This window comes from Streptomyces sp. NPDC104814, from assembly GCF_055583185.1.
The window spans coordinates 55,526-278,766 of record NZ_JBVJOL010000006.1 but is presented as its reverse complement, the minus strand read 5'-3'; the positions used below and the strand labels follow the sequence as shown (position 1 = coordinate 278,766).

Genomic DNA, 223,241 nt, shown 5'->3' with positions numbered 1-223,241 from the left:
CAGCATCTCCTTGGGCGTGGCCTTGGTGGCCGGCAGAAACCGGGTCCCGAGGCCTGCCGCCGGGATGACAGCCTTGTTGATCCTGGGGTGCGACTGGGTCATGCCCGCCACCTTAACCGGTGTGTGAGGGGCGGCCCGCGACTCCCGGACATCGACGCTCATATGAGCACACAAGAACGGTACGGGAGCGACAAGTGGGCGAAATCGGGCCGGTCATGGAGCCGGACAAGCGGGCCGTTCGACGGCGTTTCCTGGCGGCGCGGAACGCCCTGACCCCGGCCGATGTGACAAATGCCGCGTCCGCCCTCGCCGAACGCGCGCTGGAGCTGCCGGAGCTGGCGCACGCGCGCACGGTCGCGGCGTACGTCTCCGTGGGCAGTGAACCCGGCACCCTCGCGCTGCTCGACGCGCTGCGCGCGCGGGGCGTGCGCGTGCTGCTCCCCGTCCTGCTCGACGACAACGACCTGGACTGGGGCGAGTACACCGGCGAGGACTCCCTGGTGCGCGTGCAACATGGCGGAAAGATGGCCCTGTTGGAACCCGCAGGTGAGCGGCTCGGCCCGCAGGCCGTGACCGGCGCCGACGTCGTCCTGCTGCCGGGGCTCGCGGTCGACGCGCGCGGGATGCGCCTGGGACGCGGCGGCGGCTCCTACGACCGGGTGCTCGCCCGGCTGGAGCGCACGGGCGCGCGGCCCGCGCTGGTGGTGCTCCTGTACGCCACGGAGGTCGTCGCGCGCGTGCCCGAGGAGCCGCACGACCGGCCGGTGCACGCGGTGGTGACCCCGTCCGGGGTGCGCCGCTTCTCCGCGCCCTGAGCCGCTCGCGGCCCGAAGGGCCGGCCCGGGGACGCGAAGGGCCCTCCACGCGCGTGGAGGGCCCTTCGCTTGTGAATCTTGCGATCCTTGCGTTCCTTGCGATCAGCCGGTCACGGCTTCAGGACGAGCGTGTCACTGGTGCTCTGGTCGACCGCGTTCGGCGAGAACGACCACGGCAGCAGTTCGCCCTTGGCCCACTTGTCCGTCTGGTCGGTGTAGTGGGCGCTGTAGGCGTGGCCGGAGGCGCCGGACAGGTTGATCCACTTCGACTTGTCGAGGTTGTCGAGGTTGACCACCATCCGCATCGACGGCACCCAGACGACGCCGTAGCCGCCGGCGGCGTTCCAGCCGGTGGCGTTGACCGCCGCCTCGCCGCCGCCGAGCTTCCACGGGCCGCGGTTGAGGACGTACTTGAGGACGCCGGGGCCCTCGGTGCCGAGCGTCTGGTTCTTCAGGAACAGGCGGTGCAGCCGGCCCCAGCTCCAGGTGTCGATGTCCTTGCCGAGCTTGGCGGTCAGCTCCCAGCGGGCGTCGATCATGGCCCGCTTGAACAGCTCGTCGCGGTTGTGCGCCGCGGGGCGCGTGCCCGACCTCGGCGCCTTCCACCAGTCGCTGTCCGGCTTGTCCATCAGGGTGCGCACGACCTCGAACCAGCGGTCGCCGCCGTCGGGCTGCGCCTGGTCGGCGTCGCGCTGACCGCACTCGCGCACCTTCGAGGTGTCGTCGGCGGGTCCGGTGGTGTTCACCGGGTCCACCCACAGGCACTGGCCCTCGACCCGCAGCTCCTTGGGCAGCTTGTTGCCGAAGGCCAGCTTCAGGACGTTGCGCCACACGGCGTTGAAGTACGCGGCGGCCGCCGAGTCGGCGTCCTGGGTGTAGTCCCAGCCCTCGAGCAGTTCCTGCGCCTGGCGGACGTCCTTGTCGCCGACGTCGATCTTCAGCAGCGTCGGCACGAGCAGCTTGGCGATCTCGCTGCTGTTGTCCAGCTGCATCTGACGCATGTCGTCGGTGGAGATCTTGCCGCCGCCCTTGATCTTGGACTCGATCAGGTCGGCGATGCGCTGGCTGCGGGTGCCGTAGCCCCAGTCGGTGGTCAGCGTGTAGGGGTACTTGTCCGCCTCGACCACGGCCTGGTTGGCGGTGACGACGTAGCCGCGCTCCGGGTTGTACTCGTAGGGCAGCTTGTCGAAGTCGATGTACCCGGTCCAGCGGTACTTCGGGTCCCAGCCCGGCGCGGGGAGCGAGCCGTCACCCTTGCCGCGGGTGGGGATCTTGCCGGGGAGCTGGTAGCCGATGTCGCCCTTGGCGCCCTTGCTGTCGGCGTAGATCAGGTTCTGCGACGGCACGTCGAAGAGCTTGGCCGCGTCGCGGAAGTCCTTCCAGCCCGTCGCCCGGTCCATCGCGAACACGGCGTCCAGGGAGGTGCCGGGCTGCAGGGCGGTCCACTTCAGGGCGATGGCGTAACCGTCGCCGCGGTCGGGGGCCGCGGTGTCGACGGTGGCCTTCTTGCCGACGTTGACCAGTTCGTCGTCGCGGTCGGACAGCAGGGGCATGCCGTCCTGGGTCTGGCGGACGACGATCTTCTTGGTCTCGCCGCCGGCGACCTTGATGCTCTCCTCGCGCGTGACGAACGGCCTGACCTTGCCGCCGTACAGATAGCCGTCGCCGGTGACCTTCTCCAGGTACAGGTCGGTGACGTCGACGCCGGAGTTGGTCATGCCCCAGGCGATGTCCTTGTTGTGGCCGATGACCACGCCGGGCATGCCCGCGAAGGTGTAGCCGGTGACGTCGTACTGGCAGGCGCTGGAGACGCTGCGGCAGTGCAGGCCCATCTGGTACCAGACGGACGGCAGCGAGGCCGACAGGTGCGGGTCGTTGGCGAGCAGCGGCTTGCCGGTGATGGTGTGGTCGCCGCCGACGACCCAGGAGTTGGAGCCGATGCCGTTGCCGTTGACACCGACGGCCGTGGGAACGTCGTCCAGGACCTTGTACAGGCCCGCGAGCTGGCTCTGCACGCCGGCGCCGGACGAGGTGCCTGTGCCCGTGCCCCTGCCGGTGCCCGTGCCGTTGCCGGTGCCGTTCAGCGAGGTGCCCGAGCCGCTGCCGGAGCCGCTGTGGCTGCCCGAGCCGGAGCCGCTGCCCGAGCCGGAGCCGCTGCCCTGCTCGAAGGAGTGGGTCGCCTCGTCGTACCCGCCCTCCTGCACGATCGCCTTGTTGCGTTCGTAGGGGTACTGCGGGTAGAGGTCGGCGATCTGCTGGGGGCCCAGGCGGCTGGTCATCAGGGCGCGGTCGATCTCGTCCTGCATGTTGCCGCGCAGGTCCCAGGCCATCGCCTTCAGCCAGGCGACGGAGTCGACCGGCGTCCACTGCGCGGGCTTGTAGTCGTTGCTGAAGCCCAGCGCCGCGTACTCCAGGGAGATGTCCTTGCCGTCCTTGCCCGCCAGGTAGGCGTTGACGCCCTTGGCGTACGCCTGGAGGTACTTCTTCGTCGAGGCGGACAGCTTGGTGTCGTACTCCTGCTGGGCGACGCGGTCCCAGCCCAGGGTGCGCAGGAACGCGTCGTTGTCGACCTGGCTCTTGCCGAACATCTCCGACAGGCGGCCGGAGGTCATGTGCCGGCGCACGTCCATCTCGTAGAACCGGTCCTGCGCCTGGACGAAGCCCTGCGCCATGAAGAGGTCCGCGTCGGAGGAGGCGTAGATCTGCGGGATGCCGTAGCCGTCGCGTTTGACGTCGACGGGGCCCGACAGGCCCTGCAGGGTGATCGACCCCTTGGTCTGCGGGAACGACGCTCGGACGGTGCTGACGGACCAGTACCCGCCCCAGCCGATGCCGCCGATGACCGCCAGCACCAGGACGAGCACGATAAGACGGGCTTTGCGCCCCTTCTTCCTGCCGGACTTGCCGGGCTTGTGACCCGTTGTGGCGGTGGTGTTGGGGGGCATCGCTGTCCTTGCTGTCCTAACGCGAGCGGCAGGTTCGGCTGTGCTTTTAACTGAGCGCTGGAGCAACCATAGGCGCAGGGCCCGGTGGCACTTGACGCGGAGTCTGCAACCAGCCGGGGCCGACGATCGATCTTGCCTCGCCCAGCGTCAAGAAATCGTCAAGAGTTAGGTAAGGTAACGAAGTAATCGGAAGATCGCAGGAAGGACCGGCCGCTGACTGTCCACCACCTCAACCAGCTCCTGCTCGTCTGCTCGCTCGTCCTGCTCGTCGCCGTGGCAGCAGTCCGGATCTCCTCGCGAAGCGGACTGCCGAGCCTGCTCGTCTACCTGGGCATCGGCATCCTCATGGGCCAGGACGGCATCGGGCACATCCACTTCAACAGCGCCGCGCTGACCCAGGTCATCGGGTACGCCGCCCTGGTCGTGATCCTCGCCGAGGGCGGACTCGGCACGAAGTGGAAGGAGATCAAACCGGTCCTGCCGGCCGCTTCCGTGCTGGCGCTGGCCGGGGTCGCGGTGAGCGTGGGCGTGACGGCCGCGGGCGCGCACTACCTCGTCGGCCTGGAGTGGCGGCAGGCACTGATCATCGGTGCGGTGGTGTCCTCGACGGACGCGGCGGCGGTGTTCTCCGTGCTGCGCAGGATCCCGCTGCCCGCGCGCGTCACGGGCATGCTGGAGGCGGAGTCCGGATTCAACGACGCGCCCGTCGTCATCCTGGTCGTCGCCTTCTCCACGGCCGGACCGGTCGAGCACTGGTACGTCCTGGTGGGCGAGATAGCCCTCGAGCTGGCCATCGGCGCGGCCGTCGGACTGGCGGTCGGCTGGATCGGCGCCTGGGGGCTGCGGCACGTCGCCCTGCCCGCATCCGGTCTCTACCCGATCGCCGTGATGGCCATCGCCGTCTCCGCCTACGCGGCCGGCGCCCTCGCCCACGGCAGCGGCTTCCTCGCCGTCTACCTCGCCTCGATGCTGCTGGGCAACGCCAAGCTGCCGCACTGGCCCGCCACCCGCGGCTTCGCCGAGGGGCTCGGCTGGATCGCGCAGATCGGCATGTTCGTCCTGCTCGGCCTGCTGGTCAGCCCGCACGAGCTGGGCGACGACGTGTGGCCCGCGCTGGTCATCGGGATGGTGCTGACCATGCTGGCGCGCCCCCTGAGCGTGGTGCTGTGCCTCACACCGTTCCGGGTGCCCTGGCGGGAGCAGACGCTGATGTCGTGGGCCGGACTGCGCGGCGCCGTGCCCATCATCCTGGCGACGATCCCGATGGTGAACGGTGTCGTCGGCAGCCGCCGCGTCTTCAACATCGTCTTCGTCCTGGTCGTCGTCTACACCCTGCTCCAGGGCCCGACCCTGCCCTGGCTCGCCCGTCTGCTGCGCCTGGGCGACCGCACGGAGACCGCCGACCTCGGCATCGAGTCCGCACCGCTGGAGCGGCTGCGCGGCCACCTGCTCTCCGTGAACATCCCCGAAGGCTCCAAGATGCACGGCGTCGAGGTCAACGAGCTGCGCCTGCCGCCGGGCGCGGCGGTCACCCTCGTGGTGCGCGAGGGCACCTCCTTCGTGCCGCTGCCCACGACCGTGCTGCGCCGCGGCGACGAACTGCTCGTCGTCACCACCGACCCGGTGCGCGACGCGGCCGAGCGCCGGCTGCGCGCGGTGGCCCGGCGCGGCAAGCTGGCCGACTGGCTGGGCGCGGGGGGCGAGGAGCGGTGACGCACGTCCAGGTGACGGTTCTGCCGGCCAGGCGCCGGTTCTGCCGGCCAGGCGCCGGTTCTGCCGTCCAGCCGCCGGTTCTGCCGCACATGCGACGGTTTTGTGCCGTCCGGCCAATCACAGGTGAACACGCTGACGGTGCTCGTTTTCACAGGGCCGCCTTGCGGAAACCCTGTACGATAAAGGCGCACCCCTGATCGAACCAACTCTGCCTGACGCAGAGCTGGCGCGACCGTATGGCGGCCGAGCAGCCCCTCACCTTGGGCCCCGGCATCTACCGCAGTCCGCGCAAGAGGACAGCTCTCGGCGCACGGTGCCCTTACAAGGGCGCCGCGCTACCAGGCGGCAGAAAGGCACGGGCCGTGGCGTCCACGGTCACCTCGGAGAAGAAGAAGGCGGACACTGCCGCCCGCCCAGGCTACGGGCAGCTGCTGCGCACCCGCGGCGCATGGACCTTCCTGCTCCCCGGCTTCGCGGCACGCCAGCCGTTCGCGATGCTGACCCTCTCCATCGTGCTGCTCGTGCAGCACACCACCGGCTCCTACGGCGCGGCCGGCGCCGCGGCCGCCGTCACCGGCGTGTCGATGGCCCTGTTCGCCCCCTACAGCGGCCGCCTCGCCGACCGGTACGGCCAGCGCGCCGTCCTGCTGCCCGGCGTGATCGTGCACTCCCTGTCCGGTCTCACCTTCACCGCGCTCGCCCTCGCGCACGCCCCCCTGTGGGCGCTGTTCGTGGCGGCCGTGCCGACCGGCGCCTCGGTGCCGCAGGTCGGGCCCATGGTGCGGGCGCGCTGGGGCGTGAAGCTCAAGGGCTCCCCGCTGATGAGCACCGCCGCCGCCTTCGAGTCCGTCACCGACGAGCTGACCTTCGTGGTCGGCCCGCTGCTGGCGACCGCCCTGTGCACCGCGGTGGCGCCCGCCGCCGGCCTGGTGACCGAGGCCGCGCTGACCCTGATCGGCGGCCTGCTGTTCGCCGCGCAGAAGAGCACCCAACCCCAGGTCCACACCGGCGGCGAGCACACGCGCGTGCAGCACGCCTCCGCGCTGCGCGTGCCCGGCGTACGGGTGCTGATCGTGACGTTCCTGGGCATCGGTTCCGTCTTCGGCGGCATGCAGGTCTCGCTGGCCGCGTTCACCGAGTCGATCGGCGAGCCCGGCCTGAACGGCGTGCTCTACGGCGTCTTCGCCGCGGGCAACATGATCTCCGGCGTCGTCTGCGGCGCCATCGCCTGGAAGGTCGCCCCGCAGCGACGCCTGGTCGTCGGCTACACCGCCCTCGCGCTGGCCGCGTCCGCGCTGTGGACCGCCCACTCGGTGCTCCTGCTCGCCGCGCTCGGCCTGCTGGTCGGCATGTGCATCGCGCCCGCGCTGATCACCGGCTACACCCTGGTCGAGGGCCTGGTCCCGGCCGGGGCGCGCACCGAGGCGTTCACCTGGCTGACCGGCGCGGTCGCCCTCGGCCAGGCCGCGGCGGTCACGGTCGCCGGTCAGCTGGAGGACCACTTCTGGGGCGGCGCCGGATTCCTGGTGCCGATGGGCGGCACAGTGCTCGCCCTGGTGACCCTGCTGGCGCTGCGCTCCCGGCTGGTGCCCCACCCCCGGGGCCGTACCGTCGCGCGTGGCGTGGGTCACCGCGTGCCGGTGACAGTGGACTGACGCCGGGGAATACGTCACTATGGTTCGTCGTTAGCACTCATCGAGTGAGAGTGCCAGGAGGAAGACAGTGCCCACCTACCAGTACCAGTGCACCGCGTGCGGCGAGGGCCTCGAGGCGGTGCAGAAGTTCACCGACGACGCCCTGACCGAGTGCCCCAACTGCCAGGGCCGCCTCAAGAAGGTGTTCTCCGCGGTCGGCATCGTCTTCAAGGGCTCCGGCTTCTACCGCAACGACAGCCGCGGCTCCTCGTCGAGCAGCTCGCCGGCCTCGTCGAAGCCGTCGTCCTCGTCCTCCACGACGACCTCCTCCTCGTCCTCCTCGGACTCGGGCTCGGGCTCCTCGTCGAGCTCCTCCAGCGGCTCTTCGAGCAGCAGCACGACCGCCGCCTGAGGACCGCCGCTCCACCGTCTTCCCGCAGGACCCCGCCGTCGGCCGACGGCGGGGTCCTCGGCATGTACGCCGCCGGTTAGGGTGCGGGCATGGCGAACAAGGCGAACGCAGAGATCGGCGTGATCGGCGGCTCCGGTTTCTACTCGTTCCTGGACGACGTGACCGAGGTGCAGGTCGACACCCCCTACGGTCCGCCCAGCGACTCCCTCTTCCTCGGTGAGATCGCCGGCCGCCGGGTGGCGTTCCTGCCCCGGCACGGGCGCGGCCACCACCTGCCGCCGCACCGCATCAACTACCGCGCCAACCTGTGGGCGCTGCGCTCGGCGGGCGTACGCCAGATCCTCGGCCCGTGCGCCGTGGGCGGGCTGCGCCCCGAGTACGGTCCGGGCACGCTGCTGGTGCCGGACCAGCTCGTGGACCGTACGAAGTCCCGGCTGAACTCCTACTTCGACGGGCTGCCCCTGCCCGACGGCACCGTGCCGAACGTCGTGCACGTGTCGCTGGCCGATCCCTACTGCCCCGTCGGGCGCACGGTCGCGCTGAAGGCGGCTCGGGGGCGCGAGTGGGAGGCGGTGGACGGCGGGACGCTCGTCGTGGTCGAGGGGCCGCGCTTCTCGACGCGAGCGGAATCGTTGTGGCACCAGGCGCAGGGCTGGTCGGTGGTCGGCATGACCGGTCACCCGGAGGCGGCGCTCGCCCGCGAGCTGGAACTCTGCTACACCTCCCTCACCCTGGTCACCGACCTGGACGCCGGCGCCGAGACCGGCGAGGGCGTCTCCCACGACGAGGTGCTGCGGGTGTTCGCGGCCAACGTGGACCGGATGCGGGGGGTGCTCTTCGACGCGGTGGCCGCGCTCCCGGCGAACGAGGAGCGGGACTGCCTGTGCACGTCGGCGCTCGGGGGGATGGACCCGGGGTTCGTACTGCCCTGACGGGGGTGGCCGGGGGGCGGAGCGTTCCCTGCGGGTGACGGGGGTTGCCGGGTGGCGGACCGTTCCGTACGGGGTGACGGGTCGGCGGGGGGGCGGAGCGTTCCGTACCGCGGAGCGTTCCGTACGGGTGACGGGGTTTTCCACAAGCCGTGGGTTGTCCACGGGCTTCCGCGGGCTGCGGCGCCAGGGCCCATCGTGGGGTGCGCAAGCCGAAGCCCTCGCCGCAGGTGGTGGTCCTGTGTCCCTGTCCCCGTCCCCGTCCCTGTCACCGTCCGTCCCGGTGGCTTTTCCCGTCTCCGTCGTCTCCGCTCCCTCGCCGTCCTTTCCGCGTCCCCCGGGCGATGACGTGCCGCCCACGGGCGAGGTGCCGCACTTCGCGCCGGTGCGGGTGCGCGGGGTGCGGGCCCTGGCGCACCGGCTCGCCCGGCACCGCAGGCGGGCCCTCGCCGCCGGGCTGGCCGTCACCGCTGCCGCGCTGGTGACGGCAGGGCCACGGGAGGGGGAGGCCGCCGGGCCCGACCGGGTCCGCGGGCATCCGCCGGGCCGCGTGAGCAGTGAGACCGTCGCCGCGCCGGTGCGGATCGCCGACGCCGGCACGGTGCGCCTGCTGCGGCCGGGCGACCGGGTGGACGTCATCGCCGCCGAGGACGGCACGGGTGGCGGGGAGGCCCGGGTCGTGGCCCGCGGGGCCCGTGTGACCCGGCTGCCCGAGCTCACGGACGGCGGCGTCCCGGGCGGCGGCACCCTGGTCGTGCTGTCGGTGCCACGGGCCACGGCGGCGCGGCTCGTCGGGGCGAGCGCGACGGCACGGCTCGCGGTGACGGTGGGGTGAGCAGGGTGACCACGCGATGCCGGTGCGAACGTGTGTCAAGTAGCACGATCGAGTTACCGGATTGGACATGCCTCCCACGCCCTGCCGTAGGTTGCGGAGCGATTTACTCCACATGCCGTACGGACAAGGGAAGGCCTCGAGGTGAGCGAGAAGAAGGCGCCGAGCGTCTGGGAGGGCTTCAAGGCCTTCCTGATGCGCGGGAATGTCGTCGATCTGGCAGTAGCGGTGGTCATCGGCGCCGCCTTCACCAACATCGTGAACTCGGTGGTGAAGGGCGTGATCAACCCCGTGGTCGGGGCGATCGGCACGCAGAGCCTGGACAACTACAGTTCCTGCCTGACGGCGAGCTGCACGAAGGACGAGGGCATCCGCATCATGTGGGGCTCGGTCCTCGGCGCGACGTTGAACTTCCTGATCACCGCCGCGGTGGTCTACTTCCTGATGGTCCTGCCGATGGCGAAGTACCTGGCCCGCCAGGCGGACCGCAAGGCGGCCCGGGAGGGCACGAAGGAGATCGTGGAGGTCAGCGAGCTGGAGGTGCTCAAGGAGATCCGCGACACGCTGGTCGCCCAGCGCACCGCCGGGCGCGGCGAGTAGGAGCGGCGGAGGCCGGGGCGGGCACCGGGTCCGCTCGGGCTCTCCGTGGATCATCCCCTCGGGCGGCCCCCCGTGGATCAGATGTGGTGGGGCGGCTTCTCGTCCAGGAAACGCTTGAGGTCGGCGGCGCTGTCGCCGGTCGTCGCGGGGCGCTCGCCCCACCCGCCGTCGGTGTCGTCCGAGGACTGCAGCTCGATCGGGTCGTCGAAGACCAGCGCGGCCTTCGGGTCGCGCGGCTCGGGGGCGGAAGCGGTGCTCATACCTCCAGGTTACGCCGCGGCATCGGCCCGAAGATTTTCGTCCGGTTATCTGGTGTGCTGGGACACATGACGCAGAGTTCCAGCCACTCCCCCGCGCCCTCCGACGCACCCGCCCGACACCGGCCGCTGCGCAGGCTCACCGCCCGCGGCCGCGACGAGGCCCACCGCGTCGCCTCACCGCTGGAACTCCTCTTCGACCTGTGCTTCGTCGTGGCGATCGCCCAGGCCGGCGTCCAGCTGGTGCACTTCCTCGCCGACGGGCACGCGGGCCAGGGCATCCTCAACTACGCGATGGTCTTCTTCGCCATCTGGTGGGCCTGGATGAACTTCTCCTGGTTCGCCTCGGCGTACGACAACGACGACGTGCTGTACCGGGTGGTCACCCTTGTGCAGATCGCCGGTGTCCTGGTGCTCGCGGCGGGGGTCTCCAGGGCCTTCGACGAACACGACTTCCTCGTCGTCTGGCTCGGCTACGTGATCATGCGGCTGGCCCTGGTCGTGCAGTGGCTGCGCGCCGCGAGATGGGCCGAGGGCGAGGAGCGGACCGCGGCAGTGCGGTACGCCGTCGGGGTGCTGCTCTGCCAGGTCGGCTGGGTGGGGCTGATCGTGCTGCCGGAACCGGCGCGGCCCTGGCTGTTCCTGGTGATGGTGGTCGCGGAGCTGTCCGTGCCGTTGATCGCGGAGAGGTCCTTCACCACGGCCTGGCATCCCCACCACATCGCCGAGCGGTACGGACTGTTCACGATCATCGTGCTCGGCGAGACGATCGCGGCGGCCACGGTCGCGGTCAAGTCGGCCGTGGACGAGCACGACGCCCTCGGTGAGCTGCTGCCCATCGCGGCGGGCGGACTGCTGATCGTGTTCGCCGCCTGGTGGATCTACTTCGTGGTCCCCATCCACGGACACCTGCGCTCCAGCCGGCAGGCGTTCGTGTGGGGCTACGGCCACTACCTGATCTTCGCCTCCGCGGCGGCGATCGGCGCGGGTCTCGAAGTGGCCGTCGAGCAGGCGGTCGGTTCGGCGCACATCTCCGCGACGGCCGCGTCGGCGGCGGTGACCCTGCCGACGGCGCTGTACCTGCTGACCGTGTGGGCGCTGCACGCCCGTCACTTCAAGGTCGGCATCGCCCAGCAGACGGTCCTGCCGGTCACCGCGCTGCTCGTGATCTGCTGCACGTTCCTGGGCGAATGGGCGGTGCTCGCGGCGGGGATCGTGTCCGGGCTGGCGGTGGCGGTCGGGGTGACCTTGACGGCGCGGATGCGCTCCGCGTAGGGGGGTGGAGAGGCGGGGGCCGGGGCGTGGGTGCGCTCCGCGCAGGGGGTGGGTGACGGTGCGCAAGGGGGGTGGGTGACTGTGCTTGTGGCACGGGTGCGGTGCGCTCGGCGTGGGGGCAGTGCGTTCGGCACGGGGGCGGTGCGCTCGGCGCGGGGGGCGTGACACGGTTCCTTCACACTGGGGCGCATGACAGTTGACGCTCTGACGGATGTCATCGGGGTGCGGGTCGGGCACGCCACCCGCCGTGGTGACGGGTGGCTGACCGGAACCACCGTCGTCCTCGCCCCCGAGGGGGGCGCTGTGGCCGCCGTGGACGTGCGCGGGGGCGGACCCGGGACGAAGGAGACCGACGCCCTCGATCCGCGCAACCTCGTGCAGAAGGTCGAGGCCGTGGTGCTCACCGGGGGCAGCGCGTACGGGCTCGACGCGGCGTCCGGGGTGATGGCGTGGCTGGAGGAGCGGGGCCGGGGCGTGCGGGTGGGGCCGGATCCCACGCATGTCGTGCCCGTGGTGCCGGCGGCGTGCGTCTTCGACCTGGGGCGCGGCGGTGACTTCCGGGCACGGCCGGACGCGGCGACGGGACGGGCCGCGGTCGAGGCGGCGGCGGCCGGCGCGGTCGGGGCGGCTGTCGCGGAAGGGTGCGTGGGGGCCGGGACGGGGGCCGCCGTGGGGGTGCTGAAGGGCGGCGTCGGGACGGCGAGCGTGAGGCTCGACTCCGGGATCACGGTGGCGGCGTTGGTCGTGGCCAACGCGGCGGGGGCGGTGGTGGATCCGGGGACGGGGGTGCTGTACGGGGAGATGTACGCGGAGTTGTTCGGGGGGCGGCGGGTGGCGTATCCGCCGGCGGAGGTGGTCGAGGGGGCGCGGGCGCGGCTGGAAGCCCTGGCGGCTGCGCGGGTGGCTCCGCCGATGAACACCACGCTGGCCGTGGTCGCCACGGATGCGGTGCTGTCGAAGGCGCAGGCGCAGAAGGTGGCGGGGACGGCGCATGACGGGATCGCGCGGGCTGTACGGCCGGTGCATCTGCTGAACGACGGGGACAGTGTGTTCGCGTTGGCCACGGGCGCGGTTGCGCTGCCCGCGGCGGATCCGCTGGCGTTGAACGCGGTGCTCGCGGCGGGGGCGGATGTGGTGACACGGGCGATCGTGCGGGCGGTACGGGCTGCGGAGTCGGTGAGCGGGTGGCCGTCGTACGGGGAGCTGTACGGGCAGGTGTGAGTGTCGGCTGCGGGTGCGTTGTGCCTGCGGCGCTGGGTGTGTTGTCAGGTGCGGGTGGGTGGGGGTTCTCGCGCCGTTCCCCGCGCCCCTTTTGGCCTGCGGCGGCCCGTTGCGGTCGCGTCGTGGCGCGCGTCGCCTACGGCCGGTTTCTGAGTCGGGGCCGGGGTGGGGGGTGTCCGTCCTCGGTCCGGCCGGCCGTTTCCGACGCGGGTGCCGTGTCACGGTGCCGGACGCTGCGGGCGGACACCCCCCACCCCGTCCCCTCACCGCCGGACGCGGCTGCACCAACGCCGTGGCGCGCGGCGCCTGCACCGACGCGGTGGCGCGCGCAGCTGCGGCGGGTGCACCGACGGGCGGCGGCCATGCCGACATAGCTGCGGGCAGTCGTGCCGCTGGGGCGGCACGGGTGGGCGCTGGGGGTCCCCCCTGCTCGAAGAGCTTGGGGGAGGCACCCGGCCAGCGCCGGTGAGCGCACCTACCCCCGGCCAGCCCAGATGCCGGTCGCCAAGAAGCGCCGGGTGCAGCCCAATCCCTGGCCGGCCACAGCCGAGTTCAGATGGGGCCCTCGGGCCAGGGCCCCATCTTCCGCCCCCCGCAGGGGATTGTCGCAGTTCTGTCACGTGGGAACCGGAGTCGTCGGTTGATCGCTCTTTCTTCACGCCTTGGAGTGATCGATGAAAACTGGGAGCAGCCCGTGACTACGCCGGACATTGCAGCGCGGCGCGTACTGGGGGCCTGTGCCGCCCTGATGGTCGGCGCCCTGACCCTCACCGCGTGCGGCGGGAACGCCAACGCGAGCAACGACGACAAGAACGGCGGCGGCGGCGACACCAAGACCTCCGTCGCGAAGATCGCCATCTCGGCGAAGGACGGCTCGACCGGCGCCTCGATCAACAGCACCGGAGTGCAGGTCAGCGACGGCAAGCTGACGGACGTGAAGATGACGGTGGCCGGCACCGGGCAGACCGTGGCCGGTGAGATATCCGCCGACGGCAGCACCTGGAAGCCCAAGGAGCGGCTCGAGCGGGGGACGAAGTACCAGATCTCCGCGACGGCGAAGGACTCCGGCGGCCGTACGGCGGCCGCGAACTCCATCTTCACCACCGTCTCGTCGTCGAACAGCTTCATCGGGACGTACACGCCGGACGACGGCACGACCGTCGGTGTCGGGATGCCCGTGTCGTTCACCTTCGACAAGGCGATCAGCGACAAGAAGGCCGTGCAGTCGCACATCGCGGTCACCTCCAGCAGTGGCCAGCAGGTGGTCGGGCACTGGTTCGGGGAGCAGCGCCTCGACTTCCGGCCGCAGGACTACTGGAAGGCCGGCTCCAAGGTCACCATGAAGATCGACCTCGACGGGGTCCAGGGGGCCAACGGGGTCTTCGGGGTGCAGAAGAAGGTCGTCACGTTCACCGTGGGGCGGTCGCAGGTCTCCACCGTGGACGTGAACACGCAGACCATGACCGTGGTGCGGGACGGGCAGACCGTGAAGACGATCCCGATCTCGTCGGGCAGCCCGGAGCACACCACGTACAACGGGGCGATGGTGATCTCGGAGAAGTTCACGCAGACCCGGATGAACAGCCAGACGGTCGGGCTGGGCGGCGAGTACGACATCCCGGATGTGCCGCATGCGATGCGGCTGACGCAGTCGGGGACGTTCATCCACGGCAACTACTGGTACAACAAGGGCAATCCGCCCTTCGGCAGCCAGGGGACGAGCCACGGCTGTGTCGGTCTGGCCGACGAGCGGGGCGCGCAGGGGGACACTCCGGCGAAGTGGTTCTACGACCACTCGCTGATCGGTGACGTGGTGGTCGTCAAGAACTCGCCGGACAAGACCGTCTCCCCCGACAACGGGCTCAACGGCTGGGACTTGGGCTGGAGCGAGTGGGTCGCCGGGAGTGCCGCGTGATGCGGCAATAGCCGGGTGCGCAGGGGGCGTTGACTCAGGTCGGGCCGTGTGGGAACTTCCCGCACGGCCCGTGCGTTTTCCGGGCACACGTTTTCTCGGTTCCCGGACACGATGTCCGGCCGAGGGGCTACGGTATGCACCCACTGGGTGACATGCAGCAAGCGCCGGGAGACACCTTGAGCGTTCCGTACGAGACCGCGGCGTACGAACCACCCGCGTCGCCGGAGGATCATCTGGCGCGGATTCTCGGCCGCGCCCTGAACTCCTTCGAGCTGCCCGACGAGGTGATCGCGCGGCTGGACTGCGCGCTGGCGTACGACGGCTCGCTGCACTCCGCGCACCACAGCGCGGGGAGGCACCGGGAGACGTACCGGCACACCTGGCTCCTCGCCGACGGCCAGGCCCTCACCCTGTGGGAGCTGGTCCACAACACGGCCCCGGGCAGCGACCCGCAGCACGAGGTGTACGCCGACGAGGAGGAGCTGCGCGCGGCCACGGCGCGGCTGCCGCTGCCGTCGGACGGGACGGAGTTCGAGCTGCCGGTTCCGGCGCACTCCGCCCCCGTTCCCCGGCCGCGGCAGGTGTACCTCACCGACGGCTCGGCCGATCACGCGCGCCGGCTGCTGCGCCGCGCGGAGAACGCCGACCGGCCGGACGGCGAGACCGCGGCCCTGCTGGCCACGGCGCGGGGGCACCGGATCACGCAGGCGTTCGGCCGTCCGTGCCGGGCGGGCCGTATCGGGCTGAGCTTCTCGCTCTACGAGCACGCGTTCCTGCTGCGCGACGGCCGCGAGCTGGCCCTGTGGGAGGTGGAGCACACGGCGACCCCGGACGGGCGGCACATGTGCGAGGTGTACACGAGCGAGGAGGCGGCCCGGGAGGCGATGGAGCGGCGCGCCGAGCGGGTCTCCCCCTAGCGGGAGCCCTTCAGCCGGCGTCGCGGAAGCGGCGCGCCAGGCTGGCGAAGGCGTCCCGCTCCGCCGGAGTCAGCTCGACGGCCTCCACGCGGGGGCCGGTCTCGCGCGGGCCCGGCAGGGCGGAGAGGGCGACGTCCGGGGCGTAGCTCCGGATGATCGCCTCCTGGCGGAAGCGGCGCAGCATGCGGGTGATGCCGATCAGCCAGGCGACGCCGGCCAGAGCGAGGACGGCCATCCCTGCCGCCTGGAGGATCGAGGAAGGCTCGGGCATGCGTTCCAGTGAACACCACGGTCCGGGACTTTGCCCCGGACCGTGACGAATCTCGCATTGCCTTCTCTAACCTGACAGGCGCCGTGAACAACTCACAGCGCCTGAAAGGGATATATGGCCGTCTCCTGCTTACGCCGCCACCGGCTGCTTGGCGCCCGCGGCCGCCGTGCTCTCGCCGGTGCCCTGCTCCGCGGCACCGGGAGCCGGCTTGCGCAGCCCCTTGAGGACGATGACCAGGGCGGTGCTGACGCAGACGCCCGCGGCGATCGCCACCAGGTACAGCAGCGGGTTGCCGATCAGCGGGACGACGAAGATGCCGCCGTGCGGGGCGCGCAGGGTCGCGTCGAACGCCATGGACAGGGAGCCGGTGATCGCGCCGCCGACCATCGCGGAGGGGATGACCCGCAGCGGGTCGGCCGCCGCGAACGGGATGGCGCCCTCGGAGATGAAGGACAGGCCCAGCACCCAGGCGGCCTTGCCGTTCTCCCGCTCGGTCGGGGTGAAGAGCTTGCCGCGCACGGTCGTGGCCAGGGCCATCGCCAGCGGCGGGACCATGCCGGCGGCCATCACCGCGGCCATGATCTTCATCGCGGAGTCGCTGGGGCTCGCGACGGCGATACCGGCGGTGGCGAAGGTGTAGGCGACCTTGTTGACCGGACCGCCGAGGTCGAAGCACATCATCAGGCCGAGCAGCGCGCCGAGCAGGACGGCGTTGGTGCCGGTGAGGCCGTTCAGCCAGTCGGTGAGGCCCTTCTGGGCGGAGGCGATGGGTTTGCCGATCACCACGAACATCAGGAACCCGACGATCGCCGAGGAGATCAGCGGGATCACCACCACCGGCATGATGCCGCGCAGGGCCGCCGGGATGCGCACCTTCTGGATGCCCATCACGACCCCGCCGGCGATCAGGCCCGCGGCCAGGCCGCCGAGGAAGCCCGCGTTGATGGTGAGGGAGATCGCGCCGCCGACGAAGCCTGGCACCAGACCGGGACGGTCCGCCATGCCGTAGGCGATGTACCCGGCGAGGACCGGGACGAGGAAGCCGAAGGCCACACCGCCGATCTGGAACAGCAGGGCGCCCCAGCTGTCGGCCTGGGTCCAGATGAAGTGGTCCATCACCGACGGCGCCTTGTTGATCTTGTAGCCGCCGATGGCGAAGCCGAGCGCGATGAGCAGACCGCCCGCGGCGACGAACGGCACCATGTAACTGACGCCGGACATCAGCCACTTGCGGAGCTTGGTGCCGTAGCCCTCGCCCGCGTCGCCGGTGCGCTCGACCGGGGTGGAGCCCGAGGCGGGTGCCGCGGCGCTCACCTCTCCGCGCGCCGCCTTCTCCCGGACCTCGCCGATCAGTTCGGCCGGGCGGTTGATGCCGGCCTTCACGCCGACGTCGACGGTGGGCTTGCCCGCGAAGCGGTCCTTGTCGCGCACCGGCACGTCATGGGCGAAGATCACGCCGTCCGCGTCCGCGATCACCGCCGGGTCGAGCCGGGTGAAGCCGGCCGAGCCCTGGGTCTCGACGGTGAGTTCGACGCCGGCCTCGCGGCCCGCGTTCTCCAGTGACTCGGCGGCCATGTAGGTGTGCGCGATGCCGGTCGGGCAGGAGGTCACGGCGACGATCCGGAACGGGCGCTCGCCCGCCTCCGGGGTGCTGGTGTCCGTGGCGGCGCCGGCGGAGGCCGCCACCGGCGCCGCCACGGAGTTCTGGGAGGCCCGCGCGGCCTCGACGTCCGCGGGGGTGACATCCCCGCGGATCAGCGCCGCCGCCGTGCCCGCGCCGCTCACCGACCGCAGCGCGCCCGTGAACTCGGCGTTCATCAGCTGCCGGGCCAGCGACGACAGGATCGTCAGATGGGCGTCGTCGGCACCGGCCGGCGCGGCGATCAGGAAGATCAGGTCGGCCGGGCCGTCCGCGGCGCCGAAGTCGATCCCGGCGGCGCTGCGCCCGAAGGCCAGCGTCGGCTCGGTGACATGGGCGCTGCGGCAGTGCGGGATGCCGATGCCGCCGTCGAGACCGGTCGGCATCTGCGCCTCCCGTGCGGCCACGTCGGCGAGGAAGCCGTCCAGGTCGGTCACCCGGCCCAGCGCCACCATGCGCTCGGCGAGGGCGCGGGCCGCCGCTTCCTTGGTCGTGGCGGACAGGTCGAGGTCGACCAGTTCCGCGGTGATCATGTCGCTCATCGCGGGCTCCTTAGCTCGCGTATCGCCCGGTCGGTGGGATGGGCGGGAAGGGGACGGGGGTGAGGAGGGGGGAGAGGGGAGACGGGGGCGGGTGCGGCAGGCGTCAGGGGAGTAAGGAGGAGCCGCGGCGCGCGGGAGCGGTGGCGTGGGCTGTCATGGCACCGGCTCCTTGAGCGGGCGGTCCACCGGCACCCGGTCCGTGACGGTCACGGCCGCCGGGTCCAGGTCGGCCGGGGCCGGCATCACACTGCCGGGCAGGGTCACGGCGGCGGCGCCGTGGGCGACGGCGGAGGCCAGGGCGTCGGGGCCGGTGCCGCCGGCGATGAGGAAACCGGCCAGGGAGGAGTCACCGGCGCCCACGTTGCTGCGTACGGCGTCCACGCGGGCGCTGCCGAACCAGGTGCCGGAGTCGTCCACCAGCAGCTGGCCGTCGGCGCCCAGGCTCGCGAGCACCGCGCCCGCGCCCATCTCGCGCAGTTCCTCGGCCGCCTTGAGCGCGTCGCCCACCGTGGCGAGGGGGCGCCCGACCGCCTCCGCGAGTTCCTCGGCGTTGGGCTTCACCACGTCGGGCCGGGCGCGCAGCGCCTCCAGCAGGGCGCGGCCCGAGGTGTCCAGGGCGATCCGCGCACCCCCGGCGTGCGCCCGGGTGACGACATCGGCGTACCAGGAGGGGTCAAGTCCCCGGGGCAGGCTGCCGCAGCAGGCGATCCAGTCGGCGCCGCGCGAGGCCTCGCGCACGGTCTCCAGCAGCAGTTCCTGCTCGGCGCCGGTCAGATACGGGCCCGGCGCGTTGATCTTCGTCAGGACGCCGTCCGCCTCGGCGAGCGCGATGTTGGAGCGGGTGGCCCCGGCGACCGGGACCGGCGCGACCTCGATGCCCTGCGCGTGGAGCAGTTCGGCGACGAGCGCGCCCGGTGCACCGCCCAGGGGCAGCACGGCGACCGTGCGCCGGCCGGCGGCCGCGACCGCGCGGGAGACGTTCACGCCCTTGCCACCGGGGTCCGTGCGCTCGGTCTCGGCGCGGATGACACCGCCGCGCGTGAGCGCCTGGACCTCGTAGGTGCGGTCGAGGGACGGGTTGGGGGTGACGGTGAGGATCATGCGCGTACTACTTCCGTGCCGCCGCGCTCGATGACGGCGGCGTCTTCGGGGCTGAGCCCGCTGTCGGTGATCAGCAGGTCCACATCGCTCAGGTCGCCGAAGCGGGCGAAGTGCTCCTGGCCGTGCTTGGAGGAGTCGGCGAGCAGGACGACCCGGCGGGCGGCGGCGACGGCTGCGCGCTTGACCGCCGCCTCGGCGAGGTCGGGGGTGGTCAGACCGTGCTCGGCGGAGAAGCCGTTGGCGGCCACGAACAGCACGTCCGCGCGGATCTCGCCGTACGCCCGCAGCGCCCAGGCGTCCACGGCGGCCCGCGTACGGTGCCGTACCCGCCCTCCGACGAGGTGGAGCTGGATGCCCGGGTGGTCGGCGAGGCGGGCCGCGATGGGCAGCGAGTGCGTGACGACGGTGAGCGAGGACTCCAGCGGCAGCGCTGCGGCCAGCCGGGCGACCGTGGTGCCGGCGTCGAGGATCACCGTGCCCTCGATGGGCAGTTCGGCCAGGGCGGCCTTGGCGACGCGGTCCTTCTCGTCGGCGGCGGTGGACTCGCGCTCGGTGAGGTCCGGCTCGAAGTCGAGGCGCCCCACGGGGATGGCCCCGCCGTGCACGCGGCGCACCAGGCCGGCCCGGTCCAGGGCCTTCAGGTCGCGGCGGATGGTCTCCGCCGTCACCTGGAACTCCTCGGCGAGCGACACCACGTCCACCCGGCCGCCGTCCCGGGCGAGCCGGAGGATCTCCTGCTGCCGCTCCGGTGCGTACATGTCCGTTCGCCTCCGACTCATACCCGAACGTGTGGTTTCTCTCCGAGGCTACGCCCGGATTTCCAGAAAGTAAACAGGTTCGGACCCAAGCAGAAGCGAAACGGGCATGATCGGAAATCGAGGCGGAAACGGCCGGGCACGACAAGGGCCCGGCACCTCGGGTGCCGGGCCCTTGGACAGTGGTGCTCAGTGCACCAGTTCCCGCTCCTTCTCCGCCGCCGCAGTGGGCTCGTCGGCCGGCGCGCCCTCCACGTGCTGCGCCGGACGCTTCGGCAGCGCGGCCATCAGCAGGAAGATCACGGCCATCACCGCCGCCACCCAGCCCAGCGCGTGCTGGAAGGCGTGCACGAAGGCCGGGCCCACCTCGGCCGGGGTCAGCCGGTCGCCGATCTCACCGAAGAAGACCACCGAGACCAGGCCGAGCCCCAGCGCGTTGCCCATCTGCTGCACGGTGTTGATCAGCCCGGACGCCGAACCGGCGTGCTCGCGCGGCACCTGGGACAGCACCGCGTCGGTCAGCGGCGCGACGATCAGGCCCATCCCCAGGCCCATCACCACCAGCGGCAGCGCCATCTGCCAGGGGGCGATGGACAGGCCGTAGTGCCCCGCCTCCGCGAGATACAGCAGCACGCCCAGCGCCATGATCAGCGCGCCCGCCTGCAGCACCCCGCGCCCGAACCGCGGGACCAGCTTCTGCACGCTCAGCCCCGCCGCCAGGGACACCGCGATCGAGAACGGCACGCCGGTCAGGCCGGCCTTCAGCGGGCTCCAGCCAAGCCCCATCTGCATGTACAGCGTCCACACCAGGAAGAACACACCGAGGGCGATCCCGAACACCGTCTGCACGGCGATGCCCGCCGCGAAGCTCTTGATCCGGAACAGCGACAGCTCCACCAGCGGCGAGCCGTCCCGCGCCGCCTTGCGCCGCTCGTAGGCGACCATGACCCCGAAGACGACGAGCGCACCGGCCATCGAGCCGTACCCCCACAGCGGCCAGCCCAGCTCACGGCCGCGGGTGAGCGGGTAGAGCAGCATCAGCAGCCCCAGCGTCACCAGGGCCACGCCGACCAGGTCGAGCTTGAGGGCGCGCGGGGCGCGGGACTCGGTGATGAATCGGCGGCCGAGGAACCAGGCGGCCAGTCCGACCGGCAGGTTGATCAGGAAGATGGGCCGCCACTCCAGACCGAAGAGGTTCCACTCCGTCAGCAGGGCGCCCAGCAGCGGACCCGACACCGCGCCCAGCCCGATGATCGCGCCGAACAGGCCGAAGACCTTGCCGCGTTCGTGCGCCGGGAACGTGGCGTGCACGATCGACAGCACCTGGGGCACCATCAGCGCCGCCATGCCGCCCTGCAGCACCCGGGAGGCGACGAGCATCTCCGGGTTCGCGGCGAAACCGCACAGCGCGGAGGCCAGCGTGAAGCCGCCGATGCCGAGCAGGAAGACCCGCTTGCGGCCGTGGATGTCACCGAGCCGGCCGCCGGTGATGAGACCGGCCGCGAAGGCGAGCGCGTAACCGGCGGTGATCCACTGGATCTGGCTGAACGAGGCGCCGGCGTCCCGCTGGATGGACGGGATCGCGATGTTGACGATCGTCACGTCGACGAGGTCCATGAAGGCCGCGGTCATCACGATGGCCAGGGCGAACCAGCGGCGACGGTCACCGGCGGCGGGTGGTGCGGTGAGGTGCGTTTCGGTCTCGGTGGAGGTCATGCACCGAAGGTAGAGGGCCAGTAGGTCAGATCATGTCCTAGTTCTGCGGCATCCTCGACTCCATGACGACCGATACTCCGGCCCGGCTACTGCAGCTGCTCTCGCTTCTCCAGACGCCCCGCGAATGGCCCGGTGGCGAGCTCGCCGAGCGGCTCGGAGTCTCGCGTCGCACGATCCGCCGGGACGTCGACCGGCTGCGCGAACTCGGCTATCCCGTGCAGGCGAGCATGGGTGCGGACGGCGGCTACCGGCTCGTCGCGGGCAAGGCCCTGCCGCCGCTGGTGCTCGACGACGAGGAGGCGGTGGCCATCGCGGTGGGACTGCGGGCGGGCGCCGGGCACGCGGTCGAGGGCCTGGAGGAGGCGTCGGTACGGGCTTTGGCCAAGCTCGAGCAGGTGCTGCCGTCGCGGCTGCGCCACCGGGTGACCACGCTTCAGGCCGCGACCACACCGCTGACCAGCGGAGACGGGCCGAGCATCGCGCCCGAGACGCTCACCGTGATGGCGTCCACGGTGGCCGGGCGGGAGCGGCTGCGGTTCGCCTACCGGGCCGCCGACGGCACCCGGTCCCGGCGGCTGACCGAGCCGTACCGGCTGGTGTCGACGGGACGGCGGTGGTACCTCGTCGCCTACGACCTCGAACGCGAGGACTGGCGCACGTTCCGCGTGGACCGGGTGAGCGAGCCGTTCGCCACGGGCGCACGGTTCGTGCCCCGGGAGCTGCCGGAGGGCAGCGCGGCGGAGTACCTGCGCCGCTCGATGCAGCGCGGACAGGAGTCCTACGACTATGTCGTCGCGTTCGCCGAGCCGGTGGACGTGGTCGCGGCGCGGCTGCCGGGGTGGGTCGGGGCGCCGGAGCCGGAGGAGGGCGGCGGATGCGTGCTGCGCGGGCGGGGCAGCGGTCCGGTGGAGTGGCTGGCGGCCCGCCTGGCGATGCTGGGCTTCGGCTTCACGGTACGACAGCCGGCGGAACTGGTGGACGCCGTACGGGAGATGGGGGAACGACTGAGCAGGGCGGCGCAGGCGGGGGCCGGGCGCGGGGCGTGACGGCCCGTTGCCGGGCGGTGATCGGCCGTATGACAGAATCTGCCGTCCGGGCGGGTCACCCCGTGGTTCAGGTACGGGGTGGCCCGCCCTTTCGCGACTCCTGGCGCGCAAGAAGAGCCGGACTCCGGCGCCCGGGGGGGGGTGGGCGCCGAAGCCCGGCTCGGGGGAAGTCCCGGCGCCGGGGGGGATGTGCGTCGGGACGTGGTTCGGTTGGCTCGTGGGCCGGCCGCTGAAACGGTTTGCCTGGGCGGGAGTTCCGGGATCTGGATCCGAACTCCCATACCCTGAGGTGTTGTTCCCCCGGCTTTGAGGGTTGAAGCGGCGGAACAACGCCATGTTTGCGCGGTGTTCCGCCACCCGGCGCACGCGACCGCGCACACCGGCCGGCGGGAACACGCCCCTGCGGGCGCGATGTCAGGCCGCCGCGTCGAAGCCCGTGTCGCGGGCCAGCTTCTTCAGCTCCAGCAGGGCGTGCTTCTCGATCTGGCGGATGCGCTCGCGCGTCAGACCGTGCTCCTTGCCGACCTCGGTCAGCGTGCGCTCGCGCCCGTCGTCGATGCCGTACCGCATCTTGATGATGGACGCCGTGCGCTGGTCGAGGCGGCCGATCAGGTCGTCCAGCTCCTCGCTGCGCAGCAGCGTGAGCACCGACTGCTCGGGGCTCACCGCGGAGGTGTCCTCCAGCAGGTCGCCGAACTGGGTCTCGCCCTCGTCGTCCACCGACATGTTCAGCGAGACGGGGTCGCGGGCCCAGTCCAGTACGTCGATGACCCGCTCCGGCGTGGAGCCGAGCTCGGCGGCGATCTCCGTGGGCTCCGGGTCGCGCCCGTGCTCACGGTTGAACTCGCGCTGCACGCGGCGGATGCGGCCCAGCTCCTCGACCAGGTGGACGGGCAGCCGGATCGTGCGCGACTGGTCCGCTATCGAGCGGGTGATCGCCTGGCGGATCCACCACGTGGCGTACGTGGAGAACTTGAAGCCCTTGCGGTAGTCGAACTTCTCGACCGCGCGGACCAGACCGGCGTTGCCCTCCTGGATCAGGTCCAGCAGGGGCAGGCCGCTGCGCGGGTAACGGCGGGCCACGGCGACGACCAGGCGGAGGTTGGAGCGGATGAAGACGTCCTTGGCCCGCTCCCCCTGGTCGATCAGGGCCTGAAGCTCCTCACGGCTCGCGTCCGACGGGGACTCCTCGTACCCGTCGAGGATCTGCCGTGCGAAGACACCCGCCTCGATCTGCTGGGACAGCTCGACCTCCTTGGCGGCGTCGAGCAGCGGTGTCCGCGCGATCTCGTCGAGGTACATGCCGACCAGATCGCGGTCGGCGATGTCGCCGGTGGCGCGAACACTGCTTGCCGCGTCGGCCGTCTCGCCGGTGGCGGACTTACGACGGGCGACGGCACGGGTTGCCATGCGTGCTCCCTTGCGATGGTGGGTCAGCGGGTGGTCCGTCGGACACTCGGCACGGCGGGAGGCGCCGCCGAGGTCTTCCGGACCCTCCTCCGGACTCCTCGGACTCTCCTCGGGTGCCCTGCATCCGATGGAAACAACGACTGGAATCCGGACAGAATTCCCAACCCGACCCCCGATTTTTCTGATCATGCAGTACCCTGTCCGGCCGCACGCCGCTGTGCGGCGCCGACAGGCACCGAGAGGTGCAGGTCAGGGCGGGGGTGAAGCCCAGCGAAGGCCACCCTCGCGTCCCTCATGCACAGCTCCGCTCCCTGCGCGGGTGAGACGCCCGTCACACACGGCGCGACCGCCCTCACCCACCCCGGGAGAGCGCCTTGCTCACCGCTCTCCCACCCCGGAAGACGACCGGTACGCGCCGAAGGTTGCCGCGCGGGCGAACTCACAGCCTTTTGAGGGACAGGGCATATCCGGCCTTTATGCGGGCGTCAGCCGAACTGCACCGAGCGCTTGGCGAGGCCCATCCAGAAGCCGTCGATCACCGACCTCTGGTCACCGAGTTCCCCGGCGGCGTCGGCCGCACCCATGGTCACGAACAGCGGGGCGAAGTGCTCCGTGCGCGGGTGGGCGAGCCGGCCGGCCGGGGAGCGGTGCAGGAAGTCCAGCAGGGCGTCGGTGTCGCCGCCCTCCAGGGCCCGCCGCCCCCAGTCGTCGAACTCCGCGGACCAGGCCGGGGTGGAGCCGGCGTGCCGCAGCGCGGCGAGGTTGTGGGTGAAGAAGCCGGAACCGACGATCAGTACGCCCTCGTCGCGCAGCGGCGCGAGCCGGCGGCCGATCTCCATCAGCCGGACCGGGTCGAGGGTCGGCATGGAGACCTGGAGGACGGGGATGTCGGCGCCGGGGTACATCTCGACGAGCGGCACGTACGCGCCGTGGTCCAGGCCCCGGTCGGGGATGTCCTGCACCGGCATACCGGGGGCGCGCAGCAGCTTGCGCACGCTCTCGGCCAGCTCCGGGGCGCCCGGCGCGTCGTAGCGCACGCGGTAGTAGTGCTCGGGAAAGCCCCAGAAGTCGTAGACGAGCGGCACGGTCGTGGTGGCGCCGAGGGCGAGCGGGGCCTCCTCCCAGTGCGCGGAGACCATCAGGATCGCCTTCGGCCGCGGCAGTGCGGCGGACCAGGCGGCCAGCTCGCCGGGCCAGACGGGGTCGTCCGCGAGCGGCGGGGCGCCGTGGCTGAGGTACAGGGCGGGCATGCGCTCCTGGGTGGCGGCGGACATCGGCACTACTCCCAACAAAGAGATGCTTTAAAACTAAAGCTTTCCATTCTCCGAGGGTACGCCCGATTTGTTTAAGATTCAAGAACAGGAGCCGTACAGTGGAGTCATGACCACGGCACCCGCATCCTCCGCCTCCTCCCCCGCCGCGGAACCGCCCCGCTGGCTCACCGCGGAGGAACAGCGCGTCTGGCGCGCGTACCTGCACGCCACCACCCTGCTGGAGGACCACCTCGACCGGCAGCTGCAGCGCGACGCGGGCATGCCGCACATCTATTACGGCCTGCTCGTGGGCCTGGCCGAGGCCCCGCGCCGCCGGCTGCGGATGACCGAGCTGGCGATGCAGGCGAAGATCACCCGCTCCCGGCTCTCGCACGCCGTGGCTCGGCTGGAGAAGAACGGCTGGGTACGCCGCGAGGACTGCCCCTCCGACAAGCGCGGCCAGTTCGCCGTCCTCACCGACGAGGGCCTGGAGGTGCTCCGGCGCACCGCGCCCGGCCATGTCACCGCCGTTCGCCAGGCGCTGTTCGAGCGGCTCAGCCCGGCACAGCAGAAGGCCCTCGGCGAGATCATGGAGATCGTCGCCGAGGGCCTCCAGCCCAACGAAGCGGGTGCGGACCTGCCCTGGCTCCGCTAATTCAGGCGGGCGCTCAGTGGGCCACCACCGGCACCGGCACCTCGTCCTCGATGCGGTCGCCGTCCCCGGAGGCCACCGTGGTGGAGCCCGGACGGCCGGCGTTGACGAAGGTGAAGGCGATCAGCGCGGCGACCGCGAGGATACCGACGGCGAACCAGATCGCGGTGCTGTAGCCGTGCACCATGCCCTGCAGCGCGACCAGCTGCTGCTGCGGCTTGCCGGCGGCGGACGCGATGTGGTCCTTGACGTACGACGTGGTCGCGGACGCGGCGATGGTGTTCAGCAGGGCGGTGCCGATCGCGCCGCCCACCTGCTGCGAGGTGTTGACCATCGCGGAGGCCACACCGGCGTCCCGGGGCTGCACGCCCTGGGTGGCCAGGGACATCGCCGGCATGAACGCCGTACCCATGCCGAGGCCGAGCAGCACCATCGCGGGCAGCAGCTGCGTGCCGTACGAGGAGTCGATCTTCAGCTGGGTCAGCACCAGCATGCCGAGCGCTGCGACCAGGAAGCCGGGGCCCATCAGGAAGCGGGCCGGGATCCGGGTCATCAGCCGGGTGCCGATCTGGGTGGAGCCGGTGATCATGCCGGCCACCATCGGCAGGAACGCGAAGCCGGTCTTGACCGGCGAGTAGCCCTTCACGACCTGCAGGTAGTAGGTCAGGAAGAGGAACAGGCCGAACATGCCGATGATCGCGAGACCGAGGGAGAGGTAGATACCGCCGCGGTTGCGGTCGGTCACCACGCGCAGCGGCAGCAGCGGGGCCTTCACCCGGGACTCGACGAGCGCGAAGGCGATCAGCGAGACGGCGGAGATGACGAACATCGCCACGGTCACGGTGTCGCTCCAGCCGTCGGACTCGGCGCGGGTGAAGCCGTAGACCAGCGCGACCAGGCCGAGGGTGGACAGGACCACGCCGGGGATGTCGAGCGGGGAGCGGTTGCGGCCGCCCTCCGGCTCACGGATGACGAAGTAGGCGCCGAGCGCGGCGACGATGGCGAACGGGATGTTCACGAAGAACGTCCAGCGCCAGTCCAGGTACTCGGTGAGGAAGCCGCCGAGGATCAGGCCGACCGCGCCGCCACCGCCGGCGATGGCGCCGTAGATGCCGAACGCCTTGGCGCGCTCCTTGGCGTCGGTGAACATCACCGCGAGCAGGGACAGGGCGGCGGGCGCGAGCAGCGCGCCGAAGGCACCCTGCAGCGCGCGGGCGCCGAACATCATCGCGCCGGTGGTCGCCGCACCGCCGAGCGCGGACGCGGCGGCGAAACCGCCGAGGCCGAGGACGAAGGCGCGCTTGCGGCCCCACAGGTCGGCGATACGGCCGCCGAACAGCAGCAGACCACCGAAGGCGAGGGCGTAGGCGGTGACGACCCACTGCCGGTTGCCGTCGGAGATGCCGAGGTCGGTCTGGGCGGAGGGAAGGGCGATGTTCACGATGGTGGCGTCGAGGACGACCATCAGCTGGGCGAGCGCGATGAAGACGAGCGCCTTCCAGCGGTTGGCGTCGCCGCCGCTGCGGACGGCGCCGGGAGCCTTGAGGGCTGTTTCGGACATGGGGGTACCCACTTCGGGACTTCGTGACGGAAAAAACGTGTGGTAAAGGAAAAATCGGTAGCCGAAGGAACGGCTCGGCCCGGGTGGGGGCCGGTGAGGTCACCGTCCGGTGTGCGGACGGACGGCGGCTGCGGAACGCCGTTCGTTGTGCAGACGGACAGCGCGTGTGGAACTAATCGCTCAGGTGTGGGTCTCGGGTGTCGGGCTCAGGCGGTGCGCAGGTCCTCCACGGTCGCCGCCGTGCCGGGCAGGGTGGAGCGGGCCGGGGCCCGCAGCCCGTCCAGGAATAGCTGCAGATGGCGGTGGACGAAGCGGTCGAGGCTGCCGCAGCCCGTGCCGGCCGGGGGCCGGCTGAGCTGTGCGACGGCGATCACCAGATCGCCGACCTCGACGTCGGTGCGGAGCTGGCCGGCCGCCTTGGCACGGTCCATGAGCTCCGCGATGAGGCGTTCGGCCCCCTGCCGCGCCGCCTCCAGGTCGGGGTGGTTCTTGTCGAAGGTCGTGGCCACCATCGGGCACAGCGCGCTGATCCGCTCGTCGGCGGCCGTGTGCGCGAAGCGCTCGAGCGCCTCGAAGGCGTCCCCGGTCTCGGCGAGTGCCTCCTCGGCCGCCCGCGCCGTACGGTCCATGACGGAGCAGACGACCTCGCGGACGAGGGCGTCGCGGTCGGGGAAGTTGCGGTACACCGTGGCGTTGCCGACGCCGGCCCGGCGGGCGACCTCGTCGAGCGGCACGTCGGGGCCGTGCTCGACGAACATCTCCCGCGCGGCGGTGACGATGCGCTCGCGGTTGCGCAGGGCGTCGGCACGCGGCCGGGTCACCTTGCGCGGCGCGGTTGCGGTGATCGTCACGGTGTACTCCTCGGGGTGTCTGTCCGGGTGTCTCTGGGGTGCATCTCCGGGGGTGCCTCACGATCCGGGGATGCTGTCCCCGTTTCGCGCGAACACCTGACTAAACGGGGAGACCGTCCCCGGTTATTTCCCTCCGCCGGAGAGATTTCCGGTGACGTGGGTCACAGGCGACTTTCTCCGCTCCGGCGCCCGCTCGACACCCTCATCACGGCCACCGCCCCCGCACTCCCATCCCCCACCATCCGACCCCCGATCGGCCCGCTCCAGCGCGCGAGCGCCCCGCCTGCGACAGAGGGTGATCGCATGGGTGCAGCCGGGAGTCGGCGGCTGCCTGGAGGGAAGGGCCCTGCATGCAGCCGCAGCGACCCCGGAGGGGAACGCACCGCCGGATACGCCCGCGCCGCACGGCCGCCCTCGCCTCCGTCACGCTGCTGACCCTCGCCGTCAGCACGTCCGCCGGCAGCGGGCACCTGATGCCGGGCGCCTCCCCGGCCGGGGCCGGTCCCGTCGCGGCGCTGTCCCGGTCCACCGCACTGGGCCCCTGCATGATCAGCGGCGGCCCGTCCGTCCAGATGTCCGAGGGGGTGCCCACCGCCGGCGGCTACGCGCACTCCACGGGGACCGTGCGCGCGCTCACCCTGATGATCGACTTCCCGGACGCGCGGGGACAGGGCAAGGCGATGGACCGCTTCCACGAGTTCTTCCCGCAGACCCAGCGATGGTTCCGCACCGGCTCCTACGGCCGCCTGGACTACCGCCCGTTCACCCCGATCCCGGACTGGCTGCACATGCCGAAGCCGTTCAAGGCGTACGGCATAGAGCGCGGCGCCCCCTTCGACCCGGGCTACCGCGCGCTGGTCCAGGACATCGTGGCCACCGCCGACGCCCAGGTGGACTTCAGCGACTACGACCTGCTCAACGTGCTGGTCACGCCGAACGCGGGCCCCTCCGCGCTGGACACCGTGCTGTCGGTGACGTTCGCCGGCAACGCGGAGGCCCCCGTCGCGGACGGCGTCCCGATCGCCAACGCCTCGTTCGTCTACTCCCGCCAGGACGACGGCTCCGGCTCCTACGCCCGCACCGGCTACCGGGTCCTGCCGCACGAGAACGGCCATGTCTTCGGGCTGCCCGACCTCTACACCGCGGACGGCGGAGGCGCGGTCGGCCACTGGGACATCATGAGCGAGGACTGGGGTGCCGACAACGACCTGCTCGGCTGGCACAAGTGGAAGCTGGGCTGGCTCGACGCCGACCAGGTCCGCTGCGCCGCCTCCCCCGGGACCGCGGAGTTCCCCCTCACCCCGCTCGCCCGGTCCGGCGGGCCCAAGCTGGTCTTCGTCCCGCTCGACGCCCGTACCGGATACGCGCTGGAGCTGCGCACCCGGGAGGGCAACGACGAGGCGGTGTGCCGGCCGGGCGTCCTGATCTACCGGGTGAACGCCGGGGTGGACACGGGCATGGGCCCGGTGCAGGTGTACGACTCGCGCCGCAACAGCGGCGGCTGCACCCGCAGCCCGAACGTCCACGCCGAGCTCTCCGACGCCACCTTCGTCCCGGGCCAGACCTTCGAGGACCCCCGGCACGGCATCCGCATCACGGTGACGGAACCGGACGGAGAGGGCGGAGCCGAGGGCGAGGTGCTGGTCCGGGTGACGCGGAGGTAGAACGACGGTGCAGCAGCACGAGAACCCCCGGCGGCCGTCACACGAGGGACCGGCCACCGGTCCTGCGGATACGGTGTGAGCGAGATCGTCCCCCCGCCAGCCCGGAGACCGTACGGCCCATGCATCCGCCCGACGCCGCCCACCCGACCTCCGGGGCCACCGCGCCGCCCCCGGCGGAGGCCGTCACCCCGCTGATCCGCGGTGTCGCCGTACTGCACCGCCTCACGGAGGCGGGCGGCACGCTCAGCCTGAGCGCCCTGGAGCGGACCACGGGCCTGGCGCGCTCCACGGTGGACCGCATCACCTCGACCCTGGCCCGCATGGGATACGTCCGCCTGGACGGCCGCGACGCGATCCTGACCCCGCGCGTGATGGAACTGGGCAACGCCTACCTGGCGGCCCTGCGCCTGCCGGCGCTGCTGTCGGCACCGGCGGACGCGCTGGCGGACGAACTGGACGAGTCGGTGTCGCTGGCGGTCGCCGACCGCGACGGCATCCGGTTCATCCACCAGGCGACCCGGCGCCGTGCGATGTCGCTGAGCTTCCGCATCGGCGACCTGCTCCCGGCCGAGCGCACGGCCCCCGGCCCGCTCTTCGCCACCGAGTGGACGGACGCCGGCTGGAGCCGCTGGCACGAACGCCGGGCGGCGGACCCGCGAGACGCCGCCTTCACGGCCGTACCCCCGCGCGAACGGCCGTACCCGGCCGAGGAGTTCGTCCACCGTGCCCGGCAGGCGGCGCACGACGGCTGGTCCCTGGACGACCAGCTGATCGAACCGGGCCTGGTGGCGGTCTCGGCGCCGGTGCGGGACCCGGGGAGCGGGCGCATCGCCTGCGTGGCGAGCGTGGTGAGCCACACGAGCCGTCACACGGCGGACGACCTGGCGGCAAGCCTGCTCCCGCGCCTGCGGGAGGCGGTGGGAGCGATGGAGAAGGCCCTGACCGCGGCCCCCACTTCGCAGCCCGCCCCGCCTCCCCCCACCGGCCTGGCGACGTGGACGACGGCGTCGAAGAACGAACTGGGCCGCACCTTCGTCGAATCCCTGGCACGCGGCCTGACCGTCCTGACGGCGTTCGGCGAGGGCAGAGGAACGCTGACCCTCACGGAGGTGGCCCAGGCGACGGGCCTGGCGAAGGCGACCGCCCGCAGGGCACTGATCACGTACGAGCACCTGGGCCTGGTCGAAGCGGCGCCGGACCGCACGTTCTCCTTGACCCCGCGCGTGCTCTCCCTCGGCTTCCCACCCCTCTCGCGCACCACACTGCCGGACATCGCGGAGCCCCATCTGAGGGACCTGACGGCCCGCATCCAGGAATCGACGGCACTGGCGATCCGCACGCCGTCCCCGCAGCAGATCCAGTACGTGGCCCGCGCGACGCACCACAGGGTCATGAGCGCGAACATCCCCCTGGGCACGGGCCTGCCCTCGTCCCAGACCTCGGCGGGCCGCATCCTGCACCCACCGGCCGGAAAGCCGGCCCCCTACGTCCTGCTGAACGCGGAACTGGAAGCAGGCCTGCGCACCTTGGCCGTCCCGCTCCACGACGCCGACGGCAAGGTCCTCGCCTCCCTGACCACAGCGACACACGCGGCCCGCCGCACCCCGGAGGCCTGCGTGGAGACCCTCCTCCCGGAACTCCGCACAACGGCATCCCACATAGAAAAAGACCTCCACACAGCATCCCGCTTCACGCGGGTCCCCTCTATGTGAGGCCCATTTCCGCGCCCTCCCGCCGGGCGAGGACAACGCGGACACGCGGACCACCCGAGAGCGTGATGATCACGGAACCCAGGGACACAGCGCGCCCCGATCCTCCACGCTGACCCCCATGGACCTTGATCGCACCCGCCCCCTCTGGCACCAGATCGCGGCGGAGATCACCCACCGCATCAAGGACGGCACATACCCTCCGGGCAGCCGGGTGCCGTCCACCCTGGAGATCGCCCAGGAGTTCGGCGTGGTGAACGCGACGGCTGCGAAGGCCATGCGGCACGTGAGGGAAGCAGGGCTGGACACGCGGCGAGGTCGGCCTGGGCACCTTCATCTCCGACCCGCTGCCCCCGGATGCCTCCGCATGAGCCCGGACGCCGGGATCGACCCCGGCGCGCCCCTCACGCCGTACCGGCAACTGGCGGAGATCCTGCGCGCGCAGATCCGACGCGGCGACTGGCAGCCCGGGCGGATGCTGCCGAGCGAGGCGCGGCTCGTGCAGCGGTACGGGATCGCCCGGACGACGGTGCGCCGGGGTCTCGGCCTGCTCGCCGACGAGGGCTGGGTGTACGCGGTACCCCAGCGAGGCTGGTTCGTCTCGGACCCTCCCCCGGCAGACTGACGACCTTGCTCCCTCCCCCGGCCAGACGCATCCGCTACCCTGTCATCAGCCGTCCGGGCATCCGGCGGCGCCGCCTTCGTAGCTCAGGGGATAGAGCACCGCTCTCCTAAAGCGGGTGTCGCAGGTTCGAATCCTGCCGGGGGCACCAGCACGAACGGCTCGGACCGATCTTGGTCCGGGCCGTTTTGCTGCTGTCACGGGTTTCTTGATCGGTGAGATCGGCGGGGCCGTGGCGTGCTCGGTCAGTAGCGGTGGCCCGGCCAGTGGGGGGCCGTCCAGCGGGCCTCGCCCGTGAGGGCCAGCAGGCTTATGCGGTGTTGCAGGTCCTGCGGTGCGCCGGAGGCGCGGAGGCGGGGTGCTGCGTGGGCGAGGAGCCAGGCGACCAGTTCTGTGCGGGTCTGGTCCTCGTCGTGCTCGTACCAGTCGACGTGCCAGGGCAGGCCGTCTCCCAGGAGCTCGTACTCCCACTCCGCGGCCGCCTCGGCGAGGCGTCGGTCGCTGAGCTGTCCGGTGTGGGTCTCCCAGTCGGCGAGCCAGGGGGCGAGCGTTCCGGACGCCTCGGCGCACATCGCCAAGACCTGGTGCGCCGGTACGGCCGCGTCCGGATCGGTGAAGGTCTGCACCCACCATGCGTGCAGGAACTCGCGTACGGCGTACGCCTGTTCCTCGGGCCACTGCTGCCAGCGGCCCCGGGCGAAGGAGTATCCCACCTCTTCGAGTCCGAGCAGGGGCTCCACCCGGCCGGCGACCAGGGTCCTGGCGAACTGCGGCAGGATGCGGCGCAGTACGGCGGCGTGGTCCGTCCAGTCGACGGCCTGCCAGGTCCGGCGCAGGAGGTCGGGCTCCAGTTCCACGTCCGGTGTTTTCAGGAGGGAGAGCTCCTCCTCGCTGCCCCAGTGGCAGGTGCAGTTGCACTCGTCCGGATGCGCGGTCATACCGCGGAAGGTGGCGGAGAGGCCGTCCAGGGCAGCGGTGAGGCGGCGGCGTGCGGGATGCATGGGTGACCCGGCCTTCGAGGACTCCGTACGGCTTTCGCCGGCCGAAGATCGGTACCTTACCCGGCGAGGCGGGCGGCAGGTCACAGATGGCGGTCGATTCTCTTCTCCCGCATCAGGTCCTCCAACTCCTGTTCCGACAGCGGGTGCAGGGTGTTCAGGAGGTGCCGGAGTGCCGGCTCGGCGACCGTCTGGCTGGTGACCTCGAACTCCGCCGTGCCCCGGCGGCGGGTGAGGGTGATCTCGTGGGTGCCTCCGGGGAAGTCGCGGATGCTCACCATGTCGCCGTGGACGTCCACCCTGCAGGTCACGTCCTTCTCCGGGGGTTCGGGGCATCGGAGGGTCCCGGCGGACGGCGCGCGTACGACGAGGCCGGCGTAGCCCGTCTCGTAACCCTCGCGGACGGGGCGGTAGTCGACGAGGAACGTGGCCGGGTCGAGTACCGCGTGGGAGACGCGCAGGCCCGTCGGTGCCTCACCCAGGTACAGGAGCTCCGGATGGTCCCGGTACCGCGCGACTTCCGCCTCCTGCCGGTCCTGCCCTGCCTGCGCCGGGCCGATGAAACCCCCGTAGGCCACCGCGCCCGCCAGCGCGGCCACCCCGCCGAGCCGCACCCACCGGCTCGGCACGAAGAACGCCGCCGCGATGGCGTACGGCACCCCGGTCAGTGCGATCCGGGTGCCGGCGCTGCCCAGGTCGACGTCCCTGCCGTAGGTGGCGACGCCTGCCAGGACGCCGAGCGTGCCGAGGACGAAGACCAGGACGGCCCAGCCCAGCCGCCGGGGCGGGGAGCCGTACAGCGGCCGCACGGTCCGCATCGGCAGGGCCGACAGGACCAGCAGGCCCACGACCAGCGGCACCGCGCACACGAGGACCACGGCCGCCGCACCGATGCCATCGGCCCAGCCGAACGCCAGCAGCCCCACACCGAGCACCGGCACCGCGGCCGCGGTCAGCGCCCAGACCAGGAGGAGATGCAGCGCCGTCAGCGTCCCTCTGCCGTCCTTCATACCGGGGAGCCTGTCAGGCGGCGCCGTGGCACCACATGAGTACGCATACTCAGTCGCCCACACGGGAGGCACCGCCCTAGGCTGCTGTCCATGGCTCATGACCTGCGGCATCTCAGCCAAGAAGACCTGGAGTTGGTCGAGTTCGCTCGACGGATCGTGGAGGAGCACGGGGACGGGGAGGTGCATACCGTCGGGGCCGCTGTGCGGGATGTGCGGGGGCGGGTGTTCGGGGGGATCAACCTCTACCACTTCACCGGTGGGCCCTGTGCGGAGCTCGTGGCGCTGGGGCATGCCCGGGCCGCGGGAGCGCGCGAGCTGGCGGCCATCGTCGCCGTCGGTGACAACGGGCGCGGGGTGCTCGCGCCGTGCGGGCGGGACCGGCAAGTCCTGCTCGACCATCACCCGGGCATCCGCGTCCTCGTGCCCACGGACGACGGGGTCCGCGGCATCCCTGTCGCGGGTCTTCTGCCGTACGGCTATGTGTGGGCGGATCAGTCGGGAACGCAGCCGACCCCGGAGTCCGCCACGGAGTCCGCCGCGCAGCCGACCCCGGAGTCCGCCACGGAGTCCGCCGCGCAGCCGACCCCGGAGTCCGCCGCGCACCCAGGCACGGAGTCCGCCGCGCAGTCCCTCTACTTCCACCGGGACTATCTCGACGCCGTCCGCTCGGGGCGCAAGACGACCACGGTGCGGTGCGGGGCTTCCGTCGGCACGGGTCCGGTCGACCTCGTCTTCGAGCTGGACGAGAACCTGGTGCTGCCGGGGGTCGTGACCGCGCTGCATCACAAGAAGGCCGGTGAGCTGACCGAGGAGGACGCGGTCGCCGACGGGTTCCCCGATCTCGCCACGCTGCACGACCGGCTGCGGTACCACTACCCCGCCATCGGCCCCGGCGACGACGTCACCGTCGTTCACTTCCGCCTGGCAGGCGACTGAACCGCACGCCGCGCACCTCCTCACCCGCTTGGCGATCCCCGAGTGCCGCCCGGCTCCGCTGCCGCGAGCATGGAAGCGGCGCCGGCCGTTGCCCCTGAGGGCCCTTGAGCGTGAGGAACGCGGAGCATGCCGAAGCAGAGTCCCAGGAACACAAGCACGGGCCCGTGGTGCCGGGCGGTGCGGGTCGGGGTCGTCGCCGTGCAGTTGGGGGCGCTCGGGGCCGTGCTGTCCGGGTGCAGCGGTCTGACCGCCGCCGCCAGCGACGACCCGTCGTCCACCGCCTCGCTCGCGCCCACCCCGCCGAAGCAGCCGCCGCCCCAGTTGACTCCGGAGCGGGTCAAGGCGGCGGTGGGGAAGCTCGACGGGCTCGTGGAGAACGCCATGCGGCAGACCGGCGTGCCAGGTGTCGCCGTGGGGGTCGTCTACCGGGACAAGGTCGTCTACGAGAAGGGCTTCGGCGTCCGGGAGCTGGGCAAGAGCGGCAAGGTCGACGGCAGGACCGTCTTCCAGCTGGCGTCGGTGTCCAAGCCGCTGGCCTCCACCGTGGTCTCCGCGGCCGTGGGGCACAAGGTCGTCGGCTGGGACGATCCCATGGTCAAGCACGATCCGGGCTTCGCGCTGAAGAATCCCTACGTCAGCGCGAACGTGACGATCGCCGACCTGTTCTCGCACCGCAGCGGGCTGCCCGACCACGCCGGTGATCTGCTGCAGGACCTGGGGTATCCCAGGGACTACATCGTGGAGCACCTGCGGCTGGAGCCGCTCACGCCGTTCCGTGCCAGTTACGCCTACACCAACTACGGCCTGACCGCGGCGGGCGAGGCGGTGGCCGCCGCGGCGAAGACGGGCTGGCCGCAGCTCGCGCAGGACACGCTGTTCAAGCCGCTCGGGATGGATCACACCAGCTACCGGCGCGCCGACTACGACAAGGCCGCCGACAAGGCCGCGGCCCACGTCCTGGCCGGCGGCCACTGGAAGCCGTCCGTCACCGAGAACGCGGACAGTCAGGCGCCGGCCGGCGGGGCCAGCTCGAACGTCGACGACCTCACCAAGTGGATGCGGCTGCAGCTGGCCGACGGCGTGTTCGGGGGGAAGAAGCTGGTCGACGTGGACGCACTGGTCCAGACCCGCGTTCCGCACTCCGTCGCCGGCCCCCCGCATGCCCCGGCCGGCGCGCCGAGCTTCTACGGCCTCGGCTGGAACGTCGGTTACGACGACGGCGGCGCCCTGCGTCTGAGTCATTCCGGTGCCTTCGAACTGGGCGCCGCGACCACGGTCACCCTGCTGCCCGGCGAAGAGCTCGGCATCGTCGTACTGACGAACGGGCAGCCCGTCGGCCTGCCCGAGGCGGTGGCCGGGGCGTTCCTCGACATCGCCCGGCACGGCCGGCAGACCGTCGACTGGCTGCCCTTCTACCGCAAGATCGTGCAGGCGGCCGCGTACGCGGGCGCCTCCCCCACCGACTACGCGAAGCCGCCCTCGGGCGCCAAGCCGGCCAAGGGCGACGACGTGTACACGGGCACCTATGCGAACGACTACTACGGGCCGCTCACCGTGAGCCGTGACGCCAAGGGCAACCTGAGCATGACCCTGGGCCCGCGCAAGATGGCGTTCCCCCTGACGCACTACAACGGGGACACGTTCAGCTATCGCACGCAGGGCGAGAACGCCGTGGGCCTGTCCGGTGTCACCTTCCACGTCGACTCCGGCAAGGCGACGAGCGTCACGGTCGAACACCTCGACGCCAACAAGCTGGGCACCTTCACGCGCTGACGCCGGTTCAGCCGGTGCCCGGCGCCCTCCTCAAGATCGCTTGCCGGGCCCGCGGGCGGCTGACAGACTCCCGCGGGCGGCCACGCGCGTGGCGGCACGTCGGGGAGGGATGTCATGGGGCCGGGAATCCTGTTGCTGGTGGTCGGGGTGGCCGGAGTGTGCTGGGGCGCCCTGTTCGCCTTCGACGTGCGGGGTGCCACGGGCAAGGTCGTGGCACCCCGCAACGCCGTGCGGGCCGTGACCGCCGCCCGGACCCTGGACATGTCGCTCGCCCAGCCCTCCCGGTTCGGCCCTTGGTTCTTCCGGTACGTGGGAGGCGTCGTGCTGGCCGGCGGTCTGTTCCTCAGCGTCGTGGGCCTCGTGCTGACGTTCTAGCGCGGCGGTGCCGGGCGGGCGTGTCGGGCGGCCGGGGCGGCGGGTGTTGCGTGGTGGGGGTGGTGGCGTCGGTCTTGGTCGCTACGATGCGCGCGGGGTCGCGCCCCAGGGGCGCGGAAACGTTTCCGGAGGGGGAATCGCCTGTGTTCGTGCTGTCCATCGTGCTGCTCATAGCGGCCGTTGTGCTCTTTGTCGTCGGCCGCCGTCGTGACGAGACGAGCTGGAAGCTCGGGGCGGCGCTCGGCGCCGTGGCGGGGCTGCTGGCGGCGGCGTTCGCCTGTGTCCATGTCGTGAGTGCCTACGAGGTCGGCGTGCCGGTGACCTTCGGGAAGATCGGTACGCCGCTGACGTCCGGCGTGCACTTCAAGTCGCCGTTCACGGACGTCACGTCCTTCTCCACCCGCCCGGTCGACCTCGACCTCAACGGCAAGGACGTCGTCGAGGTCCGCTCCTCGCAGGGCGGTGTGCTGTACGCCGACGTCACCATCAAGTGGGCCGTGGTGCCGGCGAAGGCGGTCGAGCTGTACCGGCTGGCGGGCAGCGAGGAGGCCGTCGAGCAGCGGCTGGTGCTGCCCGACAGCCGCGAGATCATCCGCAACGTCTTCGCGAAGCACACCAGCGAGGAGGGGTACGCCTCCGCGCGCGAACAGATCGGCGCGGAGATCGCCGGCCTCGTCAAGGACCGTCTGGCGCCGCGCGGGATCGACGTCACCACCGTCAATCTGCGCAATGTGCGGCCGTCGGACAAGCTGCAGGACCAGATCGACAAGAAGATCCAGCAGGAGCAGGCCACCGAGCGCGCCACGGAGGCGGCCCGCACGGCGAAGGCGGAGGCGGAACGCAAGCGGATCGAGGCGGAGGGCATCGCCGCCGCCAACAAGATCATCGAACGCTCGCTGAGCGACAAGGTGCTCTACAACCAGTGCCTGGAGGCCTACAAGGAGGCCGCGAAGTCCAACCCGGTCTACGCGGTCCCCTGCGGCACGGACACGAACGGCACCCCGGTGATCGTGGACGGCAGCAAGAAGTGACTCCCCACGGCCACGTCGGGGTGGTCGTGTCCGGGCTCACCCGGTGGTGTGTTCGGGGCTGGGGGAAGGGTGGGGGGTGACGGGGTTCGGTTCGGGGTGCTGCGGTGATGCGTGGGCCAGGAGCAGGGTCACCGTCAGGGAGGACGCGGACAGGACGGCCATCGCCGTCGAGGCGGTGGTGAGTTGGGCCAGGGTGCCTGCCAGGGTGGCGCTTGCTCCCTGGAGGGTGAGCATGCCTGCCGAGTGGAGGCCGAGGGCGTGGCCGCTCAGGGACTCGGGGGTGAGCCGCATCAGGCGTTCCTGTTGCAGCAGGCTCGCGCCGAAACCCGCCGACGCCATCGTCGCCAGTACCGCCGCGAGCCACAGCGGGGGGTGCAGGGCGAACAGGGCGTAGGGGGCCGCCAGCAGGAGCAGGAGGGGTGTGATCAGGCGCGGGCGGAGTGCGGGCGGCACGAAACGGCCCACCGCCAGGTCGCCGAGCAGCATCCCCAGCGCCGCGCACGCGAACAACGTGCCCGCGGAGGCAGGGCTGTACGGGACGTACAGGGACTCGCAGCCGACGATCAGGCCGTTGGGGATCCAGAGGCCGAGGTAGGTGAGGCGGCGGGGGCGGGAGGACCACAGGGTGCGGTTCGTCCGCCAGGTCGTGCGGATCGACGGGCGGCCCTCGGCGCGGGGCGCGCGCCGGGTCAGGCCCCAGCGGGTCACCGCCGCCGACACGACGTACAGCGCCGCCGACAGCAGCAGGGTCGTGTGCGGGCTCAGACAGGCCAGCAGCGCTCCCCCCAGGCCGTAACCGGTGATCTGCATCAGGCCGCTCAGCATCGTGAACACCGAACGGCCCAGCAGATAGCCCTCCTTGGTGAGGATCTGGTTCAGCAGGCCCCAGCGGACTCCGCCGCCGAGCGACGCCACCAGGCCCTGCGTGAGGATCACCAGGAACACCGACCACATCGGCAGGGCGGGGACCGCGAGCACCGCCGTGCCCGCCGCGAAGGCCAGGGAGATCGCCGTCAGGGCCCGCCGGGGCGGCAGGCGGTCCGCGCCCGACAGGAGCAGCGTCGCGCCCAGGACCTGGGCCAGGGACGGGCCGAACATGCTCACCGCCGACAGCAGCGGTGAGTCCGTCGCCCGGTACACCAGCGTCGCCAGCGCCAGACCGCCCGTCGTCTGGGCGGCGGTCAGGGCCGCCGAGGACAGGAAGAGAGGGGTGAACTCCGGGGTGCGGAACAGATCGCGGTAGCTGCGCATGTCCCACACCGTCCGGTACGGCGCGCGGCAGCCGTACTCTTTCGCGCAGACGCGAAAGGTGGGGCGAGGTCATGGGCTGGTGGCAGGTCAACGCGGACACGCTGGCCGGGAGCCGGTTCGTGATCGCGCCGCTCGCGGAGGCCTTCGCCTCCCTCAAGCTGCTGCACTCGGCGAACGGTTCCCACCCCGGGGAACACCAGTGGCTGCGCACGCATCTGCCCGCCTACCGGGCCCTGCTCGCCCGCGACCCGGTGACCGCGTCGCTGGTGCGGGCCGGGCTCGGCCGGGAGTGGATCGCCGACTTCCTCACCCCGGTGCCGTACGACGGTGAGGGCTTCGCCGATGCCGTCGCCCGGGTACGGCACGTCGGGGGCGCGCAGGCCCGGGCGCATCTGCGGGTGTCCCTCGCCGGGGCACTGCCGGCCGAGCTGGAGCGGGACGACCTGCCCGCGCGGGCGGCGGCGCTGCTGGAGTGGGTGTGGGAGGAGACCGTCCTGCCGTACTGGGAGCGGCGCCGGCGGGTGCTGGAGGCCGATGTGGTCGCGCGGACGGCGCAGGTCAGCCGGGGCGGCTGGGCGGCCGTACTGGACTCGCTCCGGCCCGGGACGCGGTGGCTGGGCGAGAACCGGTTCCAGGTGAACCGGCATGAGTACCCGCCGCGCGAGATCGCCGGCGCGGAGCTGGTGTTCGTGCCGGTCACCCCGCAGACCGGCTGGGTGAGCTGGGAGGACGGGCGGCGGTACGCCGTGGTGTACCCGTGCGTGGGTGCGCTGGCCGGGGACGGCGGGCCCCGGGTGCCGGAGAGTCTCGGCGCGCTGCTGGGGGCGGGGCGCGCCGCGGTGCTCGTGCTGCTCGGCTCGCCGATGAGCACGACCCAGCTGGTCGCCGTCACCGGGCAGGGGCTCGGGTCGGTCGGTCGGCATCTGCGGCTGCTGCGGGACGCCGGTCTGGTACGGCGGCGGCGGGCGGGGCGGTCGGTGCTGTACACGCGGACGGCGGCGGGCGACGTGCTCGTCGAGGCGGCGGGCGCCCGTACCCGGGGTGCCGGTGGAGGCGGCGGGCGCTCGTACCCGGGCCGCCTCCGTCCTGTCGGCCGGTCCCGTTAGGCTCCGCTCATGACTACTGACGCCTCCTCCCCCCTCGACGTCGAGATCGGCGCGCTCACCGGTGGCTCCGCCGAGCTGAAGAGCTACGCCGGCCAGGTCGTGCTCGTCGTGAACGTCGCCTCCAAGTGCGGGCTGACCCCGCAGTACACCGGTCTGGAGAAGCTGCACGAGCGGTACGCCGACCGTGGCTTCACGGTGCTCGGTGTGCCGTGCAACCAGTTCCTCGGCCAGGAGCCGGGCAGCGCCGAGGAGATCGCCGAGTTCTGCTCGGCGACGTACGGCGTGACGTTCCCGATGACCGAGAAGGTCGAGGTCAACGGGGAGGGCCGGCACCCGCTGTACGAGCGTCTCGTCGGTGTCGCGGATGCCGAGGGCCACAGCGGGGACATCCGCTGGAACTTCGAGAAGTTCCTGATCGGCCGGGACGGCACGGTCGTCGCCCGCTTCTCGCCGCAGACCGAGCCCGAGGCGGACGAGCTGGTCACCGCTGTCGAGAGTGCGCTCGGCCGATAGCCGTTGACCTTGCCCCTGGGGCAAGGACCAGCGTTCCCGTCACCGGGCGAAACGCGCCCGGTGACGGAGGATGGCGTCGTGGACGACGACCTGCTGACGATCGGCGCGTTCGCCGCGCGGGCCCGGCTCTCGCCGAAGGCCCTGCGGCTGTACGACCGCCTGGGCCTGCTGCGTCCGGCACACGTCGACGAGGCCAGCGGCTACCGCTACTACCGATCCGGTCAGATCGACCGTGCCCGGACGGTCGCGCTGCTGCGGCAGCTGGACATGCCGCTCGCCGTGATCGCCGAGGTGGTCGAAGTCGCCGGGCGCGACGGCGGCGCGGCGGCCGACCGGCTCGGCGCGTACTGGGCCGGCGTCGAGGAGCGGATCGCGCGGCAGCGCACACTCGCCGGCTTCCTCCGTGGACGGCTGTCCGGAAGGGGCTACGAGATGTACGGCACGTTCAAGGTGGAGACGGTCGAGGTGCCCGCGCAGGTGGTGCTCACCGAGAAGCGGCACACGCTGGCGGACGAGCTGCCCGCGTGGATCGGGGCGTCCATGGGGCGGCTCGAGGAAGCGGCCCGGGAGTGCGGCGGTGTCGTGGGGTCGCCGTTCGTCGTCTACCACTCCGAGGTGTCCATGGAGAGCGACGGTCCCGCGGAGTCCTGCGTACCCGTCGCCGACGAGGAAGCGGCCCGGGCGTGGGCGACCGGTCCGGGGCGGGCCCGGGAGACGGCGGTACGGGTGGAACCGGCACGCCGACTGGCGTACACGCGGATCACCAAGGCGCAGGTCGCGCACCCGCAGATCCTCGCCGCCTTCGAGGCGGTGGAGGCGTGGATGAAGGAGCGGGGGCTGGAGTACGACGGCCCGTGCCGGGAGATCTACTTCGCCGACTGGGACGCGGCCGGGCCCGGGGACCCGGTGTGCGACGTGGCCTTCCCGGTCGCGTAGCGCTGCGGGAAAAGCCGAGCCCTCTCGGCAAGGACGGCGAACTCGTCGAGAGGGCCCTCTTCGTGGCGCTGGTGTCGTGGGGGGCGCGCCGGGTCTCAGGAAGACCCTCCCCTCAGGACTTGACCGAGGCGACGAAGGCGCTCCACGCCTCGGCCGGGAAGGACAGGATGGGACCCTCGGGGACCTTGGAGTCCCGTACGGCCATGGCGGCCACGACCGGCGACTTGATCTCGACGCACGCGCCGTTGCCCGTGGAGTACGAGGACTTGGTCCACGAGTCCGTGGCACCCTGACGAATTGCCATTTCTGCTCCGTATTGCCTGAGGAAGGTTGCTCGGTTCACGCCAACCTTGTTGCTGGCTTGGCGTGATCGACGCTACTCGTCCCCCTCGGCTCGCGAAGCGGCTATTCACTCGTTGGATGGCATATTCCAGAGGAGACTTCCATCCCGGCCGTTGACTGGTGTACCGTGCGGCACTTCTCGACGGCCGGGCACGCGGAAGCGCTTGTCAGCGGGCGTACTCCTTGGCGATCCGCGAGATGTACTGCAGCGACTGGTCCACGTTCAGCGCCTGCGCCCGCAAGTGCTCGTACATCATCGCGTACTTGTGGACGTCGTTCGGCTTCTCCAGGTAGAGGTCGCTGGTCACGCCCTCGATGTAGACGACGCTGGAGTCCGCGGCGTCCGGGAACTCCAGGATCGCGTACTGCCCGTTGAGACCGGGGTGGGCGCCCATCTCGAACGGGATGACCTGCACGGTGACGTGCGGCAGCTGCGACTGCTCGACCAGGTACTCCAGTTGGTCGCGCATCACCGACTCGTTGCCGACGACTCTGCGCAGCGCCGCCTCGTCCAGCACCGCCCACAGCCGCAGCGGGTTCTCCGGCGCGGTGATGCGTTCCTGCCGGCGCATGCGCACCTGCACACGCTTCTCGATGTCGGCCTGCGCGGTCTCCGGCAGCGCGCCCGCGATGAGCGCCTCCGCGTACTGCCGGGTCTGCAGCAGACCGGGCACCACCTGCGGGTCGTAGACCCGCAGGCTCGCCGCGTCGGTCTCCAGACCGATGTAGACGCTGTACGGGATGTCGCCGAAGGTGTGCCACCAGCCCTGCTGGCGGGAGTCCTTGGCCATCTGCATCAGCGAGTCGACGACCCGCTGGTCCTCTACCTCGTAGACGCCGCACAGGTCGCGGACGTCGCGCTGGCTGATGCTGCGGCGGCCGTTCTCCAGGCGGCTGATCTTCGACTGGGAGACGAGGAGCCGCTCGGCGACCTCCTCGGCCGTCATGCCCTTGAGCTCACGGAGCCTGCGCAGCTCCTGGCCCAGCCGGCGCCGCCTGACAGTGGGATTGACATTGGACGCCACGGGACGTGCACCTCCGGCTGCGTGCCTGTTGCTTGCGTTGCTTGCCACTTTGCGTATCTGCTGTTGAGCAGACTGCCACCAAGCGGCTTCCTACCGCTGCCGAACGGTGGATATGCGGCGAAGACAGGTACGACACCTCGCACGCGCGTACGGACAGGCCGCACAGGTCGCGGCGATGCGCGCCCGCGCGCCGCTGCGGGTCTGCACGCGGACGGGCGTGCGCGGCGGGTCTGTACGCGGGCGTGCGTGCGCGGCGGGCATGCGTGCGTGCGCGGCGGGCATGCGTGCGCGCGGGGCGGCCGCGGCCGGGCCCTCGGAGGGCGTACGGCCGGGCCGCCCCGCGCGGACGCGCGGCTCCCGAACGGGTCCTGGGGTGGCGCCGGAGGGCGCCGGTGGTGCGGTGCGCTGCCGTGGAGCGCGGCTCAGTGGGCCACGACGCGCGCCATGCTGCTTCGGTGCGGCTGCGTCGGAACCCCGCGAGCGGGTTCCGTCGCCGCCCGGGCGCCGCCGGCCTGCCGGCCGGGGGGCGCCCCGCGGCGCGGCTGTGCGCCCACGCCGTTCTGCACGTCCATGACGGCGTGCGCGACCAGCCCGCCCATCGGGTCGTGCCGGATCAGGTCCCGCAACCGGGAACGGGACGAACGGCCCTCGTTGCCCGGGTACAGGTGCTTGCCGAGACCGACCGCGTGGGCCAGGGCGGCGAGCGCCGCGGTCCGCGGGTCCGGCGGTACGCCGGTGCGGATTGCCGAATCCAGCCGGGCCCTGATCTCCCGGCTGATCTCGTTGTCCGTCGCCTGATAACGCGTCGTCGGCAGCACTCCGCACATCTGGCCCTCGACGGCATGCACCATGCCGCACCGTTCCAGATGCGAGAGGTAGGTCTGGCGGAGCCCGAGACGCGGCCCGCCGATCCAGTGGACGGCCCGTACCGGAGCGCCGCGCCTTCGCAGCAACTCCAACGCGCAGTCCAGAGTCGGATCTCCTGTCGGCCGTGGTACCACCACGGCGATACGATCCCCGTCTGGGGCTATCCGTCCGGCCAGCGCCAGCTCCACTAGCTGTGCTCCGGCCAGACCCAGGTCGAGCGACTGCGGCTGTGCAGTGGTACCCGTGGCCGGGTCCAGTGCCAGCAGCAGAAGCTCCTCCGGAAGTGTTCTGCGGCTCCTGCCCATCCATGCCTCCCCGCGTGGATGAATGACAGGGTGACCCCTCTCACATTGGTCTGTCGAGGGTGCGTGACCTGTTTGTAAGGGAACCGGCAGGTATGTCGTTCTCGTCCTACGCAGGAGTCGGGCCCGCAGACAGGACACTGGTACATGGTTCGGACAGTGCCGTGGGGCGGTGTTCCGGGCGGCGGTTCACGGTTACGGCAGACGCACGGTGGGCGTGCGGCGGCGTAGGAGGAGGCATCGGTGGCGGGCGAGTCCCCCGACAAGTCGAAGCAGCGCGAGTCGTCGGCAGAACCGACGCCGGGGAGTACGGCACCGGTTCCCGAGGCCCGGAGTGAACGTTCCGGCGACTCCGCCGCGGGGGGCTCCGACCCTCGGCTGGCGGTGGCACGCGACGCCGACGCGCCCCAGGGGGGCGTGGACACGGCGACCCGGGTGCTGTCGGCGCGCGACCTGACGAAGGACGCGGACAGCGAGGCGGACGGGGACGGGGCCGACGACGAGACGCCGGAGGACGACGCCGCGGACGGCGACGCGCCGGAGGGCGGGTCCTCGGACGGCGACGCTCCGGCCGACGCGCCGGAGGGCGGGTCCTCGGACGACGACACCTCGGACGGCGACGCCTCCGACGCGGACGGCGACGCTCCGGGCGCCGAGGGCGACGAACGGCTGCGTGAGGCCGTGGCCGCCTGGGTGCGGTCCGCGGACTCCGACGGCGCTCCGGGGGACGCGAAGGGCTCCGAAGGCGCGGAGGAGGCCACGGAGGCCCCTGAGGAGGGCCCCTCCGCGGACGCCGAGGCTCCGGATACGCCCGCGGAAGCCGCGAAGGCGGACGCCGAAGCCCCGAAGACGGCCGACGAGGCTCCGGAGACGGCCAAGGAGGACGAGAAGGCCGACGCGCAAACGGCGGACACCGCCGACGCCTCCACGGACGCCGAGGACTCCACGGACGCCCAGGACGTCAGGGACGCCGAGGACGCCAAGGACGCCGAACCCTCGGACGCCCCTGAGGACGCCCCCGCCGGCAAGGGCGGCGATCAGCCCACCACCATGCTCAAGATCGGCGACGCTCCCAAGGCGCGCGTCGGCAAGGGCAACGTCGACCAGCCGACCACCATGCTGAAGCTCGGCGACGTCAAGCCGAAGCCCGCCGAGCAGCCCGAGGACGCCAAGCCCGCCAAGGCTCCCGAGGACGCCCGGCCCGCCGAGTCCGACGCCGAGCGGACCAGCAAGTTCGTCGCGCTCAAGCCGCTCGACGACCCCTCGACCCGCAAGCCCGCGCGTCCCGCGCAGCCGCCCGCGAGCGAGGCCACGACCGCGCTCCGCCGGGTGACCCCGGGCACCAAGCCCGCGGACGCCGAGCCCGCACCCAAGGACGCCAAGGCCGCCGCCGCCCCCGCGCCCGAGAAGGCGGCACCCAAGGCCGCTCCCCCGGCGACTCCCGCCGAGGCCACCGCGGCCATCCCGCAGGTCGGCCCCGAGCGCACCACGCAGCAGCCGCTGCCGCCGAAGCCGCCGCTGGATCTGCTGGCCGAGCTGACGAACACCCCGCCGCCCCCGCAGACCCCCCTGCGGACGGCGGTGCGCCGGGTCAAGATCTGGACGCCCCTGGTCATTCTGCTGGTGATCGTCTTTGCGATCGTGCAGGCCGTACGCCCGCTGCCGACGCCGACGCTCGACCTGACCGCCCAGGACAGCTACACCTTCGACGGCGGCAAGGTCGACATCCCCTGGCCGACGTCGGGGCAGGCCGCCCTGGACGTCCAGGGCATCGGCACCTTCGGCTCGTCGGGTGACCGCAAGCCCGTGCCGATCGCGAGTGTCGCCAAGGTCATGACGGCCTACATCGTGCTGCGCGACCATCCGCTCAAGAGCGGCGAGGACGGGCCGAAGATCGGCATCGACCAGACCGCCCAGGCCCAGTCCGACGCCGGCCAGGAGTCGACCGTGCATGTGACCGCCGGTGACTCGATCACCGAGCGGGAGGCGCTGGAGAGCATCCTGATCGCGTCCGCCAACAACGTGGCGCGTCTGCTGGCCCGCTGGGACTCCGGTTCGGAGCAGGCGTTCGTGGCGAAGATGAACGCCACCGCCAAGAGCCTCGGCATGTCCGACACGACGTACACGGACCCCTCGGGTCTGAACAACACGACGGTCAGCACGGCCGTGGACCAGGTGAAGCTGGCCAAGCAGGCGATGGAACAGCCCGCGTTCCGCGAGGTCGCGGCGATGATGGAGTACGTCGACTACAAGGGCGTCAAGCACCCGAACTGGAACGGTCTGGTCGGCCACAATCACGTCGTCGGCATCAAGACGGGCACCACGACCTCGGCGCTCGGCAACCTGGTCTTCGCGGCCAAGAAGGACGTCGACGGCGTGACCCACCGGATCGTCGGCGCGGTGGTGCGCCAGCCCGCCGGCGGCCCGGAGAACACCATCCTCAGCGCCGCCCTGGACGGCGGTGACAAGCTGATCCGTGCCGCGCAGGCCGCGCTGCAGTCGAAGACGATCGTGAAGAAGGGCGACGTCGTCGGGTACGTGGACGACGGCGTGGGCGGCCGTACGCCGGTCGTCGTCACGCAGGACGTCACGGCGGTCGGCTGGGCCGGGCTGAAGGTGAAGCTGTCGTTCGCGGCGGACGCCCTGCCGCACACGGCGAAGGCCGGTACGAAGGTCGGCACGCTCACCGTCGGTGACGGTTCGGGCGACGCGGTGAAGGTCCCGGTCGCCCTGCAGAAGGATCTGACCGAGCCGGGCTTCGCGGACAAACTCACCCGCCTGGGCTGACGCCCGCCCCGTGCGGGGGCGGGCGTGCCCCGCCTCCGCACGGGCCCGCGGCCGCGCTGCCTTCGCGCCCGCGCACGCCGGGGGCGGGGCCCTACGGCAGGGCCCGGCGCCGGGGTGCGTGCTAGCGTCCCGAAACGGGACAGGTCGCGGTCGCGGCCGAGAACAGAAGACGGGAACTGGGAGTGCCGACAGGTGGCCACAGCGGAGCCGACACGCGCCGACGAAACCGGTACGGGATCACGTACCGGCCCTCGAATAGCGCTGCCTGAAACAGGCCCTTCCGGCGGCGGCGACGGCCGCCGCGAGCGTTTCCGGTCCGCTTTCCTCGCCCTGCGGGAGCGGATGCTGCGCCACCCGGTGCTGTCGGTCACCGCCCTGGCGGGCGTCCTGCACATCGTCTGGTTCTTCACCTTCGCCAACAGCGGCGGCGATCTCGCGGCGCAGGACGCGTGGGCGGAGTTCGTCGGCCGGCACCCGGACTCGGCGTACAACCTCGCCTGGTACGGCGGTATGCACCCGGTGTCGTACAGCGTGGTCTCGCCGTATCTGATGTCGGTGCTCGGCGTCCGGACGACGATGATGATCGCCGGTACGGTCTCGGCGGGGCTGCTCACGCTGATCCTGATCCGCAGCCGTGCGGTGCGCAATCCGCTGTGGGCGACGATGGCCGGGGTGTTCGGCCTGCTCTGCAACGCCATCTCGGGGCGGGTCACCTTCGGTCTGGGCATGATGTTCGCGCTCGGCGCGGTCGCGGCGGTCTTCTGCTGGCCGTACCGCTGGCGCCACAAACGCTGGGCGAAGGCGCTCTGTGCGGCGCCGCTGGCCGCGCTCGCGACGATGTCCTCGCCGGTGGCGGGGCTGTTCGTCGGTCTGGTGGCGGTCGCGCTGTTCCTGCAGAAGCGGCGGCCGGGCGCGTGGGCGCTGGGGCTCGCCCCGTCGGCGGTGGTGGCGGTGTCGGCGTGGCTGTTCCCGTTCTCGGGTACGCAGCCGATGTCGTTCGGCTCGGCGTCGCTGCCGTTCCTGTTCTCGGCGATCGTCTACTTCGCCGTCCCGCGCAGGTGGAAGACGGTGCGGGTGACGGCGGCCGTGTACGGGCTCGCGGTGCTGCTGGTGTGGCTGATCAGTTCGCAGATCGGCTCGAACATCACCCGGCTGGCGATGCTCTTCGCGGGAGTGGCGCTGGTGGCGGCGCTGCCGTTCACCGTGCCGAAGTCGCGCAAGTGGTACGCGGTGGTGGTGGCCTTCGTCGGTTTCGTCGGCTGGATCGGCTACAAGACGGTCGACGACATCGTCCACACCGCTCCGGCGGCCAATTGGTCGCGTGAGCTGGCCCCGCTGGTGAACCAGTTGCAGCAGGTCGGCGCGGAGAAGGGCCGGGTGGAGGTGGTCCCGGCGCGCTCGCACCGCGAGGCGTCCGCGCTCGCGCCGTACGTGAACCTGGCCCGCGGCTGGAACCGCCAGGCCGACATGGAACGCAACCCGCTCTTCTACGACGACACCCTCAACTCGGCGAACTACCACGAGTGGCTCCAGCGCTGGGCGGTGCACTTCGTGGTCCTGCCGAAGGACGAGCCGGACGGCGACGGCGGGCAGCGCGAGCGGGCGCTGGTGCAGCGCGGGCTGCCGTATCTGCAGCAGATCTGGGGCGACGACCAGTGGCAGCTGTTCCGGGTCACCGATCCGGCGCCGCTGGCCGAGCCGAACGCGGTCGTGCTGCGCGCCGAGCAGGGCGAGATGACGATCCAGGTGAGCCGGCCGGGCCGGATCCTGGTCCGCATCCCCTACTCGCCGTGGCTGAGCATCGTGGACGACAAGGGCAAGAGCCTGAAGGCCCCGCAGGAGACGGACGCCTCCAAGCACCGCGCCGACGGGGCGCCGAAGTCGTACGACAACGTCAACGGCTGTCTGATGCAGACGGACGAGGACGCCGACGGCGACAAGTGGACGGTGCTGCTGGCGCCGAAGGCGGGCACCTACCGGCTGGCCGCGCCCTATCAGCTGCCGCGCGGCACGCCCTGTCCGGACGAGCTGAAGCGGAGCGTGCAGACGCCGTAGCGAGGCGTCGAGCAAGACGCGGCCCCTGCCGGCGCCCGTGCCGGCAGGGGCTTTTGCGTACCTCCCCCGCAGTTCCCCGCGCCCCTGGGGCGTTGCAGCCGGCGTCGGCTTCGTGGCCCGCCGCCCGGCCCGCCCTCCCGTCAGGCCCGTGGGTAGCGGGTGAGCCAGCCCGGGGAGGCGCCTGCGGGGCCGTGCAGGGACGGGCCCTGGGTCATCTCCATCGCGAAGTCGTCGGACAGTTCCAGCAGGGTGGGGCGGCCCTCCAGTTCGGCCAGCCAGGCCGGGGGGAGGGCCGTCTCGCCGTGCAGGGCGCCGAGGAGGCCGCCGGTGAGGGCGCCCGCCGGGCCGGAGGGGCCGTCGTGGTTGACGGCGAGGCGCAGGCCGTGGCGTACGTCCTCGCCGACCAGCGCGCAGTAGACGGCGGCGCCGAGCACCCCGGCCGCGGTGCCCTCCCCGAGCAGTTCGGTGACGCGGGCCGGGGTCGGCAGGCCCTGCCGGACCGCGCCGAGGGCGTGCTGGAGGGCGTCGGAGACCGGCTGGTGGCCGGGGCGGGCGGAGAGCAGTGCGAGCGCCTGCTGCACCGCGCCGTCCAGGCTCTGGCCGCGGGCGAGACCGTGCACGACCGCCGCGTACGCCCCCGCCGCCAGGCCGGCGACCGGGTGCCCGTGGGTCTGCGCGGCGCACTCCACCGCCAGCTGGACGACCAGCTGCGGCTCCCAGCCGACGAGCAGCCCGAAGGGTGCGGAGCGGGCGGCGGCCTCGGGACCGTCCTCGCCGGGGTTCCTCGGCGCCTCCAGGGTGCCCATCGTCTCGTCGCCGAGCCCGAGCAGCAGGGCGCGGGACGGCTCCCGGCGGGCGTACAGCCACTCCTCGCGGGCCAGCCAGCCGTCGTCCTTGCGGCGCTCGTCTGGCCCCCAGTCCCGCTGGGTGGCCAGCCAGCGCCGGTAGGCCCGGTGCAGATCGGTCGGCGGGTGCCAGGCGCCGGTGTCACGCCGCACCTGGGCGCGGATCAGCCCGTCCACGGTGAACAGGGTCAGCTGCGTGCGGTGGCTGACGGCGCCGCGCCGGCCGTGCGCGGGCACCAGGTCGGCGATGCCCTCCGGGCCGTACGCCTCCCGGATCGCGGCCAGGTCCAGCGCGTCCACGGGTGAGCCGAGGGCGTCACCGACGGCCGCCCCGAGGAGCGTGCCGCGCACCCGGCTGCGGAAGTCCTGCTGCTCGGCTCGTCCCCAGACGGCACCGGACGTCGCGCCCACCCAGACCTCCCCGGGACCGTCCGTACGTACGACGCGAGCACTGTAATCGAACGGGGACGGCTGGTTCAGGGGTGGAAAAGAGGGGGAAATGTGCACGGCCGGACGGAACCGGTCAGCTTCCGTACCTCAAGGGGAAGTTGAGCACTGCACCGCCGGAAAGGGCGGATGTGCAGAATGATCGGCATGACCACCCCCACCTCACGCGCGCTTCCGCTCGCCGCCGGGCTGCTCACCGGTGTGCTCGCGCTCTACATCGCTCTCGTCGCCTTCGGGAACATCACCGATTTCGGGACGAACCAGGCGTTCGTCCAGCACGTCCTGGCCATGGACACCACGTTCAAGGACGAGGATCTGATGTGGCGGGCCATCACCGCCAAGGGCCTGCAGAACGCCGCCTACGTCGCGATCATCGTCTGGGAGTCCGTCGCCGCGCTGGTGCTGACGGCCGGGACCGTCTGCTGGGCGCGCCGGGACCACGTCCTCGCCCGCCGGCTGTCCACCTACGGCCTGCTGATGCTCATGCTGCTGTTCGGCGCCGGGTTCATCGCGATCGGCGGCGAGTGGTTCGCCATGTGGCAGTCGAAGAACTGGAACGGCCTCGACGCAGCCACCCGTATCTTCCTGATCAGCGGCATCGTGCTGATCGTCAACCACCTCGCGGCCGGGGACGCCAAGCCCGCCGAGGTGCCCGTCGTGGAGAAGGCCGAGGCCGCTAGCTGACCACCGCGACCGTCGTCCCCGGCGTCGCGAACGTCCACAGCGCCGCCCCGTCGGCCGCCCGCATCCGGATGCCACCCGTACGGCTTCCCGCGGCGGCCGGCGGCGGCGAGGAGCCGTCGACGGCGTTGGAGAACGCGATCGACACCCCCGACTTCGCCGCGAAGTACACGATGTGCTCGATCTGCACGCCGTCGGACCCGGTGGTGGTCTCGCGCCGCGTCGACACCTTGTACGTCCCCGGATCGGGGCTGACCGTGCCCGCCCACACCGCGAACGTGCGGCGCGGGGAGTCGCTCGCGTCCACCAGCCACAGCCGGTGCTGACCGAGCGCGTACACGATCCGGCGTCCGGTGCCCGAGCCGTCCGGCACCGCGGGCGGCACCGCGGGCGCCGGGTGCGGGTGCGCCGGCACCGACGCGCCCGGCCGGGCCGCCGACGCCGTGGGCTTCGCGCCCTGGTCGGCCTGCACCGTCAGCGCCGCGACCGCGGCGACCGCGCCCACGGTCAGCGCGGTGGTCCAGGCCCACGAGGGCAGCCGTCGGGCAGGCACCTGCGCATCTCCTCAGTCTCCGGCCCCCGGCAGCCCGGGGGCCGGATCATCGTACTGCGCTGCGGCAGGGCCCCGACCGGTCAGTCCAGCACCGGCAGCAGCTGCGGCAGGTGGCCGTCGGAGGCCTCGGCCGTCCGCTGCCGCTCCTGCGGGACCTCGCCGTAGAGCGTCGTGCGGGCCCTGGCCGGGCGGCCCGCCGCCTCCGCGACGGCGATCAGGTCCTTGACCGACTTGTAGGAGCCGTAGGAGGAGCCCGCCATGCGGGAGATCGTCTCCTCCATCAGGGTGCCGCCCAGGTCGTTGGCGCCCGAACGCAGCATCTCCGCGGCGCCCTCGGTGCCGAGCTTGACCCAGCTGGTCTGGATGTTCGGGATGTACGGGTGCAGCAGGAGACGGGCCATCGCCGTGACCGCCCGGTTGTCGCGCATCGTCGGGCCCGGGCGGGCGATGCCCGCCAGGTAGACGGGCGCGTTGGTGTGCACGAAGGGCAGGGTCACGAACTCGGTGAAGCCGCCCGTGCGCTGCTGGATCGCGGCGAGCGTGCGCAGGTGGCCCAGCCAGTGCCGGGGCTGGTCGACGTGGCCGTACATCATCGTCGACGACGAGCGGATGCCCAGCTCGTGGGCCGTCTCGATCACCTCGATCCAGGTGGCCGCGGGCAGCTTGCCCTTGGTCAGCACCCAGCGGACCTCGTCGTCCAGGATCTCCGCGGCCGTGCCCGGGATCGTGTCCAGGCCGGCCTCCCTGGCCGCCGTCAGCCACTCGCGGATCGACAGGCCCGTACGGGTCGCGCCGTTGACGACCTCCATCGGGGAGAACGCGTGCACATGCATACCGGGGACGCGCTCCTTCACCGCCTTCGCGATGTCGAAGTACGCCGTGCCGGGCAGGTCCGGGTGGATGCCGCCCTGCATGCACACCTCGACCGCGCCGACGTCCCACGCCTGCTGCGCCCGGTCGGCGACCTGGTCCAGGGAGAGCGTGTAGGCGTCGGCGTCCGTGCGGCGCTGGGCGAAGGCGCAGAAACGGCAGCCGGTGTAGCAGACGTTGGTGAAGTTGATGTTCCGCGTGACGATGTACGTCACGTCGTCGCCGACCGCGGACTTCCGGACGTCGTCGGCCACGCGGCACAGCGCGTCCAGCGCCGGGCCGTCCGCGTGCAGCAGCGCCAGCGCCTCGGCGTCCGTGAGCCGTGTCGGGTCGTCCGCGGCCGTCGCCAGCGCCTGACGGACGTCGGTGTCGATGCGCTCGGGGACCATGCCGGGGGCGGCCGCCTCACGCAGCGCGGCCCAGTCGCCGTAGACCTCGTCGAAGTCGTCGCGGCGGTCGGAGGTGCGGCCCTCGGTGTCGATCGAGGTGTGCAGGTCGGTGCGGCCGGTGGGGGTGAAGACCTCCTCGGGTTCCTGCCACGGGTGACCCTCGACGACGGCGTCCTCGCGGGCCAGGCCCGTCTGCGGGTCGGCGAGCGCGCGCACGTGCGGCAGCAGCCGCGGGTCCAGCCAGGGCTCGCCGCGCTGCACGAACTCCGGGTAGACGCAGAGCCGTTCGCGCAGTGCGAAGCCGGCCGCTCGGGACTTCTCGGCCAGCTCCTCGATCCGCGGCCAGGGACGTTCGGGGTTGACGTGGTCGATGGTCAGCGGGGACACCCCGCCCCAGTCGTCGATGCCGGCGCCGATGAGACGCTCGTACTCGGCGTCGACGAGGTTCGGCGGTGCCTGCAGGCAGGCGCTCGGGCCCATGATGAGCCGGGCCACGGCCACCGTGGCGACCAGCTCGTCCAGTTCGGCGTCCGGCATGCCCCGCATCGCGGTGTCCGGCTTGGCGCGGAAGTTCTGGATGATCAGTTCCTGGATGCCGTGGTAGGCACGGGAGACCTTGCGCAGGGCGAACAGCGACTCCGCGCGCTCCTCGTATGTCTCGCCGATGCCGATCAGCAGGCCGGAGGTGAAGGGGACCGAGGAGCGGCCGGCGTCCTCGAGGACCCGCAGCCGTACGGCCGGTTCCTTGTCCGGGGAGCCGTGGTGCGGGCCGCCCGGCTCGGACCACAGCCGGGTCGCGGTCGTCTCCAGCATCATGCCCATCGACGGGGCGACCGGCTTCAGCCGCTGGAAGTCCGTCCACGTCATGACGCCCGGGTTGAGGTGCGGGAGCAGGCCCGTCTCCTCCAGGATGCGGATCGACACGGCCCGGACGTAGGCGATGGTGTCGTCGTAGCCGTGCGCGTCGAGCCACTCGCGCGCCTCGGGCCAGCGGTCCTCCGGCTTGTCGCCGAGCGTGATGAGGGCTTCCTTGCAGCCGAGGGCCGCGCCCTTGCGGGCGATGTCGAGGACCTCGTCGGGCGACATGAACATCCCGTGCCCCGCCCGCCGCAGCTTGCCGGGCACGGTGACGAAGGTGCAGTAGTGGCACTTGTCCCGGCACAACCGGGTCAGCGGGATGAACACGCTCTTCGAGTAGGTGATGACGCCGGGGCGGCCCGCCTGTTCCAGGCCCGCGTCGCGGACCCGGGCGGCGCAGGCGGCGAGCCCGGTCAGGTCCTCGCCACGGGCCTGGAGCAGCACCGCCGCCTCGGTCACGTCGAGGGCGACACCGTCCCGGGCGCGTTTGAGCGCGCGACGCATGGAGTTCTCGGTGGGGCCGGGTCCGGGGGTCGCGGAGGTCGTCATCCTTCGAGGATACGAGCGTGATCAGGAAAGGTACGGGGCGTACGCGTCCAGCGCCCGCAGCACCTCGCTCTCCCCGGCCGCGGGCAGTTGCAGGACCACCTCCTCGATGCCGAGGCCGGCGTAGTGGGCGAGCTTGCCCGGGGTGGGGTGCACCGCGTAGGGGACGACCTGGAGGGCGGAGGGGTCCCGGCCCGCGTCCGTCCAGGCCGTGCGCAGCAGCGGCAGGGACTCGCTCAGGCCGCGGCCGCCGATCGGGAGCCAGCCGTCGGCGTACGCGCAGATGTCCGCGAACAGCCGCGGGCCGGCCGCCCCGCCGACGAGGGTGCGCGGGCCGAGGACCGGGCCGCGCGGCTTCCGCACGGGCTTGGGGTGGGCGATGCTCGGGCGTACGCCGCCGAACTCGCCGTCGTGACCGGTCGGTTCCGGCGCCCACAGGGCCCGCATCAGCGCCATCCGGTCCCGCACCAGGGCCCGCCGGGTGCGCCACTGCACCCCGTGGTCGGCGGCTTCCTCGACGTTCCAGCCGAAGCCGACGCCGAGTGTGAAGCGGCCGTCGCAGAGATGGTCGAGGGTCGCGATCCGCTTCGCCAGGGCGATCGGGTCGTGCTGGGCGACGAGCGTGATGCCGGTGCCCAGGCCGAGCCGTTCGGTGACGGCGGCGGCCTGGGCGAGCGCCACGAACGGGTCGAGGGTGCGGCCGTACTCGCGCGGCAGGTCGCCGCCGGCCGGGTACGGAGTGGTGCGCTCGACCGGGATGTGGGTGTGCTCGGGCAGGTAGAGCCCGGCGAAGCCGCGCTGCTCCAGCTCGCGGGCGAGGCGGACGGGCGTGAGGGTCTCGTCGGTGAGGAAGACCGTGACGGAGATGCGCATGACGGCATCTGTACCGCGCCGGACGGCGGCAGTCGATACCGTCCGGTCGGTCACGATCCGCACGGCGTTCACCCCCCAGGCCCGCCACGCACCGATTTCCTTGCGGCCTACCGCAGTTCACGCCCGCCCGGCACAGTGACCGCCATGCGCGACGACACAGCAGACGGAAACGCCTTGGGCAGACGCGCCCTGTTCGTGACGGGAGCGGCCGCCTCGCTTAGGTTGGGAAGCGTGACCTTCGCTTCAGCGGCCGACGGGGGCCGGGGCGGCCGGGAGACGCGGACCGTGCGCGGCACGCTCCCCCCGGGCGCCCCCGACTTCGTGTACGTCCCGGTCGAGGTCCCGCCCGGCGTCCGGGAGTTCAGGGTCTCCTACACCTACGACAAGCCTTCCGTGCCGGCCGGCACCCCGGGCAACGCCCTCGACATCGGTGTCTTCGACGAGCGCGGCACCGGCCTCGGCGGCCAGGGCTTCCGCGGCTGGTCCGGCGGCGCCCGCACCGAGTTCTTCGTGCGGGCCGACGACGCCACCCCCGGCTATCTGCCGGGCCCGGTGCGCGAGGGCACCTGGCACATCGCACTCGGCCCCTACACGGTGGCCCCGCAGGGCCTGACGTACGAGCTGACCGTCACGCTCACCCACGGCGAGCCCGGCGAGACGCCGAAGCCCGCCCACCCGCCGGAGCGCGCCAAGGGGCGGGGCCGGGACTGGTACCGGGGCGACTGCCATCTGCACTCCTGGCACTCCGACGGCCGCCGCACCCCCGCCGAGATCGGCGCCCTCGCCCGGGCCGCCGGCCTGGACTTCATCAACACCTCCGACCACAACACCATCTCCTCCCACCCGCACTGGGCGGACGTGGCCGGAGACGACCTGCTGGTGCTGCTCGGCGAAGAGATCACCACCCGCAACGGCCACGTCGTGGCCCTCGGCACCGACCCGGGCACCTTCGTCGACTGGCGCTACCGGGCCCGCGACAACCGGTTCGGGAGGTTCGCCCGCCGCGTCCGCGAAGCCGGCGGTCTCGTCGTCCCCGCGCATCCGCACGCCACCTGCGTCGGCTGCAACTGGAAGTTCGGCTTCGGTGACGCCGACGCGATCGAGGTGTGGAACGGGGCGTACACCCCTGACGACGAGGTGGCGCTCGCCGACTGGGACTCCATGCTCGTCGCCTCGTTGCGCGAGGGACGCGACTGGATCCCGGCGATGGGCAACAGCGACGCCCACCGCGACCCGGACCCGGTGGGCATGCCGCAGACCGTCGTCCACGCCCACGACCTCACCCGCGAGGCCATCCAGGCCGGCATCCGCGCCGGCCGCTCCTACGTCGCCGAGTCCGCGCAGGTCACGCTGGACTTCCGGGTGAGCGACGGACGCGGGAAGCACGCCGGGATCGGCGAGCGGCTGGAGGTGGACCGGGACACCCCGGTGACCGTGCGGCTGGAGGTGTCCGGAGCCCCGCGCTGCACCGTCCGGTTCGTCACCGACCAGGGCGTGCTGTTCACCGGCGCCCCGCTGCCGGAGTCGGGCGCGGGCACCCTTCAGTGGCGCACCACCCCGTCGTACGCTGCCTACGTCCGCGCCGAGGTGCGGCACGAGGCCGCGCCGGGACCGCTGCCGGGCGCGCTCGCCGCGTTCACCAACCCGGTCTTCCTCGGCCACCGCTGACCTGCGTCTGGAGTGTTCCGTGTCCCGCCTCGCCGATCTCCGCCACCGGTACACCACGGCGTTCCAGCGCCGCCTCAACCCGGTGCTGCGCCGGCTGCCCGCGCAGACGGTGCTGGAGACGACGGGGCGGGTCTCCGGGCTGCCCCGGCAGACCCCGGTGGGCGGGCGCCGCATCGGCGACTCCTTCTGGCTGGTGTCGGAGTTCGGCCCGCGCTCCCAGTACGTCCGCAACATCCAGGCCGACCCGCGGGTGCGGGTCCGGCTGCGCGGCCGCTGGTACACCGGCACCGCCCGCCTCCTGCCCGACGACGACCCCCGCGCCCGGCTGCGCGGTCTGCCGCGCCTCAACAGCGTCGCCGTCCGGGCCCTCGGGACCGATCTGCTCACCGTCCGGGTCGACCTGGACTGACCTCCCGGCCCCGTGGGAGGGACCGCCGCTCGCGCCGGGCCGTATGTGTGGGTCCTGTGACCGCCCGCCCCGCGCCCTGTGATCGGCGTCTCCCACGGCTGACGCATCCGCCATGAACAAGGCAAACTGACGGGGTTGCTCGGGATCTCCAGGGGGGACGGCGATGGACGGTGTTCCGCGGGTGCCGGAGCAGAGGCGCCCTGACTCCGCTGCGGAGTCGGCGGCCTTGCGCTTCGGCGTGCTCGGCCCGGTGCGGGCCTGGCGCGGCGAGGACCCGCTGGCGACCGGTTCCCCCCAGCAGCGCGCCCTGCTCGCCGCGCTGCTGCTGCGCGAGGGCCGCACGGCCACGGCCGCCGAGCTGATCGACGCCCTGTGGGGCGAGGAACCCCCCTCGCAGGCGCTGGCGGCGCTGCGCACCTACGCCTCCCGGCTGCGCAAGGTACTGGACGCGGGCGTGCTGGTCAGCGAGTCCGGCGGCTACGCCCTGCGCGGCCCGCGCACACTCGACCTGGCTCTCGCGCGGGATCTGGCGGCCGACGCGGACAAGGCCAGGGCCGCCGGGGACCTGGGCCACGCCCGTGAGGTGCTGCGCCGGGCGCTCGCCCTGTGGGACGGGGAGGCGCTGGCGGGCGTACCGGGCCCGTACGCGGAGGCACAGCGGGTCCGCCTGGAGGAGTGGCGGCTGCAACTGCTGGAGTCGCGGCTGGACATGGACCTGGAGCAGGGCTGCCACGCCGAGGCGGTCTCGGAGCTGACGGCTCTCACCGCCGCCCACCCCCTGCGCGAGCGGCTGCGCGAACTGCTGATGCTGGCCCTCTACCGCAGCGGCCGCCAGGCGGAGGCCCTCGCGGTGTACGCCGACACCCGCCGTCTGCTCGCCGAGGAACTGGGCGTGGACCCGCGCCCCGGCCTGCGCGAGCTCCAGCAGCGCATCCTGCGCGCCGACCCGGCGCTGGCGGAGCCCGCCTCCGCGCCCACCGAGCCGGTGACGCCACGCCCCCGCCCCGCGCAACTGCCCGCCACCGTGCCGGACTTCACGGGACGCACCGCCTTCGTACGGGAACTGGGCGAGATCCTGGCGTCCGCCGAGGGCCGGGTGATGGCCGTGTCGGCGCTGGCCGGCATCGGCGGCGTGGGCAAGACGACGCTGGCGGTGCACGTCGCCCACCAGGCCCGCGCGGCCTTCCCGGACGGCCAGTTGTACGTCGATCTGCAGGGCGCCGGTCCGCGGGCCGCCGAACCCGAGACGGTCCTCGGCTCCTTCCTGCGCGCCCTCGGCACCGCGGACTCCGCGATACCGGACTCCCTGGAGGAACGGGCGGCGCTGTACCGCTCGGTGCTCGACGGCCGCCGCGTCCTGGTCCTGCTGGACAACGCCCGCGACGCGGCCCAGGTACGTCCGCTGCTGCCGGGCACCGAAGGGTGCGCGGCGCTGGTGACCTCCCGGGTGCGCATGCTGGACCTGGCCGGGGCGCACCTGGTCGACCTGGACGTGATGGCGCCGGACGAGGCGCTGGCCCTGTTCACCCGGATCGTGGGCGAGGAACGGGTGGGGTCGGAGCGCGAGGCGGCGCTGGACGTGGTCGCGGCGTGCGGCTTCCTTCCGCTGGCGATCCGTATCGCGGCGTCGCGTCTGGCGGCCCGCCGCACCTGGACGGTCTCGGTCCTGGCGGCCAAGCTCGCCGACGAACGCCGGCGCCTGGACGAACTCCAGGCCGGCGACCTGGCGGTGAAGGCGACGTTCGAACTGGGCTACGGCCAGCTGGAACCGGCCCAGGCCCGCGCCTTCCGCCTGCTGGGCCTCGCGGACGGCCCGGACATCTCGCTCGCGGCGGCCGCGGCGGTCCTGGACCTGCCGGCCGAGGAGACGGAAGACCTCCTGGAGTCCCTGGTGGACACCTCGCTGCTGGAGTCGGCGGCGCCGGGCCGCTACCGCTTCCACGACCTGGTCCGCCTCTACGCCCGCGCCTGCGCGGAACGCGACGAGTGGCCGCCGCGGGAACGGGAGGCGGCGGTCTCGCGCCTGCTGGACTTCTACCTGTCCACGGCGGCGGGCGTGTACGCCATCGAACGGCCCGGCGACCGCTTGGTGGACCACCTGGCGGCGACGGACCACCCGGGCCTGGTGTTCCAGGACCGGCACGCGGCGCAGGACTGGCTGTACGCGGAGGCACACACCGTTCTGGCGCTGGTGCAGCAGTGCGCCCGGGGGCCGATGCTGCGTCGTGCGGTGGATCTGCTGTGGGCGGTGAAGGACCTGGCCGAGTCCGGGGCCAACTCCCGCGGTTACGAGGTGGTCGCCACGGCCGCGCGCGATGCCGCCCGGGCGGCGGGTGACGCCCAGGCCGAAGGGCGGGCGCGGACCGCACTGACCGAGTCCCACCTGGCGGCGGGGCGGTTCGCCCAGGCCGACGAGGAAGTGAGCCGGGCGGCGGCGCTGGCCCGCACGGTGACCGATCCGGCCCTGAACAGCTGGGTGCCCAACCACCGAGGCGTCATCGCGGTCTACCGGGGCCAGCACGCCGAAGGGGCCACCTACCTCCAGGAAGCCATCACCAACTTCCGCTCGGACGGCAACCTGGCCGGTCAGGCCAGCGCCCTGTGCAACCTCTCCCGCTCCCACCTCGCCATGGGACAGACCAAGAGCGCGATCGACCTGGCACGCCAGGGCGTCGAGATCTACGACCAGCTCGGGCACACCCTGCGCGGCGCCAACGGCCGGTACGCCCTGGGGCTGGCGCTCGCGCAGGCCGGTGAACCGGCCGACGCGGTGGAGCAACTGAGCGAGGCCCTCGAGGTGTTCCGGGACAGCCGTCAGCGCCTCTGGGAAGGCATGAGCATCTTCCGGATCGCCGAAGTACGCCTCGGCGAACACAAGCCGGCCCAGGCCGCCGCCCTCGCGGAACAGTCACTCGCCGTCCTGCGCGGCATCGGAGGGGAATGGCGGCGCGGCAACGTCCTCACCGTGCTGGGCCGGGCCCTGCACGGGGTGGGGCAGGTCGACCGGGCCCAGGCCTGCTGGCGCGAGGCACTGGCCATCCACGAGACCCTGGACTCGCCGGAGCTCGCCGAGGTACGACGCCTGCTCAACCCGGTGACCGCCGCCTAGGGGCGCAACTGCGCGCGTTCATCGTTCGTTTATCGCCGCCCTGCACTCTGATGGTGGTCGATGCGTCGCGTCGGGGGGCAGACGGATCGCCGCCGAGGGCCCACCGCTAGGGTGAACGGCCCTGACCTGCCCGCCCGGCGTCCTCGGGGGAGTCGCCGGGCGGGACTCGTCCCCAGCCACAGGAGTTGAACATGGCCGCAGACAAGAAGACCGACGGCACCGTCACGCCGCTCGACACGCACATCACCGACGCCGACGCCGGCACCGTGAAGCCGCTCGACACGCACATCACGGACGCGAAGGCCGACGGCGGCACGGTCGTCAAGCCGCTCGACACCCACATCACGAGCGAAGAGGTCTGACAGACCAGCACCCACGGGGGTACGGCCGCGGCGGCGCGGAGGGGGAGCCGCCGCGGCCGTGGTCTGCCGTGACGCTCAGGGCGTCGACGTCACCGGGTCCGCCACGTCGGGGACCTGACAGCGGCGGACCGTCGCCGCGTTGCCGACGACGTACTCCTTCGTGGCGACCGTTCCGCCCGCCGGGACCTCGATGTGGTCCAGTTCGGAGTCGACCGGCTTGCCCTTGGCGTCCAGGAAGACGATCCGCAGCTCGAAGGTGCCGTCCTGGGTGTTGGGGTTGCGCAACTGCACGACGGCGTAGGGCTGTTTCTTCGTCGCGCAGCTCACCAGCTTGACGATCGCGCCCTGTTGGGGGGTCGCGGTGGCCTCGGGGCCGGAGGTGTCGTCGGCCGTGTCGTCGGCGGCGTACGTGTCGTCATCGTCGTCGTAGGCGTCGTGGTCCTGGTGCGAGCTGCTGCAGCCGCCACCGCTCGAGGTGTGCCTGCTGCTGCTCTTCCCGCTCTTCCCGCTCTTGCCGGAGCCGGACTTGGACTTGCTGACCTTGCTGCCCCCACTGCTGCCGCCACTGCTGCCGTGGCTGCTGTGGCTGCCCGTGGAGAAGCCGGTCAGCGACAGGACCACCAGTGCCGACACGGTCAGGAACCTGAACTCGCGACCCCATCTGCTCATGGGGTCACCCTAGGGGCAACTGGTCACGGACATGTCACTGCGTGGCGACCGTCCCGTACCCGGCGTACCGTCGGCGATGAGAGCGGCGGACACGTCGTTCCCCGACGCGGCGGCCGCCGTCCGGCACCCCTTCCGTTGCACCCGCACGACGGCCGTCCCCGGGCACCCCGCCGCCCTCGGCACCCCGCACCGGGCGTCCGGACCCGTCACGCCGTCCGGGCCGTCCCCGTCCCCTTCTCCGCGTCCAGCGCGTACACACAGCGGTCCTTGCTGCACGCGTACACCACGCCGTCCCGCACCAGGGGCGAGCCGGTGATCTCGCCGCCCGTGGCGAGCTTCCAGCGCAGCCGGCCGTCGTCGGCCTTCAGCGTGTACAGCAGGTGGTCCGTGGAGCCGAAGTGGATACGGCCCTCGGCCACCGCGGGCGCGCCCACGATGTCGCCGCCCGCCTGGAAGCGCCACTTGGGCGTACCGGTCACCGCGTCCAGCGTGTACAGCCCCTTGCCGCTGCCGACGTGGACGTGACCGGCGACGACCAGGACCGGTTCGACGGAGGCGCGGGACTCGGTGGCGATGCGCCAGCGGTCGCGGCCGTCGGTGGCGTCGAGGGCGTACACCGTGCCGAGGAAGTCCGCCAGGTACACCCCGCCGCCGGTCACCGCCGGGCCCGGCACGAAGGCCGGCGGCGACAGGAACACCGCGGGCGCCTCGAAGTGCCACCGCACCATGCCGCTCGCCACGTCGACGGCGAGCACCCGGGTGCCGGCACTGACGTAGACGTAACCGTCGGGGGCCTGGGTGAGGCGCAGCGGGACACCGCCGCAGGAGGCCGCGTCACCGATGGGGTACGACCAGCGTTCGTCACCGGTGCGGGAGTCGAGGGCGCGCAGACGGGCGTCCTGCCAGACGTAGACGGTGCCCTCGTGCAGGGCGGGCCCGGCCTCGGGCGACTCGAAGTCGGTCTGGACGCCGGTGATCTCCCACAGCTTCTGGCCGTTCGACGCCTCCCAGGCCTGGACGCCGCCGCCGCGGGTGCCGGTGACGACCGTGCCGCGCTCGGCCTTGAGGGAGTACACCCAGGCGTCGGTCTGCAGCCGCCACAGGTCGGTGCCCGTGCGGGCGTCGAGGGCGAAGAGCGTGGGGCCGTCGGAGGCGTGGACCCGGCCGTCGGCGACCGCCATCGACCAGGCGACGTCGCGGGTCTTGAAGCGGCGCCGGCCGGTGGCCACGTCGAGGGCGTGCACCTCGAAGGAGGTGACGTAGACCAGGTCGTCGGCGACGGCCGGGGTGCCCCAGACGTCGTTCGACATGCGGAAACGCCAGGGCCGCCAGCCCGTCTGCGGCTCCGCCGGCGCGGGCGGCGGATTCGGTACGGCCGGGTCGGCGCCGCCCACACCGGGGCGCGGCCTGGACCAGGAGGCGGCGAGGGCGGCCTCGGGCGCCGGCGCCCTGACCGCGGCGGCCCGCAGATCGGCGACGCGTGGGCCGGGGCCGATCGGCACGGCGGCGCCGGCCAGCCGGACCGGGCCGGTGTCGGGCGCGCCCACGGAGACCGGCGGTGCGGGAACGGCCGGGGCGTGCGGGGGCGGCGGCGGGATGGCGGGTCCCGCGCCCTGGCCGCCGCCCGAGCCGCGACCGCCGCTGCGCGGGCCCGCCGGGGCCGGCTTGGCGGAGGGGCGGCCGCCGCGGCGCGTCTCGATCAGGGCGACGGCCTTCTCCGGCAGCCACGCCGAGGCCGTACCGCTGTCGTCGGAGCCGGAGCCGAACAGATGCGGGGCGAGCTGGGCCTGGAGGTCGGCCGGGGTGGGGCGGGCCGTGGCCTCCATCTGCATGCAGGACTCGATCAGCGGACGCAGCTCGTCGGGCAGGCCCTCCAGGTCGGGGCCCTCGCGCAGCAGCATGAAGACGGTCTCGACCGGGTTGGCGCCGTGGAAGGGCGGGTGACCGGTGGCGGCGAAGACCAGGGTGGAGCCGAGGGAGAACACGTCGCTGGCGCCGGTGACGCTGCGGGAGTCCTTGGCCTGCTCGGGGGACATGTAGGCGGGGGTGCCGACGGCGACGTTCGTCATCGTCAAACGGGTGTTCGACACACCGGAGGCGATACCGAAGTCGATCACCCGGGGACCGTCCTCGACGACGAGGACGTTGGACGGCTTCAGGTCGCGATGGACCAGGCCCGCGCCGTGGATGGACTGCAGCGCCTCGGCGACCCCGGCCGCCAGCCAGCGCACCGCCTGCGCCGGCAGTGGCCCGCACTCGTTCACTATCTCCTCGAGGGAGGGCGCGGGCACGTACGCGGTGGCCAGCCACGGCACCGCGGCACGCGGGTCGGCGTCCACCACGGCCGCCGTGTAGAAGCCGGAGACCGCGCGGGCCGCCTCCACCTCGCGCGTGAAGCGGACCCGGAACAGCTGGTCCTCGGCCAGTTCGGTGCGCACCGTCTTGATCGCCACGCGCCGGCCGGACGCCGACCGTGCCAGATAGACCAGCCCCATGCCGCCGGCACCCAGCCGTCCCAGCACCTCGAACGGCCCGATCCGCCGCGGATCGTGCTGCGTCAGCTGATCCACCACTTGCCTGCCACCTCCCCGTACGAGCCGCGTACCACCTGCTTGTGGACACGGCCGAAGTGCAGCGTCTCACCACCGCACCGCCGTGGCGGCACGCACCCCGATTCTTCCTGTCCCGGGCACCGGTTGCGAACCCGGTGACAGGAGGGGTGTCTCGCATTATTTCAGGACGGACAGGTCGTTTCGGATACGGCTACGGGCGCTCCAGCAGCGCGAACGACGCCCCCTGGTCGTCGGTCACCACCGCCACCGTGCCGTAGGACGTCGTGAACGGATCCGCCTGCACCCGCCCGCCGAGCCGCTGCACCCGGCCGAGGGCCTCCGCGCAGTCCCCCACCCGGAAGTGGACCAGGAAGTGCGGCGGCATCTCGGCGGGGAAGACGTCGGAGACCGGGGCGCGGCCGAAGCGGGGCTCGGCGTCGGGTCCGAACAGGGCGTCGTGGAAGAGATCGCCGTAGAAGGTGTTGGCGGCGGCGGTGTCCCGGGCGTACAGCTCCACCCAGGCGAAGGTGCCCTCGGCCCGGCCGCGCCCGAAGCCGGGATGGCTGCCCGGCTGCCACAGGCCGAAGACGGCACCCTCGGGATCGGCCGCCAGGGCCGCTACGCCCAGCTCGCCGACCTCCAGCGGCGCGGTGACCACCTGTCCGCCGGCCTCCCGGATACGGCGGCACAGCGCCCCGGCGTCCGGGGTGGCGAAGTGGACGGTCCAGACGGTGGGCAGCCGCCCGTCGGTCTTGCGGGCCAGCGCGGCGACCGGCTCCCCGTCCAGCCGGGCCCACACCGAGTCGCCGTGGGCGGACGCGAAGGTCCACCCGAAAAGCTCACCGTAGAACCGCTTGCCCGCCTCCACGTCCGGCAGCTGGGCGTCCACCCAGCAGGGGGCGCCCTCGGGGTACGCGGATGCGCTGTTTTCGGCCATGCCGCCAAAGTAACGGGACCGCGCGCACCCCGCAGACCAGGCACACCAGCCTCCACACCCCCGTGCACCCCATTTGCAGTCGGCCAAATAGCGCTCCGACACCCCCTCGGTAAGCTGACGGCATGACAGGACAAGTGCGTACCGTCGACGGCCGCGTGGCCGGCCGGCGAGGGCAGGCGACCCGCCAGAAGCTGCTCGACTGCCTCAGCGAGATGCTCAGCTCCTCTCCGTACCGGGACGTCAAGGTCATCGACGTGGCCCGCAAGGCGGGCACTTCGCCCGCGACGTTCTACCAGTACTTCCCGGACGTCGAAGGCGCCGTCCTGGAGCTCGCCGACCAAATGACCGCCGAGGGCACCGTCTTGGCCGACCTGGTGAAGGGCCGGTCCTGGGCCGGCAAGGCCGGCTGGCAGAGCGCACAGGAACTCGTCGACGGCTTCCTCGAGTTCTGGCGCCGGAACGACGCGATCCTGCGTGTGATCGATCTCGGTGCCGCGGAGGGCGACAAGCGGTTCAACAAGATCCGCACGAAGATCCTCACCGCGGTGAACGGCTCCCTCGCGGAGTCCATCTCCGAGCTGCAGGCCAAGGGCAGGATCGACAAGGACGTGAACCCCGCGGCGATCGCCGGCGCGCTCGTCGCGATGCTCACGGCAGTCGCCTCCCACCAGAAGGGTTTCACGGCGTGGGGTGTGAAGCAGGCCGAACTGAAGCCGAACCTGGCCCTGTTGGTACACCTGGGCGTCACCGGCAAGAAGCCGACCCGGTAACCCCGCCCGCCCCGCTCCCCCACCCCCACGTCCTGTCTGCCAGGCGGTGGTCCCCCTCCGGACCACCGCCTGCCGCATATCCGCATCCGCGGAGCCCCGGAACCTGTCTCCCCCGGGCGGCCCGGCAGCGCCCCGAGCCGTCCCAGGGCGGCCCGGCAGCGCCCCAAAGGGGCGCGGGGCAGCGCCCCAAAGGGGCGCGGGGCAGCGTCGACGTGCGGCTCCGCCGCGCGGGCGCAACCAGCCACGACGCCGCCGCGCCCGGAAGACGACGCACCCCACCACGACCGACGCCGCCCCCTCCCCCCGGCACGGACGCCACCGCACCCGGCACGGACGCCGCCGCCCCACCCAAGCCGGCGCAGCGTCACGGTAGGGGACGGTCCTTGACCACATGCTTCATCACCAGCGTGGACGTCAGCCGCTGGACCCCCGGCAGGGTGGCCAGGCGGTCGTCGTAGAGACGCTGGTACGCGGCGAGGTCCGCGGCGACCACGCGGAGCAGATAGTCCGGTTCGCCGAACAGCCGCTGTGCCTCCACCACCTCCGGCACCTCCCCGAGCGCCCGCTCGAAGCCGGCCACCGTCTCCCGGTCCTCCTGCCGCATCGAGACGAACACCAGCGCCTCGAAGGTCAGCCCCACCGCCGCCGGATCCACCACCGCCCGGTACCCGCTGATCGCCCCCGACCGCTCCAGCTCGCGCAGCCGCCGATGGCAGGGCGAGACACTCAGCCGCACCCGCGCGGCCAGCTCGGTCACGGTCAGCCGCCCGTCCTGCTGGAGCTCGGCAAGGATTTTCCGGTCCACGTCGTCCATGAGGGAAATCTTCCCCCACAGTGCGAGAGCACGGGCAAATTTCGGGAACACTTTCGGGCTGATCGCGCCTAATGTCCCCGGTATGGACTCCGCAACACTCCTCTCCTTCCTCGCCCTGGACTTCCTGCTGGTCTGCGTGCCGGGCGCCGACTGGGCGTACGCGATCGCCGCGGGCCTCGGCGGCCGCAAGGTGACGCTGGCCGTCGCCGGTCTGGTCGCGGGATACGCGCTGCACACGGCGCTGGCGGCGGCGGGGCTCGCGGTGCTCGTCGCGGGCTCACCGGCGCTGCTGACCGCGCTGACCGTGGTGGGTGCGGGGTACCTGGTGTGGCTGGGCTGGAACGTGCTGCGGCGTCCGGTGACGCCGGACGCCGGGGAGTCGGTGGACGCGCAGGGCGGGCTGCGGGTCTTCGGCCGCGGCGCCGCGATCAGCGGGCTGAACCCCAAGGGGCTGCTGCTCTACCTCTCCGTCCTGCCCCAGTTCCTCACCGTCCACGGCGCCCACCTGCCCGTCCCGGCGCAGACCGCCGTCCTCGGCGTCCTCCACATGGCGTGCTGCGCCGCCGTCTACCTGGCCGTCGGCCTGCTGGCCCGTGCGGTGCTGGGCGCCCGGCCCGCCGCGGCCCGCGCGGTCACCCGGACGTCGGGCGCGGCGATGCTGGGCATCGGCGCGTTCCTGCTGGTGGAGCGCCTGGCCACGCTGTGAGGACGGTCCCGCCGAGCTGCCGTCAGAGCGGACCGGGCACCGTCAGCAGCCGCCCCTCCACCGTCCCGATCACCAGCCGGCCGTCCTCGGCGGCGGTCAGGCAGGCCGGAGTGTAGGTGTGGCCGCCGAGGGTCAGGGGCGCACGCCGTACGACCGTGCCGTCGGCGGCGTGCAGGGTGAGCAGCTCGCAGCCGCCCGTGACCACGTACAGGTGGCCGTCGTGGACGTCGACGCCGGTGACCCTCGCGTCGAAGCGGTGCGCCCACAGCAGGTCACCGCCGGGGTAGGCGCGGCGCACCAGGTGTCCGGCGTCGCGGACCGTGCAGGCGTGCACCAGCCCCGGCCCGGCCGCGTCGTCCACGTACACCGCCGCGCCCGCGCGCAGATAAGGGCCGAGCATGCCGTCCCAGGACAGCGGGAAGAGCCGCTCCGCACCGGCCGGGGAGAGGCGGACGACCCACTTGTCCAGGTGTTCCGTAGGGGTCCCGGCCGCGCCGTGGCCGCGCAGGACCAGCAGATCCGGCGAGCGGCGCACCCGCAGGTCGAACGAACCGTCGCTCTCCCCCAGCGGCAGCTCCGCCAGGCGCCGCCCGCTCGGGGTGTACACGACGCTGTCGTACGGCGGCCACCGCGGGCCGGGGAAGATCTCGCGGGAGTCGCGGGCGACCCAGGCGCCGTCGGCGCGCCAGGCGAGAGCGACGGGGAAGTCGAGCCTGTGCTCGGCCAGCCGGCTGCCGTCGGCGAGCGCGAGGCGGCGCAGGAAGGTGACCGGGTTGCCGCTGTCGCCGTAGCGGACGGTCACCCAGGCGCTCTCCTCGTCCGGACAGACATACAGATGACCGCCGTTGCGGTGGAAGGACTCCTCCGGTTCCGGCACCGACCACAGCAGGGTGCCCTGCGGCGACCAGCACTCCAGCAGGGTCCCGCTGCTCAGGGCGGCGAGCACCCGGCCGTCGCGCAGCACCTCCACGACGGCCACGCCCGGGCGGTGGCTCCAGGCGCGTCCGTGTTCGGCGGCGAGCGCGGCGAGGTACTGCTGCGGATGCCGGATCTCCGGGCCGCTCATCCGGCTCCAGTCGGCCACGGCCTCGGTGCGCGGCCATCCGAGCGGCGCCGCGAGGTCCTCGGCGCCCACACCGGACCAGTCGTCGCGTACGACGGTGGAGCGGGTGTGGGTGTCCCGGCCGGGGTCCTCGAAGTCGACGACGGGTTCGGCGAAGGTCACCTCCAGCCGCCGGGCGTCCCGCCAGCGCACATGGACGACCCCGGCGCCGGCGACGGCCATGCCGGTCCTGCGGCGCGCGTCCGGCTCGTACACGTACAGCGCGCCCCGGCGGTCGAACTCGTCCCCGGACTCCGTGCCGACGGCGAGGACGGGCAGCCGCGGATGGAAGGCCAGCGTCTCGACGCCGCCGTCCACCCGGAGCTGGTCCCACAGGGCCAGATCGGCCGTCCGGTACACCGCGACACGGCCCTGACCGGCGCGGTCGAACACCAGGCAACCGACCGCCAGCCAGCGGCCGTCGGCGCTGACGGCGGTGGTGAAGGGATGGCCGATCTCGGGGAACGGGTCGTCGGGTGTCAGGCGCATCCGGCCGAGGCTACCGTCCGGTGATCTTCACGGGCCGGTCATACTGCCGCTCATGGCAACCCCCTTGCATGAGCTGCTGAGGTCGCTTCGGGTGTGGGACCCGGAGGTGACGCGGCTGCCGCCCCTCGACCCGGACGCCGCCCCCGCCGACCCGCTCACCCTCTTCGAGGAGTGGTTCGCGGACGCGGTGGCGGCCGGGCAGCCGGAACCGCACACCATGTCGCTGGCCACCGCGGACGAGCAGGGACACCCGGACGTACGGATCGTCATGCTGCACGGCGCCGACGCCGACGGCTGGGCCTTCGCCTCGCACGCCGTCAGCCACAAGGGCCGCCAGCTCGCCGAACGGCCGTACGCCGCCCTCTGCTTCTACTGGCCGGTGCTCGGGCGGCAGGTGCGGGTGCGCGGACCGGTGACGGTGGCTCCGTCGGCGCAGGCACAGGCGGACCTGCACGCCCGTTCCACCGGGGCGCTGGCGGCCGCGCTCACCGGGCGGCAGAGCGCGCCGCTGGAGTCCGTCGAGGAACTGCGGCGCGTCGCGCAGGCCGCGTGGGACCGGGCCCGGCGCGAGCCGGACGCCCAGGCGCCGACGTGGACGCTGTACCGGCTGCTGCCCGAGGAAGTGGAGTTCTTCCAGGGGGACGAGGCCCGGCGGCATGTGCGCGTGCTGTACCGGCGGGAGGGCGGCGGCGAGTGGGTCAGGGGCCTGCTGTGGCCGTGACGTCACCGGCGGCGTCCTCCACCGCGGCCGCCCCGAACTCCCACACGCGGAAGTCGGCCACCGGCCGGTAGCCGATCCGCTGGTAGAGGGCGTTGCTGGTGGGGTTGGCCAGGTCGGTGAAGAGCAGCACCTCGTCGGCTCCGGCGGCGAGCGCGGCGCGGCTGACCTCGGCGGTGGCGGCGCCCGCGTAGCCGCGGCCGCGCAAGGCCGCCGGGGTGTAGACCGGGGCCACCCGGACCTGCCCGGCGATCAGTCGGGTCACGCCGGCCATGGCGACCGGGGTGCCGTCCGGCGTCTCCCAGAGGGTGACGCCGCCGTAGGCGATCCGTGCGTCGGCCCAGGCCCCGGCATCGGTCGGCGCGGACTCGCCAACTTCCTCCGCGAACTCGGTGAACCAGCGGGTGAGCAGGGCGCGGTCGCCGGCGGTGGCGACGCGGGGGCCTCCGGCCGGTGCCGGCCAGGGCGGCGTCAACTCCGCCAGACGGTACAGACGTTGCCGCTTGCCGACCTCGGCCGTGGCGCCGGTGCGGCGCTGCCAGGCCGAGGCGAAGGCCGCCGCGGTGGGCTCGTCGGCGGTGACGCCGGACGGGTCGACGCCCTCGGCGGCCAGGTGCGCGGCGAGTGCGCCGGCGTCCGCGTCGGGCTCGGGGAGTGCGGTGACGTTCAGGGGCCACGGGGGTGTGCGGACGAACACCGCCTCGACGCGGCCGGCGCGTTCCAGGACGCCGAAGACGGGGTCGCCGTCGCCGAACGCGTGCAGCCCGCGGTGGCGCAGCGCGTCCGTCACGGTGAGCGGGAGGGTGTGCGCGGCGGGGCGGGAGTGCAGGAAGGTTCCTGCGCGGGCGAGGAAGGCGTCGAGGTCGGGGGTGCTCCACCAGCCGCTCATGCGGGTGCCTCCTTTGCGTCGGGGCCGGTGCCGGCCTTGGCATGGGGCTCGGGGTCGGTGGCGAGGCGCGCGTGCAGATGGCAGTCGCGGAAGGCGTCGCGGCGGCCCGCCTCCCACATCGCGCCGCGCAGCGTCCCCTCGTAACGGAAGCCGCAGCGTTCGGCGACCCTGCAGGAGGCGTCGTGGCCCACGGCGTGGTCGAGTTCGAGGCGGTGCAGGGCGAGGTCGGTGAACGCCCAGCGGCTGGCGACGGCCAGGGCACGGCTGGCGACGCCCTGGCCGCGGGCCTCGGGCAGCACCCAGTAGCCGACGACGGCGGAACGCATGGCGCGGTCGATCCGGCTCACGCCGATGTGACCGAGCGGGGTGGCACTGTCGGCGTCCTCCACGCAGAACGCCACGCCGGTACCGGCGTCGGCCGCGTCGGCCTTGGCACGGAGGGTGGCGCGGGCGTCGGCGAGGGTGGCGATGGGGCGCAGGGGTGTGTTCCAGCGCTGGAACTCCGGGTCGGAGCACCCACGCAGGAAGGTCTCGACGTCGGCGTCCGAGGCGGGGTTCCAGCGCCGGAGGCGGAGGTCGTGCATGCGGAGGGCTGGGGCAGCGGTCATTCGGTCATTGAACAGGAGGGGGGCGGGGGGGTGGTCGGGTTTTTCGGGTCCGTGAGCACCTGCGGGTGCCTGCGGCGCCGGGTGCGTTGTTGTCTGCGGGTTTCGTTGTGGCTGGTCGCGGGTGCCTGCGGCGCTGGGCCGCCTTTCGTCTGCGGGTTTCGCTCTGGCTGGTCGCGCCGTTCCCCGCGCCCCTTTTGTGCCTGCGGCGGCCCGTCACCGTCCGGTGGGGGCTGGTGCAGCGCCTGCGGTTCGTCGTGGGGCGGGGCCGGGGTGGGGGGTGTCCGTCCTCGGTCCGGCCGGCCGTTTCCGACGAGCGCTCGGTGTCACGGTGCCGGACGCTGCGGGCGGACACCCCCCACCCCGTCCCCTCCCCGCCGTACGCGGCTGCGGGCCGCCACGGGTTCGGGTGAGGGCCGCCACACCGGGGGGTGGATTTTCACAGGCGTGATCAATCCGCAACCAATTCCCCTCTTGACCGAGACCCATCAAACGCGGGCGTGATTACGCTCGCGCTCATGGCCGACTCCCCCACGTCCCCGCGCCCCGTCTACGTCGTCGGCGGCGGCCCCGGCGGTCTGTCCGTGGCGTACGCGTTGCGGGCCCGGGGTGTACGGGCCGTCGTACTGGAGAAGGCGGACCGGGTCGGTGCGTCCTGGCGCGGCCACTACGACCGGCTGCACCTGCACACCACCCGCCGTCTGTCCGCCCTGCCGGGCCTGCCGATGCCCCGCCGGTTCGGGCGCTGGGTGGGCCGGGACGACGTGGTGCGGTACCTGGAGAAGTACGCCGAGCACCACGAGCTGGAGATCGTCACCGGTGTCGAGGTGTCGCGCATCGACCGGGCCCCGGACGGCTGGCTGCTGCACGCCACCGGCGGCCGGGAGCTGACCGGTGCCGCCGTGGTCGTCGCCACCGGCTTCAACCACACGCCGTACGTCCCCGAGTGGCCCGGACGCGACACCTACACCGGCGAGTTCCTGCACGCCTCCCGCTACCGCAACGCCGCGCCGTATGCCGGCCGCGACGTCCTGGTCGTCGGCGTCGGCAACACCGGTGCGGAGATCGCCGTCGACCTCGTGGAGGGCGGCGCCGCGCGGGTGCGGCTCGCGGTGCGCACCGCCCCGCACATCGTGCGCCGCTCGACGGCCGGCTGGGCCGCCCAGTACACCGGTGTCCTGGTACGGCGTCTGCCGGTGCCCGTGGTGGACGCGCTCGCCCGCCCCCTGGCCCGGCTCAGCGTCCCCGACCTGTCCGCCCACGGCCTGCCCCGCCCCGATACCGGCCTGTACAGCAGGGTCACCGAGGGCGCCATCCCGGTCCAGGACGTCGGCCTCATCGACGCCGTACGCACCGGTCGGGTGGAGATCGTCGCGGCCGTGGAGGGCTTCGAGGACGGCAAGGTACTGCTCGCCGACGGCACCCGGATCAAGCCGGACGCCGTGGTCGCCGCCACCGGTTACACCCGCGCCCTGGAAAGCCTCGTCGGCCACCTCGACGTACTGAAGGAAGACGGCCGCCCCACGGCCCACGGCTCCCGCACCCCCCACACCGCGCCGGGCCTGTACTTCACGGGCTACACGAACCCCATCAGCGGCATGCTCCGCGAACTGGCCCTGGACGCCGGGAAGATAGCCAAGGCCATCGTCCGGGCCAACGGCACCACCGTCTCCCGCCTCCCCGGCGCGGCGCCCCGCACCTGAACCGATGGCGGCCCGCACCCGCGTACGGCGGTGAGGGGACGGGGTGGGGGGTGTCCGCCCGCAGCGTCCGGCACCGTGACACCGAGCCCTCGTCGGAAACAGCCGGCCGGACCGAGGACGGACACCCCCCACCCCGGCCCCGACGTGGAACCGGCCGCAGGCGAGGACCGCAACCACCCACCGGACGGCGACGGGCCGCCGCAGGCACAAAAGGGGCGCGGGGAACGGCGCGACCAGCCACAACGAACCCGCAGACGAACAACGACCCCGCGCCGCAGGCACCCCTCACACCCCAACCCGCGGAGCGCGCCGCATCACCAACGCCATCAACGCCGCCACCGCGCACAACGCCCCCGACGCGTACCACACCATGTCGTAGCTGCCGAAGACATCCCGGGCCACACCCCCCAGCCCCGCCACCACCGCGGCCCCCACCTGGTGGGACGCCAGCACCCAGCCGAAGACGATCGCGCTGTCCTCCCCGTACTGCTCCCGGCACAGCGCCAGCGTCGGCGGCACCGTCGCCACCCAGTCCAGCCCGTAGAAGACGATGAAGAAGACCATCGGCGGATGGACGCTCGGCGCCAGCAGCATCGGCAGGAACAGCAGCGACACCCCCCGCAGCGCGTAGTACACCGCCAGCAGCCGCCGCGGCGAGAACCGGTCCGTGAACCAGCCGGAGGCGATCGTGCCGACGACGTCGAACACCCCGATCACCGCCAGCAGTGACGCCGCGGCCGTCACCGGCATCCCGTGGTCGTGCGCCGCCGGCACGAAGTGGGTCTGCACGAGCCCGTTCGTGGACGCGCCGCAGATGGCGAACGTCCCGGCCAGCAGCCAGAACGGCCCGGTGCGCACCGCCGAGAACAGCACGGTCAGGGCGCGCCGCGCCGCGCCGGTGACGGGAGCGGGCTTGGGCACGAACACGGCCGAGCCGTACGGCTTCGCGCCCACGTCGGCGGGGTGGTCGCGCAGCAGCAGCCAGACGAACGGGACGACGGCGAGCGCGGCGAGGGCGACGGTGACGGCGGCCGGCCGCCAGTCGTGGTTGTGCTCCAGCATCCAGGACAGCAGCGGCAGGAAGATCAGCTGCCCGGAGGCGGAGCCGGCCGTGAGGATGCCGCTGACCAGGCCGCGCCGCTCGGTGAACCAGCGGTTGGTGACGGTCGCGGCGAACGCCAGCGCCATCGAACCGGAGCCGAGGCCGACCAGCAGGCCCCAGCACAGCCACAGTTGCCAGGCCGCCGTCATCCACACGGTCAGGCCGGAGCCGATCGCGATCACGGTCAGCGCGGCGGCGACCACACGGCGGATGCCGAAACGGTCCATCAGCGCGGCGGCGAAGGGCGCGGTGAGGCCGTACAGGGCGAGGTTGAGGGACACGGCGGCGCCGATCGTGCCGCGTGACCAGCCGAACTCCGCGTGCAGCGGGTCGATCAGCAGTCCGGGCAGGGAGCGGAACGCGGCCGCACCGACGATCGTCACGAAGGTGACCGCGGCGACGAACCACGCGCGGTGGATGCGTGGCCGCCGGACGGGCTCCTGCCGGTCGGTGAGTGCTTCGGTCGTCTGCGTCACGTCCTAGAGCTTCGCGGTGGGACGACCGCGGAACGAGTGGCCCGGAGGACAGCATTCGTTAGGATCGGGCCATGGAATCAGCCGACTCCGCCGATCCCGCCGACGGTTTCCGTCCGCACCGTGTCGTCGTCCTGGCCCTCGACGGTCTGCTCCCCTTCGAGCTGGGCATCCCGCACCGCATCTTCGGCCGCCCCAAGGACGCCCTGGGCCGGCCGCTGTACGAGGTGGTGACGTGCTCGGTGCGCCCGCCGGGCCCGGTACAGACGGACGCCGACTTCAGCGTGCACGTCCCGCACGGCCCCGAGGCGCTGGCGCTGGCCGACACGGTGATCGTCCCGGCGTCGTACGAGCTGGGCCCGCTGTACGACGAGGGCGTGCTGACCGACGAGCTGGCCGCCGCGCTGGCGCTGATCCGCCCGGGCACCCGGCTCGCCTCCATCTGCACCGGTGTGTACGTCCTGGCCGCCGCCGGCTACCTGGACGGCCGCCCGGCGACCACGCACTGGGCCGACGCCGAGCGCTTGCAGCGGCTGTTCCCGAGGATCGCGGTGGACGCGGACGTGCTGTTCATCGACGACGGTGACGTGCTCACCTCGGCGGGGGTGGCCGCCGGGATCGATCTGTGTCTGCACATGGTGCGCCGCGACCACGGCACGGCCGTCGCGAACGACGTGGCCCGCCGTACGGTCGTACCGCCGCACCGCGACGGCGGGCAGGCCCAGTACATCGACCGGCCGGTGCCCGATCCGCAGCAGGCGACCACGACCGCAGCGCGGGCGTGGGCGCTGGGGCGGCTGCACGAGCCCATCCAGCTGCGGGACATGGCCGCGCAGGAGTCGATGTCGGTCCGTACCTTCACCCGCCGCTTCCGCGAGGAGACCGGCGTCAGTCCCGGCCAGTGGCTCACCCAGCAGCGCGTGGAGCGGGCCCGGCACCTGCTGGAGTGCACGGATCTGTCCGTCGACCAGGTCGCCCGGGACGCGGGCTTCGGTACGGCCCAGTCGATGCGGCAGCACCTGCAGGCGGCGCTCGGCGTCACCCCCACCGCCTATCGCCGCACGTTCCGCACGGCGGGCAGCCGCGCCGGCGGGGGTGAGATCGGCGCCCTGAGCTGAAGAAAGTTGTCCACAATCTGTGGACAACTTTCGGGCGCTGCTGCGCGAAGTGCGCGCCTTCGTACGGCCGACGGCGCGCGGCCGTCCGCCCCGAGCACGGCACCGCGCACCGTCGGCCGGCTCCGGCGCACCCGCCCGGCCCCCTCACTCCGGGCCCCCGAGGGGGAACCGCCGCCGAACCGCGCGATCCGCACTCGCCGAGGACGCCCGGTCACCGGTGCCCTCGCCGTCCCCTCGCGGCGGATCGCTGCCCACAAGCGTGATCAAACGGACACTCGGCGTCAACACCACGGGGGAGAAATACTACTTACGTCCCTATTGCCCGGGGCGCGCACGGAAGCACAGCCCGGGCGCACGGCAACTCCACAGGGGTCACACAGCAAGGCGGGATCGCATCGCGGCGCGCGGCTCGCGATGCGATCCCGCCGGTCACACCGCTTCGAACGCCAGCCCCCCGTACGGCGCCGCGAGTCCACCGCAGACGCTTCCGGACTCACGCGTCGCGCTGCACCGGTCGAGTTCACACCAGATGCGCTTGCCCGCGCCCTCGCGGCTCCAGCCCCATCGGTCGGCGAGTCCGTCGACGAGGGCGAGACCCCGGCCGCCGGTGGCGTCGCCGTCCACGCAGCGCGGCACGGGCGCGCGCTCACTGGAGTCGGCCACCTCCAGCCGTACCGTGGCCGACTCGGCCGCGACGCCCGGCAGGGACAGCCGCAGCACGGCCGGATGGCCGGTGTGCACCACGGCGTTGGTGACGAGTTCCGACACGAGCAGGATCAGCGTCTCGGCGAGGGGTTCGTCGGCCGCTATCCCCGAACCGGCGAGCCGTGAGCGGGCCCACCGCCTGGCGCGCCCGACCTCCGCGGGGTCGGGCCGGATCTCCAGCTGCACTTGAAGCACCTGCACCGCTCACACCATCCGAACCGGCGGACACATGGCCGCGCGCCACATGAGCACCACGACGACGAGAGCCACGATCGTAGCCATTTTCTGCATGGCCAGGACAATGGCCGGAGCCTGGATCACGGAACGTGAAACCCTTATGCCACAGCTTGGTTGACGTACCGTCACCCCAACAAGCGCTTCGGGCATATTCCAGCGCGAAGGAGTACCCGTGCGGCATACTGTGCGACGCTCGTCAGGGGGAGTCGAACAGGCACCACCGGCATGGCTCGTACCGGGAACCACTCGCATCTCACACAAGGTACCGGAGGGACCCGCCGACTCCGGGCCGTGACGGCCCCCTCCGAGGACACAACCCGGTATCGACGCTCAGTGACACCGGATTGCCACGATCCGCGACATCTTTGGCCACGGCTTGGTGTCTCGTCGGCTCCGCAACTCCCGTGTCCCGCACCGCTGCTGCTACTGCGGCACCGTGAACCAGCGGGCGAAGGCGGGCACGCTCTCCGCCTCGCCGACCCTGCCGTCGCCGTCCGCGTCCAGCGCGGCGGCCGCGGCCCCGGCCCGCTCCGGCGCGACACCCAGGGCGCGCAGCACGCGCGCGGTGTCGGCGACGGTGGCGAAGCCGTCGCCGTCGGTGTCGGCCACGGCCAGGGCCGCGTGCAGGAAGGGGCGGGCGATCTCGGCGAACCGCTCCGGGTTGTCGCGCAGCCGCTTGACCGCGCAGGTGACGAACTCCTCGCGGGTGATGCGCTGGTCGCCGTCCCGGTCGGCCATCCCGGCCATGCCCTGCCAGAACGCCTCCGCGCCGGCGTACAGCGTCTGCCCCTGGTCGGAGCGGGCCGCGACGCCGAACTCCGCGAGCAGCGCCTTCGCCGCGACGCTGAAGTCCTCGCGGTCGATCCAGCCGTTGCCGTCCTGGTCGAAGGTGGCGAACCGGGCGGCGATCTCACGCTCGTACTCGCTGCTGACCATCTCTTCTTCGGCCGCCTTAGGTCGGGGTGGGTGGTGCATCCGGCATGCGAGCGTACGACGCACGAACGAGCGCGGCGGGGAGGCGGCGGCGGTTGTGCCGAGACCGGCGGAAAACCGGGACAACCCTGTGGCAATCGGCGTGAAACGACTCACATCTCAGGCCGAGAGCGGCTCCTCGCCCACGGCGCCTTCGAGGTCGGCGTACACATCGAACAGGCGGCGCACGCCGAGGGCTCCGAGGACCCGGTTGACGTGGGAGCCGTCCACGGCGCCCTGCGCGGGCAGCACCAGCCGCAGCCGGCCCTGACAGGAGCGCAGCAGGCGGCGGGCGGCGATGAGGACACCGACGCCGCTGGAGTCGCAGAAGTGCACCTGGGACAGGTCGAGGACGAGGCAGTGCCGGCCCTCGGCGACCACGTCGTGCACCCGCTGCCGCAGCACCGGGGACGTCATCAGGTCCAGTTCGCCCGACACCTGGAGCACGGCCCACGCCCCTTGCTCCGAGTCGGTCACTGTGAACGTCACCACCACGCCCCTCGCTCGCCAAACGGAAGGAGTTCTTACGCTTCCTCGCAGCGCGGCTGCCCAGCGGGCGTTTCCCTGAAACGCCCCACTGAAAACGGGCGCCGATCAAAATCGGCTTGTTTCAGTCGGATTCAATCCCATTTCGATACTGTTCGATCGAGCGCCAAGGTGTTCCGGGGGCAGCTTCTTCGGGTAAGCGCTCTAGCACGCACGGCCCTCAGGGGGGCGCACATTGGCACAAAGGGGCGTGCGTTGTCGGACGTGCCGACTACATTCGAGGTGTCGGTGGGCGCACGCTGAAGACGGGCACGGCCAGGGTGAGGGGGCCTCATGGCGAAGAAGGACGCACCGCCCCGCTGGGACCGCAAGATGCAGCAGCGGCTGGCACGCGGGGAGGCGGCAGCCCTCGGCGAGCTCTACGACCGCTTCGCCTCCCTCGTGCACGGGCTCGCGCACCGCGTGCTGGGCGACGAGCGGGCCGCCGACGGCGTCACCCGCGAGGTCTTCGCCCACGTCTGGGAACACCCGGACAGCTACGACCCGAAGCGCGGCCCGCTGCGCACCTGGGTAGCCGACCTCACCCGCCGGATGGCCGTGCAGCGGCTGCGGGCCACCGAGACCGCGGCGCTCGCCCAGGGGGCGGCCGGCTCCCCCGACGAGCTGGAGCGCAAGGTGCGGCACGCCTCGGTGGCCGCCCGCGCCGACTACATCGTGCAGGCCATGCCGGCCCCGCTGCGCGCCGCCCTGGAACTGGCCTACTTCCAGCGCCGCGACTACCGCCAGACCGCGGCCGACCTCGGCGTCACCGAGGACGAGGCCCGCCGCCGGCTCCGCCTCGGCCTGCAACTGCTGTCCACCGCCCACGACGCCGGCACGCCCGGCGCACCACCGGAGTACGGGGGTGCCGCGTGAACGACGCGGAGGGCTTCGCGTCCCGCGACGACGAGCGGGACCTGCCCGGGGCCGCCGACGGCAAGGAGGGCCGGGAGACGGCACACGGCACGGGCGCGCTGACCGGCGGCCGGGTCGGACCGGAGCTGCGTGGCACGGACGCCTGGGGGGACATTCCGGTGCAAGGCGGAAGCGGTGGGGAGTTCATGGAGCCGGGGGACTCCGAGGAGCCCGGGGACCGAGAGAAGCCCCGGGACGGAGAGAAGCCCCGGGACGGTGAGAAGCCCGGGGGGTCCTCGCAGCCCGGTGGGCCCCCGGAGTCCGAGGGGCCCTCGGAGTCCGTGGTGTCCCGGGAGGTGGGCTTCGGCGAGGCGTACGGATCCGGTGACCACGGCCACGGGGGCGGCTCCGGCGATCCGGGGGGTGTGCCCGCTCCCGGGCAGCCGCCGCGGATACCCCTGCCCCGGGCGGCCGTCGAGGACAGCGGGCAGCCGCTGCCCGACCCGCCGCCGGCGCCCCAGCCGCCCGTCCTGCCGCACCCGGTGCTGAAGTCGCTGCTCGGGGCGTGGGCGCTGGCCGCGTGCTCCCCGGAGGAGACCGCGGCCGTCGAGGACCACCTGGGCGACTGCGGCACCTGCGCCGTCGAGGCGCGGCGGCTGCGCGAGGCCGTCGGCCTGCTCCAGCGCCCCGAGAGCCTCGACCTCGACCCCGGCCTGCGCACCCGGGTGCTCCAGGGCTGCCTCGACCGGCGCCCGCCGCGCATTCCGGTACCTCAGTGGGCGAGGGCGTACGACGCGGAGACGGCGCGGCTGGACGCGCTGCTGCAGGACTTCGGGGAGGCCGAGTGGCACGCGCCCGTGCGGCTGCGCTGGTTCGAGGCCGACGCGACGACCACCCGCCGTACCACCGTCGCCGGGGTGATCGCGCATCTGCTGGCCGTCGACGGGCTGGTCGCGGCGGCGCTCGGACTCGACGACCCGCTCGCGGACGTGCCCGCGCAGGCGCCGACGCCCGCGGGGCGCACCGAGGCGTACTGGCGCGCCTCGCGCTTCCCGCCCACCCGCTCGGTGCGCGGGCCCTGGCGGGAGCAGAGCCATGAGCTGGTGCGCACGGTGTCGTTCACCGGCAGCACCGCCGGGCTGCTCAAGGTGCCCTACGGACAGGGCGAACTGCCTTTGCGGGACGCGATGCTGGACCGCGCCTTCGAGTGCTGGGTGCACGCCGGTGACATCGCGGATGCGGTGGACTACCCCTACGACCCGCCCGCGCCACGGCACTTGAACGGCATGATCGACCTGGCGGCGCGGATGCTGCCGCAGGCGCTGGCGGCCCGCCGGCAGGCGGGGCTGACCGCGCTCGGCGAGAGCCGCCACCTGGTGTCCGCCGGGCGGCCGGGCCGGAGCCTGCGGCTGGAGATCGAGGGCTCGGGCGGCGGCGAGTGGCTGATCCCGCTGGACTCACCGGCGGCGGTCGCCTCCGCGGACCATGAGGTGGCCCATGTCGCCCTGGACGACGTGGAGTTCTGCCAGCTGGCGGCGGGCCACGTGTCTCCTGCGGAGGCTGCGGCGGGGCAGGTGGGCGACCGGGAGGCGATCAGGGATGTGCTGTTCGCTGTCGCTGGACTGAGCCGGATGTAGGGGTGGGGGCGGGTTCGTCGGCGGGTGCGGGTGGTGGTGGGCCGGTCGCGCAGTTCCCCGCGCCCCTTGGCCGGCCGCCCCGGCCCGCGGCCGCGCGAGCACAGAAGCCCTCGCCCTCCTAGGGGGTGTCTCGTCGATCAGGCCGGATCAGGGAGCGGCGTCTGGTGCCGTGCATCGCAAGGCGGACGAGGGAGCCGATGCGGAGCATTGGGGGTCCCCCCTGCTCGTAGAGCTTGGGGGAGACTGACGACAACGCGGCGAGGTGCGGTGCCAGGCGTCGCGAGCCCGGCGTGATCGGCGAGACACCCCCTAGGGGAAGACGACCGTCCGGCGGCCGTTGAGCAGGATCCGGCGTTCCGCGTGCCACTTCACGGCCCGCGCCAGCGCCTGGCACTCGACGTCGCGGCCGATCGCCACCAGCTGGTCCGGCGTGACGCCGTGGCCGACGCGCTCGACCTCCTGCTCGATGATCGGGCCCTCGTCGAGGTCCGCCGTGACGTAGTGCGCGGTCGCACCGATGAGCTTCACGCCCCGCGCGTGCGCCTGGTGGTACGGCTTGGCGCCCTTGAAGCTCGGCAGGAAGGAGTGGTGGATGTTGATGATTCGCCCGGAGAGCTGCTTGCACAGGTCGTCGGAGAGCACCTGCATGTAGCGGGCGAGGACGACCAGCTCCACCCTCTCCTCGCGGACGATCTCCAGCAGCCTGGCCTCGGCCTCCGCCTTGGTGTCCTTCGTCACCGGGATGTGGTGGAAGGGGATGTTGTAGGAGCCCACCAGCTCGGCGAAGTCGGTGTGGTTGGAGACCACCGCCGCGATGTCCACCGGCAGGGCGCCGATCCGGGCGCGGAAGAGCAGGTCGTTCAGGCAGTGCCCGAACTTGCTGACCATGAGGACGATGCGCATCCTCTCGTCGGCCCGGTTGATCTGCCAGTCCATGTGGAAGGAGTCGCCGATCGCCGCGAAGCTGGCGCGCAGCTTGTCCAGCGTCACCGGCGCCTCCGCCGAGAAGTGGACGCGCATGAAGAACAGACCCGTGTCGTGGTCGCCGAACTGCTGGCTGTCCTCGATGTTGCACCCGGTCATGAACAGGTAGCTGGACACCGCGTGCACGATGCCCTTCTTGTCCGGGCAGGAGAGGGTGAGGACGTACTGGTCGGCCTCGGCGGCGGGCACGGACTGATCGGTCATGCACCACAGGATCTCATGCCCGGCCCCGCGGGTGGCGGGGATGTCCGTTACGCGGACCGCGTCAGCAGGTGCAGGACCTCCAGGGTGCGCGGCGGTGCGTCGGGCTCGTCGCCGTCGCTCGTGGCCATCCGCACATGCGCGTCCCGTGCCGCCTGCACCGCCTCGGGCCACTCCGGGTGCTGCATGTAGGTCGCGACGGGAGCGTCCGGGCCGACCTGGTGCATGATCCGCAGCACGCGCAGCACCGCGGTGTCGACGAGCGCCGCCTCCTGCGAGTCACGGAAGATCGTCCCGACGTACTTCTCGGCCGACCAGTGGTCCAGCCAGGTGTCCTCGACCAGGCGGTACACGGCGTCCGTGACGTCGCCGTAGCCGTCCACGCCGGCCAGCCAGACGTCGCGCTGGAAGGCGGGGTCGGAGAGCATGTGCAGCGCGGAGCGCACATTGCTGCGCCAGCGCCACCACGGCATGTCGTTGTGTGGCATGCCGCCCATGGTGCTGGAGCGACGGCCGCGACGGGAAGACTTCTCCGAACCTTGCACGGTCATCGATCGTACGTTCCCTTTCCGGGCCGCCCTCCCGGCCCCCCGTAATTCACCTGCCGGTCACCCATCGTTGACCATGGGTCACTCCACGGTTGGTGATGTGGGGGAATCGTGCGTGTGCATGACCGGCAGGCGACGCACGCGAAGCACCGTCCTCCCCCTCACCACCCGGCCTCTGACCAGAGCCGCCACAGCGGCGGCGGCCACGGTGGCGTGTGCGGCGCTGACCGCCGGCTGCGGGATCGTCCCCGGTGCCACGGGGGGCTCCGGGGACGATCCCGTCACCGTCATGACCTGGGCGCCGATGGACACCACCGCGACCAACAAGCCCGGCATGCCCGCCTTCGCCGAGGCCTACGCGCGCTGGGTCAACGCCCACGGCGGCATCAACGGCCGCAAGCTGAAGGTGCTGACCTGCAACGAGCACAACGACACCGTGGCCGCCGCCAAGTGCGCCCGGCGCGCGGTCAACGAACACGCCGTCGCGGTCGTCGGATCCTACAGCCAGTACTCCGACTCCTACTTCCCGCCGCTGGAGAGCGCCGGCATCCCTTACATCGGCGGCTACGGCGTCACCACCGCGGAGTTCACCAGCCCGCTGTCGTACCCGGTCAACGGGGGCCAGCCCGTGCTGCTCGCCGGTCTCGGCCGGGAACTCGCCGCGCGCTGCGGCCGGGTCGCGCTGGTCCGCCCCGACACCATCGCGGGCGACGAGCTGCCCTCGCTGCTCGACGCCGGGCTGAAGGCGGGCGGCCACGGGGACGCCGGGGACCTGGTGGCCGACGAGGGCGCCACCGAGTACGAGGCGCAGTCCGAGCAGGCGCTGCAACACGCGGCGCGGGACTCCGGGAAGAAGGGGTGCGTGGTGCCCGCGCTCGGTGACCGCACGGGCACCTTCATGGACTCCTTCCGCCGCACCCGGACGCAGTTCCCCGAGGTGGGCGCTGCCACGGTGATGGGCAGCGTGGACCAGACCGCGGTCGACGCCTCCGGCGGCAGGTCGGGGCCGTACGAGGGGTCGTACATCACCGGCTGGTACCCGGTGTCCACCGATCCGCGCTGGGACGGGATGAAGCAGGTGATCAGCCAGGAGGCGTTCACCGACAACCGCATCGATCCGGCCGACGCCGGGGTGCAGACGACGTACATCGCCTACACCGCGTTCCGCGAGGTCGTGGAGTCGCTCGGCGGTGGCGAGGTGACCGCCGACACCGTCCGGCACGCCCTGGACGACGGTGTGCGGGTCGCGACGGGCGGGCTGACGCCGACCCTGAGCTGGCCCTTCGCGGGCAAGCTCGCCGCCATCGGCTTCCCGCGCCTGGTCAACACCGACGTCACCCTGCAGGTCGCCCGGGACGGCCGGCTGGTCGCGGCACGCAAGGGCTTCGTCGACGTGACGGACACCCTGAGGAACGCCCACCTGAACTGAGCCGTCCCGAGGCGGTCACGGCCCCGGGACGGTCACGGTCACCGGCTCACAGCTGGCCGGCCTGCCGCTGGGTCAGTCCGTACTGCTGGGCGATCGCGTTCCACAGCTGGGCGGCCTTCTGCTTCTGCGCGCTGGCGGTGCCGCTGGCCCGGTTGCCGGCCTGCGCCTGCGGGGTGCCGGCCGCCTTGCCCTTCCGGCACAGCTTCTTGTTGCCGGCGACCTGGTCGGCCCACGCCGCGTAGTGGCTGTCGGCGGACGCAGAGGCCTGCCAGGCGTTCTTGAGGGCGCCGGTCAGCGCGGCGTTGTTCGGCAGCTTGTCCACCGGCACCCCGGCGAGCCGGGTCACCAGGCCGGTGCGCTGCTGGGCGGCGTCCCGCAGGTTCTTCGCCGCCGGGCCCAGGTTGCGGCAGCTCTTGACGTCGGCGACCGCCGCGATCACCGCGGCACGGCTGCTGCCGCTGTCGGCGAGCAGCTTGTCCAGGGCCACGGCCTGGTCCTTCGCCGGGTCGGCGGCCGGCGGGGCGGAGGAGGAGGCGGTCGTGGGGGCCGTCGCGGAGACGTTCGCCGCGGCGCCGTCCTTGGCGTCGTCGGAGCCGCCGCCCGAGCCGAGCAGCGCGCCCGCGCCGATGCCGACGACGGCTATGCCGACACCGATCGCGGCGAACAGCGGCACCCGCGAACCGGTGGCGCGTCCGCCGCCGCGGCCCGCGCCGCCGCCGTCGTCGTCCCGCGCACCGCGCCGGCCGGCCGGCGGGAGGTGCCCGGGCCGGGGAGCGCCGGGCCTCTCGCCCACCTGGGGCAGATGCTGGGTGGCCCCCGCGGGGGCGGCGGCCGGCTCGTCGCGGAACAGGCCCGCGAACTCCGCCGGCGGCTGCCGGTCGCCGTACCCCGGCTGCGCGCCGGGCTGCGCCGCGACCGGCGGGATGTACTGGGTGGCCTGCGCGTCCGGGTCGGCGGCGGGCGGCAGCGGGCCGGAGCCGGGCTGCGGGCCCGCGTGGGCCGGGGTGCGGCCGAGGAACCGGGTGGCCTCCGCCGACGTCTCGGGCGGCAGCGCGCCGGGGCCGACGGGAGGGATGTAACGGGTCGCCGCGTCGTCACCGGGCTGGGCGGCGACCGGCGGTATGTACTGCGTCGCCGCGTCGCCGCCGGCGGCCACCGGCGGCAGGTACTGGGTCGCGCCCTCGTCGGCGGGCGGAAGGGGGCCCGCGGCGTGAGGCAGCGGGGCGCCGTGGGCGGGAGCCCCGGCGGTCGGGAGGGTGCCGTGGCCCGGAGCGGGAGCCCCGGCGGGGGGCTGCGGCGCGCCCTGACCGGAGGCGGAGGCCCCCGCGCCCGAGGGCAGCTGCCCGGGCCCTGTCCGGTGCCCGGGCGTCCCGGGACCCGCCTGTCGGCCGCCGGCCATGCCCGCCCCGGCCTGCTGCCCGGCGGGCGTTCCGGGGCCGTAGCCGCCGGCGTGCGTCTGCGGGGTGCCGTAGCCGTCGTGCGGGGCGACCCCCGGGGTGTACGGCGGCGGGGTGCCCTCGGCGGGCAGCGGCCCCGCGCCGCTCTGAGCGGCCGGGGGCCACTGCTGAGCACCGGACCACCCCTGATCCGGCGCCGGGGCGTGCGGTGCGGTGCCGCCGGGCTGCGGCTGCGCATGGCCGGGCTGGTGCGGCGCGTGGCCGGCCTGGTGCGGGGCCTGGCCGGCCTGGTGCGGTGCCTGGCCCGGCTGGTGCGGTGCGGCGCCGTGCTGCTGCGGGGCGTGGCCGGGCTGCTGGCCGGGGCCCCACGGGTCGCCCCAGGCCTGGCCGCCCGCGGGCGCCGCGGCGCCCTGGCCGCCGTACTGCGCACCGGGCGCGGCACCGGGCTGCGGGGCGCCCTGATACGGCCCCGGCTGCGGACCCGTGCCCTGCGGCCCACCGGCGTAGGGCCCGCCCGCGTACGGGTTCGCGGCGTACGGTCCCCCGGCGGGATGCCCGGCGTACGGGCCCTGTGCGGGGCCGCTCATGCCCGGCAGCACGGGCTCGCCGCCGTCCGAGGGCAGCACGATGCCTTCGCGCGCGGGCTGCGCCGAGGGCTCCTCGCCCTGTCCACTCTGCGTCACCGGGACTCCTACGAATGGGGGACCTTGGTCAATCCTCGGCTCACGCTACCGGGTCCCCGGATGCCCATGCCACGCAGCTGAGGGAGGCACCTCCTTCCCTGTGATTCCCGTAACAAACCCGTGCCCCCGCACGCTGAACAAGGTCCGCCACGCGTGTGCGCGGCCCGTTCACGCCGCCGTCTGCAGGTCCAGCCGTGCGCCGAACTCCCGTACCACCGACTCCTCCCGGAACGGTTGCAGCCGTTGCGAGAAGTCGTCCAGATACTCCGCGCCCCGGTTGGACCTCAGTGACTGCAGCAGCTCGACGGCCTTCAGCCCGGTCGCGCAGGCCTGTTCGATCTCCCGCTGCTGCACCTGCGCCGTGGCCAGCAGGACGTATCCGATGGCCCGGCGCCGCGCCCTGCTGACGGGATGTCCGGCCAGCGACTGCTCCGCGTAGCGCGCGGCCGCCTCCGGCTGGCCCAGATCGCGGTGGCAGTGCGCCAACTCGTCGGCGAGATACGCCTCGTCGAAGTGCGCGATCCACGCCGGATCGTCACCGCGGGACGGGTCGGCCGCCTCCATGGCGCTCACCGCGCGCCCGCTCGCGGCGTGCGCGGCGCGCACATCGCCGAGCAGGGCGTGCCCCCGCGCCTCCGCCGCGAAGAACATCGCCTCCGCGCGTGGCGTGACGCGCCCGCGCGCCCCCTCCTGCGCCGCCCGCGCCAACTGCGCGATCTCCCGCGGGTTCCCGAGCTGCGCGGCCAGGTGGCTCATGGAGGCGGCCAGCACGTACCCGCCGTAACCGCGATCGCCCGCCGCCTGCGCGAGGCGCAGCGCCTGGATGTAGTACCGCTGGGCGAGCCCGGGTTGACCGGTGTCGACGGCCATGTACCCGGCGAGTTCCGTCAAGCGGGCCACCGCGGCGAACAGTTCACGGCCGACCGCCTCCCGGTACGACCCCGCCAGCAGCCCGGAGACGACACTGTTGAGGTAGTGCACGACCACCGGCCGCACATGCCCGCTGCCGTACTGGTGGTCCAGCTCCACCAGCGCCTGCGTCATCGCTCGCACCGCGTCCACGTCGGACATGCCCACCCGCGGCCCGGCCTGCCGTGCCACCTGTGCGTCGGGCGCGGAGATCAGCCAGTCGCGGCTCGGCTCGACCAGCGCCGAGGCGGCGACGGACGAGCCGGAGAGGAAGTCGCGCCGCCCCACGTCGCTGCGCCACAGCTCGCAGACCTGCTCGATGGCTCCCAGTACCGTCGGCGAGAACTGGAGGCCGACGCCGGACGCGAGGTTCTTGCCGTTGGCCATGCCGATCTCGTCGATCGTGACCGTACGGCCCAGTTTGCGTCCCAGCGCCTCGGCGATGATCGCCGGTGCCCGCCCCCGTGGCTGCTGTCCGCGCAGCCAGCGCGCCACCGACGTCTTGTCGTACCGCAGATCGAGTCCGTGCTCGGCGCCGCACATGTTGACCCGGCGGGCCAGCCCGGCGTTCGAGCAACCCGCTTCCTGGATGAGCGCCTGCAGCCGTTCGTTCGGCTGCCGCGCGACGAGAGGCCTTGCGGCCATTGGCACTACCCCCTGTGGCTGCGGTGCCTGCCCGTGCACCGAGTTGTCGTGTCTTCCATGGCCTTCTCCACTCGTCGAGCGAGGCGCCGGGCGGCGTGACGATCCGGCCGTGAAGATCAATGCCCAGCGGACATACCGAAAATGCGAGGCATGGGCGGATTGCCGGGGTAACGGCGGATGCCGCCCCCACGTGGTTACCCGCTCACCACCACGAACCTTCCGCGCGCCCCCGCCTGTGCACCCATGCGCCCCGGACGCCGAATCGATGCTCCTCCCCCGCGCGCGATACACCCCGTAACCGGAGGTGGGTGCGGGAGTTGAGTTCCACGTGGAAGAGACGATCCCGGGCACCGAAGCCGCGCAGATCCCGAAGCAGCGCGGGGATTCCCTGCTGGAAGCCGCAGTTCGCTACGTCGAGGAGCGCCACTGGGACGTGTTCCCCGGCACCTGGCTGGAGGCCGCGGACGGGGTGCACGTCTGCTCCTGCGGCGACCCGGCGTGCGCCGTCCCAGGCGCACACCCGGCGCGCGAGGACTGGGCGACACAGGCCACGGGCAGCGCGACGGTCGCGCGGCGGATGTGGCAGAAGCAGCCGGCCGCGTCCATTCTGCTGCCGACGGGACGCACCTTCGACGCGCTGTCCGTCCCGGAGACCGCCGGGTTCCTGGCGCTGGCGCGGATGGAGCGGATGGAGCTGACGCTCGGCCCGGTGACGCTCACCCCGGACCGGCGGATGCACTTCTTCGTGCTGCCGGGCGCGGTGGCGAAGCTGCCGGAGCTGGTGCGCAAGCTGGGCTGGTCGGTGTCCTCGCTGGACCTGGTGGCGCTGGGCGAGGGTTCCTGGGTCGCCGCGCCGCCCACGCGCTACGGCACGCGCGGTGCCGTGCAGTGGGCTCGCCGCCCGACTCCGGCGAACCGGTGGCTGCCGGATGTGGAGGAACTGGTGTCACCGCTGGCGTATGCGTGCGGGCGGGACCGCTGATCCCACCTCTCCCCGTACGGTTCTCTCATGACGGAGGGAACACAAGGGGACCGGCCGGCGGCTGTGCGTGTGCGGGGGCTCTGGAAGCGGTTCGGACAGCAGGTCGCCGTCGGCGGGATCGATCTGGAGCTGCCCGCGGGGCGGTTCATCGGGCTCGTCGGGCCGAACGGGGCGGGGAAGACCACCACGCTGTCCATGGTCACGGGGCTGCTGCGGCCGGATCAGGGCACCGTCGAGGTCGTCGGGCACGACGTGTGGCGCGACCCCGTGCAGGTGAAGGCGCGGATCGGGGTGCTGCCGGAGGGCTTGAGGCTCTTCGAGCGGCTGTCGGGGCAGGAGTTGCTGGCGTACACGGGCAGGCTGCGCGGACTGCCCGGCGCCGAGGTCGACAAGCGGGCCGGTCAGCTGCTCGACGTCCTCGGCCTGGCGGGCAGCCGGCACAAGCTGGTCGTCGACTACTCGACCGGCATGCGCAAGAAGATCGGACTCGCTGCGGCGCTGCTGCACAACCCCGAAGTCCTGTTCCTGGACGAGCCGTTCGAGGGCGTCGACCCGGTGTCCGCGCAGACCATCCGGGGTGTTCTGGAGCGCTACACCGCCTCCGGCGCGACCGTCGTCTTCTCCTCCCACGTCATGGAACTGGTGGAGTCGCTGTGCGACTGGGTGGCCGTGATGGCCGCCGGCCGGATCCGGGCGCAGGGCCCGCTCACCGAGGTGCGCGGCGCGGCGCCCACCCTGCAGCAGGCGTTCCTCGAACTGGTCGGCGCGAGCGGCCGGGACACCGGCAGCGACCTCGACTGGCTGGGCGGCGGCGGACGATGACGAACGTGACCGCCACCGTCGTACGGCTGAAGCTGTCGCTGCTGCGCAACGGGCTGCGGCAGTCCGGGGGACGGCGGGCCGCGTACATCGCCTCGGCCGTCGTCGCGCTGCTGTTCGCCGCGCTGCAACTGCTCGGCCTGGTGCTGCTGCGCGGGCACGCGCACGCCGAGTCCCTGGTGGTGCTGCTGGTCGCGGTGCTGGCCCTGGGCTGGGCGGTGATGCCGCTGTTCTTCCCCGGCGGGGACGAGACGCTGGACCCGACCCGGCTGGTGATGCTGCCGCTGCGGCCGCGGCCCCTGGTGCGGGCGCTGCTCGCGGCCTCGCTGGTGGGCATCGGGCCGCTGTTCACGCTGCTGCTGCTCGTCGGGGCGGCGATCGCGGTGGCGCACGGGGCGGCCGCGTACGCCGTGGCCGTCGTCGCCGTACCGCTCGCGCTGCTGGTGTGCGTGGCGCTGGCGCGGGCGGTCGCCGCCGCCAACGTGCGGCTGCTGACCAGCCGCAAGGGCCGCGATCTGGCGGTGCTCAGCGGCCTGGTGATCGCCCTCGGGGCGCAGGCGGTCAACTTCGGCGCGCAGCGCCTGGGCACGGCCGGGCTGGGGCAGCTGGATCCGGTGGCGGCCGTCGTGCGCTGGCTGCCCGGGGCCTCCGCGCTCGGCGCGGTGCACTCCGCCGGCACCGGCGCGTACGGCGTCGCGGCCGGGCAGTTGCTGGTCAGCGCGGGCGGGCTGGCGGCACTGCTCGCGGTGTGGGCGCGCACCCTGACCCGGCTGATGACCGCGCCCGACGCGTCCACCCTGCAGGCCGGCGAGCCCGCCGGGCGCGAGCGGGGCTCCTCGCGGGGGCTCGCCCGGCTGCTGCCCGCCGGGCGCACCGGGACGGTCATGGAACGCAGCCTGCGCTACATCTGGCGCGACCCGAAGACCAAGGCGGCCTGGGTGACCTCCCTGGCGATCGGGCTGATCGTGCCGGTGTTCAACGCGGTGCAGGGAACCGGCTCGATCTACTTCGCGTGCTTCGCGGCGGGCATGCTCGGCATCCAGATGTACAACCAGTTCGGACAGGACACCTCCGCCTTCTGGATGGTCGCCATGACCATCTCCTCCCCGCGCGACGCCTACGTCGAGCTGCGCGGACGGGCCCTGGCGCTGCTGGCGGTGACCCTGCCGTACGCGACGCTGGTGACCGTGGTGACGACGGCGCTGCTCGGCGCCTGGGGCCGGCTGCCCGAGGCGCTGGGGCTGTCGCTGGCGCTGCTCGGCGCGATGCTGGCCACGGGCGCGTGGACGTCGGCCCGTTTCCCCTACTCCATTCCGCAGGAGGGCCACAAGAACGTGGTCCCGGGGCAGGCCGGCCTGGCCTGGATCGCGATCTTCGGTGGCATGGTCGCGGCGGCCCTGCTGTGCGCCCCCGTCATCGCGGCCGCGATCTGGCTGAACGTCACCGGTGAGGCCGGCGACATCGGCTGGCTGCTGCTGCCGGCGGGCGCGCTGTACGGCGCGCTGCTCACCTGGCTGGGCCTGCGGCTGGCGGCACCGCGGACGGCGGCGCGGCTGCCGGAGATCCTGACGGCGGTGAGCAAGGGGTGAGCCCCCGGGCGCCGCACCACCGTCTCAGCGGGCGGCCCTACACACCGAGGACCGATTCGAGGAACGGCTCGACGGCCGAGCGCCAGGCCTCCGGCTGGTCGTAGTGGACGAGGTGGCCGGCGTCGGCCACCTCGGCGTACTCGCCCCGCGGCAGGACCCGCACCATCTCCTGCGCCTCGGCCCGCCCCAGTTCGCCGTCCAGCCCGCGGACGACGAGCGTGGGGCAGCGCACCTGCGTCAGCTCCTCCCAGTGCGCGTCGTACACCCAGGTCTCGCGGGACTTGAGCATCTGCTCCGGGTCGAAGACGGGGCGCCAGCCGTCCGGGGTCTCCTGCATGACCTCGGCGTAGAAGGCACCGCGCGCCGGGTTGGGGCGCTCGACCCAGGGATCGTCCTCGCCGAACCACTTGCGGACGTCGGCGAGCGTGGCGAAGGGCAGCGGCCACGAGCGGAACCAGTCACCCCACTCCCGCTGCGAGGCCGCGCCCAGCGCGGAGGCCCGCATGTCGCAGATGACGAGGCCGCTCACCAGGTCGGGGCGCTTGGCGGCGAGCTGCCAGCCGGTCAGCGCGCCCATGGCGTGGCCGATGAGGACGGCGGGGCCGAGGCCCAGCTGCTCCAGCGCCGCCTCGGCGTCCTCGACGTACGCCTCGCGGGTGAAGGCGGCCCGCGGGGGTTTCTCGCTCCGGCCGTGCCCGCGCTGGTCGAGGGCGACGGCGCGGTGCCGCTCGGAGAGCCAGCGGGCGGTGGGTGCCCAGTGCGCGGCGCGGCCCATCAGGCCGTGCAGTAACAGCACGCCGGGCGCGGACGCCGTACCGCCCGGCTCCTCCGCGGGCGGGTCCTGGTCTTCCCTGTACCGGTCGTCCTTGGGAGGGTCGCCGAACTCCCAGGCCGCGAGGCGTACGCCGCCCGCGCCGGTCACGTCGATACGCCGCACCATTGGATCTGGCACCCCCCACGCTCCGCGCTGTCGCTGCCGTTGCCGCCGTGCCGTGTCGCTGCCCCCGTCAGCCCCGGCCGGCCGCTGTCCGCAGACTATCGAATAGGTATTCGAAAATAGCCTTCTCTGCGGGCAACACCCCTCCTTCGAGTGACCTCGCTCAGGGAATGATCGGCGCTGCCGAGGGGAGATCTTCAACGGGAGGCGGACCGCTCGGGGAAAAACGGTCCGAGGGGAATGACCCTGAGAGCTCGGGGCTCCGGGTCAGAACAGGGGAGGACAGGCCCCGGCGCCCATGGGCGCCGGGGCCCTCCCCATGTATGCGGCTGTATGCGGCGCATCTTCCCGCCCCCTCGGCTGCGGACCTCCCCGCGACAGCCTCGCACGCGAGGGCGGCACCGCGCTGCGATTGACGAATCTCGGCTGGGGCTCGGGGTCCGGGCTCGGGGCTCGGGGGTCCGGGCTCGGGGTCCGGGCTCGGGGCTCGGGGGTCCGGGCTCGGGGTCCGGGCTCGGGGCTCGGGGGTCCGGGCTCGGGGGTCCGGGCTCGGGGCTCGGGGGTCCGGCTCGGTAGCCGATGCCCGGGGCGGTGCTTGCGCTTGGCGCTTGGCGCTCAGCGCTTGGCGACGAAGACGTGCGAGGCCACGTCGGCCGCCAGCTCGGCCGCTTCGCCGCCGCTGCCGACCAGCACCCCGCCCGCCGACTCCGTCACGCTCACGACCGAACCGGGCTGCACGCCCGCCCGGCGCAGCGTGTACATCAGCTGCGCGTCCGTCTGGATCGGCTCGCCGATACGGCGCACGACGACCGTCTTGCCCTCCGTCCCCGGGTCCAGATCGGCCAGGGACACCATGCCCTCGTCCAGGAAGGGGTCGGCGCCGTCCTTCTCGCCCAGCTCCTCCAGACCCGGGATCGGATTGCCGTACGGCGACTCGGTCGGGTGCCGCAGCAGCTCCAGCACCCGGCGCTCCACGGCCTCGCTCATCACGTGCTCCCAGCGGCACGCCTCGGCGTGGACCTGCTCCCACTCCAGGCCGATCACGTCCACCAGCAGACACTCCGCGAGGCGGTGCTTGCGCATCACGCGCGTGGCCAGCCGGCGGCCCTCGTCGGTGAGCTCCAGATGCCGGTCGCTGGCGACGGACACCAGGCCGTCCCGCTCCATCCGGGCCACCGTCTGGCTGACCGTCGGCCCGCTCTGGTCGAGCCGCTCGGCGATCCGGGCGCGCATGGGGACCACACCTTCCTCCTCCAGCTCGAGGATGGTGCGGAGATACATCTCCGTGGTGTCGATCAGTCCGGACATACGTGCCCCTCGATGAGATCTGCCGAAGGCTCGACGGCACTTTCGGCGCGTGCGCTGGCCCTGGTGTCAATTCTGCCGGATCCCACTGACAACCGTGCCGCGCCGCCAGGAGGGCCCCGCCTCCCCCCGCCCCTGCCCGGCCCGCCTCCGCCCCGCCCCCTGCCGGTATCCGATGGACGTGTCCATGACCGTCGCCTAGCGTGTGCCGCCATGACCAGGGACACGGGGCGCACAGAACTGCGGATCGAGACGGTGACGGGGGAAGACATGCTGGAGGAGTGGCGCCACGTGCACAACGTGATCGTCCCGCCCGCCGCCATGACCCCCGACGAGGCCCGCGACCGGCTGGACCGCAACCGGCTCGCCAACGCCTACCTCGACGGCGTGCTCGTCGGCTGCTCCACCGTACGGCCGCCGCGGGACGGGGCGGCCACCGTCATCGCGCGCGTCCTGCCCCCGTACCGCGGCCGGGGCATCGGCAGCGCCCTGTACGAGGACGGCCTCACCCACGCGCGCACGGAAGACACCCGGGCCGTGGAGACATGCGTACTCGCCGCCAACACCGACGGGCTGCGGTTCGCCCTGGCCCGCGGTTTCGCCGAGACCGACCGCTACACCCTGGACGGCGAGAGCGACATATGGGTCGACCTGCGGCTCACCCCGCGCGCGTAAGCGCTCGCCACTCGTGCGCGGACCCCGCCCGCCCGGCCGCCGAGGACCCCGGCCGTCAGCCGTTCGCCGTCGGTTTTCCGCCGTACAACGATTCCTTCAATCTTGTGGGAACCCGGTGTGTGCTGCGTCACGTTCAAGTTGAATGATTGCACGTGAGCGAACCGTCGCTCGGTCCGTGCGGACGCAGCCTGCAGCAGGGGGTCCAGGTGAGTGCTTCCCGGCGTAGTGGGGCCACCGACGAACTGGGGCCCGGCGAGCCCGAGCCGCCCGAGCGTGACGGCGCGGATCTGCTCGCCGCGCTGCTCGACGGCATGGACGCCGCCCTGTGCGCCTTCGACGCGCACGGCGTCGTCACGCACTGGAACCGCGAGGCCGAACGCATCCTCGGCTGGAGCGCGGCCGAAGCCGTCGGCCGGCAGGGCTTCGCCGGCTGGGCGGTGCGCAGCGCCGACGCGGAAGAGGTCGAGACGCGCCTGCTGTCCGCGATGCACGCGCCGGGACGGCAGGTGCACGAGTTCGCGCTGCTGACCAAGGACGGCGGACGGGTCCTCGTCCGCACCCAGTCGGCGGCCGTGCGCGGCCCCGACGGCAAACCCGCCGGCGTCTACTGCGCCTTCAGCGAGGTCCACGCGCAGATCGACCTGGAGCGGTCCATCGCGCTCAGCGAGGCCCTGTTCGAGGACGCCTCCTGGGGCGTCGTCCTCGTCGACGCCGACCTGCGCCCCGCCGTCGTGAACGCGCACGCCGCGCGGGCCCTCGGCACCGGCCGCACCTCCGTGCTCGGCCGCCCCCTCGGCGACCTGCTCTCCCAGGGCGTGGAAGAACTGGAGAGCGCGCTCACCCACGTCCTCGCCGAAGGCGCCCCGCCCGCCCCCGCCGAGATCTGGGTCGCCGTGCGCACCCCCGAGGGCGACCGGCGGCGCTGCTGGCGCAGCGGCTTCGTCCGGCTCGCCAGCCCGCTCGCGGAAGAACCCGTACCGCTCGGCGTCGGCTGGCTCTTCCAGGACGTCACCGAGGCCAAGCACACCGAACAGGAGGCGTCGCTGCTGCGCTTCCGCACCAACCAGCTGCACCGCGCCGCCCGCGCCGCCGCCGAGTGCGAGGACCCGGCCGAGGCCGCCACCGTCCACCTCGACTTCGCCCTCGCCGGCTTCGCCGACCACGCCCTCATCGACCGCCTCGCCGGCGGCCCCGTCGCCGACGCCGAGGCCGCCGGACCCGTCCGGCTCGTCCGCGTCGCCGCCACCCCCTCCGGCGCGCCGGGCCCCAGCCGGCTCGACACCCCGGCCGGGCTGCCCGTGCGCTACGGCGAGGGCCACCCGGCCCTGCAGAGCGTGGAGCGCTCCGGCTCGGTGCGGGCCGCCGCCGGTGCCGTGGCAGCCGAGAAGGCGGCCGCCTGGGCGCAGGAGCGGCAGTGGCCGGCGGACACCGTCCACGCGCTGTGCACCGTCCTGCGCAGCCGGGGCCGCACGCTCGGCGTGGTGACGTTCCTGCGCGGCAGCGGCCGTACCGCCTTCGAACGCTTCGACATCGCCTACGCCGAGGACGTGGCCGCGCACATCGCGATGGCCCTGGACCTGGCGGAGGTCACGAAGAACGGCTGAGCCGCTCAGCGCCGGTAGAAGATCCGGTCCCGGTACTCGTCGAGGATCCGCCCGTTCCACTCGTGCCCGCCGTCGACGTTGCCCGAGCGCAGCAGCGGCGGCTCGATGCCGCGGTCGGCGAGCGCACCCGCCGCCGTCGCCAGCACGGCCTGCAGCAACGCGGTCGTGACGACCGTCGAGGCGGGCCCGAACGGCGCCGGGATCGTCTCCACGGACAGCTCCGCGTCCCCGACCGCGATCTTCGAGTCCAGCACGATGTCGCAGTGGTCCTTCAGATACGTCCCCGACACATGCCGTGACGTGGTCTCCGTCGCATACGCCACCGACGTCACGCCGATCACCCGCACACCGAGCGCACGGGCGTTCATCGCCATCTCCACGGGCAGCGCGTTGCGCCCGGACAGCGAGATGATCACCAGGGTGTCGCCCGCGCGGACCGGCGAACTGTCCAGCACCGCGCTCGCCAGGCCGTCCACCCGCTCCAGCGCCGAACCGAGCGTCGCCGGCATCACGTCGACGCCCACCACACCGGGCACCGCCAGCAGATTCATCAGCGCCAGCCCACCGGCCCGGTACACCACGTCCTGCGCGGCCAGCGAGGAATGCCCCGCACCGAACGCGAACAGGTTCCCCCCGGCGGCCACGGTGTCCGCCAGCAGCGCCCCGGCCGCCCGGATCCTCTCCGCCTCCTCGTCACGGACCCGCTGCAACAGCCCGATCGCGGCGTCGAAGAACTGACCGGCCAGTTTGTCGCTCATCCGCGCAGCTCCTTCGCATCCACGACCCCTACCGCGGATCACGGTGCGGTCTGGACCAGTGCGGTGTCAATACGGCGACTGGGGCGCCCGCCGGGGAGAAGGAGGGCCGGAAAGAACACCGGAAAAAAGCGGTTGATCCCGGCGGAGGCGGTTCTTAGGGTGGCGGTACACGAGAGAGGAGGTGGTTCGGCAGATGTATGAGAACCGGACGCGTGAGGTGGCTGCGGGCTAGCGGCCTGTCACCACATCTTGTGCGGTGCCTGGCCAGTACGTGACAGACGCGTACAGCCGGCCCAATCCCGAGCAGTCACCCGACCCGCGAGTCGCCGGTACGTCCGGCCGGCTCCTCCTTGGAGGAACCAGACTCGCGGGTCGTCTGCGTTTGCCCGACCGCTTTGCCGTGGGTTGTTTCGCGGCGCAGTACTCTGGGCGCATGCTTTCGCTCGTTCGACGCCGCCACGTGGACTTCGTCCGCGTCACGAGCATGGGCTGTCGACGCTCCCTCTGAGTCGTCCAGCCGCTTTTCTGTCGCTTTCCGCGTTTCCTCTCTTCGCCCAGGCACCCGTGCGTCTTCGCCCACCCTCAGCGGTTCGCGCGGGCTCCGTACATCCACGGACGTGTCCCATGACGTATCAGCCACTGCCGATCATCGATCTCTCCGCCGCCGACCGCGGGCCCCAGGCGCGGGCGCTGCTGCACGCGCAGCTGCACAGTGCCGCCCATGATGTGGGGTTCTTCCAGCTGGTGGGGCACGGGGTGACGCAAGGGGAGACGGATCGGCTGGTGGGGGCCATGCGGCGGTTCTTCGCGCTGCCGGAGGCCGAGCGGCTCGCGATCGACAACGTGCACTCGCCGCACTTCCGTGGCTATACGCGCACCGGGGACGAGCTGACCGGTGGGCGGCAGGACTGGCGGGATCAGCTGGACATCGGGGCGGAGCGGCCGGCGCGGGTGCCGGGGCCGGGTGAGCCGCCGTACTGGTGGCTGCAGGGGCCCAACCAGTGGCCGGCGGGGTTGCCGGAGCTGCGGGAGGCGGCGCTCGCGTGGATCGGGCGGCTCAGTGGGGTCGCGGAGCGGCTGTTGCGTGAGCTGCTCGTCTCGATCGGCGCTCCGGGGGATTTCTACGAGCCGGTCTTCGGGGAGTGGGCGCATCCGCATCTGAAGCTGGTGCGCTATCCGGGCAGTGCGGGGGACGGTGCCGGCCAGGGGGTGGGCGCGCACAAGGACTACGGCTTTCTGACGCTGCTGTTGCAGGACCAGGTGGGCGGGTTGCAGGTGCAGCGCGAGGACGGGTTCTTCCATGACGTCCCGCCGGTCGAGGGGGCGTTCGTGGTGAACCTGGGTGAGCTGCTGGAGGTGGCGACGAACGGGTATCTGCTGGCCACCCGGCACCGGGTGGTGTCGCCGCCGGGGGCGACCGAGCGGTTCTCGGTGCCGTTCTTCTACAACCCGCGGCTGGACGCGCGGGTGGAGCCGTTGCCGTTCCCGCATGCGGCCGTGGCGCCGGGGGTGTCGGACGATCCGGACAATCCGCTGTTCGCGGAGTACGGCTTCAATGAGCTGAAGGGCAAGCTGCGAGCGCATCCGCTGGTGGCGGAGCGGCATCACGCGGAGCTGCTGAGCCCCGCGTGATGCCGGCCGGGTGCCGGGGTCAGTGCCGGATGCCGTTGATGTCCTGGTAGCCCTCGATCTGCTGGGGGCTGCGCGGGCCGGGGCCGATGTAGCGGGCGGAGGGGCGTACGAGGCGGCCGGTGCGCTTCTGCTCGAGGATGTGCGCGGACCAGCCGGCGGTGCGGGCGCAGGTGAACATGGAGGTGAACATGTGCGCCGGGACCTCGGCGAAGTCCAGCATGATGGCGGCCCAGAACTCGACGTTGGTCGCGAGGACGCGGTCGGGGCGGCGGTTGTGGAGTTCTTCGAGGGCGGCCTTCTCCAGCGCCTCGGCGATCTCGAAGCGGGGTGCGCCGAGTTCGCGGGCGGTGCGGCGCAGGACGCGGGCGCGGGGGTCCTCGGCGCGGTAGACGCGGTGGCCGAAGCCCATGAGGCGTTCGCCGCGGTCGAGGGCGCGCTTGACGTAGCCGGTGGCGTCGCCGGTGCGTTCGATCTCCTCGATCATGCCGAGGACGCGGGAGGGGGCGCCGCCGTGGAGGGGGCCGGACATGGCGCCGACGGCTCCGGAGAGGGCGGCGGCGACGTCGGCGCCGGTGGAGGCGATGACGCGGGCGGTGAACGTGGAGGCGTTCATGCCGTGCTCGGCGGCGGAGGTCCAGTAGGCGTCGACGGCCTTGACGTGCTTGGGGTCGGGCTCGCCGCGCCAGCGGATCATGAAGCGTTCGACGACGGACTGGGCCTTGTCGATCTCGCGCTGGGGGACCATGGGCAGGCCCTGGCCGCGGGCGGACTGGGCGACGTAGGACAGGGCCATGACGGCGGCGCGGGCGAGGTCGTCGCGGGCCTGGTCGGCGTCGATGTCGAGGAGGGGTTTGAGGCCCCAGACGGGGGCGAGCATGGCGAGCGCGGACTGGACGTCGACGCGGATGTCGCCGGAGTGGACGGGGATGGGGAACGGCTCGGCGGGCGGCAGGCCGGGGTTGAAGGCTCCGTCGACGAGGAGTCCCCAGACGTTGCCGAAGGAGACGTGGCCGACGAGTTCCTCGATGTCGACGCCGCGGTAGCGCAGTGCGCCGCCTTCCTTGTCCGGTTCGGCGATCTCCGTCTCGAATGCGACGATTCCTTCGAGACCGGGTACGAAGTCGGACATCAGGCGGCTCCTCGTGGTGGTGGTCGATGGTCACCCTGGTGATGCCCCGTGGGGTCGGCGGTCACCCAACCGGGTTGCGGGTCAGCCTATCTCCGAGTGCCACCTTTGGGGAGATGTCGCGGCACTCAGTGCCATGGGCCGGTTTTTTTCGCCCTACGGCCGGGCGGTCGATACGGCAAGATGCTCGCGTGAACGACCACGACGCCGCCTTTCTCGGTCCCTCCCCCGATCCCTCCGCCATGCGCAAGCAGTACCGCGCCGAGGGCCTGGCCGAGGGTGATCTGGCCGCCACGCCGGTGGAGCAGTTCGCGCGCTGGTTCCGGCAGGCCGCGGAGCGTGCGCATCTGTTCGAGCCGAATGCGATGGTCGTGTCCACGGCGGACGCCGAGGGGCGGCCCAGTTCCCGGACGGTGCTGCTGAAGGGGTTCGACGAGGAGGGTTTCGTCTTCTACACGAACTACGCCTCGCGCAAGGCGCGTGAGCTGGCCGAGAACCCGTATGTGTCGTTGCTCTTCCCGTGGCACGCGATGGCGCGGCAGGTGATCGTGCAGGGCGTGGCCCGGCGCACCGGGCGGGAGGAGACGGCCGCCTATTTCCGTTCCCGGCCGCACGGCTCGCAGCTCGGGGCGTGGGCGAGTGCGCAGTCCACGGTGGTCGTGTCGCGGGCGGAGCTGGACGCGTCGTACGCGGAGCTTCAGGCGCGCTATCCGGAGGGTGAGCAGGTGCCGGTGCCGCCGCACTGGGGTGGTTTCCGGGTGGCGCCGCAGACGGTGGAGTTCTGGCAGGGCCGCGAGAACCGTCTGCACGACCGGCTGCGCTATGTCGCGGAGCCGGACGGGAGCTGGCGGGTGGAGCGGCTCAGTCCGTGAGCCGGAGGGGGCGGTGCCGGTCGCGTCTCAGCGCAGTGCCGTCTCCAGCAGGGCGGCCCACTGGGTGACGACGCGTTCGCGGCGGGCGGTGTCGTCGGTGAGGAGGTTGGCGAGGCCGAGGCCGCGGGCCATGTCGAGGAGGCCCTGGACGGTTTCGCGGACGCCGGGGCGGGATTCGTCGGCGCCGAGGAGATCGACCGCGATGCGGTGGGTTTCGCGGCCGACGCGGGCCTCGAGCTCGGTGACGCGGCCGCGCAGCTGGTCCTCGTTGGAGGCGGCCACCCACAGGTGGAGGGCGGCGCGGAAGAGGGGGCCGGTGTAGAGGTCGACGAGGGCCTGGACCACGGCCCGGCGGTCGTCGGTGGCGGCGCCCTGCGGGAACAGGGCGCGCAGAGCGAGGGAGCGTTCCTCGGCGACGTATTCGACGGCGGCGGTGAACAGGTCCTCGCGGGTGGGGAAGTGGTGCTGGGCCGCGCCGCGGGAGACGCCGGCGCGTTCGGCGACGACGGAGACCGTGGAGCCCGCCCAGCCGTGTTCGGCGAGGCAGGCCACGGCGGCTTCGAGGAGCCGCTGCCGGGTGGCCCGGCTGCGGTCCTGTTTGGGCGCGCGGTCGCGGTCCCTGGGCACGCGGTCGCTGCCCGCCGTCGTGCTCATGTGGTCACACCACCCATGCTGCGTCCCGTCTCTGGAGGAAGGCCGTCATCCCCTCCTGGGCCTGGGGGGAGGAGAACAGCCGGGCCGAGAGTGCGGTCAGGTCGGCCGCGTCCCGGTCGAATGTCTCCAGCACCCTAGTGGTGAGCAGCTGTTTCGTCTCGGCCAGGCCCTGGGGTGAGGAGCGGCGCAGGCCGTCGAGGACGGGGGTGAGGGCGTCGTCGACGTCGTCGGCGGCGGTGGTGAGCAGTCCGGCGCGTACGGCTTCGGGGGCGTCGAAGCGTTCGCCGGTGAGGTAGTAGCGGGCGAGGACTCGGGGGTCGGCTCGGGGGATCACGGACAGGGAGATCACGGCGGGGGCGACGCCGATGCGGACCTCGGTGAAGGCGAAGGTGGAGGTGGTGGTGGCGGCCGCGATGTCGCAGGCGGCGAGGAGTCCGAGGCCGCCGGCGCGGACGTGTCCCGCGACGCGGGCGACGACGGGTGTGCGCAGGCCGAGGATCTGGCGGAGCAGGCCGACGAGGGCGTCGGGGTGGGGCGGGTCGCGCAGGTCGGCGCCGGCGCAGAAGGTGGAGCCGGTGTGGGTGAGGACGACGGCGCGGACGTCGGGGTCCTCGGCGCAGTCGGTGAGGGCGTCGGCGAGGGCGGTGACGAGGGTCGCGGACAGGGCGTTGCGGGTGTCCGGGGAGTCGAGGCTGAGGGTCTCGATGCCCCGGGTGCGGGTGCGGCCTACGGTGGGGGTCATGGGCGCTCCCTGAGCCGGCGCCGCAGGATCTTGCCGGAGGCGGCGCGGGGCACGGTGTCGATGAAGGTGACCTTGCGGATGCGTTTGTAGGGGGCGACGCGTTCGGCGACGTACATCATGATCTCGCCGTCGGTGAGGTCGGCGGCGGTGGGCTGGCGGACCACGTGGGCGTGCGGGATCTCGTTGCCGTCGGCGTCGTGGTCGCCGATGACGGCGGCGTCGGCGATGCCGGGGTGGGTGAGCAGCAGGGCTTCGAGTTCGGCGGGGGCGACCTGGAAGCCCTTGTACTTGATCAGTTCCTTGACCCGGTCGACGACGAACAGCCAGCCTTCCTCGTCGACGTGGCCGACGTCGCCGGTGTGCAGCCAGCCGTCGGGGTCGATCATGGCGGCGGTGGCGTCGGGACGGCCGAGGTAGCCCTTCATGACCTGGGGGCCGCGGATGAGGATCTCGCCGGATTCGCCGGTGGTCAGGTCCTTGCCGGGGTCGTCGAGGGAGACGATGCGCATCTCGGTGCCGGCGATGAGTTTGCCGACCGTGCCGGCGGGGGCGTCGTGCATGGCGTCCAGGGGGACGACGTGGGTGCCGGGGGACAGTTCGGTCATGCCGTAGGCCTGGCCGACGGGGGGCAGCCCGAGGCGCCGGGAGCAGGCGGCGGCGAGGGCCGCGTCGAGGGGGGCGGCGGCGCTGATGAGGTACTTCAGCGACGACAGGTCGTACTGGGTGACCAGGGGGTGTTTGGCGAGGGCGAGCACGATCGGCGGGGCGACGTACAGGCCGGTGATGCGGTGGTCCTGGAGGGCGGCGAGGAATGTCTGCAGTTCGAAGCGCGGCAGGACGACGACGGTGGCGCCTTTGCGCAGGGGCGCGTTCATCAGGGCGGTGAGCCCGTAGATGTGGAAGAACGGCAGTACGGCGAGGATGCGTTCGCCGGGGCCCGTGGTGATGGCGGGCTCCAGCTGGGCGAGGTTGGTGGCGATCTGCCGGTGGGTGAGCATCACGCCCTTGGGGATGCCGGTGGTGCCCGAGGAGTAGGGCAGCGCGGCGATGTCCTCGGCCGGGTCGATCGGGACGGACGGCTCGGGGGCGGCGCAGGCCAGCATGTCGATCAGGGAGCGGTGACCGGAGACCTGGTCGCAGACGAAGATCTCCGCGATGCCGCCGGCGAGTTCGGCGGCGCGCTGGGCGATGCCGAGCAGCGGGGAGACGGTGATGATCCAGCGGGCGGCGCAGTCGGCGAGCTGTTTGGCGAACTCCTCGGCGGTGGCGAGCGGGTGGGCGGTGGTGACGGAGGCGCCGGCGCGGGTGGCGGCGTAGAAGGCGAGGGGGAAGAACACGGTGTTGGGGCTGTGCAGGGCGAGTACGTCGCCCTTGCCTACCCCGGCCTCGGCGAGCGCGGCGGCGATGCGCCGGTGGAAGCGGTCCACCTGCTCGTAGGTGAGGGTGGTGCCGTCGGTGCCGTCGACGAGGGCGGGGGTGTCCGCGAACTCGGCGGCGCGGCCGAGCACGGCCTCGTGGATGGGAAGGTCTACGGGCTGGACGTCTGCGTACTCGCTGCGGAACACGGTTCCTCCAGTGCGGTCGCCTAGTACGACTTGGGCAGGCCCAGGGTCTGGTGGGAGACGTAGTTCAGAATCATCTCCCGGCTCACCGGGGCAATACGAGCCACGCGTGCCGCCGTTATCAACCGGGCGAGGCCGAACTCGCGGGTGAGGCCGTTGCCGCCGAGGGTGTGCACGGCCTGGTCGACGGCCTTCACGCAGGCTTCCCCTGCCGCGTACTTCGCCATGTTGGCGGCCTCGCCGGCTCCCATGTCGTCCCCGGCGTCGTAGAGATGGGCGGCCTTCTGCATCATCAGCCGGGCCAGTTCGAGGTCGATGTGGGCCTGGGCGAGGGGGTGGGCGATGGCCTGGTGGGCGCCGATGGGGGCGTTCCACACGGTGCGCTCGCGGGCGTACGCGATGGCCTTGGCGAGGGCGTGGCGGCCCATGCCGATCGCGAACGCGGCCGTCATGATCCGCTCCGGGTTCAGTCCGGCGAACAGTTGCAGCAGTCCGGCGTCCTCGTCGCCGACGAGCGCGTCGGCGGGCAGTCGTACGTCGTCCAGGACCAGCTCGAACTGCTTCTCCGCGGCGTTCAGTTCCATGTCGATCTGCCGGCGGGAGAAGCCCGGGGCGTCGCGCGGGACGATGAACAGGCAGGGCTTGAGGCGTCCGGTGCGGGCGTCCTCGGTGCGGCCGACGATGAGGGTGGCGTCGGCGATGTCCACACCGGAGACGAACACCTTGCGGCCGGTCAGCAGCCAGTCGCCGCTGTCGCCGTCACGGCGGGCGGTGGTGGTGATGCGGTGGCTGTTGGAGCCGGCGTCGGGCTCGGTGATGCCGAAGGCCATCAGGCGGGAGCCGTCCGCCAGTGCGGGCAGCCACTGCTGCTTCTGGGCCTCGGTGCCGAAGCGGGCGATGACCGTGCCGCAGATCGCCGGGGAGACGATCATCATGAGCAGGGGGTTCCCGGCGGCGCCGAGCTCTTCGAGGACGAGGGAGAGTTCGGTGATGCCGCCCCCGCCGCCTCCGTAGGCTTCCGGCAGATTGACGCCGATGTAGCCGAGCTTGGCGGCGTCTTGCCACACGGTGGCGGGGTCTTTGTGGCTTGTCGCGAAGGCCGCGACTGCCTCGCGGAGGGCTTTGTGTTCGCCGGGTTCGATGAGGGTGGTCATGGTGTCCTCCGGGGTGCGGGTTGTGGGTGGTTGTTCGCGCTCACGCGGCGGTAGCCGCTTGTCGACACAGCCCCGCGCCCCTTATGGGGCGCCTGTCTCCACCACGGCCAGGAGCGCGCCGACGTGCACTTGCTGGCCCTCCGTGACCGGCAGGGCCGTCAAGGTCCCCGTGACCGGGGCGGAAATGCGGTGTTGCATCTTCATCGCTTCGAGCCAGACGATCGGTTCGCCCGCCTGGACACTCGATCCGGTGATGAGACCGTCGGCGACCTTGACGACCGTGCCGGGCATCGGCGCGAGCAGGGAGCCGGGGGCGTGCTGGGCCGTCGGGTCGGGGAAGCGGGGCAGGACGGTGAAGGCGGTGCCGTTCACCCAGACCTGGTCGCCGTGGCGGGCGATGTCGAACCGGCGCTGCACACCGTCCGCTTCCAGCACGACCGCGGTGGGTTCCGCGCGCACCACCCGCACCCCGTCCGCCTCGACGGCGAGCCCGTCGCGGGTGTACCGGTAGCGGACCTCGTGCTCCTGACCCGCGAGGGCGTACCCCTTGACCTGCGGCTGCGAGGGCAGGTTGCGCCAGCCGCCGAAGCGGGAGCGGCCGGCGCAGGCGTCGGCGAGGGCGGCGGCCAGCGGGGCGAGCGGGTCGTGGGCCGGTGCGGTCAGCTCGGCGAGGTGACGGTCGTAGAAGCCGGTGTCCATGCGGGCGGACGTGAACTCCTCGTGCCGCAGGGAGCGGACGAGGAGGTCGCGGTTGGTGGCCGGGCCGTGCAGCGCCGTCCGTTCCAGCGCGCCGGCGAGGGCGCGGACCGCCTCCGCGCGCGTGGGGGCGTGGGCGACGACCTTGGCGATCATCGGGTCGTAGTGGACACCGATCTCGTCGCCGTCGGTGAAGCCGGTGTCCAGGCGGACGCCGTCGGGGACGGCGAGGCGGTGCAGGGTGCCGGTCTGCGGGGCCCAGTCGCGGGCGGGGTCCTCGGCGTAGAGGCGGGCCTCGATCGCGTGGCCACGCGCGCGTGGGGGCTCCACGGCGAGGGCGTGGCCTTCCGCGACGCGGATCTGCTCGGCGACCAGGTCGAGCCCGAAGACCTCCTCGGTGACGGGGTGTTCGACCTGGAGTCGGGTGTTCATCTCCAGGAAGTGCGCACGGCCGTCGGCGACGAGGAACTCGACGGTTCCGGCGCCGGTGTAGGAGACGGCGCGTGCGGCGCGCACGGCCAGTGTGTACAGCTCGTCGGTGAGCGCCTGGGGAAGGCCCGGTGCGGGCGCCTCCTCGATCACCTTCTGGTGGCGGCGCTGGAGGGAGCAGTCGCGGGTGCCGAGCGGCCACACCGTGCCGTGGGTGTCGGCGAGGATCTGCACCTCGACGTGGCGGCCGTTCTCCAGGTAGGGCTCGACGAAGACCTCGCCGTCCCCGAAGGCGCTCGCCGCCTCGGCGCGCGCCCCTTCCAGCGCGGCCGGGAGGTCTTCCAGGCGGCGCACGACGCGCATGCCGCGCCCGCCGCCGCCCGCGGCGGCCTTCACCAGCACCGGCAGGTCGGCCTCGGTGATCTCGCCCAGCGGCTCGATTCCCATGAGCTGCTTGGCGCGTGTCTTGGACGCCATGGCCTCGATGGCCTCGGGCGGCGGCCCGATCCAGGTGAGGCCGGCGTCGAGGACGGCACGGGCGAAGCCGGCGTTCTCCGACAGGAAGCCGTAGCCGGGGTGCACGGCGTCCGCGCCGGCGGCGAGCGCGGCCTTCACGATCAGGTCGCCGCGCAGATACGTCTCGGCGGGCGCGGCGCCCGGCAGCCGTACCGTCGTGTCCGCCACGCGCGCGTGGAGCGCGTTCGCGTCGGCGTCGGAGTGGACGGCGACGGCCTTGATGCCGAGCCGGCGGCAGGTGGAGAAGATCCGGCAGGCGATCTCGCCCCGGTTGGCGACGAGCAGGGTCTGGATCATGTTCCTCACATCCGGAAGACGCCGAAGCCGCCGCGCGCGCCCTCGAAGGGCGCGGTGTGCAGGGCGGACAGGCACAGGCCGAGGACGGTGCGGGTGTCGCGCGGGTCGATGACGCCGTCGTCGTAGAGCCGTCCGGACAGGAACATCGGCAGCGACTCGGACTCGATCTGCTGTTCCACCAGGGCGCGCAGGCCGGCGTCCGCCTCCTCGTCGTAGGGCTGTCCCTTGGCGGCCGCGGACTGGCGGGCGACGATCGACAGGACGCCCGCGAGCTGCTGCGGGCCCATGACGGCGGACTTGGCACTGGGCCAGGCGAACAGGAAACGCGGGTCATAGGCGCGTCCGCACATGCCGTAGTGCCCGGCGCCGTAGGAGGCGCCCATCAGGACCGACAGGTGCGGCACCTTGGAGTTGGACACCGCGTTGATCATCATCGCGCCGTGCTTGATGATCCCGCCCTGCTCGTACTCCTTGCCGACCATGTAGCCGGTGGTGTTGTGCAGGAACAGCAGCGGGATGTCGCGCTGGTTGGCGAGCTGGATGAACTGGGCGGCCTTCTGCGCCTCGGCGCTGAACAGGACGCCCTGGGCGTTGGCCAGGATGCCGACGGGGTAGCCGTGCAGGGCCGCCCAGCCGGTGACCAGGCTGGTGCCGTACAGCGGCTTGAACTCGTCGAAGTCGGAGCCGTCCACGATCCGGGCGATGACCTCGCGCGGATCGAACGGCGTTCTCAGGTCGCCGGGGACGATGCCGAGCAGTTCCTCGGCGTCGTACTTCGGCGGCTCGGCCGGGCCCGGGTCCGGGTACGCCTTGCGGTGGTTGAGGCGGGCCACCACGCGCCGTGCCTGGCGCAGGGCGTCGGGTTCGTCGACGGCGAAGTAGTCGGCGAGGCCCGACACGCGGGCGTGCATCTCCGCGCCGCCGAGCGACTCGTCGTCGCTCTCCTCGCCGGTCGCCATCTTCACCAGCGGCGGCCCGCCGAGGAACACCTTCGCGCGTTCCTTGACCATGATCACGTGGTCGGACATGCCGGGGACATAGGCGCCTCCGGCCGTGGAGTTGCCGAAGACGACGGCGATCGTCGGGATGCCGGCCGCCGACAGCCGGGTCAGGTCGCGGAAGATCGCACCGCCCGGGATGAAGATCTCCTTCTGCGAGGGCAGGTCGGCGCCGCCGGACTCCACCAGGCTGATGCAGGGCAGCCGGTTGGCGAGGGCGATGTCGTTGGCGCGCAGGGCCTTCTTCAGCGACCAGGGGTTGGAGGCGCCGCCGCGCACGGTCGGGTCGTTGGCGGTGATCAGGCACTCCACGCCCTCGACCACGCCGATCCCGGTGACCAGGGACGCGCCGACGGTGTAGTCGCTGCCCCAGGCGGCCAGCGGGGACAGCTCCAGGAACGGCGTGTCCGCGTCGAGCAGCAGCTCGATGCGCTCGCGGGCGAGCAGCTTGCCGCGCCCGCGGTGCCGTGCGACGTACTTCTCGCCGCCGCCCGCGAGCGCCTTGGCGTGCTCGGCGTCGAGGTCGGCGAGCTTGGCGAGCATGGCCTCGCGGTGCGCCCGGTAGTCGGGGCTCTGGACATCCAGCGCGGTGGGCAGGACGGTCACAGCAGGGCCTCCGGGATGTCGAGGTGGCGGGAGCGCAGCCATTCGCCGAGGGCCTTGGCCTGCGGGTCGAAGCGGTGCTGGGCGGCGACACCGGAGCCGAGCAGTCCCTCGACGACGAAGTTCAGGGCGCGAAGGCGGGGCAGGACATGCCGGACGACGGTCAGCGGGCGGGTCTCGGGCAGCAGTTCCTGGAACCTGTCGGCGGTCAGCTCGTGCGCCAGCCACCGCCAGGCCGCCTCCGAGCGCACCCACACGCCGACGTTCGCGTCCCCGCCCTTGTCCCCGCTGCGGGCCCCGGCGACCAGCCCCAGCGGCGCGCGTCGCACCGGGCCCACGGGCAGCGGCTGGGGAAGCTCCGGTTCCGCGACGGCCTCCAGTACGGCCGTCTCCCCCGGCGACGGCGCAGGCACCGGCACGCGCCGCCCGTCGTCCAGCACCGCGACGTGCCCGACGGCGTCCTGCGGGACGTACGCGGCCTCGAACACCCCGTAGGGGGCGCCCTTCCCGGGGGGTGCGAGCACATGGAAGCCGGGGTAACTGGCCAGCGCCAGCTCCACCGCCGCCCCGCTCAGCGCCCGCCCCACGATCCGCTGGTCGGGGTCGCGGACGACGAGCCGCAGCAGGGCGCTCGCGCTCTCCTCGGTGTCCGCGTCGGGCCGGTCGGTGCGGACCAGGTCCCAGCGGACCTCCTGCGGCGGCGACTTGGCCAGCGCCTCGGAGAGCTGTTCGCGCACGAGGGCCGCCTTGGCCTCGATGTCCAGGCCGGTCAGCACGAAGACGACCTCGTTGCGGAAACCGCCGAGCCGGTTGACGCCTACCTTGAGCGTGGGCGGCGGCGCCTCGCCGCGCACCCCCTCGATCCGCACCCGGTCGGGCCCGTCCTGGCTCAGTCGTACGGTGTCCAGCCGGGCGGTGACGTCGGGTCCCGCGTACCGGGCGCCCGCCGTCTCGTACAGCAGCTGCGCGGTGACCGTGCCGACGTCGACGAAGCCGCCGGTGCCGGGGTGCTTGGTGATGACGCTGCTGCCGTCGGCCTGGATCTCGGCCAGCGGGAAGCCGGGGCGGCGCAGATCGCGGCCGCCGTCGCGGAAGAAGGCGTAGTTGCCGCCGGTGGCCTGCGCCCCGCACTCCAGGACGTGCCCGGCGACGACCGCGCCCGCGAGCCGGTCGTACTCCCGCGGCTGCCACCCGAAGCGGGCCGCGGCCGGGCCGGTGACGAGAGCGGCGTCCGTCACGCGTCCGGTGACCACGACGTCGGCGCCCGCGCGCAGACAGGCGGTGATGCCGTGACCGCCGAGGTAGGCGTGGGCGGCGAGGCTGCCGGGGTGGTGCGCGGTGCGGTCGTCACCCTCGACGTGCGCCACGCGCACCGGTATCCCGAGCCGGCCGGCGAGCGTGCGGACGGCGTCGGCGAGCCCTGCCGGGTTCAGGCCGCCCGCGTTGGCGACGATCTTCACGCCGCGTTCGTGGGCGAGGCCCAGGCACTCCTCCAGCTGGCGCAGGAAGGTGCGGGCGTATCCGGCGGCGGGGTCCTTCAGCCGGTCGCGGCCGAGGATCAGCATGGTCAGCTCGGCGAGGTAGTCGCCGGTGAGGACGTCGAGGTCACCGCCGGTGAGCATCTCGCGCATCGCGTCGAAGCGGTCGCCGTAGAAACCGGAGGCGTTGCCGATGCGCAGCACGCCGCTCATCGTCCCGGCGCCCTCTGCCGACGCTCTGTCCTGGGGCGCGCCGCCGCTCATCGCGTCTCCCCCGTCGCCGGGCGGCCGGGGCCCGGCGGTCCCGCGAAGGCCTGGGCGATGTCGAGCCAGGTGTCGGCGTCGGGGCCGTCGGCGCGCAGAGCGAGGTCGGCGCGGTGGGCGCGCTGGGTGACCAGCAGGCAGAAGTCGAGGGCGGGGCCGGTGACGCGCTGGTGGGCGTCACCGGGGCCGTAGGTCCACAGGTCGCCGGAGGGGGCGCGCAGTTCGACGCGGAACTCGGCGGCGGGTACGGGCAGCCCGCGCACGCCGAAGGCGAAGTCCCGGGTGCGCACGCCGAGCCGGGCCACGTGGCGGAGCCGGTCGGTGGGCGGGCGCCGCACTCCGAGCGCGTCGGCCACGTCCTGGCCGTGCGCCCAGGTCTCCATCAGGCGCGCGGAGGCCATCGAGGCGGCGGCCATGGGCGGGCCGTACCAGGGGAAGCGGGCACCGGGCGGGGCCGCGCGCAACGCCTTGTCGAGCGCGGTGCGGCCTTCCCGCCAGCGCCGCAGGAGGGCGTCCGGCGGGAGGGCGGCGCCTTCTTCGGCGCCGTCGTCGACGAAGGTGTCCGGTGCGGCCAGGGCCTGCTCGACCAGGGCGCGGAAGCCGTCCTCGTCCGTGACGGCGCACAGGGCCGAACGGTCGGTCCAGGCGAGATGGGCGATCTGGTGGGCGACGGTCCAGCCGGGCGCCGGGGTGGGCAGGGCCCACTGCTCGGCGCTCAACCGGGCCACCAGAGCGTCGAGTTCATCGCTCTCGTCACGCAGGTCGTCGATCACGGGCGTCGGATCTGACATGGGGCGAGCATGGCAGCGGGCCTGGAAACAATCAAGCATGCTTGCATGATTTTTTCCCCGCCGCCGGCACGAGGAGGCTGCCGCCGGCACGAGGAGGCTGCCGTCGGCAGGCCGGAGACATGGGCGGATGCCTGGGAGAAACCGGCCGGCTGGCCGGTGGGGGCTGGTGAGGGACGGTCGGGGCCGATCGGGGCTGGGCAGGGCGGGCCGGGCGAAGCCCGGTCGGTCCCGGGCGAAGCCCGGCGGGGCCTGCCGAAGCCGGGGCTTGGGAGGGGCGAGTTGGGCAGGGCGGGAACGGGGCGGCCCGGGCGAAGCCAGGGCGATCCCGGGCCAGCCGGGACTTGGCGGGGTCGGGCCGGGAGGAGCGGCCGAGGTCGGTCCAGGCCGGGCGGAGCCAGGCGAGGCCGGTCCGGGCCCGGCGAGGCCGAGCGGAGCCAGGCAGAAGTCGGGCGGAGCAGCCGAGGCCGGCCGCGGGCCGGCTGGGCCAGGCGGGGGGCCGGGCTGGCGGGACGGACCGGGCGGGGTTGACCGAGCTCGGTCCGGGCCCGGCCGGGCCAGGCGGGTCGGTCCGGGCCCCGCCGGGCCAGGCGGGTCGGTCCGGGGCCGGCCGGGGCCGGGGTCGGGTCGGCCCGTGCTGTCTACGTGTTCTGGGTGCGCTTGCCGCGGCCCACCTGGGTTCGTACTGCGCCCATGCTTGCCGCGATGACGAGGGCGATGGCTACGGCCTCTGTCGGGGAGAGGGACTGGCCGAGGATCAGGAAGCCGGCCGTCGCGGCGATGGCGGGCTCGAGGCTCATCATGATCGCGAAGGTGGGGGCGGGCAGGCGGCGCAGCGCGAGCAGTTCGAGGGTGTAGGGCAGGACGGAGGAGAGCAGCGCGACCGCCGCGCCGAGGCCGAGGGTCACCGGGTCGACCAGTCGCGTGCCCGCCTCGGCGATGCCGAGCGGCAGGAACAGGACCGCGCCGACCGCCATGGCCAGCGCCAGCCCGTCGGCCTGCGGGAAGCGGCGCCCGGTGCGCGCGCTGAAGGTGATGTACGTCGCCCACATCGCGCCCGCCCCGAGCGCGAACGCGACGCCCACCGGGTCGAGGTCGCCGAAGCCGCCGCCGCTGAGCAGGAAGACGCCGCCGAGCGCCAGCCCGGCCCAGACGAGGTTGAGCGCACGCCGGGACGTCAGCACCGACAGGGCCAGCGGGCCCAGCACCTCCAGCGTGACCGCGGGGCCCAGCGGGATGCGGGCGACGGCCTCGTAGAACAGGCCGTTCATGCCGGCCATCGCGATGCCGAAGGCGACCACCGTGCCCCAGTCGGCGCGGGAGTGGCCGCGCAGCCGGGGCCGGCAGACCAGCAGCAGCACCACGGCCGCGACCAGCAGCCGCAGCGACACCACGCCGAGGGCGCCCGCCCGCGGCATCAGCGTGACCGCCAGGGCTCCGCCGAACTGCACCGAGATGCCACCGGCGAGCACCAGGCCGACGGGGCCGAGCGAGTCGAGACGGCGGGGTTGCGCGGCGGCCGCCGCGGTGGCCGGGGCGACCTCGGGGGTCGTCGCGGTGGCGGCGGACGTCACCGAGGCGGAGGGGGCGGTGTCGGGGCGGGTCACGGGCGATCCAGGTGCTCGTTCGGGGTGCTTGCTCGGCGGGAGGGCTCCATCAGTGTTCATGGGTGTTCATTGCGATGGACTGCCGAGTCCATCCTAATAGACTTCGTCAGGGGCGTGAAGCCCTCTTGCCACTGTCCCGGAGGGAGGGATTCCTGTCCAGGGCGGCCGCCAGTACCTCCGCCAGGTGCCGTCCCCGCACCCCGCCGAGCTGCTCCAGCTGCGTCCGGCAGGAGAACCCGTCCGCCAGCACCACCGCCCCCTGCGGCGCCTGCCGCACCGACGGCAGCAGCTGCTCCTCGGCGCACGCCGCCGACACCTCGTAGTGGCCCCGCTCGAAGCCGAAGTTCCCGGCGAGCCCGCAGCAGCCACCGCTCAGCTCCCCGGTGAGCCCGGCCGCCGCGCGCAGCCGGCGGTCCGCCGCGTCGCCCAGTACCGCGTGCTGGTGGCAGTGGGTCTGCCCGGTCACCGGGCGGTCCAGGACCGGCGGCGCCCAGCCGGGGGCGTATCTCTGAAGGGCCTCCGCGAAGGTCACCACCCGTCGCGCCAGCAGCGCGGCGCGGGGATCGTCGTGCAGCAGCTCGGGCAGGTCACCGCGCAGGGCGGCGGCGCAGCTCGGTTCCAGCACCACGACCGGCGCGTCCGTCTCCAGCACCGGAGCCATCAGCTCCAGCGTCCGCCGCAGTACCGCGCGCGCCTCGTCCAGCTGGCCGGTCGAGACATAGGTCAGCCCGCAGCACACCCGGCCCCGGCGGGCGGTGAGCAGCGCGGCCGCCGAGCGCGACCGCCCGTCCCCCACGGGCCGCCCGCGCATCCGCAGGGTCGGCGGCAGCACGACCCGCAGCCCGGCCTCCTCCAGCACCCGCACCGCCGCCCGGCCGACGGAGGGCGACAGATGCTCGGTGAAGGTGTCCGGCCACAGCACGACCAGCTCGCCGTCCCCGCCGCGCCGCGAGCGCTGCCGCCACCACCGGCTGAACGTCTGCCGGGCCACCCGCGGGATCTGCCGCTCGGCCGCGATCCCGCCCAGCCGCTTGCCCACCCGGGCCAGTGGCCGCACCGACGCCACCGCGTTGACCGCACCCGCCGCGCGCAGGGCCGCCACCCAGCGCAGCCACTGCGGCAGCCGCCCCATCGCGTAGTGCGCCGCGGGTCGGCGCCGGCCGGCGTAGTGGTGGTGCAGGAACTCCGCCTTGTAGGTGGCCATGTCGACGCCCACCGGGCAGTCGGAGCGGCAGCCCTTGCAGGACAGGCACAGGTCCAGGGCCTCGCGGACCTCCTTGGAGCGCCAGCCGTCGGTGACCACCTCCCCGGCGAGCATCTCGTGCAGCAGCCGGGCCCGCCCACGGGTGGAGTGCTCCTCCTCGCCGGTGACGCGGAACGAGGGGCACATCACGGCCGGCCCGGACACCGTCGTCGTACGGCACTTGGCGACGCCGACGCAGCGGCGCACCGCCGCGGAGAAGTCGCCGCCGTCGGCCGGGTAGCCGAACGCCACGTCCACGGGCTCGCGCGGGAGCACCGAGAAACGCAGACCGGTGTCCAAGGGGGCGGGGCGGACCAGCATGCCGGGGTTGAGCAGGTCGTCGGGGTCCCACACCGCCTTCGCCCGCTCGAACAGCGTGACCATCTCCGCGCCGTACATCACCGGCAGCAGCTCCGCGCGGGCCTGCCCGTCGCCGTGCTCCCCGGACAGCGAGCCGCCGTGCGCCACGACGAGATGGGCCAGCTCCTCGGAGAAGCGGCGGAAGCGGCCGATGCCCGCCTCGGTGAGCAGGTCGAAGTCGATGCGGACGTGGATGCAGCCGTCCCCGAAGTGGCCGTAGGGCGTGCCGCGCAGTCCGTGGGCCGAGAGCAGCGCGCGGAAGTCCCGCAGATAGGCGCCCAGCCGGGCCGGCGGCACGGCGCAGTCCTCCCAGCCGGGCCACGCCTCCGAGCCGTCCGGCATCCGGGTCGCCGTCCCGCTCGCGTCCTCCCGGATGCGCCACAGCGCCCGCTGCCCGGCCGGATCGGTCACCACCAGGGAGTCGAACACGTCCGCCGCGCGCACGATCTCGTCCGCGCGCGCCCAGGCCTCCCGCGGCGATGCGCCGCCCGTCTCCACGAACAGCCAGGCGCCGCCCCGCGGCAGCCCCGCCGGCGAGCGCACCAGGTCGGCCGCCATGCCCTCCACGGTCAGCGGCCCGTGCGGGAGCAGCCCGGCGGCGGCCTCGGCGGCGGCGCTCTCGTCCGCGTATCCCAGCACGGCCAGCGCCCGGGCGCGCGGCGCCTGGACCAGCCGTACGACGGCCTCGGTGAGCACCCCCCAGGTGCCCTCGCTGCCGCAGAACGCACGCGCGACGTCCGCGCCCTTCTCCGGCAGCAGAGCGTCCAGCGCGTACCCGGAGATGCGGCGGGGCAGCTCCGGGAAGCCGGTCCGCAGCCGCGCCAGCTCGCCGTCCACCAGCTCCCGCAGGCCGTCCGGAGCGCCCGCCCAGCCCTGCCCGAGCCGCAGCCGCCGACCACGCGCGGTGACGACGTCCAGTTCGCGCACGCTGTCCGCGGTGGTCCCCCAGGCGACCGAGTGAGAGCCGCAGGAGTTGTTGCCGATCATCCCGCCCAGCGTGCAGCGGCTGTGGGTGGAGGGGTCCGGGCCGAAGCGCAGCCCGTGCGGCGCGGCGGCCTCCTGGAGCCGGTCCAGCACGAGCCCCGGCTGGACGACGGCTGTGCGGGTGTGCGGATCCAGCTCCAGCAGCCGGTTCATGTGCCGGGTGAAGTCCAGGACCACGCCGGTGCCCGTCGCCTGGCCCGCGATCGACGTGCCCCCGCCTCTGGCGACCACCGGCACGCCGTGACCTCGGCAGATCTCCAGCGCGGCGGCCACGTCGTCGGCGTCCCGGGGCGCGACGACTCCGAGGGGGACGCGCCGGTAGTTGGACGCGTCCATGGTCACGAGCGCCCGGGCGGTCGCGCCGAAGCCGACCTCGCCCCGGACGGCCGCGCGCAGCTCGGCCTCGAGCATCTGAAGCCCTGCCAGATCCGTCATGCGTCCAGGATGCATCCGCTCACTGACAGTCACCGAGAGTTTTCCACAGCGGCACCCCTCCAGTCGTACAACCTCACAAGTCCGCCGCTTGGCGATCTTGTCTCATCGGACGGACACGTTTCCGTCCGGTTTCGCCCAGCCGATACCCTCCGACTCGTGGCCGACATCCAGATTCCCGCTGACATCAAGCCCGCCGACGGACGTTTCGGCGCGGGTCCCTCCAAGGTGCGGACCGAGGCGCTGGACGCCCTCGCCGCCACCGGTTCCTCCCTGCTCGGCACCTCCCACCGCCAGGCGCCCGTGAAGAACCTGGTCGGCAAGGTGCGTGAGGGCATCTCCGAGCTGTTCCAGCTGCCCGACGGCTATGAGGTCATCCTGGGCAACGGCGGCTCCACCGCGTTCTGGGACATCGCGACCCACGGTCTGATCGAGAACAAGTCGCAGCACCTCAGCTTCGGCGAGTTCAGCTCGAAGTTCGCCAAGGCGGCCAAGCTGGCCCCGTGGCTGGACGAGCCGACCGTCATCTCCGCCGACCCGGGCACCCACCCGCAGGCGCAGGCCGAGTCCGGCGTGGACGTGTACGCGTTCACGCACAACGAGACCTCGACCGGTGTCGCCATGCCGATCCAGCGCGTCGCCGGCGCCGACGAGGGCTCGCTCGTCCTGGTCGACGCCACCTCCGGCGCGGGCGGCCTGCCCGTCGACATCGCCGAGACCGACGTCTACTACTTCGCCCCGCAGAAGTCCTTCGCCTCCGACGGCGGCCTGTGGATCGGCGTCTTCTCCCCGGCCGCGATCGAGCGCGCCGAGCGCGTCCACGCCTCCGGTCGGCACGTCCCGGAGTTCTTCTCCCTGCCGACGGCGATCGACAACTCCCGCAAGAACCAGACGTACAACACCCCGGCGCTCGCCACGCTCTTCCTGCTGAACCAGCAGCTGGAGTGGTTCAACGGCCAGGGCGGCCTGGACTGGGCGGTGCGCCGCACGGCCACCTCCGCCCGCACCCTGTACGGCTGGGCGGAGGACGTGAAGTTCGCGACCCCGTTCGTCACCGACCCGGCCAAGCGCTCGCAGGTCATCGGCACGATCGACTTCACCGACGAGGTCGACGCGGCGGCCGTCGCCAAGGTGCTGCGCGCCAACGGCATCGTCGACACCGAGCCCTACCGCAAGCTCGGCCGCAACCAGCTGCGCGTGGCGATGTTCCCGGCGATCGACCCGGCGGACATCGAGGCGCTGACCAAGTGCATCGACTACGTGATCGAGCAGCTGTAGCCGCACCCGCTACGACGACGAGGGGCGCCCGGTGTCACACCGGGCGCCCCTCGCGCGTGTCAGCGTCCTAGGGCCTGTCGTTTGGATCAGGCCGGCCTCGGGCTGCGGTGCGTCTCGGCCGACCCGAGCGGGGTCTGGTGCGTGCAGCTGCAAGGCGGAGGAGGGCGCCAACGCGGAGCGTTGGCAACCGACGACAACGCGGCAGATGTGCGTGCCAGACCCCGCGACGCCGGGATGATCCAAACGACAGGCCCTAACCCCGCCGGAACAGCCGTCGCAGGCCGAACACGGCCAGGCACGCGGCGCCCACGGCCAGGGCGCCGGTCGTCAGGCCGATACCGCCCTGCCCGCCCCCGCCTCCCTTGGCCGCCGCCGCAGGCCCGTGACCGCCGCCCGAGCCGGCGGAGCCGCCCGGGGCGTCCTGGGCGACCACCTCACTCCCGGCGCCCTCGCTGCTGTAGAGCAGCTTCTTGCCGTCGACGGAGTAGGTGACGCCCTCGCCCTGCCCTTGCAGGGGCACGTTCAGCCGGCCGGTCTTGGCGATCCTGCCGCCGTTCCAGTCGTAGGTGATGCCGCCGAAGTAGCCGCGCACGACGAGGTGTTCGCCGTCCGGGGAGAAGGCGGCGTCGGTCGCCCACAGGTCGACGGGGGCGACCGGCCGGAAGAGATTGCTCCCGGAGGCGGACAGCTTCGCCGGGCCCGCGAAGAGGTGCCCGCCGTCCTCGTGCTTGTCGATGATGTAGACGCGGCCGGTCTTCGGGTGCACGACCAGGGACTCCGCGTCGCGCGGGCCGCCCTCGTACTTCACCACGTACTGCGTGGCCTTGACGGTCTGGTCCTTCAACTCCCTGGGCTCGGGCAGCCGGTAGATCCAGACGTACGGCCACCGGCCGCCGAAGTTGTCGCCGATGTCACCGACGTAGATCTCGTTGCCGGGCCCGATGGAGATGGCCTCGACGTCCCGGGGGGAGCCGATGCCCTTGAGGGTGACCCGGGCGACGGTACGGCCCGTCGAGCCGTCCACGGCGTACAGGTACGGCCCGTCACCGCTGTCGTTGTGCGTCCAGTAGATCCCGGGGTGCAGCCGGGAGGCGGCGAGGCCGCTGGACTCGGAGATGCGCGGGTCCTGGAGGGTGAACCCCTGGTCGCCGTCGGAGGCGGAGGCGGGCGCGGCGAGCGCACCCACGAGCAGGGCCCCGGCGAGCAGGGCGAACGGTCGGCGCATGCCCTCCAGCCTGCCATCCCGCCGCGCGGGACGTGATCCGTGGCCGGTTTCACACCCCACGCCGGGGTGCGGCTCACCGCGGATCGACCATGATGAGCGGATGCTCAGGTTCATGCCCGTCGGTGACTCCCAGACGATCGGCAGCGCGGGTGAACACACCTGGCGCTACCGCATGTGGCAGCACCTGTGCGCGACCTACGGCGGCCCGTTCGGGCTCGTCGGCCCGCGCGAGACGCTGTACGACCAGCAGGCCGGCGCGCCCGTGTCGTACGCCTACGCCGACCCGGAGTTCCCCCGCGCCCACCTCGCCGGCTGGGGCGAGGGCTGGCTGCACATGGCACCGCTGATCGAGGACGCGGTGCGCGAGCACCGGGCCGACGTCCTGCTCGTCGCCCTGGGCCTGATCGACCTCGGCTTCTACACCAACGCCGAGCAGACCGCCGAGAACGTGGCCGCCTTCGTTCAAGGAGCCCGGGCCGCCAACCGGCGGGTGCGGATGGTGGTGCTGCCGGTGATCCCCAATGTGCGGGCCGAAGGCGAGGCCGCGTTCGCGGCGGAGGTCGCCCGCTTCAACGAGCTGCTGGGCAAGGCCGTCGCCGACCTGGACGCCCCCGGCTCACCGCTCCTCCTCGCCTCACCCCCGAAGGACTACGACCTCCCCACCGACACCTACGACGGAACGCACCCGAGCGCCAGCGGCGAGCACAAGATCGCGGGCGCCTTCGCGGACGCCATGTGGCAGGCGTGGGGGGTCGGCGGGCCGTACTGCCCGTGACACGGTGACCGTGCGTATCGTTGTACTGCGCGGCTGTGCCTGTCCGTGGCGCAGCCGGGGAGGAGCGCCACGATGACCGTCGTCGAAGACAGGATCGAGATGGCCGACGCCGACGCCAACACCGAGCGCCTTGACGAGTGGTTCGAGCGGCTCGAGCGTATGCCCGTCCCCGAGGGATACAGGGTCGAGATCGTCGGGGGCAACGTTTTCATGACGCCGCAGCGGGACACACACTGGGACATCATCCGCCGCATCGTGCGGGCCCTGGAGGACAAGTTCGGAATGGACGTCAAAGCGTTCTCCGACGTGCGGATCGACTTCCCGGGCTACGAGAACGGCTTCTGCCCAGACGTCGCCCTGCTCAAGGATTCGGCGAAGAAGGACGACACGGGCCACTGGAGGTACCAAGACGTCGAGTTCGTCGCCGAGGTTATCTCCAAGGGGACGGCTCAAAACGACTACGGGCCCAAGAAGACCGCCTACGCGGCAGCCGAGGTCCCTCTCTACATCGTCGCCGACCCCTACCAGGGCCGCTGCTACGTCTACACCGACCCCAAGGACGGTGACTACCAGACGCGGACGCCCGTCGACTTCGGCGAGGACATCGACCTCACCGGCACTGTCCTCGACCTCGTCCTCAAGACCGACGGCTTCCCCCGCGACTGACGACACGCTCCACCACCTCCCGCAGCAGCTCACCGTCCACGAACGGCGCCTTCTCCGAGGGCGCCGAGCGCCATGACAGCGGCCACGTCATGCCGCTCAGCGCGGGCACGCCCACGTACGCCAGCGTTCCGTGACGACGCGTCAACGCCCGCACGCCGGGCGGCCAGCGGAACTCCGTCGCGGTTTGCGGAGGCAACAGGAAGTACAGGTTCCGGTCGCCGGCGACCTCGCGGACGACCGGGCCCGCGTCGAAGTCCGCGCACACCATCAGCTCCGTGGCGACGCGCTCGCCCTGGTCACCCGCGATCCGTACGGCGTCGAAGTGCACGCCGGCGTGGCGCAGCGCGTGACCGGAGGCGGGGATCCAGGCCGGGATCCAGGGCGCGTCGATTCTCTCGTTCATGCAGCAAAGGGTTGCGGCTCGTCACATACTGTGACCAGGGGTTCGCAAGGGCCGTGCGGGGCCGTGCATTTGGGGAGGTCGGTGTGCACACCGGTGAACGGGCGTCGGGGAACCTGGAGATGTTCGGCTCGTTGCTACGGTTTTTCCGCGAGCGGGCCGGCATGACGCAGGAGGCGCTGGCCCAGTACGTCGGCTACTCCAAGTCCCAGGTAGCCATGGTGGAACGCGGGGAGCGTGCCCCGAAGGGCCGGTTCGTCGAGATCGCCGACGACAAGCTCGGTGCACAAGGTGCACTCCTGGCGGCGAGCCGGAAGCTGGCGGTCAGCCGCTTCCCGTCATGGTTCGCGGACTACGCCGAGCTGGAGGCCAAGGCGACAGCGATCTACATGTACGCCAACCACGTCATCCCGGGGCTGCTCCAGACCGAGACCTACGGCCGGGCCATCTTCGAGGTCCAGCGTCCACCGCTGGAGGACGAGGAGATCGAGTCCCGGCTCGCCGCCCGCCTCGACCGGCAACTCGTGCTGCGGCGCAAGCCGGCGCCGGTCGCCTGCTTCGTGCTCGAAGAGCACATCCTGAGGCGTCCGTTGGGAGGAAAGCAGGCGCTGCGCGAGCAGTTGGAGCACCTGCTCGATGTGAGGAAACAGCGCAACGTCGAGATCCAGGTCATGCCGACGGACCTCGAAGAGCATGCCTCGATGAACGGCCCCATGATTCTTCTGGAGACGGCCGAACGCAGCCAGCTCGCCTATGTCGAAGGGCCCGGCGGTGGCTACTTCGTCAGCGAACAGCCGCACTTGGGTGACCTGTTCACGCAATATGGCATCCTGCGAGCCCAGGCACTCAGGCCGGAAGAATCGGCGCAACTGATCGACAAGGTGGCACGGGATCTATGAGCAGCGACCTGCACTGGTACAAGAGCAGCTACAGCGGCGGCCAGGGCGGCGAGTGCCTCGAAGTATCCGTCGCCACCGCCCCCGCCGCCGTCCGCCTCCGTGATTCCAAGACGCCCGCCGCCCCCCATCTCACCCTCTCCCCCGCCGCCTGGGCCGCCTTCCTCGGCAGCCCCTTGCTTCGAGCGCACTTCAAGCCGTTGGCTAAGGAGTCATGAAGTACACGCAGCTCGGACGCACCGGACTCAAGGTCAGCCGACTCGTTCTCGGCACGATGAACTTCGGCCCCCAGACCGACGAACCCGACAGCCACGCCATCATGGACGCGGCGCTGGACGCGGGCATCAACTTCTTCGACACCGCCAACGTCTACGGCTGGGGCGAGAACAAGGGCCGTACCGAATCGATCATCGGCAACTGGTTCTCGAAAAGCTCGCAGCGCGACAAGGTCGTCCTCGCCACCAAGGTGTACGGCAACATGGCCACCGACGGCGGTGACCCCTGGCCGAACCACGACAAGCTCTCCGCCGTGAACATCCGGCGGGCCGTGGACGCCAGCCTGAAGCGGCTGCAGACGGACTACATCGACGTCTACCAGTTCCACCACATCGACCGGAACACCCCGTTCGAGGAGATCTGGCAGGCCGTCGACGTCCTGATCCAGCAGGGCAAGATCCTCTACGTCGGCTCCTCCAACTTCCCCGGCTACAAGATCGCGCAGGCCAACGAGATCGCCGCCCGACGCGGCGGGACGATCGGCCTGGTCAGCGAGCAGTGCCTGTACAACCTGGCCGAGCGCCGCGCCGAGATGGAGATCATCCCGGCCGCGCAGGACTACGGCCTCGGTGTGATCCCGTGGTCGCCGCTGCACGGCGGTCTGCTGGGCGGGGTGATCAAGAAGGAGGCCGAGGGCGGTCGCCGGGCCTCCGGACGCGCCGCGGACACCCTGAAGGACCCGGCCTCGCGCGCGCAGATCCAGTCCTACGAGGACCTGGTCGACAAGCACGGCCTGGAGCCCGGCGAGGTCGCGCTGGCCTGGCTGCTGACCCGCCCCGGCGTCACCGGCCCGATCGTCGGCCCGCGCACCGCGCAGCAGCTACAGTCGGCGGTCAAGGCGAGCGAGCTGGAGCTGAGCGAGGAGCTGCTGACCGGGCTGGACGAGATCTTCCCCGGCCCGGGCCCGTCGCCGGAGGCGTTCGCCTGGTAGCGGGCCGAGCCGCCGCACGGCAGCCGTGAGGGGCGGCGGTCGGCTACTTTCCGACCGCCGCCGCCACGATCACCACCACGAACATCAGCACCAGCACAGCGGCCATGATCCGGTTACGGGTCTTCGGGTCCACGGCGTCGAGCCTAGCCGGACACGCCGAGTGACCAGCGTTCGACCGCCTCGTAACGGGGCTGCTCGCCGGGGACGCCCGAGCGCGGCAGATCGCTGCGCACGAGCACCAGCTCGCCGACCGTCCAGCGCGGCGAGGCGAACTCGTTCAGCGCCGCCAGGTATGGCCGTACGTCCACGGGACCCCGGCTTCTGGCCACCGTCAGGTGGGCCTTGTACCGGCGGTGCTCCCCCATGTCCACGCCCGCCTTGTGGCCGGCCGCCTCGGCGCGGTCCGCCAGCAGGCGCAGGGCGTCCACATCGCCGTCCGCGCCGGTCCACAGGGCCCGGCCGTGCCCGAACTGGCCGCCGCCGCGCAGGGCGATGCCGAAGGGGGCGGTGCGGTGGGCGGCCCGCGCCAGCCGCTCCGACAGCTCCGGTACGACGTCGTCGCCGACCTCGCCGTAGAAGGCGAGCGTGAAGTGCCAGCCGGGGCGGTCGGTCCAGCGCAGCCCGTCCGCGCCGGGGAGGTTCTTCAACGCGTCGACCTCGGCGGCGAGCCCCCGGGTGACGTCGTCGGGCGGCAGGACGGCGGCGAAGAGTCTCATGCGGCCAGTGTGCCCCGGGACGCGCACACCTGAGCGCGTCCTGGTCACCGTGCGTATCGTTGTACTGCGCGGCTGCATGCGACCAGGCGGCAGTGGGGAGGAGCGGCACGGTGACTGTTCTTGAAGACAGGATCGAGATGGCCGACAGCAGCGGCGAACTCACCCTCGACATGATGTTCGAGTGGCTGGAGAAGATGCCCGTCCCCGAGGGATACAAGGTTGAGATCGTCGGGGGGCACATCTTCATGTCACCGCAGCGGCAGAGTCACTGGGAGATCATCCTTGGTATCGCGGAGCAACTGCGCGCCAAGTACCCGCGGAAGCGCCTGGCATCGGACGTACGCATCGACTTCCCTGGACATCTCAACGGCTTCGCCTCTGACGTGGTGGCCATGGCGGAACGGTCCGTGAAGGATGACAAGGGCCGCTGGCGCCACCAGGACGTCGAATTCGTGGCCGAAGTGATCTCCAAGGACACCGCAGCCAACGACTACGGCCCCAAGAAGACGGCCTACGCTCACGCCGAGGTGCCGGTGTACCTGATCGTGGACCCGTACACCGCTCAGTGGCACCTCCACACGCTACCGAAGGACGGCGAGTACCACGCCGCCGTCAGCTTCGGTTTCGGCGACGACATCGACCTGACCGCCACCCCCGTGGGCCTGGTGCTCAGGACCGACGAGTTCCCCCGCGACTGAGCCCAGGCCCCCGGGAGGCTTACGCCGCTGTGGCCAGTTCCTCGCGCCGCTCCCGCGGGACGAGGCCGACGCGCGGGTGGCCGTGGTTCCAGCCGACGGACAGGCGCAGACCGCCCGCCCGAGCGAGGGCCAGGGCGATGCCGGTGGCCGCCAGGGCCGAGATCGCGCCGCCGGCCGCGAGGCCCGCCCGGACGCCGTAGGCATCGGTGATCCAGCCGGCGATGGGTGCGCCGATCGGCGTACCGCCCATGAAGACCATCATGTACAGCGCCATCACACGGCCCCGCATGGCCGGGTCGGTGGTCATCTGGACGCTGGTGTTGGCGGTGACGTTGACCGTCATGCCGAACATGCCGATGGGCGCCATGAGCAGGGCGAACAGCCACAGCGACGGCGCCGCGGCGGCCACGGTCTCCAGCACGCCGAACATCAGCGCCGCCCCGATCAGCACCCGCATCCGGGACGTGCCCCGGCGGGCCGCGAGCAGGGCGCCGGCGAGGGAGCCGACCGCCATGACGGTGTTGAAGAGGCTGTAGGAGCCGGCCCCCGCGTGGAAGACGTCGTCGGCGAAGGCCGACAGGTACACCGGGAAGTTGAAGCCGAAGGTGCCGATGAACCCGACCAGCGCGATCGTCCAGATCAGCTCGGGCCGGCCGGCGACATAGCGCAGGCCCTCCCGCAGCTGGCCCTTGCCGCGCGGCGCGCGCTCGACGACGTGCAGGTCACGGGAGCGCATCAGCAGCAGCGAGCCGATGGTGAAGGCGAAGGACAGGCCGTTGAAGAGGAAGGCGTAGCCCGTACCCACACCGGTGATCATCAGGCCGGCGACGGCGGGGCCGACCAGGCGGGCGGACTGGAAGTTCGCGGAGTTCAGGCTGACCGCGTTCTGCAGCTGGGCGGGGCCGACCATCTCGGAGACGAAGGACTGGCGGGCCGGGTTGTCGACGACCGTGGCGAGGCCGACCAGGAACGCGGCGACGTAGACGTGCCAGACCTGGACGTGCCCGGTGAGGGTGAGCGCGGCCAGCACGAGTCCGGTGACGCCCATCGCGGCCTGTGTGAACAGCAGCGTGCGGCGCTTGGGCAGCCGGTCGACGAGGACACCGCCGTAGAGGCCGAAGAGCAGCATCGGCAGGAACTGCAGCGCGGTGGTGACGCCGACGGCGGTGGCGGAGCCGGTGAGGCTGAGCACCAGCCAGTCCTGCGCGATGCGCTGCATCCAGGTGCCGGTGTTGGAGACGACCTGGCCCAGGAAGAAGAGGCGGTAGTTCCTGATCTTCAGCGAGCTGAACATCGAAGAGGAGCGAGAGGGGTAGTGGGTGGTCTTTGGTCCGGGGGCGGAAGGTGTTCCGGGTCCCGTACTCAAAAGCGTTCGCCTCCTTGGGTGGTGCGCTTACAGATGTGCGAGCTTCTCCAGCACGGGGGCGGCTGCGCGCAGCGCGGCCCACTCGTCCTCGTCGAGGTTCTCGACCAGGGCGGCCAGGAAGGCGTTGCGCTTGGCGCGGCTCTCGGCGAGCATCACCTCGGCCTGCTCGGTCTTGGTGACGACCTTCTGGCGCCGGTCCTCGGGGTGCGGCTCCAGCCGGACCAGGCCCTTGGCCTCCAGCAGCGCGACGATGCGGGTCATCGACGGCGGCTGGACGTGCTCCTTGCGGGCCAGCTCGCCCGGGGTGGCGCTCCCGCACAGGGAGAGGGTGCCCAGCACCGACATCTCGGTGGGGCTCAGCGACTCGTCGACCCGCTGGTGCTTGAGCCGACGGGACAACCGCATCACGGCGGAGCGCAGGGAGTTCACGGCGGCAGCGTCGTCGCCATGGGTGAGGTCCGGCATGTCCTTAGCGTAACTCATTACTCTGGCTAACAACTGCCGTACGCGCCCAGGTATGCCCGTGACTCCGGTCACTGATGCACCGGATCACTCATATGGGTGATCCGGGAGCGGAACGAGACACACCGGCCGGAACGCTGAGGCGACCCTCGTGGGCATGGGGACCAGCGTGCTCAGCCTGCGGATAGACGGGGAGCTGCTCGAAAGGCTCCGGCACCATGCGGCGAAAAGAGGAATGAGCGTCCAGGACTATGTCGTCCGGACGCTCATTCGCGATGACTTCGACGAGCGGTTCCAGGCCGCCGTCGAGGAGACGGAGAAGTTCTACGGGCTGACGTAGATCCCGGGGATCACGTGCGCCCGACCGGTGCGGCTCAGGTCAGACCCAGGGCCGGCATCAGGTAGTAGAAGGCGAAGACCGCCGAGACGACGTACATCGCCACCGGGACCTCCTTGGCCCGGCCGGCCGCGAGGCGCAGGGCCGTGAAGGTCACGAAGCCCATGCCGATGCCGTTGGTGATCGAGTACGTGAACGGCATCATCAGCATCGTCACGAAGGCCGGGATGGCGATCGTGTAGTCGGCCCAGTCGATCTCCTTGACCGAGCCGGCCAGGATCAGGAAGCCGACGGCGACCAGCGCCGGGGTGGCCGCCTGGGACGGCACCATGGTGGCGATCGGCGTCAGGAACAGCGCCACGGCGAACAGGCCGCCGGTGACCACGTTCGCCAGGCCGGTGCGCGCGCCCTCGCCGACACCGGCCGTGGACTCCACGAAGCAGGTGGTGGCCGAGGAGGAGCTGGCGCCGCCCGCGGCGACGGCGATGCCGTCGACGAAGAGGACCTTGTTGATGCCGGGCATCTGGCCCTTGGCGTCGGTCAGCTTGGCCTCGTCGGAGACGCCCATGATCGTGCCCATCGCGTCGAAGAAGCACGACAGCAGCACGGTGAAGACGAACAGGACGCCGGTCAGCACGCCGACGTGGTGGAAACCACCGAACAGGCTGACCTTGCCGACCAGCCCGAAGTCGGGCGTGGCGACCGGGTTGCCGGGCCACTTCGGGGTGGTCAGACCCCAGCTCGGCACCTTGGCGACGGCCTCGATGACCATGGCGATGACCGTCATGACGACGATCGAGACCAGGATGGCGCCGGGCGTCTTGCGGACGATCAGCGCGAGCGTGAGCAGCACGCCGAGGATGAAGACCAGCACCGGCCAGCCGTTGAGGTGCCCGGTGGCGCCCAGCTGGAGCGGCACGGTGGTGTGGGCGGCGTCCGGGATGCGGGAGACGAAGCCGGAGTCGACCAGGCCGATCAGCATGATGAACAGGCCGATGCCGATGGAGATCGCCTTGCGCAGGCCGTACGGGACGGCCGTCATCACGCGCTCGCGCAGACCGGTGGCGACGAGGAGCATCACCACGAAGCCGGCGAGGACGACCATGCCCATCGCGTCCGGCCAGGACATGCGCGGGGCGAGCTGGAGGGCGACGACGGAGTTCACGCCGAGGCCGGCGGCGAGCGCGATCGGCACGTTGCCGATGACGCCCATCAGCAGCGTGGTGAAGGCGGCGGTGAGGGCGGTCGCGGTGACCAGCTGGCCGTTGTCCAGCTGGTGGCCGTACATGTCCTTCGCGCTGCCCAGAATGATCGGGTTGAGCACGATGATGTACGCCATCGCGAAGAAGGTGGCCAGACCACCCCGGACCTCGCGCGCAAGGGTGCTGCCACGCTCCGAGATCTTGAAGTAGCGGTCGAGGGCGCCGTAAGCGGGCGCCTTGCCCGGCTGCTCGGGCGCGGGGACCTTGGCAGGTGCCGAGGTGGACATTTGTGGGTTCCTACGACTAGAAAGGGACACAGACAAACGGTTTCAGTATGAACATATGAGTTCCATGATTGCCATCTCCGCGCGTAGACCGGAACGGCTCGTAAGCTGTGCGTCATGGCGAAGTGGACCCCGCAGCACGAGGCGCCGGAACCCCTCGAGGGCCCGGTCGTAGCGACCATCACCGGCGGCACCATCCTGTGGTTCGTCCTCTTCCTGGCCCAGCTGCCCTTCTACGGCTGGTTCGACGACCACGGGCACACCTGGTGGGTGTGGACCTGCCTGGCCGGCGGCGGCCTCGGCCTGATCGGCATCTGGTACGTCCGCAAGCGCGACGCGGCGCTCAAGCGGGCCGCGGACCGGCAGGAGAACGCCCAGGAGGGCTGATCCCCGGGTTCCCCCGGCGGCTCCTGCCAAGGGGTGAACGCCCGTCTCTCCCCGTACCGTCGAAGGCATGACGCACATCGACGCGGGCGCCGGACTCGACCCCGCGCACCGCGTGCCGGTGCCGTCCGTCCCGCCGACCGGGCTGACCGGCGCCCAGGTCGCCGAGCGGACGGCGCGCGGACAGGTCAACGACGTGCCGGTGCGCTCCAGCCGCTCGCTCACCGAGATCGTCCGCGCGAACGTCTTCACCCGGTTCAACGCGATCATCGGTGTGCTGTGGCTGGTCATGCTGGTCGTCGCCCCCATCCAGGACAGCCTGTTCGGCTTCGTCATCCTCGCCAACACCGGCATCGGCATCGTCCAGGAATGGCGGGCGAAGAAGACCCTCGACTCGCTCGCCGTGATCGGCGAGGTGCGGCCCGTCGTGCGGCGCGACGGCACGGCCACCCGGATCGGCACCTCGGACATCGTCCTCGACGACCTGCTGGAGATCGGCCCCGGCGACAAGGTCGTGGTCGACGGGGTGTGCGTGGAGGCCGACGGCCTGGAGATCGACGAGTCGCTGCTCACCGGAGAGGCCGACCCGGTGCTCAAACACCCCGGCGATCCGGTGATGTCCGGCAGCTTCGTCGTCGCGGGCGGCGGCGCCTTGCAGGCCACCCGGGTCGGCCGCGAGGCCTACGCCGCACAGCTCGCCGAGGAGGCGTCCCGGTTCACGCTCGTCCACTCCGAGCTGCGCACCGGCATCTCCACCATCCTCAAGTACGTCACCTGGATGATGGTGCCCACCGCGATCGGCCTGGTGATCAGCCAGCTCGTGGTCAAGCAGCACGGCATCAAGGACTCCGTCGCCCGCACGGTCGGCGGCATCATCCCCATGGTCCCCGAGGGCCTGGTGCTTCTGACCTCCGTCGCCTTCGCCATCGGGGTGATCCGGCTGGGCCGCAAACAGTGCCTGGTGCAGGAACTCCCCGCGATCGAGGGCCTCGCCCGCGTCGACACCGTCTGCCTCGACAAGACCGGCACCCTCACCGAGGGCGGCATGGACGTCACCGGCCTGCGCCTGCTGAACGGCTACGACGAGACCTACGTCCGCCGGGTGCTCGGCGCGCTCGGCGAGTCCGACCCCCGGCCCAACGCCAGCCTGAAGGCGATCATCGACGCCTACCCGGACACCGAGGAGTGGCGCTGCACCGAGTCGCTGCCCTTTTCCTCCGCCCGCAAGTACAGCGGGGCCTCCTTCAGCGAGGGCGGCGGCGAGTCCAGCACCTGGCTGCTGGGGGCGCCGGACGTGCTGCTCGCCGACGACGACCCGGCGCTCGCCGAGACCGGGCGGCTCAACGAGGACGGGCTGCGTGTCCTGCTGCTGGCCCGCGCCGACCGCGACCTCGACGACGCACGGGTCGCGCAGGGCGCCCGCCCCGCCGCCCTGGTCGTCCTGGAGCAGCGGCTGCGGCCCGACGCCGCCGACACCCTGCACTACTTCGCCGAGCAGAACGTGCGCGCCAAGGTGATCTCCGGCGACAACGCGGTCTCCGTCGGCGCGGTCGCCGCCAAGCTGGGGCTCAAGGGCACGGCGGTGGACGCGCGGCGGCTGCCCGGCGAGCGGGAGGAGATGGCCCGGGAGCTGGACGAGGGTACGGTGTTCGGCCGGGTCACCCCGCAGCAGAAACGGGACATGGTCGGGGCCCTCAAGTCCCGCGGGCACACCGTCGCGATGACCGGCGACGGCGTGAACGACGTCCTCGCGCTCAAGGACGCCGACATCGGTGTCGCCATGGGCTCCGGCTCGGAGGCCACGCGGGCGGTCGCGCAGATCGTGCTGATGAACAACAGCTTCGCCACCCTGCCCTCGGTGGTCGCCGAGGGCCGGCGGGTGATCGGCAACATCACCCGGGTGGCGACGCTGTTCCTGGTGAAGACGGTCTACTCGGTGCTGCTGGCGATCCTCGTGGTGTGCTGGCAGGTGGAGTACCCGTTCCTGCCGCGCCACCTGACCCTGCTGTCCACGCTCACCATCGGCGTGCCCGCCTTCTTCCTCGCCCTCGCCCCGAACAAGGAACGGGCCCGCCCGCACTTCGTGCGCCGGGTCATGCGGTACGCGATCCCCGGCGGGCTGGTGGCGGGGGCCGCGACCTTCGTGACGTATCTGCTGGCCCGGCACCACTACACGGGCCCGGGCTCGCTGAGCGCGGAGACCAGCGCGGCGACGCTGACGCTGTTCCTGGTCTCGATGTGGGTCCTGGCGATCATCGCCCGCCCGTACACCTGGTGGCGGGTGGCGCTGGTCGCGGCGATGGGCGCCGCCTTCCTGCTGGTGCTGGTGGTGCCGTCGCTCCAGCGCTTCTTCGCGCTGAAGCTGGTGGGCATGGAGATGCCATGGCTGGCGGTCGGCGTCGCGGTCGTCGGGTCCGCGGTGCTGGAGGCGCTGTGGAGGTGGGTGGACCGCCGCTTCCCGGCGTGAGAGTCAGTCGAACCAGCGGTCCCGGGCCAGTTCCGCCGTGCGCGACGGGTCCTCCAGCAGGGCCGCCACCTCGAAACGGCGGGGCCACTGGCCCGCCGCCCAGGCCAGGCCCGCCGCCACACCCTCCAGGGTGGCCGCGTGCAGGACACCGTCGTCGGTCAGACGCCAGTCGATCTCCACCCCGTCCACGACCAGCTCGTCGTGCTCCACGTACGCCTCGGGGGTGCCCGGGCCGAGCAGCACCCGCACGGACTCCGGTACGCCGTGCTCGGCGCCCTCGGACGTGACCTCGCCGGTGACGGACTCGCTCAGCCGCCGCACCTGGAACAGCTCCGCCAGATCGGCCGCCACGGCGGGCCGCACCGGCAGCAGCGGCACCCCCTCGGTGAAGGGCAGCAGATCGGGCGAGTCGACGACCACCGCGTCGGCGGCGTCCACGACCCGTACCTCGCCGTCGACGACCGCGCGCAGCTCGTCCGGCAGCGTGACCCGGTCGGGGTCCAGCTCGGCCAGCGCCCCGTACAGGCCGTGCAGCTGGGCCGCGGTGACCTGCCGGCCGGGGTCGGCGAGGCGGTCGAGGAGTTCGGACGCGCCGCCCGGCTCGTCCAGCAGCGCCGCCACCGAGGTGCGCACGCCCAGCGCGCGCAGTACCTGCTCGTCGTCGAAGCCGGTCGCGTCGGCCTCGTCGTACAGGCCGCGCAGCAGCGGGTCACCGCCCGCCGCGCGCAGACCGGCGGGGCGGCGGCCGTCGAGCACCGGGTGCCCGCGCAGCCACCACGCGGTGTACGGCCGTACGACCTCGTGGGTGCCGTCGGGCAGCAGGACGCGCACCGGCTGCACCAGGGCGTCCCGCAGCGGGGGCCGCGCGAGCATCGCGAGCGCCTGCGGCCAGGCGTCGTCGTCGACCAGGTCCAGGTCGCGCACGGCGACGATCTCGGTGGCGACCGGCGGGACGGGCGTGTCGGGGAAACGGTCGAGGACGTCCTCGCACCACACGTCGACGGCGTCCAGCAGGCCGGGGTCGTCGGGCTGCGCGTACTCGCCGTCGCGCGGCTCGAGTTCATCGGGGTCGAGGACCACGTCGGTGGCGCGGACCAGGGCGAAGGCGGCCAGCACCCCGCAGGCGGCGAGGGGTTCCTCGCCCCACCTCGCGGCCAGGTCGGCGTCCACGGTCGCGAGTTCACCCTCCCGCATGACCTGGTGGAAGGCGCTGCCGGGGAAGACCAGCTCGCCCGCGGGGGCGAGTTCGCCGTCCTCGTCGGGCAGGGCGAGCGCGCCCAGCCACGGCTCCTCGCCGGGCTCCAGACCCGCGTCCCGCACCAGGGCGAGGACGGTGTCGGCCAGTTCCTCGGCGTCCAGGGCGTCCTCGTCCCAGGACCCGCCGTCGTCGTCCAGGGAGACGGCGACCGCGGCCCGCACCTGCGGGGTGGTCAGCACGGCCCGCGGGGTGGCGGGCAGCGCGCCGAGCTTCTCCAGCAGCGGATGGGCGGCGTCCTCGTGGGCGACCTTCAGCCCGAGCCGGGCGAGGACCTCCGGGTCGATGCGGGGCGCGTCGGCGGTGGGCAGCAGCACCTGGCGCGGACCGAGCGTCGTCCTTCCGTCGGCGAGCGGCACCGGGAGGCCGGTGAGCCGGTCGGGGTCCACGCCCGCCAGCGACTCGTACAGCTCGTGCCACCAGCCGGGGTCCTTCTCCAGGCCGGCCAGCCGGTCGATCGCGTCGGTCAGCGGCAGCCGGGCGACACCCAGGGTGCGCAGTTCGACGCGGCGCTCCAGACCGGCGGGCAGCAGCGTGGGCAGCACCTCGGCGAGCACCCGTACGGTGTCCGCGCCCGCGCCCTCGACGACCTCCGCGTCGCGCGGGCGCAGCGCCTCGGGCAGGTCGTCGCCGTCCTCCTCGCCCGCCGGCCGGGCGGCGGGCGGCAGGAACGCGGTGCGCGGCAGCCGCTGAAGGACCGCCTGGCGCAGGGCGCCGTCCAGCTCGCCCTTGCCGAGCGGGCCGGGCACGAGATCGATGATCCCGTCCGTCACCGGCCGCCAGTCGGCGAGCAGTGCGGCGTAGGCGTCGGCGGCCTGCTGGATCAGGAAGTCGGTGAGCGCGCCGGGCGCGGCGTGCCGGCGGGTGGTGTCCAGCGGGAAGGACGCGATGAGCAGCGCGGGCACGCCGAGCGGCTCGTCGCTGGGGGTGGGCGCGTGCACGACGGGGCTGGTGCGGGGGCGCACCGGCCGCCCGTCGTCGTCCACGGGGACGGCCCAGGTCAGCGACCAGTGGGGCCGCAGCCGTTCCTCCACGGGCCGGTCGCCGAGCAGTTCGGGCGCGGTCGCCCCGTGCGCGGAGGCGGTACGCCAGCGGGTGGTGCCCTCGCGGGAGTCCTCCACGACGGTGAGGTCGCCCTCGGTGCGGCGGCGCAGGGTGCGGGAGGTGTCGCCCGTCTCGACGACGACCTCCTCCAGGCCGGGCAGGGCCAGCAGCAGGGCGTCGTCGACGGCGTGCAGGAGCCGTTCGGCGAGGTCGGCGGCGGCCGTGTCGCGCAGCGGCAGGATGACGACCGTGTCGTAGCCGCCGGGGGCGGTGCCCTCGGCGGCGAACGGCAGGCGCAGCAGCGGTACGTGGCCGTCGCGGCGGCGGATCTCGTCGCCCAGGCCGGGGCTGTGCCGGGCGGTCTCCTCGGCGAGGTGCCGGGCCTCGGCGAGGGACCAGCGCACGCCGCCGTGCCGGCCGACGACGGCGGGCTCGTCGGTGACGGACAGGACGGAGGCGAAACCGACGCCGAAGCGGCCGACGGACGGCGTGTCGCGCTTGGCGGAGGCGCGCAGGGTGGCCAGCGACTCCACACCGGCGGCGTCCAGCGGGGCGCCGGTGTTGGCGGCGGCGAGGACGCCGTCGCGCAGGGTCAGACGCAGCCGGCCCGGCACACCGGCGCGGGCGGCTGCGTCGGCGGCGTTCTGGGCGAGCTCCACGACGAGGCGGTCCCGGTAGCCGCCGAGGACCAGGTCCTCCTCGGCGTTGGCGTCCTCCCGGAAGCGGGCGGGGCTGGTGGCCCAGGCGTCGAGCACGCCCCGCCGGAGCCTCGCCGTACCGAAGGGGTCAGCGCCTTCGGCAGCCGGCCGCACGAACTTGCTCACGTTCACTCTCCTCGTCGGCGATGACTGAAAGTACCGCGGGTTGCCTCCGGCGGTGGGGTGGTGTTTCGGCGGGGGGGTCGTTTGCCTGCGGCGCCTCGCCGTGTTTCGGCTGCCGGCCGGTGGGGGTTCGTCGCCTTTGCCTGCGGCGCGGGGGCCTGTGGCGCGGATGCCTGCGGCGCTGGGTGCGTTGTTGTCTGCGGGTGCGTGGGGGCTCGTCGCGCCGTTCCCCGCGCCCCTTTTTTGCCTGCGGCGGCCCGTTGCGGTCGCGTCGTGGCGGGCGTCGCCGCCTACGGGCGGTGGTCAAGGCGGGGCCGCGGTGGGGGGTGTCCGTCCTCGGTCCGGCCGGCCGTTTCCGACGAGGGTGCCGTGTCACGGTGCCGGACGCTGCGGGCGGACACCCCCCACCCCGGCCCCTTCCCGCCGTACGCGGGTGACGGCCGTCATCGGCTTCGGCCCGGGGGCTAGGAGTGGCCCAGTTCCGCGGCTTCCTCGTCCGGTGCCGGGGGGACCGAGCCGGAGTCGGGGGCCGGGCGGAGGGGGAAGGGGTCGACCCTCGTCTCGTCGATCACCGGCGGAGCCGGGCGCGGGGTCTTCGGCATGACCGCGGCCTCGGAGTGGCCGCCGCAGCCGTAGGTCAGGGAGACGACGCGGCCGTCGGCCGGGGCGAACTCGTTGGCGCACACGCCGAACGCCTGGCCCAGCGAGCCGCCGAGCGGCATCAGGAAGCCGCAGCTGACGCAGGCGGCGGGGGCGGCCTGGGCCATCGGGGTCTTCGCGCCGTACGCCTCCTCCCAGCGGTCGGCGGCGGTGTGCAGGCCGTACCGGGACAGGACCCGGGCGCGGCGCATGCCCAGTTCCTCGGCGACCGCGGAGATCGAGCCGCGCTTGGGCGCGGTGGGCAGGGCGCGTGTCGGGCCCTCGGTGACCTCGACGTCCTCGGCCTCGACCAGGTCGGCCATCTCGTCGGAGACGGCGGAGTTCGGCGGCGGGGTGTCCTCGCCGGTGTAGCCGGGCTCCAGGCGCAGGTCCTCGGCGTCCGTAGGCAGCAGGTCGCCCGGGCCCATGTCGCCGGGGCGCAGCCGCTCGCTCCACGGCACCCATTCGGGGGCCAGCACGGCGTCCGGGCCGGGCAGCAGCACGACCTCGTCGAGCGTGACGAGCTTGGCGCGCGAGGCGCGGGCCACCGTCACGGCCCAGCGCCAGCCGCGGTAGCCGAGCTCCCGGCATTCGAAGAAGTGCGTGACAACGCGGTCGCCCTCGGAGACGACCCCGGCGTGTTCCCCGACGACGCCGGGTGCGGCGGCCTCCTCGGCGGCACCACGGGCGAGGTCGACGGCCTCGGCGCACAGGCGGTCAGGGGTGCGGCTTCGCGTTGTCGCTGCGCTCACAGGTATCGCTTCTCTCCAGTACGCCGTCTTCCGGGTGCGGGCGCCTTGAGGCGACGGCGCTGACGGAGCGGACAACCGGACCGCTTCGACGTCTGCGCGCGCTCACGCTCGGGCGCACCTCCTGTCGACCATTCTGCCTGTTCGTCGGCGCTCGGCCTACACCGGTCGATTTCTTTCGCCGCTTCGCGGCGATTTGTTTCCGCGTGGCGCGCCCGGCGGGCCGGCCCGAAACTTGAGGCCCATACGTGCGGTAACGGCACTATCCACCCCGTACTCGGGGCACTATGACGACGTGGCAGCCGCGAGGACGTCCCAAGTGAGCGGTTCGGGCCGGTTCGGAGGGTCCGTCCGCGCGGTCGGGCGCGCCTTGCACTTCCCGGTGACCGGGGCGGCCCGCGGCATCCGCAAGGCCACGCACGCGCAGGGGGCCGGCGAGTCGGGTCTCGGCAAGCTGATCGAGCTGCACGCCGTGAACGGCGCCGGGGACGTGATGATCACGGTGGCGCTGGCGTCCACGGTGTTCTTCTCGGTGCCGACGGACGAGGCGCGCGGCCGGGTCGCGCTGTACCTGGCGATCACCATGGCGCCCTTCACGGTGCTGGCCCCGGTGATCGGCCCGCTGCTGGACAAGCTGCCGCACGGCCGGCGCGCGGCGATGGCCGGCGCGATGCTGGCGCGGGCGCTGCTGGCGCTGGTGCTGAGCGGGGCGGTGGCCACCGGGGGCCTGCAGCTGTATCCGGCGGCGCTCGGCGTGCTGGTCGCGTCGAAGGCGTACGGCGTGGTCAGAAGCGCCGTGGTGCCCCGGCTGCTGCCGCCGAAGCTGTCGCTGGTCAAGGCGAACTCCCGGGTCACGCTGGGCGGGCTGCTGGCCACGGGCGTCGCCGCACCCATCGGGGGCGGTCTGCACGCGCTGGGCGAGCGCTGGCCGCTGTACGGCGCGTTCGTGATCTTCGTCGCGGGAACGTTCCTGTCGTTCTCCCTGCCGCCGAAGGTGGACTCCGCCAAGGGGGAGGACACCGCGCTGCTCGCGGCGGACGAACAGCATCTGCACGGCCCGCACCGCAAGGCCGCGAAACGCCCGGGGCTGCGCACGGTCGGCCCGGCCGTGACGCACGCGCTCGGCGCGAACGCCGCGATCCGCTGCCTGACCGGCTTCCTGATCTTTTTCCTGGCGTTCCTGCTGCGGGAGCACCCGATGACCGGGCAGAGCGCGGCGGTGTCCCTCGGCATGGTCGCGGTGGCGGCCGGCGTCGGCAACGCGCTCGGTACGGCCGTGGGCGCCTGGCTCCGGTCCAAGCCGCCGGAGATCATCATCGTCACCGTGCTGGCCGTGGTGCTGGCCGCGGCGGTGACGGCGGCGATCTTCTTCGGCGCGGTCCTCGTGGCGTGTCTGGCGGCCGTCGCCGGGTTCGCGCAGGCCCTGGCGAAGCTGGCGCTGGACGCGCTGATCCAGCGGGACGTGCCGGAACTGGTCCGCACCTCCGCCTTCGCCCGCTCCGAGACGCTGCTGCAGATGTCGTGGGTGTTCGGCGGCGCGGTCGGCATCGTGATGCCCCTGAACCCCACGGCGGGCCTGTTCGTGGGCGCGGCGATCGTGGCGGCGGGCTGGCTGACGACCCTGCAGGGACTGCTGAGGTCGGCGCGCCACGGGAGCGCGACCCGCGCACGGGTGGCGTGAGGCCGAGGGCATCCGGCGACGCCTCGCGACCCCCAGAAACGGCGCGGGCGCCGCCAGGCGATAGCCTTCGGCCATGACCTTCCTGCAATCCGTCGTGCGACGCCGCCGCGCCGTCGCCGCCGCCGGCGCCGTTTCCGCCGGACTGCTCGTCCTGTCGGCCTGCGACAAGCCGACGCCGATGTCGACGATCACCGTCGGCAGGAGCTCGGTCAACTCCGAGGCGACCTGCTACAACGACGGCAAGGCGATCAAGACCTCCGAGCTCGCCAAGTGCCTGAAGGCGGACAAGTCGATCACCGTCGACCCGGACGCGACCGTGCGCTTCGGCGTCGACCCGGAGATCGCGGACAAGAGCTGGACGATCCTCATGAACGGCCAGCCGCTGACCGACGCCAGCAAGAAGACCTACCGCACCATCCCGGGCAGCGTGTTCTTCAACGCCCAGTACGGTGCCAGCGGCGACACCACCTTCGTCTCCATCAAGGCGGGCGAGAAGGACGTCGAGGGCATCTGGTCCTTCAAGCTCAAGAAGGGCGCCTGATCACGTCCTCGCCCACTCCGGCACGACTGCTCGTGGCCACCGCCGTCCCCGTGGAGCGGGACGCGGTGGCGCGGGCGTTCCCCGGCCACGGTGCGGACGGCCCCGATGAGGAGCTGCGCCTGCCCGGCGTGACCGTGCTGCGGGCGCCCGTCTGCGACCTGGTCGCCGCCGGCGTCGGGCCGGCGCTCGCCGCCGCGTCCACGGCCGCCGCGCTGACCGCCGCCGCCCTCGCGGGCAGCCCGTACGACCTGGTCGTCTGTGCCGGCATCGGCGGCGGTTTCCTGCCGCTCGCCCCCGTCGGCTCCCTCGTCGTCGCCGACGAGATCACCGCCGCCGACCTGGGCGCCGACACCCCCGACGGTTTCCTGCCCGTCACCGAGCTGGGTTTCGGCACCGTCACCCACCGCCCGCCGGCCGGCCTGGTCCGGCAGGCCGCGCAGGCCCTCGGCGCCCCCACGGGGCCCGTGCTGACCGTGTCCACGGTCACCGGCAGCGCCGCGCGCGCCGCCGCGCTGCGCGAGCGCCACCCCCGCGCCCTCGCCGAGGCGATGGAAGGTTTCGGCGTCGCCGAGGCCGCCGCCGCGCACGGCGTGCCCGTCCTGGAGATCCGCGCCGTCTCCAACCCCGTCGGCCCGCGCGACCGCGCCGCCTGGCGCATCGCCGACGCGCTCGCCGCCCTGACCGAGGGGTTCGGGAAGCTGGCGCCCGTCCTCACGAGTTGGAACCCACATGACCGGTGAGCCCCTGCCCGAGCCCGTGCAGATCGCCTACTCCCCCTGCCCGAACGACACCTTCGTCTTCGACGCCCTCGCCCACGGCCGCGTCCCCGGCGCCCCCGCGCTGGACGTGACGTTCGCGGACATCGACATCACCAACGGCATGGCCGAGCGCGGCGAGCTGGACGTGCTGAAGGTGTCGTACGCCGTCCTGCCGTATGTGCTCGGCGACTACGCGCTGCTGCCGTGCGGGGGTGCGCTGGGCCGGGGCTGCGGGCCGCTGGTGCTCACCCGGGAGGCCGGTCTCGACCTGAGCGGCCGTACCGTCGCCGTGCCGAGCGAGAGGTCGACGGCGTATCTGCTGTTCCGGCTGTGGGCCGCCGACGTCGTACCGGGCGGGGTGGGCGAGATCGTCGTGATGCCGTTCCACGAGATCATGCCGGCGGTGCGGGACGGCAAGGTGGACGCGGGACTCGTCATCCACGAGGCGCGGTTCACGTACCAGAACTACGGGCTGCACAAGCTCGCCGACATGGGCGAGCACTGGGAGGACACCACCGGGCTGCCCATCCCGCTGGGCGCGATCATCGCCAGGCGCTCGCTGGGCGCGGACGCGCTGAAGCTGATCGCCGAGTCCATCCGGACGTCCGTCCGCGCGGCGTGGGACGACCCGGAGGCGTCGCGGCCCTACGTCATGGAGCACGCCCAGGAGATGGACCCGGCCGTCGCCGACCAGCACATCGGGCTGTACGTCAACGAGTTCACCGCCGACCTCGGCGAGGACGGCTACGCGGCCGTGCGCGGACTGCTCACGCGTGCGGCGGCCGAGGGGCTGGTGCCGCCCCTCGGACCGGACGCGCTGGATTTCCCCTGATCGCCGCCGGGATCAGACGTCGAGCTGGTCGGCCACCGCGCGCAGCAGCCCGGCGACCTTCTTCCCGGCGGTCTTCTCGGGGTAGCGGCCGCGTTCCAGGGTCTGGGTGACGTTCTCCAGAAGGGTCGTCAGGTCCTGCACGATGGAAGCCAGTTCGTCGGGCTTCTTGCGGGTCGCGGCCGCGACCGACGGCGTCGGGTCGAGTACGGTCAGGGACAGCGCCTGGTCGCCGCGCTGCCCGGCGACGACGCCGAACTCGACGCGCTGACCGGGCTTGAGGGTCTCGACTCCGGCGGGGAGGACCGAGGAATGGACGAAGACGTCACCGCCGTCGTCGCGGGAGAGAAAGCCGAAGCCCTTCTCGCTGTTGAACCACTTGACCTTGCCGGTAGGCACGTCTGTCCTCGTCCTCGTACTCGTCGGAAAGCTGCTCAATAACAAGCCGGGCGGGTCGACCTTGACCCGCCGGTTCCAAGGCTAATGGTCTTCGGGCGGCTGACAAGACGTCGCCCGGTTGTTCCTTCGCGCTGGGAACTACCCTGGTCGGGTGCGTGACAAAACCCAACCGAATTCCGCCGCGCCCGGTGATCGGCTGATCCGTGCCGGTGCGATCGTCTTCTTCATCGGCGCCGTGGCCACCCTGGTCACGATCGCCCCGTTGTTCTTCGGAACGTCGCCTTTTCCGACCTACATGTTCGGATTGAGCATGCTCATGGCCGTCGGGTTCGTTCTCGCGGGGGCAGGCGTGCTGCGCTCGGCCGCGGCGGGACGGCGTCAGGCGCGGACCGCCTCCGGAGCGTCGTCGAGGTAGGCCGAAAGCCACTGCGGGAATTCCGTGAGATCGGCGAGAACCACGTCCGCGCCGGCCGCGCGGAGTTCCTCGGGGGTGCACGGGCCGGTCGCCACCGCCACCGACAGCGCCCCGGCCGCGCGGGCACCGCGTACGTCACCGAGGTGGTCGCCGACGTACACGCCGGCGCCGTGCGCGCGCAGCGCCTTTGCCTTGCGCTCCGCCCACAGGTCGCCGATCACCGCGTCGGGTTCCAGGCCGAGGTGGCTGACGTGCAGTTTCGCGCTCGGCTCGTACTTCGCCGTGACGACGATCGCGCGTCCGCCGGCCTCCCGCACCGCCGCCACCGCCTCACGGGCGCCGGGCAGGGCGGGGCTGGCGGCCACGGCGTACGTCGGGTACATCGCGCGGTACAGCTCGGCGACCTCGGCCACCTCGTCCGCCGGGAACCAGTTCGCCAGCTCCTCGGTGAGCGGCGGGCCCAGCCGGGTCACCGCGAGGTCGGCGTCGACATAGGTGCCGGTCCGCTCCGACAGCGCCCGGTAGCAGGCGCGGATGCCGGGGCGGGAGTCGATCAGGGTCATGTCGAGGTCGAAGCCGACGGTGGGGGCGACGGGGGCCGGGGCAGTCATGAGGGACATTGTGCCGGGTGGCCGAGGCGGCCCCGCGGCGCCGGGACGGTCCGGGCGGCAGGGCCGGGGTCAGCGTTCCCTCTGTGAGCGCCAGACCAGGAACAGGGCCGACGCGACCGCCGCGCCGCGCACGACCCACGGCCAGGTCCCGGCGATCGCCTCGTTCATGTGGCCGTCGGCGATGGGGGTGCCCCAGCGGCCCTGGGTACGGCCCCACAGCCACACCAGGCCCGTGGCCAGGGCGGCGCCGGGCAGGCCCATCACCGCCCACTTGGCCTCCGCCGGGGTCAGGCGGCGGGAGGCGTAGGCGATCAGCCAGCCCAGCAGCAGCGCGTACCAGTTGCCGAGCACGGCGCCGACGACGAGGCTCGCGGCACCGAGCAGCAGCAGGGGGTTGCGCCGGCGGCCGGAGGACAGGGCGAGGATGCGGCGGCGTACGGGCGCGTCCGCGTCGCCTGCCGCTTCCTCCTCCGGAGCGGGCGCGGCCGGCTCCTCCTCCGGGTCCGGCTTGTCCGGTTTCGGCCGCGGGGGCGGCTTGAGCAGGTCGGGGATCTCCACGCCGCCGGTGAAACCGGGGACTTCGTCGCTGAGGTCCGTGCGCCACCAGTCGGGGGGCACGGCGGGGCCGCCCAGCTCGGCGGCGCTCGCGACGTGGGGCGGGGAGGGAGCGGAGGCGGGGGGCGCCGGCGGGGCGGTGGGGCGGGGACGCGGGAGGAACCGGCCGCGGCGCGCGGCGGGCTCGGCCGCGCCGGTGCCGCCCTCTCGCTGCTCGGGTACGGCCGTGGACGGGGGCGTGGGGCCGGCGGTGCCGCCGGCGGCCGTGACGATGTCGTCGGGGCTGCCGAGCCGTTCGATGATGCGGCGTACGGCGGCCGGACTGTCGACCACGGTCTTGGCGCGGCGCTTGTCGATCTCGTCGCGCAGGCCGGCGACGAGACGCATCCGGGTGGCGGACGGCAGCTGACGCTGCTGCGCCACGTCGCCGACGCGGCTCAAATACTCGTAGACGACCTTGTCGCTCTCGATCCCCACGAAGCCCCTCCGGGGGTGCGCGTGTCCTGATACCCCGTCGGACGACGGTAGCGCGTCCCGCGCGGGGGGTCGTTCGTCCACGGGTGGTGGGTGGTTGCTCGCGCAGTTCCCCGCGCCCCCGGGTCGGCCGGTCGTGCCGCCGGTTTCACAGCGGCCCCCCGCAGGGGACCCGCTAACGTGGTTCGGATGAGCATCGAGGACACCCCGGCACCCCGCTCCCTCGCGGAAGCCCTCCGTGGGCGCGAGGACGCCTCCCTCGCCGCCCTGCTGCGCAGCCGTCCCGATCTGATCACCCCCGTCCCGACGGACCTCACGCAGCTCGCCACCCGTGCCGGTACGCGGGCGAGCGTCGTGCGGGCGCTGGAGCGGCTGGACCGGTTCGCGCTGCAGACCGCCCAGGCGCTGGCCGTCGCGGGTGACCCGGCGACGTACGAGGAGCTGCTCGCTCTGATGGCCGGTGACGAGCGGGACGCGGCCGTCGTCGCCGCGCTGCCGCACGCCCTCGGCGGCCTGCGCGAGCAGGCGCTGGTGTGGGGCGGCGACGACCGGCTGCGGCTGGTGCGCACCGCCCGTGAACTGCTCGCGCCCTCGCCGCAGCATCCGTCCCCGACCGGGCTGGGACCGACCGTGCAGGAGGCGACGGCCGGGATGTCGCCGGGGCGCATCCAGGAGATCGTCGCGGCTGCCGGGCTGTCCTCCACGCACGACTCGGTGTCCGCCGTGGCCGCGCTGACCGCGCTGTTCACGGACCGCGGACGGATGGGCCGCCTGCTCGGCCAGGCTCCCGCCGAGGCGCGCGAGGTGCTGGAGCGGCTGGTGTGGGGGCCGCCGTACGGGCAGGTCACGGCCGATCCCGCGGCGCATCTGCGGTGGCTGCTGGACCGGGGGCTGCTGCTGCCGACGGCGCCCGGGACCGTCGTACTGCCCCGGGAGGTGGCCCTGCATCTGCGGGGCGGGCGGGCGCACCGGGAGCCGGAGCCGGTGCCGCCGGTGGTGGCCGCCGGCGCGGTGCACCGTCCACAGGTTGTGGACAGTACGGCCGCCGGGCAGGCGCTGAGCGCCCTGGCGACCGTCGAGGAGCTGCTGAAGGAGTGGGACGAGGGCGGGCCCGCCGTGCTGCGGGCCGGCGGGCTCAGCGTGCGGGACCTCAAACGGACCGCCGTCGCCCTGGACGTCTCCGAGCCCGTGGCCGCTTTCTGGGTGGAGCTGGCGTACGCCGCCGGTCTGGTCGCCTCCGACGGGGAGGCCGACGAGCGGTACGCGGCCACACCGGCGTACGACGAATGGCGGGAGCTGCCGCCCGCCGAGCGGTGGGGGCGGCTCGCCGAGGCGTGGCTCGCGGCCACGCGGACGGCCGGGCTGGTCGGCGGCCGGGACGCCAAGGAGCGGACGCTGGCCGCGCTCGGGCCGGGACTGGACCGGTCAGCGGCCCCCGAGGTCCGCCACCGGGTGCTGACGCTGCTGGCCGCCCTGCCGGAGGGCGCGGCCCCGGTCGCCGGGTCGGTGCTGGAGCGGCTGCGCTGGGAGCGTCCGCAGCGGCGGGAGGAGGACCTGCGGACGCGACTCGCCCAGTGGACGCTGAACGAGGCCGAGCTGATCGGGGTGACCGGGCGCGGCGCGCTGTCCGCTCACGGGCGGGCGCTGCTGGGGATGCCCGCGGCGGAGGCGGCGCGTGAGGAGCCCGCGGGGCCCGGGGACAAGCTGCCGGTCCATCATCACCGTCCGCGTTTCGTCGCCCCCCTCACGCCGGCCGAGCAGGCCGCCGCCACCGCCGCGGCCGCCCGTGTGCTCGCGCCGCTGCTGCCCGAGCCGCTGGACCACGTGCTGCTGCAGGCCGATCTGACGGCCGTGGCGCCCGGGCCCCTGCGACGGCCGCTCGCCGACATGCTCGGGGTGCTCGCGGACGTGGAGTCGAAGGGTGGCGCGACCGTGTACCGGTTCACGCCCGCCTCCGTGCGGCGGGCGCTGGACGCCGGGCAGACCGCGGCCGACCTGCACGCCTTCCTCGCCGCGCACGCGCGGACGCCGGTGCCGCAGCCGCTGGCCTATCTGATCGACGACGTGGCCCGCAAGCACGGGCATCTGCGGGTGGGGGCCGCCTCGGCGTACGTGCGCTGCGACGACGACGCCCTGCTCAACGAGATCCTCGCCGACCGCCGGGCCGCCGCGCTGCGGCTGCGGCGCCTCGCGCCGACCGTGCTGGCCACCCAGGCCGATCCGGCGGCGCTGCTGGAGGGGCTGCGGGCGATGGGGTTCGCGCCGGCCGCCGAGTCCGCGGAGGGCGATGTGGTGATCGCGCGGGCCGACGTCCACCGCACACCGCCGCGGACCGCCCCGGAGCCCGTGCCGGACGGGCCGCCGGTGCCGGACGCGACACTGCTAGCGGCGGCGATCCGCGCGATCCGCGCCGGTGACCTCGCCTCCACGGCGCCCCGCAAGCCGAGCGAGGGCGCGGTGGTGCCGGGCGAGCTGCCGCGCACCTCCTCCGCCGAGACCCTCGCCACCATGCAGGCCGCCTGCCTGACCGGCGAGGCCGTGTGGATCGGCTTCGTCAACGCCGAGGGCGCCGCCAGCCAGCGGGTGATCGCCCCGGTCCGGGTCGAGGGCGGCTTCGTGACGGCGTACGACCACACCGCGGACGAAGTCCGCACGTTCCCCCTGCACCGGATCACGGGCGTGGCCGAGCTCGCGGACGAGTGACGGCGCCCCGGGAGGAGTGACGGTGCTGGTGGGCGAGTGACGGTGCCCGGGGGAGTGACGGTGCTCGCGGACGGTTGACCCCCGGGTGCGGCACACTGGACGTTTGGGCCGTTGTGGAAAGGGTGTGTGCCGCGCGTGAACGGACCGCTGATCGTCCAGTCCGACAAGACCCTGCTCCTGGAGGTCGACCACGAGCAGGCCGACGAGTGCCGTCGGGCCATCGCGCCGTTCGCCGAGCTGGAGCGGGCGCCGGAGCACATCCACACCTACCGGCTGACGCCGCTCGGGCTGTGGAACGCGCGCGCCGCAGGTCACGACGCCGAGCAGGTCGTCGACGCGCTCGTGCAGTACAGCCGGTACCCGGTGCCGCACGCGCTGCTCGTCGACATCGCCGAGACCATGGACCGCTACGGGCGGCTGACCCTGCACAAGCACCCGGCGCACGGACTGGTGCTCACCAGCACCGACCGGCCGGTGCTGGAGGAGGTGCTGCGCTCCAAGCGGATCGCTCCGCTGGTGGGAGCGCGGATCGACCCGGACACGGTGATCGTGCACCCCTCCGAGCGCGGGCAGATCAAGCAGACCCTGCTGAAGCTCGGCTGGCCGGCCGAGGACCTCGCCGGGTACGTCGACGGCGAGGCGCACCCCATCGAGCTGCACGAGGACGGCTGGGCGCTGCGCCCCTACCAGAAGCAGGCCGTGGAGAACTTCTGGCACGGCGGCAGCGGCGTCGTCGTGCTGCCGTGTGGCGCGGGGAAGACGCTGGTGGGGGCCGGGGCGATGTCCCAGGCCAAGTCCACGACGCTGATCCTGGTCACCAACACCGTCTCGGCGCGGCAGTGGAAGCACGAGCTGGTGAAGCGGACCTCGCTGACCGAGGACGAGGTCGGCGAGTACAGCGGGACGCGCAAGGAGATCCGGCCCGTCACCATCGCCACGTACCAGGTGCTGACGACCAAGCGGAAGGGCGTCTACCCGCACCTGGAGCTGTTCGACTCCCGGGACTGGGGCCTGATCGTCTACGACGAGGTGCACCTGCTGCCCGCGCCGGTGTTCAAGTTCACCGCCGACCTCCAGGCGCGGCGCCGGCTGGGTCTGACGGCGACGCTGGTGCGCGAGGACGGCCGGGAGTCGGACGTGTTCTCCCTCATCGGGCCGAAGCGGTTCGACGCGCCGTGGAAGGAGATCGAGGCGCAGGGCTACATCGCGCCCGCCGACTGCGTCGAGGTCCGGGTGAACCTGACGGACTCCGAGCGCCTCGCGTACGCGACCGCCGAGGCGGAGGAGAAGTACCGGTTCTGCGCGACGACGGACACCAAGCGGAAGGTGACCGAGGCGATCGTGCGGCGCTTCGCCGGGCAGCAGATCCTCGTCATCGGGCAGTACATCGACCAGCTCGACGAGCTGGGCGAGCACCTGGGCGCGCCGGTCATCAAGGGCGAGACGTCCAACGCCCAGCGCGAGAAGCTCTTCGACGCCTTCCGGGCCGGGGAGATCAACGTGCTGGTGGTCTCCAAGGTCGCGAACTTCTCCATCGACCTGCCGGAGGCGACGGTCGCCGTGCAGGTGTCCGGGACGTTCGGGTCGCGGCAGGAGGAGGCGCAGCGGCTGGGCCGCGTGCTGCGGCCGAAGGCGGACGGCCACCAGGCCCACTTCTACTCGGTCGTCGCCCGCGACACCCTCGACCAGGACTTCGCCGCCCACCGCCAGCGCTTCCTGGCGGAACAGGGCTACGCGTACCGGATCATGGACGCGGACGAACTGCTGGCGGAGGACGCCTGAGAGTCCCGGCCGGGGGCTGAGCGGCCGGCCGCGGTCACCCGCGGGCCGGATGTCCCCGCGGGCAGGGGGCATCCCGCGGGCGCGTGGATGTCCCACGGGCGAGCCGGTCATCCCACGGGCAGCCCGGATGTTCCCACGGGCAGCCCGGATGTTCCCGCGGACGGCCCGGTCATCCCGCGGGGAGCGAGAACACCAGCAGCAGGACGAACAGCGGCGGCAGCACGGATACGGCCGCCAGCGAGGCCCGCAGCCGGGACCAGCGGCGCCGCCGCGGCAGCAGCCAGGCGGTGAGCCAGACCGCGAGGGTGGCGAAACCGCCGTACGAGAGAGTCGCGTGGATCAGCGCCAGCGAGGTCTCCAGGGACTGCGAGCAGTCGTCCGGGCCGCAGGCGTCGGTGGCCATGTCCGACAGCCCGCCGAAGACCAGCGCGGCCGGTCCGAGGACACCCAGAGCGGCCGTGGCGACGCCGGGCGCGATCCAGGCCCGCCCGTCACGGTCGGCCTCGGGTGCCGGCAGGGGCGCGAAGTGCTGTGTGGTCATGGCCGAAGTCAAGCCGCCGGGCGGGGCCCCGCGCACCGGCGCGGGTACTCACCCCGGCGGTGTCGGCGTACTCAACCGCGGTCCGTACCGGCGGCGGACGCCCGCCTCCTCTCCGTACTCACCGAGGATGACCACGTCGAAGGCGGCGCGGGCGTAGACCTTGACCGCGCGCAGGGCGTCACCGAGGAGGTGACGGTGGCCGGCGGCTATCGGGGTGGCGCCGGAAGGGCGTCCGGGCGCTGGGCTGAACGTCGCTGTCGTCATGTCTCCATGGTGCGATCGGGGACATAAGGGTGTCGTCGGTCTCCGGGCTGCTCCTTCCCCTAAGCCGGGCGGGGCACATCCCCTAAGGGATCTCCGCACCGGATATTCATTGGCCCCGCCCCGCCCCGTCGCCTAGAATCTCCGCTCTTGCCCGCCTCCCATCGCGGAGTGCCGTCGGCCGGTCGGCAACCGGCCGGAGAAGTCCAGGAGTCACCCCCGCGCAGGTCCTTCCGGAGGCATCCCCTTGTCCACGCCCGTGTCCCCGTCCGCCGACGACCCCCTGGCCCGGGAGCGAGCCCACCTCGCCGGCTCCCGTGCCGCGCTGCGTGCGATGCGTGAGGACGTCGAGGCCCTCGACATCACCGACGTCGCCGCGAACTGGGTCAACGCCCAGGTCCTCGCCCGCCAGATCGACGACCGCATCAAGGCGCTCGCCGACCTCAGCGACACCCCGCTGTTCTTCGGCCGCCTCGACTACCAGCACGCGCCCGGCGCCGACAGGGCCGAGGGCGCGCAGGGCGAGCAGTTCTACATCGGGCGGCGGCATGTGCACGACGCGGCCGGCGACCCCATGGTCATCGACTGGCGCGCACCCGTCTCGCAGCCGTTCTACCGGGCCTCCAAGAAGGACCCGATGGACATCGCGCTGCGCCGCCGCTTCGGGTACACCGGCGGCGAGCTGACCGCGTACGAGGACGAGCACCTGTCGGACCCGGCGGAGGCGGCGCAGACCAGCCGGCTGCTCCAGCAGGAGATCGAGCGGCCGCGTGTCGGTCCGATGCGGGACATCGTCGCCACCATCCAGCCCGAGCAGGACGAGATCGTCCGCAGCGGGCTGAGCGGCACGGTGTGCGTGCAGGGCGGCCCCGGCACCGGCAAGACGGCCGTCGGCCTGCACCGCGTCGCGTATCTGCTGTACGCCCACCGGGAACGCCTCGCCCGCACCGGCACCCTCGTCATCGGGCCGAACAAGAGCTTCCTGCACTACATCGAGCAGGTGCTGCCCGCGCTGGGCGAGCTGACCGTGCAGCAGGCCACGGTGGACGACCTCGTCGCCGTCGTCGACGTCCGGGGCTTGGACGACGCGGACGCCGCCCTGGTCAAGGGCGACGCCCGGATGGCCGAGGTGCTCCGGCGCGCCCTGTACTCCCACGTCACCATGCCCACCGAGCCGGTCGTCGTGGTGCGCGGCTCACGCCGCTGGCGCGTGGCCGCGTACGAGATCGAGGAACTGGTACGGGAGTTGCTGGAGCGCGGCATCCGCTACGGCGCCGCCCGCGAGGCGCTGCCGCAGCGGATCGCGCACGCGGTGCTGGTGCAGATGGAACGCGCCGGGGAGGCCCCCGACGACCGGGTGCAGGACGCGGTGGCCCGCAACACGGCGGTGAAGGCGGCCGTGAAGACGATCTGGCCGGCCGTCGACCCGGCCAAGCTGGTGCTGCGCCTGCTGTCCGACGCGGAGTTCCTCGCCGAGCACGCGCGCGGAGTGCTGAGCGACGAGGAGCAGAAGGCGATCCTGTGGGTGAAGCCGGCCCGCAGCGCGAAGTCGGCGAGGTGGTCGCCCGCGGACGCCGTCCTGATCGACGAGGCGTCCGACCTGATCCTGCGCACGCACTCCCTCGGGCACGTGGTCCTGGACGAGGCGCAGGACCTGTCGCCCATGCAGTACCGGGCGGTGGGCCGGCGCTGCACCACCGGCTCGGCGACCGTCCTCGGCGACCTGGCGCAGGGCACCACACCGTGGGCGACGCGCAGCTGGCAGGAGGCCCTCGCCCACCTGGGCAAGTCCGACGCCGTCGTGGAGGAGCTGACCGCCGGTTTCCGCGTGCCGACGGACGTCATCGCCTACGCGTCCCGGCTGCTGCCCCACATCGCGCCGGGCCTGACCCCGGTCGCGTCGGTCCGGGAGAACCCGGGCTTCTTCGAGGTCCGCCCGGTCGACGGGGCCGGAGACGTCGTCGTCGCCTGCCGTGAACTGCTCGGCCACGAGGGCTCCATCGGCCTCATCGCCGCCGACACGCGCATCCCGGCGCTGGCCGAGGCGCTGACGGCGGCGGGCCTGACGTATCTCGCCCCGGGCGAGGAGACGACCCCCGACACCCGGCTCACCCTGGTCCCGGCCTCCCTGGCCAAGGGCCTCGAATACGACTACGTGGTCCTGGACGAGCCCCGGGCGGTGGTCGACGGAGAACCGGACGAGCGCACGGGCCTGCGCCGCCTGTACGTGGCCCTGACGAGGGCGGTCTCGGGCCTGATCGTGACCCACGCGTCCCCGCTGCCCGATCAACTGGCCTGAGCGAAAGCGCCCCCGAAGGGGAAGCGGGGGGCTGAGTCACAGCCAACGGCGCCGGAGTGCCCCAGGGGCGCGGGGGCTGACGCCGTAGCCGACGGACCTGCAGTTCCCCAGGGCGCCGGGGGCTGACGCCGTAGCCGACGGACCTGCAGTTCCCCAGGGGCGCGGGGAACTGCGCGACCAGCCACGAACGACTCGCACCCGGCCCCCGGCTGAACCCCCGCGGCGCTACTCCCCGTCCAGCACCCTGCGCCACTCGGCGACCGCCTCGACCGAAACCGGCCCGGCCCACCCCGTGGCACGCGCCGCTCCGCCGATGTGAAACGCGTCGATCCCGGCCGCGAGCAGCGCGGGGACGTGGTCGAGCCGCAGCCCTCCGCCCACGAGGATGCGCTGCTCGTACCGCCCCGCCTCCGCCAGCAGCGTCGGCATACCCGCGTCGACGCCGGAGGCGTCCCCGGCGGTGAGGTACGCGTCCAGCCCCGGCAGCCCGTCCAGCGCCTTGCGCAGCGCGTCCCGGTCGGCGCAGTGGTCGATGGCCCGGTGGAACGTCCACGCGCAGCCGTCGAGCACGGACACCACCCGCTCGACGGCCGCCAGGTCCACCCCGCCGTGCGCGTCGAGGAACCCGAGCACGAACTGGTCGGCGCCGGCCGCCCGCAGTTCCCGCGCCGTGTCCACCAGCCGACGGAGGTCCCCCGCCGCGAACCCGTCCGCGAGCCGCAGCATCACCCGCAGGTCGATGTGGACCGCGGCGCGGATCGCGGTGAAGGTGTCCACGGACGGGGTGAGCCCGTCGGCGGCCATGTCGGTGACCAGCTCGAGGCGGTCCGCGCCTCCGGCCTGGGCGGCGACGGCGTCCGCCGCGTCGAGGGCGATCACCTCCAGGACTGCGCGCTTGCTCATGGGACCCCATTCGTCGGCTCGGACGGGCTACTACAGGTCTAGTCCAATTGAGGATACGCCGAGGGGGTCCCCGGGAAACGCGGTCCCTCAGCCGAACACGTTCAGCTCCTCCTCCCGCGCCCCCGCCAGTTCGTATCCGCCCGCCTTCACCGGCCGGCCCGCGTACAGCCGGACCAGCGTCGCCGCGTCCCCGATGTAGCGGGCCGGCGGCCGCTCCTGCACGATGGCGCCGAGCCGCAGCGGCTCGTCGACGTCGTCCAGGTCCGCCTGGAGCGGCAGGTGGTCGCGCTCCTGCGTCCGCCGCACCAGCAGCGCGAGGGCGTACGGCAGCGCGGGCCCGCCGTACGCGCCGGGCTCCCCGAGGGCGTCGCGCACGTCGCCGGCGTGCACCCACTCCCCCAGCGCGAGCCCGTCCAGCTTCCCGCCCGCCTCGGCGATCAGCGGGCCCGCCTCGGTCATGCCGCGTTCCAGCTCGTCCACCACCTGGGCGTTCGTCCACTCGGCGCGCTCGGCGATGTCCCGGTCGTTGGACTGCGGGGAGAACACGTCCGGCTCGAAGCGGCCCTGCACCACCCGGGTCAGCGCGGCCGAACAGTGCGCCAGCACATCCCGCACCGACCACCCCGGACAGGCCGCCGTCGGCAGCGCGAAGTCGGCGTCGGGGCGGGACCGCAGCAGCGGGATCAGCACATCGCGCTCGGCGATCAGCAGCCGTACGGGCACTTCCGGATCACGTACATCAGTCGTCATGCCCTCCACGCTAGGGGGCTTACGGCGCATGGCGGGAGAATGAGCGCATGGCCGATCTCGACGATCTGCGTTCCCGCTGGCTGCGCGCCTTTCTCGCGGCGTGCGACGACGACTGCGGCGCCGGCGATCCGTACCGGTACGCCGACGCCCTGCTGCGGTGCTGGCAGGAACCCCAGCGCCACTACCACACGCTCACGCACCTCACCGCGGTCCTCGACCACGTGGACACGCTGGAGAAGTACGCCGACGACCCCGACCTCGTCCGCCTCGCCGCCTGGTTCCACGACGCCGTCTATCTGCCCGAGCGGTCCACGAACGAGGAGCGCTCCGCCCGGCTCGCCGAGCGCGCCCTGCCCGAGGCGGGTCTGCGCGCGGAGAAGACCGCCGAGGTGGCCCGGCTGGTGCGGCTCACCGTCGGGCACGACCCGGCCGACGGCGACCGCAACGGGCAGGTGCTGTGCGACGCCGACCTGGCGATCCTGGCGGCGCCCCCGTCGGCGTACGCCGCGTACACGGCGGCCGTGCGCGAGGAGTACCACTTCGTGCCGAACGACGCCTTCCGGGCCGGGCGTTCGGACGTCCTGCGCCATCTGCTCGCGCTGCCCCGGCTGTTCAGCACGCCGTACGGACAGGAGCACTGGGAGGCGACCGCCCGCTACAACCTCCGCTCGGAGCTGGAAATGCTGTCGACCACGGCACCGCCGGATGCCTAGGGTGCCGCTCATGAAGACATGGGGCGGGGACCAGGTGGACGCGGCCGTGGCGGGTTGCCTGGCGGCGTTGCGGCCGGTGGCGGACCGGGACTGGACGGCGGCGAAGGCGGGCCGGCTGGAGTGGGACTGCCGCAGCACGGCGTTCCACATCGCCGAGGATCTCTTCGCCTACGCGGGGCAGTTGGCGGGCCGGGCCCAGGACGACTACGTGCCCGTCGAGCTGTTCCTCGAGGGTGATCCGGACAACTCCGGAGTGCTGCAGGTCATCGAGACCATGGGCGTCCTGCTGGCCACCACGGTCCGCGCGACCCCGCCCGAGGTGCGCGCCTTCCACCCGTACCCGTTCCGCAGCGCCGACCGCGAGGGCTTCGCCGCGATGGGCATCGCCGAGGTGCTGCTGCACACCCATGACATCGCCGAGGGCCTCGGCTTCGCCTACGAGCCGCCCGCCGAGCTGTGCGAGGACGTGCTCACCCGCCTCTTCCCGCACGTCAAGCCGGGCCCCGCGCCCTGGCCGACGCTGCTGTGGGCCACCGGGCGCGGCGAGCTGCCGGACCGCGCCCCGGTCACCGAGTGGCGCTGGCGCAACAACCTGGTCATCGCGACCGAGCGGCTGACGCTGACCGGCGTGCGCCCCGCGTCCGCGCGGGACCTGAACCTGGGCGGCGACGGCGGCTTCACCTGGGACGAGGACGGACCGTACCAGGGCACCCGGGGCGCGGCCGGGATGGTGGCGCAGGCGTACGAGGCGGGCGTGCACCGGCCGGAGTTCGGCATGTTCGTCCTCGTGCGCCGGGAGGACGGCCGCGCGATCGGCGGCATGGGTTTTCACGGCCCGCCGGACGAGGAGGGCCGCGTGGAGATCGGTTACGACCTCGTCCCCTCCGCCCGCGGCCGGGGTTATGCGACGGAGGCGCTGCGGGTGCTGTCGCGCTGGGCGCTCGAGCGGGACGACGTGCGGGTGGTCTTCGCGACCGTCGACCGGGACAACGAGCCCTCCCGAGCGGTGATCACCCGGGCCGGCTTCACACAGGTCAGCGACGACGGCACACAGCTCGCATACGCGTTGCGCCGCGGGTCCTCCGCGTAAGCCCCGTAAGGGGCGGCCCGGCCGCGGATCCGCCGCGAGACACCCCCTACGGCCGGGCGGCGCCCTTGCGGCGGCGCAGGCCCGACTCCGTCAGCAGCCGGACCACCTCGCGGCTGCTGACCTCGACCGCCCCGGCGGCCACCGCGTCCGGGTAGCGGTGGGACGGGATGTCGTAGTGGTCGCGTTCGAAGGCCCGCCGCGGGACGCCCAACGCGTCCGCGAACGCGTGCAGTTCGTCGTACGACACATCGCTCACCAGGTGCGACCACACGCGTCCGTGCCCGGGCCACACCGGCGGGTCGATGTACACGGTCACGAGGAGCGCGTCCCGCCCGCGGCCCCGCCGAGCCGGCCCACCGCGGCGACCTTCACCCCCGCCTTGTGGCACACCCAGTGCGGATCGGGCCCCAGTTCGGGCTCGACGTCGAGGGCGTGCGGGTCGCCGGAGCCGCACACCGGGCACAGCGGCCAGCGGCCGTACCGCTCCAGCAGGGCGTCCTGCACGTCCTGCGCGACCAGCCCGGGGAGGTAGGCCACCCCGTCCGGCCACTGCTCGACCCACCAGCGGCGCTGGGCTATCGAGTCCTCGACGAGCGACACCACGTCCGCCTCGGCGACCTCACGTGCGATCAGGTCGGCCATCACACGCGCGCGGGCCGCGTGCAGCGCCTGCTCCAGGGGGCTGATGGGATCCATGTCCCCATTGTGCGCACTCTTGCCCCGAGCACCGAGCCGGAAATATCTTTCAGGGGTGAGCCAGGATGTGAAGGAAATTTTCGGTGGGGCGCTGGCCGCCAAGGTGCGCACGCTCGCCCCGTCGATGACCCGTTCCATGCAACGCGTCGCCGAGGCCGTCGCGAGCGACCCGGCCGGCTGCGCCGCCCTCACGGTCACCGGCCTCGCCGAACGCACCGGCACCAGCGAGGCCACGGTCGTGCGCACCGCCCGCCTGCTCGGCTACCCCGGCTACCGCGACCTGCGCCTGGCCCTCGCCGGCCTCGCCGCACAGCAGCAGTCCGGCCGCGCACCCGCGATCACCACCGACATCGCGGTCGACGACCCGATCGCCGACGTCGTGGCGAAACTGGCCTACGACGAGCAGCAGACCCTCGCGGACACCGCCGCCGGCCTCGACACCGGGCAGCTCGGCGCGGCCGTCAGCGCGCTCGCCGCGGCCCGCCGCACCGACGTCTACGGCATCGGCGCCTCCGGCCTGGTCGCCCAGGACCTCACCCAGAAGCTCCTGCGCATAGGCCTGATCGCGCACGCCCACAGCGATCCGCACCTCGCCGTCACCAACGCGGTGCAGCTGCGCGCCGGGGACGTGGCGATCGCCATCACCCACTCCGGCTCCACCGGCGACGTCATAGAACCGCTGCGCGTCGCCTTCGAGCACGGCGCCACCACCGTGGCGATCACCGGACGGCCCAACAGCCATGTCACGCAGTACGCCGACCATGTGCTGACCACCTCCACCTCCCGGGAGAGCGAGCTGCGCCCGGCGGCCATGTCCTCCCGGACCAGCCAACTCCTCGTGGTGGACTGCCTGTTCGTGGGCGTGGCGCAGCGCACGTACGACACGGCGGGGCCGGCGCTGGCGGCGTCGTACGAAGCGCTGGCCCATCGGCACCGAAGGTAGCCCGGCCGCTCGAGACCGCAGGAACGACGTCGTGGGTGACTGCGGGTCCGTTGTGGCTGATCGCGCCCACGCGGCGGAGCCGCACATCGAACAGAGTCCGCACCCCTTCGGGTGAGACATCCGCACCCCCGACCGAAAGAGCCGTTCGTCATGGCCACCAACCCCCACGCCCCCGATCTGCGCGCCCAGCTCGACTCCTTGACCACGGAGGCCTTCCGGCCCGAGCTCGCCGAGATCGATCAGCTGCCGACCCTGGAGATCGCCCGCCTGATGAACGCCGAGGACGCCCGGGTGCCCGGTGCGGTCGCCGCGTGCCTGCCGCAGATCGCCGCGGCCGTAGACGCCGTCGCCGAGCGGATGTCCCGCGGCGGCCGCCTTGTCTACGCCGGGGCCGGCACCGCCGGACGGCTCGGCGTGCTCGACGCCTCCGAGTGCCCGCCCACCTTCAACACCCGGCCGGGCCAGGTCGTCGGGCTCATCGCCGGCGGCCCCGAGGCCATGGTCACCTCCGTCGAGGGCGCCGAGGACTCCAGGGAGCTGGCCCGCGCCGACCTGGACGCGCTGACGCTGACCCCGGACGACAGCGTGGTCGGTGTCTCCGCCTCCGGCCGTACCCCGTACGCCGTCGGCGCGGTCGAGTACGCCCGCTCGCGCGGAGCGCTGACGATCGGCCTGGCCTGCAACGCGGGCAGTGCCCTCGCGGCGGCCGCCGACCATGGGATCGAGATCGTCGCGGGGCCCGAACTGATCACCGGCTCCACCCGGTTGAAGTCCGGCACCGCGCAGAAGCTCGTGCTGAACATGCTCTCGACGATCACGATGATCCGCCTCGGCAAGACCTACGGGAACCTGATGGTCGACGTGCGCGCCTCCAACGCCAAGCTGCGCGCCCGTTCCCGCCGGATCGTCGCGCTCGCCACCGGAGCGGGCGAGGAGGAGATCGAGGCGGCGCTCACGGCCACCGACGGCGAGGTGAAGAACGCGATCCTGGCCCTGCTCGCCGAGGTGGACGGCCCGACGGCGGCCCGCCTGCTGGCCCGGTCCGACGGGCATCTGCGCGCGGCGCTGGCGGCGGCCCACGCGTCCGCGGAGCAGTGAGTCCGCCTTCCCCGCGCACGCGGAGCGGCGGTCGCGGCCTACCCTCGGGTACATGAACCACGCGCAGCTCACCGCCCTCGGGCGCGCCCTCCGGCTCCTCGGCGAGCACGGCGAGGCGCTCACCACCGACACTCCGGACGCCCGGCTGCACGAGGTGAAGACGGATCTGCGGCGGGCGCTGGACCTGCTGGAGGAGAGCGTGACGTCGGCGCCGCCGACCACCCGCTGCGCCGAGCACCCGCAGGGCCCCGTGGACGAGAGCGCGCCGGACCTGTGCCTGCTGTGCGAGACACGGCGGCGGGCGGCCCGGCGGGCCGAGGTCGGCGGCGGCTACGGCCGGCCGCGGGTGGACACCGCCGAGCGGATGCCGTCCCGCTACGGCGTGCGCGAGGACCGGCCGCAGCCGCAGCAGCGGTGGCTCGCGGAGGCGTGGAACGGCCGCGAGTGGCAGCTGTGCGGCACGCCACGCCACGACCGCCGGGAGGCCGAGCTGTATCTGGCCGCCCAGCGGCGCGGGCCCCGGCCGGCGATGGCGTACCGGCTGGTGCACGAGTTCACCGACTACGAGGTGCTGCGGGTGTGGGGCACGCCGGTGAAGGTGGACATCGAACCGATGGGCAACATGTAGCCACCGGCACCGCACCCCCCAAGGGGCGCGGCGAACTGCGGGACCAGCCACCCCGCACCCGCACACGAACCCCCCAGGCCGCCCCGCCATCGGAGCACCGGCACGGCAACCCCCAAGGGGCGCGGGCTCTGTTCGATGTGCGGCTCCGCCGCGTGGGCGCGACCAGCCACCCCGCACCCGCAGAGGAACTGCCCGCCTCGCCCCGCCCCGCCTCAGCGAAGCGTCTTCAGCGCCGCCGCGTCGTACGGCTTCAGCTCGTCGAAGCGGCCGGCGAGCACCTTCGCCGCCCACTCGGGGTCCTGGAGCAGGGCCCGGCCGATGGCGACCAGGTCGAACTCGTCGGACTCCAGTCGGTCCAGCAGGTTGTCGATGTTCTTGACCGGCGAGCCCTCGCCCTGGAAGGCGTGGATGAAGTCGCCGTCGAGGCCCACCGAGCCGACGGTGATGACGGGCTTGCCGGTCAGCTTCTTGGTCCAGCCGGCCAGGTTGAGGTCGGAGCCGTCGAACTCCGGCAGCCAGTAGCGGCGGGTGGAGGCGTGGAAGGCGTCGACACCGGCGGCCGCCAGCGGCGTGAGGATCGCCTCCAGCTCCTCGGGGGTCTCGGCGAGACGGGCGGCGTAGTCCTGCTGCTTCCACTGCGAGTAGCGGAAGAGGACCGGGAACTCCGGCGACACCTTCTCGCGGACGGCCGCGACGATCTCCGCCGCGAACCTGGTACGGGCGACCGGGTCGCCGCCGTAGGCGTCGGTGCGGCGGTTGGTGCCCTCCCACAGGAACTGGTCGATCAGGTAGCCGTGGGCGCCGTGGATCTCCACGCCGTCGAAGCCGATGCGCTCGGCGTCGGCCGCGGCCTGGGCGAACGCGGCGACGACGTCGTCCAGGTCGCCTTGCGTCATGGCCTTGCCGGTGGGCTCGGCGCCGGCGGTGACGAGGCCGGAGGGGCCCATGGCCGGGGCGTCCGGGAAGGGCGGCTGGCCCTGCTCGCGGACCATGCCGATGTGCCACAGCTGAGGCACGATCGTGCCGCCCCCGGCGTGCACGGCCTCGGCGACCTTCGCCCACCCGGCCAGCTGCTCCTCGCCGTGGAAGCGCGGCACCCGGTCGCTCTGTCCCGCCGACTCATGCCCGACGTACGTGCCCTCGGTGACGATCAGACCGACACCGGCGGCGGCGCGGCGGGCGTAGTACGAGACCACGTCCTCACCGGGGATGCCGCCCGGCGAGAACATCCGGGTCATCGGCGCCATGGCGATGCGGTTCGGGACGGTCAGACCGTTGATCGTCGTCGGACGGGAGAGCAGGGCGGCCGCGCGGGCGGCGGCGGGCTCGGCGAGGCTCATGGGCAGGGCTCCTCAAGTGACCGGAGGGTATGTGCACGCGCATTGTTGCACTCACTGAAGCAACCATGCGCGGCCCGTCCCTCATTCCGGTCAGCGGGCCCGGCCCGTGTGACCCCGGACACGCCCGAGGGCGGCACCCCCAGCCGGAAGCTGGGGCTGCCGCCCTCGGAAAGGCCTTCGCGAAGACCCGAAAGGACAGGTGATCCGGAAGGATCAGAAGTCCATGTCACCGCCCGGCATGCCGCCGCCGGCCGGGGCCGAGGCCTTCTCCGGCTTGTCGGCGATGACGGCCTCGGTGGTGAGGAACAGCGCGGCGATCGACGCGGCGTTCTGCAGCGCGGAGCGCGTCACCTTGGCCGGGTCGATGATGCCCTCGGCGACCAGGTCGACGTACTCGCCGGTCGCGGCGTTCAGGCCGTGGCCCGGGGTCAGGTTGCGCACCTTCTCCACCACGACCCCGCCCTCGAGGCCGGCGTTGACCGCGATCTGCTTCAGCGGGGCCTCGAGCGCGAGCTTCACGGCCTGGGCGCCGGTCGCCTCGTCGCCGTCGAGCTCCAGCTTGTCGAAGACGTGCGTGGTCTGCAGCAGGGCCACGCCACCGCCGGCGACGATGCCCTCCTCGACGGCCGCCTTGGCGTTGCGGACGGCGTCCTCGATGCGGTGCTTGCGCTCCTTGAGCTCCACCTCGGTGGCGGCACCGGCCTTGATGACCGCGACACCGCCGGCGAGCTTCGCCAGGCGCTCCTGCAGCTTCTCGCGGTCGTAGTCGGAGTCGCTGTTCTCGATCTCGGCGCGGATCTGGTTCACGCGGCCCGCGACCTGGTCCGAGGAGCCGGCACCGTCGACGATGGTGGTCTCGTCCTTGGTGATGACGACCTTGCGGGCGCGGCCCAGGAGGTCCAGGGTCGCGTTCTCCAGCTTGAGGCCGACCTCCTCGGAGATGACCTCGCCGCCCGTGAGGATGGCGATGTCGCCGAGCATGGCCTTGCGGCGGTCGCCGAAGCCCGGGGCCTTGACGGCGACGGACTTGAAGGTACCGCGGATCTTGTTGACGACCAGGGTCGACAGGGCCTCGCCCTCGACGTCCTCGGCGATGATCAGCAGCGGCTTGCCCGACTGCATGACCTTCTCCAGCAGCGGGAGCAGGTCCTTGACGGAGCCGATCTTGGAGTTCGCGATGAGGATGTACGGGTCCTCGAGCGACGCCTCCATGCGCTCCATGTCGGTCGCGAAGTAGGCGGAGATGTAGCCCTTGTCGAAGCGCATGCCCTCGGTGAGCTCGAGCTCGAGGCCGAAGGTGTTGCTCTCCTCGACGGTGATGACGCCTTCCTTGCCGACCTTGTCCATGGCCTCGGCGATGAGCTCGCCGATCTGGGTGTCGGCGGCGGAGATGGAGGCCGTGGAGGCGATCTGCTCCTTGGTCTCGACGTCCTTCGCCTGCTCCAGCAGGGCGGCGGAGACGGCCTCGACGGCCTTCTCGATACCGCGCTTCAGGGCCATCGGGTTGGCACCGGCGGCGACGTTGCGCAGGCCTTCCTTGACCAGGGCCTGGGCGAGCACGGTCGCGGTGGTCGTACCGTCACCGGCGACGTCGTCCGTCTTCTTGGCGACTTCCTTGACCAGCTCGGCGCCGATCTTCTCGTACGGGTCCTCGAGCTCGATCTCCTTGGCGATGGACACACCATCGTTGGTGATCGTGGGCGCGCCCCACTTCTTCTCGAGGACGACGTTGCGGCCCTTGGGGCCGAGCGTCACCTTGACGGCGTCCGCGAGCTGGTTCATGCCGCGCTCGAGGCCGCGCCGCGCCTCCTCGTCGAACGCGATGATCTTGGCCATGTGAAGTGGTCCCTCCAGGACTGGGGGTGATTACTTCGGACCGCGCCCGCGCCCGCGACGGACGGCCCAGACCTGCGGGTTCCTTGCCCCGCCCGGCCCCGGCCTCACCGACCCGGTCCTTACGTTGTCACTCTCACCTTCAGAGTGCTAACGCAATGATTAGCACTCGGCATGGTCGAGTGCAAGCGCCTGACGGGGGTCGGGGCGGTGGATCAGCCGCCCGCGAACACGTCCCCCGGCGCCGTCCGGACGTGTCCGGGCACGCGGAAGGGCCCGCACCCTGTGCGAGGTGCGGGCCCTTCGTGCGTGAATGAACGTTCAGGCGGTGACGCGAACCATGTCGGCCTGCGGACCCTTCTGGCCCTGCGAGATCTCGAACTCGACCCGCTGGCCCTCTTCCAGGGTGCGGTAGCCGTCCATCTGGATGGCGCTGTAGTGGACGAAGACGTCCGCACCACCGTCGACCGCGATGAAGCCGTAGCCCTTCTCCGCGTTGAACCACTTGACGGTGCCCTGAGCCATGCCTAACTCCCCTATTACTGGCCCTTGCACAGATCCACACTTCGCGGATCCGGGTCAGACCTCACCCCCCGGATGGGTGGGGGCGTGCGCCGGAACGCGTCGACCGCGGCTGAATGTATCTGTCCAACTGCCGTCTGCAACAGGTCAATCGGACGAGAAATCTGGACGGGGCCGGTCCGAAATCTCGCGAGAATTCACCTGAATTCCGAGCAAGTCGGGCCACGCAAAGGGTGCAAAAAAGACAAAAGACCTGCTTACTTTGGCTACTTCTTGTCGCCCGTGCAGCAGGTTCGAGAGATCGCGTCCCGTCGAATGCGGGCCGCGTTCCCCAACTCTACCTCGTCTAACCACATGGAATTGCCCCCTCCGTTTCTCTCACGGAGGGGGCAATTCGATGAACTCTGTGTGTCAGCAGCCGCCGGCGACCGCCGGGATGATCGACACGCCCGCACCGTCCGGGGTGGCCGTCTCCAGACCCTGCTCGAAGCGCACGTCGTCGTCGTTGACGTACACGTTGACGAACCGGCGCAGCTTGCCCTGGTCGTCGAGCACCCGCGCGGCGATGCCGGTGTGGTTCTTCTCCAGGTCCGCGATGACCTCGGAGAGGGTCGCGCCCTCGGCGGGCACCTCGGCCTGGCCACCGGTGTAGGTGCGCAGGATGGTGGGGATGCGAACGGTCACGCTCATGCGAGGCCAGCCTCTCGGAAGGAGTCCAGGGTCGGGCGGATGGTGGCGGTCAGGCCGGTGCCGGCCACCGCGTCCAGGGTCTTCAGGCCGTCACCGGTGTTCAGGACGACCGTCGTCTTCGTCGGGTCGAGGAGACCGTTCTCGATCAGCTTGCGGGTCACACCCACGGTCACCCCACCGGCGGTCTCCGCGAAGATGCCCTCCGTGCGGGCCAGCAGCTTGATCGCGTCGACGACCTGCTCGTCGGTGACGTCCTCCACCGCGCCGCCCGTGCGGCGGGCGATGTCCAGGACGTAGGGGCCGTCGGCCGGGTTGCCGATCGCCAGCGACTTGGCGATGGTGTTCGGCTTCTGCGGGCGGACCACGTCGTGCCCGGCCTTGAAGGCCGTGGACACCGGCGAGCAGCCCTCGGCCTGGGCGCCGAAGATCTTGTACGGCTTGTCCTCGACCAGGCCGAGCTTGATCAGCTCCTGCAGGCCCTTGTCGACCTTGGTGAGCTGCGAGCCGGAGGCGATCGGGACGACGAGCTGGTCGGGCAGCTGCCAGCCGAGCTGCTCGCAGATCTCGTACGCCAGCGTCTTGGAACCCTCGGCGTAGTACGGCCGCAGGTTGACGTTGACGAAGCCCCAGCCCTCGCCGGCCGGGTCGCCGATCAGCTCGGAGCAGAAGCGGTTCACGTCGTCGTAGTTGCCCTCGATGCCGACGAGCTCGCCGCCGTAGATCGCGGCCATGACGACCTTGCCCTGCTCCAGGTCGTGCGGGATGAACACGCACGAACGGAAGCCGGCCCGCGCGGCGGCCGCGCCCACGGCGCCGGCCAGGTTGCCGGTGGAGGAGCAGGACAGGGTGGTGAAGCCGAAGGCGCGCGCCGCCTCCAGGGCCTGCGCCACCACACGGTCCTTGAAGGAGTGGGTGGGGTTGCCGGAGTCGTCCTTGACGAAGAGCTTGCCGGCGTCGACGCCGAGTTCGCGGGCCAGGTGGTCGGCCTGGACGAGCTTGGTCCAGCCCGGGTTGATGTTCGGCTTGTCGGCGACGTCCGCGGGGACGGGCAGCAGCGGTGCGTAGCGCCAGATGTTCGCGGGTCCCGCCTCGATACGCTTGCGGAGTTCCTCGGTGTCGTAGGCCGAGAAGTCGTAGGCGATCTCGAGCGGGCCGAAACACTCCTCGCACGCGAAGACCGGGCCGAGCGGGACGCGGTGACCGCATTCGCGGCAGCTGAGGGCCGCGGCGGGACCGAGGTCGACGGTGGAGGTGCTGGTAACTGTCTGCGCAGCCATGTGAGGCGAGGCCCTTTCTCCTCATCTTCCTCACGACGCATCTCGCCGTGAGACGGAATTGGCACCTTCCCCGGCCGGGAGCCTCGCGTGAACGAGTCCGGAGTCAGGGTGGTTGCCGGGGCTTCACCGGGCCGTGTCCCTCTGCCCCTCTGGATGAGCGGTATTCGGTTGTGAACGCGGGCGACCCCCGACATGCGATGGTCATCAGCGTTGTTCAAGACTGTAACCGAAGGCCAGGACAGTTGAGATAGTCGTCCGAACCGCGAGATGGATCACACGATCACCCGATGTGAGCCGGTGTGATCACGACAGTGAGGAGCCGCAGACCGTGCTTCCGGAAGTCGAGCGCTGGCTCACCACCCGCTCCTGGTCCGTGGCCGACCGCCCGGTGCACCAGGTCCTGGCCGCCAAGCGGGCCACGGGACAGAGGGTCTCCGTCGTGCTGCCCGCGCTGAACGAGGAGGAGACGGTCGGCGACATCGTCGCCGTCGTCCGGCACGACCTCATGCAGCAGGTCCCGCTGGTCGACGAGCTGGTCGTGGTCGACTCGGGCTCCACCGACCGGACCGCCGAGGTGGCCGCCGCGGCGGGCGCCCGGGTCGTCCACCGCGACACGATCCTGCCGCGCATACCCGCCGTCCCCGGCAAGGGCGAGGTGCTGTGGCGCTCCCTGCTGGTCACGAGCGGCGACATCGTCTGTTTCGTCGACGCGGACCTGAAGGAGTTCTCCTCCGACTTCGTCACGGGCATCGTCGGCCCGCTCCTGACCGAGCCCGAGGTCCAGCTGGTCAAGGCGATGTACGACCGCCCGCTGGCCGGCGCCGCGGGCCAGGGCGGCCGGGTCACCGAACTGATGGCGCGCCCGCTGCTGAACATGCACTGGCCGCAGCTGGCCGGCTTCGTCCAGCCGCTCGGCGGCGAGTACGCCGCGCGCCGCTCCCTGCTGGAACAGCTGCCCTTCCCCGTCGGCTACGGCGTGGAGCTGGGCATGCTGGTCGACGCCCTGCACCTGGCCGGTCTGGACGCCCTCGCCCAGGTCGACGTCGGGGTGCGCATCCACCGTCACCAGGACGGCCAGGCCCTCGGCCGGATGGCGGCGGCGATCTACCGCACCGCCCAGCTCCGGCTGGCCCGCGGCCACCTGATCCGGCCGTCCCTGACCCAGTTCGAGCGGGGCGAGGACGGCTTCGAGCCGCGCACGTACTCCGTGGACACGGAGGAACGCCCCCCGATGACGGAGATCGCGGAGTACGCGGCGCGCAAGGTGGCGTGAACGGCACGTATACGACCGGCCACCTGATCCGGCCATACGTTTGAGTTTTTCCGGGGCGGGCTAGGTTGAGGCGTATGGCTTCCACGCACGTTGCTGATCAGAGGGCTCGGGTGCTGGTCGCGTCCAACCGCGGCCCGGTGTCGTACTCGGTGGGCGACGACGGCTCGCTCACCGCCAGGCGCGGCGGTGGCGGGCTGGTGTCCGGGCTGTCGGCCATCGGGCCGGAGGCGGGCGCGCTGTGGGTGTGCTCCGCGCTGTCCGACGGTGACCGCGAGGCGGTGCGCCGCGGGGTGGGCGAGCAGGGCGTGCGGATGCTGGACATCCCGGCCGAGGTGCACGCCGACGCCTACAACGGCATCGCCAACTCGGTGCTGTGGTTCGTGCACCACATGCTCTACCAGACGCCCCTGGAGCCGGTCTTCGACGCGGAGTTCCGCCGGCAGTGGGCGTCGTACGAGGCGTACAACCGGGCGTTCGCCGAGGCGCTGGCCGAGGAGGCCGCCGAGGGCGCCGTGGTGATCGTGCAGGACTACCACCTGACCCTGGTCCCGGGGATGCTCCGCGCGCTGCGGCCCGACCTGCGCATCGGGCACTTCTCGCACACGCCGTGGGCGCCGCCGGAGTACTTCCGGATGCTGCCGGACGACATCGCGCGCAAGGTGCTCGACGGGATGCTCGGCGCGGACCGGCTCGGCTTCCTCACCCGGCGCTGGGCGGACGCCTTCACGGCCTGCTGCGAGCAGTTCGCGGACGGGCTCGGCACCACCCGGATCGGAGTGCACGGGCTCGGCGCGGACGCCGACTTCCTGCGTGAGCGCGCGCACCGGGACGACGTCGGTGAGCGGATGGCGGCGCTGCGGGAGCAGATCGGCGCCGGCCGCAAGACGATCGTGCGGGTGGACCGCACGGAACTGTCGAAGAACATCGTGCGCGGTCTGCTGGCCTACCGGCAGCTGCTGGAGGACCACCCCGAGTGGCGTGAGCGGGTCGTGCACGTGGCGTTCGCCTACCCGTCCCGGCAGGACCTCGCCGTCTACCGGGACTACACGGCCGAGGTGCAGCGGGTGGCCGAGGAGATCAACGCCGACTACGGCACGGACGGCTGGACGCCGGTCGTGCTGCACGTCGAGGACGACTTCGCGCGCTCGCTGGCGGCGTACCGGCTCGCGGACGTGGCCCTGGTCAACCCGATCCGGGACGGGATGAACCTGGTCGCCAAGGAGGTGCCGGTCGTCTCCGACGAGGGGTGCGTGCTGGTGCTGTCGCGGGAGGCCGGGGCGTTCGCGGAGCTGGGCGAGGACGCGATCGCGGTCAATCCGTACGACGTGACCGGCACGGCGGCCGCGCTGCACGAGGCGCTCAGCATGCCGGTGGGCGAGCGGGGCGACCGGGCGAAGCGGCTGGCGGCGGCGGCGACCGCGCTGCCGCCCGCGAAGTGGTTCCTGGAGCAGCTGGAGGCGCTGCAGGGCTGACCCGCACGGCGCCCGCGCGGGGTCAGCCCTGCGGCCCGCGCGGCCGCGCGGGCCGGCTAGGCGGACCGGCTAGGCGGGCCGGGTCACCCGGTCCGCCAGCGCCGACAGCAGGCGTACGACTCCCTGCGGGCCGTCGACCACCACGTCCGCCCGTTTCGACAGCTCCGTGACCTCCGCGCTGCCGCTGCACACCAGCAGGCCCGGGACGCCCTCGGCGCGCAGCACGTCGACGGCGGCGAAGGCGGGCAGGTCGCCCAGGTCGTCGCCGGCGTAGACGACACACTCGGCGCCCACCGCGCGCACGTACTCGGTGAGCGCCACGCCCTTGTCGACGCCGGGCGGGCGCAGCTCGAGGACCAGGCGGCCGGGCTCGACGATCAGCCCGTGCCGGGCCGCCAGGCCCGCCAGCGGCTCGCGCAGCGCCTCGAACGCGGCCTGCGGGTCCTCGGCGCGGCGGGTGTGCACCGCGACCGCGCGGCCCTTCTCCTCGATCCAGGTGCCGCGCCAGGCTCCGACCGAGTCCAGCAGCCCGGGCAGCTCGGCGCGTACCGCCGCGACACCGGGGTGGGGTGGCGGGGCGGTCAGCTCACCGGTGGCGGCCTCCCAGCGTTCGGCGCCGTAGTGACCGAGGACGACGAGGTGCTCCAGGCCGGGCACGCCCGCGAAACCGCCGTGCCGTACGGCGACTCCGGCGGGCCGGCCGGTGACCACCGCGATCGAGGCGACCTCGGGGGCGAGGCGGGCGAGGGCCGGTACCGCGTCCGGGTGGGCGCGGGCCTGCTCGGGGTCGGCGACGATCGGGGCGAGGGTGCCGTCGAAGTCGAGGCCGATCACCGCCTTGCCGGGGCGGGCGAGGACGGCGCCGAGGCCCTCGCGGCCCTGCGCGGTCACCGGTTCGGGAAGGTCCGGGGGTTGCGTGTCATGGCTGCCCATACCGCGAACCTATCCCCGGACGGGCCGGGCCGAACCTGCGGAGCGGTGTCGTCACCGCTCGGCGCGGCGGGCTTCCCGTACGCGTCTGAGCCGGTTCACCGTCACCGGGTCGTGGGCGAGGGCGCGGGTGTCGTCCAGCAGGGCGTTGAGCAGCTGGTAGTAGCGCACCGGGGCGAGGCCCAGTTCCTCGCGGATGGCGCGCTCCTTCGCTCCGGGGCCGGGAAAGCTCCGGCGCTCCAGCGCGAGGATCGCCTGTTCGCGCGCCCCGAGCCCATCCTGATCCATGCCCGAAACCGTACAGCCGCCCACTGACAACGCCTCCGGCCGAGGTTGCGGCTACGGCTGCGCGCTGTCCGCCGCGACCGCCGCCGACTGGAGCTGCCCGAGGACGGACACGGCGCTGCCCGTGGGGTCGACGGCCTGCCCGATCCGCTTCTTGATGTCGGCGCTGACCGACGCCCAGGACGTCTTGCCGACCGGGTACAGCTCGCTGAGCGGCAGCTGCTGCAGGAACGGCCGGATGTCGTCGTCCTGCGCGGAGCCGCTCATCGCCCCGGAGGCGGAGGTGGTGACCGGCAGCAGGTCGTAGGTGCGGGAGAAGTCGAGGACGTTCTTCTCGCTGTAGACGAAGTCGAGGAAGTCGCGGATCTGCTCGCGGTGGCCGTTCTTCTTGAACGCCATCATCCAGTCGGCCACGCCCATCACCGACCGGCTGGGCCCGTTCACGCCCGGCATGGTCACCATGCCGAACTTCACGCCCTTCTTCGCGGCCATCTGCATCAGCGACGGATGCCCGTTGAGCATGCCGACCTCGCCGTTCGCGAAGGCGGTGAAGGCGTCGGCGCGGTTGAGCCTGCCGGGCGCCACGGGCCCGGTGAGGCCCTTGCCGACCAGCTCGTTCTTCAGCCAGGTGAACGTCTGCACGTTCTGCGCGGAGTCGATGCCGTAGGTGCCGACGGTGTCGACGTAACCGCCTCCGCCGCTCAGCAGCCACTGCATGGTCTCGGCCTGCGCCTCCTCCGGCCCGAGCGGCAGCGCGTAGGGGTACTTCACACCCCTGTCCTTGAGCGCCGCGGCGTCGGCGGCCAGCTCGCCCCAGGTCTTGGGCGGGTCGATGTGCGCCTTGTCGAAGAGGGTCTTGTTGAAGAAGAGCAGCCGGGTGGAGGCCGCGAACGGCATGCCGTACTGCACGCCGTGCACCTGCCCCGCCGACACCAGCTGGGAGACGAAGTCGGCCTGGGTGGAGATGGAGAGCACGTCGTCGGCGCGGTACAGCTCGTCCTTGGCCGCGTAGTCGGCGTAGGCGCCGATCTGGGCGAGGTCGGGCGCCCGGCCGGCCTCGGTCATCTCCTTGACCTTGCGGTCGACGTCGTTCCACGAGTAGACGCTGACGTCGATCTTCACGTCGGGGTGCTGCTTCTCGTAGTCCTTGACGAGGTCGTCCCAGTAGTGCCGGGAGCTGTTGGTGTCGTTGTCGCCGTAGTCGGCGGCGACCAGCTTCAGGGTCACGTCACCGGAGCCGCCGGTGACGCCGCAGCCGGTGACCACCGCCGCCAGGCCCAGCGCACAGATCCCCGCGATCGTCGTCGTCCTTCGCCGCTGCACCGCTCCGGCTCCCCACCCCTAGAAGACGTCACAAGACGTCTGAACCACTTTCCGATTAACGGATTAAGGTCTACACCATGGCAGTGGACTAGACCTCTCCCAGGTATCAGGTCCACACTGTCCCCCGTGAGACATGTCATCGCCCTCGACGTGGGCGGCACCGGGATGAAGGCCGCCCTGGTCGGGGCGGACGGCGAACTGCTCCACCAGGCGCGCCGGCCCACGGGCCGCGAGCACGGGCCGGACGCGGTCGTCGAGAACATCCTCGGCTTCGCCGCCGATCTGCGCGCCCACGGCGAGGCGCACCTCGGCGAGAGCGCCGCCGCGGCCGGTGTCGTCGTCCCCGGCATCGTCGACGAACAGCGCGGCCTCGCCGCCTACGCCGCCAACCTCGGCTGGCGCGACCTCCCCCTGCGCGACCTGCTCGCGAAGCGGCTCGGCGCGCCCGTCGCCCTGGGCCACGACGTGCGGGCCGGCGGACTCGCCGAGGGCCGCCTGGGCGCGGGCCGGGGCGCCGACCGCTACCTGTTCGTGCCGCTGGGCACCGGGATCGCCGGCGCGATCGGCATCGGCGGCCGGGTCGAGGCGGGCGCGCACGGCTTCGCCGGCGAGATCGGCCACATCGTCGTACGGCCCGGGGGTACCCCGTGTCCGTGCGGGCAGCGCGGCTGCCTGGAACGGTTCGCGTCCGCCTCCGCGGTCAGCCAGGCGTGGGCCGCGGCCTGCGGCGACGTGGACGCCGACGCCGCGGACTGCGCCAAGGCCGTCGCGTCCGGCGACCCGAACGCCGTCCGGGTCTGGCAGGACGCGGTCGACGCCCTCGCCGACGGTCTGGTCACCGCCCTCACCCTGCTGGACCCGCGCACCCTGATCATCGGTGGCGGCCTGGCCGAGGCGGGGGAAACCTTGTTCACACCCCTGCGGGACGCCGTCGCGCAGCGGGTCACCTTCCAGAAACTGCCGGAGATCGTCCCGGCCGCCCTGGGCGACACGGCCGGATGCCTGGGCGCAGGCCTCCTGGCCTGGGACCTCCTCGACACCACGAACGGCAAGGAGGAAACGCCGTAATGGCAACCGACCCAGGGGCGCGGGACAGCGCCGATATGCGGCTCCGCCGCGAGGCGCGAGGAACCACGACGCCGCCGCACCCCGCACTGTCCGGCACCCCCCTGGTGCTGTCCGGCGCCACGGTCGTGCTGCCCACCGGACCCGTCCCCGACGGCCAGGTGGTGATCGACGGCACCCGCATCGCCGGTGCCGCACCGCTAAACGCCCAGGTCGTCGACGTGAGCAACCACTACGTGGTGCCCGGCTTCGTCGACCTGCACAACCACGGCGGCGGCGGGGCCTCCTTCACCTCCGGCACCGTCCAGGACGTCCTCAAGGGCATCCACACCCACCGTCTGCACGGCACCACCACCCTCGTCGCCTCCACCGTCACCGGCGACATGGACTTCCTGGCGCACCGCGCCGGGCTGCTGAGCGAGCTGGCCGAGCAGGGCGACATCGCCGGGATCCACTTCGAGGGGCCGTTCATCTCGCCCTGCCGCAAGGGCGCGCACTCCGAGGAACTGCTGCGCGACCCGCAGCCGGCCGAGGTGCGCAAGCTGCTCGACGCGGCGCGCGGGCACGCGAAGATGGTCACCCTCGCCACCGAGCTGCCGGGCGGCGTCGACTCCGTACGGCTGCTCGCGGAGCACGGCGTGATCGCCGCGATCGGGCACACGGACGCCACCTACGAGCAGACCCTCCAGGCGATCGACGCGGGCGCGACGGTCGCGACGCACCTGTTCAACGCGATGCCGCCGATCGGCCACCGCACCCCGGGGCCCATCACGGCCCTGCTGGAGGACGAGCGGATCACGGTCGAGCTGATCGACGACGGGGTCCATCTGCACCCGGCGGCCCTGCAGCTGGCGTTCCATCACGCGGGCGCGGACCGGGTCGCGTTCATCACGGACGCGATGGACGCGGCCGGCTTCGGCGACGGCCGCTACATGCTCGGCCCGCTGGAGGTGGAGGTCGCCGACGGTGTGGCGCGGCTGGTGGAGGGCGGCTCGATCGCGGGCTCCACGCTCACCCTGGACCGTGCGTTCAAGCGCGCGGTGACGGTGGACCGGCTGCCGGTCGAGGACGTGGTGAGGGCGCTGTCGGCCAACCCGGCGCGACTGCTCGGACTGGACGACCGTATCGGGTCGCTGGAGCCCGGCAAGGACGCCGACCTGGTCCTGCTGGACGAGCATTTCGACGTGAAGGGCGTGATGCGGCGCGGCACGTGGGTGGTTGGCCCCCAACTGGCCTGATCCGTCCGCTCGTACGGGGACGGTGGCCGGTCCCGGGGCTGGGCCGGCCGCCGTCTCTTTGGCATGATCGACCCTCCGGAAGTCCACGGTCAGCACACGTATGCGGGGGAGGTCGGCCCAGGTGGTCCTCACGGTCACGCTGAACACCGCTCTCGACATCACCTACCGCGTCCGCTCCCTGCGGCCGCACACCTCCCACCGCGTCACGGACGTCATCGAACGGCCGGGCGGCAAGGGGGTCAACGTGGCGCGGGTCCTCGCGGCCCTCGGCCACGAGGTGACGGTCACCGGCTTCGCGGGCGGCGCCACCGGGCGCGTCGTCCGTGACCTGCTGACGGACACCTCCGGGGTCCGCGACGCGCTGGTGCCCGTCGCGGGTGCCACGCGCCGCACGATCGCCGTCGTGGACGAGCACAGCGGCGACACCACCCAGCTGAACGAACCGGGCCCGGTCGTCACGCCCGCCGAGTGGGGCGCCTTCCAGGACCGCTACGAGGAGCTGATCGCCTCCGCGTCCGCCGTGGCGCTGTGCGGCAGCCTGCCGCCGGGCGTGCCCGTGGGCGCGTACGCGGGCCTGATCCGTACGGCGCGCGCGGCGGGCGTTCCCGTCCTGCTGGACACCAGCGGCGAGCCGCTGCGCCGGGGGGTCGCCGCCCGCCCGGACATCGTCAAGCCCAACGCCGAGGAACTGGCGGAACTGACGGGCTCCCACGAGCCGGTGCGCGCGACGCAGGACGCCCGGCGGCGCGGGGCGCGCGCGGTGGTGGCCTCCCTGGGCCCCGCCGGCCTGCTGGCCGCGACCCCGGAAGGCCGCTGGCGGGCCACCCCGCCGGGCCGCGTCCACGGCAACCCGACCGGCGCCGGCGACTCCGCGGTCGCCGGCCTGGTCTCGGGCCTGGTGGAAGACCTCCCCTGGCCGGACCGCCTCACCCGAGCGGTGGCCCTCTCCGCAGCGACAGTCCTCGCCCCGGCAGCGGGCGAGTACGACGCGAGGGCCTACTCGGAGCTGCGGGGCAAGGTGTCGGTGACGACGGAGGCGACGGCGGCCTAGGGCCTGTCGTTTGGATCAGGCCGGCCTCGGGCTGCGGTGCATCTCGGCCGACCCGAGCGGGGTCTGGTGCGTGCAGCTGCAAGGCGGAGGAGGGCGCCAACGCGGTGGGGGTCCCCCCTGCTCGGAGAGCTAGGGGGAGTTGGCAACCGACGGCAACGCCGCTGGGGGTCCCCCCTGCTCGAAGAGCTAGGGGGAGTGCGTGCCAGACCCCGCGACGCCGGGATGATCCAAACGCCAGGCCCTAGCCGGCCCGGGCCGTCCTCACCGGTCCACGGCGCCCGCGCCCCGCGGCCTGCGGGGAGCGGGCTGCGGCGTCAGGCCGGAGGGTCCGTCGTGATCCACATCTGGTCCAGCACCGCGTTGCACTGGTTGCCCTGCTGGCAGGAGAGCTCGATGGTGTTCGTGCCCTCGGTGAGGTTCACGAGGGCCCAGGTCTCCTGCCATCCCTTCTCCCAGTCGCCGGCCGGGGTGCCACCGAAGTTCTTCATGTTCAGCGGCTGGGTCTTGGCCGTGCCGTTGACCGAGAGGGTGGCGTTCGCGTCGGCACCCGGGATGCCGTAGCGCACGTACAGGCGGTAGGAACCCTTGTCCTTGATGCCGTTGACCGTCCAGGTGACCTTGGCGCCGACGGCGTTGAACCCGGTGACGTACACACCGCCGTCCGCCTTGGCGCCCTTCACGTCCGACGCCAGGGTCGCGCCGCCCTCCAAGCGGAGCGCCTTCGCGTCGATCGTCGGCAGCTTCACCTCCGCGTCCCCGCTGGCGCTCGACGACGGGCTCGGCGAGCTGCTCTGCTGGGACTGGGTGGGGGCGGTGCCGGCCTGGTCGTTCTTCTTGTCGCCGGAGTTGCCGTTCATCATCGCCACGCCGATGCCGATCACCACGGCCGCGACGACGGCGATCGCGCCGATCAGCAGGCCCTTGGTGTTGGGGCCCCGGCCCCGCCCGCCGGAGCCGGACCCGCCGGCCGGGGGCTGGTGGTGCTGGGCGGTCGGCGCGCCGCCGGGGAGCGTCTCGGGGGCCGCGTAGTGCGCGTTGGTCCTGCCGTAGGCACCCTGCTGCTGCGGAACCTGCCCGTACTGCCGTTCCCCGACGGTGCGTACCCGGCTGACGGAGTTCGGGTAGCCGTAGCCTCCCGCGGGCGGCTGGGCACCCCGGGCCTGTCCGTCGGCGTAGAGGTAGCCGAACGGGTCGTCGTCCTCGGGGGTGCTCGGGCCGTTGTTGCCGGGCGTCATCCCTTCGTTCTCCTCAACAGGTGGGGGGCGGATGGGGTTCTTGGTGTGGGGTGTGGCAGAGGGCGAGCCTACCCGCTCCACAAGACCCAAACGGGTGACCCGAACCGCACCCGTTGCCCCGCAACCGCGCTGACCTGCGGATTACCCCGCGCGCCTGTGCTGTTTGGGACGAGATCGTTTCTCGACGTACATCCGTTCGTCCGCCGACTTGAGGACCTCGTCGGCCGTCATGCCGCAGTGCGCCCAGCCGATGCCGAAGCTGGCGCCCACCCGCACGGCCCGGCCCTCGGCGCGGATCGGCTGGATGATCTCGTTGCGCAGGCGTACGGCGAGGTCCTGCGCGTCGGCGCGGCCGAGGCCGTCGGCGAGGATCACGAACTCGTCACCGCCCAGCCGCGCGACCGTGTCCCCGTCGCGCACGCCGTTGCTGAGCCGCCGGGCCACCTCGATGAGGACCGCGTCGCCCGCGTTGTGCCCGAACCGGTCGTTGATCGACTTGAAGCCGTCGAGGTCGCAGAAGAGCACCGCCAGCCCCTTGGCGCCGTCGTCCCGCTCGTCCTCGGGGGCGACGGTGTGCACATGGTGGTCGTAGGCGTCGTAGCCGTCGGGGGCGGGCCGGAAGTCGAAGCCGTGGCCGTTCGCGTCGAAGGCGGCGGGGTGGCCGTGGGCGGCCTCGGCGGTGTCGAAGGAGTCGTACGCGTCGAGCGCGGGGTGGGCGGTCTGCGGCCGCCGGCACAGGCGGGCGGCGAGCCGGGAGCGCAGCTCGGCGGAGTTGGGCAGACCGGTCAGGGAGTCGTGGGAGGCCCGGTGGGCGAGCTGGAGCTCGCGCCGCTTGCGCTCCTCTATGTCCTCGACGTGGGTGAGCAGGAAGCGGGGGCCGTCGGCGGTGTCGGCGACGACGGAGTTGCGCAGCGAGACCCAGACATAGGTGCCGTCGCGGCGGCCCAGGCGCAGCTCGGCGCGGCCGCCCTCGGCGGAGGTGCGCAGCAGCGTGCCGATGTCCTCGGGGTGGACCAGGTCGGAGAAGGAGTAGCGGCGCATCGCGGAGGCGGGCCGGCCCAGCAGCCGGCACAGCGCGTCGTTGGTCCGCAGGATGCGGCCGTGCTGGTCGCCGCCCATCTCGGCGATGGCCATGCCGGAGGGGGCGTACTCGAAGGCCTGGCGGAAGGATTCCTCGCTGGCGCGCAGGGCCTGCTGCTCGCGCTCGAGCCGGACCAGGGCGCGCTGCATGTTGGAGCGCAGCCGGGCGTTGGATATCGCGATCGCGGCCTGGAAGGCGTACATCTGCAGGGCCTCGCGGCCCCACGCGCCGGGGCGGCGGCCGTTGCGGGGCCGGTCCACGGACAGCACGCCGAGGAGTTCGCCGCGCGGGCCGCCCTGCGCGCCGGGCGCGTACATGGGGGCGAAGAGCCGGTCGGAGGGGTGCCACTCGTCCTCGAAGCGGGGCGCGGGCCCGTCGGTGTACCACTGCGGGACGTCGTCGTCGTCGAGGACCCAGCCCTCGGTGTACGGGATGAACACCAGGTCGCCCCACTGCTCGCCCATGGCCAGGCGGCGGTCCCAGGACGGGCGGGAGCCGACGCGGCCGGTGATCAGAGCCTCGGCGGCGGGGTTGCCGGCGAAGGCGGCGACGACGAGATCGCCGTCGGCGCGGACGAGGTTGACGCACGCCAGCTCGTAGCCGAGGGCGGTCACCACGCCGTCGGCGACGGTCTGCAGGGTGTCCGCCAGGCTGCGGGCGGTGTTCATGTCCGCCATGACCTGGTGCAGCTGCCGCAGGGACGCAAGACGGACGTAGGGTTCCGACTCGGTCTCCATGCTCGCCCTCCCCCCGAGACTTCGCAGCGAATCAAGGGTTGTCGTCGGCGTATCGTCGTCTGGGCCTCGTGGCGTGTCGTACTGCGTCTTTCGCCACTGAATCACAGCGCGCTGCTCACTCGGTACACAGGGTCAACATTTCCTTGCCCTTGTGACTCAAGTCACAGCAAAACGTGAACAATAAAGTGGAGTTTCTGCGTTTTTCCTGTGCGTTAACCGAACGGACACTTTGCGAGTATGCGGCATCGGCGGCCGTTACGGGCCGGAGTCAGGCGGAAGACCTAGGTCCGCGCCCGGTCCGAGGTCCGATGCGGGGCATGTGGAGCGGAGACTAGCGTTTCCGGCGTGCTGAAGACTTCCCCTGCCGTGCCCTCCCCCTTCACACCCGCCCCCGGCGGGCATGCTGAGGGGGTGACCCACGACGAGTTCCGCGCCGCCATGTCCCGGCTCGCCGCGGGCGTGGTCCTCGTGACCGCGCAGGAGCCGCCGCTCGACCCGGACGACCCGAACGCGCCCACCGGCGAGGACGTCGGCATGACCGCCACCGCGTTCATGTCCGTCTCCCTGGACCCGCCGCTGGTGCTCGTCAGCCTGCGGGAGGGCTCGCGCATGGACGACCTGCTCGCCGAGCAGCCCCTGTGGGGCGTCTCCGTCCTCGCCGAGAGCCAGCGCCACATCGCCGGCCGCTTCGCGATGAAGGGCCGCATCAGCGACCGCCTGCTCTTCGAGGACATCCCCTACGTCCGCGGCGAGGTCACCGGCTCACCCCTGGTGGGCGGCGCGCTGGCCACCCTGGAGTGCCGCACCGAGCAGCGCGTGCCGGCCGGCGACCACACCCTGGTCGTCGGCCGCGTCCTGACCGCCCGCGTACCGAGCGCGGACGGCGGGCCCCTGATGTACTTCAAGGGACGCTACCGGCAGTTGGGCTGACGCCCGAAAACCCCTCGCCGGGGGCCGTCAGGCGTCCTTAGGGTGCAGCGATGACCCACCTCGAGGAGATCACCCCGCACACCTTCGACGCCGCCGTGGGCATCCGGGTCCGCCCCGACCAGGAGCACGCGGTCTCACCGGTGATGCAGTCCCTCGCCGAGGCCTACGTCCATCCCGCGGGCGTGGCCTGGCCCCGCCTCGTCGTCGACGGCGGCCGGCCGGTCGGCTTCCTGATGGCCTTCGTCGACATCGACTGGCACGGCGACGGCACCGTGCGCCGCTCGGGCCTGTGGCGCCTCAACATCGCGGCCGACGCCCAGGGCCGCGGCTACGGCCGCTTCGCGGTCCGGTCGGTGGCGGAGGAACTGCGCAGGCGGGGCGCCAAGGAGATGTACGTCAGCTGGCACCCCGGCCCCGACGGCCCGGAGGCCTTCTACCTGGGCCTGGGCTTCCGCAAGAACGGCGAGGTGAGCGGGGGTCAGACGGTGGGGGTGCTGGAACTGGGGTGACGCCTTTCCCCGGAGCTGGGGTGACGCCTTTCCCCGGGGCTGGGGTGACGCTTTTCTCCGGGGTGCCCGCCCCTTGGCCCGTGGGGCGTCCTACCGCGTCCAGTCGCGCCCCGTGCGTCCCCGTTTGGTCTCCGCGCGCTGCTTCTTCTCGCGCAGGCGGCGTTCGTTGATGCCGCGCGGTATGCGCGTCGGCTTGCGCGGCTTCGGCGGCGGGGCCGTGGCCTCGGCGAGCAGCGCCGCCAGGCGTACGGCGGCGGCCTCCCGGTTGCGCCACTGCGAACGGTGCTCGGTGGCACGCACGCTGAGCACCCCGTCGACCAGCCGCGGCCCGAGCCGCTCCAGCGCACGCCGCTTCCACACCTCGGGCAGCGCCTCGGTGCGGGCGACGTCGAAGCGGACCTCGGCGGCGGAGTCGGACGTGTTGACGTGCTGTCCGCCGGGCCCCGACGACCGCGAGAAGCGCCACATCAGCTCGGCCTCGGGGAGCGCGACGGAACCGCGGATGAGATGGGGACCGGACATGCGGTCCATGTTCCCGGCTGGGCCCGCTCCACGTCATCCCATTTCCCGCCGGGGACGCACGGGCCGGTCCGAGCGGAAGCGGCGGGAGAAAACCGGAAGCGTCGAGTAAAAAAGGTAAAGCGGGCTGGAACCATCCATCGGGCCGCGACGTTCGTAGGGATGACGGTAGCTTCGCCCCCAGTGCGAAGCCTCGTACACACAGCGCATCGAGGAAGGACTCCCGACCATGGCAGTAAGCCTGTCCAAGGGTGGCAACGTCTCGCTCTCCAAGGAGGCTCCGGGCCTGACCGCCGTCACCGTGGGCCTGGGCTGGGACGTCCGCACCACCACCGGCACGGACTTCGACCTCGACGCGTCCGCGATCGCGGTCAACGGCCAGGGCAAGGTCTACTCCGACGCCCACTTCGTCTTCTTCAACAACAAGCAGACGCCGGACAACTCCATCGTCCACACCGGTGACAACCGCACCGGCGAGGGCGCCGGCGACGACGAGGCCATCAACGTCAACCTCGCCGCGCTCCCGGCCGACATCGACAAGATCGTCTTCCCGGTCTCCATCTACGACGCCGAGAACCGCGGCCAGAACTTCGGCCAGGTCCGCAACGCCTACATCCGTATCGTCAACCAGGCCGGTGGCGCCGAGATCGCGCGCTACGACCTGTCGGAGGACGCGGCCACCGAGACGGCCATGGTCTTCGGCGAGCTGTACCGCAACGGCGCGGAGTGGAAGTTCCGCGCCGTCGGCCAGGGCTACGCCTCGGGCCTGGTGGGCATCGCCCAGGACTTCGGCGTCAACGTCTGATCCGGCGCCCCGCGTGAAGGAGCCCCCGGCCGAGCACCGGGGGCTCCGGCGCACTACGGTCCCGCCATGATCCTCGACCCGCTCCCCCGCACGCCGGGCCACGACATCCCCGCCCCGCTGCTCACCGAACTCACCGCCCTGTACGCCTCCCAGCGCGCGTTCCAGGCCCTCAGCGGTGACTTCCCCGACCCGGACGACATCCGGCCGGAGCAGGTGGCGGCCTCGCTGGCCGAGGAGTTGGCGAACCCGGACACGGAGGTGCTGCTGGCCCGGAGCCAGGGCAGGCTCGTCGGCGTGGCCATCACCCTCGCGCACCACCCCGATCCGGCCGACCCGGACCCGTGGATCGGGCTGCTGATGGTCGACGCGGCCGTCCAGCGCCAGGGTCACGGCCGCCGCCTCGCCTCGGCCGTGGAGGACCGTTTCCGCGAGGCGGGCCGCACCGCCGTCCGCCTTGCGGTCCTCGTCGGCAACCCCAAGGCACTGGCCTTCTGGACCTCCCTCGGCTACGAGGTCATCGACCACCGCACCGACCTCCAGCAGGGCCGCGCCTGCACGGTGCTGCGCAAGCAATTGAAGGTGTGACATAGCGGGCGCCGAGCGCACGGCGGGCCGGCCGGACGCGTGAGCGCCCACCGGCGGCCCTGGCAGGGGCAGCCGGGCCCGTGAGCGTTCCTCACGGGTGGTCCGGCCGCCCGTCGCCGTACAGCCAGTCCCGCCAGATGGCGGTGAAGTCCTTCTCCGGTGCCTGCTCCTCCACATAGGCGATGAAGTCGGCGGTGGAGGCGTTGGAGTGGCGGTGGGCGTCCGCCCAGCCCTGCACGATGTCGTAGAAGGTGTCGTCGCCGACGGTCTGCCGGATCTTGTGCAGGACCATCGCGCCGCGCTGGTAGACCGGGTCGGCGGAGATCACGGCCGCGTCGGCGGGCTTGCCGGGCGGGAAGTCCCACAGGTCCTCGAACTCCTCCTGCCCGTGGTCGTACAGCTCCTGGAAGCGCTCCTCGGCGCTCTGCCCGCCGTGGTCCTCCGCGTACAGCCACTCCGCGTACGTCGCGAAGCCCTCGTTGAGCCACATGTCCCGCCAGCTCTTCGGCGTGACCGAGTCGCCGTACCACTGGTGGGCCAGTTCGTGCACGAAGGTCGGGAGGTCCGGGGCACCGGGGAAGACGGGACGGTTCTGCGTCTCCAGCGCGTACGTCGAGTCCTCCTCCCGTTCGACGATCACGCCGGTGGAGGAGAACGGGTACGGGCCGAAGTTGAGCCGCAGCCAGTCCATCACCTCCGGCAGCTTCGCCAGTACCGCCTTGCTGTCCTCGGCGCTCACCGGGTCGACGGCGGTCCAGACCGGCAGCCGGTCCTCACCGAGGGTGCCGGTGCGGACGTCGTAGCGGCCGATGCCGAGCGTGGCCAGGTAGCTCGCCATGGGCTCGGCGGTGTGCCAGTGGAAGGTGGTCCTCCCGTCCCGGGTGCTCCGGCTCGCCAGTTCCCCGTTGGACACCGCCGTCAGCCCCTGCGGCACGGTCACGGTGATGTCGTACGACGCCTTGTCGGACGGGTGGTGGTTGCCCGGGAACCACGCCATCGAGCCGACCGGCTCGCCCAGCGCCAGCGCGCCGTCCGCCGTGTACAGCCAGCCCTCCTTCGACCCGTCCGCGTCGTCGATCGTCTCGGGAGTGCCGGAGTAGCGGACGGAGACCCGCAGGGTCTTCCCTTTCCGGATCTCGTCGTGCGGGCGGACGGTCAGCTCCTGGCCGGCCCGGCTGAAGAGGGCGCCGGCCCCCTGGACGGTGACGTCCTCGACGGTCAGGCCCTTCAGATCCAGGTCGAAGGCGGACAGGTCCTGCGTCGCGCGGGCGGTGATGTCGGCACGGCCGGTGAGACGGCGGGCGCCGGGGTCGTAGGCGAGGGTCAGGGCGTAGTGGGTGACGTCATAGCCCCCGTTGCCGGCCTTCGGGAAGTACGGGTCGCGCAGGCCGGAGCCGCCCGGGGTGCCGTCGACGCCACCACCGCCGGTGCAGGCGGACAGGGCGAGCGTCAGCAGGAGCGCGGGGACTACGGGCGCATGTCGGGACACGTCGGGAATCCTATGGTCGTCGGGGTGTCTCCCTGACAGACCGATATGGCGGGGGGGCCGGTTCGGTGGCGACGGGCGGGTGGCCAGGGCGAGGGCAGAGCGGGTGGCTCGGGCGAGGGCCGGGCGGGTGGCTCGGTCAGGGGCAGCGCGGGTGGCTCGGGCGGCTCCGGTTCTCGGGGGCGGGCGTGACACCATCGGCTGGTGCTCGACATCGGTTACGCCCTCTCCTCCCGTTTCCCGGACCCGCCGCAGACGGACTACCGGCGCGCGGACGTCCACGCCCTGCGCCACGACCTGTTCTGCGGGGACGTGTACCTCGCCGACACCAAGTCCGACCGGGAGCTGTCCACAGCCTGGGGATGGGTTCCGGTGCTGGACTTCGCGTGGGCGCTGTGCGACATCGTCGAGCGCGTCGACCGCGACCCGGCCGGCTCCCGCGCCGCCCGGCCGCAGCGCGCGGAGCTGGACTTCACCGAGTCCACCGACCGGATGCTGTTCGAGCGCCGCTTCGGCTGGGTCGACATCACCGCGGACTGGGTGCCGGCCGAGGAGGCGCCGCTGTCCTTCTCCCACGCCGAACTGCGCCGCGAGGCACGGGACTTCCTGCACGACCTGATCGCCGACCTGTGCGACATGCACGAGGACCTCGCGGAGAACCCGGCGATCTGGACCCTCCAGGCCCGGTTCCCGCGGGTGTCCTGACCGCCCACTGCCAGACGCGGATGCCTGCGGCGCGGGTGCGGGTGCCTGCGGCGCTGGGCGCGTTGTCGTCTGCGGGTGCGTTGCGGCTGGTCGCGCCGTTCCCCGCGCCCCTTTTGTGCCTGCGGCGGCCCGTTGCGGTCCGGTGGGTGGTTGCGGTCTCGCCTGCGGTGCGTTGTGGGGCGGGGACGGGGTGGGGGCCGTCGTCGCAACCGGTACAGGGGGCGCGGCGCGGCGGTCAGTCCTCCACTCTGAAGCCCAGGCCCGCCGCCAGTCGGGGGGCCAGGTCCAGGAGCTGGGCTGTACTGATGACCGCGCCGGCCATGGTCTCCAGGCCGTGGGCGATGTCCAGGGGGGCCGCGCCGCGCAGGTCCACGTCCGTGAGGGTCGCGCCGGTGAAGTCCGCGTCCTTGATCGTGCAGTCGGTGAACTCCACCCGTTCCAGGCGGGCGCCCGCGAAGTCCGGTTCCACCAGAACGCAGCCGGTGAAGACGACATCGCGCAGGCGGGCACCGCGCAGGTTGAGGCAGTCGATCTTTCCGCCGCGGACCAGGACCCGCTCCAGCACCGCGCCGTGCAACTGGACGCCGCCCAGGCGCGGGTCGGTCAGCTCGACGTCCCGCAGCGTGGACTCCGCCAGGTCCGTGCCCACGCCCCGTACGTCCGACAGCACCGAGTCCAGCACGCGGGCATGGTGCAGCCGTGTCCCGTCCAGTGCGCAGCCTCTGAGCGCGCAGTCCATGAAGCGGGCGCCCGCGCCGTCCTCGCCGGTCAGGTCCACGGCCGCGAACTCCAGGCCGTCGTAGTCCCCGTCGGGCTCCAGCCCCTCCTTGTCGTACCGCTCCAGGTGCGGCAGGCGCACCTCCGGCCGCCGTGCCGCCTTCACGCCCGTCCCGCCACGCGTTCCCCTTGCCATGCCCCCATGCTGCACCCCACCACTGACAATCACGCCGACCTGCGAGGACACGAACGTGACCGGCCGGATTCCCGCATCCGGTGTGCTGTCGGAGGTCTCCTTCACCAGCGCGCCGACGGCCGTGTCGCCGGCACCGGGACACCGGAACACGCTTGACCTCAAGCGCGCTTGAGGTCGAAGAGTGGGCTCCGTCCGAACACACGGCGAACGGGGTTACCTCCATGCACGCGATCCGTCTTCACGCCTTCGGTCCCGCCGAGAACCTGACGTACGAGCAGGTCGAGGACCCGGAGCCCGCCCCGGGCCAGGTCCGTGTCGCCGTGGCCGCCGCCGGCGTGCACCTCCTCGACACGGCCCTGCGCGAGGGTGTGCGGGGCCCCGTACCCGAGCTGCCCGCCCTGCCGACCGTCCCGGGCCGCGAGGTCGCCGGCACCGTCGACGCCCTCGGCGACGGCGTCGACCCGTCCTGGCTCGGCAAACGCGTGGTCGCCCACCTCGGCTTCGCGCCAGGCGGTTACGCGGAGCTGGCCGTCACCGACGCCGCCCGGCTGCACGAGATCCCGGAGAACCTGGACCCGGCGCAGGCGGTCGCCATGATCGGCACGGGCCGTACGGCGATGGGGATCGCGCAGTTCGCGGACGACCTGGGCCCCGGCTCGGTGGCCGTCGTCCTGGCGGCCGCCGGCGGCATCGGCACGCTCCTGGTGCAGTACGCGAGGAACGCCGGCGCGACCGTCGTGGGGCTCGCGGGCGGCCCGCACAAGACCGCCCGCGTGCAGGCGAACGGCGCCGATCTCGCCGTCGACTACACCGACCCCGCCTGGCCCGGCAAGGTCCGCGCCTTCCTCGGCGGCCGGCCCGCCACCGTCGTCCTCGACGGCGTGGGCGGCGACGCGGCCCGTGAGGCGGTCGCCCTGCTCGGCCCCGGGGGCCGGCACCTGGTGTTCGGCTGGTCCGCGCAGGGCATCCGCGACGGCGAGCCGTACCTCGTCGACGGCGTCTCCGAGCAGGTCCTCGGCCCGGCGATGTTCGCCCGGGCGGGCGGCCCGGACCCGCTGCGCACCCTGGAACTGCGCGCGCTCACCGAGGCCGGCGCCGGCCGCCTCGTCCCGGCCGTCCAGCGCTTCCCGCTCGCCGAGGCGGCCGCCGCGCACCGCGCGCTCGAAACCCGGCGTACGACCGGAAAGGTGGTTCTCGAGCCATGAAACGGCACCACACCACCCGGGATGCGATACGTCCAGATTCATGGTCTTCTGACCGGGTGACTGTCACCCGAACAGGCGAACCCGCGACGGGGACCGACCCGCACCGCTGGTGGGGCCTGGTGATCATCGCGCTCGCGCAGCTGATGGTGGTCCTGGACGCCACCATCGTGAACATCGCGCTGCCCTCCGCCCAGCGCGACCTGGGCATGACCGACGCCAACCGGCAGTGGGTGATCACCGCCTACACCCTCGCCTTCGGCGGACTGCTCCTGCTCGGCGGCCGGATCGCCGACCTGGTCGGCCGCAAACGGACCTTCGTCTTCGGGCTGGTCGGCTTCGCCGCCGCCTCCGCGCTCGGCGGCGCCGCCACCGGCGCCGGCATGCTCTTCGGCGCCCGCGCCCTGCAGGGCGTCTTCGCGGCCGTCCTCGCCCCCTCCGCGCTCTCCCTGCTCACCACGACGTTCACCGACCCCAAGGAACGCGGCAAGGCGTTCGGCATCTACGGCGCCCTCGCCGGCAGCGGCTCGGCCATCGGCTTCATCGTCGGCGGACTGCTCACCGAGTACCTCAACTGGCGCTGGTGCCTCTACGTCAACGTGCCCATCGCCGTCATCGCCGTCGTCGGCGCGCTCACCCTGCTGCACGACCGCCCCGGCCACGCGGGCGTCCGCCTCGACGTGCCCGGCGTCGTCCTCGGCTGCGGCGGCCTCGTCGCGATCGTCTACGGCTTCAGCGAGGCCCAGCCGCGCGGCTGGACCGACCCGCTGGTCCTCGCCCTCTTCGCGGCCGGTGTCGTCCTGCTCGCGACCTTCGTCTGGTGGCAGACCCGGGCACCGAGCCCCCTGCTCCCACTGCACATCATCAAGGAACGCAACCGCGCGGGCTGCTTCCTCACCATGATGCTCGCGGTGATCGGCATGTTCGGGCTGTTCCTGTTCATGACCTACTACCTCCAGGTCATCCTCGGCTACTCGCCCGTCCGCACCGGCCTGGCCTTCCTGCCGCTGACCGCGGCGATCATCGTCGGCTCCACCCAGATCAGCGCCCGCCTGCTGCCCCACGTGGCGCCGCGCATGCTGATGGTCCCGGGGATGATCCTCGCCGCCGGCGGCATGGTGATCCTCACGCAGATGACGGTGGACTCCTCCTACACCACGGAGATCCTGCCCGCGCTGCTGCTGATGGGCCTCGGCATGGGCCTGACCTTCATGCCGGTGTTCTCCACGGCCACCGCGGGCGTCGCCCCGCAGGACTCCGGTGTCACCTCGGCGACCGTGAACACCTCCCAGCAGGTCGGCGGCTCCATCGGCACGGCGCTGCTGAACACCGTCGCCACCACCAGCAGCGCCACCTGGATCACCGCCCACCTGGCCGGCCCCGGCCGGCGGGCGCTGATCATCCGCGAGGGCGTGGTCCACGGCTACACGGTCGCGATCTGGTGCGCCGCCGCGGTCATGCTCCTCGCCGGCCTGGTGGCGGGCCTGATGGTCACCGTCCGCCCGCCGTCGCACGGAGCCCGCGCGGAGACACCCGTACCGGAGTCGGTGGCCTGACGCCTTGTCGTCAATGCCTCCCGGCGACCCGGTCCGCCAGCCGCGCCAGCCGGGAGGACTCGGTGCTGTGCGCCGTACGCTCCCGGCGGTCCGCCGCCCGGTACACGGCGTACATCCCCTGCACGCCCACCCACCGGAACGGCTCCGGCTCCCACTTGCGCACCCGGTGCCCCACCCACGGCAGCTCGGTCAGGTCGGTGCGCCCGCCCTGCCCGGAGTCCTGCTGCACCAGGTCCCGCAGCGTCCGGGCGGCCAGGTTGGTGGTGGCGACGCCCGAACCGACGTAACCCCCCGCCCAGCCCAGCCCCGTCGACCGGTCCAGGGTCACCGTCGCGCACCAGTCCCGCGGCACCCCCAGCACGCCCGACCAGGCGTGCGCGATGCCGACTCCCGCAAGCGACGGGAAGAACTGCACCAGGATCTCCCGCAGTGCCGCGATCGTCGCGTCCTGCGTCCGCCCGTCGTTGTCGGTCTGCGAGCCGAAGCGGTACGGCACCCCGCGTCCGCCCAGCGCGATCCGCCCGTCGGCGGTGCGCTGCGCGTACATGTAGGCGTGCGCCATGTCGCCCAGCGTCTCCCGGCCGTCCCAGCCGATCCGGGCCCACTGCTCCTCGCTCAGCGGCTCGGTGGCGATCATCGAGGAGTTCATCGGCAGCCAGGTGCGCCGCTGCCCCTTCAGCGAGGCCGTGAACCCCTCCGTGCAGCGCAGCACATAGGGCGCCCGGACCGTGCCGTACGGCGTCACCGCGTGCCGGGGCCGGATCTCCGTCACCGGCGTCGACTCGTGAATGGTCACCCCGAGCGCCTCGACGGCCGAGGCCAGCCCCTTCAGCAGCTTCACCGGGTGCAGCCGGGCCCCGTGCGGCGTCCACGTCGAGCCCACCGCGGCCGCCACCCGGATCCGCTCGGCGGTCTCCCGCGCGCCGTACAGCTCACGGTCCTTCTCCCCGAAGGCGACCTCCGCCGCGTGGAAGGACTTCAGCCGGGCCAGCTGGGCCGGGGTGGTGGCCACCTCCAGCACGCCGCCCTTGTGCAGGTCCGCGTCGATGCCCTCCGCCCCGGCGACCGCGATCACCTCGTCGACGGTGTCGTTCATCGCCTGCTGCAACCGCACCGCCGCGTCCCGGCCGTGCAGCTTCGCGTACCGGTCGCGGCCGGCGATGCCGTTGTACAGCCAGCCCCCGTTGCGCCCGGAGGCGCCGTATCCGCAGAACTTCTGCTCCAGGACGACGACCCGCAGAAATGGAGCGGCCTTCTTCAGGTAGTACGCCGTCCACAGGCCCGTGTAGCCGCCGCCGACGATCACCACGTCGGCGGAGGTGTCACCGGGCAGCGGCTCCCGCGCGGGGGGAAGGCCGTCGTCCGCGTACCAGAAGGAGATGCCGCCGTTCACGACAGTGCTGCTCATGGATGCGGACGTTAACCCGCCGGCGTGACCCCTGTCTCCTTCGGATTCCGTGGAATTTCCCGCCCCCGGGTCAGCGGGTGACACGCGAGGCCGATCAGCACGGAGGCGAAGTGACCGAGGTCGGTGAAGGTCGGACCGGCCGTCAGCGGCAGGCCGTAGAAGACCAGCACCGCGAACAGGTACACGTACCGCCACGGCCCCGGAATCCGGTACGTCAGCACCCCGACGACACCCGCCAGGGCGTAACTCACCCCGATGTCCAGCGCGTCGGCCTCCGAGTGCGGGGCGAGCCCGCCGCGGATCGCGACGAGCAGCACCCCCTGGCTGAGCAGCGTGGCCAGCACATGCGCCGCCACGCACACCACCAGCCAGCGCACCGTCCCCAGCCACCGCTCGGCCGGCGCGTGGAACACGCTGTACAGCACGGCGTACGGCAGCCAGCGCCCGCCGTCGATCCACATCGCGCTGGCGATGAGCACCCGCACCGGGTTCTGCGACAGCTCCTCCAGGTTGGTCGAGCGCTGCCGCAGGAAATCGCGCTCGAACTCCGGTGACATGCGGTGCAGGGCGACCGTGGTGACGAACAGAATCCCCAGCCAGACGTACGTCCCCGGCGCGCGGCGGACGTAGGCCCCGACCCGGCGCAGACCCCGCGTAATTCGCATGAGCCGATTCACGCACAGCAGTATCGTCCGACTGGTGATCGACATTCCGGACGAGCTGGCGGCGTCACAGGAGGAGTACAACGGCGAGGCGGGCCGCGCGTTCGTCGCGCGCCTGCCTGACCTCGCGGCCCGCTTCCTGGACCGCTGGCGGCTGCGGCTGGACGGCAAGCCGATGTACGGCGTGTGCGCCCTGGTCCTGCCCGTCGTCCGCGCCGACGCACTGCGCGCCGTCCTCAAGCTCCAGCTCCTCGACGAGGAGAGCGCGGGCGAGCCCGTCGCCCTGCGCCTGTGGGACGGCGACGGCGCGGTACGCCTGATCGACCACGACGAGGCCACCGGCACGATGCTGCTGGAACGCCTCGACGCCTCCCGTATGCTCGCCCACCACCCCGACGCCCACGAGGCGGTCGAGGTGATCGCCGCCCTGCTGGCGCACCTCAACTCCACCCCCGCCCCACCCGGCCTGCGCCGCCTCGGCGACATCGCGCAGCGGATGCTCGACCGCACCCCGGGTGCGCTGCCCCGCATCCCCGACCCCGGGGCCCGCCGGATCGTCGCGGACTGCGCCGCGGCCGTACGCGAGGTCGTCGCCGAACCCGGCGACCGCCTGCTGCACTGGGACCTGCACGACGAGAACGTCCTGGCCGGCGACCGCGCCGACTGGCTCGCCATCGACCCCAAACCCCTCGCCGGCGACCCCGGCTTCGAACTGTGGCCGGCCCTCGACAACCGCTACGACCCCGGCGACGTCCGGTGGCGCTTCGACGCGATGACCGCCGTCATGGACCTCGACCGGGAACGCGCCCGCGCCTGGACCCTGGGCCGCCTCCTGCAGAACGCCCTGTGGGACATCGAGGACGGCCGCCCCCTGGACCCGGAGCAGCTCGAGATCGCCCGCCGTCTGCGCCCGCCCCTGCACCCCTGACGAGGAAGAGCCCCGATGATCCGCCCCGCCACGCCCGCCGACGTCCCCGTCATCCACACCCTGATCCAGGAACTCGCCACCTACGAGAAGGCCCCGCAGGAGGCGAAGGCGACCCCCGCCCAGCTCCACGACGCCCTGTTCTGCGACCACCCGGCCGCCTTCGCGCACATCGCCGAGGACGACGACACCGGCGAGCCGGTCGGCTTCGCGCTGTGGTTCCTGTCCTTCTCCACCTGGCGCGGCACGCACGGCATCTACCTCGAGGACCTCTACGTCCGCCCCGAGGCCCGCGGCGGCGGCCACGGCAAGGCCCTGCTCACCGAACTGGCCCGCATCTGCACCCGGCGCGGCTACCAGCGCCTGGAGTGGTCCGTCCTCAACTGGAACACCCCCGCGATCGGCTTCTACGACGCCCTCGGCGCCCGCCCCCAGAACGACTGGACGGTCTACCGCCTGACGGACGAGGCACTGACACAGCTGGGCCGGCACGACTGACCAGGAAGTGACCTCAGCCACGCGAGGAATGAATCTTCCGGGACGCCCAATAACGCACGAGTGCCGCGATCGGCGCCAGGGTGACGAGGACGAGCGCCGCTGTCCACAGTCTGTCCCCCCAGGCACCCCCCGAGGCAAGAAGTCCCACGACGGAATATATCGCGAACAGCAGCACGACCCAGTAGAGCGCTTGAGCAATAAACATTCCGATTGAAGTGGGAGCAGTCACCAGCAGGCCCCTGCGAAGTATTCCATAGACCCGTTGACGCCTTGGGGTCTCGGCCAATTCGACGGGACCGGGCATACTCGCAAAGGCTCGGTCCAGGGCGCCGTACGCCCATTTCTCCGCCTCGGCACTCCCTGGAGCTTCCGGCATGCGGCGGGACGCCTCGAGCGTGTGCTGTATGAGGCTCATGTAGCGGCTCGTGTCATCGATCGCCTGACGTTGACGAACCGCTTCGTTGCGCCTTGTCCGCCAATCCTGGAGTACGGCGCTGGCGACCGTGAGAATCGCGGCCATGGTCGCTCCCGCTACCGCTGCCGCTACGGGAATCAAACTCGAACCGGCTGCCATCAGCTCAGAAGACCCGTTCATCACTGATCCCCCATCAGGCTGTAGGAGATACCACGGGCAACCACACATTTTTCCTGTGGGCAGCTTTTCCACGTGGCTTTTTGGGTCCCTTCTTCAGCCTAAGTCCCTCGCCCCGCGGTCGCGAGTGCACCGGCGGGTCCGACCAACTGGCGTGAAGCCGGAGGCGACCTGCGAAGCAGAGGAAACACGCGCTTCCACCTGATGCAATTTCAACTTCCGTCGAGGTTTGTGACGCCGGTCACCCGGCAGGGGGCCGTCGCCCCCGTGGACCCGACCACCCGGTCGCGCCTGCCCCTGACCACGAGTGACCCGCCGGCCGATGGCACCCGTAGATGCCGAACGCCCCGGACCGATCGTCGGCCGGGGCGTTCGCGCTGATGAGCGTCAGAGCCCCCTGTCGGATTCGAACCGACGACCTTCGCTTTACAAGAGCGGTGCTCTAACCAGCTGAGCTAAGGAGGCCCGGGTCCGTGCGGCACGGACACGCCCGTGCAGTCTACCCACCTCCCGCGGCGGCCCGATCGAAAATTTCCGCGAAGTTCACCGGGGCCCGCCTACTGACAGACCAGGTGAACGCCAGGTACCGTCCTGTGCCAGTTCACCTGCGTGGACTACACCAACCACCTTCCTACAACGGATCGTCCGGCACGTTCCTGCCGGTAGAAGGGGGCCCATTCACCATGGCCACTGTCACGTTCGACAAGGCGACCCGGATCTACCCGGGTTCCACCAAGCCCGCCGTCGACGCCCTGGACATCGAGATCGCCGACGGGGAGTTCCTCGTCCTGGTCGGTCCGTCCGGCTGCGGCAAGTCCACCTCCCTGCGGATGCTCGCGGGCCTGGAGGACGTCAACGGCGGCGCGATCCGCATCGGCGACCGCGATGTGACGCACCTGCCGCCGAAGGACCGGGACATCGCCATGGTGTTCCAGAACTACGCGCTCTACCCGCACATGACGGTCGCCGACAACATGGGCTTCGCGCTCAAGATCGCCGGCGTCAACAAGGCGGAGATCCGGCAGAAGGTCGAGGAGGCCGCGAAGATCCTCGACCTCACCGAGTACCTGGACCGCAAGCCGAAGGCCCTCTCCGGCGGTCAGCGCCAGCGTGTGGCGATGGGCCGCGCGATCGTCCGCGAGCCGCAGGTCTTCCTCATGGACGAGCCGCTGTCCAACCTGGACGCCAAGCTCCGTGTGTCGACGCGTACGCAGATCGCGTCCCTGCAGCGCCGCCTCGGCATCACCACGGTCTACGTCACCCACGACCAGGTCGAGGCCCTCACCATGGGCGACCGCGTCGCGGTCCTCAAGGACGGTCTGCTCCAGCAGGTCGACACCCCGCGCAACATGTACGACAAGCCCGCCAACCTCTTCGTGGCCGGCTTCATCGGCTCCCCGGCGATGAACCTCGTCGAGGTCCCGATCACCGACGGCGGCGTGAAGTTCGGCAACAGCGTGGTGCCGGTCGACCGGGACGCGCTGGCCGCCGCCACCGACAAGACGGTCACCGTCGGCGTCCGCCCCGAGCACTTCGACGTGGCCGGCCCCGACTCCGACCTCGGTGTCGCGGTCACCGTCAACGTCGTCGAGGAGCTCGGCTCCGACGCGTTCGTCTACGGCACCGCCAAGGTCGGCGCCGAGTCCAAGGACCTCGTGGTCCGCGTGGGCGGCCGCGAGGTGCCGGAGAAGGGCAGCACGCTGCACGTCGTGCCGCGCTCCGGCGAGACCCACGTGTTCTCCACGTCGACGGGCGCGCGCCTGTCGGACTGACCATCCGGCGCATGATTCACCCAGGTTGACGACAAGGGCCCCGCGAACTGGAGCGGGGCCCTTGTCGTTGTCGACAAATACCCCGGCAAAAGCACCCCTTTCGAACCCCGTACGTCAACCTGCCACCGCGAAATCCCCCCTCGCTCGTCCCCCGAACAGGTGACTAAATGTCGCCAAATCATTACCGGGCGCTACCCTCACACGCGTGAAGCACTCCACCACCCAACAGACGCGACGCGGTCACCGGGGCCCCGCCCGCCGCATCGGCCGCTCCCTCGCCCTCGTCCTGCCCGTCGTCCTGGTGCTCTCCGGGACCCTCGCGGTCACCCGGGTCAACTGGTCCGGGGACCCCTCGGACTCGGTGCTCACCGCCACCGACGTGACGCGCGCGACGGACGCCAAGAACTCCGCCCCCCGCGCGCCCCAGGACCTCCTGCGCGACCAGCTCCTCACCGAGCTCCAGCAGAAGGACCCCGGCATCGCCCTCACCCACCTCCAGCAGGTCGTCAACGACCGGCCGTCCCTGGCCAGGCACTGCACCTCCATCGCCCGGGCCCTGGGCCGCGCCGCGGTCCGCATCTACGGCCCGTCCCGCGCCCAGTCCTTCGCCCGCCCGGTCTGCGACACGTCGTACGCCTCGGGCATCCTGGCGGCCCACAGCTGACGCCCGCACCACATGCCACGGCGTCCTCCGCACCCGCGTACGGCGGGATGGGGGCGTGGTGGGGGGTGTCCGCCCGCAGCGTCCGGCACCGGCACACGGTGAGTCCGTCGGAAACAGGCGGCCGGACCGAGGACGGACACCCCCCACCGCGGACCCCGACCAGCACTCGCGGCGGGCGCGACAGCGACCGCCCACGGGCAGTGACGGGCCGCCGCAGGCACCAAGGGGCGCGGGGAACGGCGCGAGCAACCACCCACGCACCCGCGGAGGGGAGACGACCAGCCGCCACGAACCGGCACCGGGCGCCGCGGGCACCCGCACAGCCGGCCGCAGGCACCCCGCCGTAGTCTTCCGGCATGACCCATCCGCACGCCCTGACCCGCCCCACCCAAGCCGTCATCCTGGCCGGAGGCCAAGGTTCCCGGCTGCGCCCCTACACCGACGACCGGCCCAAGCCGATGGTCGAGATCCCCGGGACGGGCACGCCCATCATCGGCCACCAGCTCACCTGGCTCGCCGAAGAGGGCGTCACCGACGTGGTCGTCTCCTGCGGCCACCTCGCCGACGTGCTCGAGCAGTGGCTCACGTCGGCCGACCTGCCCGTGCGCGTCACCACCGTCGTCGAGGCGGAGCCCCTCGGCCGTGGTGGCGGCCTGAAGTTCGCCGCCGCGCACCTGCCGCACCCGGACCGCCCCTGGTACGCCACCAACGGCGACATCTGGACCCGGTTCTCGCTGCGCGACATGGCCGACTTCCACACCGAGCGCGACGCCATGGCGACGCTCGCCCTCGCCCGCCCCCGCATTCCCTGGGGCGCCGTGCAGACCGACGGCTTCGGCCACATCACCGACTTCATCGAGGCCCCGCCGTCCACGTTCGAGATCAACGCGGGCGTCTACGTGTTCTCCCCGGCCTTCGCCGGTCTCCTCCCCGAGCGCGGGGACCACGAGCGCACCACGTTCCCGCACCTGGCCCGGGAGCGCCGCCTGGCCGGCTTCCCGATCCCCCAGGGCGCCTATTGGCGGGCGATCGACACGGCGAAGGACCTGACCGAGGCGGCCAAGGAACTGGCGGCCCTGGGCCGCTGACGCCACCGCCCCCGACATCCGCCGCACGCGGCCACCTCACCGCACCGCAGCCGCGCCACGCGGCCACCTCACCGCACCGCAGCTGCCGCACGGGGCAGGCGGCCACCGCACCGCACTCACCGCACCACGGCCACCGCACCGCGCACCGATGGGCCCTGCACACCACGCGCGGGGCCCATCGTCGTACCGGCCGTCGGGTCGGCCGAAGGATCGTCGCAGGATTCGGCCGGTGGGCTACCCGAGCATGTCGCCCACCGGCCCGGTTACCCCAACAGGCCGCCCACGAGGCCGGACTGGCCTGAGGAGGAGCCGGAGCCACCGGAGGAGGACGACCCGGAGCCGCCGCCGCTGCCGCTGCCGCTGCCGCCGGACGACCCGGAGCCGCCCGACGCGCCGCCCCCGGAGGTCGGCCCGGAGCTGGTGCTCGGGCCCTGACCGGTCGGCGAGGAGTGCCGTGACGGCGCCTGCCCGCCGCTGCCCTGCGTCTGGCTGGGCGCCCCGCCGGTCGCCGTACCGGAGGAACGCGTCGCCCCCGGCTTGTGGGTCTCGTGCTTGGGGCCGGAGGAAGCCGCCCCCCGCGTCGGCGCGGCGGACGCGGACGGCGTGTGCCGCCGGGTGTGCTCACCGGGCCGCTGCGGCAGCGGCGAGCCGGGCAGTTCGTTGCGCGGGGCCTCGCCGGGCCCGGGCGCGACGACCCGGTCGGCGTCGCGCACGGCACCGCCCAGCAGCGAACCGACGAGCAGCGTCAGCCCGGTGACGACCGCGGTGATCAGCGCACCGCGGCGCAGCACATAGCGCCGCAGCTCCCAGATGTCGGAGCGCGGCCCGAGCCGCCGCCAGGCACTCGCGGCGAGGCGGCCGTCGACGGAGTAGACGGGGGCGCCGGCGATGACCAGCGGGGACCAGGCGGCGAGGTAGATGATGTCGGGGGCGTCGTAGACGGGGACCGTCTTCCAGCTGACGGTGACGATGAGCGCGGCCGACAGCAGCGCGCCGACCACGGCGGCGACCCGCTGCCAGCAGCCCAGGACGGTCAGCACGCCGACCACCACCTGGAGGAAGGCGATGACGAGGCCGGAGCCGACGGGGTGGTGGAGGGCGAACTGGCGCAGCGGTTCGGCGACCTCCCAGGGGTGCAGGGTGTCGAGCCACTTGACCATGGAGCCGCGCTTGCCGCCGTCGAAGTAGACGGGGTCGCACAGCTTGCCCATGCCGGCGTAGATGGTGATGAAGCCGAGGAAGATGCGCAGCGGGAGCAGGACGACGCCGAGGTTCATCCGGCGGTGCGGGTAGTACGCGTGCCGCGCGGGGTCGTCGCCGTGGCGCCGGCCGCGGGTGTCCGCGTCGCCGTCCTCGCCCCGGTCGGCGACGTCGCCGAAGCCGCCGTGTCCGCCATCGCCGTAGCCGGGCTCACCGGGCTCGTCGTAGACGCTGCCGACGCTGCGCATGGCGGGGAGCAGGCGGGTGCCCGCGCCGTCCTCGGAGGTGCGCTGGGCGCCGACGACGGGCGTCTCGACGGTCTGCTCCAGCTCGTCGTAGCCGGCGTAGCCCTCGTGGGCGGGCGAGACGCGGGGCAGCACCTGGGTGGCTCCGGCGTCGCCGGCGGCGGGCTCGGCGTGGCCGACGCTGCCGGCCCGCACGGCCTGGAGCAGGCGGTGGGCGCCGGTGTCGTCGGGGTCGGACCTGCCGCTCCAGACGACGGCTCGCCGACGGGCGGCGCCGGCGGCCGCGGCGGCGGGCACGCGCGCGGTGTCCTGACCGGCGCTCAAGTGCCGCGCGATCCGCGGGGACCGGGTGCGCACGGACGACGCACCCAACTGCACGCGGAAGCTCGCGTGGCTCACGATGATCTGCGCCGGATCGCTCGGCACCTTCACCATGCTCAGCGCGGGAGCGTCGTCGTAACCCGACGAGCGGTCCCCCGTGGGTGTGCGGGGTGTTCTGGTGTCCACACTCATCTAACCGAGTGACGCCGAGATAGGACACTGCCTTGACCGCGTGGATCTGTCCGGACCCCGTCAAGGTTGTCCGGACAGCCCGTAATCCCCCGTGTGGGCGATATCAGCGAACAGACATTCAGGCGCGTCGCGACGCGGCCTCGTAGAGGACGATGCCCGCGGCGACACCGGCGTTGAGCGACTCGGCCCCGCCCGGCATCGGGATGCGCACCCGGAAGTCACAGGTCTCGCCGACCAGCCGCGACAGTCCCTTGCCCTCGCTGCCGACGACGATGCACACCGGCCCGCCGAGTGCCTCCAGCTCACCGAGCTCGACGTCCCCGTCGGCGGCCAGGCCGACGACGACGATCCCGGCCTTCTTGTACGCCTCGAGCGCCCGCGTCAGGTTCGTCGCCCGCGCGACCGGCGTCCGGGCGGCCGTACCGGCGGACGTCTTCCAGGCACCGGCGGTCATGCCGGCCGCACGCCGCTCGGGCACGACGACACCGTGGCCGCCGAAGGCGGAGACGGACCGCACGACGGCACCGAGGTTGCGCGGGTCGGTCACGCCGTCCAGGGCGACGATCAGCGGGTCCTCGCCCTCGTCCGCGGCGGCGTCGGCGAGGTCCTCGGGATGGGCGTACTCGTACGGCGGGATCTGCAGGACGAGGCCCTGGTGGTTGAGCCCGTTGGTCATCCGGTCCAGCTCGGGACGCGGGGCCTCCATCAGGTGGATGCCACCGCGCTCCGCGGCGAGCTGCAGCGCCTCGCGCACCCGCTCGTCGTTGTCGATGAACTGCTGCACGTACAGCGTGGTGGCGGGCACCCCCTCGCGCAGCGCCTCGTAGACCGGGTTGCGGCCGACGACCAGCTCGGAGGCGGACTTGCCGCCGCCCCGGCGCTGCGGCGCACGGCTCTGCGCGCGCCGGGCCTTCGCCTGCGCCGCACGCTGCTTGGCGTGTCCCTTGCGCATCTCGGCGGGCGGAGTCGGGCCCTTGCCCTCCAGGCCCCGGCGCCGCTGGCCGCCACTGCCGACCTGCGCGCCCTTCTTGCCGGACATGCGACGGTTGTTCGCGGCCATGACCTACCTGTCTCCGTGATGCGTTGATGTACGTACGTCAGTGCAAGTGTGCCGCCCGGAGCCCCGGGCGGCACACTCGCGGTGTTCTAGCGGGCTCCGAGGCTCCACCGCGGGCCCTGCGGGCTGTCCTCGACGACCAGCCCGGACTGCGCCAGCTGGTCCCGGATGGCGTCCGCGGTCGCCCAGTCCTTGCGCGCCCGGGCGGACTCGCGCTGCTCCAGGACCAGGCGGACGAGGCTGTCGACGACGCCGTGCAGATCGTCGCCCCGGTCACTCTCGCCGGCCCACTGCTCGTCGAGCGGGTCGAGCCCGAGGACGCCCAGCATGGCCCGCACCTCGGCGAGCCGCGCGACGGCGGCGTCCTTGTCGTCGGCGGCCAGCGCGCTGTTGCCCTGGCGGACCGTCGTATGGATCACGGCGAGCGCCTGCGGCACACCGAGGTCGTCGTCCATGGCCTCGGCGAAGGCGGGCGGCACGTCGGCGGCGGGCTCGACCTGGCCGGCCTTCTCCACGACCCGCTGCACGAAGCCCTCGATACGGGCGAACGCGGACTCGGCCTCGCGCAGCGACTCCTCGCTGTACTCGATGGTCGAGCGGTAGTGCGGCGTGCCGAGGTAGTACCGCAGCACGATGGGCCGCCACTGCTTGACCATCTCGCTGACGAGCACGGAGTTGCCCAGCGACTTGGACATCTTCTCGCCGCTCATGGTGACCCAGGCGTTGTGCAGCCAGTACCGGGCGAAGTCGTCGCCGTAGGCCTTGGCCTGGGCGATCTCGTTCTCGTGGTGCGGGAAGATCAGGTCGAGGCCGCCGCCGTGGATGTCGAAGGCGGACCCCAGGTACTTGTGCGCCATGGCGGAGCACTCCAGGTGCCACCCGGGACGCCCCGGCCCCCACGGCGTCTCCCAGCTCGGCTCGCCCGGCTTGACGGCCTTCCACATGGCGAAGTCACGCGGGTCACGCTTGCCGGTGATGCCCTCCTCGGCGGGCTGGCGCATCTCGTCCAGGTCCTGCCGGGACAGCTCCAGGTACGACGGCCACGAGCGGACGTCGAAGTAGACGCTGCCGTCGGCCTCGTAGGCGTGCCCGCGCTCGATGAGCGTGCGCATCATCTCGACCATCTCCGTGACATGGCCGGTGGCACGCGGCTCGTACGTCGGCGGCAGGCAGCCGAGGGCCTTGTAGCCGTCGTTGAAGGCCCGCTCGTTCTCGTACCCGATGGACCACCAGGGGCGGCCCTGCTCGGCGGCCTTCCCGATGATCTTGTCGTCGATGTCGGTGACGTTGCGGATGAAGGTGACGTCGTAGCCGCGGTAGGCGAACCAGCGGCGCAGGATGTCGAAGTTCAGCCCCGAGCGGATGTGCCCGATGTGCGGGGCCGCCTGCACGGTGGCGCCACACAGGTAGATCGACACACAACCCGGCGTGAGGGGGGTGAAGTCACGGATCTGCCGGGCACTGGTGTCGTACAGGCGAATAGTCACGCATCCAGAGTAGTGGGCCCACGGCAATGCCAGGCGCCGATGCGGGCTGCGGGGGCGCTTTCGTGACCTGCGCCTCCGGCGGGGCTCAAGGGTGACTGGTCCGGGCGTCCACCCGTGCCGGCGTGACGGCCGCCCGGGCGTGGGGACGCTCACGGACGCCGGCGGGGTTCCGCAGGAACCCAGGGCGCGGTGAACCGCGCCGGCGGGGTTCCGCAGGAACCCAAGGGCGCGGGGAACCGCGCGACCAGCCACCCACCGCCCGCACACGACGACGCACCCCGCGCCGCAGGGGGCTCTCAGCCCGTCCGGGCCACCAGCGCGGTGGCCACGGCCATGAGGCCCTCCCCCCGCCCGGGGAACCCGAGACCGTCCGTCGTCGCCCCGGAGACCGACACCTCGGCCCCCACCACCGACGACAGCAGCTCCTCCGCCTCGGCACGCCGCTTGCCGATCTTCGGCCGCGCCCCGATCACCTGCACCGCGACGTTCCCGATGACGAACCCCGCCTCGCGCACGATCCGCGCCGCCTCCGCCAGCAGCGTCACCCCGGACGCCCCCGCCCACTCCGGCCGCCCGGTGCCGAAGTGCTGCCCGAGGTCCCCCAGCCCCGCCGCGGAGAACAACGCGTTGCACGCCGCGTGCGCGACGACGTCCGCGTCGGAGTGCCCGGCGAGCCCCGGCCCCTCCCCTTCCCACTTCAGCCCCGCGCACCACAGCTCACGCCCTTCCTCGAAGGCGTGGATGTCGGTACCGATGCCCACCCGCGGAAGCAGCGGCACAGCCGCGGGCCCGCGCACGGCCTCAGAACCCATCGTTCAGCCTCCGCCGCGCGAGAACCGCCTCCGCCAGCACCAGATCCAGCGGCCGCGTCACCTTGAACGCCTCCTCGTGCCCCGGCACGACCACCACCCGCTCCCCGAGCTGCTCGACCATGCTCGCATCGTCGGTCACCTCGCCGGTCACGCTCTCGTGCGCGCGCACCAGCGTCCCCCGGTCGAAGCCCTGCGGCGTCTGCACGGCCCGCAGCCGCGCCCGGGACGGCGTGGCCAGCACCGGCTCGGGCTCCCCCGCCACCGCCGCCGGCTCCACTTCCTTCACGGTGTCCGCGAGCGGCAGCGCCGGAACGACGGCCACCGCACCGCCCCGCACCGCCTCGATCACCGCGTCCACCGTGTCCACGGGCACCAGCGGCCGGGCCGCGTCGTGGACCAGCACGATGCCGTACTCGTCCGGCAGCGCGTCCAGGCCGAGCTTCACGGACTCCTGGCGCGACTCTCCGCCCGGCACCACGAGGAAGTCCGTCCTCCCCCAGCTGGCGCCGGGGGGACCCCCGGGCAGCGCGTGCGCGTCGAGCAGGCTCTTGACCTCCCCGGCGCCGTCCGGCGGTGCGACCACGACGACGAGGGAGACAAACCGCGACGCCGCCATGGCACGCACCGCGTGCACCAGCATCGGTGTGCCGCTCAGCGCGCGCAGCGCCTTGGGGGCGCCGGGCCCCAGGCGTACGCCGCGACCTGCGGCCGGAATCACCACGGCCGTACGCGGCTCAATGGCTGAAGGACGCGAAACGTCAGACATCGGTTCCTGTCAGGTTTGTGTGCTCGGCCCCGGTGGGTATGGCCTCACCGTGCCGGGCCCGCGACGCTCTGACCGGACCCTTCCGTGACCCTGGTCGAGCCGGCGGCCCGACCCCGGCGCATCGGTATCGGGGGGCGCGTCCCCTGATCAGGACGACGGCTCGACAGGGACGACAGCAGGACCGCAGCGACGTCACGTGCGCGGATAGGGAAACGTACGAGACGTAAGCGTACGCAGCGACAGGCGTACGCGGCGACGGAACGAACATGCCGCAGCGCCCGGCGACACAGTCAGGTCATCGGGCACCGCGGCATTCACACCGTGCTGAACTGAGGCGGACAGGGCCGCGTCAGGACGCGAGAACCTCGTCGAGGAGGGCCTCGGCCTTGTCCTCGTTCGTGTTCTCCGCGAGGGCGAGCTCGCTCACCAGGATCTGCCGCGCCTTGGCGAGCATGCGCTTCTCACCTGCGGAGAGTCCACGCTCGCGCTCACGACGCCACAGGTCACGCACGACTTCCGCGACCTTGATGACATCGCCGGAGGCGAGCTTCTCCAGATTTGCCTTGTAACGACGGGACCAGTTCGTGGGCTCCTCGGCGTACGGAGCGCGCAGCACCTCGAAGACCCGGTCCAGCCCGTCCTGACCGACCACATCACGCACGCCGACGAACTCCGCATTGTCCGCTGGCACACGTACCGTCAGGTCACCCTGGGCGACCTTCAGCACCAAGTAGGTCTTGTCCACGCCTTTGATCTGGCGAGTTTCGATAGCCTCGATCAGCGCGGCCCCGTGATGGGGATAGACCACGGTGTCGCCAACCTTGAACGTCATGTGACAGGTACCCCTTCCGTGGCTATCCAGGGTAACACGGATACGGCGTCTTCTGAATGGCGTTTTCGCAGGTCAGGGCATATCTCGGGGCTTGACAACAGCGACGGGGACGTGCTGCGGCGGGCGAGCGGAGGCAGGTATTCGCAGGTGGGAGCCGCTTCCCGGGGCGCAGGAAACACGCCCGTCACAGCCTCCGGGAGGCTCCCGCACAGGGTCGAACATCCACAAATGTCCGGTTCCGTGTGTGCGACTTGCGCTACTCCGTTCGGCCGACCGGAGGCGCTTACGCGCCGAATCCGGAATTGATCACGACGTCCCCGGAAGGCACCCGGAAGGCGCCGGGAAGCGACCCGGAACGAAGCGGGAAGGAACAGGGAGTGGAAGCGGGAAGGCGGCCGGAAGGGAGCCGGCTCATCCCGGCGTGATCAATTTCGGTGACGGCCGTGCATTCTTCACGGAATATTCGCCTGCGGCACGACGAAGACCTGCGGCGACTTACGTGAATGGCGTACGAAGCCAGTGCTCAAAGTGACTCGTGAGTCAGAAGTGACACGGTGACGGCTGCGAGGTCAGCCGCCGACGGGGCCCGCTCCCCGTACCGCCTGCCGGGCGATCCGCGGGCTCCGGGGAGGGTCGGGTGCGGCGGCGCGGGAACGGCTCGATAACCTAAGCGCGCTGACTGACCCTTAGGGCGGCTTTACAAGGAAAGCCGCCCCTGCGTTCAAGGAGTTGCCGCCGCCGTGAGCAGCAGCCTTCGACGCGGCGCCCTCGCCGCCTCCGTCACCGCCCTCTCGATCGCCTCGCTGGCCGCCTGCGGCTCCGGGAACAACGCCCAGACCCTGCAGATCAAGCCGGACAACGCCGCCACGAGCGTCGGTGACATCAAGATCCAGAACGCGCTCGTCATCACCCAGCCCGACCGTGAGTCCACCGGCCCGGCCGCGATCTCCGCCACCCTGTACAACTCGGGCCCGGCCGACGAGACCCTGGAGACCGTCAAGGTGGAGGGCGTCGCCCAGCCGGCCGACCTCAAGGCCGCCAAGGGCAACGGCAAGGTGATCGTCCCCGCCGGCGGTTCTGTCGTCATCGGCGGCAAGGGCAACGCCGCGGCCACCCTGCACGGCAGCCGCGAGGCCACGCAGGACGGCAGCGTCCAGAACATCACCTTCACGTTCAGCAAGGCCGGGAACGTGACCCTGAGCGGCTACATCGTGCCGGCCAAGAGCTACTTCTCCGAGTGGGGCCCGAGCGAGGTGCCGAGCGCCCCGGCGCAGAGCCCGGCCCAGAAGCCCTCCGGCTCCCCGTCCGGCTCGCCGTCGCCGAACACCTCGAAGTCGCCCTCCGGCACCCCGACCGACCAGGCGTCCGCGAGCACCTCGCCGTCGGCCGGTCACTGAGTCGTCGCGGTACGGGCGTACCGCTTCCACGGCCGCATACGGCGAAGGGCGGCACCCCCGCACGGGGTGCCGCCCTTCGCCGTATGCGGAGATCCGGCAGCCGCGGTCTACGGCTCGAACTTGTAGCCCAGGCCGCGCACCGTCACCAGGTAGCGCGGCGCGCCCGGGTCCGGCTCGATCTTGGCGCGCAGCCGCTTGACGTGGACGTCGAGGGTCTTGGTGTCGCCGACGTAGTCCGCGCCCCAGACGCGGTCGATGAGCTGCATCCGGGTCAGCACGCGGCCCGCGTTGCGCAGCAGCATCTCGAGCAGGTCGAACTCCTTCAGCGGCAGGTCGACCTTGGAGCCGCCGACCGTGACCACGTGCCGGTCGACGTCCATGCGGACCGGGCCGGCCTCCAGCGCGGCCGGGGCGACCTCCTCCGGCTCGCCGCGGCGGCGCAGCACCGCGCGGATACGGGCGACCAGCTCGCGCGAGGAGAAGGGCTTGGTCACGTAGTCGTCGGCCCCTATCTCCAGGCCGACGACCTTGTCGATCTCGCTGTCCTTGGCGGTCACCATGATCACCGGGACGTTGGAGCGGCCGCGCAGCTGACGGCACACCTCCGTACCGGGCAGACCCGGCAGCATCAGGTCGAGGAGGACGAGGTCGGCGCCGTTGCGCTCGAACTCGTCGAGTCCGTCGGGGCCGGTGGCTGCCACGGCCACCTCGAAGCCCTCCTTGCGGAGCATGTACGACAGGGCGTCGGAGAAGGACTCCTCGTCCTCGACGACGAGCACTCGGGTCACGGAAGGACCTCCGGGGCGGAAAGCGTTTCGTACGCGGATGAGTCGGGGGTGTGGGACGAGCCGCGCGACGGCACGGCGGACCGGCCGGCCCCGTCGGGGCCGTCCTCGCCTTCGAGGTCGGGGTGCTGGTGGGCGCGCTCGCGGCCCGCACCCGCCTCCGGCAGTCGCAGGGTGAAGGTGGAGCCCTGTCCCTCGGCGCTCCACACCGTGACCTCCCCGCCGTGCGAGGCGGCCACGTGTTTGACGATGGCGAGGCCCAGGCCGGTGCCTCCGGTGGCACGGGAGCGGGCCGGGTCGACGCGGTAGAAGCGCTCGAAGATGCGCTCCTTGTCCTTGTCGGAGATGCCGATGCCCTGGTCGGTCACGGCGATCTCGATCATGTCCCCGCCGGGTGCGGTGAGCCGCCGGGCGGCGATGCCGACGCGGGTGCGGGCCGGGGAGTAGTTGACGGCGTTCTCGACGAGGTTGCCGAGGGCGGCGGCGAGCTGCCCGCGGTTGCCCCACACGGCCAGGTCCGCCGTACCGCCGGCGGCCATGGTGATCTGCTTGGTCCCCGCCTGGTGGCGGCAGCGGTCGATGGCCTCGGCGACGAGTTCGTCGACGCGGACCGGCTCGGCGTCCTCCAGCGGGTCGTCGTTCTGCACCCGGGACAGGTCGATGAGTTCCTGGACCAGGTTGGTCAGCCGGGTCGCCTCGATCTGCATGCGCCCGGCGAACCGCTGCACGGCCTCCGGGTCGTCGGAGGCGTCCATGACGGCCTCGGACAGCAGGGAGAGCGCGCCGACCGGTGTCTTCAGCTCATGGCTCACGTTCGCCACGAAGTCCCGCCGGACCGCCTCGATGCGCCGGGCCTCGGTGAGGTCCTCGACGAGCAGCAGCACCAGCCGCGACCCGAGCGGCGCGACCCGCGCGGAGACGGCGAGCGCCTCCCCGCGTCCGGTGCCCCTGCGGGGAAGGTCGAGCTCGACCTGTCGTATCTCCCCGTCCCTGCGGGTGTCGCGGGCCATCTGGAGCATCGGCTCCACGGAGAGCCGGCCGCCGCGCACCAGCCCGAGGGCGTACGCGGCGGAGCTGGCCTTGACCACGGCGTCCGCCTCGTCCAGGACGACGGCGGAGGAGCGGAGTACGGACAGGACGGTGTCGACGCCGGGCGGGAGCACGGCCTCGGTGTGCAACGAGGTACGAGTGGGGCGCTTCTGCTCCCGCTCGCTCCAGCGGAACGCCAGCATGGCGATCACACCGGTGAGCACCCCGGCGATCGCAGCCGCTGCGGCGACCGCCGCGTTCACGTCCATGCCACCAGGTTAGGCATGGGATCCGACATGCCCACAGCCGTCCGGGTGTCAGCTCGAACACTCGTCGCCCAGAGTTCACCTTGGGGCCAGGATTGGTTCATTCGGGGTCGCGGAACCGGACGCGTAAGGGCCGGAACGTGGGAGCGTGGGACCGGGAGCCCTGCCCGGAACCCCGGACGACACGCACGAGAGGGAACCTGATGCGGGACGCGTACCACGAGGAACTGGACTCGATCGGCGACGGTCTGGTGGAGATGACCCGGCTGGTCGGATCGGCGATCGGGCGCGCCACGACCGCCATCCTGGACGCCGATCTGAAGCTGGCGGAGAGCGTCATCGAGGCCGACCAGAAGGTCGACGAACTGCAGCACGACCTGGAGGCACGGGCCATAGCGCTGCTGGCACGGCAGCAGCCGGTGGCCACGGATCTGCGGATCGTGGTCACCTCGCTGCGCATGAGCGCCGACCTGGAGCGCTCCGGCGACCTGGCCCAGCACGTGGCCAAGCTCGCCCGGCTGCGCTTCCCGGCGCGGGCGGTGCCGCAGGACATCCACGCCACGATCCTGGAGATGGGCCAGCTCGCACAGCGCCTGATGGCCAAGGCGGCCGAGGTGATCATCACCAAGGACGTCGACCTGGCGCTCCAGCTGGAGCAGGACGACGACGCGATGGACCTGCTGCACCGCACCCTCTTCCAGCACCTGATCGACGACCGCTGGAAGCACGGCATCGAGACCGCCGTCGACGTCACCCTGCTGGGCCGCTACTACGAGCGCTACGCCGACCACGCGGTCGCCGTCGCCAAGCGGGTGGTGTACCTGGTCACGGGCGAGCACGCGGACGAGCTCCAGGCGGACATCCAGTCGGTGCCGGGGGCGGAGAGCGCCTGACGCGGATGCTCGCGGGGGCGCGCATCGCAACGCGCGCGCTCGTATGCGCCGTTGATGCGCCCGACGGACGGGGCATGCAATGGGCACAGGCACGAGCCTCGTCGAGGAGGAACCATGGCCGATTCCCCCAGCACGCCCGGTACGCCGTCCGAGCCCACCCAGGAGCGCCCGACCGAACAGCCCGCGCAGATCAGGAACCTCACCCTGATCGGCGCCTGCGGCTGCGGCTCGGGCTGCGGGTGCGGCTGCCAGTCGGGCAACCCGTGCCAGTGCGGCTGACCCGCTGACACGCCACCGAGGACCCCGGTCGCCGCTGCGGCGCCGCCGGGGCCTTCGGCGTGCGCGGCGGCGGGCACGAGCGGAGCATGAGGAGGAGAAAACGCACCCGCGGCAGAAGGAGGTGCGGACCATGCCCGAGTTCATGGACGTCCACCACGGCATGAAGGGCATCACGGCGGACCAGTTGATGGAGGCGCACCGGGCCGACCTCGCCATCGAAGGGGACGAGAACGTCCACTTCAAGAGCGCCTGGGCGGACCCGGAGTCCGGTGAGGTCTACTGCCTCTCCGAGGCCCCGTCGGCCGAGGCGGTCCAGCGTGTCCACGAACGCGCGGGGCACAAGGCGGACGAGGTGCACGAGGTGCCGCTGTCGGTCTGAGCCGGTCCGCGGCCGGCATGCGCCGTAGCCCTGCCGGTGTGCCCGCGTGCGCGGGGGCTGTTCACGCCCCGGGGGCGCGGAAGGCGACCTGCCGGCGGGTCGCCTGGTCGATCTCCTCGACGGTGAGGAGCGGCGTGGCACGGGTCGTCAGCGCGCCGCTGGCCTTGACGGCGAGGCTGATCGCGGCCATGGAGACGGGGTCGGGGAGGTCGATGACGCAGACCAGGTCGTCCTCCCCGAAGGCGAAGTACATCGCCTCGACCGTCCCGCCGAGTTCGGTGACGACCCGGTCGACGGCGGCGCGGCGGCCGCTCCCCCCTTCTTTGAGGAGCCCCTTCGTGCCGTCGGGCGTGTAGCTGGCCTGAATGAGGAACTTCGGCATGGGGAGGCTCCCGACCCGTCGCTGATCCGATACGCGATACGCGCTCCGCGCTCCGCGCTACGCCAGGGAGCTTCCCGCCCTCGCTCCCGTCCCCACACCCGATGCGCCGGGATTCACTCGTTGGCGCCGCGTGCGGCAGCCGCGGCTCCGGCCACGGCGCACAGGGGACGGCCCAGCCGTCAGGTGCGCCCGCGCCGCACGGGTCCCGGGGCGGGCTCCGGTACGTCCTCGAACGCGAAGGTGTCGTCCTCCCCGAAGTCCGGGGCCTGGAAGGGGTTCGTCGCGGGGGGCGGCGATGCCGCACCGGAGGAGTGGGTGTGCCCGTCCGGGGCGGAGAACATCGGTGTCATTTCGATGGGAGGACTCTCTTTCGTCACAGGCCCCAGAGGGGGCCTGGTGTGCCGTGACCGGGCACAGCGGTCCTACAACTTGGTCATCTTGGCGTACGGGCTCAAGATCCGCATCTGCGCCGTGCCGAAATCCACGAGCGCCGCGATCCCGTCCTCGATGCCGACGACCCGGCCGAGACCGTACACGTCATGGGTGACCTGGTCGCCCAGGGCGAAGTACTTGGGCGCCGGCGCGACCGGGGCTTTGAAAGGACTGGTCGGCAGGTGACGCTTGGGTGCAGCAGGCTTCGTCATGGTTCAGTATGAGCCCACGCACACCCGCTCCGCTGTGGCCACCGGCACAATCCCGCCAGGACCCGCCCGGCGCACGTCACTGACCTGCTGCTTTACGCCCGACCCGGGCTGAAACTCATACGACGAACGACAGGGCCGAGCCCCTGCACATCCCCCCACGCCGCGGCGAGCGAGGGCCCGGGACGGCATCGGGCCACGAAAACGCCCCCGCCCCGCGTGCTGTGCGCGGGCCGGGGGCGTGATCGCGACGGCTACTTCTTCTTGCCCTGGTTCTTCACGGCCTCGATCGCCGCTGCGGCCGCCTCGGGGTCGAGGTACGTGCCGCCCGGGGTGACCGGCTTGAAGTCGGCGTCCAGCTCGTAGGAGAGGGGGATGCCCGTCGGGATGTTCAGGCCCGCGATGTCGGCGTCCGAGATGCCGTCCAGGTGCTTGACCAGGGCGCGCAGGGAGTTGCCGTGGGCGGCGACCAGGACCGTGCGGCCGGTCAGGAGGTCGGGGACGATCGCGTCGTACCAGTACGGGAGCATCCGGGTGACGACGTCCTTGAGGCACTCCGTGTCCGGGCGCAGCTCCGGCGGGATCGTCGCGTAGCGGGCGTCGTGCGCCTGGGAGAACTCGGAGTCGTCCGGCAGCGGCGGCGGCGGGGTGTCGTAGGAGCGGCGCCACAGCATGAACTGCTCCTCGCCGAACTCGGCGAGGGTCTGCGCCTTGTCCTTGCCCTGCAGGGCGCCGTAGTGGCGCTCGTTCAGGCGCCACGAGCGGTGGACCGGGATCCAGTGGCGGTCCGCCGACTCCAGGGCGAGCTGGGCGGTGCGGATGGCGCGCTTCTGGAGGGAGGTGTGGACGACGTCGGGGAGCAGGCCGGCGTCCTTGAGCAGCTCACCGCCGCGCGTCGCCTCCTTCTCGCCCTTCGCGGTCAGGTTGACGTCCACCCAGCCGGTGAACAGGTTCTTCTCGTTCCACTCGCTCTCGCCGTGGCGGAGGAGGATCAGCTTGTACGGTGCGTCGGCCATAAGGATGAGCGTAATCGAAGGCTCTCGGCCGGCGCCCGGGGCGCTCGCAGCGCGGACGGTTGACGAGGTTTGTTAATCGAGTGGTGGCGACCGCATCGACTTTGTAAGTTGCGGTTACCTGTTGCGCCACTTACATCCCTCGGGGGGACCTCCGCCATGCCGTCCGCCGCACTGTCCGACCTCAGACGGGCCGCCCGGGAATCCGTCGCCGGAATGCCCCGCGCCTTCTGGTGGCTGTGGACCAGCACCCTCGTCAACCGGCTCGGCGCCTTCGTGGCCACCTTCATGGCCCTCTACCTGACCCTCGACCGCGGCTACTCCGCCTCCTACGCCGGCCTCGTCGCCTCACTGCACGGGCTGGGCGGCGTCGTCTCCTCGCTGGCGGGCGGGGTCATGGCCGACCGGCTCGGGCGGCGGCCCACCCTGCTCGTCGCGCAGACCGCCACCGCCGCCTCCGTCGCCCTGCTCGGCTTCATGACCGACCCCGTCGCCATCGCCGCCGTCGCCTTCCTCGTCGGGATGACCTCCAACGCCTCCCGGCCCGCGGTGCAGGCGATGATGGCCGACATCGTGCGGCCCGAGGACCGGGTGCGGGCGTTCTCCCTGAACTACTGGGCGATCAACCTCGGCTTCGCCGTCTCCTCCATGGCCGCCGGTTTCATCGCCGAGGTCAGCTATCTGGCCGGCTTCCTCATCGAGGCCGGGATGACGCTGGTGTGCGCGATCGTGGTCTTCCTCAAGCTGCCCGAGTCGCGGCCCGTCCAGCCGGCCGACGGCCCCAAGGCGCCCGACGTCGGCCTCGGGACCGTACTGCGCGACGGGCGGTTCATGGGGGTCGTCGGGCTGTCCTTCCTCGTCGCGCTGATCTTCCAGCAGGGCTCGGTCGGGCTGCCCGTCGCCATGGGCACGGCCGGCTTCGCGCCCGCCGACTACGGACTGGCCATCGCCGTCAACGGCATTCTCATCGTCGTCCTCCAGATCCCCGTCACCCGGTTCATCGAGCACCGCGACCCGCGGCGGCTGCTCGTCGCCTCGTCCCTGCTCGCCGGGTACGGCTTCGGGTTGACCGCCTTCGCCGGGTCGGTCGGCGTGTTCGCGCTCACGGTCTGCGTGTGGACCCTCGCCGAGATCGTCAACGCGCCGACGCAGACCGGTCTCGTCGTGGCGCTGTCGCCGGTGCACGGGCGCGGGCGCTACCAGGGCATGTACACGCTGTCGTGGTCCGTGGCCGCGCTGGTCGCGCCGCTGATGTCGGGCGCGGTGATCGACCGGTACGGGGCCGAGTGGCTGTGGGGCCTCACCGCCCTCGTCGGGACGGTGGCGGGCGCGGGGTACGCCGTGCTGATGCGGCGCCTGCCCCGGCAGGAGCCGGAGCCCGGGCCGGCGCCCGCCGTCGAGGTCGAGGTCACGGATGCATCCGCGCGCCCTTGAGTACCTTGTCCACCGCGTTGCGCGGCCCGTACACCGCCAGCCCCACCAGGTCCAGGGCCGTGGCCGGCACCCCGCGGACCGCCGCCCGGTTGTCGCGGTCGTTGCCCGTGGTGAACAGGTCACCGGTGAAGACGGCCCGTGGCAGCGCGCGGGAGAGCACGCGCGCGTGGGCCGCCGTCAGGGTCTCCTTCGTGCCCTCGAAGACCAGCACCGGCTGGCGGAACATCGGCAGGTAGCCCGTCCCGTCGGCGTCCTCGTACGGCTCCCCGATCACCTCGGGGAGCTGCGTGCCGAGGCCGCTGACCAGGAACGCGGTGACGTTCAGGCGCTGCCAGGTCTCCAGGTCCTCACGCAGCAGGACGGCGATCTTGGTGTCGAAGCGGATCGGTTCGGCGTCGTTCATGGAATGAGACTCGCCGACGTCGTACGGACCCGTCTTGTACGTTCCTTGCATGGCCGCGCAGCGTGAGGTGTCCGCGTGGCGGCCCCGCGTCCCCGGGCTCGTCGAGGTCTTCCACGCCCTCCCCCGAGCTCTTCGAGCAGGGAGGTGCCCCCATCACGGAGTACACCTATCCGATGCACGTCCACGCCGCGTGGACGCTGCTGATCGTCGACGACGGCGCCGTGCGCTATGACATCGAGCGGCACGAGCACGGCACTCTGCGGGACACGGTCTCCCTGCTGCCGCCGCACGTCGCGCACAACGGCGCTCCCGCCACCGCGGACGGCTTCCGCAAGCGGGTCCTCTACCTCGACTCCTCGCGGCTCGGCGAGGACCTGATCGGGGCCGCCGCAGACACCCCCGACCTGCGCGATCCCCTGCTGCGGCGGCGGGTCGGGCAGGTGCACGCGGCGCTCGCCCGGCCCGGCGAGGAGCTGGAGGCGGAGAGCCGGCTGACGCTCGTCGCCGAGCGGCTGCGCGCCCACCTGCGGCCCCGCCTGACCACCGGAACGCCCCGCCCCGACCCGGCGCTCGCCCGCCGGCTGCGTGAACTGCTCGACGCGCGCGTGCCCGAGGGCATCACCCTGGAGGAGGCGGCCCGGGTGGTGCAGGCCCATCCCGCCCACCTCGTGCGGGCGTTCAGCACTGCCTACGGCATCGCACCGCACCAGTACCTGACGTCCCGGCGGGTGGAACGGGCACGGCGGCTGCTGCTCGAGGGACAGCCGGCGAGCACGGTCGCGGCCACTGCCGGCTTCTACGACCAGGCCCATCTGACGCGTCATTTCCGGAAGTTGGTCGGAGTGACGCCGGGCAAATACGCCATTTTGCGCCATGGTTGAAAGCCGCACGCTTCCGTAGTCTGCGGTCATGGACTGGCATGCGTGGCACGACGCGTACGACGTATCCGACTCCTATCTCAGCCGCCGTCTCGCCCTCGTCCAGGAGCGGGTCCGGCACGCGCTCGACGCCGCGCCGCCGGGTCCGCTCACGGCCGTCAGCCTGTGCGCCGGGCAGGGGCGGGACCTGATCGGCGCCCTGGCCCGCCACCCCCGGCGGGCGGACGTGCGGGCACGGCTGGTGGAACTGGACGAGCGCAACGTGCTGTTCGCGCGCGCGGCGGCCGCGGCCGCCGGTCTGGACGGGGTCGACGTGGTGTGCGGGGACGCCGCGCTGACCGACCACTACACCGCCTACGCGCCGGCCGATCTGGTCCTGCTGTGCGGGGTGCTCGGCAACCTCACGGACACCGACATCGAGCGCACCCTCGACCACTGCACGCAACTGTGCCGCAAGGGCGGCACGCTGGTGTGGACGCGGACCCGGCACCACGACACCCCCGTGTGCGCCTGGCTGGAAAAGCGGGGCTTCGAACCGCTGTGGGTCTCGGGCCCGGACATTCCGTACGGCGTCGGCGAGCACCGTTTCACCGGGGAGCCGGGGGTGTTACCGCCGGGGCAGCGGATGTTCACCTTCGTCGGCTATCACGTGCTGCACGGCAACCTGTTTCCGAGCGGCGGGAGTTGAGGACCGGCGAGATCGACGGAAGCACCTCTTCCGGACGTGTGTTCGGATAGCGTTCCGGCCATGGATGACATGGATCACATGGATGACACCCAGGACGCCCGCACACCCGCCGCGTCCTCCGTACGCCGGTCCCTGAGCGCCCGTCGGGTCACTACCGCCGTCGCGGGGGCGGCGGCCCTGGTCACGCTCGCCGTCGGCGCCGCCCTCGCGGCCGACGGGGACGGCGGCTCGACCCCGCCCACCGCGTCCTACAGCACCCCTGCGGACACCTCCGGGGGTGACAGCGTCGGCGCGGACGGCGGTTCCGTCGGGGTCACCTCCGGTGGGGGCGGCGGCGACACCACCGGCGGCGTCGACGGGGGGTCCGTGAGCGGGTCCGGTGGTGTCGACGGTGGTGGTGTCGACGGCGGGTCCGTGAGTGGGTCCGGTGGTGTCGACGGTGGTGGTGTCGACGGCGGGTCCGTCGGGGTCACCACCTCCGGTGGGGGCGACGGGGACCCGAGTCCGACCGCTCCGCCGCCCAGCCCCAGCCCGTCCGCCCCGGTCGACCTGGCCGAGCTGAACCGGAAGATCGACGAACTGAACAGCAAGGTCGATCAGTTGCCGACGAAGAAGGACCTGGCCGACGCCTTGCGCGCGCTCGCCGACGAGCTCGACAGGCCGAAGCCCAAGCCCGAGAAGAGCAGGTAAACCGCGGACGTCGTCAGTTCTCCGGGCGTTGCGTGAGGTGGGCGAACGCGTCCAGGTTGCGCGTGGACTCGCCGCGTGACACCCGCCAGGCGTACTCCTTGCGGATCGAGGAGGCGAAACCCAGCTCCAGCAGCGTGTTGAACGCCCCGTCGGCCGCCTCCAGGACCTGACCCAGGAGGCGGTCGATCTCGTCGGGGGTCACGGAGGCGAGCGGCAGACGCCCGGTGACGTACACGTCTCCGTGGCCGTCGACGGCGTAACCGACGCCGTACAGCTTGAGGTTGCGCTCCAGCAGCCAGCGGTGGACGCCGGCCTCGTTCTCGTCGGGGTGGCGGACGACGAAGGCGTTCAGGGACAGGGAGTGGCGGCCGACGATCAGCGAGACCGTCGTGGACAGCTTGTGGGTGCCGGGCAGCTTGACGACGAAGTGGCCCGGCTCGGGGCTCTCCCACTCCACCTCGGCGTCCTTCAGGGCATCCTCGATGACCTGCGCCGCCGTGTTCTGCGCGGGGGGAGTGGTGCGCGCGTCCGGAGTGTCGTGTGCGTCAGCCGCCTTGTGTGCGTCACCCATGGTGCGAGCGTACGCGACGGCGGTGCGCCTGCAGCGCGGCCGTGTACACCTCGGCGGTGGCGGCGGCCGCAGTGTCCCAGCCGAAGGACAGGGCGTGCCGGGCGGCGGCCCCGCCGAGTCGCGGGGTGAGGTCCTGGTCGTCGGCGAAGCGCTCCAGCACGCGCGCGTACGCCTTCGGGTCGTGCCCCTGCACCAGGAAGCCCGTCTCGCCGTCCCGTACCGCCACCGGCAGTCCGCCGACGGACGCGGCGAGCACCGGGGTGCCGGTGGCCTGTGCCTCTATGGCGACCAGACCGAAGGACTCGCTGTAGGAGGGGACGACGAGGACGGACGCCGCCCGGAACCAGTCGGCGAGCTGCTCCTGGCCGACGGGCGGCCGGAACCGTACGACGTCGGCGACACCGAGGCGCGCGGCGAGCTTCTGCAGGCCCTCGGGCTTGGCGAGGCCGCTGCCGCTGGGGCCGCCGACGACGGGCACGAGGATGCGGGAGCGGAGCTCGGGGCGCTCGTCGAGCAGGGCGGCGACCGCGCGCAGCAGGATGTCGGGGGCCTTCAGGGGCTGGATGCGGCCCGCGAACAGCGGGATCAGCGCGTCCTGGGGCAGGCCGAGGCGGGCGCGGGCGGCGGCGCGGCCGTCGGCGGGGCGGAAGCGGCCGAGGTTGACGCCGGGGTGGACGACGGCGACCTTGCCGGGGTCGGCGGCGTAGTGGTGGACCAGTTCGTCGGCTTCCTCGGCGGTGTTGGCGATGAGCCGGTCGGCGGCCGAGACGATCTGGGTCTCGCCGATCACGCGGGCGGCGGGCTCGGGCGTGTCGCCGTCGGCGAGGTTGGCGTTCTTGACCTTGGCCATGGTGTGCATGGCGTGCACCAGGGGGACGCCCCAGCGCTGGGCGGCGAGCCAGCCGACGTGGCCGGAGAGCCAGTAGTGGGAGTGGACGAGGTCGTAGTAGCCGGGGCGGTGGCCGGCCCAGGCCTGCATGACGCCGTGCGTGAAGGCGCACAGCTGGGCGGGCAGGTCCTCCTTGGCGAGGCCCTCGTAGGGGCCGGCGTCGACGTGCCGCACGAGGACGCCGGGGGCGAGCTGCACGGTGGGGTCGAGGCCGCCTGCGGTGGCCCTCGTGAAGATCTCGACCTCGATGTTGATCGCGGCGAGGCGCTGCGCGAGCTCGACGATGTAGACGTTCATGCCGCCGGCGTCGCCGGTGCCGGGCTGGTGGAGAGGGGAGGTGTGCACGGAGAGCATGGCCACGCGGCGGGGCCTGCGGTGCAGCCTGAGCCGTGCGGGGGCGGACGGGGAGCGACGCCCGAGCCTGCTGACGTAGTGGCTCACGTGGCGATCCTCCTTGCTGCGGGCACGGTTCTCCGACAGGGGGAACGTTGGGGGGGCGGGTTCCCATTCCTGGGCGGGTGATTTTGCCTGGGGGGTCTTTCGTGTGCGGGTGCCTGCGGCGCCGGGTGCGGGGTGCCTGCGGCGCTGGGTGCGTTGTCAGGTGCGGGTGCGTGGGGGCTGGGTGCGGTGTGCCTGCGGCGCCGGGTGCGTTGTCAGGTGCGGGCGCGTGGGGGCTGGGTGGGGTGTGCCTGCGGCGCTGGGTGCGTGATTCCCTGCGGGTGCGTTGTGGCTGGTCGCGCCGTTCCCCGCGCCCCTTTTTTGCCTGCGGCGGCCCGTTGCTGTCGCGTCGTGGCGTGCCTAGCGCCTGCGGCCGGTTTCCACGGCGGGGCCGCGGTGGGGGGTGTCCGTCCTCGGTCCGGCCGCCCGTCCCCGACGCGGGCACCGTGTCACGGTGCCGGACGCTGCGGGCGGACACCCCCCACCCCGGCCCCTTCCCGCCGTACGCGGGTGCAGCAATGCGGTGGCGCGCGGCGCCGGTGAGCGCCGGGGCACCTCGCCCGGCACCCAGGCGTTCCGCATACCCTCGTACGTATGAGTTCCCGTGTGTCGACCCGTCCTGTGGGATCCGTTACGCGGGGGACTACCCATCCGAACCGGTTGCGGCGGATGGATCGGTGGATCGCGGCCGTGCAGGGGGCCGAGCTGCGGCGGATCGCGGACCCTGTGGCCGTCGACCTGGGGTACGGCGCCGCGCCCTGGACCGCCGTGGAGTTGCTGGCGCGGCTGCGGACGGTCGCGCCCCGGGTGCGTGTCGTCGGGGTGGAGATCGAGCCGGCCCGGGTCGCGGCCGCGCTGCCGTACGAGCGGGAGGGCCTGGTCTTCCGGCACGGCGGCTTCGAGGTGCCGGTGGCCGGGCGGCCCGCGCTGATCCGTGCCGCCAATGTGCTGCGGCAGTACGACGAGGGCGAGGTCGCCGCCGTGTGGCGGCGGCTGTGCGCGCGGCTCGCCCCGGCCGAGGGCGGCTTCGGCGGCGGCCTGCTGGTGGAGGGGACCTGCGACGAGATCGGGCGCCGGCACGTGTGGGTCGCGCTCGGGCCCGAGGGGCCGCGCACGGTCACCTTCGCGACCCGGCTGGGCTCCCTGGAGCGTCCGTCGGATCTCGCGGAACGGCTGCCGAAGGCGCTCATCCACCGCAATGTCCCCGGGGAACCGGTGCACGCCTTCCTGCGGGACTTCGACCGTGCCTGGGCGGCCGCCGCGCCCTACGCCTCCTACGGCGCCCGGCAGCGGTGGATCCGCGCGGTGCGTGACCTCGCTGCCGACTGGCCGGTCGTGGACGGGCCGGCGCGGTGGCGGCAGGGGGAAGTGACCGTGGCGTGGGGGGCCTTGGCTCCCCGTCAGTGAGGGTGCCTTCCTGACCTGCGTTTCCCTGGGCCGCGTCACTTGATCGGGTGAGTGTCGCGGGGGGTGGAACGATCTACGGGGGCCGTACGTCGAACGGACAGGGAGATCGTCTCGGGCGGCCGGGGGGCCGGGCCGGGTGGGAGCGGGGGGCGCAAAGCACTGCCTCTGTCGCTTTTCGCGCGGGCATGGCACGATCCCTCCGGCACCGATAAGTTACTGACGGTAAATCAGTTTTGGGGGATGAGGTATGGCAGCGGGCAAGCGCAGCCTGATCGCGGCGGCAGTGACCGTGGTGTGCGCCGTCACCGTGCTGGCGGCACCGGGCATGGCCTTCGCGGCCCCCTCCCCCACACCGACGCCCTCCGCCTCGCCCGCCATACCCGCGAACAAGGACCTGGAGGCCGTCCGCCAACGGCTCGAGAAGCTGTACCACGACGCGGCCGTCGCCACCGACGCCTACAACGCCGCCGAGGAGAAGTCGCAGCAGCAGTCCGCGCAGATCGTCGAGCTCACCAAGAAGATCGCCCAAGGACAGCAGCGCCTCGACCGGTTGAAGGACCGGGCCGGTGCCGCGGCCCGCGCCCAGTACCGCACGGGCGGGCTGCCGACCGAGGCCCAGCTGGTGCTCAGCGACGACCCGCAGCAGTTCCTCGACGGCACGGGGCTTCTTCTGCAGGGCCAGCGGGCCACCAAGGGGCTGCTCGGGGAACTGGCCCGCACCCAGGAGGACTTGAAGCAGTACACCGCGGACGCCTCCGAGCGCTGGCGCCAGCTGGAGGCGAACCGCAAGGCCAAGGAAGCGGCCAAGCAGAAGATCACGCAGCAGATCACCGAGGCCGAGAAGCTCGAGTCCCAGCTGGAGGCGAAGGAGAAGGCGCGCCTGGCCGAGCTGGAGCGGCAGGCCGCGGCCAAGGCGCAGACCGCCTGGCTGGACACCGGAATACTCAAGGACGTCAAGGCCGGCGCGAGCGAACGGGGCCGGCAGGCCGTGGCCTTCGCGACGGCCCAGATCGGCAAGCCGTACGAGTGGGGCGCCGAGGGCCCGCTGACCTTCGACTGCTCCGGGCTGACGTCACAGGCCTGGGCCCACGCCGGACAGCCCATCCCGCGTACCTCGCAGGAGCAGTGGGCCCAGCTGAAGCATGTCGACATCAAGGACATGCGGCCCGGCGACCTGATCATCTACTTCGACGATGCCAGCCATGTCGGGATGTACGTCGGCGACGGCACGATCGTGCACGCCCCTCGCCCTGGGCGCACGGTGACGCTCACCGGCGCGGGGACGATGCCCATCCTGGGCGTCGTACGGCCGGACATGTAGGCGGCACGTCCGTCGGCGTGACCTGGCGCACGGGGGCCCAACACCCCCGTAAGGCGCGTCACGTGACCCACCGCACGTGGATCAAGGCGCCCGATGGCCGCCGACGTGACGTTCGTCATCCCCTTTCCGCGTCCCGCCTGTCCAACTGCGGTACGGAACGCGGCATATGACGGTGGTCTTCGGGCGAGCGACGTGCCTCACACCATTCCTTTACCGCGCTCCCACCCGCTATGGTCCCGGTCGGTGGATCGAGGACCCTCGCCCCACCATGCCCTCGGGGGGAGGGAAGGAACCCAAGACAATGCCCGTACCCGTACCGCGGCCCAGGGCGATCCCGGCCGTGGAGAGTGGTCAGGCGCCGGCCGTCCGTCGAGGCGGCCCCTCCAAGGAAGAGACCCCGCGCAAGGAAGCCACGGTCGTCGACAACGCCGCCACCACCCACCACAACCTCACACTGCTTCTGATCGAGGACGATCCCGGCGGTTCGCCGATCGTGCCCGATCTGATCGACTCGGCCGGCAAGCCGATCCGCGTGCGCACCGCCCGCAACCTCACCGAGGCCGAGCGGCTGCTCACCGACGACGTCCACTGCATCCTGCTGGACCTCGCCCTGCCGGCGCCCGGCAGGGCCGCCGACGCCGACGGTGACCACGACGAGCTGGCCGTGCTCAAGCACGTGCTGCAGCTCGCGCCCCGGCACGCCGTGCTCGCGCTGACCTCTTCCAGCGACGCCGAGCGCGGCGCGGAGGCCGTGCGTGTCGGCGCGCAGGACTACCTGTTCCGTGACGAGCTGGACGGGCGGCTGCTGAGCCGCGCGATCCGGTATGCCGTCGAGCGCAAGCGGTCCGACACGGCCGAGCGCAAGCTCGCCGAGGGCCGGCTGCGCGCCCAGGAGAACCGCCGGCTGGAGCGGGGCCTGCTGCCCACGCCGCTGCTGGACGGCTCCTCGCTGCGTTTCGCCGCCCGCTACCGCCCCGGCCGCTCGCGCGCGCTGCTCGGCGGGGACTTCTACGACACCGTCCGCACCCCGGACGGCACCGTGCACGCCATGATCGGCGATGTCTGCGGGCACGGCCCGGACGAGGCGGCGCTCGGCGTGGAGCTGCGCATCGCCTGGCGGGCGCTGACCCTGGCCGGACTGTGCGGTGACGAGCTGCTCGGCACGCTGCAGGAGGTGCTGGAGCACGAGCGCGGCGACGACGAGATCTTCGCCACGCTCTGCACGGTGGACATCGCTCCGGACGGCCGTCGCGCCGGCCTCTGCCTGGCCGGCCACCCGTCCCCGCTGCTGCTGCGCCCCGGCGCCAGGCCGCGGCTGCTGCCGTACGACAACAACGGCCCCGCGCTGGGGCTGCTGCCCGGTGCGCGCTGGCCGCGGATGCATGTGGACCTGGGTGCCGAGTGGAGCCTGATGCTCTACACCGACGGCCTGATCGAGGGCCGGGTCGGCGAGGGCCGCGAGCGGCTCGGCCAGGACGGCATGGTCGACATGGTCGCCCGCCGCTACGCCGAGGGCCTGCGCGGTGAGGATCTGATCCAGCGGGCGGTCACGGAGGCCCGGGAACTGAACGGCGGCGAGCTGACCGACGACGTGGCGGTCGTTCTGCTGGACCGTCTCGGCTGAGGCCGTCTCGCCCCGCGCCCCCTGCGCACCGCCCGGGTGCGGGGCTACCGCCCGGGTGCCGGGGCTACCGCCCGCCGTTCCACGGGCCGTACGGGCCGTCGCTGCTGGAGCCGCGGCCCCGGCGGCGGGGGCTGACCTGCGACAGCGCCGGGCGCACGTCGACGAAGAAGACGATGGAGGCGACGAGCCCGGCGAGCTGGAGGAACAGCATCGGCACCAGCAGGTTCACCGCGACGGCCACGCCGAGGATGATCAGCCAGAAGCCCTTGTTCTGCTTGTCGGCCGCGCGGTAGGCGTCCTCACGGAACACCGCGGCCATCACGAAGGCCACGACAGCCATCGCCAGCATCGCGAGGTACAGCAACCACATGAACCCCGCGAAACCCTGCATCAGCACAACGTCCACCACCCGACTCGGCTCGTCGATACGCGGTCACCGTACCCGTAGAACGGGCCGGACACCCCCAGGGTGCCCGGCCCGCGCAACTGCCGCCCGTGACGCCGCTTACTCCGCGGCGGGGGTCGCCTTCTTCGTGGTGGCGGTCTTCTTGGCGGCCGGGGCCTTGCGGGCCGGCGCCTTCTTCTCAGCCGGCTCCCCGGCGGCCGCAGCCGTCGTGCCGGCCGGCGTGACCTCGACCGGCTCGGGGTCCGGCTCGACGGCCACGGCGAGGTCCACGACCTCGTCGGCGGCCTGACCGCGCCAGGTCCTCACGGCCTGCTCGCCGTGCTCGGCGACCTTCTCGTACGCCTCGCGGGCCTTCACGGCGTACTCGGCGGCCACGCCGACGCCGCGCAGGGCGAAGTCCTGGGCGCTCTCGCCGATCTTCTTCAGGTCGCCGTCGAGCGAGCCGATGAACTCGGTGACCTTGGTCTGGAGGGTCTCCTGCGTCTCCTTGACCCGGGCGGTGGCCCGCTCCTGGACGACCTTGGGGTCGGTGTTGCGGACGGCCTCGAAACGGGCCGGCGCCTGCTCACGCAGCTGCTCGACCAAGGCCGGCACCTTCTTGGCCTGCTGGAGCGCCAGATCGGCGGTGCCGGCGGCGAAGTAGAGCGGGGTCGGGTCGCTGAGGGTCTTGCGCAGGTCGTCGGTGATGGCCATGGTGAGGGTCCTCCCGGAATTCTTTCGGATGAGGGTCTGTGGGGTCCGCAGCCGGCGGCCGGGTGTTCCCTGGTCCGGTCAACCGGCCGTCTGCTGCGGTCCCGCGTCGTGTCCGCCGACCGTGCGGGGGTCGTGTACGGCGGCGTTGCCCTGGTCGGCCTGCTCGGCGCCGTCGGGGCCACCGAACCCGTTCTCCTTGCGGAACGACTCGTAGATCTGCAGCAGCACCTGCTTCTGCTTCTCGTTGAGCGAGGGGTCGGCGAGGAGGACCGCGCGGGTCTCCACCTCGTCCCGGCCGCGTTCCGCGTCGAGGATGCCGGCGCGCACGTACAGCGTCTCGGCGGAGATCCGCAGGGCCTTGGCGACCTGCTGGAGCACCTCCGCGCTGGGCTTGCGCAACCCGCGCTCGATCTGGCTCAGGTACGGATTCGACACCCCGGCGGCGTCCGCGAGCTGCCTGAGCGACAGCTGCGCGTTGCGCCGCTGCTCGCGCAGGTACTCACCGAGATTGCCGACGTTGAGCGATGCCATGTCTCCACCATGCCGCACCGCGCTAACTATTGCAAGCAACTGCTTGCAAGCGTGCAACGGCGGGTCGGAACGCCGGAGCGACGGGGCCCGTGCCGGGCAGGTACCCACTTTTTTGTGGGGACTGGGCAGCGCCGCCCGCTCCGCGCAGGCTGGACGACGTGATCAGCGGGCCTCCGCGAGCCGGTCCAGGCGGCGGTGGCCCCAGTGCGAGAGGGGGGTCAGCGCCTCGGCGAGTTCACGGCCGACGGCGGTCAGGGAGTACTCGGTCTTCGGCGGCAGGACGTCGTGGACCTCGCGGCGGACGAGGCCGTCCTCCGTCATCTCGCGCAGGGCCTGGGTCAGCACCTTCTCGGTCAGGCCCGGCAGCCGGCGCCGCAGCTCTCCGGGGCGCCGCGGGCCGGACTCCAGCAACCACAGCAGCGACGACTTCCACTTGCCGTCGATCACGGCGAGCGCGGCGTTCACTCCGCAGGACTGCTGCTGCGGCACCGTCCGTTTGCTGGTCATCCTTCCCCCCTTGTCATGAAGTGCCATTGTCGATCAGGAAGTTGAGCCATGTCCACGCACACCCAGCAGCACCCGCCGGCCACCGTCACCGTCCTGGGCCTCGGCCCGATGGGGCGGGCGCTCGCCGGCGCCTTCCTCGACGCGGGGTTCACCACCACCGTCTGGAACCGCACCCCCGGCCGCGACGCCGGCCTGGTCACTCGTGGCGCGCACACCGCGGGCAGCGCACGCGAGGCGGTCGCCGCGAGCACGCTGACCGTCGTCTGCGTGGTGAACTACGACGCCTCCGACGCGATCCTGCGCGAGGAGGAGGTCACCGCCGCCCTCAAGGGCCGTACCGTCGTGCATCTCTCCGCCGACACCCCGGCGCGGGCCCGGGACACCGCCGCCTGGGCCGAGCGGCACGGCATCGGCTATCTGGACGGCGCGATCATGACTCCGGCGCCGACCATCGGCACCCCCGACGCGGTGTTCCTGCACAGCGGGCCGCGCGAGCTGTACGAGGAGCACCGGCCGGTGCTGGCGGCGCTCGGCGGCACGCACACCCACCTCGGCGACGACCCCGGCCGGGCCGCCGCTTACGACATCGCGCTGCTGGACGTCTTCTGGACGGCGATGGCGGGCTACGCGCACGCTCTGGCCGTGGCCCGGGCGGAGGGCGTCAGCGGGCGGGAGCTGGCGCCCTTCGCCCAGGGGATCGCGGCGATCCTGCCGCCGCTGTTCGAGACGTTCGCCGGCGACGCGGACGACGGCACGTACTCGGGCGAGATCAACCCGATCACCTCGGCCGCCTCCACGATGACCCACGTCGTGCACGCCTCCGAGGAGCACGGCATCGACGCGAGCCTGATGCGCGTGATCGAGGGCCAGGCCCGCCGTGTCATCGGCCTCGGCCACGGCGGCGACGGCTTCATCCGGGTGACGGATCTGCTCGCGCGCCCCTAGGGTCTCCCGGCCTCCGTCGCAGCACGGCCTTCGGGTCCGCGGTGCCAGTCCCGCAGCGCTCCGGCGATCCGGGACTCGTCGGGGACGTCCATCAGGCGCAGGGGTTCCCGGGCGCGGCCCAGGGCGCGGCCGATGCGGTGGGCGGCGGTGCGGAAGTCGTCCGCGCCGGCGTCGGGGGGCAGGGCGACGGCGGCGCGCAGGACGTCCGGGTAGACCGACTGCGCGTATTCGAAGGCCAGGTAGGCGCCCAGGTCGTCGTGGAGCCCGGCGGTCAGTTCCGGGCGGCCGGCGGCGGTCATCGCCTGCGCCCACAGCGCCGTCATCCGGGCCTGCTCGTCCTTGTCGTAGCGCATGCGGACGACGTGGGTCGCCAGGTCGTGCAGGGGGTCGCCGAACGACGCCAGTTCCCAGTCGATCACGGTGATCCGGTCACGGCGCACGACGACGTTGGCCCGGTGGACGTCGGTGTGCAGCAGCACGAAGGGGCGCCGGGCGAGCCGGTGCGGCCCGTGCAGGAACCGGGCCATGGCGTCCTCGGGGATGCCGACGGCGTCGAAGAGCGCGCCGAAGCGGGCGCGGTGGGGCCGGTGGACGCGTTCCTCGGTGAACGCGGCGAGCCGGCGCAGGAAGCCGTCGCTGTCGCCGTCGGCCGGCCAGTGCGCGGGCAGCGGGGGCAGACGGCCGGCCGGGATGCGGGCGAGGCGGGCGAAGAACCGCGCGAACTGCCGCAGCAGGTCTTCGCCGACACGGCCGTGCGGGCTGCGTTCGCCGAGCACCGTGCCCCGGCGGTAGGCGTGCAGGGAGCGGTCGCCGTCCAGGACGGCCAGGCAGCGCGGCACCTCGGGCAGGTACCGGCACACCACGCGCAGGACGTCCTCCTCCCGCGGCCACAGGCGCGGCACCACCTCGACGGTCGCGCGCGGCACCCGGTACTTCAGCGGTGCGAACGGCACCGTGCCGAGCAGGAGCGCGGGCACGACGCCGCACCGCAGCACGTGGTTGGTGTTGTGGTGGCCGCTCAGCACTTCGCCCCGGCCGCGCACGGCCCGCTCGATGTGGCGTTGCAGCAGGGCCGCGCGTGTCTCCCGGGCCTTCCGGGACGAAGGGGGCATGGCGGCAGAGGGTAGCGGCTGCCACCCGCGCCGAAGGGGACGGCCGCCCCGGCAGCGCCCGTTCGGGTCAGCCGCCGGCGCGGGCGTGTGCCCGGACCGCGGTCAGCAGCGGCTGCAACGATCCGATCACCCGGCTGACGCCCGCCTCGGTCAGCAGGTTTGCCTTGCGATCGTTGCGGGCGTATCCGAGGAAGGGCACGCCGGCGGCGGTGGCGGCGTCGTGGTCGGAAGGCGAGTCGCCGATCATCAGGGCGTCGCCCGGCGCGGCGCCCAGGGCCTCCAAGGCCCGGTCGAGGCTGTGCGGGTCCGGCTTGAGCAGGCGCAGGTCGCGGGTGCGGCCGTAGACGTGCCCGGCGAAGCAGGGCAGCAGGCCGCGGCCGGCGAGGTAGGAGGTGACCGCCCGGGGCGAGTTGTTGCTGGTGACGGCCATCCGTGGGCCCACGGCCGTCCAGGTGCGGATGAGCGGATCGGCCCACGGCGTCGGCATCGCGGAGACGGCGGCCTTCAGCTCCTCCTGGGTGAGGCGCTCCTCCAGGTCCGCGACCAGGCCGGCGCCGGGGCGGCGGCGGTCCACGGCGCGGAGCACGACCTGCGGGTCGGGCGAGGCTCGCTCGGCGTCGTCGAGCAGGCCGGTGAGGCCCTGCCGCGCCAGCCAGTCGACCAGTTCGTCCGCCACCTTCCGGGCGGGGTGGGAGGCGAAGAGCCGGCAGACCGGTCCGTCGAAGTCCCACAGCACCACCTGCGCCCGGGCGACCGTGTCACGCAGCCATCCGGTCTCTTCCGGCTTCGCTTCCGTCCGCGTCGTATCAGAAGTCACGAGGAGAGTGTCAGGTCCCGGGTGATGGTTTCCCAGAGGGCGTCGAACCACTTCTGGGATTCCTCGACGAACGCCGCGTCGCGCCGGCCGCTGCCGCGGTGGAAGGAGAACAGCAGGGACTTCGAGCCCAGCGCGTCGTACATGTCGAGCATCTGGCCCACGTACTCCTCCTCGCGCCGGGTCAGGACGTAGTAGCCCATCAGCGCTTCCTCCGCGTTGAGCAGGTACAGCTTCACCGGTGGGGTGAAGGTCAGGGCGCGGAAGGTGACGTGGACGTCGATGCCGTGGGTGGCGCGCAGGGCGTGCAGGTTGTGCCGGAGCACCTGGCCCTGGGCGTTGCGCATGGCCAGCCAGCGTTCGTGCACGGAGTCGTCGTCGCCCTCGACGGCGACGGGGAAGGCGAGGGTGATGTCCCGGGAGGGCAGCAGGACGCGGACGTCGATCGACTGCGGGTGGACGCGGCCCTCGTGGATCAGGCGCAGCGGCTCGGCGAGGGCGAGCATGAACGTCTCGGCGGTGTGGGAGAGCACGTCGATGCGGACGTGGGGCGCGGCGAACGCCTCGACCAGCCGGGGTGCCAGGCCCACCATGGTCGGCTGGGGTTCCTCGGAGGCCGTGGGGGGTTCGGCGATCCGCGGCGGGCTGCCCTTGCTGACGTTGGTCAGCAGGCCGTCCTCCTGCAGGGCGCGCAGGGCCTGGCGCACGGTGCCGCGCTCCACCCCGAACTCCTCCGCCAGTTCGGCCTGGGTGGGCAGGCGGTCGCCCGCCTTGAGATCACCGGTGCGGATGCGTTCGCGCAGCGTGTCGGCGATCTCCTGGGGCGTGGACCGTCGGCTGCCGTTCACTGCCACGTTCTCCTGGGTCACGACCAAACGCTACAACTCCAATCCATCTGACGGGAGTTGTTTGAAACTTGTTTATGGATAGCAGCCAAGTGGGGACAACTCCATCAGAGTTGGTTGCCAACTTCCCCAAGTTGGCGGAGGGTTTGCCTCCGCCGGCCGGCCGCCCGAAGGGGGAACCACCATGCCCGTCCTCACCCTCCTGTGCGCCGTCTTCGCCGTCGGCGTCGAACAGACCATCCAGTGGCGCTACGGCACCGCGGGAGCCGTCGGCCTGGTCCTGCTCAGCGTTGGCATCAAGGCCCGCAGGCCGGCCCTCAGCTCGGCCGGCGCCGTGGTGCTCGCGCTGCTGGTCGCCGGCCCCGCGCTCAGTTCGTGAGCACCGGATCGGAACTGAACGCTACAACTTCCCGCCATCTTGCGGCAGTTCCCTGAGCGATGGTTATGAGCCCCACCCAAGTGGAGATAAGTACAGTGAAGTTGGCCGCCAACTTCTCGCACCTGGTCGGAACATTCACCGGTTGGCCACACAGGCCCACCCAGTCGACCGAGCGGGCTCCCTTCCGGAGGGGAGCCGGGAGCCCGACCGGTCAGCACCACCGCACCACCTGCAAGAACCGCAAGGACCGCAAGGACCGCAAGGACCGCACCACCGCAACCACAACTGAACAGCTCGCTACGGATGCAGCGCGCAGCCCCGTCGTCGGCAGGAAGGAGCAGACCTCAGAACACGTCCGGGCACCACGGTCGCCGGGACGTACGCAGCAGGGCGTCGGCCACTTGGGCGGCGCCCGCTCGTTCTTCCCGCACCCGGCCCAGCGCCGCCAGCCGCACCGCCGAGGCGTCGCCCAGCCAGAGAGAGGCCAACTCGCCCACGTCCAGCGTGAGATCGGCCGCCCGAGAGGTCGGCTCCACCGACGCGCCCTGCGGGGAGGCGTCCAGCAGGAAACGCCCGCCGGTCAGTTGCTGCCCGTCCACGACGTCGAGCACCAGCGCGCCGGTGCCTTCGTACGTGCGCGCCCGCAGCGCCGCCGTGACATCCAGCAGCCGCACCCACAGCCAGTCCGCCTGCGTGGTGATCGCGGCCGCCCGAGGGTCCGGCAGCAGATGCGGAAGCAGGTCGTCGGGGGCCCGGCCGCCGCTCTTGACCTTCACGATCCAGTCGATGGAGCACAGGTAGCGCCACAGCGCGCGCTCGGCCGCAGGGGTCGTCGCGATCAGCCGCCGCACGGTCGCCGTGTTCAGCGGCTGCTTGGCATCCCCCCAGGTGTCGTCGCACTCGTACGTCACCAGGCCCTCGACCTCGCCGGACGCCGAGCGGTAGACGGCGTAGAACGGCTCCTTCCACGTGGCGTGGAAGCGCACCGCGCCCGTGTGCAGCTGCCACCACAGCTCGCCCCGGGTGACGACACCCGGCTGGACGCGGCGCAGCCGCTCGTGCAGCTCGGGGCCGAGCTTGCGGACGTCCGCGCCGTCCACGAGGTCGATACGGCCGCCGTCGTCCGGGCCCGCCCAGCGCGGGTCGAGCCCGGTGCGCGGCACGTCGATCGTCCACTCGGCGGTCGTGGTGGCCGCGCCGAAGCCGTACCGGCCGTAGATCGGGTACTCGGCGGCGATCAGCGTCGCCACGGCGTCACCGCGTTCCTTCGCCGCCGCCAGGTCCGCCGTCATCATCCGGGTCAGCAGCCCGCGCCGGCGGTGTGTGGCGCTGACGGTGACGTTGGAGATCGCGTCGGCCCGCACCGGGGCCCCGCCGACGGCCGTGATCTCCTGCTCGAAGGACCGGAAGGTGGCCACGCAGCGGCCCGCGTCGAACGCCCCCAGCAGTCGCCCCGGCACGAACTGCCGCCGCCGCGCCTCGAGGATCTCCGGGGTGATGTCCGGCGAGGTCAAGAACCCGGTGTCCAGGGCGCGTTGCCAGTCGGCGAAGTCGTCGTCGGTGACGGCCCGTACATCGATGTCGGAACTGCGGTGGGTCATGGGGCCCACGGTAGGTGGACGGCGATGAGGTGTCGCGCGGTTTTCCCCGCACCCCGGGACACCGCCTGAACCCCGCCTGAACCCCGCCGGGACGCCGCGGCTCGCTCGCCGGGCCCCCGCTTCGGGCCCCGACCCGGGCCCCGACCGAGACCGGTCGGCGCGGCCGCGGGCGCGGGCGCCGGGGCGAGCCCGACGGTGACCGGCGTGACCGGGGGTGACCGGCGATGACCGGACGGCCCGGCGCGCCGCGGGGGCGGGCCCGCGGGCCCGCCGTGGGTCCCCCGGACCGGCCGCCGACCGGTGCCGGACCCGCACCGGCGGGACGTCACATCAGAAGATCGTCGACCTGGGCTTCCCCGTCACGGTAGCGGCGGGCGATCTCCGCACTGCAGTCGTCCGCCGTGCGCTGCAACCGGTGCCGGCGGCGCGAGACCTGCTGCTCGTAGCGCACCAGGCGGGCCATGGCCGCGTTCAGCTCCTCGTCGGTGCGGGCCCCGAGGTCCGACAGCTCGACCTCGGCGAGCATCTCGGCGGCCAGCAGGCCGTACTCCTCGTTGTGCGGGGTCCCCACCGTGACGTGGCGGGCGGAGGAGCGGTGCCGGGCGGGGCCGTCCGTGAGGATCTCCGGGAGCCGCTCGACCACGGACGGCTCCCCGACGGCCACCACCGTAGCCGGGGCCCGCCGCAGCAGTTCCGCGCGCAGGATGTCGATCCGCCCCTGCAGCAGCCGCCGTACGTAGCTGAGGTCCGCCTCGTCGCGCTGGGCGTCACGGCGCAGGGTCCGCAGCTCCGGCAGGCTCAGCGGGGCCAGGTCCCCGTCGGGTGGCCCGGCCGGCAGCCGCGGTCCCTCGTGCTCGCCGTCGGCGCACTGCGCGTCCGGGTCGCCGGTGCGTTGTGCGGGCGGGCGTGGGGCCGTGGTCCTCGCCCCGCGCGCGGGTGCGACAGCCCCGGGCGGCTGCCCGGTACTCGGTGTGCTCATGTGCCTCAACCGTCCCCTCGACCGGCGTGTGCCAGCATCGTGCCACCCCGCGTGGCCGCTATGTGACCGAGTGCCCCCGAACGGCCCCACATGGCGGGACATGGACGAGAAACAAGCCCCGTAAGGCCGCGTCGAGGCGGCGTCACGGCCGCGTCGAGGCCGCGACGCGGCCAGGACGAGGCCCCCGCGGGGCACGTCCGGCGGCCCGGCATGATGGTCGTATGCGTGCAGTGGTGCAGAGGGTGGACGGCGCGAGCGTCGTCGTGGACGGCGAGACGGTGGGCGAGGTCAAGGGCGAGGGGCTGTGCGTCCTCGTCGGCGTCACCCACGAGGACACCGAGGAGAAGGCGGCCCAGCTGGCCCGCAAACTGTGGAGCGTGCGGATGCTGCACGACGAGAAGTCGTGCAGCGACATCGACGCCCCGCTGCTCGTCATCAGCCAGTTCACGCTGTACGGCGACGCCCGCAAGGGCCGCCGCCCCACCTGGAACGCGGCCGCGCCCGGCGCCGTCGCCGAGCCGCTGGTGGACGAGGTGGTCGCCCAGCTGCGCGCGCTCGGCGCGACGGTGGCGACGGGCCGCTTCGGCGCGCAGATGCGGGTGTCGCTGACGAACGACGGCCCGTTCACCGTACTGATCGAGGTCTAGGCCGGCCCACGGCCCGGTGCCGGTCGAGGTGCGGGCCGGCCCACGGCCCGGTGCCGGTCGAGGTGCAGGCCGGCCCACGGCCCGGTGCTGATCGGGGTGGAGGCCGGCCTACGGCTCGACGACGGGTTCCTGCGCCGCCGCGGTCGTACCGGCGACGAGCGGGGCGTCCACCGGGGTGTTCCGCTTGACCAGGGCCAGCGCGATCGGGCCCAGCTCGTGGTGGCGCACCGACGTCGTCACGAAGCCGATCTTGCGGCCGTCGGCGCCGTCCGAGGCGAGCCGGATCTCCGTGCCCGGCGTGGGCAGATGAACCTCGCTGCCGTCCAGGTGCAGGAAGACCAGCCGGCGCGGCGGCTTGCCGAGGTTCTGCACCCGGGCGACGGTCTCCTGACCGCGGTAGCAGCCCTTCTGCAGGTGCACGGCCGTGCCGATCCAGCCCAGCTCGTGCGGGATCGTGCGGTGGTCGGTCTCGAAGCCGAGGCGGGGCCGGTGGTGCTCGACGCGCAGCGCCTCGTACGCCAGGATTCCGGCCGGCGGCCCGGCCTGCTCGGCGAAGGACTCCAGCCGTTCCCGGGGCAGGAACAGATCACGGCCGTACGCCGTCTCGCGGACGACGACGCCCTCGGGGACCTCGGCGATGGACCCGGCGGGCAGGTGCACGACCGCGAAGTCGCCGGTGCGGTCGGCGACCTCCACCCGGTAGAAGAACTTCATCGACTCCAGGTACGCGATCAGCGCGTCCTCGGTGCCGGGCTCGACGTGGGCCCAGACGGTGGTGCCGTCGTCCACGAGGTACAGGGCGTGCTCGATGTGGCCGTGCGCGGAGAGGATCAGGGCCTCGGTGGCCTCGCCCACGGGCAGCTCGCTGACGTGCTGGGTGAGCAGCAGGTGGAGCCAGGCGAGCCGGTCGTCACCGGAGACGGTGACGACGCCGCGGTGCGAGAGGTCGACGAAACCGGTGCCGTCGGCGAGGGCGCGCTGCTCGCGGAACAGGTCGCCGTAGTGGGCGGCGACGCCTTCGTCCAGCCCCTCGGCGGGGACGGCGCCGGGCAGGGACAGCAGGGGGCTCTTCATGGCGCCAAGCCTACGACTAGGTA

At 72.5% G+C, this 223,241-nt stretch carries 208 protein-coding genes, 2 tRNA genes, 2 pseudogenes and 1 riboswitch (2 of these 213 running past the window's edge); of the genes and pseudogenes, 101 read left to right on the top strand and 111 right to left on the bottom strand.

Going from position 1 to position 223,241, the window contains the following annotated elements; all coding sequences use genetic code 11:
* On the bottom strand, positions 1-102 hold the 5' end (the start) of the coding sequence (gene galU, locus ACZ64A_RS21930) for a UTP--glucose-1-phosphate uridylyltransferase GalU (RefSeq protein WP_469812327.1). Its footprint begins 801 nt before the window's first position; 102 of the gene's 903 nt are visible here — the first part of the coding sequence; it begins with the start codon at positions 100-102; its stop codon lies beyond the left edge, outside the window.
* 113 nt (positions 103-215) lie between these two features.
* Here galU and ACZ64A_RS21925 point away from each other — a divergent pair, with 113 nt between their 5' ends.
* Positions 216-815, top strand: a complete 600-nt coding sequence (locus ACZ64A_RS21925) for a 5-formyltetrahydrofolate cyclo-ligase (protein WP_469812591.1) — start codon at positions 216-218, stop codon at positions 813-815.
* 110 nt (positions 816-925) lie between these two features.
* Here the strand turns inward: ACZ64A_RS21925 and ACZ64A_RS21920 are convergent, their stop codons facing one another.
* The gene (locus ACZ64A_RS21920; RefSeq protein WP_469812325.1) at positions 926-3,760 is read right to left on the bottom strand and encodes a penicillin acylase family protein; all 2,835 of its coding nucleotides are present in this window, start codon (positions 3,758-3,760) and stop codon (positions 926-928) included.
* Positions 3,761-3,973: 213 nt separating this feature from the next.
* Here ACZ64A_RS21920 and ACZ64A_RS21915 point away from each other — a divergent pair, with 213 nt between their 5' ends.
* The 6 genes from ACZ64A_RS21915 to mscL all read left to right on the top strand — a co-directional run bounded on the left by ACZ64A_RS21915 (position 3,974) and on the right by mscL (position 9,880).
* Positions 3,974-5,473 (top strand): potassium/proton antiporter, encoded by a 1,500-nt coding sequence (locus ACZ64A_RS21915; protein WP_469812590.1) that lies wholly within the window; start codon positions 3,974-3,976, stop codon positions 5,471-5,473.
* Between the two features lie 362 nt (positions 5,474-5,835).
* Entirely contained in the window at positions 5,836-7,128 is a 1,293-nt protein-coding gene (locus ACZ64A_RS21910) for an MFS transporter (protein WP_469812324.1), read from the top strand.
* 67 nt (positions 7,129-7,195) lie between these two features.
* Positions 7,196-7,519, top strand: coding sequence for an FmdB family zinc ribbon protein (locus ACZ64A_RS21905; RefSeq protein ID WP_469812322.1), 324 nt, complete (start codon positions 7,196-7,198; stop codon positions 7,517-7,519).
* 89 nt (positions 7,520-7,608) lie between these two features.
* Positions 7,609-8,451, top strand: a complete 843-nt coding sequence (locus ACZ64A_RS21900; RefSeq protein ID WP_469812320.1) for an S-methyl-5'-thioadenosine phosphorylase — start codon at positions 7,609-7,611, stop codon at positions 8,449-8,451.
* A 280-nt stretch (positions 8,452-8,731) separates the two neighbouring features.
* Entirely contained in the window at positions 8,732-9,283 is a 552-nt protein-coding gene (locus tag ACZ64A_RS21895) for a hypothetical protein (RefSeq protein ID WP_469812318.1), read from the top strand.
* A gap of 141 nt (positions 9,284-9,424) precedes the next feature.
* Complete coding sequence (mscL, locus tag ACZ64A_RS21890; RefSeq protein WP_361628218.1) at positions 9,425-9,880, top strand: large conductance mechanosensitive channel protein MscL; 456 nt, start codon at positions 9,425-9,427, stop codon at positions 9,878-9,880.
* Between the two features lie 77 nt (positions 9,881-9,957).
* On the opposite strand, the gene ACZ64A_RS21885 is transcribed toward mscL, so the two are convergent.
* Complete coding sequence (locus ACZ64A_RS21885; protein WP_469812317.1) at positions 9,958-10,140, bottom strand: hypothetical protein; 183 nt, start codon at positions 10,138-10,140, stop codon at positions 9,958-9,960.
* 66 nt (positions 10,141-10,206) lie between these two features.
* Between ACZ64A_RS21885 and ACZ64A_RS21880 the strand changes: the two genes are divergently transcribed.
* The 4 genes from ACZ64A_RS21880 (at position 10,207) to ACZ64A_RS21865 (ending at position 15,465) form a co-directional block, all read left to right on the top strand.
* Entirely contained in the window at positions 10,207-11,412 is a 1,206-nt protein-coding gene (locus tag ACZ64A_RS21880) for a low temperature requirement protein A (RefSeq protein WP_469812316.1), read from the top strand.
* Positions 11,413-11,601: 189 nt separating this feature from the next.
* Positions 11,602-12,633, top strand: a complete 1,032-nt coding sequence (locus ACZ64A_RS21875) for a P1 family peptidase (RefSeq protein WP_469812315.1) — start codon at positions 11,602-11,604, stop codon at positions 12,631-12,633.
* A gap of 694 nt (positions 12,634-13,327) precedes the next feature.
* Entirely contained in the window at positions 13,328-14,548 is a 1,221-nt protein-coding gene (locus ACZ64A_RS21870; protein ID WP_469812313.1) for a L,D-transpeptidase, read from the top strand.
* A gap of 176 nt (positions 14,549-14,724) precedes the next feature.
* Positions 14,725-15,465: a DUF6227 family protein gene (locus ACZ64A_RS21865; RefSeq protein WP_469812311.1), complete on the top strand. Its 741-nt coding sequence runs from the start codon at positions 14,725-14,727 to the stop codon at positions 15,463-15,465.
* A 10-nt stretch (positions 15,466-15,475) separates the two neighbouring features.
* Here ACZ64A_RS21865 and ACZ64A_RS21860 read toward each other — a convergent pair whose 3' ends face one another.
* The 5 genes from ACZ64A_RS21860 to ACZ64A_RS21840 all read right to left on the bottom strand — a co-directional run bounded on the left by ACZ64A_RS21860 (position 15,476) and on the right by ACZ64A_RS21840 (position 21,489).
* Positions 15,476-15,736, bottom strand: a complete 261-nt coding sequence (locus ACZ64A_RS21860) for a hypothetical protein (RefSeq protein WP_469812309.1) — start codon at positions 15,734-15,736, stop codon at positions 15,476-15,478.
* Positions 15,737-15,865: 129 nt separating this feature from the next.
* On the bottom strand, positions 15,866-17,917 hold the full coding sequence (locus ACZ64A_RS21855) for a PTS fructose transporter subunit IIABC (RefSeq protein ID WP_469812307.1): 2,052 nt from the start codon (positions 17,915-17,917) through the stop codon (positions 15,866-15,868).
* A gap of 153 nt (positions 17,918-18,070) precedes the next feature.
* The gene (pfkB, locus tag ACZ64A_RS21850; protein WP_469812305.1) at positions 18,071-19,018 is read right to left on the bottom strand and encodes a 1-phosphofructokinase; all 948 of its coding nucleotides are present in this window, start codon (positions 19,016-19,018) and stop codon (positions 18,071-18,073) included.
* Positions 19,015-19,776 (bottom strand): DeoR/GlpR family DNA-binding transcription regulator, encoded by a 762-nt coding sequence (locus ACZ64A_RS21845; RefSeq protein WP_469812304.1) that lies wholly within the window; start codon positions 19,774-19,776, stop codon positions 19,015-19,017. The genes pfkB and ACZ64A_RS21845 overlap by 4 nt, the downstream gene beginning before the upstream one ends.
* A gap of 186 nt (positions 19,777-19,962) precedes the next feature.
* Positions 19,963-21,489 (bottom strand): MFS transporter, encoded by a 1,527-nt coding sequence (locus ACZ64A_RS21840; protein ID WP_469812302.1) that lies wholly within the window; start codon positions 21,487-21,489, stop codon positions 19,963-19,965.
* A gap of 62 nt (positions 21,490-21,551) precedes the next feature.
* On the opposite strand from ACZ64A_RS21840, the gene ACZ64A_RS21835 reads away from it, so the two are divergent.
* A complete protein-coding gene (locus tag ACZ64A_RS21835; protein ID WP_469812300.1) occupies positions 21,552-22,535 on the top strand; it encodes a helix-turn-helix transcriptional regulator in 984 nt (327 codons plus the stop codon).
* A 414-nt stretch (positions 22,536-22,949) separates the two neighbouring features.
* On the opposite strand, the gene ACZ64A_RS21830 is transcribed toward ACZ64A_RS21835, so the two are convergent.
* Positions 22,950-23,945, bottom strand: coding sequence for a sigma-70 family RNA polymerase sigma factor (locus ACZ64A_RS21830; protein ID WP_469812298.1), 996 nt, complete (start codon positions 23,943-23,945; stop codon positions 22,950-22,952).
* A gap of 485 nt (positions 23,946-24,430) precedes the next feature.
* Entirely contained in the window at positions 24,431-25,219 is a 789-nt protein-coding gene (locus tag ACZ64A_RS21825) for a dioxygenase family protein (RefSeq protein ID WP_469812296.1), read from the bottom strand.
* Between the two features lie 106 nt (positions 25,220-25,325).
* Here ACZ64A_RS21825 and ACZ64A_RS21820 point away from each other — a divergent pair, with 106 nt between their 5' ends.
* Positions 25,326-25,853, top strand: coding sequence for a MarR family winged helix-turn-helix transcriptional regulator (locus ACZ64A_RS21820; RefSeq protein WP_469812294.1), 528 nt, complete (start codon positions 25,326-25,328; stop codon positions 25,851-25,853).
* A 13-nt stretch (positions 25,854-25,866) separates the two neighbouring features.
* Here the strand turns inward: ACZ64A_RS21820 and ACZ64A_RS21815 are convergent, their stop codons facing one another.
* Positions 25,867-27,411, bottom strand: a complete 1,545-nt coding sequence (locus tag ACZ64A_RS21815; RefSeq protein ID WP_469812292.1) for an MFS transporter — start codon at positions 27,409-27,411, stop codon at positions 25,867-25,869.
* Between the two features lie 206 nt (positions 27,412-27,617).
* Entirely contained in the window at positions 27,618-28,262 is a 645-nt protein-coding gene (locus ACZ64A_RS21810) for a TetR/AcrR family transcriptional regulator (RefSeq protein ID WP_469812290.1), read from the bottom strand.
* Between the two features lie 350 nt (positions 28,263-28,612).
* Between ACZ64A_RS21810 and ACZ64A_RS21805 the strand changes: the two genes are divergently transcribed.
* From ACZ64A_RS21805 to ACZ64A_RS21785, 5 genes and pseudogenes are all read left to right on the top strand, one after another.
* On the top strand, positions 28,613-29,926 hold the full coding sequence (locus ACZ64A_RS21805; RefSeq protein ID WP_469812288.1) for a M6 family metalloprotease domain-containing protein: 1,314 nt from the start codon (positions 28,613-28,615) through the stop codon (positions 29,924-29,926).
* Between the two features lie 119 nt (positions 29,927-30,045).
* Positions 30,046-31,638, top strand: a complete 1,593-nt coding sequence (locus tag ACZ64A_RS21800; protein WP_469812286.1) for a helix-turn-helix domain-containing protein — start codon at positions 30,046-30,048, stop codon at positions 31,636-31,638.
* A 118-nt stretch (positions 31,639-31,756) separates the two neighbouring features.
* A pseudogene (locus tag ACZ64A_RS21795) lies at positions 31,757-32,006 on the top strand (GntR family transcriptional regulator).
* Positions 32,003-32,260 carry a GntR family transcriptional regulator gene (locus ACZ64A_RS21790; protein ID WP_469812284.1) on the top strand — a complete coding sequence of 86 codons (258 nt, stop codon included), beginning with the start codon at positions 32,003-32,005 and terminating at the stop codon, positions 32,258-32,260. Before ACZ64A_RS21795 ends, ACZ64A_RS21790 begins: the two are co-directional and overlap by 4 nt.
* Before the next feature lie 72 nt (positions 32,261-32,332).
* A tRNA-Arg gene (locus ACZ64A_RS21785) sits at positions 32,333-32,408 on the top strand.
* Between the two features lie 94 nt (positions 32,409-32,502).
* Here ACZ64A_RS21785 and ACZ64A_RS21780 read toward each other — a convergent pair.
* Positions 32,503-33,258 (bottom strand): hypothetical protein, encoded by a 756-nt coding sequence (locus ACZ64A_RS21780; RefSeq protein ID WP_469812282.1) that lies wholly within the window; start codon positions 33,256-33,258, stop codon positions 32,503-32,505.
* A gap of 80 nt (positions 33,259-33,338) precedes the next feature.
* On the bottom strand, positions 33,339-34,265 hold the full coding sequence (locus ACZ64A_RS21775; RefSeq protein WP_469812280.1) for a hypothetical protein: 927 nt from the start codon (positions 34,263-34,265) through the stop codon (positions 33,339-33,341).
* Between the two features lie 90 nt (positions 34,266-34,355).
* Between ACZ64A_RS21775 and ACZ64A_RS21770 the strand changes: the two genes are divergently transcribed.
* The 4 genes from ACZ64A_RS21770 (at position 34,356) to ACZ64A_RS21755 (ending at position 38,380) form a co-directional block, all read left to right on the top strand.
* Complete coding sequence (locus tag ACZ64A_RS21770; RefSeq protein WP_469812279.1) at positions 34,356-35,201, top strand: ASCH domain-containing protein; 846 nt, start codon at positions 34,356-34,358, stop codon at positions 35,199-35,201.
* Between the two features lie 126 nt (positions 35,202-35,327).
* Positions 35,328-36,974 (top strand): serine hydrolase, encoded by a 1,647-nt coding sequence (locus tag ACZ64A_RS21765; protein ID WP_469812277.1) that lies wholly within the window; start codon positions 35,328-35,330, stop codon positions 36,972-36,974.
* Between the two features lie 114 nt (positions 36,975-37,088).
* Positions 37,089-37,349, top strand: coding sequence for a hypothetical protein (locus ACZ64A_RS21760; RefSeq protein ID WP_469812275.1), 261 nt, complete (start codon positions 37,089-37,091; stop codon positions 37,347-37,349).
* 143 nt (positions 37,350-37,492) lie between these two features.
* Entirely contained in the window at positions 37,493-38,380 is an 888-nt protein-coding gene (locus ACZ64A_RS21755) for a prohibitin family protein (protein WP_469812273.1), read from the top strand.
* A gap of 36 nt (positions 38,381-38,416) precedes the next feature.
* Here ACZ64A_RS21755 and ACZ64A_RS21750 read toward each other — a convergent pair whose 3' ends face one another.
* Positions 38,417-39,631, bottom strand: a complete 1,215-nt coding sequence (locus ACZ64A_RS21750; RefSeq protein WP_469812271.1) for an MFS transporter — start codon at positions 39,629-39,631, stop codon at positions 38,417-38,419.
* 71 nt (positions 39,632-39,702) lie between these two features.
* Here ACZ64A_RS21750 and ACZ64A_RS21745 point away from each other — a divergent pair, with 71 nt between their 5' ends.
* Genes ACZ64A_RS21745 through ACZ64A_RS21735 form a run of 3 tightly spaced genes read left to right on the top strand, consistent with a single transcriptional unit; the run spans position 39,703 to position 42,186 of the window.
* The gene (locus ACZ64A_RS21745) at positions 39,703-40,737 is read left to right on the top strand and encodes an ArsR/SmtB family transcription factor (RefSeq protein WP_469812269.1); all 1,035 of its coding nucleotides are present in this window, start codon (positions 39,703-39,705) and stop codon (positions 40,735-40,737) included.
* A gap of 9 nt (positions 40,738-40,746) precedes the next feature.
* Positions 40,747-41,250, top strand: coding sequence for a glutathione peroxidase (locus tag ACZ64A_RS21740; RefSeq protein ID WP_469812267.1), 504 nt, complete (start codon positions 40,747-40,749; stop codon positions 41,248-41,250).
* A 60-nt stretch (positions 41,251-41,310) separates the two neighbouring features.
* On the top strand, positions 41,311-42,186 hold the full coding sequence (locus ACZ64A_RS21735) for a MerR family transcriptional regulator (protein WP_469812265.1): 876 nt from the start codon (positions 41,311-41,313) through the stop codon (positions 42,184-42,186).
* A gap of 112 nt (positions 42,187-42,298) precedes the next feature.
* Here ACZ64A_RS21735 and ACZ64A_RS21730 read toward each other — a convergent pair whose 3' ends face one another.
* From ACZ64A_RS21730 to ACZ64A_RS21720, 3 genes are all read right to left on the bottom strand, one after another.
* Positions 42,299-42,490 carry a DUF397 domain-containing protein gene (locus tag ACZ64A_RS21730; protein ID WP_469812263.1) on the bottom strand — a complete coding sequence of 64 codons (192 nt, stop codon included), beginning with the start codon at positions 42,488-42,490 and terminating at the stop codon, positions 42,299-42,301.
* A 205-nt stretch (positions 42,491-42,695) separates the two neighbouring features.
* Positions 42,696-43,553 (bottom strand): helix-turn-helix domain-containing protein, encoded by an 858-nt coding sequence (locus ACZ64A_RS21725; RefSeq protein WP_469812261.1) that lies wholly within the window; start codon positions 43,551-43,553, stop codon positions 42,696-42,698.
* Positions 43,554-43,975: 422 nt separating this feature from the next.
* Positions 43,976-44,725, bottom strand: a complete 750-nt coding sequence (locus tag ACZ64A_RS21720; RefSeq protein ID WP_469812259.1) for a GOLPH3/VPS74 family protein — start codon at positions 44,723-44,725, stop codon at positions 43,976-43,978.
* A gap of 381 nt (positions 44,726-45,106) precedes the next feature.
* Here ACZ64A_RS21720 and ACZ64A_RS21715 point away from each other — a divergent pair, with 381 nt between their 5' ends.
* Positions 45,107-47,509, top strand: coding sequence for a D-alanyl-D-alanine carboxypeptidase (locus ACZ64A_RS21715; protein ID WP_469812257.1), 2,403 nt, complete (start codon positions 45,107-45,109; stop codon positions 47,507-47,509).
* A gap of 192 nt (positions 47,510-47,701) precedes the next feature.
* Positions 47,702-49,564, top strand: coding sequence for an MFS transporter (locus ACZ64A_RS21710; protein WP_469812256.1), 1,863 nt, complete (start codon positions 47,702-47,704; stop codon positions 49,562-49,564).
* A 140-nt stretch (positions 49,565-49,704) separates the two neighbouring features.
* Here ACZ64A_RS21710 and ACZ64A_RS21705 read toward each other — a convergent pair whose 3' ends face one another.
* Positions 49,705-50,820, bottom strand: a complete 1,116-nt coding sequence (locus ACZ64A_RS21705) for an ADP-ribosylglycohydrolase family protein (protein WP_469812254.1) — start codon at positions 50,818-50,820, stop codon at positions 49,705-49,707.
* 183 nt (positions 50,821-51,003) lie between these two features.
* Between ACZ64A_RS21705 and ACZ64A_RS21700 the strand changes: the two genes are divergently transcribed.
* Complete coding sequence (locus ACZ64A_RS21700) at positions 51,004-51,540, top strand: DUF2165 domain-containing protein (RefSeq protein ID WP_469812253.1); 537 nt, start codon at positions 51,004-51,006, stop codon at positions 51,538-51,540.
* On the opposite strand, the gene ACZ64A_RS21695 is transcribed toward ACZ64A_RS21700, so the two are convergent.
* The 3 genes from ACZ64A_RS21695 to ACZ64A_RS21685 all read right to left on the bottom strand — a co-directional run bounded on the left by ACZ64A_RS21695 (position 51,533) and on the right by ACZ64A_RS21685 (position 55,626).
* Positions 51,533-52,090, bottom strand: coding sequence for a hypothetical protein (locus tag ACZ64A_RS21695; protein WP_469812251.1), 558 nt, complete (start codon positions 52,088-52,090; stop codon positions 51,533-51,535). The two genes, ACZ64A_RS21700 and ACZ64A_RS21695, sit on opposite strands and share 8 nt — an antisense overlap.
* Before the next feature lie 80 nt (positions 52,091-52,170).
* Positions 52,171-54,756 (bottom strand): bifunctional FO biosynthesis protein CofGH, encoded by a 2,586-nt coding sequence (locus ACZ64A_RS21690; RefSeq protein WP_469812249.1) that lies wholly within the window; start codon positions 54,754-54,756, stop codon positions 52,171-52,173.
* A 21-nt stretch (positions 54,757-54,777) separates the two neighbouring features.
* Positions 54,778-55,626 carry a TIGR03619 family F420-dependent LLM class oxidoreductase gene (locus ACZ64A_RS21685; protein ID WP_469812247.1) on the bottom strand — a complete coding sequence of 283 codons (849 nt, stop codon included), beginning with the start codon at positions 55,624-55,626 and terminating at the stop codon, positions 54,778-54,780.
* Positions 55,627-55,770: 144 nt separating this feature from the next.
* Here ACZ64A_RS21685 and ACZ64A_RS21680 point away from each other — a divergent pair, with 144 nt between their 5' ends.
* From ACZ64A_RS21680 to ACZ64A_RS21665, 4 genes are all read left to right on the top strand, one after another.
* Positions 55,771-57,294: a CehA/McbA family metallohydrolase gene (locus ACZ64A_RS21680; protein ID WP_469812245.1), complete on the top strand. Its 1,524-nt coding sequence runs from the start codon at positions 55,771-55,773 to the stop codon at positions 57,292-57,294.
* 19 nt (positions 57,295-57,313) lie between these two features.
* Positions 57,314-57,703, top strand: a complete 390-nt coding sequence (locus ACZ64A_RS21675; protein WP_469812244.1) for a nitroreductase/quinone reductase family protein — start codon at positions 57,314-57,316, stop codon at positions 57,701-57,703.
* 163 nt (positions 57,704-57,866) lie between these two features.
* Positions 57,867-60,812 (top strand): SARP-family global regulator AfsR, encoded by a 2,946-nt coding sequence (gene afsR, locus ACZ64A_RS21670; RefSeq protein WP_469812242.1) that lies wholly within the window; start codon positions 57,867-57,869, stop codon positions 60,810-60,812.
* Positions 60,813-61,003: 191 nt separating this feature from the next.
* Entirely contained in the window at positions 61,004-61,174 is a 171-nt protein-coding gene (locus tag ACZ64A_RS21665; protein ID WP_469812240.1) for a hypothetical protein, read from the top strand.
* Positions 61,175-61,249: 75 nt separating this feature from the next.
* On the opposite strand, the gene ACZ64A_RS21660 is transcribed toward ACZ64A_RS21665, so the two are convergent.
* The 3 genes from ACZ64A_RS21660 to kbpA all read right to left on the bottom strand — a co-directional run bounded on the left by ACZ64A_RS21660 (position 61,250) and on the right by kbpA (position 65,332).
* Positions 61,250-61,843 carry a hypothetical protein gene (locus ACZ64A_RS21660; RefSeq protein WP_469812238.1) on the bottom strand — a complete coding sequence of 198 codons (594 nt, stop codon included), beginning with the start codon at positions 61,841-61,843 and terminating at the stop codon, positions 61,250-61,252.
* A gap of 206 nt (positions 61,844-62,049) precedes the next feature.
* On the bottom strand, positions 62,050-64,416 hold the full coding sequence (gene afsK / locus ACZ64A_RS21655; protein ID WP_469812237.1) for a protein serine/threonine kinase AfsK: 2,367 nt from the start codon (positions 64,414-64,416) through the stop codon (positions 62,050-62,052).
* A gap of 190 nt (positions 64,417-64,606) precedes the next feature.
* Positions 64,607-65,332: an AfsK-binding protein KbpA gene (gene kbpA / locus ACZ64A_RS21650; RefSeq protein ID WP_469812235.1), complete on the bottom strand. Its 726-nt coding sequence runs from the start codon at positions 65,330-65,332 to the stop codon at positions 64,607-64,609.
* Between the two features lie 134 nt (positions 65,333-65,466).
* Here kbpA and ACZ64A_RS21645 point away from each other — a divergent pair, with 134 nt between their 5' ends.
* Positions 65,467-66,102 (top strand): TetR family transcriptional regulator, encoded by a 636-nt coding sequence (locus tag ACZ64A_RS21645; RefSeq protein WP_469812588.1) that lies wholly within the window; start codon positions 65,467-65,469, stop codon positions 66,100-66,102.
* A 364-nt stretch (positions 66,103-66,466) separates the two neighbouring features.
* Here ACZ64A_RS21645 and ACZ64A_RS21640 read toward each other — a convergent pair whose 3' ends face one another.
* Complete coding sequence (locus ACZ64A_RS21640) at positions 66,467-66,916, bottom strand: Lrp/AsnC family transcriptional regulator (protein WP_469812233.1); 450 nt, start codon at positions 66,914-66,916, stop codon at positions 66,467-66,469.
* Between the two features lie 82 nt (positions 66,917-66,998).
* Between ACZ64A_RS21640 and ACZ64A_RS21635 the strand changes: the two genes are divergently transcribed.
* Positions 66,999-67,622, top strand: a complete 624-nt coding sequence (locus ACZ64A_RS21635) for a LysE family translocator (protein WP_469812231.1) — start codon at positions 66,999-67,001, stop codon at positions 67,620-67,622.
* 22 nt (positions 67,623-67,644) lie between these two features.
* Here the strand turns inward: ACZ64A_RS21635 and ACZ64A_RS21630 are convergent, their stop codons facing one another.
* Positions 67,645-69,213, bottom strand: coding sequence for a hypothetical protein (locus ACZ64A_RS21630; RefSeq protein ID WP_469812229.1), 1,569 nt, complete (start codon positions 69,211-69,213; stop codon positions 67,645-67,647).
* Positions 69,214-69,265: 52 nt separating this feature from the next.
* On the opposite strand from ACZ64A_RS21630, the gene ACZ64A_RS21625 reads away from it, so the two are divergent.
* Positions 69,266-69,934 carry a pyridoxine/pyridoxamine 5'-phosphate oxidase gene (locus ACZ64A_RS21625; protein WP_469812227.1) on the top strand — a complete coding sequence of 223 codons (669 nt, stop codon included), beginning with the start codon at positions 69,266-69,268 and terminating at the stop codon, positions 69,932-69,934.
* Here ACZ64A_RS21625 and ACZ64A_RS21620 read toward each other — a convergent pair.
* Positions 69,912-70,820, bottom strand: a complete 909-nt coding sequence (locus ACZ64A_RS21620; protein ID WP_469812225.1) for a GNAT family N-acetyltransferase — start codon at positions 70,818-70,820, stop codon at positions 69,912-69,914. The two genes, ACZ64A_RS21625 and ACZ64A_RS21620, sit on opposite strands and share 23 nt — an antisense overlap.
* Entirely contained in the window at positions 70,817-71,428 is a 612-nt protein-coding gene (locus ACZ64A_RS21615) for a GNAT family N-acetyltransferase (RefSeq protein WP_469812223.1), read from the bottom strand. The genes ACZ64A_RS21620 and ACZ64A_RS21615 overlap by 4 nt, the downstream gene beginning before the upstream one ends.
* A 515-nt stretch (positions 71,429-71,943) precedes the next feature.
* Between ACZ64A_RS21615 and ACZ64A_RS21610 the strand changes: the two genes are divergently transcribed.
* Positions 71,944-73,128: a flavin-containing monooxygenase gene (locus ACZ64A_RS21610; protein WP_469812221.1), complete on the top strand. Its 1,185-nt coding sequence runs from the start codon at positions 71,944-71,946 to the stop codon at positions 73,126-73,128.
* Positions 73,129-73,413: 285 nt separating this feature from the next.
* On the opposite strand, the gene ACZ64A_RS21605 is transcribed toward ACZ64A_RS21610, so the two are convergent.
* Positions 73,414-74,706 (bottom strand): MFS transporter, encoded by a 1,293-nt coding sequence (locus tag ACZ64A_RS21605; protein ID WP_469812219.1) that lies wholly within the window; start codon positions 74,704-74,706, stop codon positions 73,414-73,416.
* 71 nt (positions 74,707-74,777) lie between these two features.
* Between ACZ64A_RS21605 and ACZ64A_RS21600 the strand changes: the two genes are divergently transcribed.
* Positions 74,778-75,821 carry a GlxA family transcriptional regulator gene (locus ACZ64A_RS21600; RefSeq protein ID WP_469812217.1) on the top strand — a complete coding sequence of 348 codons (1,044 nt, stop codon included), beginning with the start codon at positions 74,778-74,780 and terminating at the stop codon, positions 75,819-75,821.
* Between the two features lie 429 nt (positions 75,822-76,250).
* Here ACZ64A_RS21600 and ACZ64A_RS21595 read toward each other — a convergent pair whose 3' ends face one another.
* The 3 genes from ACZ64A_RS21595 to ACZ64A_RS21585 all read right to left on the bottom strand — a co-directional run bounded on the left by ACZ64A_RS21595 (position 76,251) and on the right by ACZ64A_RS21585 (position 78,230).
* Positions 76,251-76,712 carry an ATP-binding protein gene (locus tag ACZ64A_RS21595; protein WP_469812586.1) on the bottom strand — a complete coding sequence of 154 codons (462 nt, stop codon included), beginning with the start codon at positions 76,710-76,712 and terminating at the stop codon, positions 76,251-76,253.
* Between the two features lie 474 nt (positions 76,713-77,186).
* Complete coding sequence (locus ACZ64A_RS21590) at positions 77,187-77,699, bottom strand: EF-hand domain-containing protein (RefSeq protein ID WP_469812215.1); 513 nt, start codon at positions 77,697-77,699, stop codon at positions 77,187-77,189.
* Positions 77,700-77,855: 156 nt separating this feature from the next.
* Positions 77,856-78,230, bottom strand: coding sequence for an STAS domain-containing protein (locus ACZ64A_RS21585; RefSeq protein WP_469812213.1), 375 nt, complete (start codon positions 78,228-78,230; stop codon positions 77,856-77,858).
* Positions 78,231-78,554: 324 nt separating this feature from the next.
* Here ACZ64A_RS21585 and ACZ64A_RS21580 point away from each other — a divergent pair, with 324 nt between their 5' ends.
* The gene (locus ACZ64A_RS21580) at positions 78,555-79,136 is read left to right on the top strand and encodes a sigma-70 family RNA polymerase sigma factor (RefSeq protein WP_469812211.1); all 582 of its coding nucleotides are present in this window, start codon (positions 78,555-78,557) and stop codon (positions 79,134-79,136) included.
* 185 nt (positions 79,137-79,321) lie between these two features.
* The gene (locus ACZ64A_RS21575) at positions 79,322-80,752 is read left to right on the top strand and encodes a maleylpyruvate isomerase N-terminal domain-containing protein (protein WP_469812585.1); all 1,431 of its coding nucleotides are present in this window, start codon (positions 79,322-79,324) and stop codon (positions 80,750-80,752) included.
* A 309-nt stretch (positions 80,753-81,061) separates the two neighbouring features.
* Here the strand turns inward: ACZ64A_RS21575 and purU are convergent, their stop codons facing one another.
* Positions 81,062-81,940 (bottom strand): formyltetrahydrofolate deformylase, encoded by an 879-nt coding sequence (gene purU / locus ACZ64A_RS21570; protein ID WP_469812209.1) that lies wholly within the window; start codon positions 81,938-81,940, stop codon positions 81,062-81,064.
* Between the two features lie 47 nt (positions 81,941-81,987).
* On the bottom strand, positions 81,988-82,488 hold the full coding sequence (locus tag ACZ64A_RS21565; protein WP_469812207.1) for an SCO4402 family protein: 501 nt from the start codon (positions 82,486-82,488) through the stop codon (positions 81,988-81,990).
* Between the two features lie 118 nt (positions 82,489-82,606).
* On the opposite strand from ACZ64A_RS21565, the gene ACZ64A_RS21560 reads away from it, so the two are divergent.
* Positions 82,607-83,914 carry an ABC transporter substrate-binding protein gene (locus tag ACZ64A_RS21560; RefSeq protein ID WP_469812205.1) on the top strand — a complete coding sequence of 436 codons (1,308 nt, stop codon included), beginning with the start codon at positions 82,607-82,609 and terminating at the stop codon, positions 83,912-83,914.
* A 46-nt stretch (positions 83,915-83,960) separates the two neighbouring features.
* On the opposite strand, the gene ACZ64A_RS21555 is transcribed toward ACZ64A_RS21560, so the two are convergent.
* A complete protein-coding gene (locus ACZ64A_RS21555; protein WP_469812203.1) occupies positions 83,961-85,994 on the bottom strand; it encodes a hypothetical protein in 2,034 nt (677 codons plus the stop codon).
* A gap of 168 nt (positions 85,995-86,162) precedes the next feature.
* Positions 86,163-87,548 (bottom strand): transcriptional regulator, encoded by a 1,386-nt coding sequence (locus ACZ64A_RS21550; RefSeq protein WP_469812201.1) that lies wholly within the window; start codon positions 87,546-87,548, stop codon positions 86,163-86,165.
* A 328-nt stretch (positions 87,549-87,876) separates the two neighbouring features.
* Between ACZ64A_RS21550 and ACZ64A_RS21545 the strand changes: the two genes are divergently transcribed.
* The 3 genes from ACZ64A_RS21545 to ACZ64A_RS21535 are packed head-to-tail and all read left to right on the top strand — an operon-like array spanning position 87,877 to position 90,938.
* Positions 87,877-88,530, top strand: coding sequence for a bifunctional DNA primase/polymerase (locus ACZ64A_RS21545; RefSeq protein WP_469812199.1), 654 nt, complete (start codon positions 87,877-87,879; stop codon positions 88,528-88,530).
* A 27-nt stretch (positions 88,531-88,557) separates the two neighbouring features.
* On the top strand, positions 88,558-89,352 hold the full coding sequence (locus ACZ64A_RS21540; protein ID WP_469812197.1) for an ABC transporter ATP-binding protein: 795 nt from the start codon (positions 88,558-88,560) through the stop codon (positions 89,350-89,352).
* A complete protein-coding gene (locus ACZ64A_RS21535; protein WP_469812195.1) occupies positions 89,349-90,938 on the top strand; it encodes a transporter in 1,590 nt (529 codons plus the stop codon). Before ACZ64A_RS21540 ends, ACZ64A_RS21535 begins: the two co-directional genes overlap by 4 nt.
* 37 nt (positions 90,939-90,975) lie before the next feature.
* Here ACZ64A_RS21535 and ACZ64A_RS21530 read toward each other — a convergent pair whose 3' ends face one another.
* Together ACZ64A_RS21530 and ACZ64A_RS21525 are read right to left on the bottom strand one after the other, a co-directional pair.
* A complete protein-coding gene (locus ACZ64A_RS21530) occupies positions 90,976-91,878 on the bottom strand; it encodes an alpha/beta fold hydrolase (RefSeq protein WP_469812194.1) in 903 nt (300 codons plus the stop codon).
* A 612-nt stretch (positions 91,879-92,490) separates the two neighbouring features.
* Positions 92,491-93,183, bottom strand: coding sequence for a metal-dependent transcriptional regulator (locus ACZ64A_RS21525; RefSeq protein WP_103786168.1), 693 nt, complete (start codon positions 93,181-93,183; stop codon positions 92,491-92,493).
* Between the two features lie 210 nt (positions 93,184-93,393).
* On the opposite strand from ACZ64A_RS21525, the gene ACZ64A_RS21520 reads away from it, so the two are divergent.
* Complete coding sequence (locus tag ACZ64A_RS21520) at positions 93,394-93,855, top strand: GNAT family N-acetyltransferase (RefSeq protein WP_469812192.1); 462 nt, start codon at positions 93,394-93,396, stop codon at positions 93,853-93,855.
* A gap of 206 nt (positions 93,856-94,061) precedes the next feature.
* On the top strand, positions 94,062-95,459 hold the full coding sequence (locus tag ACZ64A_RS21515) for a PAS domain-containing protein (protein ID WP_469812190.1): 1,398 nt from the start codon (positions 94,062-94,064) through the stop codon (positions 95,457-95,459).
* A 5-nt stretch (positions 95,460-95,464) separates the two neighbouring features.
* On the opposite strand, the gene ACZ64A_RS21510 is transcribed toward ACZ64A_RS21515, so the two are convergent.
* Positions 95,465-96,217 (bottom strand): SIS domain-containing protein, encoded by a 753-nt coding sequence (locus tag ACZ64A_RS21510; protein ID WP_469812188.1) that lies wholly within the window; start codon positions 96,215-96,217, stop codon positions 95,465-95,467.
* A gap of 624 nt (positions 96,218-96,841) precedes the next feature.
* Here ACZ64A_RS21510 and ACZ64A_RS21505 point away from each other — a divergent pair.
* Entirely contained in the window at positions 96,842-97,849 is a 1,008-nt protein-coding gene (locus ACZ64A_RS21505; RefSeq protein WP_469812186.1) for an isopenicillin N synthase family dioxygenase, read from the top strand.
* Between the two features lie 19 nt (positions 97,850-97,868).
* Here ACZ64A_RS21505 and ACZ64A_RS21500 read toward each other — a convergent pair whose 3' ends face one another.
* Positions 97,869-98,978 (bottom strand): citrate synthase 2, encoded by a 1,110-nt coding sequence (locus tag ACZ64A_RS21500; RefSeq protein ID WP_469812184.1) that lies wholly within the window; start codon positions 98,976-98,978, stop codon positions 97,869-97,871.
* Positions 98,979-99,217: 239 nt separating this feature from the next.
* Here ACZ64A_RS21500 and pdxH point away from each other — a divergent pair, with 239 nt between their 5' ends.
* Entirely contained in the window at positions 99,218-99,847 is a 630-nt protein-coding gene (pdxH, locus tag ACZ64A_RS21495) for a pyridoxamine 5'-phosphate oxidase (RefSeq protein ID WP_469812584.1), read from the top strand.
* 27 nt (positions 99,848-99,874) lie between these two features.
* Here the strand turns inward: pdxH and ACZ64A_RS21490 are convergent, their stop codons facing one another.
* From ACZ64A_RS21490 to ACZ64A_RS21445, 10 genes are all read right to left on the bottom strand, one after another.
* Complete coding sequence (locus ACZ64A_RS21490; protein WP_469812183.1) at positions 99,875-100,501, bottom strand: TetR/AcrR family transcriptional regulator; 627 nt, start codon at positions 100,499-100,501, stop codon at positions 99,875-99,877.
* 4 nt (positions 100,502-100,505) lie between these two features.
* On the bottom strand, positions 100,506-101,243 hold the full coding sequence (locus ACZ64A_RS21485) for an enoyl-CoA hydratase family protein (protein WP_469812182.1): 738 nt from the start codon (positions 101,241-101,243) through the stop codon (positions 100,506-100,508).
* Positions 101,240-102,808, bottom strand: a complete 1,569-nt coding sequence (locus ACZ64A_RS21480) for a 4-coumarate--CoA ligase family protein (protein WP_469812180.1) — start codon at positions 102,806-102,808, stop codon at positions 101,240-101,242. The genes ACZ64A_RS21485 and ACZ64A_RS21480 overlap by 4 nt, the downstream gene beginning before the upstream one ends.
* 20 nt (positions 102,809-102,828) lie before the next feature.
* On the bottom strand, positions 102,829-103,959 hold the full coding sequence (locus tag ACZ64A_RS21475; protein WP_469812179.1) for an acyl-CoA dehydrogenase family protein: 1,131 nt from the start codon (positions 103,957-103,959) through the stop codon (positions 102,829-102,831).
* Between the two features lie 81 nt (positions 103,960-104,040).
* Positions 104,041-105,897: an acetyl/propionyl/methylcrotonyl-CoA carboxylase subunit alpha gene (locus ACZ64A_RS21470; protein WP_469812177.1), complete on the bottom strand. Its 1,857-nt coding sequence runs from the start codon at positions 105,895-105,897 to the stop codon at positions 104,041-104,043.
* Positions 105,898-105,902: 5 nt separating this feature from the next.
* Entirely contained in the window at positions 105,903-107,501 is a 1,599-nt protein-coding gene (locus ACZ64A_RS21465) for an acyl-CoA carboxylase subunit beta (protein WP_469812176.1), read from the bottom strand.
* On the bottom strand, positions 107,498-109,189 hold the full coding sequence (locus tag ACZ64A_RS21460) for an acyclic terpene utilization AtuA family protein (protein ID WP_469812582.1): 1,692 nt from the start codon (positions 109,187-109,189) through the stop codon (positions 107,498-107,500). The genes ACZ64A_RS21465 and ACZ64A_RS21460 overlap by 4 nt, the downstream gene beginning before the upstream one ends.
* A 47-nt stretch (positions 109,190-109,236) precedes the next feature.
* Entirely contained in the window at positions 109,237-110,031 is a 795-nt protein-coding gene (locus ACZ64A_RS21455; protein WP_469812174.1) for a TIGR03084 family metal-binding protein, read from the bottom strand.
* A gap of 638 nt (positions 110,032-110,669) precedes the next feature.
* The gene (locus ACZ64A_RS21450) at positions 110,670-111,695 is read right to left on the bottom strand and encodes an EamA family transporter (RefSeq protein ID WP_469812172.1); all 1,026 of its coding nucleotides are present in this window, start codon (positions 111,693-111,695) and stop codon (positions 110,670-110,672) included.
* A gap of 46 nt (positions 111,696-111,741) precedes the next feature.
* Positions 111,742-114,657: an FAD-binding and (Fe-S)-binding domain-containing protein gene (locus ACZ64A_RS21445; protein ID WP_469812171.1), complete on the bottom strand. Its 2,916-nt coding sequence runs from the start codon at positions 114,655-114,657 to the stop codon at positions 111,742-111,744.
* A 156-nt stretch (positions 114,658-114,813) separates the two neighbouring features.
* On the opposite strand from ACZ64A_RS21445, the gene serC reads away from it, so the two are divergent.
* Entirely contained in the window at positions 114,814-115,932 is a 1,119-nt protein-coding gene (gene serC / locus ACZ64A_RS21440; protein ID WP_469812170.1) for a phosphoserine transaminase, read from the top strand.
* Positions 115,933-116,185: 253 nt separating this feature from the next.
* On the opposite strand, the gene ACZ64A_RS21435 is transcribed toward serC, so the two are convergent.
* Positions 116,186-117,157 (bottom strand): TolB-like translocation protein, encoded by a 972-nt coding sequence (locus ACZ64A_RS21435; protein ID WP_469812168.1) that lies wholly within the window; start codon positions 117,155-117,157, stop codon positions 116,186-116,188.
* A 100-nt stretch (positions 117,158-117,257) separates the two neighbouring features.
* Between ACZ64A_RS21435 and ACZ64A_RS21430 the strand changes: the two genes are divergently transcribed.
* On the top strand, positions 117,258-117,932 hold the full coding sequence (locus ACZ64A_RS21430) for a GDSL-type esterase/lipase family protein (RefSeq protein ID WP_469812166.1): 675 nt from the start codon (positions 117,258-117,260) through the stop codon (positions 117,930-117,932).
* A gap of 72 nt (positions 117,933-118,004) precedes the next feature.
* Entirely contained in the window at positions 118,005-118,598 is a 594-nt protein-coding gene (locus tag ACZ64A_RS21425) for a Uma2 family endonuclease (RefSeq protein ID WP_469812165.1), read from the top strand.
* On the opposite strand, the gene ACZ64A_RS21420 is transcribed toward ACZ64A_RS21425, so the two are convergent.
* Positions 118,570-119,001, bottom strand: coding sequence for a hypothetical protein (locus tag ACZ64A_RS21420; RefSeq protein WP_469812163.1), 432 nt, complete (start codon positions 118,999-119,001; stop codon positions 118,570-118,572). The genes ACZ64A_RS21425 and ACZ64A_RS21420 overlap by 29 nt on opposite strands.
* Before the next feature lie 83 nt (positions 119,002-119,084).
* Here ACZ64A_RS21420 and ACZ64A_RS21415 point away from each other — a divergent pair, with 83 nt between their 5' ends.
* From ACZ64A_RS21415 to ACZ64A_RS21405, 3 genes are read left to right on the top strand one after another with little or no spacing between them, the layout of a single operon-like run.
* On the top strand, positions 119,085-119,897 hold the full coding sequence (locus ACZ64A_RS21415; protein WP_469812162.1) for a helix-turn-helix domain-containing protein: 813 nt from the start codon (positions 119,085-119,087) through the stop codon (positions 119,895-119,897).
* Positions 119,894-120,112, top strand: a complete 219-nt coding sequence (locus ACZ64A_RS21410) for a DUF397 domain-containing protein (protein WP_469812160.1) — start codon at positions 119,894-119,896, stop codon at positions 120,110-120,112. The genes ACZ64A_RS21415 and ACZ64A_RS21410 overlap by 4 nt, the downstream gene beginning before the upstream one ends.
* Positions 120,109-121,101: an aldo/keto reductase gene (locus tag ACZ64A_RS21405; protein ID WP_469812158.1), complete on the top strand. Its 993-nt coding sequence runs from the start codon at positions 120,109-120,111 to the stop codon at positions 121,099-121,101. Before ACZ64A_RS21410 ends, ACZ64A_RS21405 begins: the two co-directional genes overlap by 4 nt.
* Before the next feature lie 143 nt (positions 121,102-121,244).
* Here the strand turns inward: ACZ64A_RS21405 and thpR are convergent, their stop codons facing one another.
* A complete protein-coding gene (thpR, locus tag ACZ64A_RS21400; RefSeq protein ID WP_469812157.1) occupies positions 121,245-121,817 on the bottom strand; it encodes an RNA 2',3'-cyclic phosphodiesterase in 573 nt (190 codons plus the stop codon).
* A 110-nt stretch (positions 121,818-121,927) separates the two neighbouring features.
* Between thpR and ACZ64A_RS21395 the strand changes: the two genes are divergently transcribed.
* A complete protein-coding gene (locus tag ACZ64A_RS21395) occupies positions 121,928-122,515 on the top strand; it encodes a Uma2 family endonuclease (RefSeq protein WP_469812155.1) in 588 nt (195 codons plus the stop codon).
* A gap of 19 nt (positions 122,516-122,534) precedes the next feature.
* Here ACZ64A_RS21395 and ACZ64A_RS21390 read toward each other — a convergent pair whose 3' ends face one another.
* Both ACZ64A_RS21390 and ACZ64A_RS21385 read right to left on the bottom strand, forming a co-directional pair.
* Complete coding sequence (locus tag ACZ64A_RS21390) at positions 122,535-123,809, bottom strand: MFS transporter (RefSeq protein ID WP_469812154.1); 1,275 nt, start codon at positions 123,807-123,809, stop codon at positions 122,535-122,537.
* Positions 123,810-123,908: 99 nt separating this feature from the next.
* The gene (locus ACZ64A_RS21385) at positions 123,909-124,346 is read right to left on the bottom strand and encodes a MarR family winged helix-turn-helix transcriptional regulator (protein WP_361631456.1); all 438 of its coding nucleotides are present in this window, start codon (positions 124,344-124,346) and stop codon (positions 123,909-123,911) included.
* Between the two features lie 154 nt (positions 124,347-124,500).
* Here ACZ64A_RS21385 and ACZ64A_RS21380 point away from each other — a divergent pair, with 154 nt between their 5' ends.
* Positions 124,501-124,683: a ribbon-helix-helix protein, CopG family gene (locus ACZ64A_RS21380; RefSeq protein WP_110636649.1), complete on the top strand. Its 183-nt coding sequence runs from the start codon at positions 124,501-124,503 to the stop codon at positions 124,681-124,683.
* Positions 124,684-124,717: 34 nt separating this feature from the next.
* Here ACZ64A_RS21380 and ACZ64A_RS21375 read toward each other — a convergent pair whose 3' ends face one another.
* Entirely contained in the window at positions 124,718-126,169 is a 1,452-nt protein-coding gene (locus ACZ64A_RS21375; RefSeq protein ID WP_469812152.1) for an NCS2 family permease, read from the bottom strand.
* Between the two features lie 114 nt (positions 126,170-126,283).
* Between ACZ64A_RS21375 and ACZ64A_RS21370 the strand changes: the two genes are divergently transcribed.
* Together ACZ64A_RS21370 and ACZ64A_RS21365 are read left to right on the top strand one after the other, a co-directional pair.
* The gene (locus ACZ64A_RS21370; RefSeq protein ID WP_469812150.1) at positions 126,284-126,553 is read left to right on the top strand and encodes a DUF2530 domain-containing protein; all 270 of its coding nucleotides are present in this window, start codon (positions 126,284-126,286) and stop codon (positions 126,551-126,553) included.
* A gap of 67 nt (positions 126,554-126,620) precedes the next feature.
* The gene (locus ACZ64A_RS21365) at positions 126,621-129,017 is read left to right on the top strand and encodes an HAD-IC family P-type ATPase (RefSeq protein ID WP_469812148.1); all 2,397 of its coding nucleotides are present in this window, start codon (positions 126,621-126,623) and stop codon (positions 129,015-129,017) included.
* A 3-nt stretch (positions 129,018-129,020) separates the two neighbouring features.
* Here ACZ64A_RS21365 and ACZ64A_RS21360 read toward each other — a convergent pair whose 3' ends face one another.
* On the bottom strand, positions 129,021-132,140 hold the full coding sequence (locus ACZ64A_RS21360) for a sacsin N-terminal ATP-binding-like domain-containing protein (protein WP_469812146.1): 3,120 nt from the start codon (positions 132,138-132,140) through the stop codon (positions 129,021-129,023).
* A gap of 461 nt (positions 132,141-132,601) precedes the next feature.
* A complete protein-coding gene (locus ACZ64A_RS21355) occupies positions 132,602-133,528 on the bottom strand; it encodes a DUF3027 domain-containing protein (RefSeq protein WP_469812144.1) in 927 nt (308 codons plus the stop codon).
* Between the two features lie 292 nt (positions 133,529-133,820).
* Here ACZ64A_RS21355 and ACZ64A_RS21350 point away from each other — a divergent pair, with 292 nt between their 5' ends.
* From ACZ64A_RS21350 to ACZ64A_RS21335, 4 genes are all read left to right on the top strand, one after another.
* Complete coding sequence (locus ACZ64A_RS21350) at positions 133,821-135,206, top strand: MFS transporter (protein WP_469812142.1); 1,386 nt, start codon at positions 133,821-133,823, stop codon at positions 135,204-135,206.
* A gap of 73 nt (positions 135,207-135,279) precedes the next feature.
* Positions 135,280-135,747: a DUF2771 domain-containing protein gene (locus ACZ64A_RS21345; protein ID WP_469812140.1), complete on the top strand. Its 468-nt coding sequence runs from the start codon at positions 135,280-135,282 to the stop codon at positions 135,745-135,747.
* 26 nt (positions 135,748-135,773) lie between these two features.
* On the top strand, positions 135,774-136,487 hold the full coding sequence (locus tag ACZ64A_RS21340) for a futalosine hydrolase (protein ID WP_469812580.1): 714 nt from the start codon (positions 135,774-135,776) through the stop codon (positions 136,485-136,487).
* A complete protein-coding gene (locus ACZ64A_RS21335; RefSeq protein WP_469812138.1) occupies positions 136,477-137,337 on the top strand; it encodes a 1,4-dihydroxy-6-naphthoate synthase in 861 nt (286 codons plus the stop codon). The genes ACZ64A_RS21340 and ACZ64A_RS21335 overlap by 11 nt, the downstream gene beginning before the upstream one ends.
* A 12-nt stretch (positions 137,338-137,349) precedes the next feature.
* Here the strand turns inward: ACZ64A_RS21335 and ACZ64A_RS21330 are convergent, their stop codons facing one another.
* A complete protein-coding gene (locus ACZ64A_RS21330) occupies positions 137,350-137,733 on the bottom strand; it encodes a cold-shock protein (RefSeq protein WP_361631474.1) in 384 nt (127 codons plus the stop codon).
* 151 nt (positions 137,734-137,884) lie between these two features.
* Here ACZ64A_RS21330 and ACZ64A_RS21325 point away from each other — a divergent pair, with 151 nt between their 5' ends.
* Complete coding sequence (locus tag ACZ64A_RS21325; RefSeq protein WP_469812136.1) at positions 137,885-138,148, top strand: hypothetical protein; 264 nt, start codon at positions 137,885-137,887, stop codon at positions 138,146-138,148.
* On the opposite strand, the gene ACZ64A_RS21320 is transcribed toward ACZ64A_RS21325, so the two are convergent.
* Both ACZ64A_RS21320 and ACZ64A_RS21315 read right to left on the bottom strand, forming a co-directional pair.
* Complete coding sequence (locus ACZ64A_RS21320; protein ID WP_469812135.1) at positions 138,112-138,759, bottom strand: HAD family hydrolase; 648 nt, start codon at positions 138,757-138,759, stop codon at positions 138,112-138,114. The genes ACZ64A_RS21325 and ACZ64A_RS21320 overlap by 37 nt on opposite strands.
* A gap of 69 nt (positions 138,760-138,828) precedes the next feature.
* Positions 138,829-139,791 (bottom strand): hypothetical protein, encoded by a 963-nt coding sequence (locus ACZ64A_RS21315; RefSeq protein ID WP_469812133.1) that lies wholly within the window; start codon positions 139,789-139,791, stop codon positions 138,829-138,831.
* Positions 139,792-139,977: 186 nt separating this feature from the next.
* Between ACZ64A_RS21315 and ACZ64A_RS21310 the strand changes: the two genes are divergently transcribed.
* Entirely contained in the window at positions 139,978-142,491 is a 2,514-nt protein-coding gene (locus ACZ64A_RS21310; RefSeq protein ID WP_469812131.1) for a helicase-associated domain-containing protein, read from the top strand.
* 135 nt (positions 142,492-142,626) lie between these two features.
* Positions 142,627-144,273, top strand: a complete 1,647-nt coding sequence (locus ACZ64A_RS21305) for a DNA repair helicase XPB (protein WP_469812129.1) — start codon at positions 142,627-142,629, stop codon at positions 144,271-144,273.
* Positions 144,274-144,442: 169 nt separating this feature from the next.
* On the opposite strand, the gene ACZ64A_RS21300 is transcribed toward ACZ64A_RS21305, so the two are convergent.
* Positions 144,443-144,814 carry a hypothetical protein gene (locus ACZ64A_RS21300; RefSeq protein ID WP_469812127.1) on the bottom strand — a complete coding sequence of 124 codons (372 nt, stop codon included), beginning with the start codon at positions 144,812-144,814 and terminating at the stop codon, positions 144,443-144,445.
* Between the two features lie 48 nt (positions 144,815-144,862).
* On the bottom strand, positions 144,863-145,078 hold the full coding sequence (locus ACZ64A_RS21295; RefSeq protein WP_469812125.1) for a hypothetical protein: 216 nt from the start codon (positions 145,076-145,078) through the stop codon (positions 144,863-144,865).
* Positions 145,079-145,409: 331 nt separating this feature from the next.
* On the opposite strand from ACZ64A_RS21295, the gene ACZ64A_RS21290 reads away from it, so the two are divergent.
* Entirely contained in the window at positions 145,410-147,374 is a 1,965-nt protein-coding gene (locus ACZ64A_RS21290; RefSeq protein WP_469812579.1) for a HelD family protein, read from the top strand.
* 225 nt (positions 147,375-147,599) lie between these two features.
* Here the strand turns inward: ACZ64A_RS21290 and ACZ64A_RS21285 are convergent, their stop codons facing one another.
* Entirely contained in the window at positions 147,600-148,277 is a 678-nt protein-coding gene (locus ACZ64A_RS21285; RefSeq protein ID WP_469812123.1) for a copper homeostasis protein CutC, read from the bottom strand.
* Positions 148,278-148,364: 87 nt separating this feature from the next.
* A complete protein-coding gene (locus ACZ64A_RS21280; protein WP_469812121.1) occupies positions 148,365-149,027 on the bottom strand; it encodes a maleylpyruvate isomerase family mycothiol-dependent enzyme in 663 nt (220 codons plus the stop codon).
* A 47-nt stretch (positions 149,028-149,074) separates the two neighbouring features.
* Between ACZ64A_RS21280 and ACZ64A_RS21275 the strand changes: the two genes are divergently transcribed.
* Both ACZ64A_RS21275 and ACZ64A_RS21270 read left to right on the top strand, forming a co-directional pair.
* The gene (locus ACZ64A_RS21275) at positions 149,075-149,740 is read left to right on the top strand and encodes an HD domain-containing protein (RefSeq protein ID WP_469812120.1); all 666 of its coding nucleotides are present in this window, start codon (positions 149,075-149,077) and stop codon (positions 149,738-149,740) included.
* A 10-nt stretch (positions 149,741-149,750) separates the two neighbouring features.
* On the top strand, positions 149,751-150,830 hold the full coding sequence (locus ACZ64A_RS21270; protein WP_469812118.1) for a GNAT family N-acetyltransferase: 1,080 nt from the start codon (positions 149,751-149,753) through the stop codon (positions 150,828-150,830).
* Between the two features lie 46 nt (positions 150,831-150,876).
* On the opposite strand, the gene ACZ64A_RS21265 is transcribed toward ACZ64A_RS21270, so the two are convergent.
* Entirely contained in the window at positions 150,877-151,146 is a 270-nt protein-coding gene (locus tag ACZ64A_RS21265; RefSeq protein WP_469812117.1) for a DUF4031 domain-containing protein, read from the bottom strand.
* A complete protein-coding gene (locus tag ACZ64A_RS21260) occupies positions 151,143-151,526 on the bottom strand; it encodes a hypothetical protein (RefSeq protein WP_469812115.1) in 384 nt (127 codons plus the stop codon). The genes ACZ64A_RS21265 and ACZ64A_RS21260 overlap by 4 nt, the downstream gene beginning before the upstream one ends.
* A gap of 55 nt (positions 151,527-151,581) precedes the next feature.
* Here ACZ64A_RS21260 and ACZ64A_RS21255 point away from each other — a divergent pair, with 55 nt between their 5' ends.
* From ACZ64A_RS21255 to ACZ64A_RS21245, 3 genes are all read left to right on the top strand, one after another.
* Entirely contained in the window at positions 151,582-152,469 is an 888-nt protein-coding gene (locus tag ACZ64A_RS21255) for a MurR/RpiR family transcriptional regulator (protein WP_469812113.1), read from the top strand.
* A 150-nt stretch (positions 152,470-152,619) separates the two neighbouring features.
* Entirely contained in the window at positions 152,620-153,567 is a 948-nt protein-coding gene (gene murQ, locus ACZ64A_RS21250; protein ID WP_469812111.1) for an N-acetylmuramic acid 6-phosphate etherase, read from the top strand.
* Positions 153,568-153,619: 52 nt separating this feature from the next.
* Positions 153,620-154,195, top strand: a complete 576-nt coding sequence (locus ACZ64A_RS21245) for a hypothetical protein (protein ID WP_469812109.1) — start codon at positions 153,620-153,622, stop codon at positions 154,193-154,195.
* Positions 154,196-154,407: 212 nt separating this feature from the next.
* Here the strand turns inward: ACZ64A_RS21245 and ACZ64A_RS21240 are convergent, their stop codons facing one another.
* The 5 genes from ACZ64A_RS21240 to thrC form a co-directional block, all read right to left on the bottom strand.
* Positions 154,408-155,535, bottom strand: coding sequence for an NADH:flavin oxidoreductase (locus ACZ64A_RS21240; protein WP_469812107.1), 1,128 nt, complete (start codon positions 155,533-155,535; stop codon positions 154,408-154,410).
* Positions 155,536-155,748: 213 nt separating this feature from the next.
* Positions 155,749-157,371, bottom strand: a complete 1,623-nt coding sequence (gene groL, locus ACZ64A_RS21235) for a chaperonin GroEL (protein ID WP_469812105.1) — start codon at positions 157,369-157,371, stop codon at positions 155,749-155,751.
* Positions 157,372-157,689: 318 nt separating this feature from the next.
* On the bottom strand, positions 157,690-157,893 hold the full coding sequence (locus tag ACZ64A_RS21230) for a cold-shock protein (protein ID WP_004986573.1): 204 nt from the start codon (positions 157,891-157,893) through the stop codon (positions 157,690-157,692).
* 408 nt (positions 157,894-158,301) lie between these two features.
* Positions 158,302-158,580, bottom strand: coding sequence for a MoaD/ThiS family protein (locus ACZ64A_RS21225; protein WP_469812103.1), 279 nt, complete (start codon positions 158,578-158,580; stop codon positions 158,302-158,304).
* The gene (gene thrC, locus ACZ64A_RS21220; RefSeq protein ID WP_469812101.1) at positions 158,577-159,857 is read right to left on the bottom strand and encodes a threonine synthase; all 1,281 of its coding nucleotides are present in this window, start codon (positions 159,855-159,857) and stop codon (positions 158,577-158,579) included. Before thrC ends, ACZ64A_RS21225 begins: the two co-directional genes overlap by 4 nt.
* An 18-nt stretch (positions 159,858-159,875) precedes the next feature.
* Positions 159,876-160,017, bottom strand: a riboswitch (SAM riboswitch).
* A 168-nt stretch (positions 160,018-160,185) separates the two neighbouring features.
* Here thrC and ACZ64A_RS21215 point away from each other — a divergent pair.
* Together ACZ64A_RS21215 and ACZ64A_RS21210 are read left to right on the top strand one after the other, a co-directional pair.
* The gene (locus ACZ64A_RS21215; protein ID WP_469812099.1) at positions 160,186-161,130 is read left to right on the top strand and encodes a glucosyl-3-phosphoglycerate synthase; all 945 of its coding nucleotides are present in this window, start codon (positions 160,186-160,188) and stop codon (positions 161,128-161,130) included.
* 74 nt (positions 161,131-161,204) lie between these two features.
* Positions 161,205-162,602 (top strand): alpha,alpha-trehalose-phosphate synthase (UDP-forming), encoded by a 1,398-nt coding sequence (locus ACZ64A_RS21210; protein WP_469812098.1) that lies wholly within the window; start codon positions 161,205-161,207, stop codon positions 162,600-162,602.
* A 69-nt stretch (positions 162,603-162,671) separates the two neighbouring features.
* On the opposite strand, the gene otsB is transcribed toward ACZ64A_RS21210, so the two are convergent.
* From otsB to ACZ64A_RS21195, 3 genes are read right to left on the bottom strand one after another with little or no spacing between them, the layout of a single operon-like run.
* Positions 162,672-163,535 (bottom strand): trehalose-phosphatase, encoded by an 864-nt coding sequence (gene otsB / locus ACZ64A_RS21205; protein ID WP_469812096.1) that lies wholly within the window; start codon positions 163,533-163,535, stop codon positions 162,672-162,674.
* A 51-nt stretch (positions 163,536-163,586) separates the two neighbouring features.
* A complete protein-coding gene (locus tag ACZ64A_RS21200) occupies positions 163,587-163,820 on the bottom strand; it encodes a DUF3263 domain-containing protein (protein ID WP_469812095.1) in 234 nt (77 codons plus the stop codon).
* Between the two features lie 51 nt (positions 163,821-163,871).
* Positions 163,872-165,140, bottom strand: coding sequence for an ABC transporter substrate-binding protein (locus ACZ64A_RS21195; protein ID WP_469812094.1), 1,269 nt, complete (start codon positions 165,138-165,140; stop codon positions 163,872-163,874).
* Between the two features lie 126 nt (positions 165,141-165,266).
* On the opposite strand from ACZ64A_RS21195, the gene ACZ64A_RS21190 reads away from it, so the two are divergent.
* From ACZ64A_RS21190 to ACZ64A_RS21180, 3 genes are all read left to right on the top strand, one after another.
* On the top strand, positions 165,267-166,208 hold the full coding sequence (locus tag ACZ64A_RS21190) for an ROK family protein (RefSeq protein WP_469812092.1): 942 nt from the start codon (positions 165,267-165,269) through the stop codon (positions 166,206-166,208).
* Entirely contained in the window at positions 166,208-167,443 is a 1,236-nt protein-coding gene (gene nagA / locus ACZ64A_RS21185; protein ID WP_469812091.1) for an N-acetylglucosamine-6-phosphate deacetylase, read from the top strand. Before ACZ64A_RS21190 ends, nagA begins: the two co-directional genes overlap by 1 nt.
* Before the next feature lie 121 nt (positions 167,444-167,564).
* Positions 167,565-168,494 (top strand): 1-phosphofructokinase family hexose kinase, encoded by a 930-nt coding sequence (locus ACZ64A_RS21180; protein ID WP_469812089.1) that lies wholly within the window; start codon positions 167,565-167,567, stop codon positions 168,492-168,494.
* Positions 168,495-168,808: 314 nt separating this feature from the next.
* Here ACZ64A_RS21180 and ACZ64A_RS21175 read toward each other — a convergent pair whose 3' ends face one another.
* On the bottom strand, positions 168,809-169,729 hold the full coding sequence (locus ACZ64A_RS21175; RefSeq protein ID WP_469812087.1) for a carbohydrate-binding protein: 921 nt from the start codon (positions 169,727-169,729) through the stop codon (positions 168,809-168,811).
* 141 nt (positions 169,730-169,870) lie between these two features.
* Positions 169,871-171,547, bottom strand: a complete 1,677-nt coding sequence (cdgB, locus tag ACZ64A_RS21170) for a diguanylate cyclase CdgB (RefSeq protein ID WP_469812086.1) — start codon at positions 171,545-171,547, stop codon at positions 169,871-169,873.
* Between the two features lie 345 nt (positions 171,548-171,892).
* Between cdgB and ACZ64A_RS21165 the strand changes: the two genes are divergently transcribed.
* Positions 171,893-172,477, top strand: a complete 585-nt coding sequence (locus ACZ64A_RS21165) for a flavin reductase family protein (RefSeq protein WP_469812085.1) — start codon at positions 171,893-171,895, stop codon at positions 172,475-172,477.
* A gap of 50 nt (positions 172,478-172,527) precedes the next feature.
* Positions 172,528-172,986: a GNAT family N-acetyltransferase gene (locus tag ACZ64A_RS21160; protein WP_469812084.1), complete on the top strand. Its 459-nt coding sequence runs from the start codon at positions 172,528-172,530 to the stop codon at positions 172,984-172,986.
* A 90-nt stretch (positions 172,987-173,076) separates the two neighbouring features.
* Here ACZ64A_RS21160 and arfB read toward each other — a convergent pair whose 3' ends face one another.
* The gene (gene arfB, locus ACZ64A_RS21155; RefSeq protein ID WP_469812082.1) at positions 173,077-173,517 is read right to left on the bottom strand and encodes an alternative ribosome rescue aminoacyl-tRNA hydrolase ArfB; all 441 of its coding nucleotides are present in this window, start codon (positions 173,515-173,517) and stop codon (positions 173,077-173,079) included.
* A gap of 217 nt (positions 173,518-173,734) precedes the next feature.
* Between arfB and ACZ64A_RS21150 the strand changes: the two genes are divergently transcribed.
* Positions 173,735-174,310, top strand: coding sequence for a TerD family protein (locus tag ACZ64A_RS21150; protein WP_469812081.1), 576 nt, complete (start codon positions 173,735-173,737; stop codon positions 174,308-174,310).
* Between the two features lie 66 nt (positions 174,311-174,376).
* Positions 174,377-174,895, top strand: coding sequence for a GNAT family N-acetyltransferase (locus ACZ64A_RS21145; RefSeq protein ID WP_469812079.1), 519 nt, complete (start codon positions 174,377-174,379; stop codon positions 174,893-174,895).
* 91 nt (positions 174,896-174,986) lie between these two features.
* Here ACZ64A_RS21145 and ACZ64A_RS21140 read toward each other — a convergent pair whose 3' ends face one another.
* Complete coding sequence (locus ACZ64A_RS21140; protein WP_469812078.1) at positions 174,987-176,384, bottom strand: M1 family metallopeptidase; 1,398 nt, start codon at positions 176,382-176,384, stop codon at positions 174,987-174,989.
* Positions 176,385-176,585: 201 nt separating this feature from the next.
* Here ACZ64A_RS21140 and ACZ64A_RS21135 point away from each other — a divergent pair, with 201 nt between their 5' ends.
* Positions 176,586-177,086 carry a hypothetical protein gene (locus ACZ64A_RS21135; RefSeq protein ID WP_469812076.1) on the top strand — a complete coding sequence of 167 codons (501 nt, stop codon included), beginning with the start codon at positions 176,586-176,588 and terminating at the stop codon, positions 177,084-177,086.
* 235 nt (positions 177,087-177,321) lie between these two features.
* Here the strand turns inward: ACZ64A_RS21135 and ACZ64A_RS21130 are convergent, their stop codons facing one another.
* Positions 177,322-177,999 carry a pentapeptide repeat-containing protein gene (locus ACZ64A_RS21130; protein ID WP_469812075.1) on the bottom strand — a complete coding sequence of 226 codons (678 nt, stop codon included), beginning with the start codon at positions 177,997-177,999 and terminating at the stop codon, positions 177,322-177,324.
* 221 nt (positions 178,000-178,220) lie between these two features.
* Between ACZ64A_RS21130 and ACZ64A_RS21125 the strand changes: the two genes are divergently transcribed.
* Positions 178,221-179,204, top strand: coding sequence for a zinc-binding dehydrogenase (locus tag ACZ64A_RS21125; protein ID WP_469812073.1), 984 nt, complete (start codon positions 178,221-178,223; stop codon positions 179,202-179,204).
* 56 nt (positions 179,205-179,260) lie between these two features.
* Positions 179,261-180,757, top strand: a complete 1,497-nt coding sequence (locus ACZ64A_RS21120) for an MFS transporter (protein ID WP_469812071.1) — start codon at positions 179,261-179,263, stop codon at positions 180,755-180,757.
* Positions 180,758-180,767: 10 nt separating this feature from the next.
* Here ACZ64A_RS21120 and ACZ64A_RS21115 read toward each other — a convergent pair whose 3' ends face one another.
* Both ACZ64A_RS21115 and ACZ64A_RS21110 read right to left on the bottom strand, forming a co-directional pair.
* Complete coding sequence (locus ACZ64A_RS21115; protein WP_469812069.1) at positions 180,768-182,165, bottom strand: NAD(P)/FAD-dependent oxidoreductase; 1,398 nt, start codon at positions 182,163-182,165, stop codon at positions 180,768-180,770.
* Positions 182,166-182,176: 11 nt separating this feature from the next.
* Positions 182,177-182,830 carry a rhomboid-like protein gene (locus ACZ64A_RS21110; protein ID WP_469812067.1) on the bottom strand — a complete coding sequence of 218 codons (654 nt, stop codon included), beginning with the start codon at positions 182,828-182,830 and terminating at the stop codon, positions 182,177-182,179.
* On the opposite strand from ACZ64A_RS21110, the gene ACZ64A_RS21105 reads away from it, so the two are divergent.
* Together ACZ64A_RS21105 and ACZ64A_RS21100 are read left to right on the top strand one after the other, a co-directional pair.
* Positions 182,829-183,755, top strand: a complete 927-nt coding sequence (locus ACZ64A_RS21105) for an aminoglycoside phosphotransferase family protein (protein WP_469812065.1) — start codon at positions 182,829-182,831, stop codon at positions 183,753-183,755. The two genes, ACZ64A_RS21110 and ACZ64A_RS21105, sit on opposite strands and share 2 nt — an antisense overlap.
* 15 nt (positions 183,756-183,770) lie before the next feature.
* Positions 183,771-184,250: a GNAT family N-acetyltransferase gene (locus ACZ64A_RS21100; RefSeq protein WP_469812062.1), complete on the top strand. Its 480-nt coding sequence runs from the start codon at positions 183,771-183,773 to the stop codon at positions 184,248-184,250.
* A gap of 13 nt (positions 184,251-184,263) precedes the next feature.
* Here the strand turns inward: ACZ64A_RS21100 and ACZ64A_RS21095 are convergent, their stop codons facing one another.
* The gene (locus ACZ64A_RS21095) at positions 184,264-184,770 is read right to left on the bottom strand and encodes a hypothetical protein (RefSeq protein ID WP_469812061.1); all 507 of its coding nucleotides are present in this window, start codon (positions 184,768-184,770) and stop codon (positions 184,264-184,266) included.
* A 463-nt stretch (positions 184,771-185,233) separates the two neighbouring features.
* Positions 185,234-185,307 (bottom strand) — tRNA-Thr (locus ACZ64A_RS21090).
* Between the two features lie 218 nt (positions 185,308-185,525).
* On the opposite strand from ACZ64A_RS21090, the gene ACZ64A_RS21085 reads away from it, so the two are divergent.
* From ACZ64A_RS21085 to ACZ64A_RS21075, 3 genes are all read left to right on the top strand, one after another.
* Positions 185,526-186,614, top strand: a complete 1,089-nt coding sequence (locus ACZ64A_RS21085) for an ABC transporter ATP-binding protein (protein WP_469812059.1) — start codon at positions 185,526-185,528, stop codon at positions 186,612-186,614.
* Positions 186,615-186,819: 205 nt separating this feature from the next.
* Complete coding sequence (locus ACZ64A_RS21080) at positions 186,820-187,278, top strand: hypothetical protein (protein WP_469812057.1); 459 nt, start codon at positions 186,820-186,822, stop codon at positions 187,276-187,278.
* Between the two features lie 356 nt (positions 187,279-187,634).
* Positions 187,635-188,366: a nucleotidyltransferase family protein gene (locus ACZ64A_RS21075; RefSeq protein WP_469812055.1), complete on the top strand. Its 732-nt coding sequence runs from the start codon at positions 187,635-187,637 to the stop codon at positions 188,364-188,366.
* Between the two features lie 263 nt (positions 188,367-188,629).
* Here ACZ64A_RS21075 and ACZ64A_RS21070 read toward each other — a convergent pair whose 3' ends face one another.
* The 6 genes from ACZ64A_RS21070 to ACZ64A_RS21045 form a co-directional block, all read right to left on the bottom strand.
* Positions 188,630-190,324 carry a DoxX family membrane protein gene (locus ACZ64A_RS21070; RefSeq protein WP_469812053.1) on the bottom strand — a complete coding sequence of 565 codons (1,695 nt, stop codon included), beginning with the start codon at positions 190,322-190,324 and terminating at the stop codon, positions 188,630-188,632.
* Positions 190,325-190,442: 118 nt separating this feature from the next.
* The gene (gene rlmB / locus ACZ64A_RS21065; protein ID WP_469812051.1) at positions 190,443-191,384 is read right to left on the bottom strand and encodes a 23S rRNA (guanosine(2251)-2'-O)-methyltransferase RlmB; all 942 of its coding nucleotides are present in this window, start codon (positions 191,382-191,384) and stop codon (positions 190,443-190,445) included.
* A gap of 86 nt (positions 191,385-191,470) precedes the next feature.
* Positions 191,471-192,868: a cysteine--tRNA ligase gene (gene cysS, locus ACZ64A_RS21060; protein ID WP_469812049.1), complete on the bottom strand. Its 1,398-nt coding sequence runs from the start codon at positions 192,866-192,868 to the stop codon at positions 191,471-191,473.
* 296 nt (positions 192,869-193,164) lie between these two features.
* On the bottom strand, positions 193,165-193,680 hold the full coding sequence (gene ispF, locus ACZ64A_RS21055; RefSeq protein WP_469812047.1) for a 2-C-methyl-D-erythritol 2,4-cyclodiphosphate synthase: 516 nt from the start codon (positions 193,678-193,680) through the stop codon (positions 193,165-193,167).
* Entirely contained in the window at positions 193,670-194,446 is a 777-nt protein-coding gene (gene ispD, locus ACZ64A_RS21050) for a 2-C-methyl-D-erythritol 4-phosphate cytidylyltransferase (RefSeq protein ID WP_469812046.1), read from the bottom strand. Before ispD ends, ispF begins: the two co-directional genes overlap by 11 nt.
* 349 nt (positions 194,447-194,795) lie before the next feature.
* Positions 194,796-195,278, bottom strand: a complete 483-nt coding sequence (locus tag ACZ64A_RS21045; RefSeq protein ID WP_003953493.1) for a CarD family transcriptional regulator — start codon at positions 195,276-195,278, stop codon at positions 194,796-194,798.
* A gap of 740 nt (positions 195,279-196,018) precedes the next feature.
* On the opposite strand from ACZ64A_RS21045, the gene ACZ64A_RS21040 reads away from it, so the two are divergent.
* Positions 196,019-196,675 carry a copper chaperone PCu(A)C domain-containing protein gene (locus tag ACZ64A_RS21040; protein ID WP_469812044.1) on the top strand — a complete coding sequence of 219 codons (657 nt, stop codon included), beginning with the start codon at positions 196,019-196,021 and terminating at the stop codon, positions 196,673-196,675.
* Positions 196,676-196,782: 107 nt separating this feature from the next.
* Here the strand turns inward: ACZ64A_RS21040 and phoP are convergent, their stop codons facing one another.
* Complete coding sequence (gene phoP, locus ACZ64A_RS21035; RefSeq protein WP_030734890.1) at positions 196,783-197,463, bottom strand: two-component system response regulator PhoP; 681 nt, start codon at positions 197,461-197,463, stop codon at positions 196,783-196,785.
* Entirely contained in the window at positions 197,460-198,758 is a 1,299-nt protein-coding gene (gene phoR, locus ACZ64A_RS21030) for a two-component system sensor histidine kinase PhoR (RefSeq protein ID WP_469812042.1), read from the bottom strand. The genes phoP and phoR overlap by 4 nt, the downstream gene beginning before the upstream one ends.
* Positions 198,759-198,958: 200 nt before the next feature.
* On the opposite strand from phoR, the gene phoU reads away from it, so the two are divergent.
* From phoU to ACZ64A_RS21015, 3 genes are all read left to right on the top strand, one after another.
* Positions 198,959-199,648, top strand: coding sequence for a phosphate signaling complex protein PhoU (gene phoU, locus ACZ64A_RS21025; RefSeq protein ID WP_363263602.1), 690 nt, complete (start codon positions 198,959-198,961; stop codon positions 199,646-199,648).
* 114 nt (positions 199,649-199,762) lie between these two features.
* The gene (locus ACZ64A_RS21020; protein ID WP_469812040.1) at positions 199,763-199,927 is read left to right on the top strand and encodes a hypothetical protein; all 165 of its coding nucleotides are present in this window, start codon (positions 199,763-199,765) and stop codon (positions 199,925-199,927) included.
* A gap of 130 nt (positions 199,928-200,057) precedes the next feature.
* Positions 200,058-200,306, top strand: coding sequence for an SCO4226 family nickel-binding protein (locus ACZ64A_RS21015; protein ID WP_469812039.1), 249 nt, complete (start codon positions 200,058-200,060; stop codon positions 200,304-200,306).
* Positions 200,307-200,367: 61 nt separating this feature from the next.
* On the opposite strand, the gene ACZ64A_RS21010 is transcribed toward ACZ64A_RS21015, so the two are convergent.
* The 4 genes from ACZ64A_RS21010 to ACZ64A_RS20995 form a co-directional block, all read right to left on the bottom strand.
* Positions 200,368-200,688, bottom strand: a complete 321-nt coding sequence (locus ACZ64A_RS21010; protein WP_469812037.1) for a GYD domain-containing protein — start codon at positions 200,686-200,688, stop codon at positions 200,368-200,370.
* Between the two features lie 179 nt (positions 200,689-200,867).
* On the bottom strand, positions 200,868-201,038 hold the full coding sequence (locus ACZ64A_RS21005; protein ID WP_469812035.1) for a hypothetical protein: 171 nt from the start codon (positions 201,036-201,038) through the stop codon (positions 200,868-200,870).
* 72 nt (positions 201,039-201,110) lie between these two features.
* Positions 201,111-201,332, bottom strand: coding sequence for a hypothetical protein (locus tag ACZ64A_RS21000; RefSeq protein ID WP_469812034.1), 222 nt, complete (start codon positions 201,330-201,332; stop codon positions 201,111-201,113).
* A 251-nt stretch (positions 201,333-201,583) separates the two neighbouring features.
* The gene (locus ACZ64A_RS20995) at positions 201,584-202,345 is read right to left on the bottom strand and encodes a phosphoglyceromutase (protein WP_469812032.1); all 762 of its coding nucleotides are present in this window, start codon (positions 202,343-202,345) and stop codon (positions 201,584-201,586) included.
* Between the two features lie 156 nt (positions 202,346-202,501).
* On the opposite strand from ACZ64A_RS20995, the gene ACZ64A_RS20990 reads away from it, so the two are divergent.
* The gene (locus tag ACZ64A_RS20990) at positions 202,502-203,776 is read left to right on the top strand and encodes an MDR family MFS transporter (protein WP_469812031.1); all 1,275 of its coding nucleotides are present in this window, start codon (positions 202,502-202,504) and stop codon (positions 203,774-203,776) included.
* Here the strand turns inward: ACZ64A_RS20990 and ACZ64A_RS20985 are convergent.
* A complete protein-coding gene (locus ACZ64A_RS20985; RefSeq protein WP_469812029.1) occupies positions 203,751-204,179 on the bottom strand; it encodes a DUF2000 family protein in 429 nt (142 codons plus the stop codon). The two genes, ACZ64A_RS20990 and ACZ64A_RS20985, sit on opposite strands and share 26 nt — an antisense overlap.
* Before the next feature lie 49 nt (positions 204,180-204,228).
* Here ACZ64A_RS20985 and ACZ64A_RS20980 point away from each other — a divergent pair.
* The 3 genes and pseudogenes from ACZ64A_RS20980 to ACZ64A_RS20970 all read left to right on the top strand — a co-directional run bounded on the left by ACZ64A_RS20980 (position 204,229) and on the right by ACZ64A_RS20970 (position 206,435).
* Positions 204,229-205,060, top strand: a pseudogene (locus ACZ64A_RS20980) (AraC family transcriptional regulator).
* Positions 205,061-205,088: 28 nt separating this feature from the next.
* Positions 205,089-205,745: a methyltransferase domain-containing protein gene (locus ACZ64A_RS20975; RefSeq protein ID WP_469812028.1), complete on the top strand. Its 657-nt coding sequence runs from the start codon at positions 205,089-205,091 to the stop codon at positions 205,743-205,745.
* Between the two features lie 60 nt (positions 205,746-205,805).
* Positions 205,806-206,435 carry a hypothetical protein gene (locus ACZ64A_RS20970; RefSeq protein ID WP_469812026.1) on the top strand — a complete coding sequence of 210 codons (630 nt, stop codon included), beginning with the start codon at positions 205,806-205,808 and terminating at the stop codon, positions 206,433-206,435.
* 13 nt (positions 206,436-206,448) lie between these two features.
* On the opposite strand, the gene ACZ64A_RS20965 is transcribed toward ACZ64A_RS20970, so the two are convergent.
* Complete coding sequence (locus ACZ64A_RS20965) at positions 206,449-207,006, bottom strand: type III secretion system chaperone family protein (protein WP_469812025.1); 558 nt, start codon at positions 207,004-207,006, stop codon at positions 206,449-206,451.
* Complete coding sequence (gene mshA, locus ACZ64A_RS20960; protein ID WP_469812023.1) at positions 206,999-208,336, bottom strand: D-inositol-3-phosphate glycosyltransferase; 1,338 nt, start codon at positions 208,334-208,336, stop codon at positions 206,999-207,001. The genes ACZ64A_RS20965 and mshA overlap by 8 nt, the downstream gene beginning before the upstream one ends.
* Before the next feature lie 591 nt (positions 208,337-208,927).
* Here mshA and ACZ64A_RS20955 point away from each other — a divergent pair.
* The 3 genes from ACZ64A_RS20955 (at position 208,928) to ACZ64A_RS20945 (ending at position 212,685) form a co-directional block, all read left to right on the top strand.
* Positions 208,928-209,740, top strand: a complete 813-nt coding sequence (locus ACZ64A_RS20955) for a class I SAM-dependent methyltransferase (RefSeq protein ID WP_469812021.1) — start codon at positions 208,928-208,930, stop codon at positions 209,738-209,740.
* 247 nt (positions 209,741-209,987) lie between these two features.
* Positions 209,988-211,061 carry a C40 family peptidase gene (locus ACZ64A_RS20950; protein WP_469812019.1) on the top strand — a complete coding sequence of 358 codons (1,074 nt, stop codon included), beginning with the start codon at positions 209,988-209,990 and terminating at the stop codon, positions 211,059-211,061.
* A 301-nt stretch (positions 211,062-211,362) separates the two neighbouring features.
* Positions 211,363-212,685, top strand: a complete 1,323-nt coding sequence (locus ACZ64A_RS20945; RefSeq protein WP_469812017.1) for a PP2C family protein-serine/threonine phosphatase — start codon at positions 211,363-211,365, stop codon at positions 212,683-212,685.
* 64 nt (positions 212,686-212,749) lie between these two features.
* On the opposite strand, the gene ACZ64A_RS20940 is transcribed toward ACZ64A_RS20945, so the two are convergent.
* The 4 genes from ACZ64A_RS20940 to ACZ64A_RS20925 all read right to left on the bottom strand — a co-directional run bounded on the left by ACZ64A_RS20940 (position 212,750) and on the right by ACZ64A_RS20925 (position 214,822).
* Complete coding sequence (locus tag ACZ64A_RS20940) at positions 212,750-213,076, bottom strand: DUF2516 family protein (RefSeq protein ID WP_469812016.1); 327 nt, start codon at positions 213,074-213,076, stop codon at positions 212,750-212,752.
* A 114-nt stretch (positions 213,077-213,190) separates the two neighbouring features.
* Entirely contained in the window at positions 213,191-213,784 is a 594-nt protein-coding gene (locus ACZ64A_RS20935; RefSeq protein ID WP_469812014.1) for a hypothetical protein, read from the bottom strand.
* Between the two features lie 78 nt (positions 213,785-213,862).
* Complete coding sequence (locus ACZ64A_RS20930; RefSeq protein ID WP_469812012.1) at positions 213,863-214,315, bottom strand: helix-turn-helix domain-containing protein; 453 nt, start codon at positions 214,313-214,315, stop codon at positions 213,863-213,865.
* A gap of 162 nt (positions 214,316-214,477) precedes the next feature.
* Positions 214,478-214,822: a winged helix-turn-helix transcriptional regulator gene (locus ACZ64A_RS20925; protein WP_469812011.1), complete on the bottom strand. Its 345-nt coding sequence runs from the start codon at positions 214,820-214,822 to the stop codon at positions 214,478-214,480.
* A gap of 48 nt (positions 214,823-214,870) precedes the next feature.
* Here ACZ64A_RS20925 and ACZ64A_RS20920 point away from each other — a divergent pair, with 48 nt between their 5' ends.
* Complete coding sequence (locus ACZ64A_RS20920; protein WP_469812009.1) at positions 214,871-215,767, top strand: NAD(P)-dependent oxidoreductase; 897 nt, start codon at positions 214,871-214,873, stop codon at positions 215,765-215,767.
* On the opposite strand, the gene ACZ64A_RS20915 is transcribed toward ACZ64A_RS20920, so the two are convergent.
* From ACZ64A_RS20915 to ACZ64A_RS20905, 3 genes are all read right to left on the bottom strand, one after another.
* Positions 215,764-216,879, bottom strand: coding sequence for a phosphotransferase family protein (locus ACZ64A_RS20915; protein WP_469812007.1), 1,116 nt, complete (start codon positions 216,877-216,879; stop codon positions 215,764-215,766). The genes ACZ64A_RS20920 and ACZ64A_RS20915 overlap by 4 nt on opposite strands.
* 67 nt (positions 216,880-216,946) lie before the next feature.
* A complete protein-coding gene (locus ACZ64A_RS20910) occupies positions 216,947-217,696 on the bottom strand; it encodes an HAD family hydrolase (protein ID WP_469812005.1) in 750 nt (249 codons plus the stop codon).
* On the bottom strand, positions 217,693-218,568 hold the full coding sequence (locus tag ACZ64A_RS20905) for a GntR family transcriptional regulator (RefSeq protein ID WP_469812004.1): 876 nt from the start codon (positions 218,566-218,568) through the stop codon (positions 217,693-217,695). Before ACZ64A_RS20905 ends, ACZ64A_RS20910 begins: the two co-directional genes overlap by 4 nt.
* A gap of 154 nt (positions 218,569-218,722) precedes the next feature.
* Between ACZ64A_RS20905 and ACZ64A_RS20900 the strand changes: the two genes are divergently transcribed.
* Positions 218,723-218,917 carry a hypothetical protein gene (locus ACZ64A_RS20900; protein ID WP_469812003.1) on the top strand — a complete coding sequence of 65 codons (195 nt, stop codon included), beginning with the start codon at positions 218,723-218,725 and terminating at the stop codon, positions 218,915-218,917.
* A gap of 344 nt (positions 218,918-219,261) precedes the next feature.
* Here ACZ64A_RS20900 and ACZ64A_RS20895 read toward each other — a convergent pair whose 3' ends face one another.
* Positions 219,262-220,518 carry a GNAT family N-acetyltransferase gene (locus tag ACZ64A_RS20895; protein WP_469812002.1) on the bottom strand — a complete coding sequence of 419 codons (1,257 nt, stop codon included), beginning with the start codon at positions 220,516-220,518 and terminating at the stop codon, positions 219,262-219,264.
* Positions 220,519-220,843: 325 nt separating this feature from the next.
* The gene (locus ACZ64A_RS20890; protein ID WP_469812001.1) at positions 220,844-221,497 is read right to left on the bottom strand and encodes an RsiG family protein; all 654 of its coding nucleotides are present in this window, start codon (positions 221,495-221,497) and stop codon (positions 220,844-220,846) included.
* A gap of 221 nt (positions 221,498-221,718) precedes the next feature.
* On the opposite strand from ACZ64A_RS20890, the gene dtd reads away from it, so the two are divergent.
* On the top strand, positions 221,719-222,144 hold the full coding sequence (gene dtd, locus ACZ64A_RS20885; RefSeq protein WP_469811999.1) for a D-aminoacyl-tRNA deacylase: 426 nt from the start codon (positions 221,719-221,721) through the stop codon (positions 222,142-222,144).
* A gap of 108 nt (positions 222,145-222,252) precedes the next feature.
* Here dtd and ygfZ read toward each other — a convergent pair whose 3' ends face one another.
* Together ygfZ and ACZ64A_RS20875 are read right to left on the bottom strand one after the other, a co-directional pair.
* Positions 222,253-223,218 (bottom strand): CAF17-like 4Fe-4S cluster assembly/insertion protein YgfZ, encoded by a 966-nt coding sequence (gene ygfZ, locus ACZ64A_RS20880; RefSeq protein ID WP_469811998.1) that lies wholly within the window; start codon positions 223,216-223,218, stop codon positions 222,253-222,255.
* A 16-nt stretch (positions 223,219-223,234) separates the two neighbouring features.
* On the bottom strand, positions 223,235-223,241 hold the 3' end of the coding sequence (locus tag ACZ64A_RS20875) for a Fur family transcriptional regulator (RefSeq protein ID WP_469811996.1). It continues 437 nt past the right edge of the window; the window shows 7 of its 444 coding nt (coding positions 438-444); the start codon falls outside the window, past its right edge; it ends in the stop codon at positions 223,235-223,237.

Bases quoted from the DNA above. Each gene is read 5' to 3' on its own strand.
- ACZ64A_RS21295 (WP_469812125.1), bottom strand. From the start codon at position 145,078: ATGACGACAGCGACGTTCAGCCCAGCGCCCGGACGCCCTTCCGGCGCC.
- ACZ64A_RS21505 (WP_469812186.1), top strand. From the start codon at position 96,842: ATGACGTATCAGCCACTGCCGATCATCGATCTCTCCGCCGCCGACCGC.
- ACZ64A_RS21615 (WP_469812223.1), bottom strand. From the start codon at position 71,428: ATGACCGCTGCCCCAGCCCTCCGCATGCACGACCTCCGCCTCCGGCGC.
- ACZ64A_RS20990 (WP_469812031.1), top strand. From the start codon at position 202,502: ATGCCGTCCGCCGCACTGTCCGACCTCAGACGGGCCGCCCGGGAATCC.
- ACZ64A_RS21730 (WP_469812263.1), bottom strand. From the start codon at position 42,490: ATGGCAATTCGTCAGGGTGCCACGGACTCGTGGACCAAGTCCTCGTAC.
- ACZ64A_RS21225 (WP_469812103.1), bottom strand. From the start codon at position 158,580: ATGAGCGTGACCGTTCGCATCCCCACCATCCTGCGCACCTACACCGGT.
- ACZ64A_RS21760 (WP_469812275.1), top strand. From the start codon at position 37,089: ATGGGGCCGGGAATCCTGTTGCTGGTGGTCGGGGTGGCCGGAGTGTGC.
- ACZ64A_RS21345 (WP_469812140.1), top strand. From the start codon at position 135,280: ATGACCTTCCTGCAATCCGTCGTGCGACGCCGCCGCGCCGTCGCCGCC.
- ACZ64A_RS21560 (WP_469812205.1), top strand. From the start codon at position 82,607: ATGACCGGCAGGCGACGCACGCGAAGCACCGTCCTCCCCCTCACCACC.
- ACZ64A_RS21765 (WP_469812277.1), top strand. From the start codon at position 35,328: ATGCCGAAGCAGAGTCCCAGGAACACAAGCACGGGCCCGTGGTGCCGG.
- ACZ64A_RS20995 (WP_469812032.1), bottom strand. From the start codon at position 202,345: ATGGCCGACGCACCGTACAAGCTGATCCTCCTCCGCCACGGCGAGAGC.
- ACZ64A_RS21045 (WP_003953493.1), bottom strand. From the start codon at position 195,278: ATGACGTTCAAGGTTGGCGACACCGTGGTCTATCCCCATCACGGGGCC.
- otsB (WP_469812096.1), bottom strand. From the start codon at position 163,535: ATGGGCAGCCATGACACGCAACCCCCGGACCTTCCCGAACCGGTGACC.
- phoR (WP_469812042.1), bottom strand. From the start codon at position 198,758: ATGGACGTGAACGCGGCGGTCGCCGCAGCGGCTGCGATCGCCGGGGTG.
- groL (WP_469812105.1), bottom strand. From the start codon at position 157,371: ATGGCCAAGATCATCGCGTTCGACGAGGAGGCGCGGCGCGGCCTCGAG.
- pfkB (WP_469812305.1), bottom strand. From the start codon at position 19,018: ATGATCCTCACCGTCACCCCCAACCCGTCCCTCGACCGCACCTACGAG.
- ACZ64A_RS21640 (WP_469812233.1), bottom strand. From the start codon at position 66,916: ATGGACGACGTGGACCGGAAAATCCTTGCCGAGCTCCAGCAGGACGGG.
- ACZ64A_RS21300 (WP_469812127.1), bottom strand. From the start codon at position 144,814: ATGACCACACAGCACTTCGCGCCCCTGCCGGCACCCGAGGCCGACCGT.
- ACZ64A_RS21280 (WP_469812121.1), bottom strand. From the start codon at position 149,027: ATGACGACTGATGTACGTGATCCGGAAGTGCCCGTACGGCTGCTGATC.
- ACZ64A_RS21390 (WP_469812154.1), bottom strand. From the start codon at position 123,809: ATGTTCAGCTCGCTGAAGATCAGGAACTACCGCCTCTTCTTCCTGGGC.
- ACZ64A_RS21580 (WP_469812211.1), top strand. From the start codon at position 78,555: ATGGCGAAGAAGGACGCACCGCCCCGCTGGGACCGCAAGATGCAGCAG.
- ACZ64A_RS21075 (WP_469812055.1), top strand. From the start codon at position 187,635: ATGACCCATCCGCACGCCCTGACCCGCCCCACCCAAGCCGTCATCCTG.
- ACZ64A_RS21405 (WP_469812158.1), top strand. From the start codon at position 120,109: ATGAAGTACACGCAGCTCGGACGCACCGGACTCAAGGTCAGCCGACTC.
- ACZ64A_RS21410 (WP_469812160.1), top strand. From the start codon at position 119,894: ATGAGCAGCGACCTGCACTGGTACAAGAGCAGCTACAGCGGCGGCCAG.
- ACZ64A_RS20940 (WP_469812016.1), bottom strand. From the start codon at position 213,076: ATGCAGGGTTTCGCGGGGTTCATGTGGTTGCTGTACCTCGCGATGCTG.
- ACZ64A_RS21520 (WP_469812192.1), top strand. From the start codon at position 93,394: ATGACCAGGGACACGGGGCGCACAGAACTGCGGATCGAGACGGTGACG.
- ACZ64A_RS20915 (WP_469812007.1), bottom strand. From the start codon at position 216,879: ATGCCCCCTTCGTCCCGGAAGGCCCGGGAGACACGCGCGGCCCTGCTG.
- ACZ64A_RS21815 (WP_469812292.1), bottom strand. From the start codon at position 27,411: ATGTCCGAAACAGCCCTCAAGGCTCCCGGCGCCGTCCGCAGCGGCGGC.
- ACZ64A_RS21845 (WP_469812304.1), bottom strand. From the start codon at position 19,776: ATGTACGCACCGGAGCGGCAGCAGGAGATCCTCCGGCTCGCCCGGGAC.
- purU (WP_469812209.1), bottom strand. From the start codon at position 81,940: ATGACCGATCAGTCCGTGCCCGCCGCCGAGGCCGACCAGTACGTCCTC.
- ACZ64A_RS21925 (WP_469812591.1), top strand. From the start codon at position 216: ATGGAGCCGGACAAGCGGGCCGTTCGACGGCGTTTCCTGGCGGCGCGG.
- ACZ64A_RS21535 (WP_469812195.1), top strand. From the start codon at position 89,349: ATGACGAACGTGACCGCCACCGTCGTACGGCTGAAGCTGTCGCTGCTG.
- ACZ64A_RS21470 (WP_469812177.1), bottom strand. From the start codon at position 105,897: ATGATCCAGACCCTGCTCGTCGCCAACCGGGGCGAGATCGCCTGCCGG.
- ACZ64A_RS21565 (WP_469812207.1), bottom strand. From the start codon at position 82,488: ATGACCGTGCAAGGTTCGGAGAAGTCTTCCCGTCGCGGCCGTCGCTCC.
- ACZ64A_RS20970 (WP_469812026.1), top strand. From the start codon at position 205,806: ATGGATGACATGGATCACATGGATGACACCCAGGACGCCCGCACACCC.
- ACZ64A_RS21145 (WP_469812079.1), top strand. From the start codon at position 174,377: ATGATCCTCGACCCGCTCCCCCGCACGCCGGGCCACGACATCCCCGCC.
- ACZ64A_RS21365 (WP_469812148.1), top strand. From the start codon at position 126,621: ATGACGCACATCGACGCGGGCGCCGGACTCGACCCCGCGCACCGCGTG.
- ACZ64A_RS20895 (WP_469812002.1), bottom strand. From the start codon at position 220,518: ATGACCCACCGCAGTTCCGACATCGATGTACGGGCCGTCACCGACGAC.
- dtd (WP_469811999.1), top strand. From the start codon at position 221,719: ATGCGTGCAGTGGTGCAGAGGGTGGACGGCGCGAGCGTCGTCGTGGAC.
- ACZ64A_RS21620 (WP_469812225.1), bottom strand. From the start codon at position 70,820: ATGAGCGGCTGGTGGAGCACCCCCGACCTCGACGCCTTCCTCGCCCGC.
- ACZ64A_RS21690 (WP_469812249.1), bottom strand. From the start codon at position 54,756: ATGACGACCTCCGCGACCCCCGGACCCGGCCCCACCGAGAACTCCATG.
- ACZ64A_RS21450 (WP_469812172.1), bottom strand. From the start codon at position 111,695: ATGAACACTGATGGAGCCCTCCCGCCGAGCAAGCACCCCGAACGAGCA.
- ACZ64A_RS21610 (WP_469812221.1), top strand. From the start codon at position 71,944: ATGGCCGACTCCCCCACGTCCCCGCGCCCCGTCTACGTCGTCGGCGGC.
- ACZ64A_RS21320 (WP_469812135.1), bottom strand. From the start codon at position 138,759: ATGACTGCCCCGGCCCCCGTCGCCCCCACCGTCGGCTTCGACCTCGAC.
- ACZ64A_RS21830 (WP_469812298.1), bottom strand. From the start codon at position 23,945: ATGGCAACCCGTGCCGTCGCCCGTCGTAAGTCCGCCACCGGCGAGACG.
- ACZ64A_RS21425 (WP_469812165.1), top strand. From the start codon at position 118,005: ATGACCGTCGTCGAAGACAGGATCGAGATGGCCGACGCCGACGCCAAC.
- ACZ64A_RS21920 (WP_469812325.1), bottom strand. From the start codon at position 3,760: ATGCCCCCCAACACCACCGCCACAACGGGTCACAAGCCCGGCAAGTCC.
- ACZ64A_RS21825 (WP_469812296.1), bottom strand. From the start codon at position 25,219: ATGTCCGCCGCCACCCAGGAGCGCATGCCCGCCCTGTACCTCAGCCAC.
- ACZ64A_RS21015 (WP_469812039.1), top strand. From the start codon at position 200,058: ATGCCCGAGTTCATGGACGTCCACCACGGCATGAAGGGCATCACGGCG.
- ACZ64A_RS20945 (WP_469812017.1), top strand. From the start codon at position 211,363: ATGCCCGTACCCGTACCGCGGCCCAGGGCGATCCCGGCCGTGGAGAGT.
- ACZ64A_RS21665 (WP_469812240.1), top strand. From the start codon at position 61,004: ATGGCCGCAGACAAGAAGACCGACGGCACCGTCACGCCGCTCGACACG.
- ACZ64A_RS21800 (WP_469812286.1), top strand. From the start codon at position 30,046: ATGCATCCGCCCGACGCCGCCCACCCGACCTCCGGGGCCACCGCGCCG.
- ACZ64A_RS21600 (WP_469812217.1), top strand. From the start codon at position 74,778: ATGGAATCAGCCGACTCCGCCGATCCCGCCGACGGTTTCCGTCCGCAC.
- ACZ64A_RS21335 (WP_469812138.1), top strand. From the start codon at position 136,477: ATGACCGGTGAGCCCCTGCCCGAGCCCGTGCAGATCGCCTACTCCCCC.
- ACZ64A_RS21100 (WP_469812062.1), top strand. From the start codon at position 183,771: ATGATCCGCCCCGCCACGCCCGCCGACGTCCCCGTCATCCACACCCTG.
- ACZ64A_RS21070 (WP_469812053.1), bottom strand. From the start codon at position 190,324: ATGAGTGTGGACACCAGAACACCCCGCACACCCACGGGGGACCGCTCG.
- ACZ64A_RS21875 (WP_469812315.1), top strand. From the start codon at position 11,602: ATGACAGTTGACGCTCTGACGGATGTCATCGGGGTGCGGGTCGGGCAC.
- ACZ64A_RS21660 (WP_469812238.1), bottom strand. From the start codon at position 61,843: ATGAGCAGATGGGGTCGCGAGTTCAGGTTCCTGACCGTGTCGGCACTG.
- ACZ64A_RS21150 (WP_469812081.1), top strand. From the start codon at position 173,735: ATGGCAGTAAGCCTGTCCAAGGGTGGCAACGTCTCGCTCTCCAAGGAG.
- ACZ64A_RS20935 (WP_469812014.1), bottom strand. From the start codon at position 213,784: ATGGCCATCACCGACGACCTGCGCAAGACCCTCAGCGACCCGACCCCG.
- ACZ64A_RS20950 (WP_469812019.1), top strand. From the start codon at position 209,988: ATGGCAGCGGGCAAGCGCAGCCTGATCGCGGCGGCAGTGACCGTGGTG.
- ACZ64A_RS21530 (WP_469812194.1), bottom strand. From the start codon at position 91,878: ATGGTGCGGCGTATCGACGTGACCGGCGCGGGCGGCGTACGCCTCGCG.
- ispF (WP_469812047.1), bottom strand. From the start codon at position 193,680: ATGGGTTCTGAGGCCGTGCGCGGGCCCGCGGCTGTGCCGCTGCTTCCG.
- ACZ64A_RS21745 (WP_469812269.1), top strand. From the start codon at position 39,703: ATGGGCTGGTGGCAGGTCAACGCGGACACGCTGGCCGGGAGCCGGTTC.
- ACZ64A_RS20890 (WP_469812001.1), bottom strand. From the start codon at position 221,497: ATGAGCACACCGAGTACCGGGCAGCCGCCCGGGGCTGTCGCACCCGCG.
- ACZ64A_RS20920 (WP_469812009.1), top strand. From the start codon at position 214,871: ATGTCCACGCACACCCAGCAGCACCCGCCGGCCACCGTCACCGTCCTG.
- murQ (WP_469812111.1), top strand. From the start codon at position 152,620: ATGGCCACCAACCCCCACGCCCCCGATCTGCGCGCCCAGCTCGACTCC.
- ACZ64A_RS21835 (WP_469812300.1), top strand. From the start codon at position 21,552: ATGACGACCGATACTCCGGCCCGGCTACTGCAGCTGCTCTCGCTTCTC.
- ACZ64A_RS20985 (WP_469812029.1), bottom strand. From the start codon at position 204,179: ATGAACGACGCCGAACCGATCCGCTTCGACACCAAGATCGCCGTCCTG.
- ACZ64A_RS21240 (WP_469812107.1), bottom strand. From the start codon at position 155,535: ATGAGCCTCGCCGAGCCCGCCGCCGCCCGCGCGGCCGCCCTGCTCTCC.
- ACZ64A_RS21500 (WP_469812184.1), bottom strand. From the start codon at position 98,978: ATGTCCGACTTCGTACCCGGTCTCGAAGGAATCGTCGCATTCGAGACG.
- arfB (WP_469812082.1), bottom strand. From the start codon at position 173,517: ATGGACCGCATGTCCGGTCCCCATCTCATCCGCGGTTCCGTCGCGCTC.
- ACZ64A_RS21435 (WP_469812168.1), bottom strand. From the start codon at position 117,157: ATGCGCCGACCGTTCGCCCTGCTCGCCGGGGCCCTGCTCGTGGGTGCG.
- thpR (WP_469812157.1), bottom strand. From the start codon at position 121,817: ATGAGACTCTTCGCCGCCGTCCTGCCGCCCGACGACGTCACCCGGGGG.
- ACZ64A_RS21210 (WP_469812098.1), top strand. From the start codon at position 161,205: ATGGCTTCCACGCACGTTGCTGATCAGAGGGCTCGGGTGCTGGTCGCG.
- ACZ64A_RS21775 (WP_469812280.1), bottom strand. From the start codon at position 34,265: ATGAAGGACGGCAGAGGGACGCTGACGGCGCTGCATCTCCTCCTGGTC.
- ACZ64A_RS21125 (WP_469812073.1), top strand. From the start codon at position 178,221: ATGCACGCGATCCGTCTTCACGCCTTCGGTCCCGCCGAGAACCTGACG.
- ACZ64A_RS21720 (WP_469812259.1), bottom strand. From the start codon at position 44,725: ATGGGCAGGAGCCGCAGAACACTTCCGGAGGAGCTTCTGCTGCTGGCA.
- ACZ64A_RS21750 (WP_469812271.1), bottom strand. From the start codon at position 39,631: ATGCGCAGCTACCGCGATCTGTTCCGCACCCCGGAGTTCACCCCTCTC.
- ACZ64A_RS21105 (WP_469812065.1), top strand. From the start codon at position 182,829: ATGAGCCGATTCACGCACAGCAGTATCGTCCGACTGGTGATCGACATT.
- ACZ64A_RS21805 (WP_469812288.1), top strand. From the start codon at position 28,613: ATGCAGCCGCAGCGACCCCGGAGGGGAACGCACCGCCGGATACGCCCG.
- ACZ64A_RS21375 (WP_469812152.1), bottom strand. From the start codon at position 126,169: ATGTCCACCTCGGCACCTGCCAAGGTCCCCGCGCCCGAGCAGCCGGGC.
- ACZ64A_RS21115 (WP_469812069.1), bottom strand. From the start codon at position 182,165: ATGAGCAGCACTGTCGTGAACGGCGGCATCTCCTTCTGGTACGCGGAC.
- ACZ64A_RS21790 (WP_469812284.1), top strand. From the start codon at position 32,003: ATGAGCCCGGACGCCGGGATCGACCCCGGCGCGCCCCTCACGCCGTAC.
- ACZ64A_RS20900 (WP_469812003.1), top strand. From the start codon at position 218,723: ATGCCCGTCCTCACCCTCCTGTGCGCCGTCTTCGCCGTCGGCGTCGAA.
- ACZ64A_RS21010 (WP_469812037.1), bottom strand. From the start codon at position 200,688: ATGCCGAAGTTCCTCATTCAGGCCAGCTACACGCCCGACGGCACGAAG.
- ACZ64A_RS20955 (WP_469812021.1), top strand. From the start codon at position 208,928: ATGAGTTCCCGTGTGTCGACCCGTCCTGTGGGATCCGTTACGCGGGGG.
- ACZ64A_RS21455 (WP_469812174.1), bottom strand. From the start codon at position 110,031: ATGTCAGATCCGACGCCCGTGATCGACGACCTGCGTGACGAGAGCGAT.
- nagA (WP_469812091.1), top strand. From the start codon at position 166,208: ATGGCAACCGACCCAGGGGCGCGGGACAGCGCCGATATGCGGCTCCGC.
- ACZ64A_RS21840 (WP_469812302.1), bottom strand. From the start codon at position 21,489: ATGACCTCCACCGAGACCGAAACGCACCTCACCGCACCACCCGCCGCC.
- ACZ64A_RS21820 (WP_469812294.1), top strand. From the start codon at position 25,326: ATGACCACGGCACCCGCATCCTCCGCCTCCTCCCCCGCCGCGGAACCG.
- ACZ64A_RS21685 (WP_469812247.1), bottom strand. From the start codon at position 55,626: ATGCGCATCTCCGTCACGGTCTTCCTCACCGACGAGACCCTCACGCCC.
- ACZ64A_RS21445 (WP_469812171.1), bottom strand. From the start codon at position 114,657: ATGACGGATCTGGCAGGGCTTCAGATGCTCGAGGCCGAGCTGCGCGCG.
- ACZ64A_RS21490 (WP_469812183.1), bottom strand. From the start codon at position 100,501: ATGAGCACGACGGCGGGCAGCGACCGCGTGCCCAGGGACCGCGACCGC.
- ACZ64A_RS20975 (WP_469812028.1), top strand. From the start codon at position 205,089: ATGGACTGGCATGCGTGGCACGACGCGTACGACGTATCCGACTCCTAT.
- ACZ64A_RS21370 (WP_469812150.1), top strand. From the start codon at position 126,284: ATGGCGAAGTGGACCCCGCAGCACGAGGCGCCGGAACCCCTCGAGGGC.
- ACZ64A_RS21380 (WP_110636649.1), top strand. From the start codon at position 124,501: ATGGGGACCAGCGTGCTCAGCCTGCGGATAGACGGGGAGCTGCTCGAA.
- ACZ64A_RS20965 (WP_469812025.1), bottom strand. From the start codon at position 207,006: ATGGGTGACGCACACAAGGCGGCTGACGCACACGACACTCCGGACGCG.
- ACZ64A_RS21770 (WP_469812279.1), top strand. From the start codon at position 34,356: ATGGCTCATGACCTGCGGCATCTCAGCCAAGAAGACCTGGAGTTGGTC.
- ACZ64A_RS21200 (WP_469812095.1), bottom strand. From the start codon at position 163,820: ATGGATCAGGATGGGCTCGGGGCGCGCGAACAGGCGATCCTCGCGCTG.
- ACZ64A_RS21085 (WP_469812059.1), top strand. From the start codon at position 185,526: ATGGCCACTGTCACGTTCGACAAGGCGACCCGGATCTACCCGGGTTCC.
- ygfZ (WP_469811998.1), bottom strand. From the start codon at position 223,218: ATGAAGAGCCCCCTGCTGTCCCTGCCCGGCGCCGTCCCCGCCGAGGGG.
- kbpA (WP_469812235.1), bottom strand. From the start codon at position 65,332: ATGGCCGAAAACAGCGCATCCGCGTACCCCGAGGGCGCCCCCTGCTGG.
- ACZ64A_RS21175 (WP_469812087.1), bottom strand. From the start codon at position 169,729: ATGACGCCCGGCAACAACGGCCCGAGCACCCCCGAGGACGACGACCCG.
- ACZ64A_RS20930 (WP_469812012.1), bottom strand. From the start codon at position 214,315: ATGGCATCGCTCAACGTCGGCAATCTCGGTGAGTACCTGCGCGAGCAG.
- ACZ64A_RS20925 (WP_469812011.1), bottom strand. From the start codon at position 214,822: ATGACCAGCAAACGGACGGTGCCGCAGCAGCAGTCCTGCGGAGTGAAC.
- ACZ64A_RS21540 (WP_469812197.1), top strand. From the start codon at position 88,558: ATGACGGAGGGAACACAAGGGGACCGGCCGGCGGCTGTGCGTGTGCGG.
- ACZ64A_RS21550 (WP_469812201.1), bottom strand. From the start codon at position 87,548: ATGGCCGCAAGGCCTCTCGTCGCGCGGCAGCCGAACGAACGGCTGCAG.
- ACZ64A_RS21740 (WP_469812267.1), top strand. From the start codon at position 40,747: ATGACTACTGACGCCTCCTCCCCCCTCGACGTCGAGATCGGCGCGCTC.
- ACZ64A_RS21590 (WP_469812215.1), bottom strand. From the start codon at position 77,699: ATGGTCAGCAGCGAGTACGAGCGTGAGATCGCCGCCCGGTTCGCCACC.
- ACZ64A_RS21110 (WP_469812067.1), bottom strand. From the start codon at position 182,830: ATGCGAATTACGCGGGGTCTGCGCCGGGTCGGGGCCTACGTCCGCCGC.
- ACZ64A_RS21860 (WP_469812309.1), bottom strand. From the start codon at position 15,736: ATGCCCGAGCCTTCCTCGATCCTCCAGGCGGCAGGGATGGCCGTCCTC.
- phoU (WP_363263602.1), top strand. From the start codon at position 198,959: ATGCGGGACGCGTACCACGAGGAACTGGACTCGATCGGCGACGGTCTG.
- ACZ64A_RS21130 (WP_469812075.1), bottom strand. From the start codon at position 177,999: ATGGCAAGGGGAACGCGTGGCGGGACGGGCGTGAAGGCGGCACGGCGG.
- ispD (WP_469812046.1), bottom strand. From the start codon at position 194,446: ATGTCTGACGTTTCGCGTCCTTCAGCCATTGAGCCGCGTACGGCCGTG.
- ACZ64A_RS21285 (WP_469812123.1), bottom strand. From the start codon at position 148,277: ATGAGCAAGCGCGCAGTCCTGGAGGTGATCGCCCTCGACGCGGCGGAC.
- ACZ64A_RS21855 (WP_469812307.1), bottom strand. From the start codon at position 17,917: ATGAGCGACATGATCACCGCGGAACTGGTCGACCTCGACCTGTCCGCC.
- ACZ64A_RS21635 (WP_469812231.1), top strand. From the start codon at position 66,999: ATGGACTCCGCAACACTCCTCTCCTTCCTCGCCCTGGACTTCCTGCTG.
- ACZ64A_RS21430 (WP_469812166.1), top strand. From the start codon at position 117,258: ATGCTCAGGTTCATGCCCGTCGGTGACTCCCAGACGATCGGCAGCGCG.
- ACZ64A_RS21780 (WP_469812282.1), bottom strand. From the start codon at position 33,258: ATGCATCCCGCACGCCGCCGCCTCACCGCTGCCCTGGACGGCCTCTCC.
- ACZ64A_RS21160 (WP_469812084.1), top strand. From the start codon at position 172,528: ATGACCCACCTCGAGGAGATCACCCCGCACACCTTCGACGCCGCCGTG.
- ACZ64A_RS21385 (WP_361631456.1), bottom strand. From the start codon at position 124,346: ATGCCGGACCTCACCCATGGCGACGACGCTGCCGCCGTGAACTCCCTG.
- ACZ64A_RS21000 (WP_469812034.1), bottom strand. From the start codon at position 201,332: ATGACGAAGCCTGCTGCACCCAAGCGTCACCTGCCGACCAGTCCTTTC.
- rlmB (WP_469812051.1), bottom strand. From the start codon at position 191,384: ATGGCCGCGAACAACCGTCGCATGTCCGGCAAGAAGGGCGCGCAGGTC.
- ACZ64A_RS21310 (WP_469812131.1), top strand. From the start codon at position 139,978: ATGAGCATCGAGGACACCCCGGCACCCCGCTCCCTCGCGGAAGCCCTC.
- ACZ64A_RS21420 (WP_469812163.1), bottom strand. From the start codon at position 119,001: ATGAACGAGAGAATCGACGCGCCCTGGATCCCGGCCTGGATCCCCGCC.
- ACZ64A_RS21005 (WP_469812035.1), bottom strand. From the start codon at position 201,038: ATGACACCGATGTTCTCCGCCCCGGACGGGCACACCCACTCCTCCGGT.
- ACZ64A_RS21625 (WP_469812227.1), top strand. From the start codon at position 69,266: ATGGCAACCCCCTTGCATGAGCTGCTGAGGTCGCTTCGGGTGTGGGAC.
- ACZ64A_RS21275 (WP_469812120.1), top strand. From the start codon at position 149,075: ATGGCCGATCTCGACGATCTGCGTTCCCGCTGGCTGCGCGCCTTTCTC.
- ACZ64A_RS21245 (WP_469812109.1), top strand. From the start codon at position 153,620: ATGAACCACGCGCAGCTCACCGCCCTCGGGCGCGCCCTCCGGCTCCTC.
- ACZ64A_RS21630 (WP_469812229.1), bottom strand. From the start codon at position 69,213: ATGCGCCTGACACCCGACGACCCGTTCCCCGAGATCGGCCATCCCTTC.
- ACZ64A_RS21680 (WP_469812245.1), top strand. From the start codon at position 55,771: ATGCGCGACGACACAGCAGACGGAAACGCCTTGGGCAGACGCGCCCTG.
- afsR (WP_469812242.1), top strand. From the start codon at position 57,867: ATGGACGGTGTTCCGCGGGTGCCGGAGCAGAGGCGCCCTGACTCCGCT.
- ACZ64A_RS21260 (WP_469812115.1), bottom strand. From the start codon at position 151,526: ATGGATCCCATCAGCCCCCTGGAGCAGGCGCTGCACGCGGCCCGCGCG.
- ACZ64A_RS21485 (WP_469812182.1), bottom strand. From the start codon at position 101,243: ATGACCCCCACCGTAGGCCGCACCCGCACCCGGGGCATCGAGACCCTC.
- ACZ64A_RS21700 (WP_469812253.1), top strand. From the start codon at position 51,004: ATGACCACCCCCACCTCACGCGCGCTTCCGCTCGCCGCCGGGCTGCTC.
- ACZ64A_RS21510 (WP_469812188.1), bottom strand. From the start codon at position 96,217: ATGAGCGACAAACTGGCCGGTCAGTTCTTCGACGCCGCGATCGGGCTG.
- ACZ64A_RS21270 (WP_469812118.1), top strand. From the start codon at position 149,751: ATGAAGACATGGGGCGGGGACCAGGTGGACGCGGCCGTGGCGGGTTGC.
- ACZ64A_RS21885 (WP_469812317.1), bottom strand. From the start codon at position 10,140: ATGAGCACCGCTTCCGCCCCCGAGCCGCGCGACCCGAAGGCCGCGCTG.
- cdgB (WP_469812086.1), bottom strand. From the start codon at position 171,547: ATGGAGACCGAGTCGGAACCCTACGTCCGTCTTGCGTCCCTGCGGCAG.
- ACZ64A_RS21880 (WP_469812316.1), top strand. From the start codon at position 10,207: ATGACGCAGAGTTCCAGCCACTCCCCCGCGCCCTCCGACGCACCCGCC.
- ACZ64A_RS21475 (WP_469812179.1), bottom strand. From the start codon at position 103,959: ATGACCACCCTCATCGAACCCGGCGAACACAAAGCCCTCCGCGAGGCA.
- thrC (WP_469812101.1), bottom strand. From the start codon at position 159,857: ATGGCTGCGCAGACAGTTACCAGCACCTCCACCGTCGACCTCGGTCCC.
- ACZ64A_RS21095 (WP_469812061.1), bottom strand. From the start codon at position 184,770: ATGGCCGCGATTCTCACGGTCGCCAGCGCCGTACTCCAGGATTGGCGG.
- ACZ64A_RS21900 (WP_469812320.1), top strand. From the start codon at position 7,609: ATGGCGAACAAGGCGAACGCAGAGATCGGCGTGATCGGCGGCTCCGGT.
- ACZ64A_RS21575 (WP_469812585.1), top strand. From the start codon at position 79,322: ATGGAGCCGGGGGACTCCGAGGAGCCCGGGGACCGAGAGAAGCCCCGG.
- ACZ64A_RS21020 (WP_469812040.1), top strand. From the start codon at position 199,763: ATGGCCGATTCCCCCAGCACGCCCGGTACGCCGTCCGAGCCCACCCAG.
- pdxH (WP_469812584.1), top strand. From the start codon at position 99,218: ATGCGCAAGCAGTACCGCGCCGAGGGCCTGGCCGAGGGTGATCTGGCC.
- ACZ64A_RS21230 (WP_004986573.1), bottom strand. From the start codon at position 157,893: ATGGCTCAGGGCACCGTCAAGTGGTTCAACGCGGAGAAGGGCTACGGC.
- ACZ64A_RS21525 (WP_103786168.1), bottom strand. From the start codon at position 93,183: ATGTCCGGACTGATCGACACCACGGAGATGTATCTCCGCACCATCCTC.
- ACZ64A_RS21460 (WP_469812582.1), bottom strand. From the start codon at position 109,189: ATGAGCGGCGTGCTGCGCATCGGCAACGCCTCCGGTTTCTACGGCGAC.
- ACZ64A_RS21290 (WP_469812579.1), top strand. From the start codon at position 145,410: ATGCGTGAGGACGTCGAGGCCCTCGACATCACCGACGTCGCCGCGAAC.